This is a genomic window from Spirosoma litoris (assembly GCF_054776755.1).
In genome coordinates, this window is record NZ_BAAHBI010000001.1 from 1 (window position 1) to 197,637 (window position 197,637).

Annotated in this window: 146 protein-coding genes and 2 tRNA genes; 66 read left to right on the forward strand and 82 right to left on the reverse strand. The window is 49.1% G+C overall.

Going from position 1 to position 197,637, the window contains the following annotated elements:
* Positions 1–160 precede the first annotated feature (160 nt).
* On the reverse strand, positions 161–1,591 hold the full coding sequence (locus ACYVGR_RS00005; protein ID WP_460952863.1) for a hypothetical protein: 1,431 nt from the start codon (positions 1,589–1,591) through the stop codon (positions 161–163).
* Positions 1,592–1,954: 363 nt separating this feature from the next.
* On the opposite strand from ACYVGR_RS00005, the gene carB reads away from it, so the two are divergent.
* The 3 genes from carB (at position 1,955) to ACYVGR_RS00020 (ending at position 5,679) form a co-directional block, all read left to right on the forward strand.
* On the forward strand, positions 1,955–4,831 hold the full coding sequence (gene carB / locus ACYVGR_RS00010) for a carbamoyl-phosphate synthase large subunit (protein ID WP_460952865.1): 2,877 nt from the start codon (positions 1,955–1,957) through the stop codon (positions 4,829–4,831).
* 121 nt (positions 4,832–4,952) lie between these two features.
* A complete protein-coding gene (locus tag ACYVGR_RS00015) occupies positions 4,953–5,168 on the forward strand; it encodes a hypothetical protein (RefSeq protein WP_460952867.1) in 216 nt (71 codons plus the stop codon).
* Positions 5,169–5,253: 85 nt separating this feature from the next.
* A complete protein-coding gene (locus ACYVGR_RS00020; RefSeq protein WP_460952869.1) occupies positions 5,254–5,679 on the forward strand; it encodes a putative toxin-antitoxin system toxin component, PIN family in 426 nt (141 codons plus the stop codon).
* A 61-nt stretch (positions 5,680–5,740) separates the two neighbouring features.
* Here ACYVGR_RS00020 and ACYVGR_RS00025 read toward each other — a convergent pair whose 3' ends face one another.
* On the reverse strand, positions 5,741–7,306 hold the full coding sequence (locus tag ACYVGR_RS00025) for a DUF4394 domain-containing protein (RefSeq protein ID WP_460952870.1): 1,566 nt from the start codon (positions 7,304–7,306) through the stop codon (positions 5,741–5,743).
* Positions 7,307–7,442: 136 nt separating this feature from the next.
* Positions 7,443–8,945 carry a capsule assembly Wzi family protein gene (locus tag ACYVGR_RS00030; protein ID WP_460952871.1) on the reverse strand — a complete coding sequence of 501 codons (1,503 nt, stop codon included), beginning with the start codon at positions 8,943–8,945 and terminating at the stop codon, positions 7,443–7,445.
* 138 nt (positions 8,946–9,083) lie between these two features.
* Here ACYVGR_RS00030 and ACYVGR_RS00035 point away from each other — a divergent pair, with 138 nt between their 5' ends.
* Positions 9,084–9,902, forward strand: coding sequence for an aldo/keto reductase (locus ACYVGR_RS00035; protein ID WP_460952873.1), 819 nt, complete (start codon positions 9,084–9,086; stop codon positions 9,900–9,902).
* A 143-nt stretch (positions 9,903–10,045) separates the two neighbouring features.
* Here the strand turns inward: ACYVGR_RS00035 and ACYVGR_RS00040 are convergent, their stop codons facing one another.
* The gene (locus ACYVGR_RS00040) at positions 10,046–10,825 is read right to left on the reverse strand and encodes a Nif3-like dinuclear metal center hexameric protein (protein ID WP_460952874.1); all 780 of its coding nucleotides are present in this window, start codon (positions 10,823–10,825) and stop codon (positions 10,046–10,048) included.
* Positions 10,826–11,183: 358 nt separating this feature from the next.
* Here ACYVGR_RS00040 and ACYVGR_RS00045 point away from each other — a divergent pair, with 358 nt between their 5' ends.
* The 5 genes from ACYVGR_RS00045 to ACYVGR_RS00065 all read left to right on the forward strand — a co-directional run bounded on the left by ACYVGR_RS00045 (position 11,184) and on the right by ACYVGR_RS00065 (position 15,878).
* Complete coding sequence (locus ACYVGR_RS00045; protein WP_460952875.1) at positions 11,184–12,569, forward strand: MATE family efflux transporter; 1,386 nt, start codon at positions 11,184–11,186, stop codon at positions 12,567–12,569.
* A gap of 223 nt (positions 12,570–12,792) precedes the next feature.
* Positions 12,793–14,067 carry a GTPase HflX gene (gene hflX, locus ACYVGR_RS00050; RefSeq protein ID WP_460952876.1) on the forward strand — a complete coding sequence of 425 codons (1,275 nt, stop codon included), beginning with the start codon at positions 12,793–12,795 and terminating at the stop codon, positions 14,065–14,067.
* 67 nt (positions 14,068–14,134) lie between these two features.
* Positions 14,135–14,206: transfer RNA gene (locus tag ACYVGR_RS00055), tRNA-Arg, on the forward strand.
* A gap of 108 nt (positions 14,207–14,314) precedes the next feature.
* A complete protein-coding gene (locus tag ACYVGR_RS00060) occupies positions 14,315–15,580 on the forward strand; it encodes a tyrosine-type recombinase/integrase (RefSeq protein ID WP_460952877.1) in 1,266 nt (421 codons plus the stop codon).
* Positions 15,552–15,878 carry a hypothetical protein gene (locus ACYVGR_RS00065; protein ID WP_460952879.1) on the forward strand — a complete coding sequence of 109 codons (327 nt, stop codon included), beginning with the start codon at positions 15,552–15,554 and terminating at the stop codon, positions 15,876–15,878. Before ACYVGR_RS00060 ends, ACYVGR_RS00065 begins: the two co-directional genes overlap by 29 nt.
* A gap of 182 nt (positions 15,879–16,060) precedes the next feature.
* On the opposite strand, the gene ACYVGR_RS00070 is transcribed toward ACYVGR_RS00065, so the two are convergent.
* The 47 genes from ACYVGR_RS00070 to ACYVGR_RS00300 form a co-directional block, all read right to left on the reverse strand.
* Positions 16,061–16,357 carry a hypothetical protein gene (locus tag ACYVGR_RS00070; RefSeq protein WP_460952881.1) on the reverse strand — a complete coding sequence of 99 codons (297 nt, stop codon included), beginning with the start codon at positions 16,355–16,357 and terminating at the stop codon, positions 16,061–16,063.
* A 146-nt stretch (positions 16,358–16,503) separates the two neighbouring features.
* Positions 16,504–16,713 carry a hypothetical protein gene (locus tag ACYVGR_RS00075; protein WP_460952882.1) on the reverse strand — a complete coding sequence of 70 codons (210 nt, stop codon included), beginning with the start codon at positions 16,711–16,713 and terminating at the stop codon, positions 16,504–16,506.
* Between the two features lie 21 nt (positions 16,714–16,734).
* Positions 16,735–20,211, reverse strand: a complete 3,477-nt coding sequence (locus tag ACYVGR_RS00080) for a phage tail tape measure protein (protein ID WP_460952884.1) — start codon at positions 20,209–20,211, stop codon at positions 16,735–16,737.
* A complete protein-coding gene (locus ACYVGR_RS00085) occupies positions 20,212–20,721 on the reverse strand; it encodes a hypothetical protein (protein WP_460952885.1) in 510 nt (169 codons plus the stop codon). It lies immediately after the preceding gene.
* Positions 20,718–22,766 (reverse strand): hypothetical protein, encoded by a 2,049-nt coding sequence (locus tag ACYVGR_RS00090; protein ID WP_460952886.1) that lies wholly within the window; start codon positions 22,764–22,766, stop codon positions 20,718–20,720. The genes ACYVGR_RS00085 and ACYVGR_RS00090 overlap by 4 nt, the downstream gene beginning before the upstream one ends.
* 3 nt (positions 22,767–22,769) lie before the next feature.
* Positions 22,770–23,360 (reverse strand): hypothetical protein, encoded by a 591-nt coding sequence (locus tag ACYVGR_RS00095; protein WP_460952887.1) that lies wholly within the window; start codon positions 23,358–23,360, stop codon positions 22,770–22,772.
* A 31-nt stretch (positions 23,361–23,391) separates the two neighbouring features.
* Positions 23,392–26,832 carry a hypothetical protein gene (locus ACYVGR_RS00100; protein WP_460952889.1) on the reverse strand — a complete coding sequence of 1,147 codons (3,441 nt, stop codon included), beginning with the start codon at positions 26,830–26,832 and terminating at the stop codon, positions 23,392–23,394.
* Positions 26,833–26,862: 30 nt separating this feature from the next.
* Positions 26,863–27,762 (reverse strand): fibronectin type III domain-containing protein, encoded by a 900-nt coding sequence (locus tag ACYVGR_RS00105; protein ID WP_460952891.1) that lies wholly within the window; start codon positions 27,760–27,762, stop codon positions 26,863–26,865.
* Positions 27,763–27,764: 2 nt separating this feature from the next.
* A complete protein-coding gene (locus ACYVGR_RS00110; RefSeq protein ID WP_460952893.1) occupies positions 27,765–32,492 on the reverse strand; it encodes an SGNH/GDSL hydrolase family protein in 4,728 nt (1,575 codons plus the stop codon).
* A gap of 6 nt (positions 32,493–32,498) precedes the next feature.
* Positions 32,499–32,843 (reverse strand): hypothetical protein, encoded by a 345-nt coding sequence (locus ACYVGR_RS00115; protein WP_460952894.1) that lies wholly within the window; start codon positions 32,841–32,843, stop codon positions 32,499–32,501.
* 1 nt (position 32,844) lies between these two features.
* Positions 32,845–34,248 (reverse strand): hypothetical protein, encoded by a 1,404-nt coding sequence (locus ACYVGR_RS00120; protein ID WP_460952895.1) that lies wholly within the window; start codon positions 34,246–34,248, stop codon positions 32,845–32,847.
* Positions 34,245–36,203, reverse strand: a complete 1,959-nt coding sequence (locus ACYVGR_RS00125; protein ID WP_460952897.1) for a hypothetical protein — start codon at positions 36,201–36,203, stop codon at positions 34,245–34,247. Before ACYVGR_RS00125 ends, ACYVGR_RS00120 begins: the two co-directional genes overlap by 4 nt.
* A 56-nt stretch (positions 36,204–36,259) precedes the next feature.
* Positions 36,260–36,751: a hypothetical protein gene (locus tag ACYVGR_RS00130; RefSeq protein ID WP_460952899.1), complete on the reverse strand. Its 492-nt coding sequence runs from the start codon at positions 36,749–36,751 to the stop codon at positions 36,260–36,262.
* A gap of 5 nt (positions 36,752–36,756) precedes the next feature.
* On the reverse strand, positions 36,757–37,599 hold the full coding sequence (locus tag ACYVGR_RS00135; protein WP_460952901.1) for a hypothetical protein: 843 nt from the start codon (positions 37,597–37,599) through the stop codon (positions 36,757–36,759).
* Positions 37,600–37,608: 9 nt separating this feature from the next.
* Positions 37,609–37,956 carry a hypothetical protein gene (locus tag ACYVGR_RS00140; RefSeq protein ID WP_460952903.1) on the reverse strand — a complete coding sequence of 116 codons (348 nt, stop codon included), beginning with the start codon at positions 37,954–37,956 and terminating at the stop codon, positions 37,609–37,611.
* An 11-nt stretch (positions 37,957–37,967) separates the two neighbouring features.
* Positions 37,968–38,408: a DUF5675 family protein gene (locus tag ACYVGR_RS00145; protein WP_460952905.1), complete on the reverse strand. Its 441-nt coding sequence runs from the start codon at positions 38,406–38,408 to the stop codon at positions 37,968–37,970.
* Complete coding sequence (locus tag ACYVGR_RS00150) at positions 38,392–38,916, reverse strand: hypothetical protein (protein ID WP_460952906.1); 525 nt, start codon at positions 38,914–38,916, stop codon at positions 38,392–38,394. The genes ACYVGR_RS00145 and ACYVGR_RS00150 overlap by 17 nt, the downstream gene beginning before the upstream one ends.
* A 13-nt stretch (positions 38,917–38,929) precedes the next feature.
* A complete protein-coding gene (locus ACYVGR_RS00155; RefSeq protein ID WP_460952908.1) occupies positions 38,930–39,859 on the reverse strand; it encodes a DUF6712 family protein in 930 nt (309 codons plus the stop codon).
* Positions 39,859–41,223, reverse strand: coding sequence for a hypothetical protein (locus ACYVGR_RS00160; protein WP_460952910.1), 1,365 nt, complete (start codon positions 41,221–41,223; stop codon positions 39,859–39,861). Before ACYVGR_RS00160 ends, ACYVGR_RS00155 begins: the two co-directional genes overlap by 1 nt.
* Positions 41,223–41,495: a hypothetical protein gene (locus ACYVGR_RS00165; RefSeq protein ID WP_460952912.1), complete on the reverse strand. Its 273-nt coding sequence runs from the start codon at positions 41,493–41,495 to the stop codon at positions 41,223–41,225. Before ACYVGR_RS00165 ends, ACYVGR_RS00160 begins: the two co-directional genes overlap by 1 nt.
* 50 nt (positions 41,496–41,545) lie before the next feature.
* Positions 41,546–41,746 (reverse strand): hypothetical protein, encoded by a 201-nt coding sequence (locus tag ACYVGR_RS00170; RefSeq protein WP_460952913.1) that lies wholly within the window; start codon positions 41,744–41,746, stop codon positions 41,546–41,548.
* 226 nt (positions 41,747–41,972) lie between these two features.
* Positions 41,973–43,709, reverse strand: a complete 1,737-nt coding sequence (locus tag ACYVGR_RS00175; RefSeq protein WP_460952915.1) for a hypothetical protein — start codon at positions 43,707–43,709, stop codon at positions 41,973–41,975.
* A complete protein-coding gene (locus ACYVGR_RS00180; protein WP_460952916.1) occupies positions 43,690–44,280 on the reverse strand; it encodes a hypothetical protein in 591 nt (196 codons plus the stop codon). Before ACYVGR_RS00180 ends, ACYVGR_RS00175 begins: the two co-directional genes overlap by 20 nt.
* On the reverse strand, positions 44,277–44,900 hold the full coding sequence (locus tag ACYVGR_RS00185; RefSeq protein ID WP_460952918.1) for a hypothetical protein: 624 nt from the start codon (positions 44,898–44,900) through the stop codon (positions 44,277–44,279). The genes ACYVGR_RS00180 and ACYVGR_RS00185 overlap by 4 nt, the downstream gene beginning before the upstream one ends.
* Before the next feature lie 72 nt (positions 44,901–44,972).
* Positions 44,973–45,191: a hypothetical protein gene (locus ACYVGR_RS00190; RefSeq protein WP_460952920.1), complete on the reverse strand. Its 219-nt coding sequence runs from the start codon at positions 45,189–45,191 to the stop codon at positions 44,973–44,975.
* Positions 45,184–45,717: a hypothetical protein gene (locus tag ACYVGR_RS00195; RefSeq protein ID WP_460952921.1), complete on the reverse strand. Its 534-nt coding sequence runs from the start codon at positions 45,715–45,717 to the stop codon at positions 45,184–45,186. Before ACYVGR_RS00195 ends, ACYVGR_RS00190 begins: the two co-directional genes overlap by 8 nt.
* A gap of 50 nt (positions 45,718–45,767) precedes the next feature.
* Entirely contained in the window at positions 45,768–46,094 is a 327-nt protein-coding gene (locus ACYVGR_RS00200; RefSeq protein ID WP_460952923.1) for a hypothetical protein, read from the reverse strand.
* Between the two features lie 73 nt (positions 46,095–46,167).
* Positions 46,168–47,259 carry a hypothetical protein gene (locus ACYVGR_RS00205; RefSeq protein WP_460952925.1) on the reverse strand — a complete coding sequence of 364 codons (1,092 nt, stop codon included), beginning with the start codon at positions 47,257–47,259 and terminating at the stop codon, positions 46,168–46,170.
* Between the two features lie 56 nt (positions 47,260–47,315).
* On the reverse strand, positions 47,316–48,584 hold the full coding sequence (locus ACYVGR_RS00210) for a S49 family peptidase (protein ID WP_460952927.1): 1,269 nt from the start codon (positions 48,582–48,584) through the stop codon (positions 47,316–47,318).
* A gap of 312 nt (positions 48,585–48,896) precedes the next feature.
* Entirely contained in the window at positions 48,897–49,295 is a 399-nt protein-coding gene (locus ACYVGR_RS00215) for a hypothetical protein (RefSeq protein WP_460952929.1), read from the reverse strand.
* Positions 49,285–49,767 (reverse strand): hypothetical protein, encoded by a 483-nt coding sequence (locus ACYVGR_RS00220; RefSeq protein WP_460952930.1) that lies wholly within the window; start codon positions 49,765–49,767, stop codon positions 49,285–49,287. The genes ACYVGR_RS00215 and ACYVGR_RS00220 overlap by 11 nt, the downstream gene beginning before the upstream one ends.
* A gap of 12 nt (positions 49,768–49,779) precedes the next feature.
* A complete protein-coding gene (locus ACYVGR_RS00225) occupies positions 49,780–50,322 on the reverse strand; it encodes a hypothetical protein (protein ID WP_460952931.1) in 543 nt (180 codons plus the stop codon).
* A 562-nt stretch (positions 50,323–50,884) separates the two neighbouring features.
* On the reverse strand, positions 50,885–51,052 hold the full coding sequence (locus tag ACYVGR_RS00230; protein WP_460952932.1) for a hypothetical protein: 168 nt from the start codon (positions 51,050–51,052) through the stop codon (positions 50,885–50,887).
* Between the two features lie 20 nt (positions 51,053–51,072).
* Positions 51,073–51,405, reverse strand: coding sequence for a hypothetical protein (locus tag ACYVGR_RS00235; RefSeq protein WP_460952934.1), 333 nt, complete (start codon positions 51,403–51,405; stop codon positions 51,073–51,075).
* Positions 51,406–51,666: 261 nt separating this feature from the next.
* Positions 51,667–51,966, reverse strand: a complete 300-nt coding sequence (locus ACYVGR_RS00240) for a hypothetical protein (protein ID WP_460952936.1) — start codon at positions 51,964–51,966, stop codon at positions 51,667–51,669.
* A gap of 104 nt (positions 51,967–52,070) precedes the next feature.
* On the reverse strand, positions 52,071–52,382 hold the full coding sequence (locus tag ACYVGR_RS00245) for a hypothetical protein (RefSeq protein ID WP_460952937.1): 312 nt from the start codon (positions 52,380–52,382) through the stop codon (positions 52,071–52,073).
* Between the two features lie 12 nt (positions 52,383–52,394).
* Positions 52,395–52,802 (reverse strand): hypothetical protein, encoded by a 408-nt coding sequence (locus ACYVGR_RS00250; protein ID WP_460952939.1) that lies wholly within the window; start codon positions 52,800–52,802, stop codon positions 52,395–52,397.
* Between the two features lie 98 nt (positions 52,803–52,900).
* Entirely contained in the window at positions 52,901–53,272 is a 372-nt protein-coding gene (locus ACYVGR_RS00255; protein WP_460952940.1) for a hypothetical protein, read from the reverse strand.
* Positions 53,273–53,274: 2 nt separating this feature from the next.
* Positions 53,275–53,463 carry a hypothetical protein gene (locus tag ACYVGR_RS00260; RefSeq protein WP_460952941.1) on the reverse strand — a complete coding sequence of 63 codons (189 nt, stop codon included), beginning with the start codon at positions 53,461–53,463 and terminating at the stop codon, positions 53,275–53,277.
* Positions 53,456–54,169: a hypothetical protein gene (locus ACYVGR_RS00265; RefSeq protein WP_460952943.1), complete on the reverse strand. Its 714-nt coding sequence runs from the start codon at positions 54,167–54,169 to the stop codon at positions 53,456–53,458. Before ACYVGR_RS00265 ends, ACYVGR_RS00260 begins: the two co-directional genes overlap by 8 nt.
* Before the next feature lie 42 nt (positions 54,170–54,211).
* On the reverse strand, positions 54,212–57,184 hold the full coding sequence (locus tag ACYVGR_RS00270; protein ID WP_460952945.1) for a hypothetical protein: 2,973 nt from the start codon (positions 57,182–57,184) through the stop codon (positions 54,212–54,214).
* A gap of 78 nt (positions 57,185–57,262) precedes the next feature.
* On the reverse strand, positions 57,263–57,694 hold the full coding sequence (locus ACYVGR_RS00275; protein WP_460952946.1) for a hypothetical protein: 432 nt from the start codon (positions 57,692–57,694) through the stop codon (positions 57,263–57,265).
* 12 nt (positions 57,695–57,706) lie between these two features.
* Positions 57,707–57,943 carry a hypothetical protein gene (locus tag ACYVGR_RS00280; protein ID WP_460952948.1) on the reverse strand — a complete coding sequence of 79 codons (237 nt, stop codon included), beginning with the start codon at positions 57,941–57,943 and terminating at the stop codon, positions 57,707–57,709.
* On the reverse strand, positions 57,940–58,233 hold the full coding sequence (locus ACYVGR_RS00285) for a hypothetical protein (protein ID WP_460952950.1): 294 nt from the start codon (positions 58,231–58,233) through the stop codon (positions 57,940–57,942). The genes ACYVGR_RS00280 and ACYVGR_RS00285 overlap by 4 nt, the downstream gene beginning before the upstream one ends.
* A 4-nt stretch (positions 58,234–58,237) precedes the next feature.
* Positions 58,238–58,372: a hypothetical protein gene (locus tag ACYVGR_RS00290; RefSeq protein WP_460952951.1), complete on the reverse strand. Its 135-nt coding sequence runs from the start codon at positions 58,370–58,372 to the stop codon at positions 58,238–58,240.
* Positions 58,369–58,743: a hypothetical protein gene (locus ACYVGR_RS00295; RefSeq protein WP_460952953.1), complete on the reverse strand. Its 375-nt coding sequence runs from the start codon at positions 58,741–58,743 to the stop codon at positions 58,369–58,371. Before ACYVGR_RS00295 ends, ACYVGR_RS00290 begins: the two co-directional genes overlap by 4 nt.
* Before the next feature lie 33 nt (positions 58,744–58,776).
* Positions 58,777–59,292 carry a phage antirepressor N-terminal domain-containing protein gene (locus ACYVGR_RS00300; RefSeq protein ID WP_460952955.1) on the reverse strand — a complete coding sequence of 172 codons (516 nt, stop codon included), beginning with the start codon at positions 59,290–59,292 and terminating at the stop codon, positions 58,777–58,779.
* A gap of 19 nt (positions 59,293–59,311) precedes the next feature.
* Between ACYVGR_RS00300 and ACYVGR_RS00305 the strand changes: the two genes are divergently transcribed.
* The gene (locus tag ACYVGR_RS00305; protein WP_460952957.1) at positions 59,312–59,695 is read left to right on the forward strand and encodes a hypothetical protein; all 384 of its coding nucleotides are present in this window, start codon (positions 59,312–59,314) and stop codon (positions 59,693–59,695) included.
* Here the strand turns inward: ACYVGR_RS00305 and ACYVGR_RS00310 are convergent.
* Both ACYVGR_RS00310 and ACYVGR_RS00315 read right to left on the reverse strand, forming a co-directional pair.
* Entirely contained in the window at positions 59,640–59,987 is a 348-nt protein-coding gene (locus ACYVGR_RS00310) for a hypothetical protein (protein ID WP_460952958.1), read from the reverse strand. The genes ACYVGR_RS00305 and ACYVGR_RS00310 overlap by 56 nt on opposite strands.
* Positions 59,984–60,232, reverse strand: a complete 249-nt coding sequence (locus ACYVGR_RS00315; protein WP_460952959.1) for a hypothetical protein — start codon at positions 60,230–60,232, stop codon at positions 59,984–59,986. The genes ACYVGR_RS00310 and ACYVGR_RS00315 overlap by 4 nt, the downstream gene beginning before the upstream one ends.
* Positions 60,233–60,348: 116 nt before the next feature.
* Here ACYVGR_RS00315 and ACYVGR_RS00320 point away from each other — a divergent pair, with 116 nt between their 5' ends.
* Positions 60,349–61,056, forward strand: coding sequence for an XRE family transcriptional regulator (locus ACYVGR_RS00320; RefSeq protein WP_460952961.1), 708 nt, complete (start codon positions 60,349–60,351; stop codon positions 61,054–61,056).
* Positions 61,057–61,288: 232 nt separating this feature from the next.
* Here the strand turns inward: ACYVGR_RS00320 and ACYVGR_RS00325 are convergent, their stop codons facing one another.
* The 3 genes from ACYVGR_RS00325 to ACYVGR_RS00335 all read right to left on the reverse strand — a co-directional run bounded on the left by ACYVGR_RS00325 (position 61,289) and on the right by ACYVGR_RS00335 (position 64,403).
* Complete coding sequence (locus tag ACYVGR_RS00325; RefSeq protein ID WP_460952963.1) at positions 61,289–61,687, reverse strand: hypothetical protein; 399 nt, start codon at positions 61,685–61,687, stop codon at positions 61,289–61,291.
* 326 nt (positions 61,688–62,013) lie between these two features.
* The gene (locus ACYVGR_RS00330) at positions 62,014–63,255 is read right to left on the reverse strand and encodes an MFS transporter (RefSeq protein ID WP_460952965.1); all 1,242 of its coding nucleotides are present in this window, start codon (positions 63,253–63,255) and stop codon (positions 62,014–62,016) included.
* Between the two features lie 233 nt (positions 63,256–63,488).
* Positions 63,489–64,403, reverse strand: a complete 915-nt coding sequence (locus ACYVGR_RS00335; RefSeq protein ID WP_460952967.1) for a pirin family protein — start codon at positions 64,401–64,403, stop codon at positions 63,489–63,491.
* Positions 64,404–64,594: 191 nt separating this feature from the next.
* Here ACYVGR_RS00335 and ACYVGR_RS00340 point away from each other — a divergent pair, with 191 nt between their 5' ends.
* The 14 genes from ACYVGR_RS00340 (at position 64,595) to ACYVGR_RS00405 (ending at position 83,357) form a co-directional block, all read left to right on the forward strand.
* A complete protein-coding gene (locus ACYVGR_RS00340; protein WP_460952969.1) occupies positions 64,595–65,497 on the forward strand; it encodes an MBL fold metallo-hydrolase in 903 nt (300 codons plus the stop codon).
* A gap of 71 nt (positions 65,498–65,568) precedes the next feature.
* On the forward strand, positions 65,569–66,231 hold the full coding sequence (locus tag ACYVGR_RS00345; protein ID WP_460952970.1) for an arginine-tRNA-protein transferase: 663 nt from the start codon (positions 65,569–65,571) through the stop codon (positions 66,229–66,231).
* Positions 66,232–66,284: 53 nt separating this feature from the next.
* On the forward strand, positions 66,285–67,364 hold the full coding sequence (dinB, locus tag ACYVGR_RS00350; RefSeq protein ID WP_460952972.1) for a DNA polymerase IV: 1,080 nt from the start codon (positions 66,285–66,287) through the stop codon (positions 67,362–67,364).
* A 359-nt stretch (positions 67,365–67,723) separates the two neighbouring features.
* Entirely contained in the window at positions 67,724–67,858 is a 135-nt protein-coding gene (locus tag ACYVGR_RS00355; protein WP_460952973.1) for a hypothetical protein, read from the forward strand.
* Between the two features lie 208 nt (positions 67,859–68,066).
* Positions 68,067–68,258, forward strand: coding sequence for a cold-shock protein (locus tag ACYVGR_RS00360; RefSeq protein WP_460952975.1), 192 nt, complete (start codon positions 68,067–68,069; stop codon positions 68,256–68,258).
* Between the two features lie 212 nt (positions 68,259–68,470).
* A complete protein-coding gene (locus ACYVGR_RS00365) occupies positions 68,471–69,127 on the forward strand; it encodes an RNA polymerase sigma-70 factor (RefSeq protein ID WP_460952977.1) in 657 nt (218 codons plus the stop codon).
* Between the two features lie 58 nt (positions 69,128–69,185).
* Positions 69,186–70,196 carry a FecR family protein gene (locus ACYVGR_RS00370; protein WP_460952978.1) on the forward strand — a complete coding sequence of 337 codons (1,011 nt, stop codon included), beginning with the start codon at positions 69,186–69,188 and terminating at the stop codon, positions 70,194–70,196.
* 31 nt (positions 70,197–70,227) lie between these two features.
* On the forward strand, positions 70,228–73,629 hold the full coding sequence (locus ACYVGR_RS00375) for a SusC/RagA family TonB-linked outer membrane protein (RefSeq protein ID WP_460952980.1): 3,402 nt from the start codon (positions 70,228–70,230) through the stop codon (positions 73,627–73,629).
* Positions 73,630–73,648: 19 nt separating this feature from the next.
* Positions 73,649–75,256 carry a RagB/SusD family nutrient uptake outer membrane protein gene (locus ACYVGR_RS00380; protein ID WP_460952982.1) on the forward strand — a complete coding sequence of 536 codons (1,608 nt, stop codon included), beginning with the start codon at positions 73,649–73,651 and terminating at the stop codon, positions 75,254–75,256.
* Positions 75,257–75,340: 84 nt separating this feature from the next.
* On the forward strand, positions 75,341–77,452 hold the full coding sequence (locus ACYVGR_RS00385) for an outer membrane protein assembly factor BamB family protein (protein WP_460952983.1): 2,112 nt from the start codon (positions 75,341–75,343) through the stop codon (positions 77,450–77,452).
* Positions 77,453–77,553: 101 nt separating this feature from the next.
* On the forward strand, positions 77,554–78,591 hold the full coding sequence (locus ACYVGR_RS00390) for a Gfo/Idh/MocA family oxidoreductase (RefSeq protein WP_460952985.1): 1,038 nt from the start codon (positions 77,554–77,556) through the stop codon (positions 78,589–78,591).
* Positions 78,592–78,593: 2 nt separating this feature from the next.
* Complete coding sequence (locus ACYVGR_RS00395) at positions 78,594–79,865, forward strand: MFS transporter (protein ID WP_460952987.1); 1,272 nt, start codon at positions 78,594–78,596, stop codon at positions 79,863–79,865.
* A 122-nt stretch (positions 79,866–79,987) separates the two neighbouring features.
* Positions 79,988–81,514, forward strand: a complete 1,527-nt coding sequence (locus ACYVGR_RS00400) for a class I adenylate-forming enzyme family protein (RefSeq protein WP_460952988.1) — start codon at positions 79,988–79,990, stop codon at positions 81,512–81,514.
* A gap of 202 nt (positions 81,515–81,716) precedes the next feature.
* Positions 81,717–83,357 carry a tannase/feruloyl esterase family alpha/beta hydrolase gene (locus ACYVGR_RS00405; protein ID WP_460952990.1) on the forward strand — a complete coding sequence of 547 codons (1,641 nt, stop codon included), beginning with the start codon at positions 81,717–81,719 and terminating at the stop codon, positions 83,355–83,357.
* 63 nt (positions 83,358–83,420) lie between these two features.
* Here the strand turns inward: ACYVGR_RS00405 and ACYVGR_RS00410 are convergent, their stop codons facing one another.
* Positions 83,421–84,035 (reverse strand): NAD(P)H-dependent oxidoreductase, encoded by a 615-nt coding sequence (locus ACYVGR_RS00410; RefSeq protein WP_460952991.1) that lies wholly within the window; start codon positions 84,033–84,035, stop codon positions 83,421–83,423.
* 193 nt (positions 84,036–84,228) lie between these two features.
* Here ACYVGR_RS00410 and ACYVGR_RS00415 point away from each other — a divergent pair, with 193 nt between their 5' ends.
* Complete coding sequence (locus ACYVGR_RS00415) at positions 84,229–85,128, forward strand: LysR family transcriptional regulator (RefSeq protein ID WP_460952992.1); 900 nt, start codon at positions 84,229–84,231, stop codon at positions 85,126–85,128.
* Between the two features lie 96 nt (positions 85,129–85,224).
* Here the strand turns inward: ACYVGR_RS00415 and ACYVGR_RS00420 are convergent, their stop codons facing one another.
* Positions 85,225–87,027, reverse strand: coding sequence for a hypothetical protein (locus tag ACYVGR_RS00420; RefSeq protein WP_460952994.1), 1,803 nt, complete (start codon positions 87,025–87,027; stop codon positions 85,225–85,227).
* A gap of 166 nt (positions 87,028–87,193) precedes the next feature.
* On the opposite strand from ACYVGR_RS00420, the gene ACYVGR_RS00425 reads away from it, so the two are divergent.
* The 3 genes from ACYVGR_RS00425 (at position 87,194) to ACYVGR_RS00435 (ending at position 98,714) form a co-directional block, all read left to right on the forward strand.
* The gene (locus ACYVGR_RS00425; RefSeq protein ID WP_460952995.1) at positions 87,194–87,721 is read left to right on the forward strand and encodes a CopD family protein; all 528 of its coding nucleotides are present in this window, start codon (positions 87,194–87,196) and stop codon (positions 87,719–87,721) included.
* A gap of 889 nt (positions 87,722–88,610) precedes the next feature.
* Entirely contained in the window at positions 88,611–96,914 is an 8,304-nt protein-coding gene (locus ACYVGR_RS00430; RefSeq protein ID WP_460952997.1) for an SdrD B-like domain-containing protein, read from the forward strand.
* Positions 96,915–97,175: 261 nt separating this feature from the next.
* Positions 97,176–98,714, forward strand: a complete 1,539-nt coding sequence (locus ACYVGR_RS00435) for a TolB family protein (RefSeq protein ID WP_460952998.1) — start codon at positions 97,176–97,178, stop codon at positions 98,712–98,714.
* 186 nt (positions 98,715–98,900) lie between these two features.
* Here the strand turns inward: ACYVGR_RS00435 and ACYVGR_RS00440 are convergent, their stop codons facing one another.
* Complete coding sequence (locus tag ACYVGR_RS00440; protein WP_460953000.1) at positions 98,901–99,794, reverse strand: helix-turn-helix domain-containing protein; 894 nt, start codon at positions 99,792–99,794, stop codon at positions 98,901–98,903.
* Positions 99,795–99,865: 71 nt separating this feature from the next.
* Positions 99,866–100,633 (reverse strand): SDR family NAD(P)-dependent oxidoreductase, encoded by a 768-nt coding sequence (locus ACYVGR_RS00445; RefSeq protein WP_460953002.1) that lies wholly within the window; start codon positions 100,631–100,633, stop codon positions 99,866–99,868.
* Positions 100,634–100,880: 247 nt separating this feature from the next.
* Here ACYVGR_RS00445 and ACYVGR_RS00450 point away from each other — a divergent pair, with 247 nt between their 5' ends.
* From ACYVGR_RS00450 to ACYVGR_RS00460, 3 genes are all read left to right on the forward strand, one after another.
* Entirely contained in the window at positions 100,881–102,734 is a 1,854-nt protein-coding gene (locus ACYVGR_RS00450) for a serine hydrolase (protein WP_460953004.1), read from the forward strand.
* A gap of 2 nt (positions 102,735–102,736) precedes the next feature.
* On the forward strand, positions 102,737–103,708 hold the full coding sequence (locus ACYVGR_RS00455; RefSeq protein ID WP_460953005.1) for an alpha/beta fold hydrolase: 972 nt from the start codon (positions 102,737–102,739) through the stop codon (positions 103,706–103,708).
* 273 nt (positions 103,709–103,981) lie between these two features.
* Entirely contained in the window at positions 103,982–105,676 is a 1,695-nt protein-coding gene (locus ACYVGR_RS00460; RefSeq protein WP_460953007.1) for an N-acyl-D-amino-acid deacylase family protein, read from the forward strand.
* 84 nt (positions 105,677–105,760) lie between these two features.
* Here ACYVGR_RS00460 and ACYVGR_RS00465 read toward each other — a convergent pair whose 3' ends face one another.
* Positions 105,761–107,107, reverse strand: coding sequence for a Gfo/Idh/MocA family protein (locus ACYVGR_RS00465; RefSeq protein WP_460953008.1), 1,347 nt, complete (start codon positions 107,105–107,107; stop codon positions 105,761–105,763).
* Between the two features lie 258 nt (positions 107,108–107,365).
* Here ACYVGR_RS00465 and ACYVGR_RS00470 point away from each other — a divergent pair, with 258 nt between their 5' ends.
* The 9 genes from ACYVGR_RS00470 (at position 107,366) to ACYVGR_RS00510 (ending at position 129,345) form a co-directional block, all read left to right on the forward strand.
* The gene (locus ACYVGR_RS00470) at positions 107,366–110,278 is read left to right on the forward strand and encodes a zinc metalloprotease (RefSeq protein ID WP_460953010.1); all 2,913 of its coding nucleotides are present in this window, start codon (positions 107,366–107,368) and stop codon (positions 110,276–110,278) included.
* 84 nt (positions 110,279–110,362) lie between these two features.
* Complete coding sequence (locus ACYVGR_RS00475; RefSeq protein ID WP_460953012.1) at positions 110,363–113,260, forward strand: hypothetical protein; 2,898 nt, start codon at positions 110,363–110,365, stop codon at positions 113,258–113,260.
* Between the two features lie 3 nt (positions 113,261–113,263).
* Positions 113,264–116,698, forward strand: coding sequence for a DUF6603 domain-containing protein (locus ACYVGR_RS00480; RefSeq protein WP_460953014.1), 3,435 nt, complete (start codon positions 113,264–113,266; stop codon positions 116,696–116,698).
* 380 nt (positions 116,699–117,078) lie between these two features.
* Entirely contained in the window at positions 117,079–119,988 is a 2,910-nt protein-coding gene (locus ACYVGR_RS00485; protein WP_460953016.1) for a hypothetical protein, read from the forward strand.
* A gap of 5 nt (positions 119,989–119,993) precedes the next feature.
* Positions 119,994–124,496: a hypothetical protein gene (locus ACYVGR_RS00490; RefSeq protein WP_460953018.1), complete on the forward strand. Its 4,503-nt coding sequence runs from the start codon at positions 119,994–119,996 to the stop codon at positions 124,494–124,496.
* Between the two features lie 13 nt (positions 124,497–124,509).
* Positions 124,510–126,282 carry a hypothetical protein gene (locus ACYVGR_RS00495; protein ID WP_460953019.1) on the forward strand — a complete coding sequence of 591 codons (1,773 nt, stop codon included), beginning with the start codon at positions 124,510–124,512 and terminating at the stop codon, positions 126,280–126,282.
* Positions 126,283–126,692: 410 nt separating this feature from the next.
* Entirely contained in the window at positions 126,693–126,932 is a 240-nt protein-coding gene (locus ACYVGR_RS00500; protein WP_460953021.1) for a hypothetical protein, read from the forward strand.
* 21 nt (positions 126,933–126,953) lie between these two features.
* Positions 126,954–127,580 (forward strand): 4'-phosphopantetheinyl transferase family protein, encoded by a 627-nt coding sequence (locus tag ACYVGR_RS00505; RefSeq protein ID WP_460953023.1) that lies wholly within the window; start codon positions 126,954–126,956, stop codon positions 127,578–127,580.
* 85 nt (positions 127,581–127,665) lie between these two features.
* Positions 127,666–129,345, forward strand: coding sequence for an AMP-binding protein (locus tag ACYVGR_RS00510; protein WP_460953024.1), 1,680 nt, complete (start codon positions 127,666–127,668; stop codon positions 129,343–129,345).
* A gap of 65 nt (positions 129,346–129,410) precedes the next feature.
* On the opposite strand, the gene ACYVGR_RS00515 is transcribed toward ACYVGR_RS00510, so the two are convergent.
* The gene (locus ACYVGR_RS00515; RefSeq protein WP_460953026.1) at positions 129,411–134,165 is read right to left on the reverse strand and encodes a beta strand repeat-containing protein; all 4,755 of its coding nucleotides are present in this window, start codon (positions 134,163–134,165) and stop codon (positions 129,411–129,413) included.
* Between the two features lie 925 nt (positions 134,166–135,090).
* On the opposite strand from ACYVGR_RS00515, the gene ACYVGR_RS00520 reads away from it, so the two are divergent.
* The 3 genes from ACYVGR_RS00520 to ACYVGR_RS00530 all read left to right on the forward strand — a co-directional run bounded on the left by ACYVGR_RS00520 (position 135,091) and on the right by ACYVGR_RS00530 (position 141,008).
* Positions 135,091–138,420: a SusC/RagA family TonB-linked outer membrane protein gene (locus ACYVGR_RS00520; RefSeq protein ID WP_460953027.1), complete on the forward strand. Its 3,330-nt coding sequence runs from the start codon at positions 135,091–135,093 to the stop codon at positions 138,418–138,420.
* Positions 138,421–138,500: 80 nt separating this feature from the next.
* A complete protein-coding gene (locus tag ACYVGR_RS00525; RefSeq protein ID WP_460953029.1) occupies positions 138,501–140,096 on the forward strand; it encodes a SusD/RagB family nutrient-binding outer membrane lipoprotein in 1,596 nt (531 codons plus the stop codon).
* An 84-nt stretch (positions 140,097–140,180) separates the two neighbouring features.
* Positions 140,181–141,008, forward strand: a complete 828-nt coding sequence (locus ACYVGR_RS00530; RefSeq protein ID WP_460953030.1) for a tyrosine-protein phosphatase — start codon at positions 140,181–140,183, stop codon at positions 141,006–141,008.
* Positions 141,009–141,305: 297 nt separating this feature from the next.
* On the opposite strand, the gene ACYVGR_RS00535 is transcribed toward ACYVGR_RS00530, so the two are convergent.
* Positions 141,306–141,683, reverse strand: coding sequence for a hypothetical protein (locus tag ACYVGR_RS00535; protein WP_182458692.1), 378 nt, complete (start codon positions 141,681–141,683; stop codon positions 141,306–141,308).
* Positions 141,684–142,019: 336 nt separating this feature from the next.
* Between ACYVGR_RS00535 and ACYVGR_RS00540 the strand changes: the two genes are divergently transcribed.
* The 7 genes from ACYVGR_RS00540 (at position 142,020) to ACYVGR_RS00570 (ending at position 151,943) form a co-directional block, all read left to right on the forward strand.
* Positions 142,020–142,295, forward strand: coding sequence for a hypothetical protein (locus tag ACYVGR_RS00540; protein WP_460953032.1), 276 nt, complete (start codon positions 142,020–142,022; stop codon positions 142,293–142,295).
* Positions 142,296–142,601: 306 nt separating this feature from the next.
* Positions 142,602–142,883 (forward strand): hypothetical protein, encoded by a 282-nt coding sequence (locus ACYVGR_RS00545; protein ID WP_460953034.1) that lies wholly within the window; start codon positions 142,602–142,604, stop codon positions 142,881–142,883.
* Positions 142,884–143,146: 263 nt separating this feature from the next.
* Positions 143,147–144,457 carry an esterase-like activity of phytase family protein gene (locus tag ACYVGR_RS00550; RefSeq protein WP_460953035.1) on the forward strand — a complete coding sequence of 437 codons (1,311 nt, stop codon included), beginning with the start codon at positions 143,147–143,149 and terminating at the stop codon, positions 144,455–144,457.
* A 203-nt stretch (positions 144,458–144,660) separates the two neighbouring features.
* Positions 144,661–146,334, forward strand: a complete 1,674-nt coding sequence (locus ACYVGR_RS00555) for a tetratricopeptide repeat protein (RefSeq protein ID WP_460953037.1) — start codon at positions 144,661–144,663, stop codon at positions 146,332–146,334.
* A gap of 269 nt (positions 146,335–146,603) precedes the next feature.
* Positions 146,604–149,360 (forward strand): TonB-dependent receptor, encoded by a 2,757-nt coding sequence (locus tag ACYVGR_RS00560; RefSeq protein ID WP_460953039.1) that lies wholly within the window; start codon positions 146,604–146,606, stop codon positions 149,358–149,360.
* Between the two features lie 107 nt (positions 149,361–149,467).
* A complete protein-coding gene (locus tag ACYVGR_RS00565; RefSeq protein WP_460953041.1) occupies positions 149,468–150,733 on the forward strand; it encodes a right-handed parallel beta-helix repeat-containing protein in 1,266 nt (421 codons plus the stop codon).
* Between the two features lie 175 nt (positions 150,734–150,908).
* Positions 150,909–151,943, forward strand: a complete 1,035-nt coding sequence (locus tag ACYVGR_RS00570) for a phytase (RefSeq protein WP_460953043.1) — start codon at positions 150,909–150,911, stop codon at positions 151,941–151,943.
* A gap of 102 nt (positions 151,944–152,045) precedes the next feature.
* Here the strand turns inward: ACYVGR_RS00570 and ACYVGR_RS00575 are convergent, their stop codons facing one another.
* Both ACYVGR_RS00575 and ACYVGR_RS00580 read right to left on the reverse strand, forming a co-directional pair.
* Positions 152,046–152,309, reverse strand: coding sequence for a hypothetical protein (locus tag ACYVGR_RS00575; protein ID WP_460953044.1), 264 nt, complete (start codon positions 152,307–152,309; stop codon positions 152,046–152,048).
* Positions 152,310–152,532: 223 nt separating this feature from the next.
* Positions 152,533–153,219 (reverse strand): hypothetical protein, encoded by a 687-nt coding sequence (locus ACYVGR_RS00580; RefSeq protein ID WP_460953046.1) that lies wholly within the window; start codon positions 153,217–153,219, stop codon positions 152,533–152,535.
* Positions 153,220–153,567: 348 nt separating this feature from the next.
* Here ACYVGR_RS00580 and ACYVGR_RS00585 point away from each other — a divergent pair, with 348 nt between their 5' ends.
* Together ACYVGR_RS00585 and ACYVGR_RS00590 are read left to right on the forward strand one after the other, a co-directional pair.
* The gene (locus ACYVGR_RS00585; RefSeq protein ID WP_460953048.1) at positions 153,568–156,453 is read left to right on the forward strand and encodes a TonB-dependent receptor; all 2,886 of its coding nucleotides are present in this window, start codon (positions 153,568–153,570) and stop codon (positions 156,451–156,453) included.
* A 32-nt stretch (positions 156,454–156,485) separates the two neighbouring features.
* Entirely contained in the window at positions 156,486–158,198 is a 1,713-nt protein-coding gene (locus tag ACYVGR_RS00590; protein ID WP_460953050.1) for an IPT/TIG domain-containing protein, read from the forward strand.
* A 116-nt stretch (positions 158,199–158,314) separates the two neighbouring features.
* Here ACYVGR_RS00590 and ACYVGR_RS00595 read toward each other — a convergent pair whose 3' ends face one another.
* Positions 158,315–159,319: a YpdA family putative bacillithiol disulfide reductase gene (locus ACYVGR_RS00595; protein WP_460953052.1), complete on the reverse strand. Its 1,005-nt coding sequence runs from the start codon at positions 159,317–159,319 to the stop codon at positions 158,315–158,317.
* 451 nt (positions 159,320–159,770) lie between these two features.
* Here ACYVGR_RS00595 and ACYVGR_RS00600 point away from each other — a divergent pair, with 451 nt between their 5' ends.
* Positions 159,771–160,571 (forward strand): M12 family metallopeptidase, encoded by an 801-nt coding sequence (locus tag ACYVGR_RS00600; protein ID WP_460953053.1) that lies wholly within the window; start codon positions 159,771–159,773, stop codon positions 160,569–160,571.
* Between the two features lie 59 nt (positions 160,572–160,630).
* On the opposite strand, the gene ACYVGR_RS00605 is transcribed toward ACYVGR_RS00600, so the two are convergent.
* Positions 160,631–163,894 (reverse strand): SdrD B-like domain-containing protein, encoded by a 3,264-nt coding sequence (locus ACYVGR_RS00605; RefSeq protein WP_460953055.1) that lies wholly within the window; start codon positions 163,892–163,894, stop codon positions 160,631–160,633.
* Positions 163,895–164,106: 212 nt separating this feature from the next.
* Here ACYVGR_RS00605 and priA point away from each other — a divergent pair, with 212 nt between their 5' ends.
* From priA to pyk, 4 genes are all read left to right on the forward strand, one after another.
* Positions 164,107–166,632, forward strand: a complete 2,526-nt coding sequence (priA, locus tag ACYVGR_RS00610; protein ID WP_460953057.1) for a replication restart helicase PriA — start codon at positions 164,107–164,109, stop codon at positions 166,630–166,632.
* A gap of 34 nt (positions 166,633–166,666) precedes the next feature.
* The gene (locus tag ACYVGR_RS00615) at positions 166,667–166,897 is read left to right on the forward strand and encodes a hypothetical protein (protein ID WP_460953059.1); all 231 of its coding nucleotides are present in this window, start codon (positions 166,667–166,669) and stop codon (positions 166,895–166,897) included.
* On the forward strand, positions 166,897–167,292 hold the full coding sequence (locus tag ACYVGR_RS00620) for a type II toxin-antitoxin system VapC family toxin (protein ID WP_460953060.1): 396 nt from the start codon (positions 166,897–166,899) through the stop codon (positions 167,290–167,292). Before ACYVGR_RS00615 ends, ACYVGR_RS00620 begins: the two co-directional genes overlap by 1 nt.
* A 110-nt stretch (positions 167,293–167,402) precedes the next feature.
* Positions 167,403–168,839 (forward strand): pyruvate kinase, encoded by a 1,437-nt coding sequence (gene pyk, locus ACYVGR_RS00625; RefSeq protein ID WP_460953062.1) that lies wholly within the window; start codon positions 167,403–167,405, stop codon positions 168,837–168,839.
* A 178-nt stretch (positions 168,840–169,017) separates the two neighbouring features.
* Here pyk and ACYVGR_RS00630 read toward each other — a convergent pair whose 3' ends face one another.
* Entirely contained in the window at positions 169,018–170,118 is a 1,101-nt protein-coding gene (locus ACYVGR_RS00630; RefSeq protein ID WP_460953064.1) for a zinc-binding metallopeptidase family protein, read from the reverse strand.
* 425 nt (positions 170,119–170,543) lie between these two features.
* Between ACYVGR_RS00630 and ACYVGR_RS00635 the strand changes: the two genes are divergently transcribed.
* Genes ACYVGR_RS00635 through ACYVGR_RS00645 form a run of 3 tightly spaced genes read left to right on the forward strand, consistent with a single transcriptional unit; the run spans position 170,544 to position 177,387 of the window.
* Positions 170,544–173,945, forward strand: a complete 3,402-nt coding sequence (locus tag ACYVGR_RS00635) for a transglutaminase family protein (RefSeq protein WP_460953066.1) — start codon at positions 170,544–170,546, stop codon at positions 173,943–173,945.
* Between the two features lie 30 nt (positions 173,946–173,975).
* A complete protein-coding gene (locus tag ACYVGR_RS00640) occupies positions 173,976–176,534 on the forward strand; it encodes a circularly permuted type 2 ATP-grasp protein (protein ID WP_460953067.1) in 2,559 nt (852 codons plus the stop codon).
* A complete protein-coding gene (locus ACYVGR_RS00645; protein ID WP_460953068.1) occupies positions 176,524–177,387 on the forward strand; it encodes a transglutaminase family protein in 864 nt (287 codons plus the stop codon). Before ACYVGR_RS00640 ends, ACYVGR_RS00645 begins: the two co-directional genes overlap by 11 nt.
* Positions 177,388–177,502: 115 nt before the next feature.
* On the opposite strand, the gene ACYVGR_RS00650 is transcribed toward ACYVGR_RS00645, so the two are convergent.
* Together ACYVGR_RS00650 and yihA are read right to left on the reverse strand one after the other, a co-directional pair.
* Positions 177,503–178,003, reverse strand: a complete 501-nt coding sequence (locus ACYVGR_RS00650; protein WP_460953070.1) for a DUF5606 family protein — start codon at positions 178,001–178,003, stop codon at positions 177,503–177,505.
* A gap of 91 nt (positions 178,004–178,094) precedes the next feature.
* Positions 178,095–178,739, reverse strand: coding sequence for a ribosome biogenesis GTP-binding protein YihA/YsxC (gene yihA, locus ACYVGR_RS00655; RefSeq protein WP_460953071.1), 645 nt, complete (start codon positions 178,737–178,739; stop codon positions 178,095–178,097).
* A 187-nt stretch (positions 178,740–178,926) separates the two neighbouring features.
* Between yihA and ACYVGR_RS00660 the strand changes: the two genes are divergently transcribed.
* Positions 178,927–179,412 carry a thioredoxin family protein gene (locus ACYVGR_RS00660; RefSeq protein ID WP_460953073.1) on the forward strand — a complete coding sequence of 162 codons (486 nt, stop codon included), beginning with the start codon at positions 178,927–178,929 and terminating at the stop codon, positions 179,410–179,412.
* Positions 179,413–179,600: 188 nt separating this feature from the next.
* Here the strand turns inward: ACYVGR_RS00660 and ACYVGR_RS00665 are convergent, their stop codons facing one another.
* From ACYVGR_RS00665 to tgt, 12 genes are all read right to left on the reverse strand, one after another.
* On the reverse strand, positions 179,601–180,806 hold the full coding sequence (locus ACYVGR_RS00665) for a glycosyltransferase family 4 protein (RefSeq protein ID WP_460953075.1): 1,206 nt from the start codon (positions 180,804–180,806) through the stop codon (positions 179,601–179,603).
* Positions 180,803–182,203 carry a heparinase II/III domain-containing protein gene (locus ACYVGR_RS00670; protein WP_460953076.1) on the reverse strand — a complete coding sequence of 467 codons (1,401 nt, stop codon included), beginning with the start codon at positions 182,201–182,203 and terminating at the stop codon, positions 180,803–180,805. Before ACYVGR_RS00670 ends, ACYVGR_RS00665 begins: the two co-directional genes overlap by 4 nt.
* Positions 182,204–182,388: 185 nt before the next feature.
* Positions 182,389–184,542 (reverse strand): bi-domain-containing oxidoreductase, encoded by a 2,154-nt coding sequence (locus ACYVGR_RS00675; RefSeq protein WP_460953078.1) that lies wholly within the window; start codon positions 184,540–184,542, stop codon positions 182,389–182,391.
* On the reverse strand, positions 184,529–185,623 hold the full coding sequence (wecB, locus tag ACYVGR_RS00680) for a non-hydrolyzing UDP-N-acetylglucosamine 2-epimerase (RefSeq protein ID WP_460953079.1): 1,095 nt from the start codon (positions 185,621–185,623) through the stop codon (positions 184,529–184,531). Before wecB ends, ACYVGR_RS00675 begins: the two co-directional genes overlap by 14 nt.
* A 3-nt stretch (positions 185,624–185,626) precedes the next feature.
* Positions 185,627–186,319 (reverse strand): class I SAM-dependent methyltransferase, encoded by a 693-nt coding sequence (locus ACYVGR_RS00685; protein WP_460953081.1) that lies wholly within the window; start codon positions 186,317–186,319, stop codon positions 185,627–185,629.
* A 2-nt stretch (positions 186,320–186,321) separates the two neighbouring features.
* The gene (locus ACYVGR_RS00690; protein ID WP_460953083.1) at positions 186,322–187,488 is read right to left on the reverse strand and encodes a glycosyltransferase family 4 protein; all 1,167 of its coding nucleotides are present in this window, start codon (positions 187,486–187,488) and stop codon (positions 186,322–186,324) included.
* A complete protein-coding gene (locus ACYVGR_RS00695; protein WP_460953085.1) occupies positions 187,485–188,507 on the reverse strand; it encodes a glycosyltransferase family 4 protein in 1,023 nt (340 codons plus the stop codon). The genes ACYVGR_RS00690 and ACYVGR_RS00695 overlap by 4 nt, the downstream gene beginning before the upstream one ends.
* Before the next feature lie 6 nt (positions 188,508–188,513).
* Positions 188,514–189,845, reverse strand: coding sequence for a hypothetical protein (locus tag ACYVGR_RS00700; RefSeq protein ID WP_460953086.1), 1,332 nt, complete (start codon positions 189,843–189,845; stop codon positions 188,514–188,516).
* Entirely contained in the window at positions 189,833–190,879 is a 1,047-nt protein-coding gene (locus tag ACYVGR_RS00705) for a CgeB family protein (protein WP_460953088.1), read from the reverse strand. The genes ACYVGR_RS00700 and ACYVGR_RS00705 overlap by 13 nt, the downstream gene beginning before the upstream one ends.
* A 17-nt stretch (positions 190,880–190,896) precedes the next feature.
* On the reverse strand, positions 190,897–192,189 hold the full coding sequence (locus ACYVGR_RS00710) for a nucleotide sugar dehydrogenase (protein WP_460953090.1): 1,293 nt from the start codon (positions 192,187–192,189) through the stop codon (positions 190,897–190,899).
* Positions 192,190–192,198: 9 nt separating this feature from the next.
* The gene (locus ACYVGR_RS00715) at positions 192,199–193,302 is read right to left on the reverse strand and encodes a Wzz/FepE/Etk N-terminal domain-containing protein (RefSeq protein ID WP_460953092.1); all 1,104 of its coding nucleotides are present in this window, start codon (positions 193,300–193,302) and stop codon (positions 192,199–192,201) included.
* A gap of 353 nt (positions 193,303–193,655) precedes the next feature.
* Entirely contained in the window at positions 193,656–194,786 is a 1,131-nt protein-coding gene (gene tgt / locus ACYVGR_RS00720) for a tRNA guanosine(34) transglycosylase Tgt (protein WP_460953094.1), read from the reverse strand.
* 160 nt (positions 194,787–194,946) lie between these two features.
* On the opposite strand from tgt, the gene ACYVGR_RS00725 reads away from it, so the two are divergent.
* The 4 genes from ACYVGR_RS00725 to ACYVGR_RS00740 all read left to right on the forward strand — a co-directional run bounded on the left by ACYVGR_RS00725 (position 194,947) and on the right by ACYVGR_RS00740 (position 197,476).
* Entirely contained in the window at positions 194,947–196,137 is a 1,191-nt protein-coding gene (locus ACYVGR_RS00725) for a glycosyltransferase (protein ID WP_460953095.1), read from the forward strand.
* A gap of 91 nt (positions 196,138–196,228) precedes the next feature.
* Positions 196,229–196,858, forward strand: coding sequence for a 16S rRNA (guanine(527)-N(7))-methyltransferase RsmG (gene rsmG, locus ACYVGR_RS00730; RefSeq protein ID WP_182458736.1), 630 nt, complete (start codon positions 196,229–196,231; stop codon positions 196,856–196,858).
* A gap of 118 nt (positions 196,859–196,976) precedes the next feature.
* Positions 196,977–197,282: a hypothetical protein gene (locus ACYVGR_RS00735; RefSeq protein ID WP_460953097.1), complete on the forward strand. Its 306-nt coding sequence runs from the start codon at positions 196,977–196,979 to the stop codon at positions 197,280–197,282.
* Between the two features lie 120 nt (positions 197,283–197,402).
* Positions 197,403–197,476, forward strand: a tRNA-Asn gene (locus ACYVGR_RS00740).
* The last annotated feature ends 161 nt before the right edge of the window (positions 197,477–197,637 follow it).

A 197,637-nucleotide genomic window follows, 5' to 3' on the forward strand; every position in this document is an offset into this window, starting at 1 on the left:
AAAAGTCAATCCCGTCAACAAGTCAGATTGCTGTAAGAATTAAATTGGAAGAGTACTAGTTAGCCTCTGTTGATTCTTTGGATTTTATAGATTCTGGTGGTTCTATAGGTACAATAAAATCCAAAGAATTGAGAATCAAAAGAATCTATCCGACCAAGCACTAGTTGGTCGATGTCACGCTACGTAGTCGCAAATTCGATCCCGTTTCAAATTGGAGCTGATCGGGGGGACTTGTTAATCCAATCTGGGTAATAGCCCCATCCCAACCCGATAACTGACTGGTATTAATTTCATAGGTACGAAACTGGCCGTCGCCTACAATTGGAAAATCGGCATATCGGCCGGGTATATCCATAAAATCATACTCGTCGGGCTTTCGCCACACAAGTCTGGCTCTCGTTGCTTTGGTCTGAAAAGCCGCTTGTATATAAAGTTTCGGAACATTTGCCGCTTGCCAGAACGACATTGGGCTCATAATCCGAAAGTTGGGGACGGACGGATCATCCCGGTACCATCGAACGTTCAGTTCATTCTGAATCGGGTAACCCTTGTCACGAGTGCGCTTAAAGTACCAGCCTTGCCGGTCATTCACAAATTTATAGGTAGGCCCCCCAGGTGGTCGCGGCTGGGCATACGCAAACTGCCTGATATCATCTAAATTACCAACCACCAAGGTGTACTCAAATTCATATTGCCCATTATGATCAATGACCAAATGGGGCTGGCTGTTTATATAGCCAGCAGGTACATCATATTCTCCACCCACTCTAGTTACGCCAAAGCCAGCCGACGCAAAGCGTACATCGTTGTACTTATATATACCAACGCCCCGCCCTTCGGCGTTCAACAGAGCAATCCAGTTTTCGCTACCAAACCGATTGGTCATCTCCTGAGTCGTAAACTCAGAGACAGCATCATTCGTAAAAGGCTTCATCCCGCCATAGGTAATCATTCGATAGTAAGGCCCGTTGAGGTATACGCAAGGCGCTTCCTGGGTTCGGGCTTCGTACTGAGTAGTATCGGCCCGATTAACAACAAGCCGGCACCGCACATGAATTGTATTGTCTTTGAGTTCAATCCAGTGTTCGTAATAACAATCGGCTGGTTCATTTAGCAAGGGCCATATCAGCGGGATTGTCTTGACATACAGTGTATTTTGGCCTTGTTGATAGCTAACCACCTGAGCGGGATTGTTATAATAATCACCCGTCTGCACAGGATTCCAACCGAGATTTCGCCATTGATAAACCGGGTCTTTTCCATTTACGCTATACGGATAAGGTCCAGCATACATAGACGTTTGTATCTGCCGCCCCAGGTCATTATTGTTGACCATGTTAACGCTACTACCAGCCTCCGATAAATACGTAATGGCTCCTCCTGCATTAAGGTCAATACCCAACCGAATCTTATCATTATCCAGATACAGCCGTTTTTGAGGAGAAGTTTGTGTCTGACCTGGTAATCCGCCCGATGGTGGGTTCTGTACAACGGGCGCTTTGTTAGGATCTGCAGATGGATAATCACGAACACAGGTGACAGCCAAACTACTCAGCAGAACACAGATAAGCAGTAGATAAGGACGAACCATAAACGTAGAGTATTAATATATCAAATTAACCAACAATAGTATACATCCGGCACCATCTATTAAAGATTGCTTCTGTTACCGACTGATCTTACCTAAATTTAGATTAGAAAATAAACTTAAAAATGGCACTAATTTTCGCCAAAACACGAATTATTCGATAAGTCTATCGTAAAAAGTGAGCTGTCAGGCGCCTAAAAGTCACTATTATAGTATATTCTAAAATTCTCCTTTTCCATTCCCCGTTAAAGCCCTAATTTTGCAGGATTTTTGACCAGACCCTGAATCGCCTGGTAATCGTCAGGCATCTCGCTCAACTTACTAAATCAATTCAGGTCCGTTCATGCGGTCATTGTCCTGCTGAAAATGCCAAAAAATTCCAACATTCGCTCGGTTCTTATTATTGGCTCAGGCCCCATCGTTATTGGCCAGGCATGTGAGTTCGATTATGCTGGCTCACAGGCCGCTCGTTCTATTCGGGATGAAGGGATAGAAGTGTCGTTGATTAACTCCAATCCGGCCACGATCATGACCGACCCAATCAACGCCGATCATGTCTATCTTTTGCCGTTAGAGAAAAAGTCGATCGTCGAAATCCTGAAAAAGCATCAGGAAATGGGACGCCCTATCGACGCTGTCCTACCAACAATGGGTGGGCAAACTGCCTTAAATCTGGCCATTGACTGTGATAAAGCAGGCATCTGGCAGAAATATGACGTTAAAATTATCGGGGTCGATATTAAAGCTATCGAGACAACCGAAGATCGGGAGAAATTCCGGTTGCTCATGCTGCAACTTGGCGCGGGAGTCTGCAAAGGCCGTACGGCTCGCTCGTTTCTGGAAGGCAAAGAAATTGCCCAGGAAATTGGCTTCCCGCTGGTTATTCGACCCTCATTTACGCTCGGTGGTACAGGCGGTGGCTTCGTTAATAAACCCGAAGATTTCGACAAAGCCCTCACGGCTGGCTTGCATGCCTCACCTGTTCATGAGGTGTTAGTCGAGCAAAGCGTAATGGGTTGGAAAGAATATGAGCTGGAGTTACTACGCGATAACAACGGTAACTTCATCATCATCTGCTCCATCGAAAATTTTGACCCGATGGGTATTCATACCGGCGACAGCATTACGGTTGCGCCAGCCATGACCCTGCCCGATACGCTTTACCAAAAAATGCGTGATCTGGCCATCAAGGTAATGGGCGGCATTGGTCAGTTTGCGGGCGGATGTAACATTCAGTTTTCAGTTGACCCACAAACCGACGACATCATCGTTATTGAGGTAAATCCACGGGTAAGCCGGTCGTCGGCGCTGGCGTCGAAAGCAACGGGCTACCCAATTGCCAAGATTGCGGCTAAAATGGCTGTTGGCTATAACCTCGATGAGTTGATCAACCCTATCACGGGTACGACCTCGGCCTTTTTCGAACCAGCCATCGATTACGTTATCGTAAAAGTACCTCGCTGGAATTTCGACAAATTCCCAGGCGCCGACCGCTCGTTAGGTTTGCAAATGAAATCGGTGGGCGAAGCGATGGGTATTGGACGGAATTTCCAGGAAGCCTTGCAAAAAGCCTGTCAATCGCTCGAAATTCGTCGAAACGGGCTTGGCGCCGATGGTCGCGAACTCACCGATCGTGCGGCCTTGACCGAGAGCTTGCAACACCCAAGCTGGAACCGACTGTTCCATATTTACGATGCTTTCAAAGCCGGGATGTCGTTCCGTACAATTCAGCAATTGACGAAAATTGATCCCTGGTTCCTGCATCAGATTGAAGAGCTGATTGAACTGGAGCGCGAAATTCAACAATACGATCTGGACGATCTGCCACCTGAATTGCTCCGTACAGCCAAGCAAAAAGGGTATGCCGACCGTCAGTTGGCGCATATATTGCAGGTTCGGGAAAGTAAGGTTTACGATTACCGCCAGACTCATAATATCCGTCGGGTATTTAAGTGCGTTGACACCTGCGCGGCTGAGTTTGAGGCTAAAACGCCTTACTATTACTCAACATTTAATAACCAGTTGCCTATCACCACCGACCGACCAGAGCCTGTTTCGGACCTGCCTGGTAACGAGTCGATTCGAAGCAACCGGAAGAAGATAGTGGTACTGGGTTCAGGCCCAAACCGAATTGGCCAGGGTATCGAATTCGATTACTCCTGCGTACACGGTGTGTTGGCCGCTAAGGAAGCGGGTTACGAAACGATCATGATCAACTGTAATCCTGAAACCGTTTCGACTGATCCGGATATTGCCGACAAGCTCTATTTTGAGCCCGTCTTCTGGGAACACGTTCATGCCATTATCATGCACGAACAGCCCGAAGGCGTGATTGTTCAATTGGGCGGACAAACGGCGCTGAAAATGGCCGAAAAACTGACCCGCTATGGCATCAAGATCATCGGTACGAGCTGGGAAGCACTTGACCTGGCTGAAGATCGTGGTCACTTCTCAGAGATGCTCCAAAAGCTGGATATTCCATATCCAAAATTCGGAACGGTGCGGGAATCAGAAGCAGCGCTGGAACTATCGCGTAGTTTGGGCTTCCCGCTTCTGGTACGACCAAGTTATGTACTAGGTGGTCAAAGCATGAAAATCGTTATCAATGAGAGCGAGCTGGAGCAGCATGTCATGAAAATTATGCAGGACATTCCAGACAATAACATCCTGCTCGATCACTTCCTCGAACATGCGATTGAAGCCGAAGCGGATGCCATTTGCGACGGCGAAGATGTGTATATCATTGGGATCATGGAACATATTGAACCAGCTGGTATTCACTCAGGCGATTCGTATGCCGTACTCCCCACGTTCGATTTAAGTGAGAACGTGCTTCGGCAAATTGAGGAACACACAAAGAAGATTGCGGTGGCACTTAAAACCGTCGGATTGATCAATATTCAGTTTGCCATCAAAGATGAGGTGGTGTACATTATTGAAGCCAATCCACGCGCCAGCCGCACAGTGCCTTTCATTTGTAAAGCGTACCAGGAACCTTATGTCAACTACGCGACAAAAGTGATGCTGGGCGACAAAAAGGTGAAGGACTTCAACTTTAAGCCTGTTAAAAAAGGGTACGCCATCAAGATTCCCGTGTTCTCGTTCAGCAAATTCCCGAACGTAAACAAGGAACTCGGTCCCGAAATGAAATCGACGGGCGAAGGCATCTATTTCATCGATGATCTAACGGACGATTATTTCCAGAAGGTTTATTCGGAACGAAATCTGTATCTGAGCCGGTAGTTTCCTAAATATTGCTTTCATTGTTTGTTGTGCCACCCCTATCTAGAGGTGGCACAACTGTTTTGTTGCGATTTGCGTTTATAAAGCAGATATTTACATTGTACCAAAAAGTAGTAAAGCTATGACGGTTGTAGCTGTTGAACTAGAAGATAAAGTACTTAGAGATCTAGAAGAAGTATCTGAAACAGTCAATCTGTCTTCAGATCAGCTGATTAGTCAGATCGTAAAAAACTACTTACATCTTGAGAAGATGAATAAGCTTCGCAAAGAACTTAAAGGAACTGCTGAAGGTGCTGGCTTCTTTTCAGAAGAAGATATTTATAGAGAAATCTCGTAGAGCTTATCCTCACTTTTATACTTTCCTAGAAGAATTGACGATAAGCTTCAGGCATGTAATTTTGTGTCTTCTGATACGAGAATACATGACAGAGAGTTTACCACCTTCCACTCGAATAGTCTTCGATACAAATGTCCTCATTTCGGCATTTTTATTCTCAGGCTTTGCTGCAAACGTGTATGACCATTGTGCGCTACACGTTGAACTTTATACATCCGAGTGGATATTGAGTGAGTTTGATGAAAAAATGGAGCGCAAATTTAGCTACTCCCCAGAACGCAGAAAACGCATCATTGACACTATTAGAGAAAGGCACATTGTCATAATGCCAACCAATGATCTGCCAGTCAATTCTAGCGACCCCGACGACAACCATGTACTTCGGGCAGCCTTATTTACTGAAGCCCATTTTTTAATAACAGGCGACGCGAAACATCTCCAAATCTTGAAGCGAGTTGGAAACACCGAAATTATTAGTCCGCGTACGTTCTCTGACCAGTACATAGGCTAAATCGTAACGGCCTGCCCCGTTCATGAACAGGGCAGGCCGTTATGATTTAAAAACAAGTAAACTAGAATCCTAAACCAACAGTAAACCCGCGAACGGTTGGATTTCCGGGTAGCGTAGCCCCAGCCGTGGCGGCACCGGTTGCCAGATTAATGGTATATAGTTTTGTGGTACCACTAGCCCGTAATAAGGCGTAGGCTGTACCCGTTGCACCACCAATATCGAACCCATTGGCACTTTCGACCTCAACACCCAATGGGCCAACAGAAACTAATACGCCGTTATTAGGTGGGTTCTGTGTAAATAAAACAGCGCTTCCCGGACGAACATCGATGTCGTACAACGTGGTAGTGGTTGCCCCCGCGAAGTTGTTCGTGTAAGCAGCCGCCGAGACGTTCGGCGTTCCTGGCGAGGGAGCGAAAGTTAGTGTTCCATCGGTAGCGGCCAAGGCTCCATTATCGGGGTTCAGGCGTAAGTTTTGACCTGTGTTGCTGACAACCCGAATCCGATCGACGGTTGGGTTAAAGTCGAAACCAAAATCCGTACCCGACAAAGTAAAGGCTCCTGCGCTTCCCACCTGTACTGCACTCCAACTGGCAGTATTCGTAACCGCAATCGAATACAAGCGGCTTGAACTACCCAGAGCAAATAATTGACCATTTACCGGGCGAGTATCAATACCTAGAATTGATTCGCCAGTTTGTAAGCCCACAATTGTTTTGATTGTAGTCGTTATCAGGTTCGTTGGGTTGAAAATGAGCAGATTGTTAGAACCATCGATAGCGTACGCAACTGGGTTCGTTGGGATAGCTAGCCCAATGATTGTACCTGGCAGATTACCTAATTTCTGCAAACGTCCCGTTGCCAGGTTAATCTGGTCCAACTCCGACGATCCGTTAAACTGCACGGCAACTAGCCCCTGCGTATTATCATTCGGCGAAATGTCGAAACCCGCAGATCCTGATATATCTAAACCAAGTGGTCCAACGTCTGTCAATGTCCCGTTGTTGGGTGGGTTTTGAATATAGAGCCGATCGGTAGCTGGGTCAATATCATAGAGGGTCGTCGTCGTTGTTCCCGCGTTGTTATTCGTGTAAGCCACTTCCGAAATCATAGCTCCCATTACGCCATTAATTGTCCCATCGGTAGCAACCACAAGGCCTGTTTCGGGATGCAGACGTAAATCCTGCCCGGTGTTGGTAACCAGTCGAATCCGGTCGACAGTTGGGTTAAAATCGATGCCAACCACAGAGCCGGAAACAGCGGGACTAAATGGAGCGGTTGTCAACGCACGAGCCTCGGCCGTTGTTGGATTAATGACAAACACACGACTTTGATTACTAACTCCGTAGAGCTGTCCGGTAGCCGGCCGAAAATCAATCGACATGATGCGTTCCCCACTGGCGAAATTCACCCCAGTAATCACCAATGTCGACAGTGGTGCGCTTGAGTTCTGGACATTCAACCGCAACAGTTGATTGGCGTCATTTAACGCATAAATAGTAGCATCAGGCAAGGTATTTGGACTGGGTGGCAGCCGGTGATCCTGGCAGGCAGCTAAAGTCAATAAAGAACCGATTGCCAGCATGCCAACAGCACGGCTAAGGGATTTCGCGTAAAGCATAGTCATAGAAAAGTCGTTCAGAGTAAATCAGAAAAGCAACAACACTTGACTATACGGCGATACGCACCAAACGGATTTATAGATATTAAAAAGAGATTAAAATATTTTTTAATGGTCAATAAAAATTTCATTAACCACTTAACTACCAGCTCTTTTTCAAACTCACATAGCTCCCAAACGAATTGGGTATTAACTCCCCCTGATCGAGTGAAAGTGTGGTTGTTAGCATCAGACCCGACCATTTACGGATAGGCCATTGAGCCATTGCTAATGTGGATAACTGATGAAATACTTGTGGGTAAGGCTGTTTATACGACCCAAAATTTCGGCTATACGATATACGTGTGGTTAGAGTTGGCCCGCGCCGAAACGTACTTATTGTTCCCAGATACCAAGCCACCACCCGATTATTTGGATAAAAACCATTTCCGCCATACTCGTTGCCGACTGATGGCGCTAAGTCTCCTCTGGGCATGATAAACGGAGTGCCCAAAGTGCGCCCCCGATACGACCACCCCTGAATGTACTGACTATGGTTAAAGTAGTTATCAGCGCCCTGATAGCGAGCAGTCGGATCGAAGGTTGGGCCACTTTGATCGGTCGTCGTTAACCACTCGAGCACAATTCGTTGAAATCGGAAACGTGTATTTTGATGCGACTGATTCAGGAAACGTAAGCCCGTTAATCCATCCGGCACATTTTGCAAAGCAAGCCCCGATGCATCGTCGTACATGTGTTGGTGGTAGAGCAACCAGTTAGCCTTGTTCCCTTTCCATTCGAAAGCCACATCGTAACTACCAACATGATTGCCTAACCGATTCGTACCATCAAAGCCCGTAAATCGGTCATTCTCCAACGCATCTGGATAGCGCCCAATCACTAATGACAAATAATCCTGAAACGACGTCGACAAATGCCCATTTACGGCTAATGGCGTTCCAATCAGATAATCCGCATGCCCTCCCCATTGCACCTGATGATTCAGTCCACCATAAAACTGAAAGCGCCAGTTTGGTTTACCAATTCGTCCATACAAATATTTTTGATGTAGATAACTTCCCTGAATATACGAGTCGACAAACCACCCGTGCGCATAACCACCCCGAAACGACAGCAGTTTTTTCGTAAAGCCGAGCGGTACAAAATCGGGGGTGTGTAATTGAATTTTCGGGAACGGCATCGCATTTCCCGACCAGGCAACAAAACCAGAGGTCAACAACGTATCGCCTAACCCAACTACTTCGCGTCGGTTACCCCCGTAAAGTTCCAGCGCCCCAAAACGGACTTTCACATATGCATCAGGCAATAGAATAGCCGGATTATCGGTCGTTGGTGTAGGACCGATATTCGCAACGGCATATATACCGAAGCCCCAGTCGAAACGAGACTTACGCTTTACCGTCGAATCGGATCGTGGTTTGTAATCGCGCTGTATCCCCATCCGAGCCGTTCCAAACGATCCTCGTAGTGGAACCATGTTATACTGATTAGCCCGCAACCAGAATGGATTTTGTGGGCCCGATGTTGCCACCCCGCCTGCTTCCATCGAATAGCGAATCGCACCAGGGGTAGGAACTGACTGAGCGCGTCCTGTCAGAATAGTCAACAAAATCAGATTCGTCATCAGGTAAAGTAGTCGCATCATTCGATAAACTCAGGAAGAAACCTATCTGTCCGTAAACATACAGCAGAACAATCAACCGGACCTCACGCACTTTATTGTTAGTATTTTAAAACATCTTGCTCCGATTTTGATTTACTATATGAAACTTGTCTTTACCGAATGGATATACCCTCTACCACACTTAATAATGGTATCGAAATGCCTTTATTAGGGCTTGGTGTTTATGCGCCAAGTCAGGCTAATGAAGTACAGCAAGCTATTGAATGGGCACTGGAAGCAGGTTGCCGCCTAATCGACACCGCATCTGCCTATGGAAACGAGCGCGAAGTAGCCAATGCCATCCGGTCTAGTGGAATTCCTCGAAGTGATATTTTCATTACGACTAAAGTCTGGAACGAAGACCAGGGGTATACAAAAACATTACGAGCGTTTAACCGAAGCCTGGAACGGCTTGGGCTCGATGTGGTTGATTTATACCTGATTCACTGGCCAATTAAACAACATCGGCACGAAACCTGGCGAGCCCTCGAAAAAATCTATTCTGATGGCCGCGCCCGTGCCATTGGCGTCTCGAATCATTACCCTGCTCATCTGGACGAACTCCTGAGCGAAGCCCGCATTATACCTGCTGTTAATCAATTTGAGCTAAGCCCGTACAGTTACGTACCTGAGGTTCTGGACTATTGTCGGGAAAAGAATATCCAACCCGAAGGCTACGCTCCTTTAGTCCGTGGCGAGAAAAGTAACGACCCCAAACTGCTTGCCTTAGCTGAAAAATATGGCAAGAGCACTTATCAATTATTAATCCGATGGTCGTTGCAACATAATGTTGTTACCATTCCCAAATCAGTAAAGCGCAACCGGATTCAGGAGAATTTCGACGTTTGGGATTTCGTCATTTCAGATGAAGATATGGCGCTGATGGACACATTTTACGACAACACCCGCATCGCCGACGATCCGAGAGAAATTGACTGATAACCTAATTATCAATCCATTATACCACAAATTGAATTATATTTTGTGTGACCCCGATGGGGTCAAATGTTTATAGTATAGTGGATTTTCTATAGACATTTGACCCCATCGGGGTCACACAAAGCATAGCGCAATGACTTTCTTCATAGCTTACTGAGTATCGTCGGTTCGTGAACCACACAATCGACACCATACTGTTTGTGCAGTAAATTGGCCAGGGCACGCAGCCCCCATACCTCGCTCCGGCGATGCCCTACGGCAATAAACGCACTGCCAGTTGCATCTATAGCCAATTGACCAGGCTTTCGATAGGTGCCCGTTATATAAAGGTTGGCCCCTTTACTGGCGGCTTCTCGCACGAGCGCGTCGGTCATAGCGCCTACTACCGCAATTCGATAACTCGTGGACTGCCAGGCCCCCGGCCCGTGACCGGCTTCAGCGCGATCATAGCCACCGAATATAGTTTTGATGCCTGCTAAATACTCATCAAACTCTTGGGGAACGATCTCCATGAGCATTCCAATTGGCCGTTGTGGCAAAGGCTTACCGGGTTCACGCATATCCTGCTTATAGCCAAGTGGCTCCAATTCACCAATGGCTCCCAACGCCTTCGCCAACCGAGGATTATAGCCCATCGTTAGGGTTTCATCAAATGGCAAATGGTGCGTCATAATCCCGATATCAGCGGGCAAACTCTCCAGATTAATCTGCCAGGGACGGTGCAGCCATAATGTATCGATTTGCTTTTCGCTGACCCAGTCTGCCAGCTTAGGAAAAGGATCTAAAGCCAGGCCAATTCGTTTGATAAGGCGGTTAGACGGGTAATAAATGCCACCCCGCTCGGCATCGGCATAGCGTTCAGCAGCTAATTCGATATGCAGAAAATCAGCCAGATCGTTGAGAGAGAATGGTGCCGTGTGCATACTTCTTTAACCGGGATCGGGCCAGTTTGTTTTTCGACAGGATTGACAGGATAAAACAGGATTTCTTATTCTGATGTCAGGTTTAGAACCTGACATCACATTCCAAAAACACAAAGAATAATCACACAATCAATTAAATTTGGTTTTTCGAAGAAGAAAATTGTACATTTGCAGCCTTAACTGCAACCGAAACGTCGGTTTGTCAACGACCATGAAGTTCCTCGCTTAAAAACCTACGCGGTTTTTTATTTCTTCTTCCGATTACCGCCACCCGCTTCTGACTAAGTGGCCATTTCCGTTTTTACATCATTCATACGCTGGCAGTAGCCCATAGGCTCCGGCATATTTTGTTATTCCAATGACCAAATTTTTTCGGTTATTCCTGGCCGCATTGCGTGGTACAGAAACCAATTTTACGTCTGGTAGTATTAACCGGGCTATTTTTCTACTGTCGGTTCCGATGATTCTGGAGATGGTGATGGAATCGCTATTCGCGGTTGTCGATGTGTTTTTCGTGGCCAAAATCGGCACTGAAGCCATTGCTACCGTCGGACTCACCGAGTCGGTATTAACCATTGTATATTCAATTGCCATTGGACTGAGTACAGCCGCTACGGCCCTGGTATCGCGTCGGGTTGGTGAAGACAATCAACGTGGCGCAGCCAATGCTGTTGGGCAGGTAATCCTGGTATCTGTGGGATTGGGCCTGTTGATGGGCGTAGCTGGTTTTGTCTTTGCCGAAGATATTCTTCGTGCGATGGGTGGCGATGAAAAACTGATCGCTAATGGGGCTGGCTTCACGCGAATGATTTTTGCCAGCTCACCTGCCATCATGTTGCTGTACACACTAAGCGGCAGTTTACGCGGCTCAGGCGATGCATCCGTTGCGATGCGCTCGTTGTGGCTGGCTAATGGGGTTAATATCATCTTGTGTCCGGTATTTATTTTCGGATTTGGTCCTATTCCAGCGCTGGGTGTGATGGGGTCGGCAGTAGCCACAACCATTGGCCGGTCGATGGGCGTGTTATACCAGCTTTATGCGCTGACACGAGTAAAAGGCGTCATACAAGTACTCCGGTCTGACGTGTCGCCAGATGCGGGAATTATTCGCAATCTGCTCAGTTTAGCCATTGGCGGCACCAGCCAGTTTCTGGTCGGTTCGGCCAGTTGGATCTTCCTGACACGGATTCTGTCCACCTTTGGCAGCGACGTTGTAGCGGGTTATACCATCGCCATCCGCATAATTGTGTTTACTATTCTGCCTTCGTGGGGCATGGCTAATGCAGCCGCCACATTGGTTGGGCAGAATTTAGGGGCCGGACAACCCGAACGGGCCGAAACCTCTGCCTGGCGGGCGGCTTTCTGCAACATGCTCTTTTTAGCCGCCGTTGGTATCGGTTTCTTTCTGGGGGCCGCGTCAATCGTCTCGTTGTTCGATGATAAAGCCCGTGTCGTCGAAATTGCGGTCGAATGCCTTCGTATTTTTTGTCTGGGTTACCTGTTTATGGCCTATGGGATGGTGCTTAGTCAGGCACTCAATGGAGCAGGCGATACCAAAACGCCTACACTCATTAACATTGTCTGTTTTTGGGTAGTTGAGATACCACTGGCGTATACGCTGGCGCATTTGCTCAACTGGGGGCCTCCGGGCGTATTTTGGTCGGTGGCCATCAGCGAAACGCTACTGGCCGGAATAGCTATCTGGATCTTCCGGCGGGGGCGCTGGAAAACCGTTCAGGTATAGTTTTGTTGACAGGATTTACAGGATGCACAGGATTGGTGACTCACGTAAATAATCCTGTGCATCCTGTAAATCCTGTCGAAGGATAATACCTATTCTGGCAAATTCGTTGCCGAAACTTTTACGGTATAGGACCCGTTATAATTTACAGGCTTATAGCTTATTACACGTAGTTTTAGCCCTTCGTCATACGCTATAACAACCTAATTACCACTAGAAATCTTACATGATCGACAACACAAAACCACCCGAAACCGCTGTGTTGGTCGCGCTGATTACGCAAAAGCAAACTGCCGACCAAACCAAAGAATATATTGACGAATTAGCGTTTCTTGCCGAAACGTCGGGTGTAACCACGATTAAATCGTTCACGCAGAAACTCGAACACCCAGACAATCGCACCTTTGTTGGTAAAGGGAAACTGGAAGAAATTAAAACGTTTATTCTCGACAATCCGGTTGATTCTGTCATTTTCGACGATGATCTGACGCCATCACAGGTTCGAAATCTGGAAGCTGAATTTAAGGATATTAAGGTGCTTGACCGCAGCTTGCTCATCCTGAATATCTTCTCGATGCGCGCCCAAACCGCCCAATCACGGGTGCAGGTTGAGCTGGCGCAATACCAGTACATGTATCCTCGACTGACCCGTATGTGGAGCCACTTAACAAGTCAGAAAGGGGGCGTTGGTATGCGTGGACCGGGGGAGAAAGAGCTTGAGACCGACCGTCGGATCGTGAAAGACCGAATTTCGTTTCTCAAAGAGAAACTCGCCAAAATCGACAAGCAAAGCCAGACACGCCGGAAAGAGCGCGACCGATTAGTTCGGGTAGCTTTAGTAGGCTACACCAACGTAGGTAAATCGACGCTGATGCGGACGATGGCCAAAACTGACGTATTCGCCGAAAACAAGCTATTCGCAACCGTAGATTCGACTGTGCGAAAGGTAACCCTTGGCAATATCCCGTTCCTGTTGACGGACACGGTCGGGTTTATTCGGAAACTGCCAACGATGCTCATCGAGTCGTTTAAATCGACGCTCGACGAAGTGCGCGAAGCCGATATTCTGGTCCATGTAGTGGATGTATCGCACCCGAATTTTGAGGAGCAGATTGAAGTTGTCAACACTACATTGGCGGAGATCAAAGCGGCCGATAAACCGATGGTGCTCGTTTTTAACAAAATGGACCGTTTTGTTCCCAAAGACGAATGGACAGAATCGTTAAATACCGATGACGATGAATTTAGCGACTCCCATGAGGAAGTCATTATCCCGGTTAGCGTCCGTCGGAAAACGGCCTTAGAGTACCTGAAGAAAACCTATCTGACCCAGAAAGCCGACTACGTTGCCTTCATTTCGGCAGAAACGGGCGAGAACGTAGGTGAGTTACGTGAGCTACTTTACGATCTGGTGAAAGAACGACATTACCAGATTTATCCAAACTGGCTGCACGTACCCCTCACTGAATCAGCCGAATATGGCGATGGTTTGGCAGGCTGATAGATTTTTGACAACTTTGCACGTAATAAACCTATAAGGTCTCTGAGACTTTATAGGTTTAATTTTTGGTCCTGTAGTTCAACGGATAGAATAAGCGTTTCCTAAACGCTTGATACGGGTTCGATTCCCGTCGGGACTACGAAACAAGATAAAAAGCCCACATACGCGTTGTAGTGGGCTTTTTTAATATTCTAATCCATTTCCTAATTATAGGAATATATCCACTCATTTTCCTAACCATTTCCGAATGGGAGCACATCAACAGATTACCAAAAAGCTGGTCATAAAAGATGATTATGTAAAAAAAGATGGCACGGCCGCTATTTATATATACGTATCCGTAAATGGCGATTTCGAGCGCATCCCCCTAAAATTGAGTTGGCCACCAAAATTCTTTGATAAAGATGCGGGGAAGTTGATCGCTCGAAAAAAGGATGATCCTGATCTGACCGACTATAATTTAATGATCGAGGCCGAGATTGGTAAACTCAACGAAATCATTAAGACCTACCGACTCGGTGAGCGACCGCTCACCCTGACTATTCTATTATCGGAGTATTATTCCTATACATCTCGACTGGATTTTCTTTCGTGGTGGGATGGTGACCTAAAGGAGCGAAAGAAGCGCCGAAAAATAGAAGATAATACTGCCAAGGGGCACCGCTCAGCGCTCAATAAACTGCGCGAGTTTTGGCGGTACGAAACTAAAACACAAACCGAGAAGTTGCCCGTTTTGCCCTTTACTGGGCTTACGCCAAAATTACTAGAGAACTTTCGTGCCTGGTTAAAACACGAGCATGATGATGCGCCCAGTACTGTCGAGAAAGAAATGACTCGTGTACGTACCTATGTGAAGCGAGCACTGGTGGCTAAGTATAGCTTTGAAGATCCATTTAAGGTTGTTAAAATTAAACACCCCGAAACGTATCCGGACGTACTAGAGCAGGAACAGGTGATTGACTTGCTACAACTCTATGACAAGCCTGATATCAATGATACTTGGCGTACCATACTCCGCCACTTTCTTTTTTCCTGTTTTACAGGTTTACGAATCTCAGATGCCAAGGCAGTCAATCATGAAAACATTCAGGACGAGTGGCTCGTGTTAATGCCAAAAAAAACCCTTCGACTACGAAAGGTCGTTCGGATTCCATTACATCCAGCAGCAAAGCCATTTATTTCGACAACCATTGGTCAGCTCTTCGATACCTATTCAGAGCAATATACTAATCGAACGTTGGGCAAGATTAGCGAGTCATTGGGATTAGGCTGGAAGATGACGACGCATACTGCTAGGCACACGTTTGGTACGGTCTTTATTGAACTGGGGGGCGATGTAGTTACCCTAAAAGATTATATGGGCCATGCTGACATCAAAACAACTATGAAGTACGTGCACCTTTCAGAGAGAAGGAAAGCGGAGAAGATTAGAGTTTTCGATAAATTATTAAATAAACGAATGCCACCTAAAAAACTAAATGATGATGAATCTCAACCAAAATCCAACTCGTGATCAACTCAAATTATTACTTGCTGAGTGTGATAACACTAGGAGAAGCCACTTATTGTATGTTAAATCTGATGGGGATGTGAGAATCAAAAGTTTTTTAAACTATCGTAGCTACGCTGAATGGGTAGATGATAACCCCGATGATATTTTGCTTCGATTCGAGCATTATGATAAAGGCCAAAACTATGTTGGCCCAGTTGCCGCACAAAATGAACCTTGGATAGAGCGACTTTATAATGCCTTGTTAGATAACTGGTCAACGAAAAATCTAATCTACCCGGATTACATTGATTTCTACTAGCCACAAACAAGTGACCTCATTGCACTTTTCAAAGATGAGCTACACTCTTCTCGCTTTAGCAAATTGCTAACGATTCGTAGAAAAATTTCTTAACATAAAATTGGTTATAAAACACCCCTCGGAATCGTCCTATGATTTGGACTTTTCGAGGGGCATTTATTTGTTGGACTTTTCAGGTTTCACTAGCGAAAATGCTGGCGCTCGGCAATCGCTACCAGGTACACCTTATCCAACACGTCGTAGCGTTCGGCCACGCGTAGTAGCGATTCGTTCTTGCGACGAGGGAAGTCGGCCAGGAAGATACCAAAGGTGGCTTGTAGGTTTCGGTAGATGCGTTTCCAGATTTCTGATTCAGGCTCTCCAGTGAGCCGGGCGATTCCGGCCACAACTAAATACGTTTGGGTGCGGTAGGTGTGACCGCGAAATTGAGGTAGGGTTGCATAGTTTCCCTTACCCACGTAGCTTTGCTCCGTAGACATTTTAAACTGCTGTTTAGAGGTTTACATGCCCCTTCGCTCGTTCCGCCAAGTTCCAGCGTTGGGGTTTTTCTTGTTTATAATCGACTGATTATTAATATAATATAGAAAGAAAAAACCGCCTTTACAAGCTGCAAAGGCGGTTTTTATTACTTTTTAAATAACTCTGGATGCTCAATTTTTAGGCTATCTAGGAATCTATTTGACTTCTCAAGTGCCTCTTGCATCTCTTTTTTAGAATAATCGACTTCCATCTGAATTATTCGCTTTCGCTCGTAATCTTCACCAATCATGAAGCCTATTATTCCACCCAGCAGAAAGACGCCAATCAGCCAGGTCCAACTTATTTTTTTATTCATAAAGGGAGGGGTTAAATTCCCTTACAACTTAGTGACATTCTGAATATGATCAACTTCAGCTTCCACGTCCTTTAACGAGAAATAGTTGTTATTGATCTTTCGTTTCGCCAGCTCCCCGGTAGCCGCTATTTGTTGCTGAGTCAATTGGTTGCCAAGCTGAAGTTGCAATAAAATGGCTCGGCCTACTGCATCGCTCATTCCCATCGTTAGACTCGACCCTGAACCATCCATTGCGGTCGAGCCACCACTGGCATAGGTTCGTCCCATCCGGATGGCCTCCAGCGCAGGCACTAAATTGGCGATCGCTGGATTCTTCAGCATCGGATAGGATATGACGTACTCCTCTCCAGCCTCGCCACCAATCCAGCTTCGTTTGCCCAGATTAAACAACGTCGGCTGCTTTATCCAGCCTTCTGGCTTGCTGCTTTCCGCCATTGCGGTCGAGCCGCCTTCTGCGAACTGCGGGATGGTATAATCCGTCGAGGCAATTTTAGCCAGTACCGAGCCGTAGGTCGCGGTGGCCAGGGCCGTAAAGCCGACCGCTGCCCAGGGACTGCCCGATGTGGCCCAGATATTCATCAGGGTACGGCCATAGGCAATCGAGGCTTCGGCGGCTGAATAGGCTTTGCTGGCGATAAAGGCCGCTTTCTGAAGGATGGTCGCCTTTTGCCAGAATGTTTTGATGCCATCTAGTTGCTCGGTCCAGTTAATCTGCATCAGATGGAGCGTCTCCTGCAAAATCCCCTCAATGGCCTGTTTTCTGGCCTGATGGCTGGCTAGTTCCTTCTGGTCAGCCGCATCGGCATACTGGAGCCGGGCATCGACCTGTTGCCCAATGACACGGGTTAGCTCTTTCTGGATATCGGCTTCAACGTCTTTCTGTTCCTTGGCCAGCGCATTGCGTTTACCAACATCATCGATATTGAGCTTGAGGATATCAGCGAAGTATTTATCATAGAGCGCCTTTTTGGCCAGCAGGAAAACGTTTTCGGCTTGAAGCTCCGCCATTCGGGCCGCATCTGGCGAAATAGCATTGGCCTGCTCCTGGCCCTGAATGCTTTGCAACTGGAGCTGTCGTTTGTTGACTAGTTCCTGTTCGGCCAGGTCTTTGGCATCCTTGATATCTTTGGCCGATTGCTCTTTCTGTTTCTCGTTGAAGCGTTTCTCGATCTGTGCCCACTCCAGTAAACTCAGCGTTCGGATTTCATTGATTTTAGCCTCGTCATCTTTGGCCAGTTTATACATCTCGCTGTAGTGTTCAGCAAAAGCCGCCACCTCCCGTTCGTATTCGGTTTTATTGGCCGTCATAACGCGCTGGCGAGAATCGGCCAACAGGTTCTCCAGTTCGAGGGTATCTTTTTGAGCCTGGGTTAACTTGGTTGACTTTTTATCTTCGCCCAGAGGTGATTTACCCGTTCCGGGGAGCGCCATCGTAGGTTGTTCGTATTGCCCGATGCGTTTAAATATTTCATCATATCGCTTCAACTGATCTTCCTGCCCCTGAATGTTTCCAGCAAACTGCTCCCGAACAGCTAACATATTCTCTGCTGCTTGCCGAGCAAACTGCTGAGCCATTGCTGGAGTATTGCCTCCCGAAGCGATGGCCAACCATAACTTCTGCCAAAGCGATGGTTCAGCAGCCAATAATTCCAGCTGCTTCTCTTTAGCCTTGGTTCGAGCTAAATTACTTTCCACCTCCAGTCTGGCCATTGCGATACTTTTCACCAGCTCTGCTCGTTCAGCGACACTTAAGCGAGTGTAATTTTCAAGCTGCTCATTAAACTTTAACAATAACCCAGTATGCCTTTCCGTCATCAACTGAATTTCCCGTTGCAGCCGAATCTTCTCCCGTTCGAGTCGTAAGGCTTCTGCCGTATTATCTGAATACGTTTTTACGGCGTAGGCCAGCGCGGATAGTCCCGTAATGACCAACCCGATAGGATTGGCATTTAAAACCGCATTCCAGAGCAATTGGGCTGCTGTCGCAATCCTAATACGGAGCGTTACTCCAGCCATGATGGTCGAGTAAGCCGTCATGGCGGTTGTCTGAAGTACAAGCCACTGGAACCCCACCTGATACGCCACCCGGTTGGCAATAACCGCCGTCGTGTTGGCCCAACTGGCCAGCGTGGCTTTAATCAAACCCGCGTTCAGCATGGCGATGGCATAGACAAAGGACATCACCACAGTAGTATTATCCTTTAGCCACTGGTAGGCTTTGGGCAGTACGTCGAGTAGTTCGACGGCCTTATGCACCGCTCCCCCCATAAAATCCTGCACGGCCTGCGACTGATAGAGATTGTCGAAGGCTTCGTCGAGGGTTTTTAAATCCTGGGCCAATTGATAGTTGCGTTTGGCAAACTCACCTAATACACTATCGGTACTGGTTAAGGCTTTGCCCGCCTGATCCGTGCGTTCGCCCAGCAGACTCATATTCGTGCTCAGCTTGGAGAGCACCTCCATTTCGCCCGCGCCAGTGAGTTTGGATTTCTCCAGCACCGACATAAACTCGGTCTGATTACCCGATACTTTTTGCAGGCCTGCCACATACTTCAGGAAGGCGGCATTGATATCCTTGCCGATCAGGTCTTTGTACTCCTTCAGCGGAACCCCGGCAACCTTGGCAAAGGTCTCGGTTTCGGTAAGCATCTTCTGGAAGATAGTCACCAGGGCCGTTGATCCCCGTTCCGCCGTTACGTTCAACTCCTGGAGCGTGGCGGCATAGCCCAGCACTTTGGCTGAAGATAATCCGAGTGGAATCAGCGTACCCCCGATGCGGCTGGAAAAATCGGCCATCACGGGAGCGGTAGCGGCTCCTTCTCCGGAGAGGAAATTCAGGGCATTGCCAATGTGCAACAGATCGTCGTCAATCTTCTGAGACTTTACGTCGGTGAAAATATTGCGCATAGTTAGCACCGATTTGGACAAATCTTCCACCCCGTTAAACTCATCGCCAAGAGCGATATTTAGCTTATCGGCAGACTCGACAAACTCATCGACCTCCTGTTTGGCAACCCCGAACTGACCCGCCACTACTGCCATTTCCGAAAGCTCCTTGGTTGGGGTTCGGGTTTTCATTTTCTGAAGCTCTTCGTTGAGGTCCGCAGCTTCCTGAGCGGTCATGTTGGTCGCTTTCTGCACATCGGCCAGTTCATCTTTGTACTCGATGACCTTGGTTTTGGCCATACTGAACTGATTGAGTACGGACTGCACTGCACCAGCACCCAGAATGCCGGTGGTAATGGTGCCGATCTGGCCAATCACTTTCTGCCAGCCGGTGGCCGTACCATTGATTTCGGCACGCATCTTCTGCTGAATGGCCAGCATTTTATTCATTTCGGCCACCCGCTGCTTATAGAGTTCCGGGTTATCGGCTTCCCGCATGCCATTGATTTCTCGCCGGAGGGCGGTAGCGGCCCGGGTCACTTCGCGCAGGGAGGTTTGGGCCTGCTGGCCATTGAGCACTAAGTCAATGACCGCTTTTTGTTTAGCGTCCATTTAGATCTGAATGTTAGCGGTGAGTGTAAGGGCGGATTCGGCCACCTGGGCGACGGCCACGCCATATTCTTTAGCCAGGATGGATTTAAGTTTACCCACCTCATAGCCTTTGGTTCCTGAATACCAGCGCTTGGCCCGTCGTTTGGTCGGCTGACGGTCTTTGAGTTGACGCGCCACGGATTTATCGAGACTGGAGTGATTGCGGCCTACTCCCATATCCAGAAATCTACCATACAAATTGAACTTCAATAAAATCCCCACAACGGTTGGCCCGGTTAGTGGGCTTTGCGCTTCGCCCCAACTGCCCGATGTATCGAAGCCGCCGTCCCGAAGTTCCTTGCTCCAGTCTTCGGTGAGTCGGCGCGTTCGGCGCTTCGATCGTTTACTGGGAGAGTCGTAGACTACTTTTTCCAGACTCCGCCGAAACCGCTCGATGGCGATATCGCCCCATTGATCGAGTACCTCTTTGAGGGAAATTTTTTCCTGGACACTTAGCTCGTTGTAGCTCATAAAATCAAATAGCCATCCGATGGGTCAAGCGAAACGACAAGGGTAAACTCGGTGGGGGTGGCCGTTCCTACCGCTGGACCACCCGGCGTGGATTCATAAACTAATAGCGCGGATTCCAGCACCGTCTGGGCACCATTGGCCAGGTAGGTGACAGGCGTTTCCTGGTAGGGGCTGGTTGCGTTGGTCCAGGTCTTTTTCTGACGGATCACCACGGGCAGGTTCGTAACCAGGGCCGGGGTAGTTTTGGCCTGATCCTGCCAGCACGTCACGCTCAGACTGGCCGTTTTGGTCAGGATCGGATTAAAGCCACCCGATGAAATCAGCCCGGACCTCACCACCGTCAGCTCCACCCACACGAGTGGATCATCGACGTCCGGATTGATCTCGATACCCGAGGGCAAGGTCAGCACCTCCAGCTTAACGAGCACTTTCCCATCAAGTCCAGGCGCTTCGGCTTGCAGCTTGGAAATGGCATAGGAGCGACGGACTTGATCATCCAGGGAAAGACTCACCAGTCGGTGCAGCTGGAGCGAGGCCAGCGTGGCCACCGGCATCAGTAGTTTCTGGGTGATGCGCTGGGTTTGATCCCGAAAATAGAAATACGCCCGCAGGTATTTACGCCAGGCACCGTAGCGACCCGTAAGCGTCAGCGCTTCGGAGCCAATAACCGTCTGAGCACCACCACGCACGTCGGGCGTGGCCAGGGGGTAGGGTCTGCCCGACGAATCCACGCTCATGCCCCGGTAGGACAGGAACCGAATTCCCACACTATTGGGCCGTTTCCCCTCTTTGGTCAGGTAGCGTTCGGACTGGTTGTATTTCGGGTCGAGGATATTGCCCGGCTGGAGCACCGTCGGCACAAACCAGCTATTCGTTGTGCTTAAGGGCGATTTCTCGTAGGCCAGCTGGGTTGTGCCCGCCTTCAGGGTGATTTCGGTTGTGCCCAAGCCCGTGATTTGACTAGCAGGCGTGAGCGTATTGCCCGATAAATCTTTATACAAGCCATCCGCACCATCGACGTACTCAATGACCTTATAGCCTTTGCCGTCTTTATCAAAGCTGCTATAGGGCCCCGACTGAAACGGGGTTAAATCGATGGCTGAGCCTTTAGCGACCGTCCGGGTAAACTGAACGATGTAGCAGGTTTTGCTATTGGCATTGTAGCCAAACACCAGCCCAAATCGGCCCTTCACCGCTTTTAAAAAATCCGACACCGTCGTGTCCGGCAGAAACATACCCGGTACGAGCAGGTGCCCCGAAATAAAGCCACCCAACTCCGATATCGTTTGATTCATAGCGGTAAGATTGAGCACGGTAATGCGCCGTCCTTCCTCGCTATAGAGCCAGTCCGATTCGATCTTGTAACCCGCTAACGCCATGATCTGCTCTAAGACGTAGGCGAGGTAAAACTGAGGGCAGAGCAAATAACCAAAAGCGGGTTTATTTGGCAGATCGATCGGAAAGCCATAGCCCCCTGTCGTCAGCGGCTCCCAGGCGTTGAGGTAGTCGTTGCGCACGAAACCGGCTAGTTTGGTCTCATCGAACGCGTCCTCGATCATGGCCTGGTTACGGATCGGAAAGAAGGTAAATGGAAATTCGCCAGGCGTGAGCTGCGCGATCTGAACAAGTCGGGTCGATAGCGATACCGGTGGCGTGCCGACTAGTCCATCCCCAACGGCCACGGGCGTAGGCAGTGCCTCCAGTAACGTGAGCTTTCGGATCGAGTCGTAAAACTCGGAACTGTCGATCTTTAAAAAGCCCGACAGCTTTCCTTCATTGACGCGGTAATTGAACGTACAACGCCGGTAGAGCACGCCATCCAGGTGCACACTGACGGGGATTTCGGCGCGGGGCTGGGCCGCATCAGGCCGGTACCCCTGCCCCACAAAGCGTTTGTTGGCTTCGTTGAGTGGCGCTTCGATGGGATACGAGAATTCCCCCGGCAGCTCATCGTCACTGAGCCAGGCGACATTCTGCTCAGTGACGAGGTTTTGCTGCGGGTCCAACTGGAGACTTTCCCCCGAATCGTTGGTGATGGCAATCATAGATTACTGTTCGTTGTACTTGATAACACGCAGGGTGCTGGAGGCTGGAATGGCCACGAGTGGAAGAAAGGGGGTTCGCTGGCCGGATTTAGGATCACGCTCCTGCTCGAAGGTTTCTACACCTCCGGCAGCTATGGCATAAGTAAACCCGCCATAAGTAACCGTCGCTGAGCTGGCACCAGTATTTCGGACAACAATCTTGAACACGCCCGTTGTGGCCACCGTATTCGTTCCGGACGTATAATCATTGATGGTTGTGGCTACACTACCCACGGCTCCAGGCAATTTGGCGATGTAGGCCCGTACCGCAGCCACGGTGCTCACGGTATCGTAAGGGGTTCCCGCTTTGTTGAGGAATCCCTTTAGGGAATACTTCGTACTTGTGCCGTCAATGTAGACCCGAACAGCACTTCCTGACGCTTTCACTTTTACGTCCGACAGTGCATGCACAACAGGCATGGTCCCACCTAAGTTATCGGAAATTACCTGGTCGGTGGTTCGGTAGAGACGGATAGTATCGGACTGAGCCTGAACGGGGTGAGCTGCACTAACAGCGAGCAATAGAGATAAACTGGCAATCAGGAAACGTTTCATTGTGAATTGATTGGTTACGGTGAAAAATTGATTATTGGTGAGATTTTATGCGGGGCAATGCAGCACGATCCTGTCTCATCTTTTTTCTTTTTTGCGTCTGCCCAGCCAGTAGCAACAGCAGTACCAAAAGCTGCCAATCCGTTATCGAAAAAATCACTGCATGAAAGCCTCTATACATTGTGTCAGCAATTTGCCAGTAGCCTGACGAAGCGGGATGTACATTATCAGTTCCCTGTGGGATAGTAGCAGTACTATTTCGCGCGTTAGCCTGTGCAGCATTATTATACTGCATATTGAAATCCATGTCGAACCCAGGCAGGATGTCGGCAAAGAAAAAGTTATTAACGTAGGGAGACGTTTTTGTTAGTGCCTCTAGTCTCCTGTTATAGTCTAACGTCGTCTTGATACTTGCCAAGAAATTCCGTCCAGTGGGATTGTCGACCTGATCGAGCGCAATTGACCCCCAGCCATTTTGCGGATTGGCAAAGATGCACCCGCCTATCAGCACCTTGATATTGCTGTTGTGCGCTAACAGTTTGTCCCACAACGCACTTATAATTGAATTATCTTCCTTGGCATTCGTACCTAGAATAATGACTACGTAGTCAATTCCACTATAGCCGTTCTGTGTGCAGTAATAATTGAAATCAACCTGACTTGTATTGGGATTCCAGAAGGGGGATTGGTTGCTCTCGAAAAAGCTGTAGGTTTTTCCGCTCCACCCTTCGTGCCTTGTACCGGTGCCGCCCTGTGTACCGATGAAGGTTAGGTTAGTAAGCCCGTCCCCGGCTGGACTTCCACCTGTTCCCGTGAGTCTACGAGCTAATTCATTCGGATACCAGGCTTGTTGCGTGAACGAGTCACCAATGAGCAGTATGTTTTTGTTACTGGAAGGTGAACTTTTCTTAGCCGTCACCACAATCTGAGTGCTACCTGTTGCCAGAACCGCACTGTTTTCGTCTTTCACTTCGAAGGCCAGCGGGAATGACACATCTGAACTACCAGGTGTGTAGCGATAAACGCGTTCGTAGAAATTCCCTTTTGCAGCAGGGTACGAACTATTCGCAACCGCCAGGCCTACGTTGGCCGGATTAGCGATTTTCAGAATTGAGCGCTTGAAAACTTCCAACTGATCTCCTTTGACCGCATATATTTTTTCAGGCAACGACAGCGAAATACCACGAGGGTTAAGTAGTAGAGCGTTAACATCATCGCTCGTTACAAATCCAGAAGATCGTACAGCTTCATAATTGCTATTGTACTCAAAGCCACTCACGTCGCCATCGTCCTCAAGCCTTACCATCATGCCTGATATTTCGACGTTTGCCGTCGTACCAAAACTAGCTGCGTTCATGTTCAGATAGGCTCCATACCCCACATCTGTTCCAGCATCCAGCGCGAAGACATTTGATTTGACCAGCGACCATTGCCCAGGCGTGTTTTGACTGGTAAGATTATTATAGTCAGGCGTACCGCTAGTTGTACCCACTCTTGGCCGGATATATATGTTAGAAAGAGCTATATCTGTCTTTATCCAGAACCAAAGTCTAGCGCTTTTTCCAGCAATACCTAAGCTGGTCGTATTAATGCCCTGCTGGTACCAGATCGCGTAGCCCGATGCGCCTGACGTAGCCGCCACGGTGAATTTTGCACTAACCAAACTGGTAGGGCTAGTACCTGTTACGATACCCACGTAAGCCGAACCGGATGTTCGTTCCAGATAGAAATTGTCTGGGTAAGTTCCTACCCCTTCGAGTCGGTAATTTTTGAGCAGGTTTTTGCCCTGTAGCCTTCTGTTAAGCGTAGTCTGAACCGAAGTCGAAAACTTAGCAGATGTTACGGTTAGATCAGCCGGAGCCGCCAACGGAGCCGGGCGAAACACCAGATTGGACAGCCCCGCCGTGTTGTAATTCATGCTGTTGAGGTCTGTATTATCCGCAGCCTGCGACCAATCGACTGTCACGTAGAGGGTCGTCGCCGAAAAGGAACCGCTCCCAGTAACAGCTAATCGCTCAACCGTTGCGGAGGGTGTGTAACTGTTCTTGTCGAAATTATACGCCTGAGTGAGAAAGTTTCCCGCCGTATAATCGTACACCTGAATCGTGTAACGCCCAGTGCCGGTGATATTTTTTCGGAAGACTGCTAAAGTTAGAAGGGTACTCGGATTTAGGGCTAGTCCTACAATCTGAATATCCTTGATCGCGGCCTTTAGCGTGGCCGGAGGTGATGCATTGATTTGAAAGGGAAAATTCTTGTGTAATACATCGCTGGCCAGCTTGGCTGTAGTGACTGCGCCATCGACGACACTGCCGCCTTGGGCAGTCATATCCCACATCGACGAGTCAAAGCTACTGCCCGACGTGCCAGCCGCTTTTCGTCTATACGAACTACCTCCGTTGGTTACGATATCCCCAGTTGCATAGGTGGTGTTCGCCGTCCAGGGCCCTTTGAATGCCTGCACGGCTGCCAGCGCACTGTTGGCCGCACTCGTGGCAGATCCAGCAGCAGCTGCTGCTGAGGTGGCGGAATTAGTTGCTGAATTGGCTGCATTGGTAGCAGATGTATTAGCCGAGACGGCACTGGCTGAAGCACTACTAGCTGAAGTAGCAGCCGCATTTTTACTAGCCAGCGCGTTAGCCTCTGACGTTGCCGCATTGGTGGCCGATGAAGCAGCCGCTGATGCGGAGGCTGATGCCTGAGAGGCAGACGTGATTGCTGCATTTTTACTAGCCAGTGCATTGGTTTCTGAGGTGCTGGCGTTGGTCGCTGAAGTGCCAGCACTGGAAGCATACCCTTGAGCAGCAGTGGCCTGAGTAGCCGCATAGGTCGCACTAGCAGAGGATAGGCCCGCTGAAGTTGCAGCCGCGTTTTTGTATGCCAACGCATCAGCGGCACTCTGGCCAGCTGCGTTGGCATTGGCCTGCGCAGCCGCCTGGGTCTGATTAATTGTGCTGACATCCGCTCTGGCCTGCTGAGCGTAATAAGCCGCAATGGCAGACGAGGGCGTTGCATCTAGTTTTACGTTAAGGACTTGCCGCACCTCCGATATCTGAATATTTAGCCCACTGGCGTCGGTCACCACGCGTAGCGAGCCGGTCGGAACAATCTCCAACCTGCCCACGCCCACCCGAAATTCGGGCTCTCCACTGGCGTATTTGATATACAAGCCAAGGTAGTAGATCGATGGGTCAAGATTGGGCAGCATGCCCCGAATGGTACCGTCCACCGAGTCGACTGTGGTCATGGGCACGTTGGCCACAATTCTGCCTACATCCGAAATTCGAATCTCAGCTGTAATGGAAACCGAATTGGAAGGGGTGATCAATTGCCCCGCTGAGCTGATGATCATATCCAGCTGGTTGGTATTTCGCTGGCGGTAGGTCAGCGTGGGCGGGTTGGGTACCCCAGGCCTGATTTGAGCCTGGGTCAGCAACGAAACGAACAGGAAAAGGATAAATAGGAAACGCTTCATGATTTGAGATAAAGTTTACGGTGAGATTTTCTAGCTGGAGGCTGCGTGGGAAATCGTGATGTAGTCGATACCGAAATTGCCGCTACTACCCTCGATCCGGATGGTGTTGGTACCTGCGTTCAGAGCTCTGCCCGACAAAACGAGACTGGTAATTACCCCGTTGGTGTGAGGGAGCGTAACGGTATAGGCAGTGCCGTTGAGCTTGAGTGTAATGACGCTGTTGTCGGTGTCTGAGGTGGTCTGGTAGCGAATCAAAATGGAGTAGTTCGCATCCGTTACGGGCGCATCCGGAATATTGGCCCACTCGATGTAATGACTCGCATTGGAGCCAAATGCACGCGTGACACCATCCCCGTAGCCGCCCGAATACGAAATATTCGAGCTGGTTGAATCCTCTGCCTGGAGCTTTTTGCTGTAAGCCGCATAACTGGCTGTGCTGGTCGTGGCATTCACGATGCTGGAGTAGGCCGAGAGGCTACTGCCCTGCACGGCCCGAACCCGGTAGTAATACTGCGTACTGGCCACTAGAGCGAGCTTGGCAAACGCGGCCTCCGTGGGGTTTCCCACCAGCGTCCAACCAGACGTGCCGTTCGCTGACTGCTCCACCTGGTAGCCAGTCGCCCCTGACACGGCCGTCCAGGCCAGGTTAATCTGAGACGAACTAGCCGCCGTAGCGGTAAGGCCCGTGGGAGCCAATAGGATCGTAGGCATGGTGAGGGGCGGAATCGAGCCCGCTGGGATTACGGCCCCGTTACTGACCGTAATCCCGGTATGACTGCCAGCCGCCAGAGCTGCTTCGTAAGCAGCCTGGCCAGCGTCAGTAAGGGGGTATTGCACCACGTCCCGATCGCTGGTGCCATCGTACAAGAACTGGCCGTCCGATTTTCGGTACGCGTGGACGGGTTGGGTGGCGATATTGGTGGTTGGCATGATTACGGATTAGGATTTTTGGAGCCGATATAGGAAGGCACGAAGGTTTGATTGTAGTGGCCGGTCGCATCCTCGGGGTTGGTGATCCGGATCGTCGAAATGATACCATTCCAGTTGGTGACGCCGGTCATATCCAGGGTGTAGGTGCGCTCGACGCCATCACCGATCACATCGAGCGTCTTGAATTGTCCGCCCGGCGCTTGCAGGGCCTGGAGTTCAGTTTGCCCCGCTTTGTACCAGCGAATCAAGATTTTAGACACGTTGGTGAACTTGCCCTGGACGTAGATTTTTGGAATCTCGGCGGGCTTGTAGATGCCGTACGGCGCGAAGAAGTAGCCGCCAAAGCCTTGCCCGTCCGTATCGGTTCGGGCAAACCGGAACTGGTAGCGATTGTCGGAATTGAACTTAGCCTCCGAATCCTGCGACCACCAGCCGTTCATCGTCCGGACCCCAAACTTCCAGTCAAAGCCTGGGCGGGTGATACCCGCTGAGTTGAACCAAGATCGGAAACCCGACATCGTTCCGACGTAGATGTAGCCCGAATAGGCGGTCGTGCTATTCTCGTCGAAATTCTGGTTCTGGGCGCTCTCGATGTAGCTGGTTGCGTTCGAAAACTCATCACCCGAGCGGGACAGCACCTGGAAGGTGTTGAAGTTGCTGTTATGCTGAGGCACCAGAACAATGCCCTTGTTATCATCATTCATTGATGCCACCCAACCTTCCGAAGTCGTCGTTTGGGTGCCCCACTTATGATTGTCAGGGCAACCGCATTCGACGGGCGCGTCGGGGTTGATACTGGTTACCGATCCTGATGTGCCAGGTGCTGAACCCGTGTAGACATAATGATGATACAGATCAGCCGTCGTATAGATAAAAGGAGCCTCCGACTGGCGGAACATGTACGTCCGCTGGGTATCCGTCCGCTGATTGTCGATAATCGTGAAGTAACGTGGGACGTGGTTGGCATCGATCCAGAAATAATTGTAATAGGTAACGCCAGAAGTCTTGTTATGCAATGCCCACTGAACAGGCGTAGACCGGGTAAACATTACCTCGCCATAACCCGGCACGGTTCGTTTTTCGTACCAGGTTACCTGCGAGTAATTTTTATAGACCGATCCGCCCTGAACGACATTAAAACCGGTATCATAATATTGAGACGTGCTCTCTCCTCCCTGCTGGTAGTTGTGGCCGGGGTTTCCATACATCGACCAGAACCCCGAACGGCCCGGATCAGGCCAGCCGGTCGTGTTTTCATACACGCCAGTCGAGCCGTCTGCGTTGGTATTGACCCAGTTTTTACCACCAACCAGGGATAGGTGCGTGAGCGCCCCCCCCATTTTGGAGATACCCAGCTTGACCACACCGTCGCTGATATATTGATAGACATTACCCGTTCCCCAGCCCGAATACTGATTGTTGGCGGGATTTGTGAAATCAGGTGTGAACGGCGCTGAACCCATCAGTTGCGACACACTACCTTCCCCAAACCCATTGGCGAAATAGGCCGTCGTGGGTGGGTTCGTCGTGGTCGTAGAGGTTGGCGGTGTCGCCCCGATGCCCGTCCAGATGCGATCGGCAATTGTCTGCATCGCCGGATCATTGGGATGGTTGAGGGTGCCTAATTTCGAGCCCGCAATGCCTGCCAGTTCGACCAGGGTGTAGCTGCGTTCCGAGGCAACGTCCTTTAGCAAGTTCGACACATCGACCTGCTGCTGATTGCCTTCCTGCCAAACCGAGGTGGTGATAATCACCCGGCACGAGGGGTTTTTCTCCTTGAGCTTATCGATCAGCGCCTTCAGCGCCGTTTTGAAATCGTGCTCGAGGTTAAGAACGTTCTCCCCAATCCGGATAATAATCAGATCGGGCATCCAGTCCGTAATGGGCTGGTAACGACCCAGCCCCCCTTTGAAGATGTCCGTCGATACGTTTAGGTCCCAGTAAGTGCCTTCCCAACGGGGACCATCGCCTACATCGAATCGCCAGCCCCCCGTTGGAACCGTGTAATTTTCAAAGCTGGCAAACTCCCGCACATCGACGCTGGCGTTGAGCGTCTTGAGGTAATTCGTTAGAATGTGCAGATAGTCCTGCGCGGGCGAGCTGGCATCCATGCCATTGTCCCGCTCGGGCGTGGGCGCAGATTCCCCATTTCGGCGGTAATGGGTGTGGGTAATCGAGTTACCGACCACAAACACCCGCGAGTACGAGACAGGGTTGGTAACGACTGTATTCGTGCTGAGCACCACCCGATCGGCCCCAGGTACAGGCGTAACGGTATAACTAAACGTACTGGTTGTCGCACTGGCGCGCTGAACCGTCACCCGAAGCGGGGCGGTATTATTGTAAAACAGTTTCCACTGCTTGTCATAAGGCGCCTGATCCGAAAGGGTGCCATAGCCGTAGTAATTCCCACTGGAGACCTGAACCCCGTTTGGATTTGATACTGTGAACGGCGTGCCATCGAGCCGCTCAAACTTCATCGCCCCGATATCGCCAGCGGCTTCGAGCGTCAGCAACGGTGCACTATACGAATAGCGCATGCCTGCGATCCACGAAGGAGCCGACACGGTCGTGCTTCCAGGGTCAGTGGTGGTGCTGCCTGGATTAGAAACAGACGCGCCGGAGAGGTCCGATTCGACGATCGCCGGTGGCGTCGGATGCGAGGTAATGCGGGCCTCCCGGTAATCGCCCCGCCAGGTTATTTTTTCACCAAGAAGGGATTTGAACTGAAAATAAATGTCTTTGGGCTGAACGCCTGCCAGGGCATCCGGAAGCGTCCAGTAATCCAGGCCGGGCTTTCTACCCTTCAACCGAATCCGGTAACCTGGTGAAACCACACCACTGCCTTTGTCGACCCAAACCGTGACGTCGGTGTATCTGTCGGTATCTTGACAGGGCCATACCCAGTTCAGGAATATCGTCGGATGGCCGTCTTTGGTAGCTAAACCGCCCCAGATAATGGGCTTGCGATAAAAGGCTTCAGAAGCATCATAAGGAGCCAGGGTGCCCGTGCCTTTGATCCATAATTTAGGTTGAATGAGTGTCCAGGGCGTGGAGAAAATCCAGTTTAACTGGCTGGCCCGCTGAAAACCTTTGGCATAGAACTCCGCACTGGCCACCTGCTTGCCGCCGTTGTTGGCACCAAGAGTAGTTCGCGGCCGCGATTCTGACCAACCGCGCATATAGTCGGTCAGCAGATACATCGTGATCGCGTCGGTCTCGACCATGTCGGGATTGAGCGGCCGCGAGTTCAGCGTTGCAAATTCCACTTCGGTAGTGCCCGTACTGGAGGGGCTCATGCCCGACTCGACTTCGGTATCGAGCCGGAACTGGGCTAAGAGCCGAACCGCTTCAAAGCCACTCTGACGAACATCCGATCGGGGCAAATGCACGCCACCGGCGCGGAAATACAGATTCGCGTGGTAGCGGGCAAACCGGCCGTACAGCTTCAGTTGCGACTTGTAATAATCGTCCCCGTAAATGACCGTCGGCTGGCCCGAAATGGTGGTCGTGCGCTTATCCGTTCGCCAGATCAGCCCGCCGTCCGATCCTTTTTTATAGGTACCGTCCGCGTTTTTCTGAAAATAACTCTGATCGTCAATGGTGTGCTGGAGGTAGGAGCCCACCCCCACGAAGGCTTTGCCTTCCTTCATCAACTGGCCCAATACCGTCGAATTACCCAGGGGAGCACTTTGCGAACTTCCCCGGAACGGCTCTCCGATATAGCCGTAGGACATATACTTGGGATAGCCCGTCCCGTCGATATCTTCGAAATTTTGCGGATTGACGTTAGTCAGATTCGCCCAATCGGACATACCTGACTTAAGGGTTTTGCCCTCCAGTGCGGCCGCATCGATAATTCCTTTCGTAATCCAGCCTACCTGGTTGTACCACTCCTGGGCGTAGAGAGCCGGATTGCGCGCCTGAAATACCTCATGATTGACGCTGAAGTATTCCACGCCAGCCCCCGCCCAGTCATTTTGTTTAAACGTCGCCCACCAATATTTGGCGTAGAGTCGGCAGGTCTCCTCATCGGGAATAAACGTATGCGTCCCTTCGAAGTTACCCGAACCATAGCCCGCCCAGGCCAACAGTTTCGCCTGTTGGTCGGAGGTCGCAGCTGGGTCAAACGAGGCTGTATAGGCAGCCTGGTAATTGGCCATTTCCAGCGCTCGTTTGAACTGCGTGGGATAGGTTTGCCCGTCAATCCACTTCGATGACTCGGCCGTGTGGGTAAAGCCCCGACTCAGCAGGGCGTTATCGGTCGTATCCGAATACAGCCCGCCTGGGTAGATAATGATCTTGCTGGAGTGGGGTGTAAACGGTGGAATCCGTTTCCAGAGTAGCACATTTTTGCCCGTCTGACTGGCAAACGGATAGAAATTGCCCACCAGGCGAGGTACGGTTCGAACACCATCGGCCAGAACCGGTGCCGGATCGGACACCACCGGATTGTTCTGATAATCGAGCCGGGTATCCAGAAAGGTGTAGCTATAGCGACCCACAATGGCCCCGTCCGTAGGCGCTACCCGAACCGGGATCGAGCCGGTGTTGACAGCCGCCATAAACGTGCTGTTGCCCGCTGTGTTAATCGGGTACAGATTGATTGCCCGAGGGGCCACCCGGTTATACGTACCAGGCGTGGCGGTCGTCGATAAGGGTTGAAAGCGCACCTGACCGAGCGCGAGCACGCTGGAGAGCAGGAGCCAGAGAGAAAGGAGTTTTTTCATTTGTCGTTACGGATTAAGAGAATCGTTTGATTGTTCCGCGCCATCGTCGCCCGATTCGATCAGCTGATCGGTTGGCCCCAGGTTGTAGGAGCCGCCTTCGATCGGATCGACCGGCGTGCCCGTGCAGTCGACCTCCTGGTAGCCAAGCACGGAGTCCGGTCGAACGGCCACGCTCTGGGCGGTGAGGCTCGTGAGGTTGGTTTTCTGGGCGTTGAACTGGGCGCGAATGGCTGCGCAGTCGCCGTCGGTTTCATAGAGCCAGTAGAGCGTGGGACCAATGACAGTGCCCTCGATGGCGGGATTGACCGTTTCGGTATACCAGGGAATGAAAATTTTTCTAGTGCGTGCCATCTTAGAAGTTTTTAGAATCGTCCCAGTAGCCAAATGCCGCCGTCGCTCCGTTACTGCCCCCATGAATCGCCGGATAGCCCGAAACCCGCGCTTGATTAGCCCAGGTCAGCGACCAGGTTGCGGGCTCGGCTTGCAGCACATTCCAGATTTTTGCCGAGATGGTCGCTTTGTCTGTTCCGGTCTCCTCGTAGCGGATTTTTTGAAAGTAGCTGGCACCAACCACCAGGGCGGGAATGGTGACAAAGGGGCCAAACGCCACCCCATCATGGAGCAGTTGCACGGAGGTACTGTCGATGATCAGCAGCGAGTAGCCACCCGCGCCCGACAGGCTGTAGCGGATACCTACCCCGATCCAGGCCGAACTGGCCAGTGACTTGATTTTTACCTTCGCCAGGCTCTGGACGGCATCGAGCTCATTCTGCGAACCATTGCTGGTACACAAGATCATCGTGCTGCCAGTCGAGGTGGTATTGGTCTGCACCAGCTGGTCGGCGGAGTTCCAGCTCCAGTTGCCGCTGATGACCACGTAGCCAGGCGAATCGCCATCCGTGCCAAAAAAGGGAAAGGTTAGATCGTTGGAGTGGGTCAGACTGGGCACCTCGGGCATGATAACCGTCATGGCCCTATTGATCGTCAGTCGGTGGTAGCTGGGTAGCGAGGTTTGCTCAGCCGAGTCGATAGCAACCGTGCGAATCAGGAAATTTTGATCCGGGACGTCAGCTGCGATGTAGATGCGCCACTCACCCGAAACCTGAGATAGCGAAACGCCAAAGGGTAGCGAAGTGGTAGCCGGATTCAGGAATTTGGCGGCTACCAAGGTCAATGTATCGCCCGGATCACTAAACAGATCCCCGCGCAACGCATAGTACTGCACGCCACTTGTGGTAATGAGGTGGTCGGGCTCGACTGCGTTGACAGTTGGTAGCGGATTGTCGGTAGTGCCCTGCCATTCGGGGTTGGGGGCCACAATGACGACGTAATCGGGCTTTTCCTCGTAAATCGAGCCCATCACGACGGTCGTGACCGGTTCCAGACTGATGCTACCACCTTTCGTGTAAACCTGGCCATTCGGGCCGACGACCAGCGTCGGAAAATCCTCCGTCGTCGAGGGAATATTAGCCAAAAACAAACCACCCAGGAGCTTAACCAGGGCGGTAGTAATGCCCGACCGCTTCACGATTTCATCCAGACCATCCTCATTGGTTGCCCGGCCAAACACTACCGTGGTAGCCGCCACAGCCTCCTGAGCTATGTTTCGACACAGAATCGTATACGCCACCCCTTTGACGAAAGGTGTGCCATCAGGCATGTTGGGGAAAATGTTGCTGGCCTGCCAGTTCTGGCCATCGAGGCTGTATTCCCAGTTAATGCCCCTGGGCGTGGCCAGGCCAATACCTTTGCTCATAGTAGTTCAGCGGGTGTATCCCCGTCTGACCAGGTCAGCACGCGGGGTTTGATGGAAGAAATTTTGAATAGCTCCGCGATGGTGGCCACGTCATGCAGGCCCGCCTGATCGCGCGTGGTCGGGGTGTTCACCAGGTCGGTGTAGGGCACTTTTACGTCGCCCCGCCGATACAGGGCATTGCCGGAGGTTTGGGTTAGAAAGCCTTTGGTCTCCGGATTCCCCCAGGCCGCAGCTAGGTTCCAACTGTTGACCGCATCCACGTCGATGGTGCGTACGATATCGGGTACCGTATCATCCACTGAGTTGATGATTTGCTGCGGTTCGATAATAATATTGCCAACCGAGACAAAACCCAGTGGAGGAAGTGTATTGCCTACTTCGCCCGTTGAGGCCGTATAGAACGCATCCTGGAAGTGGTAAATGAACTCAAACAGATGTGCCCAGAGTGTTTCGCCCTCTTTGGCTTCCTTAATGCTTTTCGAGGTGATGCTGATGGGTAGCGGTTTGCCATCGAGCAACTGAAAGCGCACCGGAGAGCGGTAAAAATCATCCCAGATCAACAGCTCCGTTTTCGATCGGAATCCGGTCGTAACTTCCCACTGGCGCTGAGTGGCCACGTTATAGTCAGCAAACTGACCATCGGCTATCTCGTAACTAGCGGACAGGAACCGTTCGGCCTGTTCATAAAAGCGAGCTATTTCTGCCGAACCTTTGCCGAACGTGGTCAGCACGTCTGGCACACCCAGACTACTCAAATACACGAAATAGCGCGTATAGGGCTGATAGTCGTAGTTGAGAATAAATCGATAAACAACACTCAGGGCCGCCGAAGCGGAGCTGACCAGCTGTACGGAATATTCCTTCAGGGTTCGCCCGCTCGGTAGGGTATTGATTAAATCCTGCTGGGTAGGACCAACGCAGTAGGTGATCTTTGCGCCCGTTGGAAATTCCTGGGCGGAGAGACTCTCAATAAGGGTGTCGGTCTGATCATTATCGAACGTGCGTATAATTTTGAGACGCACTCCTGACAGACTGGCCCGGGAGTTTAAAAACGTTAAGTACTGGGGCTCATCGGTCCGAACAAAGCGCGTCAGGGGGCCAAATCGAAGAGCGGCATCATCCGAAACGGTGCTATTCCGCAACGCTAAAAAGCCATACCCGCCACCGGCCCGATGTACGTAATCAGCCCCACCCAAATAGGCATGGCGCACTGAGTCGAGCTTGATTCGACCCACCTGGAGTGGCGAACCATAGGCTTCGCCATACGCCAAATAATATTTCCGATGGGAATTAGGAGCCTGGACGGGAGTTGGTAAGTTCCACTGCGGCCAGTCGGCTACTAGCTCCGAGTGGAGAATATTGCCGATATCAAACTGAGCAGAGCCATCGGCATCCGTCTCAATGGGCGCATCATAAATGCGGGTGTAGTGGGCATCCAGATCAGAACCATCGGTACCGGGCTTTTGCAACCAGGCTTCGACGTACACACTATACTGAATCCGGAGCAGGGGTTCTGCGCCCTGGGTAGTGTTGCCAAAGGTAAACGGAGAGCCGACAGGGGGATTGACCAAACTTAGGTTGTAGTCAGCTGACGGCGTTTTAGCCGTAAAAACAATGCCCGGTAGCTGGGTCGGATCGTAGCGGGAAATAATGAAATCTTCCCGGAACGGATAGAAGCCTTTTAGCTCCTCGATCAGCGCATCCACGTAGGCACTATTGCCGGAGCCGGATGCAAATTCGTTGGCGGCTTCGGGCGAAGCGGTGAAGACGAGTTTTTGGGTTTGGCCTTTCCAGCGGATGTTGATGAGAGTACCCGCTGTCACTGGCCCGGAGACAAATAAGACCGCTACGGATTTGACCCCAGTGGTTTGGTTTCTACCTGATCCGGTAAACTGATAGAGCATACGCCCACCTTTGGTAAGCGCAAACAGATCAGGAGCAGAAACAAGGGTCACGGCCATGCGCCGAACTTAGCAGACTACGCTGGCTGAGTTCGTAACAACCCGGACGCTTACCAGCCCGGAGAGGCCATATTGAGGGCTAATCGCCAGTCAAATTCGTAGGTCCAGCCCGTCGCCGTTCCCGCCACCAGTGGCTCATCTGATCCGGGAAAATTGCGCATCAGATGGATTTTATTGCTGTGTAATTGCCCTTGGGGTAAGGCGTCTTTGCGCAGTTGTGCCAGTATCGACAGGGCGATTTTTCGGGCTTCCCGACGGGCCGAACGGATCTGATCCCAGTCGTTATTTTCCACCTTCAGTAGCACCGTGAAGGCTCCCGAGAGCACCTGAACCGGATTATCATTCTCGTAATTATTCTCGTCCGTGAACGGGCGCAGAACGAGTGCAGGAAATGATAAGGTATCTTTTACGGCTTTGGTCAAATCCTTCAGCGAATCCGTATCCACCATCTCCCAGAAATGGCAATCTGATTCTGAGTGTCCGATATCCGGACAGCGACTGGCCAGATCAGTAAAATAGTCAACATAAAATTGCTCGATCATGACCGTCACTTGTTTTCTTGTCGCTCGATTGCCTGGTCCAGCATGGCCAGTACCAGGTAGACATTGGCCCGGTTATTAGCCTCAAATTTTTGTACATCCTCCCCAGCCATCGACAGCGCGATTTTGTACCAACTGGCTGAAGGCGTTTTCTGACCAGGTTCGGGCTTTTGAAACACGTTTTTAAAGTGCGTGGCCAATTCGGCCCGAGCCCCTTCATACGCCAGTAAAATACCCCACAACTCAAAGCGGGCTAATTTCGCAAACCGCATCGCATTTCGCTCAACCCAGTGCGGATCAAACACCTGACGTGGATCGGCTCCCTCCGGTACGGTTTTGTTTCGCTTCTGGCGCATCAGGACAGCAGCCAACTTGGTTAACTGGGCATTATCCGGTTTGGCCCGGAATTTACTCCAGCATTTTTCAGCGTACATAAACTCCTCAAACGTGAGGTACCGCAGGGCGTTCCCTGGGCCGTATACGTAGGTTTTCGAATCAATCGCTAAGCCAGGTATTGGCCAGCTCGCCTGGGGAATCGTCTCAAATACCCAGTCCGTTGATTTGAGGAGTTCCTGCCCATAATCCAGGGCATCGGCTACCTGCTCATCCGGCAAACCTAACTCCATGAGCAGGTCCACATTGAACAAATACTGGAGCGCCGTAAACGGGATGCTATAGATGACCGTGGGCAAGGTTAGCCGAAGGTAGTCATGCTCGCCAATGAGCAGCAATACTTTACAAATTGCCCAGTACTGCTCTGGTTTCAGCTCACTCCAGGTCGAGGGACCGGTGTAAGGAGTCTCCACACCGGTCCCTTCTTTATTCGGGATTGTTAATTGAATGGTGTTCATAAATGTAAATTAAGCAGCTTTCGCAGGCATTCGCTGGGAAGCGGCCCGACCAGATTTAACGACTTTATCTTCTAATGAAGAGAACCGGGTCGCTATGTCATTTTTCAAATCACTGTGCGACTTAGACAGGTTATCGACTGAACCTGCCAGTTGTACGGCACTCAGGGAGTTCTGGTTGACAACACCACTCAATTTCTCCTGAGTCTCTTTTCGATCCTCATTGTGTAGGCGCATCATATCCAGAATGTCAGACTGGGCTTTCTGAAGTTTACCCCAGAGTACATATACCGCAATAGCGAGTATCCCAATTAAAGGGGAGAGCTTGAACAAATCGGCTCCGATGGTTTGCAGATCCATTGTTGTACAGGTTACGAGTTTACAATTGTTAAAAAGACTTTTTCCTTTTTCGCGTCGGCTTTCTCCAGGATGGTCATGAGTCGAGCATAGGCAGATCGGGAATCAATCAGCTCATTTTTTACGCGTTGCTGACCCACCAGCAAGCAGCCATCGGTATCGTCCACAGTATTGCCTGGATGAATCCGGATGCCAGCAAAAAAAGGCACATTAACCAGCTCAGGCATCACCTTTTTGAACCGGGTGGATAGGCTTAAAATCACACGGTACCGACCTGGTGGAATGGCCGTTTTGCTCTTAATTTTACCTTCTCCGTGTGGCCCAAATTCCCGGATGGGATCTTCCAGGGTCTGGCAGATTGGGACAAAAGGCAACGCATTTTCCATTAGTACTTGCCCTAAAATGCCACCTGTATAGGCTTCGGTCCGGTCGGTACGCTTAAGCAGTAGTTCCATTTCCAGAAACGCGTTTAGTGATGGATACCGACAACAGCAGCCGGTGCATGAAAATGTACAGGAGTATCCCAGCAATTAAGAGTCCCACTAAAATCCAGATGATGATCAGACGGCGCTCCGCTTTCGATTGATAAGCCGGATCAACCCCCCAAACCTGTTTAGTGATGTATTTAGGTACCTCCTTGACGACGACAACGGAGTCACACTCGGCCTTGATGACCGTCGTTTTGGGCGATCGCTGGTAAATGATCCGGGTTCGACCTTCCCGAATTTCATGCGTAACAGTGGTCGTATCGGTCACTAGTCGCAATACCGCACTATCACTGGGGACCACGACCCGGACAGTGGTAAAGGTGGTATCGACGAGCGTCGTGGCATATTTTCGCTTGGCCTTCTCAAAACTGGTACAGCTGTCGAGTGACATTAACAAGGCCACTACGCCCAGAAGCTCCAGGAACGAACAAAAGGTCGCTAGAGACAAAAGGAAGGTTTTTAGTTTGGGATTCATCGGTATGTTACGGTTAGAAAAAAACAATCTTTCGGTCATCGTTATCCATCATCCCGCGCCCCTTCTCGGCCTCGGGTTCACCATCGAGCAAACTGGCCAGCTCCAGCCAGGCAGCACTCGCCTTCTCTTTGGCTTTTTGAAGTAGCCGCTCGATCTGGGCTTCACTAGGTGGCTGCACATATTCGATGTTATCGATATTGGAACTGTAGTGCACTTTTAGGCCATTGCCGGAGATGGCAATGGCCAGCGTTGGAATGGCGTCGACAACCGTTTGGCAGGCCAGCCAGGTACGCGCCTGACGAAGCAGGGAGCGGTCGTCCAGCGAATCACTATCGACGATGGATGGCCAGCGGGAATCGAGTCGAGGGATCAATACATCAGCCTCCAGGCCGGTGAGCGTCGGCTTCAGGGCGTTGTAGGTAATCCGGGAACCGAAAATCTGATAGTATTTGGAAAACTCGCCAGCTGAAGGCAGTAAACTAGCCGGTTGTAAATCCCGGTAGGTAACGTAAAGCGGAAAGTCGGTCTGGTGAAAATCCAGATAGGCTAATAAGCCCTCCAGGTGTTTCCAGCCAGATTCGTAGAGTGCGTTTCGAATCGCTATAATCTGGCGCTCTGTGGCCGGTTTACGATCCTGAGAAGCCGATGTGGTAATGCCATCATCCGCCAGTTGTACCTCCGCAAAGGGCAAATACTGGGCAAACGCCAGTTGACAGAGCGGCCTGCGCAGGTACGGCAAGAGCGCTTTTTGGGCGTCCGTCAACTCCGAGGGAGACTGCCAGACTTGGGCCAGGGATTCGGTAAATTCTCTGCCCAGAAAAGTAGGAAATAGCTCGCTCCAGGTGCTCTCCAGATACGGCTCAAACAGGGTGAGCGTAAAATTTTTGTTGACGGGAACCCCTGCCAGCTGTAAGTCTTTTACGCCATCAATCAGTAGTGCCATTAGCTTACAACTTTTTGGGTTCCTTTCCCCTGATCGAGGGTGGTTAGAACCGTGTCCCGGAATAAATACGTCAGGTTATCGTAGCGGGCCGACCACCCGTTAAACTCAGAGATAAAGTCCAATGGCTCCAGCATCAAATCCCGGTAGGGGTTCATCAAAGCCAGGGCAATCAACCAGGCTTCGCGTTTGGATGAGCCACCCATATTGCCGCCCATTTTGTCTGAAGCAAAACCGGGTAGGGTTGGGTCAGTACCCAGGGCGTAGAAGATTTTGGCCGCAGCTTCCATCGAATCGTCGATGAACTTGCCATCTTTCATTAGATCGGTGACCGGCACAATCTGAATGTGATCGATCATAACCCCCTTCTGTTGATCGAAAGTGGTTTCGGTCATGATCGAATTGCCCGTTTTGGTCACGTCGGTCAGGTTCTTCTCGACCGATAGCAGCCACTCCTTTTTCCAGGCCAGTTGCTGCTCAGCGGTGGCATTATCCCAGACCTTGCGCCCTTTTAGTTCCGGCCAGAATTCCTTATCAACCTTGATGTGATACTTGATCGACATCTGGTTCTGCATCAGGAATTTTTTAAACTGGGGAATCGCCAGGTGCACATCGAGCCAGTTGGAGGTGCGTATGGAATCGTGGTGGGCTAAACTATAAAACGACTTACCCGGCGTAGGATAACTCAGCGGATAAATGAATTTATAATCCGCATGATTCCGTGTCCAGTTGACCCGGTCCCAGTTCAGCGGATCGAGCGTGGAGACGCCCGTTGTAAATTCATCCGTAATGGAGGCTGACGGCCAATTGGCGGACAGGAACACTTTTTCACACCGACCCTCCTGGTTAACCGCACTATAACGCGAATAAGCAGCCTGTTTGGCCGTCAACTGCACAATCTGTTTCCGGTTTTTACTGAGGATAAATTCTGGAAACACGTTAAAAAACCACAGTAGGTCAGAGCTTCCCTGGCGCAGATACTGACGAACGCCAGGCGATCGCAGAAACGCCCAGATTTCGGGGTCGTTGATAGGTGTATTGATCTCTTTGCCATCAGGACCAAGCGTCTGTTGCACAGGCATAATGCCCCGGCCCATCAGCATGGCGGCCTGATTACCCAGCGTTTTGGGGATAATCGGGTCCTGGTTATACAGATCAATGATCGTCTGGGGGAAATTGTTGTCTTCACCCCAGGGCATAATGCCATTACGACCGGATTGCCACTGAGGGCGTTTCAGTAGGGAGGGAGTTGCGCCTGGGGGAGTGCTGGACGTAGCGAGCACCTCCCCCTTCCCGAGCCAAAAACTGGCATTTTTTGTGAGCGCAATATCGTGGCCACTGGTTACGAGGTAGTGAATATCTTCCATTACACAATCGGCTCACCATTAAGCCATAAGATTAAATCCAAATGAATCATGACCTTCTTGCGAAGGCCATAGGGCTGTACGTTAACCCGTCGATCCGTCAGCAAATGCGCTCGGGTAATGGGCCGGGGCATGGTGGCCTGTTCGATTGTGCGAACTTCACCCCCCGTATCCCGCCTTCGATCCCCCGTCATGAATGTCACGCGGAACCGTTTGGGCTTGCCCGATCCAGTCCGCTCATCCATGATTGCCGCTACCTGCTGAAGTGTAAGCATGCGCCGAACTTACAGGAGTCCATTTACTAGAGTCGTAACAACCCGGACGCTTACGAGTTGGGCAGCGTCCAGGAGGCTGGTATGTGGCCAAACTTTGCCTGATTAAGCAGGCGCGTCTTTACGTCGAGGCTCACAAATTGCTTGTGGCGAAGTTGGTGGGCGTACCACCTACGCAAGCCATCGGGTAGCCCGGTAGCTCGCCAGAGGTATTTATTGCCCACCAGGCCAGCGAATGCGTCGTCAGTCGTCATTGTCAATGAGTTAGCGAATTTGTTAGCCAGCACTAACGGAAATGAGGCATATTTTGCAACAAGATTTCGGCCAAATGCCTGAAAAACAGGTCAGAAATCAGAATCCAGAACTAAAAAAAAGCAGACTTCCCGAGCCGCCCCCCAGATGCGCTGCGCTGTCAGAAAATGCAATTGCATTTTTTGGGGTCCGCGATATATGAATGGGCCATCCTTCGAGGGGTTTGTATCAGCCGGTCGTGATCACGCCGGTGCCCGCCGAAGTACCACCACCACTGCTCAAATACTTCTGCACACCACAGAGCAGGTTGTCGAAAGCATCCGAGAAGTGCGTAGTCTCCCGCTGATCGATGTTGTTATCTCGTTCATCGCCTTTGTCCTTCTCGAAGTCTTCGCCCTTCGCCCGTTGGCTTCTAGCCTTCAGGTTGGTTTGTTGCAATGATATCTTCAGGTATTCACAGTTATTGCGGTTGATGGCCACATCGAAGTAGCCGGGTGCTGCCTTCATCACGTAGCCGGCCAAATCAAAGCGGTATTGATAGGAGGGCGTATGCCCCAGATAGATCGTCTGCACACTCCAGCCGTGGTTGTAGAGGTGCTGACGAACCGTCTCGTAGTAACTCAGCTTACGAACGGCATCGGTCCCCAGGGCTGTGTGGTCATAGATGAAGTACACAAACTTATCCCGGTGATAGGCATAGTAGGTAGTCCATTGCTCCAGCAAATCGGTCAGCCGACCAGGTAGCTTAACATAGGGGGCATTGATGACCCGGAGCGTGTTGTCTTCCAGTTGACCTGTCGTGCAGGTATTGATCTTAGCCCCATAGTCGAAGGAGATGAATAAGGGACTGTCTTTGTCGCAATCACCATCACGTCGACAATCCGTAAACGGCGTGCCCAGCTGGAGACTATCGATGTACGAATAGTCCCAGTTATCATAAAAGTGTGCATCCGTCAAATCTGGATAAAACGTGTTATCCGAACTGAACGGACGCTTATTTAAGATAGCTGTCTGATAAATAAAGTCGGGTAGATCCCGCTTGGCTTTATTGAGGTTCTTGGCTCCATAACCTTCAATATTTTCCAGCGTTGAGGCTTCCGAAAAGTAGACGGCATTGCCCCGCAACGCATTCCATTCTTTCTGCCAATGCTTGTACTCCGTTAGGATGCCTGCCTTCCTGGATTCAGCGGCTACTAAAAACTGCTGCTCCAATTGGTACATTTTTAACCGAATCGCCCAGATTACCTCGATCCGCTGGCGATCCATGTGCTTTTCGGCATCGAGCATCCAGGCACCTTTTTTATCGGTGGGCATATCGGAGACAAACAGCGTGCTGTGAAACTCAGGAATACCGCCAAAATACCGCTCATCGCCCCGGTTGGTCATCAGCACCGAACTATCCAGATCGGGCTTATTGAGCAGCTTCCCTTCATCACCCACCACGTAGTGCACGGTCTTCCCGTTGGCACTGTTCTTTCGATCCTGACTCACCAGGCTCTGTACGGCACCGTTTTTCCAGAAAATACAGTGCTCGGGTGCTAATGGACCAATAATGGGCTTGGGTACATTCAATTTGGCAGGTGGCATCCGACCAATCCAGAAGTCACGACCTTCAACCAGGCCCATCGACTCCCAGCCCTTTTTCGCCCCAGGTAAGGTGTTTTCTAAAATCTTTGCATACGAAGGACCAACGATTGTACCGTGACTGCGCGGCATCGCATCGACGCAACGTTTGAGATGCGGGGCGATAACGCCTTCGGTTTTGCCAGTACCCCGGCCCCAGACACACCGGGTATCGTTCGCGCCAACCATCATCACTTTGAGCTGAGGACGATTGTAGTGGAGTTGCCGCACTTCGGGATCGTCAGCCACGTCCCCAGTAGTGCCCGACAGGGTTCGGGCTAATTTGGGGTCAGCGAGAAATTCACCCGATAAATCCAGTGAATTAGGGAGTAAATTGCTCATCGTCGAGTAGGTCAGCTTGCAGTCGAAGGGTATCGTCTGATTTGATTTTATCGATCAACTCCTGAAGGTTTGCCACGGGTTTGGCTCCGAGCAGTTCCGGGTTGTAGTTAAGAATGTTAATCACCGTATTGCCGCCACCTTCAGCGTTAGCGGGCTGATCGGCCCCAATGAGTTTGGCCAGCAGCCGTTTGGCAGCTAGTAGCTCTTTCTCGTTTCGTGATTCTTTATCGTCCAGCCGTTTGATTTGCTTTTTCAAATCGGCCAGGAGCATTACCTTTTCAAATTCTTGGTTGACGGCTTCAGCTGAAGCGAAGAATCGGCGGGTGTCATTGAGTAACTGATAGGCCGTTCGCTGGGAGCAGTCGAATTTGACCATAATCACTTTTACATACTCAGGATCGGACTCGTAGGGGAACTCTAACATGTGCATCCGGAAATCAACCCAACGATCGAGTTGCTGTTCCAGGTCGAGTGGTAGAACGACCCGCCCTGTACGATCTTTCCAGTGTCGCAGAATGCGGTCAAACTTGTCCTGGAAGCGATCGGTATTTGCAGTAAGTTCAGTGTTCATAAGTCAGATGTTAACTGGTTTTCGATAGCCAGAAGCTCCGATTGGAATGTAGCCAGGCGTGCACTGAATTTCTCCCGTTTCTGGTCATCAGTGGCATTTTTGAACTGCTTTTGCAGGCGACTCACATAGGTACGCACCGTGTTGCGCCGGTTAATGAGTGCGTCTTTGGTATCGCCATCGTGGGTAGCGGGTTCGGGCAGATAGCCGTTGGTATCGACGAACTTCCTTTTGCCATAGATGATGCTCAGCTCGTCGCCAATGTCGAGTATCCGAAAGACTTCGGCTTTCAGGCCCACATCCCTGGGGATCGCATTTGCTTCGTATAAGCTCCGACACCGCTCTTTGATGGCTGATCGAATATCCATCAACTGTTTGCCACGCGCCAGGTCTGTCTTCAGCTCCTCGGGATAACGATCCACTTTCACCGCCTGGGCTTTCAATAACGATGATAATTCCTCCGAGAGAATCTTGTAGAGCTTCTTCTGATTGAAGTCGTCGTATCCCTTCGCAAAGAGTTTGCGCAGAAATTCCGATGATGAGGAAAGCCTGGCGTACAGCTCTACCCCGGCGTTGTAGCGGGGCGTCTTCAACCAGGCAGTTAGTTCGTCGATCAAGGTCATACGTCATAGAGAAATCCATAAAAAAAGACCGACCAACCAGGCCGGTCTTTTAACTATCCACCATTCACTACATTAAACTGCTTTCAGGTACGGCACCTGGTCAGGGTGCTGCACCAAAAAGTCGACTTCGTCAGCTGTCAGATTAGCCAGATTATAGTCCACGCCATCGAAACGGATCGGCATATAATCGGACATTTCTAAACCAACGATCTGATACGTTTTACGCTGTACTCCCACAACGTCAGACGCCGGATCAGTTTGTTGATCCTGGGTTGGCGTGGACTTAGGCACCAGCGGTTAAGGGGACGGCTGCATTATAAATCATGATATCGGGTTGGTAGGCATAGCACTCGAATTCAGCGCCTTTACCCCGACCCGTTGTTTTATCAGATTTAAAATTAGGCTTGATATAAGCCACGAACTTTGCGCCACCCAACTGCATCATGGTACCATCTGAAAGAGGGACAATGATTACCAGTTTGTCATTTTTTACCCGGTTAATGAAGGCAATGAGCGACTTAGCACTACCTGGATAGAAAAACTTAAACGTGGGCTTAAAGCTAATTCCATCAATATCACCATTCAACGCCTGCTCCAGTTCGGAGGTGTCGATAGTGCAATAGATGGTAATAAACTTTTTGCCCGTTTTCATCGTGTGGGGTGTCGTGATGACATACTTGTCATCCGGGTCCGTGGGCGAAGCAGCTGGTGCGCCGAACGTTAAAATATTTGACTGTGAACTCAAATAGAAAAACTGTTCGGTACCACCCATATTGTTCTCGGTGCCATCGGGACCGAGTAAATCTTTATGATCCATTGCTCCTGGGGAGTTTAGATGTGAGTAAGTTACAGTGCGTACAGGGCGGATTAGGCCGCTTTTTCTTTCTTGGCTTTGGCAGGCTTTTCTACCTTCACCAACACACCAGCGCCCGCATCGACCAGCGCTTGTACCAGGTCTTCACTAGCCCGTAAATCGTCGAGTGATACATGCTTGCCTTTCCAGCGAAAACCATCTGGAGACGTCACCTCATAGGTGTCTTCGCCCAGTGTTACGGTCTGTGCCAAACTGCCATTCTGAGCGGCTTTCAGCTTTTCCTTCAGGTCATCGATAACCTCTTCGGCCACTTCGAGTTCCTGGGCTTGTCGCTCGACGAGCGCCTTCAGCTCGTCGATTGTCAATTCTTTCTTTTCCACGATTGTAAAGGGTTTATGTGAAATGCCCAGAGTTGCTGGGCATTTCACAAGTAGTCAGTGTAGGGTGAGGGGCTTACTTCTGATCGTTCAGGTAAGTGATCTCCAAATCAGCGATCTGGAAAGCCAAACTCATCTTCATGATCGTATCGTAGCCGTGTAGGTTATCCACGAATTTGCCAATCGAGCCAAAATCCGACAGGATGTTGGTCCCCATGTACAGGTTCGGGTATTTGGTTGGATCGGGCGTAGCGATCAAACGTCCGGAACCTGCCATCCAGGAGACGGGCTTAATGCTCCACTTATCTTCTGAGCCGAAGATGAAGTTGGACACGTTGCCCCGGTTATCGACGAGCGACTGGTTAGACGGGAATTTGTCTAGGGTCGACTGGCGATACAGCTCTTTACTGTTAGGCGAGCAATAGATGACGCCACCCAGTTTTTTGTGATCCTGGCTAATGCCCTGGTACACCTCGTTAAACTGATCGTGAGCATCCTCGACCGTCAGTGCTCCCGTTACGATTTTATTCGAAGCTGGAAACAACGCGTAATCCTCCTCGATGATTGTACCAAAGCCTTTCGATACGCTGGAGTTGTTGGCGTCGGCCCATTTCTCCGGATTCGTATCAGGCGACTGACCGGCTGTGGTAGCAGCTACAGCGATGTAAAAGTTTTTGTCCGTGTACTTGATCCGCTTACCCACAGCGTAAGCCGTTCCGGCGTTATACAGTGGGATTTCCTCGGTGTTTTGACCGAAGTAGTGGTTGTCATCCACTTCCGTCTGGAGCTTTAAATTCTGAGCATTCCAGAAGGCTTCCGCAAACGGCAAATCTTTCGAATTAGGCTTAACCTGATCCGAAAAATAGGTATTCCGAAAATCAGCTGGGACAATCTCCAGGATTTTCATGCCCACGCGAGGGGTAATGCTCCGGGTTGAGAATTTACCCGCCTTTCCGTTTTGCTGACGGATGGTGGTATCTTCTGGCCGGAAGCCCTTGTTGGCTGTGTACTTGGGCAGAACTCGGGTTGATGACAGATCGTAAATTACGTTCACATCATTGACCACAGTTAGCCCGTGCAGAATTTGAAGAATGATCTTCTTCTCAAACTGCTTGGCATAACCCTGAATCGCGGTTATGTCATCAACATCACGCTGGATGGTTGCCATCTTAACGGTTGGTTACAGGTTAAAAAAAGTTACGGTAGGTACTTAAGCAACCCTGATTATTTCAGGGTTGCTTTGATTTGTGCCAGTAGTCGATCCGATTCAGAAACCAGAACAACGGTGTCGCCAGCTGATTCGGTAATGGTTTCTTCGGTCTTCACCACAGACGTTGGCGTAGCGCCGGGCTGCGCCCCTAACCGGGCCACTTCCGTGGTTAGTTTCGTATTTTGCTCAGTCAGCGTTGCGTTCTGCGCGGTGAGCGTTGCATTGGCTGTTTCCAGTGCTTCGTAGGCTTGAACGTCAGTGGCTCGAAGCACTACCATGCCTTCGATTCCCTGAGCCTCCAGGTTCTCGTTGGCTGCAACAACCTGCTCATCGGTGATGGCCGTTGCTGCGACCCCGGCCAATAGCGTCAGGGCGGGGAATTTGTTAAACAGTTTCATAGAACTATCGGATTGGGAATAATTGGAAGCAAGTTCAAAGGCTCGTGCCAGGATTTGGCGGAACGAGCCGATCTGATCAATGAGGCCCATTGGCAGGGCATTATCGGCAAAGAAGACGCCACCTAACGTCGGATCAGCCAGGTCCATTTTGAGCTTATCACCACGCGATGATTTTACCGCGTTATGGAAATAGCTTACCAGGCCATCCAGCATATCCTGCATCGGAGCCAGATCGCCAGAGAGCGCAGAGCGGCTCTCGATATTCTTCTGGCCAGATAGCCGGGAATACACCTCAATGAGCTTGATGCCCATCTGCGCCAGCAGACCGCTGAAATCAACGAGGGTGACATAAACGCCAATCGAACCGATTTGGTCTGACCCCTGAGATGCCCAGATTTCGGTAGCGCCAGCAATGGCATAATACCCAGCGGATGCCGCCAGGCCACGGATCAGAACCAGAATTGGTTTCTCTGCTTGTCGAATCGCATCATACAGATCAGCAATGCCACTAGCCTGGCCCCCTGGTGAATCCATTATCAATACAATGGCTCCAATTTCGGGCGTAGCCAGCAGGCTCTCGATCATACGCACGTAATCGGTCGAACCGTAGGCGTAGTACGAGCCATATTTCCAGATTGGCCCCGTAATCTCCAGTACGGCTACTGAGCCACTAGTTAGCTGACCAGCTGAAGTTGAAAATGCCATTTTACTGGCCGCTGTCACGTCGCCTGGAAGCAGACAGTAAGGCTCTGGGGGTGGTTCGACTTCACCTTCACCTTTGCCATTTCGAGCCATTAAGTTCTCCAGAAAAGGCAAAGCCTGCTTGCCCCAGGTTGGTTCAAGCAGGAGAGGTGACGCGATGAGAGAGGTTTGGAAGCGGTTCACACGGGCACAATGGCTATCGGTTCAGATTGGCGATATATCGCCTTAGAGACCCGAACCTACCTATGCCTGGCACGCCGTTTCGTAACAACCCGGACGCGTAAAAACAAAAGCCCCCGAACCGGATTGTTCAGGGGCGTGCTCCAGTCGGAGCGATCGGGCAGCGAACCCATTGACCAGATCAGGCTACGTCAATCAAAGCGGCATATCCTGATTGTAGCCGCGACACACCGCAAGTCGTTTCGCCATTGGCTGGTAAGGGATGTGACACACCAGCGTAGTTCGGGTTCTATCGTCGTTTATAAGGTATCGAGGTTAATAAATAATACTAGGGTCAACAAAAATAGGGTAGTCGGGACGTCGAAGCTGCATTGTGAATTTATGAGAATACCTGGCCAGGCTGATCGTTATAACCAAATCGTCAAAGTCGGATCGCTCATAGGCATGTTGCTGCTGCCATACGAGCGATTCCAGCTCCTGAATCTCATCAGTATCCCAACATAAGTTTAGATACTCCTCCGCTTCTTCTTTAGAAAACGTAGGTTCTTTTTTAACAAAATAATCCCGCCAATTCGAGCTAAAACCAAACGAATTTCGGCGCATCTGATTGACAAAATCTGGAATCGAAGCAGCAATTTCCAGCCAGGGGCCATTTAGAAAGGCGTTTAACCTATAGAGGCCTGACACTGGATCAGGTGTTGGTTCAGATGACATATACAGCGGGGTTATACGTTTGGCCTTGGAATGTCAGGAGCGTACCCCGTCGAGATGCAAACTGTACAGTTGTGTCATAAGCCACTTCGGTGAGCTTCATGGGTTGATCAAGGGTTCCTACGATTCGCATCGATCCGGCATTGTCCTCAACCAGGATCAATAGAGGCCAATCCCGTAACCAATCCCTTAGCTGCAACCGGTGCTCCAGCGTATCGCCCGGCAGAAAGCACAGTACTTTCGGTTGATAGGAAACACCGGAATCGCCAGTGGTCCCCACTTCACTAAACTGTTTGGTGCCGTCGGTCCCGTACAGGCCAAACCAGCGATAGCCCGATGTAAACGTGATGGCGCTCGTGGCCAGCGAGCCGTTACTGGCCATCGCCGGATCAAAACTAACGCCCCAGGTAGGCACAATACTCAGCAAACACACTCCGCCCGGATTGTTCTGGGGAGAAAAAAAGATATCGGTCATCGCGGTACGGATTTAAGCAACGAGCAGGCTGGTTAACGGTGACTGATGAAGCATGCCCATGTTGATAGCCGCTCCCTGAAGTTGTGGCTCGTCAAATCCGAGTTGGCCCCGGGTTTGGTGACGATAGGCAGCTATGCGCAGCGTTTCCTCAGCCAGCTCATCGTCTGAAAAATCATAGCGATCCGTAAACTGGCGAATGGACTGGTAAATGCCAATGTTTTTGGCCTGGTCGGCTTTGACCTGGGCAAAGAACTCCTGATAAATAAGCAGGTCAAGTAGCTTATTGACCATTTTGGTCTCCATTTCATTAAACAAATGGCAACGACGGGATTCTGTTGTTTGGCGAACCGCTACCTGGATCGTATCGCTCAGGGGCTTGGGGGTTCTCCCTGTTAGTCGCAGCTTCACTTTTTCGGTTTGAGCCAAACACCAGATATGAAATAACCGCGCATCGGTTGGCTCCAATGGTATCCCATTGGGGTAATGAACAGCCAGGTACTTTCTCACGCGAGGCATAACCTGCACGTCTAATAGGAGTGGAGGAGAAAAGATCATTTGAACAAGTACGGCGAGTAGTTAACTGGCTGTAACATAATACAAAAAGTGCACATATTCCGCTACAACTAAGCCGTTTTTGTTGCTTTCGTGCCGGGAATTACTCAAATATTTTAAACGGTATTTTTCCGCAGCACTTAGCGCGATGCGCGAAAAATTGAAACGCGCAGTGAGCCAAAGTGCAAAAATGTTTGAATTTCTGTATCGCTGTATTCACTACTGATTATCAGATACTTAGAGATTTTCAAGACCCCTATCAGATACAATAATTTTTGTATCGCTGTTTCTCTGTAACCGCTTCCCGGTTTTCTTTTATTAGTTGATACAAAGTTTTGTATCAATTGATACAGAACTTCTAAAAGTTTGTATCACTATAACTACCTGATACAAACCGCATTTGGCCTTTATAATCCTTCGCTGATACAGAGATACAGAAATACAGAAATTTTTAGGTTTATACCTGAAAGAGTACAGAGAATCAAAGCTGACGGCTCTCGGGGTGAGGTAAGGGCAACAAAAAAGCCCCAAAACGGGGCTTTCTGTATCGCTGTGTTTCTGTGTCCTACAAGATTGGCTCGATATCCTCCTTTAGCTTTTGCGCCTGTTCCAGGAGCGGCTTTAGGATATCCAGCTCAACTTCGTCAGTACTGAGCCTGATCGTGTTGGTACAGTCTTTAACAAAGGTTTCTAAGTCAGCGTACAGACGATGTATATTCTTCTTTGTAATCATGGCCAGGTATAAGGATTTGTCTAAAGTGATTTATTTAACCGTCTTCTCACGCCCTGCTCAGTTTCGTAGAGGCTCAACAGTACACGACGCCCTTTGTAGATGGTAATAACGCGTGTATCAAGTTCGGGACGATTGATAACGTGGCCACAAACACGAATTGAAATGAAGGCTTTCATGTGTAAGTCGTATCGATTCACGACCGCCCTCAATGGCTCATAGTTGGCCTCTGCTGAGAGATCAGGATTGAAGGCGGTTACTGCCTCCCTAACCAGCTTTAGTTCCCAAGTGGCCATCCGGCTGTACGTTGGGCGGTCGATGATCCAGCCAGGTACACTTTTTAGATTGGGGTCCATTTGTAAGGATTTGTTAAAGTGACATTAACGCTTTAGTCAGTATCCCACGAATCTGCTCGATGGTGATATCTTCAGTTACCTGGCAGAATAGTTGTCCATGCGTTTTGCCCTCTATTCCTACCGAGATTAGTATCTGGGGGGGGGGTGGCTTTGTTCTCGTTGCATCGCTTTTTCCATAGCTGCAATCGCTCTGCTGTAATTTGATCGTGTTTCATTGTTAAAGTGATTAAAACGGTAACGGTAGTTATAGTTATGCGTACATTACAAAAGGGCCGCGCGGTGAGTAAATGTCTTAACCAGAGGAGCGGTATTGAAGAAGCTGACCTGGATGAGATTACCCACCTTGATCTGATCAGCGAATTGCTGATAAGGGATAGGCTTCTTACTCATGATCCCTACCTCGACAATGACTACCTCTGTATTCTCATAGGCATTACCTACGCCACGTCCACGCACCTCGATGGCGCACATCAGCCGCGAATCGTCCTTGGACTTCCACCAGCTGAATTCAGGTACCAGACTAAACTGGATGGTTCTGGTTTGTTTAGGTTGCTTGGCCATAATTGTTGTAGTTTTGGCCCGATTGGTCGCATGGGCTAATCGAACAGTTAATTATTGACCGCCTGGCTGCTTTGCGACCAGGCGGTTTTGTGTTTTATGCTCTACTATTCTTCGGCTTTTTCAAATACCACTCCTAATTCAATCAGATAGTTGAACACCTGATAACCGAAAACGTGTGCGGGTGTCCCGGTATCACGCACCATCGCATAAATCCAACCTGAATGGTGAAGATTAAGGATGTATTCAAAGTCAATAATTTTCAGACATTTATGGCCATCTCCCCATTGAGCAACTTGGGTTTCAAAGGTTTCATCAACCTCCTGATCAAATGCCAGTTTATAGATCATCTGACATTCTTCCTGAGTCAGATCATACAGGCTTCGGGTTGCTGGCGATTTACTTTCTTTATTATTCATGATTATGAATTTTTAGAATACAGTCATTTGATGTTCCCGGTCATGGTGACGCCCATAGTTCCGGTTTCGGGTGTGCTGCGGCATATCATAGCCTAGATGGCAGCGCTGGCATTTGGCTCTTAAATTCCAGAACCGGTTGTTGGCTCGATCCCGATCCAGATGGGCCACCGTTAGAATAACCTTAGTTAAGCCCAGATACTTCAGTGATCGCCAGAGCCGCCAGCCGTACACCTCTCGTAGAATCTGAACTCGCATTAGCTCGCAGGCGGTAGCGTATTTAAATTCGCCTTTCTCTCCTCGTCGAATGATGGCGTGATTCTTCGCGCCACAGTCTTCACAGCGATTCTTCGCCCGTACCACCCGGATCAGGTAGCTGATCAGCTCCCATTTGGGGTGGTAGTCTTCAGGGTTCATCGGCATGGCTTAGCAGAATAAGCAAGAGAGCATCCATACCATCAGTGTCACTGATAGTAACATAACCAATGACCAGGGGCCGAATAGTCGTTTCTGGAAGGTTTTCATGGGCGAAAGTGAACAAGCAATGTGTCCTGAATTTCCTTGTGGTCAATCCCTTCAGCCGTGAGAGAGATTGTAGCGCTCGGAGCGGCATCCTGATCAGCAGGGCGAATCCAGATCAAGCTATCCGGGCCATCTTCCAGGTACTGGATGGCCACACTCGTTGGGCGAGCGCCCGTATTATCGGCACAGTACAAATCCCGTTCGCGCTGGAGAGCGTGCTGAAAATGCTCCAGTGTGCGAATGGGAACAACTTCTTTCTTACATAAAAACGTCCCTGAGCCTTTACACCAGGCAGCGGCCACCTCGATCAGGTGGGCTTCGAGCTTGGTAACAGGCTTATGGGTGGCCACATTTATTTTGAAACGACACATAATTAGCGGAGTTTACGGTAAGCCCAAATGAACGGATAGATAAGGAAGGCCAGTGCATATTCACGCGCACCAACTGGTTCGAAAGGCGCACGAGCAGGGGTTAAAAGCAGAATTAGCAGGGTTACAATTGCTAGTACACAGAGCAGTAAGGACAGACTGGCCGAAGGGTTGAAATGGTGACAGTTAAGCATTGGCCACCTCCTTTTTAGTTGGCTTCTCAATTGCCTTGTACTCAATCACCCAATTCCACGGATTGTCTTGCATACTGATACCATTCAGCTGGTTATAGAGCATCAGATAGGCCTCAACAGGATCGTTTGTACGGATGTGACCAGGACGCGCTTTGTAAATGGGAAGTCGGTAATAACCATCCTTGCGAAATATTTCGATGCCCTCGGCCAAGGCGTCAGCCACCGTGATATCGTGCAATTTTTCGGCACGGATAGAAATAATTTCTGCCCAGATTCGACTAATAAATTTGGGCATATGAATAGAAGGACAGTAGTCGCCCCCTTTATGATGTGCCCAACTAATACATTCCAGTTCGTCGGCTGGGTCAACGAGTACTGGCTGCTGGTCAGCTTTGTAATGCCACTCGTTAGTTTTGTCATTTAGGAAAAGCGTTTCTCGGCCATACAGAATATCTCCAACTTGTCCATACGGACAAACAATGCCGACCAATGGCATATTGTGAGGGTCTTTAACCCATCTAAAGACAGCCTGGGTGGTATATCCTTCACTGGGGGAGCCAATGCGCGAAACACCATTAAAATTGTAGCCTTCACGACTAAAATCTTCCAAGCGATTAGGGCGTCTTGTTTGCGTCTTTAACCCATCTAAGTGAGCCTGAACCATTGGTGCAGAATAGAGGATACCTCGTTGTTTTACCTCGTTCATTTGATTAATTGATTTATGGTGAACAGTTAATTAATTGCTTGCTTAAAATCCCAGATCGGTATCCATTCCTTTCTCTGTCAGAGCGGACATTTCGCCATTTTTGCCGGGTGTTTGGAGGTAGACGTACTCGATCATGGTTTTTTGCTCGGCTTTGACCCAGGCGTTATTCTGCCAATTCATTTTAAAGCCCTTGAAGGTGATGCGCTGAGCATCAGCCCGGTAGCCCTTCAGCTCCGAGGGGCAGAGCACATAGCCTTTATAAGCACAGTAAGCCTCCAGTCGGCCTTCCCATTTCTGGGGAGTGATGTTGTTGGACACTTCCCGTTTATAGGTCTCAAATGCCTGGTGACGTTGTACGTAACAGTTGAGCGTATCGTTATCAGCCGAGAAATACACATCGGCCCAGGCTTCGAACTCAGCCCCAATGCGCGAGCGGTGGGCGTTAGCGATCAGCTCAGCCATCGGCGGCTCGATCTTGCCGTGCTGGAGCCAGAGTTGCACGCAGCGGGCCATTAAATTCAAAAAGTGATTCCACTCCTCCGCTGAGAAATCCTCTTTAAAAAAGCGTATCCCAAACTCGTCGATCGGCTTGCGCTCCTCACGGTATTCACCCCCCGGATTGTAGTGGAAATAATCGCTGTAGGCCATAAACCAGATACGCCTGCGGGTCGAGGTATCCGCACGGAGGGGCGGGAAGTTGGAGGTAATATGGAGCTTGGGAGCCAGTTCCTGGGGGATGGTAAAGCCCTTTTTTCCTTTCGGGTTCACCTTCATAAAGCTGGTAATGAGCGAAAAGAAGAACTCGAATTCGATGTATTTCTGGGCATCATCGAGCAGAATCTGGTCGGTATGCTCAGTTACGTTCTCAAAAATGTGCGGGTTCTGGGTTAGGCGGGGGTTCCGTCCGTCCAATGTTTCCGCTTGCATTAGGTGCAGCAGCGCTGCTGCGGCCAGGGATTTACCTGTACCACCGTGAGACTCTTCCGTGTCCCGAATCAAATAGTCCGTGCTCCAGACGCAATACGCGTTGGCCGGGTCTTTGTAGCGGTGCAGCAGATAGCCCAATGCGGCCAGCTTATTGGCCAGGTGCAGCTGCTGTTTTTGGCGCTCATCTTCTTCGAGCATCGGGCCTGCCAGGTTGAAGCGGTGCGCTTCCCGGTAGGGCTTGCGGAGCGCTTCGGAGAGTGTGTCTAGTTTCTCCTCAAGTTCTTTCCGCCAGAACACTTTCGAGACTAAAATCAGGTACTGAAGGAAAGCCCCGTTTGTGTGATTAAGCGTCAGTTTAAACGGAAACTCAGCCGATTCATCTGAACGGTCAACCCTAAACGCGGGGTCGTCCAGCTTCACCTGGTGCGGAATCACCTCATGTTCCCACACAAACCGACCGGCTTTTTCGGGCTTGTGCTCGATGATGGTATCCTTGCGAATTTCCCAGCAAACGTTCTGAAAAAACATCCACTGAGAATTCGGGCAAAAGTCCTGAAAGTCCAGTTTTCGCTCCGGCAGCTGCTCCAGCATACCGTCGGATAGATCGGTGGTTCGGGCGAAGGCAGTCCGCAAATCCCAATCCAGGTGGCGCTCTTCCAGGAACGTCCTTACGAAGGCACCAATGTCTTTGGTTTTAACCTGCTTGACAATATTGCCCGACACGTGAATGAAAATGGTCTCCGGATTCGAATTATCGTGCAGCCGGGAGAAGCCGTTCCGATACAGGAAATTTAAGAGCAACACCGGGTGGGGGGTGTACTTCATGACGGGCTTCCCCTTGCGGTAAATGGGTTTATCGCCCTTACCCATTTTCTGAGCTTCGTCCCAAAACTTGTACGGATAGGCATTTTCGACCAGGCCCGCAAACTCTTTCGCCCTGGCATAGCGCAGGTAATCCCGAACGTCCTTGCAGGGGTTGCCCCGCCAGTCGCGCTTCTGATTCAGCCACTCCGGGAGCCAGATCGTGCGCAACTCCAGATGCTCCATAGCCAGCGCATGGGCTGTATTTATGCCAGTCGGGTCCAGATCAGGCAGTTGATAGAACGTTTCGGTCAGGCCATCTTTTCCGGCGATGATCTTGTAATCCTTTTCGGTTAACTTATCTGTCTCCGAATTCTTCCAAACCACGTTATAGCCCAGAGCCGCTACGTTCAGCGCATCCGATCCGCCCGACATCAGGATGATTTCTTTTAGCTTAAAATCTTCCTTCCGGGCTTTTTCCTTGTCAGCCTCCGTCAGCTTATCATAGTTTGACGCAGAAGCCGCATTTTCCTCCATGACCTTGCGCTGATGCTGAGCCAGGCCGTGCAGGAAGGTGGCGGGTTTGGTGCCAAAATACCGAAATCGGAACTCCAGCTTAGTTTCCTTGGGCTTGTAGATTTTCTTAAACTCCTGCTCATCAAAGCAGAAAATGGGGTAAGCCTCCGTCGAGCGAAATTCCTTGATAACCAGGCTTTGGGTTTTACTGTCCCTACCAACATACCGATAAGCGGCCAGGCTCCGAAAATGGTAATAGGTGCACAGCTGCTGAGCGGCCACCATACCCACCTCATCGACAGACTGGTTGATTTTGTTGTCGTAGGATAACCGCTTCCAGACCTCGTTGCTAAAGATGCTCTTTAATTCAGCCAGGCTAAATTCTTTAAAATCCAGCTCAAACCAGTTTTCTTCGATGCCCGCCGGTGCCGGTTTCTGGCGATACTCGGCCCGAACGGTAGTGGTGCTGTTACCGTCGACGGTTAAATTAAATTCGGTAGCGATGAGCTTACAGGCGGCAGGAAAATCGCAATTATTGAGCTTCATCACCACGTCGATGGCGTGCATGGCCCGGTCAGCTTCGCCGTGGTTTTTGACCCACCAAAGCCCCCCGTGCTCATAGAGCGAACACGAGGCTTTGGTATCGTAACTATCAAATCGAAAAAGTCTTTTTTTACCAACGCATTCCAGGGCATCGGGAATGAATTTGGTAATCACGTCGAGTCCACCTTGGGTGGCTTCGAAAATATCCTGTGCCTTTACAAAAGCCATAGGTCAGGTACTTTAAAAAGAAAAGGGTAAGTAAATAAGTACGGTAACGGTGGGTACGGAATGGCGGTCCAGTCGGGTTTAGCGACTGGAGATTGGTGAAGCCAAGCGCTGTTGCAATTCGCTCATTATTTTATACTCCAGCTCTGATCTACTTTCGATTACTCCTTTACTGATTACCCCTAAAATGCCATCCACAGGACCAACTGGTCGATCTGCTATCTTTTCTTCCATAAAGACCCGCCAGCGATTCAGTAGATAAATCTGCGATTCGAGCAGGGTAATTTCCTGATCCGTGCAGCAGCAGTTGGGTATTATGTCAGGTAGTTGGCTTTCAATCGCACCGATCAACTGCAAACATTGATCCGTCGAAAGTGGATAATCGTCTGGCTTTTGCTTACCGAGCACCAGGGGAATCTGGCTGGTAATAGTTCCGGTAATCATTTTGCACTGGCAATACTTTAGCTTGACAGTACGAGTAGCATCAGGGCTACCCATGTGAGGAGTTGACATGCAAAAGGTTGTTTAGGGGTAAATCGGTGTCATGCCGTCGAGACCGCGACGGCTGTTGATAATTTCCTGAGCCTGTTGGATGGTCTGCTCGACGTGGACAATGAACGAAGCCACATAGGCTGTATCCTTCAGATTACTCTCTCGCAATAGTTGTAGTTGCTGACCAGCTTCCTGACAGAACTCCTCCAGTACGTCGGTGGGCGCATTGTCGGGTACGTGGCCACTATTCAGGATGGACTGAATGCTCATTGTACCGGCAGTTTTACCAATAGCTTAGCAACTGTCTTGCTACCGGATCGATGGCTCCATAGATTTTCTACAACCACATCTGTGGTTCGATACAGCACGGCAGACAGGTCGATTGCCTTCCCGGATATGGTTATCATCCGACGCATTTTGTCAATACGCCCAAAACCTGTATGCGGGGTGATTGTCGCAACAACGGTATCATCATTACCTCCTGTATCGGTAGCTGAGAGGCTTGCGATAAATTTATCAAGCTCAGGAGTTGACTCGCAATCGTTAAAGGTGACTTTCATGGGATTACTGTTTTTTGGTATTGAAAAAATGAGTGGCGTAGAGTACAAAAAGCAGCAGGAGCATAGCCCCAACGAGAATCGTTTCGGCCCAGCCAGGATGGGTGTTTGCCCAGATCAGGAATCGATCATGAAGACTCATAGCTGAAACGTGATTAGGGTGCAGCCCTCCAGAAGGGCCGTTAGAAACTCGTCGTAGTAGTTCTCCCGTTCAGTATCCTCGCTGTTTTTAGCCAGCGCATGATACAGCGTACAGTAGTGGGCAATCAGTTTGCGTTGGCCGTGGGTTATGACCGCATTGACGATCTCATCCGGAAGTAGTCGCTGAATCTCGATCAGCTCAAACAACGTGAAGGGGATTGGCTGCCAGCCCAAGCCCTTGGCGGTAATGTCTAACTCCAGTTGAGCCCGGAGAAAGGTCACGCCTTCTGACTCCATCGAAACGCAGACCAGCGAATCGTTGGTTAGCTTCGCGCGAACTGGGCGTACAGGCAGATTGATTGGTTGATTCATGGTTTATCGAACAGTTTAGAAAATGCGGGGAGACTAATCCCAGATCGAGAGCTGAGAATCGAGATTGCGTAGCTGGCGACCACTGTCTTTTACTTTCTTCTGAGCAGCCAGGACAGTTTTGTAAGCAGATGTTTCTTTCAGGGCTTCCATTGCCCGTTCCAGCTCCAGTTCGGCTTCGGTTTTCTGGTGCAGTGTCTGAATACGTTCGGCTAGAGGACCGTGGAAATGATCATAAAGTACTTGGTAGCATTCCTGCTTAAAAGTCAGCAACTGCTCACTGTTGGAGTTGATCGAAAACAGCCAGCCATACACCCATTTTTCGGGTAGACTAATCATTTGCTGTATCCTTCCTGATGAGTCGTGCATAGGCTGTTTAGCATACACACCGCCTAAAATTTGATCTTCTTTTAGGTTCTTATATTGGCGGTCATAGTTGACTCCCAGTGCTTCACAAATGGGCTTTACGGCCACCCAGTACGTGCCATCTATTGCTAGAAAGAGCAGGGTTCGGCCATTGAATTCGAGGAATTTTTTGGTTTGCTTTGTCATGGATTTAAACAATCATTAAGTGGCACAGACTACAGAGTTGTTAGCAGAGACCTTTTATGGCCCTTACATTGGCGGAATAACTCAAAGCCCTTCCTGGATTGAGATAAATCTTCGGCGAACAGGGCGTGATATGGCGCAGTTAATCAGAGAGGCCAAGGGATTAGAAATGCCTACCGTTATTTATCCAGCTGGTGGCTATGTATTGATACTGAAGGGCTATCAGGATTATCAGCATGCCCAAATGTGCTTCATACATTTCAGCCTGGACTCGGAGGATTTTTTTGTCTACTTCGGAGCTGCGTTTTCACCACAACTCATAAAGGCCATCTTTGAAACTCAGCAGAAAATCAAGTCTCGTGGTCAGGATTATCAGGAGTCTGTAATTTTGACCGATGAGCTTTAAGCTCCTCAAAGCATTTCGCTAAATCACCAAATGGTTGTGCGTCATCTAGCAGTATCATATCATCCCGTGATGGGTATGGTTGCGGCTCAGATTGCCCACCAATAGTACCTTCATCAAGTTCAAGCTGACAGATACGCTCTTTTTGATAAGCAATAATTGTTTGGCGAAAAAGTGGATCATCAATGTAGACCTGAATGTCTCGGCCCTGACCATCAATAAAGGCAATGCCTAATCGTCGCGTTTGCTGAATCTCAGCAAGCCACATTTTTTCGGCGAATAGAAAGAGGCTCATTGCTTTACAGGGAAATATTTGGCGACTTCTTCTTCCATCCAGGCCAGCTCCGTGTCGGATGTACGGGTAGTGCCTGCTAATCGCGCCCGAAAGGCTACTGGGGCGACATTATAGCGAGTACAGAAAGCAACCTGTACCTGTTTTTGCTCACCCCTATTTAACCGTTCATACTCGGCTCGGAACGCTCCTGTATTTTTTAGGAGCCGCTCGCCTGTTGTTTCTTGCGTTATGCTCTCGTTTGACATAGATTTGTTTGCTATCGTTCGTAAGTGATAGCAAATATTGTACAAATTGTACAATTGTACAAATCATAAAATGTACTTTTTGTGCATTTGTACAAAAAATACACTCAACTACCTGAATGTCAGTAATGATTGATGCTCCCAAAATCCGCCATCATATGCGGACTAAAAATATTTCTGTGTCTACAGTAGCCAATTCTGTAGGGGTAGATCGAAGAACTATTACTACCTATCTAGACACAGGAATTATTAAAAAAGAAGAGCTGCTTGAACCAATAGCTAAGGCGCTGAAGGTCAGCGTAGATTGGTTACTTTCAGAGGTGATGGCCAATGATGGAGAACCGGGTATCGTAACAACTGGAAATATCGCTTCAATTAGGCCGAATTTAAAAGAGTTCTATAGGCCAGTTAAATTACTATCCGCACGTGCCCAAATGGGAATGCCTTTAATGACACATGAAACCTTCAATTTAAACTGGCTAGAAGAGACCTATCCCGTTTTTATGCCAACCATTGCTCTCGACGAAAGACATCTAGTCATTGAGGTTGTTGGCGATTCAATGATACCTGAAATTAAGGATAGGGCTTTAGTTTTATCTGAAGCAGTTGCCACAAATGATATAAAATATCAATCAGGAGCAGTATATGCTGTACTCTATGCGGGCAATCATTTTGTCGTCAAGCGTATCAAGACAAATGATTTAAATGTAAATGGTACCCTAACACTGTGGTCTGACAATGAAATGCACGGTAAGATAATCCTTCATGGAGAGGATATTATACATGTGTGGAAAGTCATCGAGAAGGTAAAGGAGCCTGTGAGGTAACTATTTGATCGCCATTACAATCAACAGTGCCGCACTACTGGCGAAATGCCTGATGAGCTAAAGTAAATAATACCTATTCATTTCCTAATTCATCCTTAATGCATTGATAATCAGATATGGTTCAAGTCCCGTCGGGACTACGAAAAAAAGCCGTTTCTGAAACAGAAACGGCTTTTTTTCGTAATAGGGTCAAAATCATTTATACAAAAGTCTTCTCCCAAGGTATTCACGACTAGAACATCATAGCCCCCAGTGTCACTTTAGCAGCGGGTGTCAAGGATATATAGCGACTAACGCCATTATCGACTACCTGCCCCAGGGGTTTACCTTTTATGGTCAGATTAGTGGTAGTTCGATCAAGGCTGACAACCAGAACATTAGCAAATGAATAAGCGATTTTCGTTTTACCTACCGTACCCTTAATCGTAATAAGTACGTGTTGATTATCCTGTTGACTAGCATTTAACGTGCCATTTGGAATCAGGTCAACGACCGTTGGCGATTGATAGTCAACCAGTTGATAAGCTCCTACGACTAAATCTGTTACATCTGGTCCAACATCTTGGGCGCAGGAAGCCAGTAAACCGCATAAGATGATAAGTAGACCAGCTTTCTTCATAAAGAAATTCATTCAGGTTGATTGATAATGTTTATATAAGCCTTATTGCCCTAAGTTACCATTTTCAGTATTGGTAACAAAAAAAACGCCGACCTTAAAAAGGCCAGCGCTTTAACATCCCACCTAGAAGACCATAAATAACTTTCCAGCTAGTACTTGTCCAATTTAGATTCTAGAGATTCTTTCGATTCTAATTGATCGTTTAGGTACTGATTATCAATAGAGTGATGTCAATATAATCCGCTAGAATCAACAAAATCTACTTTGGTAAAGCACTAGCACTATGTATGGCTAAACTTGTTCAGTAGACATCTCACTATCTATCATGTTGTTGTACACTAGCGGTTTGAAGTAGGTTTTTTCACCGCCACCAATGTTATCAGTGCCGACAGCAATAGTGAGCCAGCCATGAAAATGTACGAAGCCCCGAAGCCGCCAGTGGCCCCATTCAAATAGCCAACAATGTAGGAGCCGATGAATGAACCCAGCGCCCCTAAGCTGTTAATCAAAGCCATAGCACCACCCGCTACGTTTTTGGGTAATATCTCTGGAATAATGGCGAAGAAAGGGCCATAAGGTGCATACATAGCCCCACCAGCAACGATCAGCAATGTAAATGACAGCCAGAAATGATCGGCGCCCAGCAGGTATGACCCGTAGAAAGCCAGAGCGCCAATTAATAGGAAAGGCCAGACAAACGCTTTTCGATTCTGGGTTTTATCCGAAAAATAGGAGGCACTCAGCATCCCGATAATGGCCAGTACATAGGGCACCGAAGACAACCAACCCGTTTTAACAATCGTCATGTTAGGGGCCGCGTTCAGAATAGACGGTAGCCACATCACAAACCCATATACGCCAATGCTCCACAAAGCGTACTGCAAACTCAGCAAAATGACCACCTTCGATTTAAAGGCTTCGGCATAGTTTTTTACGGGCTTAATTCCCTGCTGCTCTACTTGCAACTGAGTCGCCAGTTCCTGCTTTTCTGACTCTGTTAACCAGTTGGCATCCTGTGGCTTGTCGTCAACGAGTCTCCACCAGAAAAAAGCCCAGATAATAGCCGGAAGTCCTTCCAGAATAAACATCCACCGCCAACCAACGGACTGAATTAAATAACCGGACAGCACTGACATCCAGAGAATCGTAGCCGGATTTCCCAGAATCAGAAACGTATTTGCCTGCGATCGTTCGGCTTTGGTAAACCAGCGACTCAGGAAAAGCAGCATAGAGGGCATCACCGCACTCTCGACCACACCCAGCATAAAGCGAATGGCAATCAACGCATTCACGTTGCTGATAATGCCTGTTGCCATAGCCAGCCCACCCCACAGAATCAACGACCAGAAGATCAGCTTCTTGGCGCTCCGATTTTCGGCGTAAACCGCCCCCGGAACCTGGAAGAAAAAGTACCCTAGAAAGAACAGAGAGCCTAACAACGACGACATGGAAGGCGTAATGTGCAGATCGGCAGCCATGCCGCTAGCGGCTCCAAATCCAAAATTAGCCCGGTCTAAGTAGGCCAAACTGTAGGTAATAAAGGCAATCGGTAAGAGTCGGTACCACCGAGATTTAGCCATTCTTTTGTTAAGTTATGCTGACCGCTTCAGGCCGCCTGGTTTTAGGAAATGAGGTATTTACCAACCGAAAAGATTCGTACTGGGATTACCCTACTGAATAGTGTCGTTTTTATCTTATTTATACCCAAACCAATCGCAAAAAGTATCAGGCCTTTCGCAGAAAGCCGTGCCACGGTTATTTCTCAGATAAACCATGGCACGACTTTCTGCGAAAGGCCTGCGTACTTTTCTTTTCAGGAAAGGGGCTGGGGTGGTGGGGTTCCGGCTGGCTTTGATTTGTCGCTGGGTAAAGGAACAAATTCGGCATTGTCATTTGGAGGCAGGGTAATACGACCCGCCAGCCAGTCGGCTTTAGCCTGTTCAATCCGCTCAGAGCGTGACGAAACAAAATTCCACCAGATAAACCGCTGTCCCAAAGGCTCGCCACCGAGCAGCATGAGTGTACAGGTTTCGCGGGCAATCAATACCGGATCATTACCCGGTGTAAACGCCAGTAATTGCCCGACTCCATACGTGCGTCCACCTACCTCTACGCTTCCTTTAGCCACATAAACACCCCGTTCGCTATAACCCTGTGGCAACCCGAACCGAGCGCCAGGTTGCAGAACTACGTGTGCATAAAACAAAGGCGAATGCACTTTTACGTTATTTCGAAGACCAAATACATCTCCGGCGATCAACCGTAACCAGATTCCTGTATCGGTAAAAATGGGAAGTTCGGCCGATGCGTAGTTTTCGAAGGTTGGTGTCTGTTCTTCGTCGGCCTCGGGCAGGGCCACCCAGGTCTGAATCATTTCCAGCGAACCACCGACCAAGGTAGCCGGGTCTTCAAAGCGTTCAGAGTGGGCAATACCTTTTCCGGCAGTCATCCAGTTGACTTCACCCGGTTTTATGATCTGCTGCACACCCAGACTATCCCGATGCGTCACCTGCCCATCGAACAGATAACTGACTGTAGACAAACCAATGTGTGGATGAGGCAACACATCCATGTTAGGTACCTGGTCGGCGGTAAAACTGACTGGGCCTGCATGATCCATAAAAATGAATGGCCCAAGCATACGCCGAAGTCGGTACGGCAAGATGCGCCGAACAGCAAATCCATTACCCAGAGACGCCTGACGTGCGTCGATGATTTGATCGAGCATAAAGTAGTAGGGATAAATGAGAAGGCTATTTCCCCATAGCTAAAGTAAGAGATATATCGATTGTGACGACGTGATGTCAGCTACTTATAGCTAACATCACATCAATATTGCTCCGTTGTATTGGCTTTTTGAGTATCTTTCAAATCAGTTCGCTATTCTCTTAAAGACCCTAAACCAGCATTAAAAATCCCATGAATCGTCGACGTTTCGTTCAACACACTGCGCTGACCTTAAGTAGCGTATCGCTGTTTCATCAGGCCTTGTTTGCCAGTCGATTAGCCGATGATCCCTTCAAAATGAAGACAGTGCGCGACAATGTGGGCGTCTTCACCGAAAAAGGCGGCACGATTGCCTACCTCCGAACCAAAGAAGGCTGGGTAGTTGTCGATTCAGAATTTCCTGAACAGGCGCAACATTTGATTGACGCCCTCAAAAAAACAGACGATAAGGCATTCCCTTTACTAATCAATACGCACCATCACGGCGATCATACGTCCGGAAATATCGCCTTTAAAGGCATGGTTAGTCATGTGGTTGCTCACGAGAATTCATTGAAAAATCAGAAAGTTGTTGCCGAAAAAGCGAAAACGGAAGACAAGCAGCTCTATCCCGATACCACATTTAAAGATGGCTGGAAAACCAAAGTGGGCAGCGAGCGCATTCGGGCGTATTATTTCGGGCCGGGCCATACGGATGGCGACGGGCTAATTCACTTCGAAAATACCAACGTCCTGCACATGGGCGATCTGATGTCGAATCGTCGGTATCCGTTCATTGATAAAACAGCTGGTGCCAGCATCAAAAACTGGATTACCATTCTCGACAAAACCTTAACAACCTTCGATAATCAGACCATCTTCGTATTTGGCCACGCCTTCGATCCCGAAAAAATTACGGGTAACAAAGAAGACATCAAGGCGTTCAAAGACTATCTCGAAAAGCTACTGGTATTTGTAGGCAACGAAGTGAAAGCAGGCAAACCCAAAGAGGAAATTCTGAAAGCAACTGTTATTCCGGGCGTAACCGAATGGCAGGGCGACGGCATCATCAGAAGTCTACAAGCCGCCTATGATGAGATAACGACGGGCAAGTAACCCACATCACGACAATAATCAGCACGAACGTACCGGGCCGCTGACGTTCGCGTCAACATACCCACCTGATCATGAAAGGATATAAGCTGGATTTGTGCCTGAGCAAAGGGTATTTCCGGATGCAGCAGGACATTTTTACCTGCCGATTTGTGTTGTTCGATGATTCGCTTTGTGCGGTACACTGGCTACGCATTGTACTGGACGACGTTACCTATGGAACGAAACAACTCAGGCTTTTACGCAGTAATGAGAAATTCTCCATTGCCGTTAAGCCGTTTGTCCTTTCGGATGAACTGGAAGATCTGTATGCGCTATATCGAGGTTCCATTAATTTCGACGCGCCCGAATCAGTTGAATCCTGCCTGCTAAACGGAGCCATCGATAGCGTGTTTGATACCTATGTCATTGAAGTGCGAGACGGTACCAAGCTGATCGCAGCCGGGGTTTTCGACAATGGCATCCACAGCATTGCGGGCATTATGAATTTTTATCACCCTGATTATCGTAAACACAGCCTGGGAAAATTTCTGATACTCCAGAAAATGAAGCACGCCCAATTGCACCATAAAGCCTATTATTACCCCGGTTATCTGGTCAGCAATTACCCCAAGTTCGATTACAAATTGTTTGCCTGCGAACCAGCCACCGAAGTCTTCGATAGCATTCGGGATCGTTGGCTGCCTTTTTCGTGGGAAACAGTTGGCGCTCTGGCCGATTTATATAGAAATAGTTAGTCTCGAAAACAAACGCCTGATTTCTCCAGTTGGCTCTACCGCAGCTTACATTGATGGAACAGCCTACTATCCGAAAAATCATTCACGTTGATATGGACGCCTTCTACGCGTCGGTTGAACAGCGTGATAACCCCGATCTTCGGGGAAAGCCCCTGGCTGTGGGCGGTTCCCGGCAAAGGGGCGTGGTTGCGGCTGCCAGTTACGAAGCTCGTCAGTTTGGCGTCCGTTCGGCGATGGCTTCCTCAATCGCTATTCGCAAATGCCCGGAGCTGATTTTTGTAAAACCTCGCTTCGATGTGTACAAATCGGTTTCCAGTCAGATACGCGGCATTTTTGCCCGTTTTACCCACCTCATTGAGCCGCTTTCGTTGGATGAAGCCTATCTGGATGTAACCGATAGTCTAACCAACTCAATGACAGCTACACAAGTGGCCAAAACCATAAAAGAACTGATCAAAGAGGAAACCGACCTGACAGCATCAGCGGGCGTTTCGTACAATAAATTTCTGGCAAAACTGGCCTCCGATTATCGAAAACCCGATGGCTTATTTGTCATTAAACCACATCAGGGATTAGCCTTTGTAGAGAAATTGAATGTAGGCCAGTTTCATGGAATTGGACGCGTAACAGCGGAGAAAATGAACCAGTTAGGCATCTTCACGGGTCTGGATTTGCGCCAGAAATCGGAAGCATTTCTACTGGAACACTTTGGCAAAGTGGGGCACCATTATTACAACATTGCGCAGGCTATCGACAACCGCCCAGTAACGCCAGACCGAGAACGAAAATCGGTTGGCTCAGAAACTACCTTTGAGCAAGACCTAACTGAGAACGCCGAACTGGAGGCCGAATTAACGCCATTGATTGCCAGCGTCTGGAACTACTGCGAGCGAACCGGCGTGTTGGGTCGAACCATTACCTTAAAGGTGAAATATGCCGATTTTCAACAGATTACCCGCAGTCGGACCGCCCTTAGTAGTATCGCCGATCAAGCAACATTCACCAAAATCAGTATCGACTTACTAACTTCTCTATTTCCGGTGACCAAAGGCGTTCGATTGTTAGGCGTCTCGTTATCAAGTTTACAAATAATAGCCAGCGTGCCGAGTGGCCAGTTGAGTCTAGATTTATAGTTGCCAGTAGTTGCCTTACACTTCCTATGTATACCTCCAAGATATGACATATCCCAGCCTCCCTCGCCAATCAGGGAGAGGTTACTAATTTGTCAATTAAATCCCTTTGGCAAATGGATATCGTAAGCCTTTTCAACAGCTAAAAAGCTCTACGTGTACCAAGCTATCGCTTCGTCACCCAAATAATCTCTTAAGATACTTATGAGATTATATTTACCATTCCTGCTTCAAGCACTTTAAGGCCAATACATTCCCAGCGCTTCAACTATTTAGCGGTAGAGGCAGAGTAGGCCTCTTACCAGACAACTACCTTTTTACATTAAATACCATCATTCATAAAACTATTTCCCTGGTAACTTATGGAAAACGCACAAGCAACAGTAAAAAAAACGAAACGACCTTATAAAACACCCCAATTAAAAGCAATTGGGACGGTGCAACAATTAACATTAAAAAATGGGTCGAATATAGATGGGTTCGGCGGTCAATTTTAAAAAAGGTGCATAAGTTTAATACACCGCCGGTAACATCGATCTGGGCGGACAGTTGAGTAAGGAAGGTTTGTGCACAAGGAAATTTATTTACCTTATCCATTCAACGCTGGGCTTTGATCCAGTACCATGACAGTATAATTTCAAAAATCTATTATTACAGTAGGAATTGTAGTTTATTCTGCCGACCTTTATCCTAAATTCAAATAAAATGCAAACAGGAACTGTAAAATTTTTTAATGAGACCAAAGGATTTGGGTTCATTAACCCCGATGATGGTGGTGAAGATATCTTTGTCCATGCTTCAGGTCTGACTGATCAAATCCGGGAGAACGACAAAGTGAAATTCACTGTCGAACGCGGAAAAAAAGGCCTAAACGCCGTAAACGTAGAAATTGCTTAATCGAAAGATCTATCAATATATACACTGTAAAAAACATGCTCCAAAGGCATGTTTTTTTTTGCCCTAATGCGCCAACTCCCTACCTACATACGTCTATAGTGCAGGGATAATAGATCGTGTTAACAGAATTATAAAAATAATTTCTTGGTCGTATGGGGTATGCCAGTCCAATTTTGTCATAAGGTTGTACTATAAAACAGACCTTGTAGCTGATGGAAAACTTATCCCCGTTTTCTGACGCTCCCAAAGCGTTTCCGTTTGCTATGCCAGAAGAAGCGAACTCCGTGCCGCTATCGACAGACGACCCGGAACTGCTTATTCGGCGTGGTTTTGAGCAAGACCCGAAACTGGGCTGCGAATTGCTCTATCATCGCTACTATCAGAATTTGTGCAGCTATGCCGTTCGATTTGTGCTATCGAAAGAGGTAGCGGAAGACATCGTGTCCGATGTGTTTTTAACCTTTTGGAAAAACGCCACCTACCAGCAAATTACGGTCTGTTACGGGGCTTACTTCTACCGGGCGGTGCGTAACCGAGCCTATAATTATCTGCGGCAGGAACTGAATCGTAACCAAACATTCGATCCAGACACCAACGAAGATTTCATTGATACTGATACCCCGGAAGCCATCATCCATTTCCAGGAATTGACGCACCGACTCGATACCGAAATTCAGGCTCTTCCCGCCCAATGCCGCCGGGCGTTCATGCTCAACCGATACGAGGGGAAACGCTATAGTGACATTGCCAAAGAACTGCATATCAGTCAGAAAGCGGTTGAGCACCTTATTAGCCGGGCACTGACCCGCCTGCGCACTCACCTAACCAGTGAATGGCTCATTCTACTCAGCCTCATTTCTTTTCTTTAATCCCGATATGGGGTCAACCTGTTCGAATCTGTCGTACTGAAAATGACCGTTGAAAGCCATGCCAGAATCACCACCCAAACAACTTCTTTTTGACTTCTTTGCCGGAAAAAGTACAGCCCCACAAAAACAGTGGATTGCCGACTGGCTAAAGGAATCTGACAATAGGACGCTGTACTACCAGTATCTCAACGAGTGGGAAAGTCAGCATCCACAATACCGTGCCGATGTGCAACCCGCACTCGATCGTTTCCGGGCCGCTGTGCAGCAGATTGAGACTGCACCAGCACCAACTCCATTTGTCGCCGTCTCGAAAGGGGATTCCTGGAACAGTCGATCGATCTGGTTTTGGGCGGCCTCGATCCTGTTAGCCCTATCGATTGGCGGTTATCTGAGTCGGGATTTGATTCGGTACGAGACCTATCACACGGCTTATGGCGAAACAAAATCGTTTCAGTTGAGCGACGGAACCAGTGTTGCCCTCAATGCCAATTCTGCGCTACGGGTGCCGCGCTGGGGCTTTGGTCAGCGTGGTCGGGAGGTAAAACTGGATGGTGAGGCCGAGTTTAAGGTAACGCACCTGGCCAATCATCAGCGGTTTGTTGTCAGAACCAGCAACGACTTTGCAGTAGAAGTACTGGGTACTGAATTTGTCCTTTACGCCCGCGACCAGCGCCGAAAAGTGGTTCTTAGCCAAGGGAAGGTAAAAGTGACCTATCAGGCGGGAAAACAGGTAGTTATGAAGCCCGGCGACTGGGTGTCTCTCGGCGAATCGGGTCAACTACAACGCAAAAAAACGGAGCGACCCGCTACGTTTTCCAGCTGGAAACAACACAGTTTTACGTTCGACCAAACAAGCCTATCTGAAATCAGCCAGCTTCTTTACGACAACTTTGGTTTAACTGTTCACATTACCGATTCCACCCTGGCCCAGCGCCAAATCTCCGGTGTGTTTGCGGCTGAAAAACCAAATGAGCTGATCGAAGACCTCGCCGATTTCTTACACCTAAAAGTTACCCAAACTCCAGAAGGCCTTGCTATTCAGCCCTATACCAATCAATCCGATAACTAACTAATTGTAATTCCTAAACCCTCTTACTCACATGATGCGACCATTACTCAGCTACTTCCCCGTAGTTGTACTGGTACTCCTATTGACCAGCGGTGGCTTACCAATCCAGGCCCAGTACCTGGCATCGGCCCGTTCACTAAACCAGCAACCCACGCGTCCGACAACGGCAGTTCGTGTTCTTAAAGACGTTCTGAACGAATGGGGGCTAGCCTTCGGCGTCAATATCCTCTACGAAGAATCGACGATTGAAGGACTAACGGTATCAATGGATGCCGTTCGCCAAAATGGAAAACTGGAGCAACGGCTTGATAATCTGTTAAGACCCTTTCGGTTAACGTACCGCAAACGGGGCAAATCGTATCTGATTACGCCTGTCAAAAACCTGGACAATGCCCAGGCCCAGAGCACAAGCCTACCCATTAACCAAACGGCTGAGTCACCAGTCCCGCTTTCGGTAGATGGTATTGCTCAGGCATCAATCGTCCGTATGCCTGCGCAACGAGTAATTAATGGCCACATCACGAGCGAAACAGGCGATGGCCTTCCCGGTGTAAGTGTCGTTGTTAAAGGAACCACCATCGGTACCGCAACGGATGGAAATGGCATGTATAAACTTAGCCTACCCGATGCGGAAGCTAAAGGCACGCTGGTTTTCTCGTTTATCGGTTACGAAACTCAGGAAGTAGCTATTGGCAACCAGACCACCATTAACCTTCAGCTAAAGCCCAGTTCGAACTCGATTGACGAAGTAGTGGTGGTAGGGTATGGCACACAGTCGCGCCGGAACGTGACTGGTTCGGTAACTAAGATCGATATGAAACAGACTGAAAACCTGCCGAACACCAATGTGGCTCAGGCCTTACGGGGTCGGGTAGCGGGGGTTCAGTTCACCGATAGTGGTCGGCCTGGGCAGGGAGGGACTATTCTGATACGGGGCCAGCGATCCATTTCGGCAGGCAATAATCCGCTGATTATTCTGGATGGCATTTTTTTCGAGGGTAGTCTTAACGATATCAATCCTGGCGACATTGAGTCGATGGAAGTATTAAAAGATGCGTCGGCAACGGCGATCTATGGCGCAAGGGCCGCCAATGGTGTTATTCTCATTACATCTAAACGAGGCACCTCCGAAAAACCAACCATTCGGATTAGCTCCTATTACGGCGCATCTAATTGGAGCTACAAACCTAAACTACTGACTCCCGAGCGCTACATTCAGAAAACGTTGGATTGGCGAACTCAAAGTGGGCTGGATGCCGATCCAACCAAAATAAGTGGTTACCTGACAGCTACAGAAGCAAAAAACTATGCTGCCGGAATCACAATTGACCCCTGGAAAGAGGTGTCACAAACTGCCGGTATTCAGAACTATGACCTAAGTATCTCAGGACGGAGTGCCCGTACTAATTATTTCATTTCGGGGAATATTAACAACGATAAAGGACTGATTTATAATGACATTTCCAAAAGAACCAGCATTCGGGTCAATCTGGATAATCAGATTACCAATTGGCTCAAAATAGGCGTGAACGCCCAATTTGCGGAGCGCGACTTGTCGGGCAATGAGGGGAATGTGACTTATGCCTATGGAACAACCCCTTACAGCACTGTTTGGCTGGATGCTGCCCATACCGATCCTGCCCCCCTATCGAATGAAGATGGACTAATTGGTGGTATGCTGTTTGATGCCATTATCAAGAAAAACCGGGAGCTTCAACGCAATCTGTTCGCCAATTTTTATGCCATCGTTGATATTCCTTTTCTGTCGGGACTGACGTATCGTGTCAACTATTCGCCCAATTATCGCTGGTATAATCTGGACAACTTCACGCCAATCTATCAGCGCAACAGCCAGAACTATACGGGTAATGCCAGCCGACGAACTGATTTAAACAAAAACTGGGTACTAGAAAACATTTTAACCTATACCACACAACTTGGCACTTCCCATAATCTGGATCTGACACTGCTATACGGGCGCAATGAAGCCTATTATGAGACTCTATCGGCTACAGGCAACGATTTTACGGGTACCAGTGATGCCAATGGGTGGAATAACCTGTCGTTGGCGAAGATCCAAACCAATACGTCGTCGGCTTCCGATGTCAACGCAATCTCCTCCATGATTCGGCTTAACTATCGGTTTAAAGATCGGTATCTAGTAACCCTCACAACCCGACGTGATGGAAATTCAGTATTTGGCGCTAGCCATAAGTTTGGCATATTTCCATCGGCAGCTGTTGCCTGGATAGCTTCTGAGGAGCCTTTTTTCAAAGCGATTCCTATGATCAACATGCTCAAATTCAGAGCCTCTTATGGATCAGTAGGCAATCAGGCCATTTCAGCCTACCAGTCCCTAACGAAGCAAGGACAGGTACAATACGTTTTTGGCGACGGGGGTACAACCTCAACGGGCCTTTATCCGGCCAATCTGGCCAATCCAAACTTAAAATGGGAAACGACCATAACCACGAATTTGGGGGTCGATTTTGACATCTGGCAAGGTCGGATTGGGGGCACCATCGAATACTATAACATGGATACCAAAGATTTGCTGCTGAGCCGACAATTGCCTTCGCCTACCGGATTTGCCAACATCCTGACCAATGTTGGAGCGACCAACAATAAAGGGGTTGAACTCACACTCAACACCATAAATCTGAAAAAGGGCAAGTTTGAGTGGAGCAGCAATCTTACGTTTTCGACCAATAAAAATCGCATTGTTCATATTTACCAAAGTGACGTAAACGGCGATGGCATTGAGGATAATGACGTTAGCAATAAGTGGTTTATTGGAAAACCTATCTCTGTTGTATACGACTATCGGATAGTCGGTGTTTACCAGGTCGGCGATAATATACCGACTGGGCAAAAAGCAGGTTTCCTGCGGCTAGAGGATGCCAATGGCGATGGCGTAATTGATGCGAATGATCGGCAAGTTTTGGGAACATTGCAGCCAACCTATCGCTGGAGTGTGAGCAATTCAATCCGATATGGCCAATTCAATCTAATGCTGATGTTCAATGCGTTGCAAGGTTGGCTGGGTAGCGACCCACGGCTGGCACTTACCCAGAATGCAGGTGGCGTTGGCAATGGAAATCTTACCAGCAGACCCTCCAATTTTTTAGATACCGGCTGGTGGACACCTGAGAACAAATCCAATACAGTCTCATCGCTGGTCTACACAAATCCCTATAATCATGGCTACTATGAAAGTCGGGATTTTGTTCGGTTACAGGAGGTATCGCTTTCTTACGACTTTCCCCGTGCCCTGCTTTCTCGTTTAAAAATGAATAGCTTAAAGGCTTATGTGAGTGGTCGAAATCTATACACGTTCACAAAATGGCGTGGCATGGACCCTGAAAGCGGAAGCACCCCCAGCGATTTCCCCATGCCCCGTACTGTTTCCATTGGCCTAAACCTGAGTTTTTAATTTAAAAAAGACAGTCAACATGAAGATTCAATTTTTCCGATTGACCAAATGGATACTAGGGCTTGGGCTGGTTCTGTCTACGCAAGCCTGCAATGAAAGCGTACTGGACGAAAAACCAATTTCATTTTTATCGCCAGACGGAACGCTGGTCAGCAATGCCGGTTTTCAAAGTGCGATTACGGCTCTGCATCAAGGTATGCGAGAGTTGATGGCCCCTGATGATGCAAATAAATACTGGGCCGTACATTATGGAACAGATTTAGGATCGATTGGCCTACGGGATACCTATTTAAGAGACTATGCCGCACAACTTACCCCTACCTATGCCGCCGTCGATTACTTTTGGGAATGGGGGTATCTGACCATGTTACCCAGAGCCAACCAAATTATCGACTATGCGCAGCGGCCAACTGCCGTTTGGGCAAATGAGGCACAAAAAAATGCAGTCATTGCCGAAGCCCGTTTTTTTAGAGCATACACCTTTAACCTGCTTAGCAATCTGTATGGGGATGTCCCGATTGTTGATAAAGTTGCCACTGAGCCTAAAATAGATTATGAGCGAAACACCCGTAAAGATGTACTGAGCTTTGCGAAAGCAGATTTGGAATTTGCATCACAATGGTTACCCTTGACGGAACCCCAGCCAGGTCGTATTATAAAAGATGCGGCAGATCACTTATTAACCGAAGTCAACATTAGCCTGGGTAATTACGATGCTGCTATTACAGCCGCTACATCGGTCATTTCATCGGGGCGTAATCAGTTGATGACAGCCCGATTTGGTAGTGCTAAATCGCAGCCTGGAGATGTTATTTCAGATTTGTTCAAAGCGGGTAATGTGAATCGTTCAGGCGGGAATCTGGAGAATTTATGGGTCATTCAATTTGAATATCAGACGGCCGGCGGGCAAGGCTCTGGAGGGGGTAATCAATGGCTTCGTCACTGGGGAGTTCGCTATTTCGACGCTAAAGATCCATCAGGGGCTTCAGGAATGGTATTGGCCGATAGCTTAGGTAGAGGTGTTAGTTTTATCAGGCCAAGCAACCATATCATCTACGGAATCTGGGATGATCCAAATGATTTGCGCAACTCCCCTTATAATATTCGTCGGAAATGGTATTACAATAACCCGACGTCAAAATATTTCAGGCAAGAAGTAACGTTTCACGCTTACCTTGATACACTATATCATATTTTCCCCGGCTTCCGGAAAATTGAAAATGCAATTCCTAGTGCATCATCGGGTCAAACGAGTAATGATTGGCCAATGATGCGATTGGCTGAAACCTACCTACTACGGGCAGAAGCGTATCTACTGAAAGGTGATAAACAAAAAGCCGCCGATGACATAAATGTAGTCCGCAAACGAGCGAATGCAAAACCAGCGACAGCTTCTCAGGTTGACATAGACTATATTCTTGATGAACGCTTACGGGAATTGATTATTGAAGAGCCTCGCCGATTAACCCTCAATAGAACCGGTAAGCTCGTGGAGCGAACCCTCAAATACAATGATTTTCCCACAACCATAAATTCGATTCAGCCGAAAAACGGTCTTTTCCCCATTCCCCAAAAATTTATCGACGCTAATTTTGGTCGTAAAATAGCCCAGAATCCAGGGTATTAAAGGACTTGCCAGGACTTTTATGAAGTCCTGGCAAACCTACTGCCTGGATAATTCATTTGTCAATCTTCGGTATTTTTCTAAATCATGAAATACCTGCTCCTTATAGCGTCTCTATGCCTGATTGCCTTCCAGTTTAGGCATCTTCCCGATTTACCCGACACGAATTGGGGCGAATACAATGGCGACGGTGCCCGAAGTCACTTCTCGCCATTGACGCAAATCAATGCGGAGAATGTACAACAACTAAAAGTAGCCTGGACGTACTCATCGGGCGGAGCCGATACGGTAGGCAACCGAACCCAGATGCAATGCAATCCCATTGTTGTTGATGGCATGTTGTACGGTGTTTCAGCCAATACACAGGCGTTTGCGTTGAATGCCGCAACGGGTCAGGAAATCTGGCGAACGAAATTGACCGACAACGGCGGCACCACCAGCCGGGGTGTAACGTATTGGACTGATGGACAGGACAAACGGATTTTGTTTGGCGCGGGCAAATGGCTTTACGCCTTCGAGGCAAAGACGGGTAACCCCATTGACAACTTTGGCCAACGTGGACGCATCGATTTGAAGGAAGGCATTGAGCGACCCGGCGCTGATAATTATGTACAACCCAACACGCCCAATACTATTTACAAAAACCTGGTCATTGTGGGGGTGCGGGTATCCGAAGGCGAAACAGCTTTATTGGGCGATGTGCGGGCGTACGATGTTCGAACGGGTCAGAAAGTCTGGACATTTCATACCATTCCACGAGCCGGCGAATTTGGTTACGACACCTGGGCTCCGGCTAACCCACGCCAACGGTTGGGTGGTGCCAATGCCTGGGCGGGTATGGCCATCGACCGGGATCGAGGTATTGTGTACATCCCGACGGGTTCGGCGGCCTATGATTTTTATGGCGGCAATCGAAAGGGCAATAATCTCTACGCCAATTGTTTGCTGGCGCTGGATGCCAACACAGGAAAGCGACTCTGGCATTTTCAGTTTGTGCATCACGACATCTGGGATCGTGACCCACCGGCACCACCAAGTTTGTTAACGGTTGTTCAAGCCGGTCCCGACGGTCGGCCCCGAAAAATCGATGCCGTAGCACAAACGACCAAACAGGGCCACGTTTTTGTTTTTGATCGGGTTACGGGCAAACCGTTGTTTCCGGTCATCGAGAAAGCGTTTCCAACCGCTGCCATCGCTGGAGAATACCCTAGTCGAACACAACCCATCCCGACAAAGCCCGCGCCGTTTACGAAGCAATCATTCACCGAAAAAGACATCAATCCCTGGGCATCAAATCGGGACGAGATTGTGACCACGCTTCGAAAAGCCCATACAGGTAGCCCATATATTCCGCTGACATCAACCATGACTATCTTCTTCCCCGGTACCGATGGTGGTGCACAATGGGGCGGCTCGGCGGTCGATCCAGAGGGCGTGATTTACATACCCGCCAAGCAAAATCCCTGCTTTTCCTCATTGGTGCTGAAAGAGCAACCCACTGGTAACGCGTCGGTAACGGGTTCTCAATTGTACAGCTTGCGTTGTGCCGCCTGCCACGGTGCCGATCGCCGGGGAAACCACGATGGCTCTTATCCATCGTTGCTGGGTCTGGAAGCGCGACTCTCCGCCGATGCGGTTCATCAGGTGCTTCTGAAAGGTCGGGGAATGATGCCTTCCTTTTCGCACCTCCCGGAAGCCGAGCGCAAAGCCATTGTCGATTTTCTGTTCAACAAAGGCAATGCGACGCAAACGGTGAGCGCCCAGAAAGCGGGGCTGCCTTATCAGCATACGGGCTACAACAGATGGTACGACAGCAAGGGTTATCCCGTGAGCGCACCACCCTGGGGGACCCTCACCGCCATCGATTTAAATACTGGCGAACACCGCTGGCAGGTTCCTCTGGGCGAGTATAAAGAACTTACCGCCAGAGGTATTGCGCCAACCGGAACCGATAACTACGGCGGACCACTTGTAACGGGCAGTAATCTGTTGTTTATTGCCGCCAGTAAAGACGAGCAGCTACGGGCATTTGACAAAAAAACGGGTAAAATTCTGTGGCAGGTTCAGTTGCCAGCCGCAGGATACGCATCGCCTAGTACCTATTCGGTAGGAGGCAAACAGTACGTGGTCATTGCCTGTGGTGGCGGAAAATTGAATACGAAATCAGGAGATAAGTACGTCGCTTTTGCTTTAGAGTAAGTATCTGGGTTTACGGTTTGTAGTTTACGGTTGGCTGACGCAGGTCTTGCTGACGCGTCAGCCAACCGTAAACCACAAACTGTAAATTGAATACCCCAAATATGTCTTCCGTAATTAACGTTGGTTTGGTTGGTTTTGGCTTGTCCGGGCGGTATTTCCATACGCCGTTTTTGTCTGTCAATCCGAAGTTTCATATAAAGAAAATCGCCAGTAGCCGACCCGATGCGGTTCGTGAATTCGATTCGTCTATTGAGTGGGTCGCTACGCCGGAAGAGTTATTTGCCGATCCGGCTATCGACCTCGTTTTCATTTGTTCGCCCAACGAAACGCATGTCGAGTACGCTCGTAAAGCACTCGAACAGGGCAAAAACGTTGTGGTCGAAAAACCGTTTGCGCTTTCGGAAGCCGAAGCGGTTGAGCTATTGGACTTAGCAAAACAGAAAGGACTTATCGCGACCGCTTACCAGAACCGGCGGTGGGATTCTGACTTCTTAACGATCAAGCGTTTATTGGCCGAGGATGCCTTAGGGGAACTCGTTGATTATGAATGTCTGTATGATCGCTACTCACCCGTTCCGCCTAATTCGCAAAGCTGGAAAGAACAGGCGGGTGCAGGCCGGGGTAATCTGTACAACTTAGGCCCACACCTGCTCGATCAGGCGCTGAACCTGTTTGGCAAGCCCGATACCGTACAGGCCAGCGTCCGAATTCTCCGTCCAAACAGTCATGTGCCCGACTATTTCGATGTAAAGCTAGGTTACGCCGATAAGGTCGTTCGGCTTGAGTCGAATTTACTGGTGTATAACAATCAGTTGCGTTACAGTCTGCACGGTACCAAAGGCTCGTTTATTAAAGGTGGGCTGGATGTGCAGGAAGAACGCCAACGACTTAACGAATTACCGAATAAACCCGATTGGGGCATTGAACCCGAGGATCGCTGGGGAACGCTTTACCGGGACGGGCAAGCGGAAGTCATTGAAAGTGAGCCCGGTAATTACACGCCTTTTTACGACAACCTTTACGACGCCATTGTGAATGGTGCCGAACCGGCCATCACCCCTGCCGATATTCAACAACTGGCCCGTGTCATCGACTTAGCGCTGGAAAGTAGCCAAACACAACGTACCATCGCTTATTAATCATGACCAACTACCGCTGGCGAATCGTAGTGCTTTTGTTTGTAGCCACGACTATAAACTATCTGGATCGGCAGGTGATCAGCCTGCTCAAACCCACTTTAGAAACCGTTTTTAACTGGACCGAAACCGATTACAGCCACATCGTGATGGCGTTTCAGGCGGCTTATGCCTTTAGCTACGTTGTCTTTGGTCGCCTGATCGATGCGATTGGCACCAAGATGGGCTACGCGATTGCCGTTTCGGTGTGGAGCATTGCCGCCATGATGCATGGACTGGCAACCAGCACCTTCGGCTTTGGCGTTTACCGCGGCCTGTTGGGGTTGGGCGAAGGCGGAAACTTCCCGGCGGCTATTAAAACCGTAGCCGAGTGGTTTCCCCGAAAAGAACGGGCCCTGGCAACAGGCATTTTTAATTCAGGCACAAACATCGGTGCGGTAGTTGCCCCAATTCTGGTTCCCTGGGTATTGGGGGCTTATGGCTGGCAAATGGCATTCGTACTGACGGGACTGGTTGGGTTTATCTGGCTTGTTTTCTGGTGGATAGGCTACGAAAACCCACAACGGCATAAAAAGCTATCGCCCGAAGAACTGGTCTACATTACCAGCGATGCCGAAACACCTACCAGCGAATCGATTCCGTGGCTGAAGCTCCTTCAGTTCCGCCAAACCTGGGCGTTCGTGCTGGGCAAGTTATTTACCGACCCAGTGTGGTGGTTTTTCCTGTTCTGGCTTCCCTCCTACTTTGCCTCCTCGTTTAATCTGGACCTGAAAAAGCCCAGTTTACCGCTCATCTTTGTGTACACGGCGGCTACGATTGGTAGCGTGGGTGGCGGGTATTTGTCGGGCTATTTCATTCGTCGGGGCTGGACAATCAATCGGTCCCGCAAAACGGCCATGCTGCTCTACGCGCTCTGCATTGTGCCGATTGTGCTAACTCGTTACGCAACCTCTATCTGGGAAGTGGTAGGACTACTAAGTCTGGCCGTTGCTGCCCACCAGGCCTGGAGCGCCAATCTGTTTACGCTCGTGTCGGATATGTTTCCCAAGAATGCTGTCAGTTCGGTTGTTGGACTTGGCGGTATGGCAGGTTCGCTGGGCGGACTCGGCTTCCCGATTGTGGTGGGTGCGTTACTGGATACCTATAAAGCGCAGGGCGATATTACCATCGGCTATAATTACTTGTTTTTGCTCTGCGGCAGCGCCTACATACTAGCCTGGTTATGTATTCATTTCTTTGCGCCGAAGTTGAAACCCGTGGAGTTGATAGAACGCTGATGCTTAGTCTGGCGCGGGTATTCACCCGTGCTTGTTTATATAGCAAGCATTCGCTTGCGCCAGTGAATACTGGCTAATATTGATAGGCACGGGTGAATACCGCGCCAGCTACAACCTCAACCATGTACCCTTTAACCATCAACCACTGGCTGACGCAGCACGCTCAATTCCGGCCTAATCATCTGGCGTTCGTCTTTGGCGATACCCGCCTGACGTTTGCGGAACTGAACCGGAGTGTCAACCGGATGGCGAATGCGTTACGAACGGCGGGTATTGGGAAAGGGGATAAAGTAGCTACTGTATTGCCCAATAGCCGCGAGTTATACGAAGCATTTTGGGCAGTGGCGAAGTTGGGCGCAGTTCTCGTCCCTATGAGTCCGATGGTGCGTGGACAGGGGCTAATTAACTTGCTCAATGATGCTGATTCGGGGCTGGTTCTGACCGATTCGGCCCATGCTCCTTTCCTGGATGAAGTTCGCAACGAGCTGATTGTTTCGGCCACAAACTACTGGCTAACGGATGGCGATCAACCCGACTGGCAATCGTATTCGGTTTTGTGGGAGGCCGCTTCGCCAGAAGAACCGCCAACGCCCGACCTCAGTGGTAATGATCTGTACAACATTATGTACAGCAGCGGCACGACCGGGCTACCCAAAGGAATCATGCATTCCCATTTCGTAAGGTCCATGTATGGAACGCTGTTTGCCAATGCCTATCGCATCCGCCCCGAAAGCGTCATTATGCACTCCGGTTCAATTGTGTTTAACGGGGCCATGCTGACGTTTATGCCCGCCATGTTTATTGGCTGTACGTATGTGTTGCTGAAGGAATTTTCGGTAAAGCCTGTCCTGCAAACGCTGGCCAGCGAGGGCGTTACGCATACGATTCTGGTACCCACTCAAATCGCGTCCTGTCTGCGCTACTCAGAATTTACAATCGATACAATGCCAACCATCGAGTATATTTTGTCGGTGGGCGCGCCGTTGTTGAGCGAGCAAAAAGAAGAACTGATCCGACGGTTTCCGAATACGTTTTACGAGTTATATGGTCTGACGGAAGGCTTCATGACCGTTCTGGACAAGACCGTTTCGGCCGAAAAAACAGGTTCAGTTGGGCGACCGATCTGGTTTTCGGAGATGAAAATTGTTGACGATGAAGGACTAGAACTGCCAACAGGCGAAGTCGGGGAAATTATTGGTCGGGCTCCTTTTTTAACCTCGGGTTACTACAAGAAACCAGCGTTGACCGCCGATGCCCTTCGGAACGGCTGGCTGTACACCGGCGATCTGGGTTACATTGATACCGATGGCTATCTATTTCTGGCAGGTCGGAAGAAAGATCTAATTATTTCGGGCGGAGTGAATGTGTATCCTAAAGACATCGAGGAAATTATCATTCGTCACCCAGCCGTGGCCGAAGTAGCCGTCTTTGGCGTACCTCACCCCGATTGGGGCGAAACTCCCGTTGCCGCCGTCCGGCTGGTTGCGGAAGTTTCTGTTGATGAGCTTAAAGGCTGGACAAACCAGCACATCGAAGCCCGTTATCAGAAGATTTCAGCCATGATGCTGCTGGATGAATTTCCGAAAAACGTAGCGGGAAAAGTTCTGAAAAATGAACTGCGGGAGCGCTATGAGAAAATGGTGAAGTAGGGAATTAAGTACATTTTATTAGCCCATGACTTTAGTCGTGGGCTAGCTAGGAAAACCATGTAATTCGCTAACCGTTTCAACGGTTTTCAGATGGACCAAACCGTTAAAACGGTTGAAAATAGGTGTGTATTTATTGGCATTATTTCCCACGACTAAAGTCATGGGCTAATAAGGGTTAACTAAAGGTCTAACCTCTGAAAACATGATCTACAAAAACTACATCTCCGCCCTTACGCTGTTGTTCATGTTGGCGATCACTACCCTAAACGCCCAAAACAACGTTACGCCTTCTGATTGCCCTTGCCGACAACTCGCCCAAAAAGCATTTCCGGGAGCCACCATCACGCTGGCCGACTGTGTGCCTGCGGGCTCATTTACGCCACCCGGCAGCAGTCAGCCCATAACCGATTTGCCTGCTTTTTGTCGGGTAGCGGCTACACTAAAGCCCACAGCGGAGTCGATGATTCGGATAGAAGTTTGGCTGCCCGAAACGGACTGGAATGGCCGCTTTCTGGGAACGGGGACGGGCGGTGGCGCAGGAAGTGTTTCGTATGGTGCGCTGGCCAATGGACTAAAGCGTGGTTTTGCCACGACCAATACCGATATGGGCACCTCTCCTAACGCCAACGAAGCCGTCGGGCATCCCGAACGCTGGGTGGACTTCGGCCATCGGGCTACACATGAAATGACCGTAACCGCGAAAGCCATCACGCAAGCCTATTACCAGAAATCCTTTCATCACGCCTACTTCGCGGGCTGTTCGACGGGTGGTCAGCAGGCCTTGATGGAAGCGCAACGTTACCCGGACGATTACAATGGGATTCTGGCGGGTGCTCCGGCTAACAATCGGACCCATTTACACACGGGTTTTGTCTGGAATTACAAGGTAACCAATCAGCTACCCGGCAGTGCGTTTCTGCCGAAGGAGAAGATTGCCTTTATAACCAACGCCGTCATTAAAGCCTGCGCGGGTAAAGACGTTGGTGCGCCCAGCGACAACTTCCTGACCGACCCAAGCGCCTGTCAGTTCGATCCAGAGACATTGCCCAAATGTCCAGATGGCACCGACGATGGTACGTGTCTCACGGGTCCGCAATTGGCCGCTCTGAAAAAAATATACACTGGGCCCGTCAATCCCCGAACCGGCGAACGCATCTATACGCCTATCCCGCTCGGAAGCGAAAATTCGGGAGCCGGAATCGAATACCAACAGAATCCGAAACAGGCCCCACCTTCTCTGTTCTACCAATACAAATGGGCATTCGGCAGTGATTTCGATTACAGCAAGTTTGATTTTGATCGCGACCAGGATAAGATGGATTCCCTATTGGCACCGATCCTCAATGCCAACAATCCCGATCTGGCCCCGCTGAAAAAGAAGGGTGGAAAAATTCTGATGTACTCGGGGACGGCCGATCCGCTTGTTCCGTATCAGGATGCCGTTAGTTATTACGAACGGGTTATCAACGCCCAGGGTGGCCTGAAGCCAACAAGCGATTTCTTTCGGTTCTATCTGATACCGGGCATGGCGCATTGTGGCGGTGGGCCAGGTCTAAACGACTGCGGTCAGAATCTGGCGCTCACCGTTCCGCAGGATAGCAACCACGATATATTAATAGCGCTCATCAACTGGGTCGAACAGGGAGTTGCCCCCGACAAACTAATTGCTAATGCTTATACGGGTGGCATCCCGGCCAATGGCGTCCGCTTTCAGCGCCCTGTCTTTCCCTATCCCAAACTACCAAAATATACCAGCGGTGATCCGAATGCTCCTGGCAGTTACCGGGGAGTTGATTCGCCGAGAAACTCGGTGTTAGTGCCTGCTAAAAGGTATTTGAAGTGACAAGGGTTGTTAAATATGGTGAGGTGGGGTCAGATTTGAGAATCTGACCCCACCTCTAGGTTACTAAACGACCTCAACAGCCTGCCCTAGAAATACTTTCTCCAGATGCGCCCGGTACAGTTCCTTGTCCCGGCTGATGTTGACGTTCTTTTCAACATCGTGAAAGTGAATGCTTTCCAGAGGCTGTACGCCCGTAAAGGCCATCATCCGGTGAAAACCAAACATCACGCCTTCATCGACGCTTTTTTGACCAAAGAACTCGCCCGGTAAAGTAAAGGCCTCTTCGGGTGCATTCCAGCTCGTCGTCAGCATATAGTGCCGACCGTGCAAGGAACCACCTGTGCCGTAGTTGATCGCTGGATTTTTCCGCGAACGACCATCGCTGGTGTACATACCCTGCTGGTGACCAGCCGTAAAGACCCGATCAATGTATTCCTTCAAGCGATGCGGCAGTTGGAACCACCAGATCGGTGTGTGGTAAATAATCACATCGGCCCATTTGTATTTTTCGACTTCGTCGGCAGGATCGTATTCGTCATTTACGTTGGTTACCTGTACGGCAAATTCATCCGGGTGTTGCCGTAAAAAATCGATTGTCCAGTTGGTCAGTGTTTCGTTAAAGGCACCGCCCGAATGAGCGAATTTCTGCCCGCCATTGATAACAAATATATTCTTCATGGATGTGTTCGTTTTAAATAGCACGCTGATTTTCAGGATCGATATGATTGATTTACGATTAAATCATAGATCATCTTGCTAATCATAAAAATCAGCGTTCTATCTCATCTTTATTATTATGCAAAATTAGCGCGACCTGTATCATCATAAAAATAAGTTAACTAGTAGATTTACATCATAAAAATGATAGATTATGATTGTTAATCTGGAATGGTTTCGGACGTTCAAGGCCATCTACGAAACCGGCTCGCTAACCGCAGCCGCTCAGGCATTATATATTTCTCAACCTGGCGTTAGTCTCCATCTGAATTCACTGGAAGCGCACACGGGTTATAAATTATTTGATCGGGCCGCCCGGAAAATGGTACCTACCGAACGAGGCAAGTTGATGTACAATTACATCCTGGAACCGATCAGTAAGCTCGAAGCTGCCGAACAGCAATTCAACAAAAGTTCGAAAACCGACAAGGCAACCATCAGCATCGGGATGTGTTTTGAGACCTTTCAGTTTACACTGGAGCCGCACATGAGTACGCTTCCGTTCAACGTCATTATCAAGTTTGGCGAGTACGTTCAAATGCAGCAGGACCTCGATAAGGGGCTTCTGGACTTAATCATTACCCCACAAAAGGGCACCCAGACGAATCTGGAGTACCAGCCATTTTCGAAAGAGCGGATTGTACTGGTTGGTGGTGCCCAATCGGATACCAATGTCTTCAACCACCTTGTGACAGCCGGAAAAATCAGCGACGCCGAAGCGTGGTTAAAACAACAAATCTGGTACAGTACAGCGGCCGATATGGAGCACTTGAAAAAATTCTGGTACCTGAATTTCAACACTCATCCCGACTTCAAACCAAACTACATAGTGCCCAACATTTGCTCCATCGTGCGTTGCTTAAGCGATGGAATCGGGTTCTCGGTCATTCCCGATTTTCTGTGCCGGAATGAGCTTGAGCAGGGAAAAGTGAAGCTGGTTTGGGAGGGTAAGAAGGTTATGGAAAACACGCTCTATTTCGGTACCCGCAAGAAGACAATCTATACGAACGAGATTAACCGCATTAAGCAGATTTTTGAGAGTCAGAATGGCTGATTTTTTGTCATTTCGACGTCAGGAGAAATCTCAAGCTCGACTAATGTGGGTGTTGAGATTTTTCCTGACGTCGAAATGACAAAAAAATAATCCTCCCTACACCACCAAAGGCTCTTGCATTACCATTTGAAGACGTTCATGAGCCTGATCCAGACCCGTTACGAACGCGTTTTCGGCAGCAGGTGTGTTAAACAGACTCGGTGTTAATTGGCGATAATAGTTGATGCCTTCCTCCAAATTCCGGGCGAAATTCCGTAAATACGTCTGGCGTTTTGCATCGGTAGGGTCAGCCTCAGCCAGTTGTTCTTCCAGATAATTTAGGTACTGTGTAAGTTCATTTAGGAACATGTGTGGGCGTACTGGCCCACTGAGCAGATTGGTGCGACCGTAGATGTGATCGGTCATTTCCTGAAGCGAAACAATCTTGGAAAAGTAAGCAATATTTGGGCCGGGGCAAATGGTCACGGCATGAAGCTTTTTCAGAAAGGGCACCCCGTACACATGCGAAATGGCGTTGCTCAACCCGATGCACAAACACTCTTTCCCTTGTAATTCAGCAACTTGCTTTGTGTACTCTTCAGCAGAAAGATTGAGCGATTGGAGTTGCGCCAATTTTAGCTTCTGGTATTGTTGCGAAGCTGTACAGATCGGCTCTTTTGTAAACTCGGTGTTGGTGACCAGGTGTTTTTCGGTACAGGGGCTGCCGGGTATCCCTCGATTAATCCGGCGGAGTCTTTCCACTTCGGCACTCGTTCCTTTCAGGTAATAAAAACGAACGCCCAAGGGTGAGGCTTTGCTCAAAACAACGTCGTTCTGGCCTGCTTTTTGAAGTTTCGCCAACGTGTCATCATCTACCGTCGTCGCTTCGGGAACCAACAGGAAAGGTGTGCCCCAGCCTGTGCTTTCGGCTCCGTAGTATTGATGAAAAAACTGGTCTTCCTCATACGTACCAATACCACCCTGAACCGTCAATTTAATCGGATGCGGCTCGGTAAAGACTTGTTTCCCTTTCTGTTGTAACGCATTGGTATAAAGACTGAAAAGAGAATCGACCAATTCCGTTTTCTTCTGTTTGAACTCTTCCAGAATCGGCCCCATCAGGTACCCGTCGGTAGCAAAGGCATGCCCACCACAATTGAGTCCCGATTCGACCCGGAACTCACTGACCCAAACGCCTTTCTTGGCCAGATATTTCCCCTGAATCAGCGCAGAGCGGTAATCGCTCACCTTAATCACGATCTTCTTATCAAACTCACCCAGCCCTTTGGCGTCGAATTCAGGACAGTTTTCCAGGTAGTTGAACAGCCGTGGATTTAGCCCTGCCGAGAAAATAATCGACGAGTTCGTAAGGGTACTCCTGGCATATCCCTGCAAGGCAGTTAAAGCATCGGACCCGTTTTCGCGCACCACCCCGTTCCGGTCGAGGTTGTTTTTGTCAACTTTCGTCATGATGTTGACATCGATACTCCCAGGCCGAATCTGGCTTCTCAGGCTTTGTTGCAGACTAGCCTTTTCCGACTCATTGTCCGCCTGTACCATCGTCTGATAAATAGCTTTCAAGGCGCTATCGTCGGGCAGCATCTCAAAATACTTAACCAACTCAGAACCAGCTTCAAAAGCAGCATTTTTCAGCGTTTCCATCTGCGCCTGAATCGTTCGATTTATCAGGTTGAGGTAGTCTGTTATTCGTCGGGCGCGATAGTCTTTTTCATTAGCCGTTATCGGTACGTAGGGTTCATTGATCTGCTGATAATAGTAATTCCGCATGGATTCAATCAGCCGATCTTCCACAATAGACAGCACGGAATTAATACCAAAACGCGCCACTTTGAGCGGAGAATCGATGGTATAAGCCAGGCCCATGACCGGAATATGAAAGCTATGAATGGGTGTACTCATAAAAAAGCGAGGGGAGAAATACAGGCAGTTTGCCTTCAAATTCAGCGATAAAGATACCGGGATGCCCTCGGGCAGACATTGATAATGATAGGATGGTCAACTGATTTTTATCAGGATACGCGCTGGGTTGTATCTTTACCCGTCAATATCCTCTCTGCGCTGAATCATGACGTTTTTCTACAGCAAAGCCCTCCACATTATTTTTGTCGTGACCTGGTTCGCGGGCTTGTTTTACATACCCAGACTATTTATTTACGCCACCGAAGCCGAATCGCAGGAGGAACCGGGACGCAGCGTTCTGCAGAAACAATTATTACTCATGCAACGCCGACTCTGGTTTGGCATTACCTGGCCCTCGGCGGTAATGACGTTGCTGCTGGGGCTAAATACCTGGTATAACTACGGAGCAACGCCAAGCTGGCTGATTTACAAACTGATACTCGTCTTAGGTTTATACGTATATCATGGTTTGTGTCATGCCATTTTTCGGCAGGAGCAACGGGGAGAGTTTCGTTATACATCTACCCAGCTCCGTATCTGGAACGAAGTGGCCACGTTATTTTTGTTCGCTATTGTGTTTCTGGTCGTCCTTAAAGATGCCCTGAATATGCTCTGGGGTATGCTTGGACTGCTGGCTTTACTCGTCGTTTTGATGGTAGCTATTCGGGTGTATAAGCGCCTAAGAAAAGACTAAATCTTCGCCGTTACTTAATACGGATGCGCTCCATCGAACCGGACAGAGCGCCAGATCTGCATGTCAGGACTAAGTTTACACTACTGAAAACAGCACCCTCGCTGCGATGAACTCATTCGAAACGCTGACCAGACTATGTAACTTATTGTGTAACGTACCCCGGTCGTCGTTCATCCTAAAATCCTATCATTGACGATAATGCCCTACTTGTTATTGACCATACATGTCAAGGCGTTATAGGCTCAAGTTGATACGAATTTATACGACTACACAACGAGGTTTGGTCTGTGATTCTGGCTTCTAAGCATTTTTCAAATCAAGGTACATTTACCGTATTAGTGTTATCTACTTCACAGATAAAGATACTTTTTCGCATACGTGTTTAGTTTGGCACGCAATTAGTGGGAGCTTCGCCCCTTATAAAAATCGACCTATTAGGCTAAAAAGGTCGCCTTTCCGTGCCTGTTTCAACAAATATATCGACAAAGATCGTGGGGGAATTTTCAACCACTTCTACCTACGCTACATATATATATTGTACAATTTTTACATACTTAAAGTAGACCTTTCAACTTCGGCTTAATCAATTCGCTTTCCATTTAAACCATTGATTATAAACTATTTGATAATTTATAGACCATACCTGTCTCTACACATAAACATACCGCTTTATCAATACAAATATACATATACTATTAAGTTACTAATAAGCAGGTAAATACACTTTATGTAGTTAAAAATAAACACCAAAGTCTAGTTCCTACCAAAGTGGCACTCCATTTGTCTAACAAGGTAATCACCATTCCGACTTAAGGGAAAGTTATCGTTTTCATGTTCGACAGAGCGGCTTCACAATTATTTTTTCAGTAACTGCTCAACTGATAGTACTATGAAAAAAAACCTTTACACAAAAAAGGGTGATCTGAATCGTTCCATTTGGGCTAAATCATCCCATTTGTACCAAATTGTCTGTCTCTTATTTTTTTTCGTTGCCTTATCACAAACGGCTAGGGCACAAATCTCAGGTGCAGTTTATCGGGATTTTAACGAAGATGGCGTCCGGAGCTTTACGGCTGCCACACCGCTGGAAGGTGAAATCGGAGTTGGGGGGGTAACCGTCAACGTGTATAATGCTGCAGGTGCATTAGCGGGCACGACCGTCACCAGTTCTGCCACGGCTACGGCAGGCTCCTACACGGTTACTGTATCGGGAACGGGTCCTTATCGGGTTGAGTTTGTCAATTTACCCTCTGGCTACTACGACGGTCAACGAGGCACCGCAAGTGGAACATCGGTTCAGTTTGTTGCCAGTTCGCCAGCTACGGGTATCAACTTAGGAATTAACTACCCCTTCGATTATTGCCAGACCGTTCCTAATTTTATTGTACCCTGCTATGTAAATGGTGATCCCACAGGCGGAGGTACCTCTGGTACGCAGGGTGTCCTGATATCTCTACCGTATAACAGTACAGGTAACTCTCCTACGGAAGTTGCTGTTGCGACCAACGTTCAGATAGGAACTGTATTTGGCGTTGCCTACAACCGAACTTCTAAAAATATATATACAGCCGCTTTTGTAAAACGGCACTCTGGCCTTGGAACAGGCGGTGCCGGTGCCATTTATATTACCAAACCAGGTTCCGGCACAACCTATACAAGTACGTTGTTTGCTACGCTGCCCACCGCTGTTTCGGCGGTTTCGCCGGCTGCTATAGGCGGAACGACAGTGGTTGGCACCAACTCAGCCAGAGGATTACCGGCGGCTACAACGACGGCAAACTATGATGTTACTACGTTTGATCAGGTAGGTAAAGCGGGTCTGGGCGACATTGAACTTTCGGAAGATGGTACAGAGCTCTACGCGATTAACCTCGGCGACCGGCGGTTATATCAGATTCCGATCACGAATGCGAATACGACGAATCCAACGGCAGCTACTGCTTCGATCACCAGCTTTACGTTACCTGCCCCTTCACAGGCAACAGGTAGCGTTTTGCGACCATTTGCGCTGAAAGTTTATCGAGGGCGTGTTTATGTAGGTGCCGTTACCACCAATGAAGCAGTATCGACAACGGTAAACTTAGGAACAGGTTCAACTGGTGGAACGACTCCGTTGGTAACTCGAGACCCATCGACAATGGTCGCCTATGTTTTTGAGTTCAATCCGGTTAACTCAAGTTTTACAACGGTTTTGTCGTTTCCACTTAGCTATACAAAAGGGGCTTCCGACAATGACCAAACTGGCGTGAGTCGCTCCGATCGCTGGTATCCCTGGGTTAGCGTACAACCCTCTTACCCAACTCCAACAGCCGGACAACTCCCAAACCGATATAGTCGAAATGACCTGGCCAATGCCAGTTACCCGCAACCAATACTATCGGGTATCGAATTCGACGTAGATGGGTCGATGATTCTTAGTATCCGAGACCGTTTCGGCGATCAATACGGGAATAATAACTTCGGTGCAGATCCTGCCGGTACAAATACGCAATTATATCGGGCTATTGCTCCTGGCGATATTTTGCGAGCGGGGCAATGTACACCTGGGGTAAACCTCTGGACGCTTGAAAGCAATGCTCGTGTCTGTGGTGGTCCAGCCACTGCGGGAGCCAACACAAATCAGGGACCCGGTGGAGGTGAATATTATTACAGTGATGCTATTGCTATACCGTCTACTACAAACCCCTACCACGCTGAAATGAGTGAAGGTGCTCTGGCCTTATTGCCGGGGAGTGGCGAAGTAGCCTCTATTGTACTTGATCCAACTAACGCTGTTGATGCGGGGGGTGTTCGACGGTTCAAAAATTCGGATGGTTCTGGCAGCCCTTCAACCAGTGCACAGATCTACGTGAGTAGCAACGTAGCAACCTTCGGTAAAGCCAATGGTCTGGGCGACCTTGAAATAAGTTGCGATTTGCCTCCTATTCAGATTGGTAACCGTGTTTTCCGGGATGTGAATAACAATGGGGTTCAGGACCCAGGTGAACCTGGTTTAGCTGGCGTACAGGTTGTTCTGCGTGGCCCTGGCAATACTACCATTGCAACGGCAGTTACTGACGCCAACGGTGAGTATTATTTTTCCAGTGGCACTGGAACCAGTACCGCTAGCTCCATCGAAAACTTAACCTTAACGGCGGGTGGCAGCTATACACTGAGTTTCCCAACCAGTGTCAGCGCTTTTACCATAAGTGCATTTCCGAACTCCGCGACAGGTACAAACGGCGAAGCGATTGACTCCGACCCAAATGCTACTGGAATTATCTCCATAACGCTTGGCACAGCAGGACAAAATAACTTTACTTACGATGCCGGTTATGCCTGTACTCCACTGGCCTTATCCTTAACCTCTGGAACCATTTGTGCTGGACAGACCGTCAGTCTAACCGCCACCTCAGGCTTTAGCAGCTATACATTCTCGTCGGGATTAACACAGGTTGGTACAACCAACGTGGCGAGTGGTAGTGTAAATGGAACGTACTCGGTAACAGCGGTAAATTCATTCGGCTGCTCGGGTACCGCAACGGGGAGTATTACAGTGAATGCATTACCCGTGGTAACCCTTTCTTCGGCAACCATTTGTACGGGCCAATCTGCAACCTTGACGGCAACGTCGGGCTTCACCAACTATACCTTCTCGTCAGGACTAACGCGTATTGGCACCACAAACCAGGCTACGGGCTCCACGGCTGGAGCCTATTCTGTCACGGTTGTTAATAGTAATGGTTGTGTCGGGGTATCGTCTACTACCGGCGGAGCAGGAACCATCACCGTTAATACTCCGCCTACGGTAACGCTTTCGTCAGCCACCATTTGTGCGGGACAAACCGCTACCTTAACGGCAACAGCAGGCCTAGCTTCTTATACCTTCTCATCAGGTTTAACACAACTAGGCGCCACGAATCAGGCCACCGGTACTGCTGCAAATACCTACTCAGTAACGGCGACGAATTCGGCAGGTTGTTCAGCTTCGGCGGTAGGCACAATCACGGTGAACCCGGTACCCACTTTAACGCTTTCGTCCGCCACCATTTGCGCCGGACAAACGGCAACATTAGTAGCAGGCGGAACGGGTTTTGCGACCTATGCCTTCTCGACCGGATTAACACAAGTGGGTTCTACCAGCCAGGCCACAGGCACAACTGGTGGAACGTATAGCGTAACCGCTACTACGTCGCTAGGTTGTTCAACCACCGCAACGGGTAGCATCACAGTGAACCCACTGCCAGCTTTGACCCTATCCTCGGCAACAATCTGCGCAGGGCAAACCGCAACACTCACGGCCTCAACTGGTTTCGCCACATACGTCTTCTCGTCGGGGTTAACTCAGGGAAGTCCAACCAACGTAGCGAGCAGCACTGCGGCTGGTACTTATAGCGTAACAGCCACCACAGCACTAGGTTGTTCGACAACGGCGACAGGTAGTATCACCGTAAATCCGCTGCCTGCTTTAACGCTCTCCTCGGCGACGGTCTGCGCGGGTCAATCCGCAACATTAACCGCAACAAGTGGTTTTGCGACCTATGTCTTCTCATCGGGGCTAACTCAGGGAAGTCCAACTAACGTAGCCAGTAGCACTGCAGCTGGTACTTATAGTGTAACAGCCACCACAGCACTAGGTTGTTCGACCACAGCAACAGGTAGCATTACGGTAAATCCTGTGCCCGCACTGACGCTCTCGTCGGCCACCATTTGCGCCGGACAGTCAGCAACATTAACGGCGACAGCAGGTTTTGCCAACTATGTCTTCTCGACCGGATTAACCCGGATTGGTACCACAAACCAGGCTACCGGAACTACCGCAAATACCTACTCTGTAACGGCTACCACAGCACTGGGCTGTTCAACCACCGCAACGGGTACTATAACAGTGAACCCACTACCAGCGGTCACGTTATCCTCGGCAACAATCTGCGCTGGTCAGACGGCAACATTAGTAGCAGGAGGAACGGGTTTTGCGACCTATGCCTTCTCGACCGGATTAACACAAGTGGGTTCTACCAGCCAGGCCACAGGCACAACTGGCGGAACGTATAGCGTAACCGCTACTACGGCACTGGGTTGTTCAGCAACGGCTACAGGCTCCATCACGGTGAACCCACTACCAGCCCTAACACTTTCGTCAGCAACGGTTTGTGCGGGTCAGACGGCGACCCTGACAGCAACGGCTGGTTTCGCCACATACGTCTTCTCAACTGGTTTAACGCACATTGGCACTACGAACCAGGCAACAGGCACTACCGCTGGCGCCTATAGCGTAACTGCTACCACGGCGTTGGGTTGCTCGACAACGGCAACCGGTACCATCACCGTGAATCCATTACCGGTTGTAAGCCTGGCTTCAGCTACCGTATGTGCTGGACAAACCGCCACACTCACGGCCACGGCAGGTTATGCTTCTTATGTCTTCTCGTCGGGCTTGACTCAGATCGGCACCTCCAATGTAGCCGTTGGCATAGTTGGTGGAACGTACTCGGTAACGGCCATCAGCACCGCAGGGTGTTCAGCTTCAGCGACGGGTAGCATCATCATCAACACTAACCCAGTTATTACGCTGTCCTCAGCCACCATTTGCGCCGGACAAGTAGCGGTGCTATCAACTACATCGGGATATGATACCTATATCTTCTCGTCGGGCTTGACTCAATCAGGCACCTCAAACGTGGCTACGGGCACAACAGCAGGTACCTACTCGGTAACCGCCATCAGTAATGCAGGTTGTTCGGCAACGGCCACAGGTACCATTACGGTGAATCCGAATCCAGTTGTTACCCTCTCGTCGGCGACGGTTTGCGCGGGTCAATCGGCTACGTTGGTAGCCACCACAGGGTATGCAAGCTATGCTTTCTCGGCCGGGTTAACACCGGTGCCGGGTCAACCCAACATGGCCACAGGTTTGGTAGGGGGTACATACTCCGTCACGGCAACCAGCACGGAAGGTTGTGTTGGAACAGGAACAAGTTCTATCACGGTGAATCCGCTACCCGTAGTAAACTTGACCTCGGCCACTGTGTGTGATGGTCAAACGGCTAGTCTGACGGCCACGGCGGGTTATGACACGTATATTTTCTCGGCAGGCTTGACTCAAGTAGGCACCTCCAATGTGGCCATTGGTACAGTTGGTGGAACCTATTCGGTAACGGCCATCAGTACCGAAGGCTGTTCGGCGACGGCAACCGGTAGTATCACAATTAATCCGCTACCAGTTATTACGCTGTCTTCGGCCACCATTTGCGCCGGACAAAAAGCAGTACTATCGGCTACCACGGGGTATACTTCCTATCTCTTCTCGGCGGGTTTGACTCAGGTAAACTCCAATGTGGCAACAGGTACAACAGCAGGTACGTATTCGGTAACCGCCATTAGCAGTGCGGGTTGTTCGGCAACTGCTACAGGTACCATTACGGTGAACCCACTGCCAGTTGTTACCCTCTCATCAGCCACTGTCTGTGCGGGTCAATCCGCTACGTTGGTAGCCACCGCAGGGTATGCAAGCTATGCTTTCTCAGCCGGGTTAACACCGGTGCCGGGTCAACCCAACATGGCCACAGGTTTGGTAGGTGGTACATACTCCGTCACGGCAACCAGCACCGAAGGCTGTATTGGAACGGGAACAGGCAGCATCACGGTGAACCCATTACCAGTCGTTACGCTGACTTCGGCCACTGTGTGTGATGGTCAGACGGCTAGTCTGACGGCCACGGCAGGGTATGACACGTATATCTTCTCGGCAGGCTTGACTCAAGTAGGCACCTCCAATGTGGCCATTGGTACAGTTGGCGGCACCTATTCAGTAACGGCCATCAGTACCGAAGGCTGCTCGGCGACGGCGACTGGTTCTATCACGGTGAATCCGAACCCAGTCGTTACCCTGTCTTCGGCCACCATTTGCGCCGGACAAACAGCAGTATTATCGGCTACCACGGGGTATGACACGTATATCTTCTCAGCTGGGCTCACTCAGGTCGGTACGTCGAATGTAGCCACGGGCACAACAGCAGGTATCTACTCGGTAACCGCCATCAGTAATGCAGGTTGTTCGGCAACTGCTACAGGTACCATTACGGTGAACCCACTGCCAGTTGTTACCCTGTCTTCGGCGACGGTTTGCGCGGGTCAATCCGCTACGTTGGTAGCCACCGCAGGGTATGCAAGCTATGCTTTCTCAGCCGGGTTAACACCGGTGCCGGGTCAACCCAATATGGCCACAGGTTTGGTAGGTGGTACATACTCGGTAACGGCAACCAGCACCGAAGGCTGTGTTGGAACAGGAACAGGCAGCATCACAGTGAACCCATTACCGGTAGTAACCTTGACTTCGGCCACTGTGTGTGATGGTCAGACGGCCAGTCTGACGGCCACGGCGGGTTATGACACGTATATTTTCTCGGCAGGCTTGACTCAAGTAGGCACCTCCAATGTGGCCATTGGTACAGTTGGCGGCACCTATTCAGTAACGGCCATCAGTATAGAAGGCTGCTCGGCGACGGCGACTGGTTCTATCACGGTGAATCCGAACCCAGTAGTCACGCTTTCTTCAGCGACCATCTGCGCGGATCAATCGGTAACGTTAACCGCTACTGCTGGCTATGATACGTATATCTTCTCAACAGGATTGACTCAGATTGGTAACTCTAATCTGGCCACCGGTACAACGGCGGGCATCTACTCGGTAACCGCCATCAGTACGGAAGGTTGTTCGGCAACCGCCACAGGTAGCATTACGGTCAACCCAAATCCGGTCGTAACCTTGACATCCATGAGTGTTTGCGATGGTCAGACGGCCAGTCTAACAGCTACGGCAGGTTATGACACGTATATCTTCTCGGCAGGATTAACACCAGACGTCAACGTGCCTAATGTGGCTACGGGAACAGCAAACGGTGTTTATTCGGTAACGGCTATCAGCACTGAGGGCTGCTCAGGTACTGCAACAGGTAGCATTACTGTTAATCCATCCGTATCGGTAACTCTCACATCAGCAACGATTTGCACAGGTCAGGTAGGTGAGTTGGTGGCAACGCCGGGTTACGACACGTATATTTTCTCAGCGGGACTAACGCAGGTCGGAACGTCCAACGTAGCGAGCGGAACCCTGGCAGGCACCTACTCAGTAACGGCGATCAGTAACGCGGGTTGCGTAGGTATTGCTACCGGAAGCATCACGACAAATCCAACAGCAGTCGTTACACTCAGCTCGGCAACGATCTGTGCCGGTCAATCGGCAACGTTAACCGCTACTGCTGGCTTTACGAATTATGTCTTCTCGGCTGGTTTGACACTGGTGCCTGGTACGCCGAATGAAGTAGTTGGAACAGTGGCAGGTGTCTACTCCGTAACCGCCAGCACCAGTGCCGGTTGCGCAGGTTCGGCTACGGGTAGCATCACAGTCAACCCATTGCCAACGGCACTCATTACAGCAACCAGCACTACACTTTGCCAAGGCCAAAGCGCTACCTTAACCGCGAGCGGTGGCGATCTGTATACCTGGTCGACCGGTGAGCAAACGGCGTTGATCGTGGTGAATACTAGCGACGTTTATTCGGTAACGGTGAGCACCGTAAATGGATGTTTGGATATAGCCAGCATCACCATCACGGTTAATCCATTACCAGTGATCACGGTCAATTCGGCAACGGTCTGTTCGGGACAATCGGCAACGTTAACGGTAACGGGTTGCACAGGTGGTTCGGTTCTCTGGTCAAATGCAGAAACGACCGCCAGTATTCTGGTATCGCCATCGATTACCACGACCTACTCGGCAACCTGTACACTTTCCACTGGCTGTTCGTCCACAACGGCAACAAGCGTGACGGTTAACGATGTACCATCTTATACGGCAGCACCTCAGGCAGTAACAGCTACCTGTACTGGTGCGGCAGCGAACAACGATGCTCGAATTGTGTTGACAACGCTGGTGAATACCGAACGAGCTGACATTGTTGTAGGCAGCACATATGGCAGTGGCCCGGCTTATGGAGCACCAACCAACCTGACGGTAACAGCTGGAACGGTAAGCTTCACCAACCTGCCAAATCCAGGAACGAGCCAGCCCTACACCATTCGACTATATAACCCAGGTGGAAGCTGCTATACCGATGTGACCGTCATCTTAGAACCAGCCTACTGCACTTGTCCAGATCCGAAATGTGTACCGATCGTTATTCGGAAGACAAAAAGCGGAACCGTTCGGTAAGCGATAAAACAATCCCGTTTATGTAAAAGCCCAGGCAATTTGTTTGTCTGGGCTTTTTACTAATGGTGGCTTTCCATTGGTCTCCTTCAGGTAGCCAAATCACGAACCAAGCCGTTTTATATACCAAGTCTGGCTAACAAGCCGGATTAATAACGTTAGCCTGTTACATCCCCACTCTTTACTCATTAATTACTTAGTAATCATTAGAATACTCCCAGGCAGACTTTTTTAGGCAGACCGAACATAACGGCTAACCAACCTATGAAAAGCCTAAACCAAACGCTTCTGATTTATTTAGCCAAGCTCCTATTGTTGGCAAGCTCATCCGCTCTGGCACAGAAGCAGAACCTGGGAGTTTTTGAAGGGAATACTGACATCGGTACTGTATTGAAACCCGGCTCCGCGCAGTATAACCCCAAAACACACCAGTACGAACTTTCGGGTTCTGGCTATAATATCTGGTTCGACCACGATGAGTTTCATTACCTGTGGAAACGAATAAAAGGCGACTTCATTCTGTACACGCGGGCCAATCTGGTAGGTAAAGGTGTTGATCCGCACCGTAAAGTTGGCTGGATGGTTCGGAGTAGTCTCGACGGCAAATCGGCCCATATCAATGCAGCCGAGCATGGTGATGGTCTTACGTCGTTACAATTCCGGCGGACTACCGGTGCCAATACCGAAGAGGTGCGCTCAAAACTAACCCATGCCGATGTCATTCAACTGGAACGTAAAGGCAATACTTATACCATGCGAGTGGCTAAGTTTGGCGAACCCTTTGTAACCGAGCAGGTAACCGACCTGAATCTGGGCGATGAAGTATACGTCGGCTTATTTATTGGATCGCATAATAAAGACGTGCTCGAACGAGGCACCTTTCGCGATGTGCGCATTAGTGTACCCGCTCATGACGGACTCGTGCCGTACCGCGAGTATCTGGCCAGCAACCTGGAAATACTGGACGTAGCGTCGGGAAATCGGCAGGTGATTTTCAATGCCCCTAAGTCGATTCAGGCTCCCAACTGGATGCCCGACGGAAAAACGCTACTCTATAATGGCGATGGCCTGATGTATACGTTCAACCTCGCGACCGGACAACCATCTGTGCTAAACACCGGCGACGTGAAAAATAATAACAACGACCACGTGCTATCTTTTGACGGCAAAATGCTGGGACTCAGCAGTGGTGTAAAAGAATTAGGTGGATCAATTATCTACACGGTTCCATCAACAGGCGGGTCGCCTAAGCAGATTACGCCCAAAGGTCCTTCCTACCTACATGGCTGGTCGCCGGATAAGAAAACGCTGGTATTCACCGGTTCGCGCAATAACGAGTTTGACATTTACACCGTCCCTTCCAACGGTGGTCCAGAAACTCGTCTGACCGACGTGAAAGGGCTTGATGACGGCCCTGAATATACGCCCGATGGCAAATACATCTATTTTAACTCCAGCCGTACCGGAACTATGCAACTCTACCGCATGAAAGCCGATGGCAGTGAGCAGGTAGCCATCACGAACGGTGAGTTTCACGACTGGTTCCCGCATATTTCGCCCGATGGCAAATGGATCGTTTTTCTATCGTTTTTGAAAGACGAAGTGAAGGCCGACGACCATCCATTTTACAAACATGTTTACCTGCGTTTGCTGCCCATTTCGGGAGTTGGCCAACCGAAAGTGATTGCCTATATCTATGGCGGGCAGGGCACGATTAACACCCCATCGTGGTCGCCAGACAGCAAACGGGTCGCCTTCATCAGCAATACAGCCGAGAGTAGCATTAGTCCGGTTGAAAAATAGGCCCTTTGTTTCTTATCCCTAGATAAGCAAAAAGCGCTGGCTCTCGTCAGCGCTTTTATGCCTTATTGAGTTAACGTAATTAATCGACGGTTTGCTGAGCGTCTCCCCCTGAAGGAAGATCTGCTCGTCAGTGACCTAAGCTGTATTCGATTAGAAAAAGCCCGTAGGACCATCCTTAAATGGGTGTTAATTCAGATTTCTAAATTCCCTGGGCGATAGGCCGGTTTTGTTTTTAAATACCTTTGTAAAGTGCGATGGGTGCTCAAAACCAAGATCATAGGCAATTTCGCTGATTGAGTTTTCGGTACTCCACAACAAGGTTTTCGCTTTCTCCACAAGCTTTAAGTGAATGTGCTCGTAAGTTGATTTGCCCGTGTATTTGCCCAATAAATCGGACAGGTAGTTGGCGGACAGATTCAGGCGCGACGCAAAATAACCTACGTCCGGCACGCCGGATTCGATCAGCGAATGCTGAGCAAAATAATCCGTTAATAGTCGGTCAAATTTTTCAACAATGTCGTTGCTTACGCTAGTCCTTGTTAAAAACTGGCGATCGTAGAACCGGGAGCAATACCCTAAAATCATCTCCAGATTCATCAGAATAAGATTGGCAGAATGCTTATCTAAATTGTTCGACAATTCTCGTTCGATATTTTGACGGCAGTCGTCTAATACCTTTTTCTCGGCTTCTGACGTATGCAAAGCCTCATTCATGTCGTACCCAAAGAAGGAGTATTCCATTAACGCATGTCCTTTGGGACTTGCATTCAAAAAATCGGGATGGATGTAAATTCCCCAACCCGTAACCCTGTTTTCGGCAGCAGGCGATAAAATCTGATTAGGGGCCGTGAACATCAGTGTTCCTTCCGAAAAGTCGTAGGTTGTCCGACCATACATAAACTTCCCTTGTATTTCCTTGCAGGCAATGGAATACAGATCGATCCGGTAAGCAACACCCGGTTTCCGATGCGAACGATCTACCTTAGCCAGATCGACAACGGACAGTAAGGGGTGGATTGGTTTGTCGTAATGAAAAAAATCGTGCAGCTCCGCAATCGATTTGATATCTACAAATTCCATAACGTGGTCGTTTAATCCAGTTTCGGGAAAGTTAACAAAACAGGGCAAATTCAGTATTTGCCCTGTACCTATCAGAAAAAACTGCCTCCGCCAACTTCAATTCGTTGTGCATTGACAAAGCGGCTATCGTCGGAGAGCAGTGAGGCTACAAATAGGCCAACGTCTTCGGCTTCACCAAGGCGACCCAGTGCGGTCATGCCAGCAATTTGCTTGCGCTGATTTTCATCGCCCTTTCCTCCACCAAACTCTGTGTCGATCGCACCGGGTGCAACAGTATTGACTCGGATTTTCCGATCGGCATACTCTCGGGCGAAATACCGTGTCAAGCCTTCCAGTGCCGCCTTGAGAGAACCGTAAACAGCAACGCCCGGAAAAACGGCTCGAGCCAGCGCCGATGAGATATTGATGATATGTCCCCCATCAACGATCAACGGAATTAACGTCTGGGTCAGGAAAAAGACTCCCTTAAAATTCACAGTAACGAGTTGATCAAAAATAGCTTCGGTTGTATCCTGAATTCGGCTTCGTTGGGCTATTCCGGCATTATTAACAAGATAATCGAAGTTCTCCCGATTCCATTCGTTTTTCAACACTTGAAGGAGTTGTTCGCTGAACTCAGCGAATGATCCGACCTTGGCCGAATCCAATTGTAACGCAACGGCTTTGCCCCCATTCTGCTTGATTTCATGGGCTACGGCTTCTCCCTCCTCCAGATGTGTATTGTAGGTGAGAATAACGCCAATACCACGTTTGGCTGCATTCAACGCGATACTTCGCCCGATTCCCCGACTACCGCCAGTCACCAGAGCAACTTTTGTTGATTGATTTTCTATGTTCATAACTATCCTTTTTATGACACAAAATTCCCTCACTCCCTCGCCAATAAATTAAACATTTGAAGGCACGACTTATACATTTCACGGTATTTCATCCGAAAAGTGGTATTCCTATCGCCCAGTGAGTAAAAGTAATCCGCTCGTTCAGCATAAGTTGTCCAAAATGAGGTAGTTTATGGCCCAAACGAAATAGCTCCTCTGGGTTCAGTTCTTTATTTTTGACTATTCTGTACATCCTCTTCTTATAACCATGAAAAACATACCATACCTACTGTTTGTCAGCCTTGCCTTGCTTGTATTCCCCGCTTCGGCCCAGAAACGAAAAGCCGCTCCAACAGATCGCTTTGCCGGATTAGATACCACGTTTGCCCGCGTTCTGACCGACTGGAAAGCCGTCGGGTTTGCAGTCGCCGTGATCGAGAAAGACAAGGTGGTGTATGCCAAAGGCTTTGGGTACCGCGATCTGGAGAAAAAGCTACCCGTAACGTCCAACACACTGTTTGCCATTGGTTCCTGCACTAAGGCTTTCACGTCGTCCCTGATCGGGTTGCTCCAGAAGGACGGCAAACTTGAGTACGACGAACCTGTAACCAAGTACCTTCCCACTCTAAAGTTTTTTAGTAATGATCTGACCAACAGCATAACCGTTCGCGACATCATGTGCCATCGTACGGGACTACCTCGTCATGATGCTTCGTGGTACTTCAGCTCCACTCCTTCTGGCGACAGTCTGCTGAGCCGAATCCAGTACATGGAGCCATCCGCTCCTCTGCGCCAGCGTTGGCAGTACAACAACTTCATGTTTTTAACGCAGGGGGTATTAACCGCAAAATTGACAGGCAAATCCTGGGAGAGCAATGTGCAAAACCGTATTCTGGAGCCACTGGGTATGACCAGTACCGACCTTAGCGTAATTGACATGGCCAAGCAGGAAGACGCATCTCGTGGTTATGAGGTCAAAAAAGACAGTCTGATCCGAAAAATGTCGTATTACAATATCAGCGGCATGGGCCCAGCCGGAAGCATCAATAGTAGCGTAATGGATATGGCCAAATGGGTCAGCATGTGGATCAACGGGGGCAAGTTTAAAGGCAAAGAGATTTTACCTGCGTCTTACGTAAAAGAAGCGATCACCTCGCAAATGGTCATTTCTGGAGCCCTACCGGAGAAAGAACACCCCGATCTGTATATGTCCAATTACGGATTTGGCTGGTTTCTGGCTTCGTATAAAGGCCATTACCGGGTCGAACATGGTGGCAACATCGACGGATTCAGTGCCAGCACCAGCTTTTTCCCGAGCGATAGTGTGGGCATCATTGTTCTGGTGAATCAGAACGGTTCAGCGGTACCGGGCATTGTACGCAACATATTGGCCGACCGAATGCTGCATATGCCTGCTTATGACTGGAATAAAGATCGATTGGCCGCTGTCAAAAAAGCCAGAGTAGCCGCCAAAGACGCTGAGAAAAAAGCCGTCGATACGCGCAAAAAAGGAACTAAGCCATCACATAAACTAACCGATTACGCCGGTACGTATATGCATGAAGGGTACGGCAAATACGTTGTCCGGCTAGTCAATGATTCATTGTTTCTGCAGACAACAACCCAAAAATTCTGGCTCGATCATTACCACTACGACACGTTTCGGATTTTCGAGACTGAGGGTGGAATCGATACAACTGATAGCTCTCCTATACGCTTTCAGTTCACCACCAATATAGCTGGCGATATTGACGCCATTGCCATTACAGGTCTGGAATCATCGATCAATAAGCCATTGCAATTCAACCGGTACACACCGCCCAAACAGATTAGCGCCAGTGAACTGAAAAAATACGTGGGCGAGTATGAGTTAAGTGGCGTAACCATAACAACCGCGCTTCGGGGCGACCAAACCCTCTTTGTCATAATGCCGGGCCAGCCTGAATATGAATTGACATACACCGGCAATCACACATTCGCGATCAAAAAATTAAGCGGCTATACGGTCCAGTTCGACACGAACGACAAAGGAGAAATCATTGCCATGACCTCCATACAACCCAATGGCAATTTTAAAGCAACCCGAAAAGCCGCTAAGACCATCACTGAGACGAAAAACTAACCATGAAAACCAATCTCTTTTTCGTCATTATCGCATTGGCAGCTGCCTTTTCCGGTTGCTCATCATCCGACACCAAAACGACGTCGGCTACCCACCAAGCCCGCTTCGTTTCCGTCGCCGACAGCGTCAGGCTTGAAATACTCGACTGGGGTGGCGAAGGTCAGCCGCTGGTGTTCCTAACGGGCTTTGGCAACACGGCCCATGTCTTTGATGAGTTTGCGCCCAAATTCACCGATCAGTACCACGTTTATGCCATTACGCGTCGGGGTTTCGGGCAATCGTCCAAACCTAAAACAGGCTACGATATGGGTACGCTGGCGCATGATGTTCTGATTGCACTTGATTCGTTACACATTCCGAAAGCCCTGCTGGTGGGCCATTCCATTGCCGGCGATGAGATGAGCAAATTCGCTTCATCGTATCCAGACCGGGTGGATAAATTGGTTTACCTCGATGCGGCCTACGATCGCTCCAATATCCTGCAACTATTCGCCAAACTTCCTCCTCAACCAACTCCAACCGCAAAAGACTCTGCATCAGTGGCTAACTTCAGCCGAGGGATAGAAGAAATTACGGGCGTATCGATGCCGGCCGAAGAAATCCGGGAAACGGCTATTTTCTCAAAAGAAGGTAAATACTTACGAGACGTAACGCCTGAATTCGTTTTCCCGGCTACCTTATCGAAGTTAGAGCGCCCTGATTACCGTCATATTTACTGTCCGGCGCTGGCGATTTATGCTCGACACAGTACTGTCCGTGGTGACTTTCCGTGCTATGATCGGTTTGATTCTACCGACCGTAAGAAGGCCATAGCCGCCTTTCCTATGATGACGAAATTTACTACCGATCAGGAAAATCTTTTCCGAAAAGAGGTAGCAAAGGGTACAGTTACGGGGATCAAAGACGCGAACCATTACCTGTTTATCTCGCATCCTGCCGAAACGGAAAAGCTGGTCCGGGATTTTCTGAAATAGCTTTCCTGTTTAGCCCAAAATGGTGAGTTTTTGTCATTCCGACACCAGGAGGAATCTCAAGCTTGACCAATACACAACGTTGAGATTCCTCCTGGTGTCGGAATGACAAAAAACCAGTTAATCAAAGTCATTATTAGAAAGTTAAAAACAGGCTCGTTATTTTAGGGCTATCACAAAAAACTGTACCACGGTTTACTACTACACTTAAACAAACCGTGGCGCAGCTTTTGGCGAAAGTCCTGTATTCCATAAGCAACCTGTTCCTCTTTCTGTATGAAAACCCGATTTCTCATTTGGCTTGGCCTTGCTTTCTCGCTAAACTGTCTAGGCCAAAGCCGCCCGGCCTCATCAACCGCCTACGACGTACTCATTCGCAATGGTCTTATCTACGACGGGTCGGGCCAGAAACCTTACCAAGGCGATGTAGCTATTCGCGCTGATCGTGTTGTAGCCGTTGGCAAGCTAACCAACGCGAAAGCCACCACCGTCATCGACGCAGACGGCATGGCGGTAGCACCAGGCTTCATCAATGTTCTCTCGCACGCGGGTAGCCATTTGCTTAAAGATGGGCATTCCATGAGCGATCTAAAACAAGGCATAACCACCGAAGTGTTCGGCGAGCTTTCCTGGGGGCCCGTCAACCCCGATAAATTACCCTTCTTACAGAGCAGTTGGTTAAAAGCACAAGGCCAAACCTACGACTGGACAACTCTGGAAGGGTTCATGCAAAAGCTTGAACGAAAAGGGGTCACCCCAAATTTTGCTTCCTATGTGGGCGCGGGCGAAGTACGGATGATGGTACTCGGCGAAAACGACGTAAAACCGACCCCGACGCAACTCGCACAGATGCAAACGCTGGTTCGGCAAGCTATGGAAGGGGGAGCCTTGGGCGTAACCACGATGCTTATTTATCCACCCAATACGTTTGCGAATACCGATGAGCTAATTGCCCTCTGCCGTGAAGCGGCCCGCTACAAAGGCCGGTACATCGTGCACATGCGAAGTGAGGCCGATCGACTCGAAGAGGGCATTCAGGAACTGATCCGAATCGGTAAAGAAGCTAAAGTGCCCGTTGAACTCTATCATTTCAAAGCCAGCGGAGTACGCAACTGGCCCAAAGTCGACAAAGCCATTGCCTTGATTAATAACGCCCGACAACAAGGGCAGGACGTTACCGCCAATATGTACACCTACACGGCCGGCGGAACCGGCTTAACCAGTTGCCTGCCGCCTTATGTCTTCAACGGCGGTTTTCTGGCAGGTTGGAAACGCCTACAAGACCCCGACGAACGGCGAAAAATTGCGCAGGAGGTGCATCAGCAAACCCAGCCCTGGGAGAACATGTTTCAGTTAGCCGGTTCAATGGATAATATTGTGCTGGCCGGTTTTGAACAGGATTCGCTCAAAAAATACGAGGGAAAAACACTGGGACAAGTAGCGGCCATACGGGCTAAAGACCCACTGGAAACGGCAATGGACTTGATTGTGCAGGACAAAAGCCGGGTTGGGACGCTTTACTTTCTAATGTCGGAAGAGAATGTTAAAAAAGAAATTCGTCAACCCTGGGTGAGCTTTGGGTCTGATGCGGGTTCGGCTACGATTGCCGATACGCTGGCGGGAAAGGGGCATCCGCGCGAGTTTGGCAACTTCGCCCGGCTGCTGGGTAAATATGTTCGGGAAGAAAAAGTCATCTCGCTCGAAGAGGCCGTCCGACGACTAACCAGTTTACCGGCCACCAATCACAAACTCACCAATCGGGGCTTCCTAAAACCCGGTTATTTTGCCGATGTGGTAATTTTCGACCCTACTACCATTGCCGACAAGGCCACTTACGAAAAACCCTTTCAGTACGCCGTCGGGGTCGAGCACGTTTGGGTCAACGGCAAACAGGTCTTGCGGAACGGCGAGCATATGGGGGTGTTACCAGGCCGTGCTTTGTGGGGGCCGGGTAAAAAAAAAATCCGTTGACCAATATACCTGGCAATTCTCCCGCTCATTAGGCACCCCACCCCAACCGACGCGTCGGTTGGGGTGGGGTAGAATATGGAACTCCTAAACAACCGGCAACTTCCACCCATTATGGTAATGAGCCGCTATCAGCGCGTTGGCTTGTGCATCATTCTTAAAGCCTTTGGCGGCAGCATCCCAATACACTTTCCGGCCTGTTTTATAGGCAATGTTGCCCATGTGGGCGTTAATGGCAGCAATGCTGCCAGTTTCAATGCCGCACTTAAGCAGGCTGGCATCGTTCGCTTTGATGGCGCTGACAAAGTTTTTCGTGTGCTCGTTCAGGTAATCGCCATTGCGGGCCTGATTGGGGAGGGCATCTACTTTATAGCTCTTAACTCCGTTCTTTGTTTGGGTTTCGGGCAGTAACGACCAACCATCCCGATTCAGGACCAACGTTGCGTTGTTGCCAATGAACGCAATGCCTTCGGTTCGGCCATAGTTACCGCCGTCGATGCCCGTTGCATGTTCCCACAGCATGTTGAAGCCGTCATATTCATAGACCGCCTGTAGCGTATCTGGCGTTTCGGAAGCATCGTCGGGATAAGCGAGTTTGCCGCCCGACGCCATCACCGATTTGGGGGCTTTCGCATTCATGGCATAGAGCGCAATGTCTATTTCATGCACACCCCAGTCTGTCATTAGGCCGCCCGCATAATCCCAGAACCAGCGGAAATTGAAATGGAATCGGTTCGGATTGAAGGGTCGTTTGGGGGCTGGCCCCAGCCACATGTCGTAGTCGACACCAGCGGGGGGTGCGCTATCGGGGAGAACCGGTACGGGATTCATCCAACCCTGATACGCCCATACTTTCACCAGACGAATATTGCCCAGCTTCCCCGACCGGATGTATTCAATGGCTTTTTCGTAGTGCGAACCGCTACGCTGCCACTGGCCAACCTGGACAATTTTGTTGTATTTCTTCGCTGCCGATAGCATCAGATTACATTCTTCAATGCTGTTGGCTAATGGCTTCTCCACATACACGTGTTTGCCCGCCGATACCGAGTCGATCATGGCCATGCAATGCCAATGGTCGGGCGTGCCAATGATGACGGCATCGATATCCTTATTTTCCAGCAGCTTCCGATAGTCTTTGAAGAGTAGCGGTTTATTTTTTTGCATCACCTGCACATCGGCCGCGCGTTTGTCCAGCACACTCTGATCAACATCGGCCAGAGCGACACACTCTACATCACTCATCAACAAATGCGAGCGTAGGTCCGACCAACCCATGCCGTTACAGCCAATCAACCCAACCTGAAGCTTATCGTTCGGGGAAATCGTTTTGCGCTGACTGGCAATGGCCTCCAGACTAGGCAAGCTAATCAATCCCGCTCCAGTAGCGGTCATGGCTGAGTTTCGTAAAAAATTCCTGCGTGAAGTTTTCATACTGTATCGGGGTTTAGAACGGGCTTGACGATGCCTATCTACCAAAGCAAGACAGGTCATTTACCTAATATTTTCTGAATACTTTTCGACAGGATTTACAAGATTGACAGGATTGATTTTGCTATCAAAAAATCCTATCAATCTTGTAAATCCTGTCGAAAATCCTTTCTATACTCAGTTTACCTACCATTCGATAAGTCATCTTAAAACCCTTATAGCGAAAGAATTACATTCGATAAGGATCAAAACAGATGTGGTATGAGCGCTCCTCAACCTTCTTTCCATCCGCCTTACGACATCCACCTGCTTTGGGGGCAGGCCATCGACTTACTCGTTTTGCTGGAACTGGACCAGACTGATGTTGACGATTATCTCGATGGGCTCGACGCTAGTCGGAGGGTGAGTTACCAGTTCATTCCCAGCTTTTTACCCACTGCCGATCTAAAAATTACGTTCAAAAATGATGGTACAGTCGATCGGCCTTCCTGCCTGATCGAACTTGCGAATACACCCCCAGGTGATTGGTTCAATCTGATCAATAATTTCCTGGTTTCCGTGGTGGTCACCGATAGCACCAACCCTGCTAAGGTGTCCGTCACGCAAACGGCCATCCGGATTCACATTCATAAATCAATACAGGACGTCTGGATAACACCCAGTCCGTTAACGGTTTATCAGGACATGGATAGTGCCCGATTCTGTGTCTATGCGCTGTTCGATGATGGTGTGGTCGCTGAAATTGGAAATTTGTTCGAAGGGGATAACGGCGACGAAATCGATTATTCGATCACCAACCCGATCCAGCTCAAATGGAGTTCATCAACCGCAGGACTAATCGATTCCGATGGGGAGATTACACCCGTGCAGGACACACAGGACCATGACGTTACGCTTAAGGTGACTTATGGTACGCAAACCTTCACCAGAACGGGAACGGTCCGCATGTCAGACGTTTTAAACGCTAATCAGACGGCCATCCGTGTTCGGGAGGTGGCTAATAGCGAATCGCCGGGTTTTGCCAAACTCAATCAGGTTCCCAATATTCTGTTCTTACCCGAAGGATTCACGGATGTAGGTGACTTCAACCGGCTTGTCGACAATTACGTGGCAGACCTGATTGGCAATAAGATAACAGCTCCGTTTAACTGGCTCAAGGGTTCTATCAATTTCTGGTCGGCGTTTGTGCCTTCGCGCGAGAACGGTATTACACACCGGGGTATGCTGGAGGTTATCGAAAATCCGCGCGAAACAGGAGATAATGGCCCTACCATGCGGGGCGTTAAACCGACAAAAGCCGTTAAACCCGACGATGAAGACGCCAGTACCTGGGAGTTCGAAAATCTGCTTTATTACGTAGGATTCCCGGTAAAGGGGGATGAGACCCTAAGTGATTTCCAGCTCAAGTTTCGCTGGGAGCAGACTACCCTGCTTAGCTCCATCCAACTGAGTGTACTCTTCCCGGACCCGGACGGGGATACGGACCAGCCCAACAACTACGATCTGATAACCCTCTGGAAAAGCAGCGTTGACCGGCGGCTACCCGACGCTAAGGACTCGGCCTTTGGAGTCACTGTAAATGACTATATCGCCTTCGATAATGATGGTGATTATCGCGATGTCAACTTCGATCAACGTCGGGTTCAGCGCCGTTTTTTAGATGGCTTTCTGGGTGGCCTCAAAGACCGAAAAAACAACCCTGTCGGGCCAGTTTTTGTCAGGGGCACAGCAACAACATCGCGCGGAAAAGACTACGACAATATTATTTTTCTGGTAGCCGACACACAGGGAGGCCGTGAGCAGAATGCCAATGGGTATCTATTTATCTTGCTGGATGATGATGGTTCGCCAACACTACCGGGGACGTTGGCCGATAACAGAGTTTCAGCGGCTCCCGTCAGTATTCCCGCCAAATTGCCCTTAGAACAGAAGGCTGTGCTGACGCATGAGTTAGGCCACTCATTCGGGTTAGGCGATGAGTATGGAGAGTCAACTCCCGACGACGATTACGACAACAGATATGTTGGTAGTTCGAAAGTAGCATCGTGGCCGTTTGCCAGATACCAGAAGCCCGCTTACTTTACAGATGGCGATAGTAATGTTCAGCCCAAGGTAGATTTTGAACGACCTAGCTCCCATGGGCCCGAGCCTACCGAAATAGATGCCTACCGAATTAAATGGCGGTATCATCGCACCCGGAAAGCGTCATTGGTTTCGTCTCCATCGTTTGCGAATAATACTCTAACCGTCACAGCCAACGATCCCAGTGTACGATTTTCACCGGGCGAAACGGTTTTCCTCCGCAAACGACGCATTAACCGACAGGTATTGCGCCTGAAAAACACTGACTCTACAAAGCGTGCCGATATTATTAGTCCAACGACTTTCCCGAAAGGCTATCTATTAAAACGGCATACGGTACTGCAAGTTAATGCGGCCAGCAATAAACTGACTATAAAACCCCAATCGGGATCGGGTAGCCAGCAGGAGCTTGAACTGGTAGCTGGGCAAGCCGATTTTTTCAAGAAAGGTGAGCGTGTCCGCATTTATCGCGAGCGAGCCTCTGATCCGATTCAAACCATTATCCGAACGCCTTCGCCGACTGATCCAGACCATGACACCATAGCAATTTTGCTATCGCCCGCCCTCAAGGTCGAATCGGTTACCAACGCGCAAGTAGTCCTGTCCATTCCTACGGGAACTCTGCAAACCGAACTCCAGATACTACAAGCCGACGAAGAAATGCTCCTATATGCGCCTATAACTGCCGATGGAGCAACCGCTCAGTATCCGTATGCTGAGTTGATTAGCCGACCGATTCTAGATTATCTGAACACGAACCCTTACGCGCTGAATGCGAACAAGGCACACAAGGAAATTATTGATACCAGCGACATTCAAAACTCGTCACTTCCGAGTTCACTAGTGCCCTGCTGCTCACGCCGAAAGAAAGAAATCGTGGCTGTATATTCAGGTGGAGCGCGGACTCACGGGGACATTTATCACCCAACCGCACAATGTATGATGAACACCAGCTCGACGGGTAAGAAGGAGAAAAGGCACTACATCGAGCTGTGTGCGGTGTGTCGATACACTCTGGTGAACATGATTAGTCCAGCCAGTTTCAGAAAATTCGATGAAGATTACATGAACCGGAAAATCTATCCGACCTGACGGTGCCCCAAACCGTATACTCAAAAGCTGCACGAGCCTACCAGTTAATCAACTAACTTCCAGTGCTTTACCCAACTCAACTGTATGAACGCTCCATCCGTCCAGTTTCGTCCGGCAGTCGATGTTCATTTGCTTCGGGGGCAGTCGTTCCAGATTTTGAGTGATCCACCCACCGATCCTAGTGGCCCTTTCTTCACGCAGCTTCTTGACGTCGATGAAAGTGCCCTCAATCAGCATCCGAACAGCAAGTATGATTTCTACTTCAGCTTCGTTAAAAACAAAGCCGCTGACTTAGGTATCCATATTTCCAACCCGAGCACGAACCCACGGAAACCCAATTGCCTGATCACGCTGGACGCCACCGAACCCGCCGACAAGAAGAACCGCATCCGCAACTTCTATCTTTTTGTTCGGAGTGAGGACTCCGACGATAGTTCTAAACGGGAAACCGCCCTTCGGATTCACATCCATAATTCCATTTCGGAGGTCTGGATTGCCCCGAATCCACTGACCATTTACCAGGGCTTATATTATCGGGCTACCCTTTACGCCCGATTTGATGACAATTCGGTAGCCATGGCTGGTAATAGTATTCACACAGGCAATCGCGGCTCCATTTCTACCTATAACATTTCCCCGCTTATTGACGTAACCTGGACATCCGACCTGATTCGTCCGGGCGAAAGTACCATCCGGCCTGCAGGCTTTAGCGGCACCCATGCGATATCGGCCGAAATCACGTACAATGGGATTACTCATACCGCAACGGCTCAGGTCATTATCTCGGATTTACTCACGTCGGCCACCCCTTTGCGCGCCGAACTGGTTTCCACGGGCCTTAGCCCCGGCTTCAGTAAGTTGAATGAGGCCACCAACGTTCTTTTCCTTGCCGATGGTTTCACCGCCGATCAGGACTATGCCTTTAAGGTGCTTATTCTGGATTACGTAGCTGATCTGGTCAGCAAAAAAATAACCTCTCCTTTCAACTTACTCAAAGGAGCCATTAACTATTGGATGGTCTTTGTTCCCTCGCGTGAAAGCGGGGCAACGTCTTTCGGAGAATTGATTGTTAACGAAGCACTTACTCCGGTTGGCACGACCTATCTGGAAGGCTACCCGGTTCCGTCTATTGTCGATCCAGAAAGTAGCTCTGTGTCAGACTGGGGAATCCGAAACCTGCTCTACTACGTCGGGTTGCCCATCCTGCAAACAGGCAATGCTACCTACGAGGAAATCGGCAACTTGTGGAAAGCCACAACCTTGCTGAGTTCTGCCCAGGTGGATCAACTGACCAGCAGCCGGACCGAGCTGATCGATCTGTGGCAGACACTTTCGCAAAGACGCTTGCCCGAGCCTCGCGATACAGCGCTGGGAGTAACGATCAATGACTATACAGCCGCCTTTACGGATCATGACTACAACCTGATTAATCTGGACTCAACCCGAACACAGCGGGATTATCTGGACGATTTTTTTGCTGGATTGCGGGACCCCGACGGCAACCTGATCGGCACAACCTTTATTCACTCACCCAGCTCAACCCCCGACCCTACCTTGCCACGAGGAAAAGACTGGGATAACATCATTATTATAACAACCTCGAAACGAGGACGCGCCCAAAATCTGGATGGGTACATGTTCGCCAACATCGGTGATGAATCGACCGAACGACTGACTGGTGATTTCGGCACGATACGCGTAGCGATGGAACCGCCCGACATACCGATCAAATTACCGTTAGATGCCAAAGGAACCATTACGCATGAGTTGTGCCACTCATTCGGACTGGGCGACGAATACGGCGAATCCCCGCCATTTAACAGTTATCTGAACAAACCCGTCAATGCCTCACTGGTTGCCGACTGGCCATTCGTCCAATACACCGGCTCAGGCGCCGATTTGGATATTTTTAGTAACGTACAGACCAAAGACGATTTGCTGGTTCCGGTTTCGGGGGGAGATGGAAAACCTCGCATACAACCCTACCATATCAAATGGCGGTATCATCGCATTCAGACATGTGCTACTGTTACCGCCCTTTCGGTTAATGCGAATACATTGTTATTAACAGTCAAAACTGGCCAGGCAACTCCATTTGCAACAGGCAACACTGTGTTTTTGCGCAAACGGAAGAAAAACGAAAAACTCTATACGCTGTCAGACTTTGGCTCAACGATACGATTATCGGTAATTCTGGATCCCGATCCGGTTCCGCCTGCCTTTATCGATATATGTGAGATTGAGTCTATTGAGTTGGCAACGGATACACTCCGGGTAAAAACGCGCGTGGGTTTCCCCCCGGTTGACGCCTTTCAGGACATCCGGCTGGAGAGCGGGAAAGCAGCCCTGGTGCATGTCGGTCAAAAAATTACGATTCAGGAAGCGCCCGCTATCGGATCGATTTATACGGTTATTCGAAATCCGCCTAACAAGGTTCAATATGCCCTATCTCCTTTAGTAACGATTGCGAACGTCGATCCGGTCAACCATCAGCTTACACTCACCATCGCTGCCGATTTTCCGGATTTCCTGAAAACGCTGACGCCGAACGACGATGTGCTGGTTTACCGCCCCATCGATATGCCCGAAGGCAGTCGCTCCGCCGATTATCCGCATGCTGAACTGATTGCCCAACCGGTGCTCAACTACCTGCTGGCGAATCCATATCCATTCAATGCCGACAATACGCCCGACCATAATGAACTGATTGACAAGACGTCCAATTCACGGATTCCAGGTCAGTTAGTCCCGTGCTGTTCCAGCCGGAAGCCGGAAATTATTGGATTATATTCCGGTGGGGTTGGCTATCATGGTGGCATTTATCACCCCGCAGCAAAATGCATGATGCGGACCGAAATGGATGGGGATAAATTCATTGAACTCTGTGCGGTATGCCGCTACACGCTGATCAACCAGATTGATCCGACCAAGTTTGCCGAGTTTGATAAGGATTACATGGCCCGGAACATTTATCCCGACTAAGCAATGGGAACGTTAGAAGAACTCAGTAAACACCTCGCATTGGCCATTCGCCCACTGCAGGACGCCGTGACCGACCCCGACCGGTTCCGAATTTTCCTGTACCGACTAGGCTGGAGCGTTACAAACATCCCTCCCTCCTATACCAACCTGGGTACGGCTGTTGAAGCAGCCACTACGACGCTGGAGGACCTGCTGACCAATCCGGACCCAACAAAAGCACTGGCTGTTCTGGGCAAAGTCAAGGCAGTTTACGCGGCCATCAACGCCATTTCCGAAGCGCCACCGGGCATAGGTGATGTTTCGACCTTCCTGTCCGAAATACGCGAGCGGCTGTTCGAGGTGTTAGTCGTTGATTACCTCACCGATGCCTGGCCATTTCTGCTGAATTTCTTCAAAATGACGGGTGTCATTGAGCAGATTGCCATTCCGGCAACCGCCGATGATAGCCGTCCGTCGTTTATTCGGTTCAAATTCAACTGGGATCGAATTCCGCAAATCCTGACCCAGCCCGACCGGCTTCCTGAGTTCATTTACGGCTGGGGAACACCCAACTTCAATTTCGAACTAGTTGCCGAACACCTTTTAGAGCTGCTGTACGCCCTGCGGATTCCGGTTTCACTGGCAAGGGTCGATGCCGAAACGGGTTATCGGTATCTGGATTTTACGACCAACAATCCCCGCAACCCAATCGTACGGCAATTGATCCGGATTCCGTTCGCCTACCTCAACATCGACGGTCAGGATCAGGATTTAGGACTGGCCATTCTGGATTTACCGTCGGTCAATGGTAAACTCCCAGGACTGATTATCCAGCCCGCGCTACCAGCCGAAATTACGGGTCCAACACTCCGGGTTCGGGAAGATGTGAATCTGGTGATCAAAGTCGGTTCCAACATTGCCTCGCTGTTCGGTATCCTGATTCGGCCCGATGATATTTCGGTCAAGTACCCGTTCCAGGATGGGCAGCTTCCATCGGCCGGTTTCGGAGCTGGCATCGAGTATGCTCCGGCGCAAACCCAAACCTTACTTGGCGATGCCAACGCGACCCGACTGGAACTGAAAGGTGGTAGTCTGGCATTCAGTTTTCTGTTCAACGGCAACGACCCTGAACTGAAAATAGGTGGTAGCCTGAACGATTTTGCGCTGGTGCTCAAAGCCAGTGATGCCGACGGTTTCATCAGAAAACTCATCGGTTCGGGCGAAACCCGAATGCCCTTTACGCTTGGCTTCGAGTGGTCTAACAAGCACGGCATCAAGTTCACGGGGGGCGGTGGTTTCGAAGTTGCTGTTTATCCGCACCTTGTCCTCGGACCCATTTCGATTGACGAACTCCTGATTCGGCTTCACGGCGAAACCCCTGTAAAACCAACCGACAAACCGGCCGCCAGGCTCGAAGTAGGGGCTAGTCTGAAAGCCAGCCTGGGGCCACTGACCGTCGTGGTGCAGAACATCGGTATGGCCTTTACGATGACCTTTGCCGGAGGAAACGCGGGACCATTCGACGTTGGGCTGGGCTTTAAGTCGCCATCAGGCGTAGGACTTTCGGTCGATGGAGGAGGCTTTACGGGAGGTGGATTCCTGAACTACGACGACGTCAAAAAAGAATACAGTGGAGGGTTGGAACTGACATTCTCCGGTACCATTTCGGTCAAAGCCATTGGCATTCTGACCACCCAAATGCCCGATGGGAGCGATGGTTTCTCGTTACTCATCCTGATCACGGCCGAGTTCACCCCTATACAATTGGGCTTTGGGTTCACGCTCAACGGCGTGGGCGGCTTGCTGGGTCTGAACCGAACCTACCTGCTCGACGAACTACGGAAGGGTGTTTACGACAGTTCGCTCGACACGATTCTGTTCCCTCAAAACGTCGTTGCTAATGCCACCCGCATCATCAGCGATCTCAAGCGGATTTTCCCGCCCCAGAATGGTCATTTTCTGATTGCACCCATGGCCAAAATCGGTTGGGGAACGCCCACGTTGATCAGTATTGAGTTGGGTCTGCTGCTCGAAATTCCCCGTCCGGGTTTTGCCGTGATCGGAGTGCTGCGGGTCAACTTACCTGACGAACGAACGGCCCTTGTGAAGATTCGGGTCAACTTCGTTGGGTATGTCGATTTCGATAAAGGGCAAATTTCCTTCGATGCGTCGCTGATCGAGTCGCGTATCCTGACTTTCCCGCTAACGGGCGACATGGCGCTGCGGCTTTACTATAAAGAAAACGCCAACTTTCTGGTTTCGATGGGCGGTTTTCACCCGTCGTACACGCCCCCGCCTATGGGTTTGCCCGCGCTGAAGCGGTTGAGTCTGGTCATTTTTTCGGGCGATCCAAGCTTGAAAGCTGAAGCCTATCTGGCCGTTACGTCGAACACGGTGCAGTTCGGCGGAAAACTCGAATTGTATGCCGGAGCCAGTGTCTTTAACGTCTACGGTTTTCTGTCGCTCGACGTGCTGGTTCAGTTCTCGCCCTTCTATTTCATTGCCGACATAACGGCCATGCTGGCTGTTCGGTCGGGTTCATCGACTCTGTTCAGCGTCAAGCTGCATCTGACGCTCGAAGGGCCAACGCCCTGGCATGCGCTCGGAGAGGCCTCGTTCGAGATTGGCTTTATTTTCACGGTCACGATTACGGTCCACATCGACAAGACCTTCGGCGAAAAACGAAATGACCTGTTGCCACCCGTCAACGTACTGGATCAACTGATGACCGCGTTGAACGAAGCCAGTAACTGGAAAGTTGATTTACCCACTGGTAATCAGCACGTTTCTTTACGTGAGTTCCAACAAGACCCGCAACACCCCATCCTGCACCCATTCGGGACATTAAGTGTACGTCAGAAAGTGGTGCCGCTTCGACTGGAAATTGCCCGCTTTGGCTATCAGCAACCCGATGGCCCCCGCCGGTTCGATTTTACCAGTGTCAGCGTGGGTAATACGACCACTACACCGACTGATGCTGACTACGAAAAAGAGGAGTTTGCGCCCGCGCAGTTCATTCAATTATCGGACGCCGAAAAGCTCTCCCGGCCCTCGTTTGAACCGTTCGATGCTGGCCTTCGCCTGGGTGGATCATCACAACCCAACAGTGATTACGCCGTCGGTCTCGATGTGGCCTACGAGCTGATTTATGTCCCTGAGAAACAGACCCCCAAACGGTTAAAAATGGATCATGGTCTGTTCGATCTGTATCTGGGCACCAACGCCATAGCCCGGTCGCCACTAGCCGAAGCCAAGAAAGTACCGTCGGTGCTAGGCGCAGAGAAAGTCAGCATCCGCCCCGAGACATTTGCCGTCGCCACCACCGATACGTTGCAACTGCATGAGCAGTTAGTCTTTGATACCGAAACCGAAGCAAAGGTAGCCCTGAGTACTCTGATTCGTCAGAACAGCACCTTAGCCGACACCTTGCAGGTGCTCCCTGCTTATCTGTTGAATTGAGTAGAGTTTGTACATCAATGTTGATCATAGTTTGAAATTACGGTCAACACTACCAAGCCTCCAATCAATACAGAGTATTCGTTAAGTACCGATTAGATTGATTTTCAGGATTAAAACGAGCATTTTTTGCCCCGTCAGGGGCTTAACAGCGTAGCGTCGGTAGTTAAAAAAGGGGACTCCTTTTCCTGCGTGCCGTCAGGTACGCAACCGGTCGCGTACCTGACGGCACGCTGATTGAACTGGAAATAACTTGATCTACCGACGCTCGCTGTTTAATCCCTACGGGATGCGTTGCTCGATCAATTTGTGGAAACCTATAAACCGGAGCACTACGACGTAATTCGAAACTACGCCGAACAACAACCACTAACCTCCTTGCCATGACCTTAGCTCGATATACATTTTTGCCCTGGTTGCGCCGGGGAATTGCCAATCAGCTTACGCAGGCCCCTACGCAGGCACGGGCGCAGTTGGCGGTCAGTTTGGTTGTCAATGGCGACACGGCTCATCCGATCAGCAAACAGGTGAGCCTCGTTGGGCCGGGTGATGTCGTGGGGATCAACCCGCAGATGATTGTTCGGACGGAGCCGCGTAATTCAATCACCGATTTCGAACCCAACTACCTGGCCTTCATTGAGTTTTACGATGAAGGTTTCCCCTGGCAATACTCGCCCGATCTGGTACAGACCAACCACCGGCTTACCCCCTGGCTCACGCTGATGGTGTTGAAAGAGTCGGAGTTCGATAACGTAAATCTAGGTAATAGTCCGCTGGCAGCCATTAACCTGAAAGTCGCTCGACAGGAGGTCCTGCCCCCTCCTACCGATGTCTGGGCCTGGGCACATGTCCACCTCAACCAGCCCATCGACCATCCGGGCAACCAACCCAACCTGACGCAACTGGACACCTTATTGACGAACTCTCCTGACCGGGGAACGTCGCGAATTCTGTGCCCACGGCATCTGGAACCGAACACCGCCTACCACGCCTTTCTGATTCCAACTTTCGAGATCGGGCGAAAGGCGGGGCTGGGCGAACCTGTTGCCGATACCGATCCGGCCCTGACCTTTTCCTGGTCCAGCGACGAAACCGCCGAGAAGCCTTACCCAATATATTACCGCTGGTTTTTCCGCACGGGCGCCGGAGGTGATTTCGAATCGCTGGTGCGGCTGCTCCAACCCCGCGACATGGACAAGCGCGTAGGCATTCGGGATATGGATGTGCAGGCTCCCGGCTTTGGCATGGGTTCCGTGTCGGTAACGCCCGATAATACAGTGGGATTGGAAGGTGCCCTGCTTGCTCCTACCACCGAACGCAAACCCAAAACACCGCTCGATTCGGTCAGTGATTTCCCCGAAAAAGTACAGCCCATTGTTAACCTGCCCGAAGAGATTCTGGCGGCTAATCCCAATGCCGATCCGGTTGTCAGTCCGCCATTGTACGGCAAATGGCATTCGCTGATTAGTCGGTTGAGCCTTGATCCGGACGCTCAAAACTGGGTTCATGAATTGAATCAGGACCCGCGCTATCGGGCTCCGGCAGGCATGGGAACGCTGGTCGTGCAAAAAAATCAGGAAGACTACATGCGGAAAGCCTGGCAACAAATCGGGGATGTGCTATCGGCCAATCAGAAGATCCGATTTACGCAACTGGCCATGCTCACCAGCGCGCGGCTTCATCAAAAACACATCGCTCCCTTAGATGATAACCTGCGGCTGGCGGTCACCAGTCCAGTTCACAAAAAAATATTGGGCGGCACCTCAACCGTTCAGTATTTGGTTCAGCAAAGTCTATTGCCATCCTCTGCCCTGAGTGGTGCCTTCCGAAAACTGGTACGCCCGAACGGACTGGTTGCCAAACGATTGTCGGTCAGTACACCTATCGACAGTGTCAAAGGGATTATTCAGGCGTTGAATGTGGGGAAGCTCACCGCAGCCCCACCCAAAGCGGTTCCCACCCAAGACCAAACCTTACTGGAACCGATTGCCAAACTGCTCGATTTTAATCCGAAAGTCATAACAAGAATACCAGCAAAGCCCGTTTTTGTGCTGGCTCAAGCCGGAAAAGTAGTGCGGGGAACAACTACCACTGTTCAACGGGACAATGCAACGGTGGCCAATTTCCGAAAAGCCCTGATTTCGTTTCACACGGTATTGACCCAGACCGTGGCTCTTCCACCTACCCGGCAACCTGCACCTGTGCCAACCATGAGCCAGAAACTGGTTGATGCGCTAAACCCACGGATCAGCTTTCCGCTTCGGGTGTTGCCGGGAATTAGTAAAGGAGACAAAAAGCCTGAAAAAGTGTCCAGGGTGATGGCGTATCCCGACATTAAAGACGCCATGTACGAACCGCTGGTCGCAATCAACAAAGAGTTTTTCGTCCCGAATCTGAACCTGATTGCGCCGAATACGATCTCGCTGATGATTACGAACCAGCCATTTATCGAGTCGTACATGGTCGGTATCAACCATGAATTTATGCGCGAACTGCTCTGGCGCGAATACCCGACCGATCAGCGGGGAACGCCTTTCCGGCAGTTCTGGAAACCCGTTGGGGATACGCAAACGGCTGCGTTACCTCCCAAAGATCAGGCGGAGAAACTGAAAGACATTCCGCCCATTCACGAATGGCTGCTCGACGCACCGAACCAGATTCATTTGGGCGAACACAACAATCGGCAGACCGAAAGCGAAGATGGTCTGCTCGTTCTAGTGATACGGGGTGATTTGCTGAAACGCTATCCAAACACGGTCATCTACGCCCAGCAAGCCAAATGGGGTACCGATCCTGACAACCTGAATCGACTGGTACTGTCCGACAGTACGGGCGAAGCGGTGGCGGATGGCGTTCACATCAAAAATCCGATTTATAAAGCGCAGATTGATCCCGATCTGCATTTCATCGGTTTCGATCTGTCGATTACGGAAGCGAAAGGCCAGGTAACCGAAGAAACAGCGGCTGAAAAGCAACGGTTGGGCAACAGCCAGTTAGGCTGGTTTTTCGTCATCCAGGAAGTTCCCGGCGAACCCCGCTTCGGTCTTGACGAAACCCAGGCAGTTGTGCCGAGTCCGCAAAAATGGGACAACCTGTCGTGGGAAACGCTTGGGAATCAACCCGTCATTGATCTGGCACAACCCTTTGCCCAACCGCTGACGGGCCAGAACCCCGACAACGTCAACTGGAACACCAACGCAGCCGATCTGGCTTATATCCTCTTCCAGAAACCAGTGATGGTAGCCGTGCATGCCCGCGAAATGCTTAAAAATCTCGTCAGTTCTCAATCCTGAAGGTTATGAATCCGATATCCACTATTCCCCAGCGGCAGATTTCGCAACTGACTGACGACTTGCCTTTTGTGTTGTTTCCGGTTCGAATTGAAACGCATTTTCATACCGAAGGGGGCAGTCACGAACTATGGGTCCGGATTTATCCCGACGAAATTACCACGTTCACCCACGAGAACGACCTCACCGCCGACGAGATCAGCGCGGGCGAATCCTACTGGAAGGCTGTCTGGGCTACCCGAACGGATACAGATGAAGCAGGGACTACCCAACGCACAACGCTTTGGAACGGTCTGGCGAAGCAGTTTGGCGTCAATCGGGCTGCCTGGGTGGCCCGACAAACACAGCCTACCAACTGGTCGAAAGATTGGCGGACGTTGACTGAACTGAAATTCCGGGAACAAGCCCCACCCAAACCGCAGTCATGGACCCAGGCTCCTCACACGCGCCTGATGCCCAACCAGTTCGTTGTAACGACCTACAGTGGCGGGCAGAAAATTTACGAGGCAGTGAGCAAACCCATCCCCGATACGTTGGTGCTCGGGGCCCATCCATTGAAACCCGATGGCGCGTTCGGCAGGGACAGCGATAATAAGCTGGTCATTAGCCCGGAAATAGCCTGGATGTTTGACTTCGATCAGGCCTTGGCCGTGGGGATGGCGGTTAAAATAACCCTGGACGCGCCCTGGTTTCAACAGGGTTTCGACCGGCTGGTGGTGCTGGGTGTCCGGTTCTCGACCGATGCGCAGACGAATCAAACCTTACTGGAAGACCTTATCCAGAATCACAATTATTCAACGGAAGGACTGAGCTTACTTCCACAGGGCACGCCCACCAACAATACCGATAAGGCATCGGCAGGTTATTCGTCGGCCACATCGGCGGATCGGCAACAGGAAGTGGAAGAGAATGCGGCTTACTTTTCGCCAGTTGCGGATTATTACCAGCAACGGGATGGGCAGCGACTGGCCGAGGCATTGGGCGTTCAGGTAGATTCTCTCTTTTTCGTGCAAAATTCCGGTTCGGCCGATGTGGCCGAAGCCCTGGCTATGAACAATGCGCTCTGGCCAGCCACCTGGGGTATGTTTCTGGACGATCTGCTAACCCCGCTGGTTAGCCGAGCCAATCAGGCATTGGCACGACAGTTTTTCACGGAGTTTGTAACGGGTCGGGGATCGCTGCCTGCCATCCGGGTAGGTAATCAACCGTACGGATGCCTGGTGACGAGCGACCTGAAAAGCTGGCAGTTTACGACAGCCGAATTAGGAGCCAATTCGGATTTCTGGACGAAGCTGTTGAGCATTCTACAACAGCTTCGCGCCCAATGGGAGCAGCTTTTGCCACAAGTAGCCTTCGCCGGAAAAGCAGGCGACCCTTCCCAGATTCTGATGAATATCCTCGGCTTACAGGCTTCGTCGGTTGTGTATTCGTCGCGCAAGGCAATTACCGACCTGTACGCCTGGAATTACCTCAATTTCCAGGATTCGACCCTGCTAACGGAACTGAACTGGGTGCGGATTCATCGATCCAAACAGCAACAACTAAGTCGATTAAGGTTTGACACGACCCGTGATTTCCAGCTGGAAAAGATCATTTTTCTCGCCAAAACCGATACCCTGGACGGGCCCGTTATCGATGCCGATCCAAAACTGCCCTTATCCGAAACCGATCCCATTCAGCCATTCAACGGCACCGACAATTACATCGACTGGCTGCTGAAAAGCAATCTGGAAACCATTAAAAATCAAACCTTTCTCGATCAGAATAACCAGCCTACTGCGATTCCCAAAGCCCTGCTATACCAGTTGTTGCGACGCGCCTATCTGGAAGAATTTGGGCAGAGCATCAGGAAATGGCTCGTCGCTCAGCAATTCATCACCGATGCCTCAGCGGAACTGTCGATCCAGAATATTGATGGCCAAACCGACCTGACCAAAGCTGATTATCTCCAGTTGGATGCTTCTAAACTCCGACTGACAAGCACTCAACTATCGGTAGGCGATTTTATCCAGACGATTATTCCCAAGCCGGGCGAAAACTACTCTGGCCCAACAGAGATGCTGCCACTCATGGGGGTAATCAGTGCCCTCCAACAACTGCATACCCTGCCCACAGCCCGACTGGAGCGGCTTTTTGCGGAACATATCGACCTGTGCAGTTATCGACTGGATGCCTGGCAAACCGGCCTCGTTGCCCGCCGACTGTACAACCTCCATCACAATTCGGATCACACTTACTTGAACAAAGGCACGTATCTGGGAGCGTATGGCTGGGTCGAAAATCTGCGGCCAAACAGTACCAAAAAAGGGTTTTCGCAGGAACAGTATCCCAAGCTGCTTCAGGACCCCGTCGCGAAAACGATTTACGAAGATCCAGCCAACGGCGGCTATGTACAGACCCCTTCGCTCAGTCATGCCGTTACGGCGGCTGTGTTGCGCAACGCCTACCTATCGCACGGGCCCGACAATACCCAATTTGCCGTCAATCTCTCCTCGGAGCGCGTTCGACTGGCACTGAATTATCTGGATGGTTTGCGAAATGGTCAGGAATTAGGCGCTCTACTAGGGTATCAGTTTGAGCGTGGCCTGCACGACCGAAGCTTACTGCTAAATGATGCCATCTATATCCTCCGGGATCGGTTTCCGCTCATTTCTAAAGAATTAACGCCTGTCCCCGATGGAACGCCCCAGGAAGTTGTGGAGGCCAGAAACGTTATCAATGGCTACGATCTGCTTGAATACGCCCAGACACATCCTCAACTACAAGGCATTGCCGGATTACCTGCCGATGGAAGCCCCGAAAAAACTGCGCTATTGGCAGAGTTAGATCGACTGACTAACGCACTGGATGGGCTGGCGGATTTATCGGTATCAGAAAGCGTTTTCCAGGCCGTTCAGGGGAATTACGACCGGGCCGGGGGCATGATGCAGGCCATTTCGGAAGGGAAACTGCCCCCGGCTCCCGACATTGTCAATACACCCCGCTCGGGTACGTCAATTACCCATCGCGTAGCAATTTGCCTGCAAACAGCTGGCGTAGGCAACCGTCATTCTGCCTGGGGCGCTACGGCTTCTCCCCGCAGCAAAGCCAATCCATTCGTGAATTACTGGCTGGGCGAACGATTGCCCAAGCCCGAAACAATTCAATTTCAGTACACTGCTGATACCCTTACCGATACCGTCTCATTAGCTCAATTCGACCTTCAGCCGCTTGATTGTGTCCTGATGACGGGAGCTGATTTGGGGTCGCTGTCGTCGGAGTTGGAGCGTTGGCTGGCTGTTTCTATCCGGCAGCAGTTCGCTATTTCGGATACGGTACAACTGGTGTTTGATTTTCATAAAGCGGCTGCCAATACCAACTCGTTAGCGGCACTGTTGCCTTACCTGCGGTCGTTGAAAAAGATCATTGCGGAGGCTCGGCCGCTGAACGCTCAGGATTTCCTGCTTCCGGCGCAATCGTATCTGGAAGGCGAACCAAATCCAGCAGGCTATCAGAACATTGACGCTGAAAAGGCTGATCTCGAAGCTGCCAGCGCTGACCTCCAGGCTAAACTAGCGACGCTGAAAACGGCTGCCGATGCTCTGAAAAGTGCACCTTCAGCCACTACACTGACCAACGTTCGCACGGCTTTACTGGCGATAGCGGCCTACGGCTGGATCGAAGCACTACCCACGTCAACCGATGCGCAGTCGGGACTGATAGCCGATCAGTTGGTTAATCAGGCCACGGCCCTTGCGTCGTTCCTGGAAAAGCAACTGACTACTACGCTGTTTGACGACTTCGACACGCTGGCCATCGATCAGCAGGTAGACCGTTGTCGGGAAATGGCCAAGCTGATTTACGGCCAGTCGTTCAACTGGGTGCCGACTTTCCAGTTCCATAATCAGCCTCAGTTGACCGATGCGCTTACGCACAGCTCGGATATGCTGAGTGGCCCATCGGACCTGGTCATGGAAAACTGGCTGCAAAGTGTCGCGCGGGTACGAACTGGTATGGAAACGCTGGAGACCGTTACCCTGCATCATGATCTGTATCAGGAAAATCCATTCACGCTAACGCCTGTGCAATTGCCGTATGTAGCGGGCGAAAAATGGATAGGCGAAACCTTTACCGAAACCCAGCGTCGTCAGGAGCGGCTCTCATTGATATGCCATCAGGCCCCGACAACAATGTCGGACTTACAAGCCGGTTGGCTGCTGGACGAATGGACTGAACTGATTCCAACGGACAAGGAGACAACGGGCGTTGCTTTCCAGTACAATCGCCCAGATGCTATGCCCCCGCAAGCCATCTTAATCGCCGTAGCGCCCGTTCTGAATGGACGCTGGAGCTGGCTCGAATTGATGGCCGTCCTGAACGATACCCTCGACCGGGCTAAACTCCGCGCCGTTGAACCCAACATGCTGACTCATACCGATTATTTTCAGGCACTTCCGGCCGTACTCAACGACTTTTCGACGGGTGGATTTTCCACCGTTTTCACACAGGGCAGCACCTTAGCCCAATCGTAAACCCCGACCGTTCATGGCTGATATCGATAAACTCCGTCCCCTGTTTCTGAACCTGCCGCGCTTTCAACCCGCCATCAAAGGCTGGAATCGGCTGGAAGGTAGCCCACGCCAGCGTGAGGTCGAGCGAAGCCTCCGGGCCGAAGTGCGCGACCCGCTCTGGATGCTCACTCGGCAATGGCAATTCGGTGAATTTCAAGGTGATGATACAGGTTCCCCCATAGATGCCCGCATGCTGACCTATCAGACCTTTCTGAATCGCTATGCCGTGGAGAATGGTCCTGTTCAGGCGTTACCGACCGACATTCCGCTCGAAGCAAGGGTAGAGCGGGAATACCGATCCAACGATCTGGGCAGTCAGCTACGGATCGGGCGGTACTTCGAGAAATTGCTTCGTAAAACAGTCTCATCGGCTCAATTCCTGCCGTATAAGAACGAGTACATTCGACAATACTCCATCTCGGCCAGCGAACCGAACCCGACCTACGACAAAGACACCGAGCAAACCCGCGAAGCCGTTGCGGGCAAAGTCATCAATGGCGAGTTACTGCTACAGGCCATCGCTGACGGCTCTCATACAACCTGGCTAACCGCGAATACAGTCATTTCGTCTTCCGATAAGACCTTATTGACCGGTATTGCTACTGACCTGGTAAACTGGGCCACCCAGTTTATGACCCAGCCCGAATCGAAGGAGGACAATGCCTGGTCGGGAACGCAACTGGAATATCAGTTTGCCTGTGCTGCCGAGGACGCCAACGGATCACAAACCGTACTGCGAGCCGATCAATACCAGAATGGACAACTAGACTGGTACTCATTTGATGTGGATGCAACGGCTTCGCTTACCACCTCGGATGGAACTTTGATTCAGCCCATCAAACCGTTGGAAGAATGCCTGTCGTTCATTCCAGCTCCTGTCTCGTTTCAGGGTATGCCGCAACCCCGCTTCTGGGAAATGGAAGATGGCCGCACCGAATTCACGAAGATCGATACCAACACGACCGACGTGATCAAGCTCATGCTGACCGAGTTTATGCTATTGTACAGCAACGACTGGTGCGTTTTCCCCTACGAACGCTCGATTGGGTCGCTCTGCGACATTCGCGGCATGGTTGTGACCGATGTGTTTGGCCAACGGACATTTATCCGGCCAGTCGGTACAGGCATCGACGACGATTGGACGCGCTGGAGTTTCTTTAGCCTCAGTACCAATGCCTCAGCCGCGAATACATTGTCGTTCTTACCGCCATCGCTCGGCAAACCCCAGGAAAGTCAACCGCTCGAAAAAGTAAATTTTATCCGCGATGAGATGGCCAACCAGGTCTGGGCCATTGAGTCGGTGATTCCATCGCCACTGGATCGAGGCCTCAATGGGTTCGAATCGGCGCTGGCAGCCCAGAATGCAACGGCTCCACCAGTCGTAGCCTTATTGCCCACCGAAGCAAAAATTCGGTACCTGCTGGGCACCAGCGCTCCCTACAACTGGATTCCGTTTATTCCGGTCCACATAACCGGCAGCAACCGGGACGTTCAACTGCAACGCGCCCGAATGCCTGAACAGCCGGCCCTATTCAAAGGTAAAATTCTGGATGAGCCCGCGCCTTATTTCGTCAACGAAGAGGAAGTTCCCCGGTCGGGTAAGCTCATTACGCGCACCTACCAGCGGGCGCGTACAACCGATGGCCGCGTTGTACTTTGGGCGGGCCGGAAAGTCACTACCAGCAGCGGGGAAGCCAGTAGCGGCCTGATTTTTGATCAGATTATTGATATCAGCCCGGCAACGTAAACCATTGTGAAGGTTCTAGCCAATCATCATTCACCTACTAACTTCTGCCGTTTACCTACACCCTATCCTTCTTCACAACTTTCCCCGAAATAGTGGGTTGGCTTACGGTATTTTTGGCTGGCTTAGTGGATTTAAATTTCATCATTTTGTATGACCCCGATGGGGTCAGATGTCTATAAAAACAAACTTGACTATAAACATTTGACCCCATCGGGGTCATACAGGACATGAGTCAAATTCTTCTTGGTTATCGTATCCTTGGTCTGTGTCCTCACAGAACGCTATAGAATGGGCTATCCCAAAGCGTTCTGTGAGGACACAGACCAAGGATACATTTAAAACCCGGTGCAAAAACACAAAATGGATAAAATGCGCCGGGTTTTAACCCAGCGAGAATCATAATCGAAGCTATGAACCCAACGCTCCTCCAAATGCAGGCTGATCTTAGGTCGTTGATCGAACAGCAGCACCGGGTCGAGGCTTTGGTGAAGGTTCTGGTTCATAGCACCCAAACTAAACGTTCCTCGCCAGAATCAGCCTCTGTGACTGAGCCAACCACCGATAGCCCGTCAACGGAGTCAGTCAATATGCTTTCCATCTCCCCATCCACAATCCCAACCCTAAGCATCAAAAATGAATCTACTGATTAGCCATAACTCCCTAAAATCTCTATGAATTATGAGTTAATCATTAAAGAGCAGGAAGAGATTACCCCCGATCTAGCCCTACTCGACACCAGTGAACTAGACCGCTACCAACGATTCACTAACCCTCAGAAGAAGTTGTCGTTCCTAACGGGCCAAACGGTTCTGAAACAAGTACTGGCCAACCGTTTAGGCATATCACCTGCTTCTGTTTCATTTGCGCTAACGCCCATGGGTAAACCGTATCTGCCTGCGTTGGCCGAAACGACTATGCCCTTTTTCAATCTATCCCATTCCGAAGGCCATTACCTGATTGGCCTCGCCAGTTGTCCTATTGGGGTCGATATAGAGCTACCGAAATCCATTGACCTGACAAACGTCCGACATTTCCTGACACCGCATGAGTATGAACAGATAAAGGTCCTTCCCAAATCACTTCACTCGTCTATATTCTACCGACTTTTTACGACTAAGGAAGCCTTTTTGAAAGCAACCGATAAATGGTGGGCACTGGATACGGTTCGTTTTCAACTGGAAAATCACCACTGGGCACTCACGTCGCCCGGTGAGTCATTTCAGTTTTATCAACGTGATTATAAGGGCCATTACATAGCCGTTTGTCTGGACATGACTGTGATTACGACACAGCGATAAATGGCTTAGAAACAGGCAGTAGAATTAGCTTCTATTCGTTTTTTGGATGGTGATTGGCCGTTCTAATCGCCTTTCTATCACGCTCATGTCCAGTAGCAATCTAACCCAGTCGACGAGTAAGCCTTTCATTGACTACTTCTACAAATGGGAGCGCGAGAAAGCCAATCAGGTGTACCTCCGGCAACCTGTTGGCGATACATACATTGACTATACCTGGGCCGAAGTCGGGCGACAGGCTCGTTCGATGGCGAGCTATCTTCGCTCACTCAATCTACCCGCACAAAGTCCAATCGGTCTGGTTTCTAAAAACTGCCCGCATTGGCTCATTGCCGACATTGCCATTCTCATTAGCGGCCATATATCGGTTCCGTTATACCCAACCTTAACCGCCGACCAGCTCCATTCGGTACTGGAACATAGCCAGTGTTCTGTGCTATTTGCCGGGAAGCTGGACAACTGGAGTAACATGCGAGCCGGTGTGCCAACGGGTGTTTTGTGCATTACATTTCCCGAAAACCAGTCTGATTCTGAGGCTCGTTCGTGGGATGACATTGTGGCCAGCTACCCGCCCATGACTGAAAGTCCTAACCCGAGTCCCGACGATCTGTTCACCATTATTTATACCTCTGGCACAACTGGCCGACCTAAAGGCGTCATGATCGATTACCGGGCAGCTGCCGAAATCGCCGAATCGACTCGTACCCAAACCTTTCAGGACTTAGCAGGAGCCCGCTTTTTTTCATACTTACCGCTTTGCCACGTAGCTGAGCGAAATATTGTCGAAGCACTTGGTCTGATTACTGGCGGCACTATTTATTTTGTCGAATCGCTTGCCACGTTTGCCCAAAATCTGGCTGCTGCCCGACCCACGCACTTTCTGGCCGTACCGCGCATTTGGACGAAGTTTCAGCAAAGCATTCAGGCGAATCTGCCCGAATCCAGATTACAAATGTTACTCCGTATCCCGGTTGTATCCAGCCTGGTTAAACGAAAAATCCGTCAGCGCCTTGGGCTAAATGATACGGTCATGATTCTGACGGGAGCAGCTCCCATGCCCATTCCGCTGCTTCAGTGGTTCCGGCGGCTGGGCATCTGCATTCAGGATAGTTATGGGATGACAGAGAACCTGGGAGCCGTTTCGATGATGCCTCCCGATCGGATCAAGGATGGCACGGTGGGCCGAGTTAACGACGGCATGAACGTTCGAATTGACCCGGATACGGGCGAAATTCTCACGCAGGCTCCCTGGAATATGCGGGGCTATTACCGTGATCCAGAACTGACCGCCAAAACACTCACGGCTGATAACTGGCTGCATACGGGCGACATCGGCGAACTGGATGCCGACGGTTACCTTCGAATTACAGGGCGACTGAATGATCTCTATAAAAGTCCCAAAGGTGAATTTATCAGTCCCGCAAAACTGGAATTCGGATTTAGTGAAAACCCATTCATCGATCAAATTTGCGTTATGGGAATGCACTTGCCCCAGCCCATTGCCCTGCTGGTACTCTCGGAAGTTGGGCAGAAAATGCTGCCGGTCGATGTGGCCAAAAGCCTGACCGATACACTGGCTGCGTCCAATAACCAGTTACAGGCCTATGAACGCATAAAGAAAGTTATCCTCGTTAAAGATGCCTGGACAGTGGATAACAACCTAATGACGCCTACGCTGAAAATCAAGCGAAAAGAACTCGAAAAACGATACCAGTCAGCGATTAATGGCTGGTATGATCAGGAAGAACTTGTTGTATGGGAGGTTTGATTTTAATGGATAATGGATAACGTGATAGAGCTTACGTCTACCTCATTATCCATTAAATACATCAATTAATTTGACGCTATTCCGCTAATAATGCGGGCATAGACGTTGTTGGATGGGTTACCATCATAGGACTGCGCTGAATTATCCTTGACGTTAACCGTGATGCTGGCAACACTGCCAGAGTTCGCTGTGGTTCGGGTGATGGTAAACCCTACTGCGGTCTTGCCATTGGCTGAAACCACTTGTCCCGGATTAATGGTCAGCGTTAGTTGCCGGTTAGCAATGTTTTCGGTAACAACCCAATTCGTATTATTTACAGCCGTAGGGTTTGTTAAGCTACCCGACACATCGATCGTTGTCAACGAATTAGCAAACGAGACCGTATAGCCAACAGGCGCGGTAACGGTAATCACAACAGCACCGCTGGGGGTTGATACGCCCGCAACCTCGGCCAGTTCGACAATGAAATTGCGCGAAGCATCGGGGCCACTGCTCGTAAAGTTCGCCTGAGGCAACGTTAGGGTCGGGGTCAGGTCGGTTTTGATGGCTGCTCCCAGTGTAGCAATATCACTACGAAATTTCTTGAAGTTGTTCTGGGTCAAGTCTTTCGCAATGATGGCGTCGTTGTAGTAAGCAGCATCGCCATTGTCGACCAGTAACTGAATCTGGCTGTTATCGGCCAGCGTTGCGGGCACTTCGACAATTGACTCGAAACTACCATTCGCCGATAACGTTGCCAGATTATCCGACCGAAGCATAGGTGCATCAGCTGGTAAACCCGTCCAGGTATACAGCCGGAAATCGTTTGGTGGTGTGTTAGTCGTACTACCCGCTGCGCCAGCAATAAGTATATACTGGTTAGATGCATTTTTCCGAATCTCCCGAATACCACGACCTCCTAAATCAAGCTCGATAGGCGCGCCAAACGTAGCAGAGCCTTGTGTGCCACCGTTGGCAGTCAGAATACTCGTCAAATTAGTAACCGGGATAATCAGTGCTTTGGCACGACCAGGCAAGGGTACTTGTGGGGCACGGAAACCGATGTATACTGTGCTGCCATCTGGCGCAAATTCAGCCCCTTCGATGTTATACCCATTCGTCAATTTCGAACCAACAGCCGCATCGGCGCTAGCTTGTAACCCATAATAGCTAGCCCCTTTTCCGTGACCGTTATTTACGTCCCAGGCAATAATGTCTTCGCGAAGATAGTCGTACCGACCTGTGTACGTCAGGGTTGTACTAGCACCATTCAGCGCGACATCGGTAGCAAACACCCGATCGCGGTTAAGCCGCGCTCCACCTCCATCTTTATTGCTTTGTGAGCCAATCCAATAAATATGATTACCCGAAATTACCGACGCTTCGATATCGACTTCACGCGGTACTCCACCCGAAAGATCGGTTAGTCCCAACGATGACGTATAGTCAAACCCGTTAACGGGCAAACCTGAGTTCTGACGATTGTAGAGTCTCAGTACCTGGTTTTCGTCATCCCCAACAAGCATATAGTTAGCATCGACCAGAATGGCCGTCGACGCGTCGCTCGTACCAGCATGGAAACGGGTCGATGTGGGTGTAGTTGACGCAGCCGAAGCCGCGTAGTTGATTACGTAAGAACCTGACGTAATTCCGTTGCTAACCGTAATCGTAACGGTGGCGTAGCCAACCCCAACAGGTGTAATTTTGAGGTTTCGCGTAGCGCCCGTTCCTGTCAGATTCAGGTTAGCATCAGGCACCACACTGGCATTGTTGCTCGTGGCCGTAACAGTCAGACCCGTGGCAGCACTCAACGTAAAGTTCACGCCAATCGTACTGGCCGGATCAGTCGGATCGTTGATTACCCCACTTACGAAAGCTGGACCAACTGCTGGGGCATTCAGATAAACCGAGTTTGTCGCTGCACTGATACTGACCGGGGTGGCCGCTGCCCCATCGACAATCGTTACCGATACTGGGTTAACCGTGATACCGTTGTAAGCAGGATCGGTACTGGTCGCGCTTTGGGTAATTGTAACCGAGCGAGTACCTTGTACAATACCATCGTTCGTAGCCGATACCGTTACCGTTTGCACCGTGCTGTAGTTCGATGGTGTAAATACCAGCGAAGGCACATTTGTAGTCAGTGGGCTGCCAGGGCTGGTAATCGTGATCGTAACATCAGCCGTTGGCTGGCTATTCAACGCTACGGTATAGGTATCCGTTGCGCCACCTTCCGTAACGGTTGTATTGTTGAGCGTTTCACGAACCAGAACACGGTTGAGTGGCACATAATAACCACCCGGATTTCCTACGTTACCCGCCACCGATGAATACGAATTTTGTACATCACTGATAGCCGATAACGCCCAGGTGTTGATCGTATTAGCGCCCAGATTAGCCTGTGTTGTCCAGGCACTCACGCCGTTTGTAAATACAGTAGCACCGCCCGCGCTGCTGCTTGGGTAGGTAAGCCGATCAACCAGGTTATTCGATGCATCGTAAATGTTCATTTCATCGCCGTTACCCAGGTTCTGATTATTACTTCCCACCACTTTAACGGTCGAGGGTAAATACCACGCAGACCGGAAAACAGCTTCTGACGCTTCGGCAATGATCACCGATTCGCCGGGCTGTACCACACCGAAACCACTGATGGTGAACGAACCCGGTATGCGACTGTTATCATCGAAGCTCCACCCAGTCATGTCAATCGGTGCATTGCCTACGTTTGTCAGCTCGATAAATTCATTGGCGGCCCCTGCCCCATTGTACGCAAATTCGGTAATCCGAATCACGCCCGTTGGAGCGGCATTAACCGAAATTGAAAAGGTTGCACTACTTGTATTACTGGCCGGGTCAGTAGCGACTACCGTAACGGTCTGCACACCTGAAGCAGTAGGGTTGCCACTAATCACACGGGAGCTATTGTCGGCCGATAGACCATTGCTCAAACCCGTAATTGCGTAGGTAAGTGTCTGGTTTTCCGTATCGGAAAAGGCAGGCACTGTGAAACTGAACGCCGTACCGATGGTAGCTACCTGATTGGCGATCACGGGAGCTGTAGGTACCTGGTTGGCATTGATCGTGATGGTGAATGTACCCTTCGTGGAAAGAGGACCTGGATCGCTTGCCACAACGGTTACGGTCGATGTGCCGGTGGTTGTGGGTTTTCCACTAATGGTTAATGTACTATTGTCGGCTGTCAAGCCAGCCGGAACACCTGTAATGACATAAATAAGTGTCTGACTTTCGGGATCGGTAAACGCCGGGACCACATAGCTAAAGGGAACCGCTACCACACCTGTCTGATTGGTGAAGGCAGGCGCTACCGGTGGAAAATTCCCCGCACCAACCGTAGTTGTAACGGCAGCAGCGGAGTTGTTCGTTTCATTACTTTCAGCAATGCTATTCGATGGGTCGACCAGAGCTGTACCGCTTTGTAATGCCCCCGTTACAGTTGGTGTAACATTTACGGTCAGCGTTGTGCTGGCACCCGCAGCAAGCGTTCCACCAGAGAACGTAACAATCCCACTCGATTGATTGCCTGTAAACCCACCGGCATCAACCGTCGAGTTGAACGTCGCACTCGTAGAAGTAGGTAATGCGAACTGAGCCGAAATACTCAACGCACTGGCATTTCCCGAATTACTAACCACCAGCGAATAATTGAAGGGTTGGTTAAGCGTTGCCGAAGCTGGGGCCGACAGCGCGATAGTGAGATCAGGCTGTGGGTTTGTAGGCGCAAACGCAATGCCCCGGAAGACGGTGTTGGCTGCCGCCGTTGCCACTAAAGTTCCTGAGGTAACAGCGCCCGTAATGGTTGCATCATAGGCTCCTGTGTCGGTTACCTTATAAATTGAATTGCCTGCCGTGCTACCTGTTGTAACGTACAGATCAATGTTACTACCATTCACAGCACCAGTGATTCCAGTAACGCCACCGGTTACACTACCCCTTGCCGTCCAGGTAGTTCCGTCATAACTATACTTAAGAATACCGCCTGTTTGGTCAGCAATGTAGAGTAGATCAACCCCAGCAACAGCAGAGCTACGATCAAAGAAAACAAATGAATATGGATTGGATGAGGGGCTTCCTGAGGTCGTTGGCAAACCGGGCAATATCGTTGTTGTTTGACTAGCTGTTGTTGGCAAGCCGCTCCCTACCTGGGCTACCGACTGGAACGCTCCGGATGCCGATGTTACATATAATTGTCCATTAAAAATTTTGACAACACGGGTATTGGTTGGGCTTGAACTTAACAGGGTTCCTCCAGTAGTAGCGCCCAGCGCCATGTAGCGAACCCCACCTGTAGAACCGCTTCCAGTACCAGCGGTCCATATCTGAGTCCCATCATTCGAAACGGCCGACCGAATATTATTCCCGCTGTAGGCCACACTTTGCGATAAAACGGTTGTTGTATTAACCGTTTGCGCATTATCAATCAACGCAACAACTCGATCAATGGAACCGGCACTGGCTACACTAGCCGTACCCGTATTTGCATCATAGCCCGCCAGGGTCAAATAACGCCCATCACTCGACAGGTTTAGTCCTCCATCGCCTGCGGCTGAGCCACTAAAGACTAATCGTCGATTCGTATTTACTACAGCTGTTGGTAAGGCTACAGTACTAACCGGTGCTCCGCCAGAAGGGCTGTATTCGACCAAAAAACCGGCTGTTCCTGCGCTACTTAATGCCGCACTTCCATCGCCTATGCGTAATACCACCAAATTCCCGGCAGTGTACTGGGCCAGCGCTTTATTGGCCAGGGCCGTTCCGAGCAATAGCGTCCCGCTCCAAAGCAATAAGTTGAAAAGTTGTGTACGTAGAGTTTGTCTCATAAGGAGTTATAGTTTCTCATTTGCAAAACTACGCCCCCCTTTTTGGCTCCATGTTACCAATACATTATGATATAAGACAACAGCGATAACTATCACATAATACTAGCGACTACCTGTAAAGATCACCGTTCACTAGTCAGCTAGTATTTTTCCTAAACCTGCGGTCAGAATAGATAAAATTGATGATTACTTTTTGTCATTCCGACGCCAGGAGGAATCTTGAACTTGGTTAATAAGAAACTTCGAGATTCCTCCTGACATCGGAATGACAAAAAGAAAAAAATGAGACCAATGTTGGTCTCATTTTTTTATACCCATTCTTAACCTAATCTACAATAAATTCTCCTAGCTATTTCTAAAAATAAATACTAATTATAGTAAGTAAAACAACAAAATAGGAACTGATAAAAACAGTAATAAAAATATCATAAAAATAATTTTCCAGCGTCGCCGATACCTAATATATCGGCTATTACCAGCAACCAGATTCATTAATTCGTTTACCCAATGGCCAAACATTCGGCAACTAGTTTAGCAGTGATGACACAAAAGTAGGCAATGAATAAAAAGGGCAATATTATATAATCGTTATCAGATATAATTTACTTAAAATCAAACAGTTAATACCTACAAAACAACAATAAATATATAAACTCAAGGATAAATCCTCCATTTAAAAGAGTTAAAACGAAAACATTATCGCCAGTTTATGCACCGTATAATTTCATAATTTATTGGTGACACTGTCTTCTCATCTAGTTAATACTGCCCTTCTACTTTTGCAGTAGGATAGAAATACGATGTAGCGTCAATCAGCCTTTTTTTACCGAGCCAATTCTTCCAGAAAGCGAAGCTTATCTGCTGTATTACTGTGTGCTTTTTTGTGCTTTATCATTTTCACTTTCTTACTAACACATTCAGTCTAATGAAACAACGATTTACGCGATCAACTTATCGATTGCTTTTCTATGGCCTATGGATCATGGGAACCCTCGCGAGTTATGGCGCTTATGCGCAAAGCAGGTCTGTCAAAGGAAAAGTAACGGATGCCAAAGGCAGTGGATTACCGGGCGTTAACGTGATTGTTAAAGGAACCAATGCAGGTGCATCGACAGATGCCAACGGTGATTACTCGCTCAATGTTCCTTCTGCCGATGCGGTATTGACATACTCATTTATCGGGTTCGATTCGCAGGAAAAAGCGGTAGGGAATCAGTCAATTATCAACGTATCGCTGGCCGAAAATACGGCGCAATTAAATGAAGTTATCGTAACGGCACTGGGTATCAAAAAAGAAGCCCGAACCATTGGGTACACCGCCCAGGAAATTGCCGGTGATCAGTTGGTGAAGGCTCGCGAACCCAACCCAATTAACTCACTGACGGGTAAAATTGCGGGTTTGACGGTGGCCTCAAGTGCCGAATTATTAGGTCGCCCGCAGTTGATTCTGCGCGGCAACAGTGATCTGCTTTTTGTGGTTGATGGTGTCCCTATTAACTCGGATACCTGGAACGTATCGGCCGATGATATTGAAACGTACACAGTTCTAAAAGGTCCCAACGCAGCGGCTCTGTATGGTTTCCGTGGGCAGAACGGGGCTATTCTGGTTACGACCAAAAAAGGCACGAAAGACAAGCGCAAAGTATCCGTCGATTTCAACACTAGTACGATGTTCGAGCCTAGCTTTCTGGCTATTCCAGAGCGTCAGAGCGAATATGGCTTCGGATCGAACTACCAGTATGCCTATGCCAACAACTTGTACGACGTAGGTAACCCGAACCGTCGGGCTAACATCTGGGGACCCCGTTTTGAAGGTCAGCCGGTACCGCAGTACGACAGCCCGATTGATCCATCAACGGGTATTCGTCAGGGTACACCCTGGGTAGCACGGGGTGCCAACAACTTCCGCGATTTCATGCAGACGGGCATGTTATCGACCAACAACCTGGCCATTTCGTCGAGTGGCGAGAAGTACGATCTTCGGATGTCAATCTCGAACAACTACCAGAAAGGTATGGTGCCAAACACCCGGTTGAATATCACCAATTTCAACCTGAGTTCGGGTATCAACTTTACGGATCGCCTTAAATTCGATGGTGGTTTGAACATGAGCCTGCAAAACTCGCCGAACATTCCCCAGTCAAGCTCAGGCCCCGAAAGCGAAACCTATATTTTCCAGGTCTATGGATCGAGTAGCTGGTCGGTGAAGGACATGCGCGATTACTGGAAAGGCCCTCAGGGTGTGCCAGGCGTTCAACAGTATTATGCCGAATACGGCCGGGGAAACAACCCTTATTTTGTGGCTTATGAATGGCTTTACGAACACCGTAAAACAGACGTTTACGGCTACGCCCGCTTAAACTATAAGATCAACGACTTCCTGAATTTATCCGCCCGTACGCAGATTACGACCTGGAATCAGCTTCGTACGGAGAAAGTACCTTACTCGGCCATTACGTACAAAACGCCCGACCTTCGCCTGGGCGATTACCGGGAAGATCGTCGGAATCTGTTCGAGAATAACACCGACCTGTTGCTGAGTTTCAACAAGAATGTCTCGAAAGATGTACACGTTAGCGCAGTGCTTGGCGGTAATGCCCGGACGTTCAACTACAACTCAAGCTGGGCTACTACCGACTTCCTGATCGTACCGGGTGTGTATGACTTCAGCAACTCGAAAAACCCGGTTCAGGCTTACAACTGGCGTTCAGACATGTTGGTGTTGAGTGCTTACGCAACCACCGATTTGACCTATAAGAATTACCTCACGCTGGGTCTGACGGGTCGTTTCGATAAACTATCGACGCTGCCTGCCGCCAACCGGACAATCTTCTATCCATCGGCCGCGTTGAGTACGGTTATCACCGATTACATACAATTACCCCAGGCTATTTCCTTCCTCAAACTGCGTGGTTCGTATGCCGACGTGAAGGGTGGAAACACGATGTCGAGCATTGGTTCGGCCTACCAGCAGGTAACGGGCAACTCGACTTCTACACTGCTTGGGTATGGTAATGAAGTGATGACCGCTTATGACGGTCCGAGCTACATTAACCAAAACACGTATACGATCAGCAAGCCGTATAACAACCTGCCTTCTGCGAGTTATACCAGCAGTCTGGCCAACCCGAACTTACAGAGTTTCAACGTAGAGTCGTATGAATTCGGTTTCGATGCTAAGTTCCTGCACAACCGATTGGGCCTGGATGTAACGCACTTTACCTCGATCAACGGCCCTCAGATTTTCCCGCTGCCCGTAGCGTCATCGTCGGGTTATAGCACCCAGGTTGCCAACGCCGTAACAACCCAGAAGCAAGGCTGGGAAGTATCGCTGACGGGATCGGTGCTCAAAAATCCAGCAGGCTTCAACTGGGATGTATTGGCGAACTGGTCTACCTATAAAGAGACGCTGAAGTCAATTTATGGCAACGAGCAAAGCATCTATCTGTCGGGGCCAAACCACGTGTTCAACATTGGCGACCGGCTGGATGGCTACTACAGCTACAACTACCTGCGTAGCCCCGATGGCCAGATCATTCAATCAGCAACGGGTACGCCGTTGACCCGCCCTTCCGGAACGAATACCCTTCAGTTCATGGGTAATACCAACCCCGATTATGTTTGGGCATTGAACAACAAATTCTCGTACAAGAACATCAACTTCAGCTTCCAGTTCGACGGTCGTGTGGGCGGTGTCATCCGCGATCAGGTGTATGCCTACGCAATGAACTCGGGTAACCAGATTGAAACGACACAGGGCGATTTGGGCGCTGCCCGTCTGAAAGAGTGGCAAAGCACATCCCTGGGCACCAAATCGCCAACGGCGGCTTATGTAGGTCCTGGTGTGGTTATTGCCAACGGTGGCACGGCTAAATTCGATGCCAATGGAAATATCAGCAACATGAGCGAATTACAGTTCGCGCCGAATACGAAAGCCGTTACGGTTCAGACTTATGTGCAGGGTATTTACAATAGCGGTATTGAAGAACCCTACATGGTGAGCAAGACGTATGGTAAACTGCGTGAGGTGATTCTGGGCTATACGTTCACAGGCGCTATGCTACCCCGCTTTATCAAGTCGGCAAACATCTCGTTCGTAGGGCGTAACCTGCTGTACTTCGCTCAGCGCAAAGACTTCGACCTTGATCAGTATGCACAGGGCTACAGTGCATCGAGCCAAACCACGCTGAAAAATCCAAGCTTACAATCGGCCACTACGCGCCGGTTCGGTGTAAACATCAACCTAACATTTTAATGTAGGGAGGTATGAAGGTACCTAACGAACAGGTCAACATACATCCTATATCCTACATCATTGTACATTCTCTTAAAACGATGAAAACAAGACTTCAATCTCTAGTTATAGCACTGACACTCATCGTGGCGGTCAGTGCCTGCAAATCCTTTGACCAGCTGTTGCCTAACCCCAACGTAGCGGGTGAAGACAAAGCGGTTCCTCCTTCGTTGATTCTGCCGCAAATACAGTTCGATATGTACAACCTTGGCGATGGAGGTCCCTTCAGCCAGGTACACCGCTGGAATCAGTTTTCTATTTCCAACAACCTGTATTATGGTGGTCAGAATCAATATAACTGGACCACCACAGCCACCTTATATGGAGTCCTGAAGAACGTCAACCAGATGGACGCTCAGGCTATCAAATCGTTGGGAACAGCAACGAACGCTTATTCAGCTTTAGCCAAATTTTTTCGGGCTTATGTATTTGTGTGGCAGGCTAACCGGGTAGGCGATACACCCGCTTCGCAGGCCGGACAGGGTCTGACCGATCTAGACCCTACTTATGATACCCAGAAGGCGGTTTATGCCCGAAGTCTGGCCCTGCTGGATACGGCGAATACGGTACTAAGCTCACTGGCAGGCTCTACGGCATTACCAGCGTCAATCACTGGCGATAACTATTACGGCAACGACCTCACCAAGTGGCGCAAAGCAATTAACACGTTTAAACTTCGGGTGTTGATTAGTCTCAGCAAGCGGGCTACTGATAATGCAGACCTGAATATTCCAGCTCAGTTTGCAGCTATTGTGAACAACCCAACAAAGTACCCAATCATGACCAGTAATGCCGACAACCTGAATTTTGTGTTCAACTCGGCCTACAACACCTATCCGCACACACCGAACGATGCCAATAACCAGTATCAGTTCGAAGGCGCACCTTATCTGAGTATCACAACTGCCACGCAGGACCCGCGTACGTTTGTGTTTGCAACACCCGCCCCCGCACAGATTACCGCAGGCAAGAACGTAAGTGATTTCACGGCCTACGTAGGCGCCGATATCTCGAAAGCCATTGGCGATTTGTATACCGAAGGAGCCAGCGCTGGCCCAACGGGTAAGTACTCATACACGAACGATATACGCTACTACGGATCAGTAGTTGGGCCAGAGCCGTATATCATTATGGGTTATTCTGAAATGAACTTCAACATTGCCGAAGCCATTAACCGGGGTTGGGTATCGGGCGCATCGGCGGAGAGCTATTACTTGAAAGGCATCAACGCATCCCTGTCGTTCTATGGTCTGACCGAAGGACAAACGTACACCATTGGCGATCAGGGTGGCAAAATACTGGGCACAACAACTATTTCGATCAGTAACTTCCTGTCGAACGCGGGTGTAACCTACAAGGGTGATAATGCCGATGGTCTGGAGCAGATCCTGAACCAGAAGTACGTAGCCTTCCACCAGAATTCAGGTTATGAAGCCTTTTATAACTGGCGTCGGACGGGCTTGCCTAAATCATTCGTAGCAACGGGTGGCGGTATCAGCTCCAATGGAAAAATCCCCCGTCGCTGGCAGTATCCAGTCGATGAGCAGACCTACAACACAGCAAATTATAAGGCTGCTGTAATGAGCCAATTCAATGGTACCGATGACTTGAATATGGATACCTGGTTAACGAAATAAGTTACACTATGCAGCTCCAAACCTATAAGGTCTTCGAGACCGCTCCGGCGGCCCGGCTTATAGGTTTTTTACAATCACATTCTCATGAAAAAACTCCCTCTTCTTCTCTCGATATTCGTGACGTCTGTCTCTTTCGGGCAGGCCAACGATACGCTGGTATATAACTCAAGACGGGCTGTTACCCTCGAAGGGGCCAGCAATTTTCGTGACCTCGGCGGCTACCCAACGCAAGATGGTCATCATGTAAAATGGGGACACATCTACCGTTCTGCCGATATTGGCAAACTAACCGATGCCGACCTACAGGTCTTAAGTGCACGCCATATTGCCACTGTCTGCGATTTGCGCGGCCCCGACGAAATCAAAACCAGCCCCGACCGTCTACCCGCTGGAGTCAACTGGTACAACATGCCTGCTGGTAGCGAAAACACCCGTGCGACATCGGCCGCGTTGATGAGTGCCAAGCCTGCCAACCGCGATTCCATGATGATTTCCTTTTATGGCCGCACCGATCATCTGAAAGCCAAATACAAACCCATGTTTGATCAGTTACTGGCTCTCGATAATAACAAAGCGCTGTTGTTTCACTGCACTGCGGGTAAGGATCGGACGGGTATTGGCGCAGCCCTAATCCTGTCGGCGCTGGGCGTTGATCGGAGCATTATTCTGAAAGATTACGCAGCTACCAATGAGTATTGGAAAGGCGGTCAGGCTCAGGCAATTCAGTCGATGATTAAGCAGGGCATGGATGAGAAAACAGTAAAAAGCATGCTGGCGGCCAATCCCGTTTATCTCCAAAGTGCCTTCGATGCAATTGATCGACAATATGGTTCGATGGACAAGTTTCTGGCCCAGGAGATGGAATTAACTCCGGCAAAACTGGCACAATTGCGGACGAAGTACGTCCAGTAATAGAAGCTTGCTTGTAAACTTTTATTTGAACGCTATTTTCTAAAATCACGTCATAATTGGTACGTTTTTGTCATTCCGACGCAGGAGGAATCTCCGGTAGAGGACATTTTTTCTGGCTACCGAAGATTCCTCCTGCGTCGGAATGACAAAAACGATACTAAAACAAAAGTTTAAACAGGCTCAAGTTTAAATTTGCGTGATTGCTTAATGACCAAACAGCACGGGGCATACAACGATTTGTATGCCCCGTGCTGTTTGATTTGGCTACCTTTTCAGTTAACAATACTACACGTGTTATTATTTAACTCGTACACCAACTGATTCAAACATATTCATCAGCGATCCTTTCAGGTGATCGTCGTCCACTTTGGCCAACTCAACAGGAATCTCACCCGCCTGAGCGGTGTCGAAGTAAATGGTTAATTTGTCTTTCTCTTCGATCGTTTTTGTGATGGGCGTAGCTGGTCTAACTCCAGCCGGATCTTTTAGTTCGCCCGTCAGTTTACCATCTTTCCGAACCAGTTCCGTTACAAATTTGGCATCGCCCTCTGGGGTACCCTTGATGGTAATTTCCCATTTACCCGCAAAAAAGTCGGTTGGAGGAGTTGTTTGAGAAAAACCTTTGACACAAACGCCCAGGAAGAAAATGAATAGGAATAGACTTACTTTTTTCATTGGTATACTTGGTTTAAATTGTGAAATCTTGAATGTGGTTGACTTTTAGTAATGCTAGCTACCAGGCCCAATATCAGAATCAGTACTTTTTTCATGGCTTTTGTTAGTAAATGGTTGTTTGTCTCGTTTGAGTAGGACAAAGTTGCTACTGAACAATCAGGCCAGAAACTAAAAGGCGATGAGCCTTCAAATCAGAAAGATGAGTATGGATTTTTCCGGGATGAGCCAAAAGTAGTGTATGTGCCATCCCTCGTCTCAGTCGGTTTAATAATCTTCCCTTAACACGCAACAAAAGCTGGAGTTTTACCTTTGCGGTGGTCAACATGAATCATCGTTATGCGCTTTATCGCTGTTTTTAATCAATTTCAAACCTCTTATGGATTAGGGTTTGACAGCTTACTCGATGCTGTCGATTTCCTGTTCTGGGGCTATGAAGATCACGAATTGATGCCTGAAGGGGTTTACGATATATTAACGGATCAGGCAACACCCTACGAACATGCGGGTAAATTGCTAAGCTCGGCCAGTGCGGCCTCCATCCGCACGATTGCTACTGATTACCTGGCAAACATTCGGCAGCTGAGCTACTTCCTGCGCTCTAGCGCTGGTTAGGCAACATAAATTCTACGAGGATTCTCATGGATTCTTTGGCTTCTATAGCGCTGATAACTAGCAACAATAAAAGCCAAAGAATCTACTGCACGGGCGGCCCCGAGAATCCAAAGAATCCCTAAGAATCTAAACAGACAGCCGATTAATCAATAAAAAACGCACTCATTCATTTTTCGCAATTCTGGGGGCTAACAAAATCAACTCTTCGGAGTTGTAAAGCGGGCATGCCAGCTCGTTCTATGGGTATATACTACCGTCATGCTATTGATCAGGCATAACTGCACACTACCAACTCAACAATTCACTATGGCTCATCACCGATTAAAAGCAACGTCTAATAATATTAACAATCTCTGGTTTGGGGCCGACACACCGATCCGCCAGTATAAAATCAAGTCGAATCCCGAACTATGGGAAGCTTGCCAGCGCATTAGCCGGGTATTCAAGGCTCCCTCTGGCGCATCTGCTGCAGAATACTACACCAAGTCAGACCGGGTCGCCTTTGCCAGAGCTGTTCAGCAAAAATTATATCAGCCCACAGCGAGTCGGCAAGCTCATTATTATTGCCGCCAATTAGAAGCCGCCTGATAAATTAGCGCGGATAGCGCGAGCGTCAGCGTTCGTGCTCACTCTTCCCCAGCCTCTGGCCGGAATAATATAAGAGACAATCGGCCAGAGGCCGAAGAGTAGTGAGCACGAGCGTCAACGCTCGTGCCATCCACAACGCGGATAACAAAAACACTGACAATCAACAGACTAAAACCTTAACACTGGCATAACAAACCAGCTATTCATATTACATTCGGGTAATATAAGGGGCTATAGCTTTGTAGAAAAACAAAGCTTTCTCTATGAAAATAGCCTCTCTACCTCTCTCACTCGCCACGGGTTGTGTACTTATAGCTGGTTTAGTCGTATCGGCCTGCGAAGATCACCGGATTCCGGCCGTTCTTCCTGCGTTTTCCGAAGCATCGAATCCGGCTATACTGGCAACATCTCCCAATGGAACTGTGATCTATAATGGCGGCTATGGATCGGCCATTGCGCAAGACCCCAATGATCCGACCGCGTTTTATCTGCTTACCGACCGGGGACCCAATGCCGCGGGTTCCGTTGCCAACTCTATTATTTTTGGCAAAGCCGATTTTACTCCCCAGATCGGACGGTTCCGCGCTATTGGCAATAAGCTGATTTTAGAAAAAGTTATCCTGCTAAAAAATGCCGCTGGGCAACCATTGACAGGTCTGCCGAATCCAATTGGTCAGGGGAACACAGGTGAAATTGCCCTAGACCTAAACGGAAAAACGATCGCACCTAACGCCGATGGTATTGACTCCGAAGGACTTGTATTAGCTTCGGATGGGACGTTCTGGATCAGTGACGAATACGGGCCGCATATCGCCCACTTCGACGCGACGGGTAAAACCATCGAACGCATCAACCCGTTTGGTTCGGGTACTGGCGGACGCACGCTCCCTAAAGTGCTGGCCCGTCGTCGGCCTAACCGCGGCATGGAAGGCTTGACCATTACGCCCGATGGCAAAACATTGGTTGGCCTGATGCAGTCGCCGATGTACAATCCATCGTCGGGAGCCGTATCGGGCTCAACTGTGTTGCGCGTTATCACCTTCGATATCGCCACCGGAGCCACGAAGCAATATGTGTATCTGATGGAAAATTCGACTCTGACAGGCTGTAGCGAAATTGCGGCCATCACAAACACAACGTTCATCGCTTTAGAGCGCGACGGCGATTACGGTGGAAACCCAGCTAAGCCTGCTACGTTCAAACGGATTTATAAATTCGATCTTGCCGGTGCAACCGATATCTCGGACCCAACAAATAGCGACGCTGGTAAACTTTATAATGGCCTGACTGTAGAGCAACTTAAAGACAAAGCAGGCTTACAGAATGCAGGTGTCGTACCTGTTACGAAAACACTGGTTTTCGATATCCTGACTGAGATTTCACCCGTTTACCCACACGACAAAGCAGAAGGTGTTACTATACTTAGCCCAACGCAACTGGCCATTTCGAACGATGACGATTTCGGCGTAGTCGACAATGGACAGAATGGATTCACGACCAAAATTCTGCCCGCTACGGGCAAGGTTGATCTCAACCGAATCTATTTCGTAACGCTTAAGGCACCGCTTAAGTAAAAGTCTGGTGCGGGTGTGAATGTTAAATCTGGCGCGGGTATTTACCCGTGCCTTTTTATTTAGTCAGTATTCACTGACGCAAGCGAATGCTTGCTTTATAAAAAGGCACGGGTAAATACCCGCGCCAGATCAGTTAACAAAAACTTCACATTACAACCGCCGAGCGAAGCTTTATCTTTATAGATTCTACCAATCTTTATCGAATGCATTCCATCGATGCTCATAAAACATACCTGAAAATCATATGTTTAATAGCCTGTGTTGCGTTTAGCGTTCCGGCGCCGGCCCAGGTTCTTACCAATACAGAGCAGCTTTCACGCCAGTATCCCGACTCCGCTTACCGGCTCATCAAGCTTATGCTCGATAAAGCCGTTAGTCAAAACGATCGACCGACGGAGGGCGATTGTCTCCAGCAAATTGGTCTGTTGCTCTATCATCAGGGCAGTTATGTACAGGCGATCGATTATCTGCTACAGGCCCAGAAAATCTTCCTCAATACCAACGATACCCAACGGTTGGCCCGCAATCGAAATGAACTCGGAACGGTTTATTATTACAATGAGCAGGTAGATCGCGCATTGAGTCAATTCAACGAAGCGCTGAGTTTTTACCGCCAACGTAACAGTGTCGAGGGTCTGGCCCAGACTTATGCCAACATCGGGCATATCTACGAAAAGCGAAAAGATCTTAAACAGGCCTACCACTACCAAAAACTGGCGCTGGCCAACAGTCAGGCAGCTAATGACGTGACCAGTCTGACTAAGATCTACGAAAATCTGGGCAGCATTTTTGAAGATGAAGCTCGCTACGACTCGGCTCATTTTTACTACCAACATGCGCTGACACTCGCCCAGAAAACCCATGATGAGATTGGGCAGATCGAGATCATCAACAACCTCGGCGATGTTTTTCGGAAAACAGGCCGCTATCAGGAAGGGCTGAAACTTTCACACGAGGCCATGAAGCGGGCGAAGCAAACGGGCGAATTGTACCAGCTTAGCGCGGCCCTTCGCGACATTGCCAAAACGTATCGCTTCCTCAATCAACCCGACAGTGCCTACGCCTATCTGGAACGAAGCCGTGATTTAGTCGATGCCATCTATGCCGCCGAAAATACCCGCCAGATTACGCTGCTGCAAACCTTATACGACGTAGAACACAAAGACAGCGAAATCGCGCAATTGAACGCCCAGAAACAAGTTGACTTCGTCATCATCATTGCGGCCAGTGTTGTGCTGGTCTTGATTGGGATTCTAGCTGCGGTTGTCATTAGTCGGCAACGGTTGAAGCTTCGAAATGAACAGGCGCTCAATCAGCAGAACCAACAGATATTCCAGGCCCAGAACGAGCTAATGCAGGTGGAGTTGAAGAACCAGCAACTGGAAGAAGAAAACCTGAAAGGTCAGCTTGAGTTGAAGAGCAAGGAATTAACAACGCATACGCTACAAATCATTCAGAAAAATCAGGTGCTGGAAGAACTAAAAGAAGATCTGACAGCCATTCTGAAAGACGATAAACGCGATCAGAAAAAACAGCTCCGACAACTGGTTGAAAAAATCAGCCTGAACTTTAGTCAGGATAAATATTGGGATGATTTCAGAACGATCTTCGATCAGGTTCACCCCTATTTCTTCACGCAACTCACGCAGCACTTCCCCGATTTAACCGCCACCGACCTGCGTCTGATTGCTCTCCTGAAGATGAACATTAGTTCTGCTGATGTCGCTACGTTGCTCGGTATTTCATCGGATAGTCTACGCGTTTCCCGTTATCGGCTCCGTAAAAAGATAGGCCTTGCCGAAGGCGAATCACTCTCGGCCTACATTCAGCGCTTTCCTTTGCAGCCGCTGCCCGTTTCCGAAAACAGTACGATTTAGGCGCTTCGGCCAGTCTTCACAATTAGGAAACAGTTTAGTAACAATAAGATAATGGCTTTCAACACCTAAGACAAGACGCTAGCAATCAGCGCCTTAATTGCAGCTTAATTCTATTGTTGCCTATCTGTTCACGCTCTAAAACGTCTTGTTGCCTTTTTGTTCACGGGTCAAATTTGTCCGGCTCATCTGCTCTTCCTCACCTTTGCGACACCAACTCAGCATGGTCTTTGCCTTCCGGTAAGGCTCGCTAGTTGTCATTCGCAAACAGTATGAACCGACTACTACTGACAATCGTTTGCCTGCTTCTGATCCCCAACGTTTGGGCCGGTACCATCCGGGGGCGAGCCATCGATGCCACCACAGGTCAACCCGTTATTGGGGCGACACTTATTCTGGAAAACACAAAACTGTATAATGTATCGGGCCTGGATGGCTCTTACCTGATTAAAAACGTACCTACTGGAACGCATAAAATTCGCATCAGTTATGTCTCGTACAAAACGATGATCCGCGATGTGGTTGTGGAAAGTGATGAACAGGTTATTACACTGGATTTGCCGCTAGAGACAGAAAATGATCGCCAGATTACCGAAGTTAAGGTAACCGCTAAACGCGACGGCAGCAGCGACCGCACCGCCCGCGACCTCGAACGGAATGCCCTGCAAGTGACCAACATCGTATCAGGTCGAACCATCGAACTCTCGCCCGATTTAACCGTTGCCAACGTCATTCAGCGGGTATCCGGTATTTCGATCGAGCGAAACAGCAACGGCGATGGACAATACGCCATTCTGCGGGGAATGGACAAACGCTATAACTACACGCTGGTTAACGGAGTAAAAATTCCGAGTCCCGACAATCGGTACCGTTACGTTCCGCTCGATATTTTCCCGTCCGAACTCCTTGACCGACTGGAAGTCTACAAAGCACTTACGCCAAGTATGGAAGGCGATGCAGTGGGTGGTGCCATCAATATGGTGATGAAAGATGCGCCCGACCGGCCAACGATTCTGGCCAACGTTTCGTCGGGCTACAGCGAACTGTTTTTCAACCGCCCGTTTGTGAGCTTCGATACGAAGAATATTAACGCACAGTCGCCTTACGAACAGTTGGGGAGTCAGTACAGCGCCAAGTTTTCGGATTTCAATAAAGCCTCAACCACCTACACGCGTCAGTCGCCCCCGCCGAATTTGATGGGCAGTTTCGCCATAGGTAACCGATTCTTTGACCAACGGTTTGGCGTTATGCTGGCCGGTAGCTTACAGAATACATACCGGGGCAGTAACAGCCTGTTTTTCACGGGTGATGTGGTGGATACGTTACGCGGTGTAACCCTGACGAAACAAAGCGAACGGCAGTTTTCGGAGCAACAAACGCGCTATGGCTTACACGCCAAGATGGATTTTCGCGTGAATGAGCGCAACAAAATCCAGTGGTTCAATGCACTGATTAGCCTAACGAACGAGCAGATTCGGGAGACCAAAACCACCGAATTGGGCATTGGTGGCTTCGATCCGGTGTTGGGCAATGCAACTCTCGGCTATGAAACCCGCTCACGACTGACCAGGCAGAAGATTTACAACAGTACGCTTCAGGGAACCCATCAGGTCACCCCCGTATTCGCCATTAACTGGTCGGCGGTGTATTCGACGGCCACGAACGAAGTGCCCGATCAGACCTATGTGCCGCTGCTGGGCACCCGTACAAATTTTGTCGAGAAACGAACAACGGTACAGGACGGCCAGCGTCGTTGGGAGCACAATTCCGATACGGATTTAGCGGGTTATCTGAACCTGACGCTGAAAACCAATCTGGCCGGTATAGCCGTTGAATGGATGGCGGGCGGTTTATTCCGCGACAAACAACGCACGAACTTTTACAACAATTACACGCTCCGACCAAGCAATCCATTCGCCCAATACGGCATAGACTTCACGGATTACAACCAGATTGTCTGGACGATTCAGAACCCGCTCGGTTCAGTAGCGTCGGCCCTGAATTACGATGCCAACGAGAAGACCACGTCGGGTTACCTACAATTCCGCACCACCGATCAACCGCTTGAAGTAACCGGGGGTGTTCGCATCGAGCATACCGATCAGGGCTACGCCATGAAATTCCCGATTGGCGAAGACAACCCAACCGGAAGCCAGATTTATACAGATGTGCTACCCAGTTTGCACTTCCGCTATCGACCCGACGAGCACACTAACTGGCGGCTGTCTTACTTCCGGTCGCTGAACCGGCCCGGCTTTTTCGAGATCGTTCCCTATCGGATTGTCAACGAAGAGTATCAGGAGCGTGGTAATCCTAATTTGAAGCGTGCCATTGCTGATAACGTTGATTTACGTTACGAATATTTCCCCCGTCCGCTGGAGCAATTTATGGTTGGCCTGTTCTACAAACATATTCAGGACCCGATTGAATATACGCTTCAGAAAGACGCCATCCGGGGGCAGGATTTATATTACGGACCGGGCAATTTCGGTAATGCGACGAATTTGGGGCTAGAGTTGGATGCTATCAAGTATTTCCGGCAGTGGGGCATCAAAGCGAATTACACCTACACGAACTCCAGCATCACAACGCCTAAGTCGAAGCGGATTCGCAATGCGCAGGGCGATCTGGAAACTATTACGGTTAGCCAAACGCGGGCATTATACGGGCAATCGGCGCACATCGCCAACCTGTCGCTGCTCTACAAAGACACCCAACATGGTTGGGATGGTCAACTGGCGGCCAGCTACACAGGACCACGCATCAACACCGTATCGCAGTTTGTTGATAACGACCTGTACCAGAAAGGCTTCATTCAGATGGACGCATCGGTCGAAAAGAAACTGGGCAAAAACCTTCTGTTATTCGCCAAAGCCAATAACCTGCTAAATACCCCCACAGAGATTTTCATCAAAAACGTCAACAGTAAAAATTCGGACGTACCGAATCAGGATGAATCGGGCAAAACCCTCATCCGGCGCGATTTCTACCAACGCTCTTATGTGCTGGGCGTGAGGTATAAACTGTAAAGAAATAGAACGCTGATTTTCAAGATCAATACGATGAATTATGATCTTTTAAAATCATAAAAATCTGCGTCCTATAAAACCAACAAGTTCATAATCAACCAACAATCATGAAAAAAGTAATTATTCTGGCTGCGCTATCGGCGGCTGTACTCGTAGGCTGCTCCAAGAACGATGACAACTCTGGCACGGTAACGCCAGCGCCCGTTGTAAAAGAAGCTGTATCGGGCGATGTGTCGGGTATCTGGACGAAAGGAAACACGTACAAAATTACGGGCCATCTACAAATTCCGGCCAGCACGTCACTGGTTATTGAAGAAGGTGTCAACGTAATTTTCAGCGATTCGACCGTGAAGCCCGAGTTGATCGTGAAAGGAAATCTGTACGTAATGGGCACGTCGGCTAATCCAGTGAAATTCACAGTACCCGATGCCTGGAAAACGACGGCTAATCAGTGGGGTAACCTGTGGGGCGGTATCATTGCGGCACCAACCTGTGCCGAGCTGCTAATCGACAATGCCATTCTCGAGTACGGTGGTGCTGTAACGACCGAGAGTTCACCATCCGTAAAAGCAGGTTTGTACAAAGCAGCTGCGGGTAACCACGTTCCGGCCGTCAACTACTCGAACGTAAATGGCAAGCTGGTTATCGTAAATAGCCGATTGAATAACCAGAACGAAGATGGTTTTTACATCGAAGGTGGTAAAGTAATCATTGCCAACAACAAGATTTATACGCAAGGTGTATCGGGTGGTGATGCCATCAATATCAAGTCGGGTGTTCAGGCCGATGTTGCGTTTAATATGGTGTATAGCCCTAACACCAACGCCTTGAAACTCTCGAACACAGGCGACCGTACCCCACAAGCTTATGTAATTGCCTACAACAATACGATTGTAAATGCAGGCTGGCGTCGGCCAACCATCAAAGGTGGTTCGATCTGGGTAGAAATTGCCGTTCGGGCGGAGTTATACAACAACCTGCTGGCAAACGACCGGTTCGGCGTAAAACGCGATCCGAAGAATCCCGAAGATAGCCGCACCAAAGTGAGCAACAACCTGTATTACGGAGCAACGCAGGACGGCGTTACAGGCTTCCAGCCTTCAACCGAAATTCTGACTGGCACCAACGACATCCTCAGCAAAACCGTTGGCGACAATGATCCGAAGTTTGTGAACTATCCGCTTACGACCGATTCTAAAAACGCAACTTTCAACACGGCCTGGGATTTCCGTTTGCAATCAGGTTCGCCTGCTATCGGCAAAGGCACCACAAGTTTCACCCGCCTGTATGCTGACGGCATTTCGTTCGCCAATAGCACGACGTATAAGTCGCCAGCGCCATCAACAACCATTGGTGCTTTCGGCACGAACTAAGTTAATGTAACTCACCTTACGGCGCGATCAACCTCACGGCAGCGGCCGACCGTCCCCGTCCCCTCTCCTAAAACAGGAGAGGGGAGCACAACTGCCCTATCTTCACCCCTCTCCTAAAACTAGGAGAGGGACCGGGGACGGTCGGCCGCTGCCGTGAGGTGAAATATTATATTCCATGAATTATCGTCTGGCACTTTTTCTGCCCCTCTTTGTAGTGGCCTGTCAATCTACAGCCCAAACTACTGTCCAGCCTGTTGTCATTACCGACACGGTTCGGCACGACACCGACGATCCGGCCATCTGGATTAACCCGGCCGACCATGCTAAAAGCCTGATCATCGGTACCGATAAAGACCAGGACGGCGGGTTGTATGTCTTCGATTTGAAAGGCAAAATTGTTCGGGAAGTTCACGACCTCAAGCGCCCCAATAATGTGGACATTGCGTACGGTCTGATGCTGGGCGGTAAACCCACCGACATTGCCGTAACCACCGAACGATTCACGCACAAGCTCCGCATTTTCTCGCTGCCCGACATGAAACCCATCGACAATGGTGGTCTTGATATGTTCGTTGGCGACACCGCCAGTGGTTTTCGCGATCTGATGGGTATTGCGCTTTATAAAAATCCATCAGGGGTGTTATACGCGATGGTTGGCCGTAAAACAGGGCCAACAGACGGCTCTTATATCGGCCAGTACCGACTTGAGGACAATGGTAAAGGGCAGTTAAAAGCTACCCTGGTTCGGAAGTTCGGTCTGTATAGCGGCAAGAAAGAAATTGAATCCATTGCCGTCGATAATGAACTTGGCTACGTCTACTACTCCGACGAAGGCGTGGGCGTTCGTAAATACTACGCCGATCCAGAAAAAGGTAACCAAGAACTGGCCTTATTCGCCAAAACAGGTTTTGCTGAAGATCACGAAGGTATTTCGATCTACAAAACGGGGCCTAAAACGGGGTACTTACTTGTATCCGATCAGGGTGCAAACCAGTTTCATATTTTCCGGCGTGAAGGCGAACCCAGCAACCCCAACGATTACAAAGTCTTGAAAGTAGTAAAAGTGGCCGCCCAGGTCAGCGATGGCTCCGATGTAACGAATGTGTCGCTGGGCAAGCAATTCCCGCATGGCTTATTTGTGACCATGTCGGAAGGCAAAACATTCCACTACTACCGGTGGGAAGATATTGCCGGAAAGGAATTGAAGTAATTTTCTGTCATTCCGGCGTCAGGAGGAATCTCAAGTTTTGTAATAGTCAAGCTTGAGATTCCTCCTGGCGTCGGAATGACAGAAAAAATAGATTTGAGCTTTTTAAGCTTCTACAGGCTTAGCCTCAGCCTTAGGAGCTTTTGCCACTTTAGCTGGCTTCTTCGCTTTTTTGGGCTGTTTGGGTGTTTTATCACCAGCTTTCTTCTTTTCTTCTTTCTTTAGAAGTTTCACCAGCTTCTTGGCCAGCTTTTCAGCCGATTTTTCAATGGCTTTTTTGGCTTTCTTCGATTGCTCGCCTAGTTCGCTTACCTTTGTTTCAACAGAAGTAGCAATAGATTCTGCAAGTGCCTTTTTTTGAGCGTTCATTCTTGGTTTTGTTAGCGTCTGGTGATTATAAAAAATCTACAAAGAACTACGAAAAAAAAGGCAGAAACAAAAGCCTAATGTTAAGTTTTTGTTATCATTTCAGCTTTTTTTTGATAGCTTTAGACGTGTTATTCACGCCCTAAATTGCCTTAAACTGGTATTAAAAGCATATTTATACTCGGTGCTGTCAGATGCCACTTCTGACAATTTAGGATGGCCTATCCTATTTCACCTCTTGTTTCGTCTCGCGTTTATAGACCAGTAAGCGTCCACGGGCAGCGGTCATCACCTGATTCAATTGCTTATAGAGGTGGCTCTGAGTAAGCTGCATATTGCGTAGCTTTTCAGCCTCCTGTGTTACCTCCTGTGTCATCATGTTGAACTGGCGAGCCTGCTCCCGAAATGCCGCGAGGCAGTAAGCCGATGTAATGGGCATAAAATCGACAATCTGCAAAAGATCAATCAACCAGCTAAAGTATTGTCCTAGCAACGCATACGAATCTTCGTGCACACGCAGGTCTTTGTAATGCACAGGCTTCCGCCGATTGGCAGGAAACCGGGGAAGGGGCAATCGGTGGATTTTCAGGTAAAGTACTTTCAGCAAATCGTTAGCGACAGTACCACCTTTAAACTGATAACCGATATCGGTCCACAATTGCTCATTTAGTGGCTTTATAGCCCCCTCAGATTCGTACGCCAATTGCCTGCGCTGCTCACATAGCTCCCAATACCGATGCCATTGCTCATCAAGTTGCCGGTTAGTTGTTTCGATGCGTTGAATAACGGTCTGAAGAACGGGAGCCTCGGGTGGAAAGTCATTGTCGTCCCCTTTCACCCAGCCTGTAAGTCTGGAATTAAGCTCTATTGCCTGAGTGAGTTTTTTCGTCAATGCACTTTCATAAGGAGTCATGAATGAACCGGTTTCGTTGGCCGCTAGTCTTGCAGAACTACCTGGCTTATGCCGCTACAGCCTGTTTAGAGATTAAGTAATTTTTAATGTATCCTATCGATACATTACCTGCCCGCAATAATTTGCCAACACTTCAGATCGACAAAAATCTTCAGATTATCAGAAACTTATAGATATTATTGCCTTTATTAGGATAATTGAATCAGCAAAGTAACAATAGGTTTAAAATTAAAACAGCATTAAAAAAACTTAATATAGAGCACTCCCAAGCATAACATTTAGGTAATCTCCTCCTCAAATAAGGCCGGTAGTTTTGCAGCGCTTTAAAGCGATACCAAAACTATAAACATGATCCGCAACGTACTACTTGCCTTATTTTCTCTTTGGACAACTGTTGTTTTAGCACAGACAGGAACCATCAGAGGAACCATTAAAGATGGCAAAACCAAAGAGGCTCTGATAGGCTGTACAGTCCTTGTCAATGGGACTCAATTGGGTGCCACAACAGACATTGAAGGGAACTTTAGCATTGCCAATGTGCCGGCCGCCACGCATAAAGTGGTCATTTCCTACATCTCGTATCAAACCAAAGAAATCCCGAATGTTCGGGTTGAGTCGGGGAATACGACGGCTATCGAAACCGAGCTGAATGAAGAAGGTAAGTCGCTCCAGGAAGTAGTGGTCCGAGGCAATAAAGCGACGAATACAGAGATTGCGGTTATCACCGAGATCAAACAGCTTAAGCCTATTGCCGTCGGGATTTCGGCCCAGCAGATTGTGAAATCGCAGGACCGCGATGCGGCTGCGGCTATTCGCCGGGTGCCGGGGGTGAGTATTGTCGATAACCGTTTTGTGCTGATTCGTGGATTGGCAGCGCGTTATAATTCCGTGTTGATCAACGACGTCATTACGCCATCTACGGAAGTTGACACGCGTTCGTTCTCGTTCGATCTGGTGCCAAGCAACATCATCGATCGGATGATTGTCTACAAATCGGGTTCTGCCGAGCTACCCGGTGATTTTGCGGGTGGAGTCGTAAAAATCTACACCAAACGCCGACCTGAGCAAAACTTCCTGGACGCTGGCCTGACACTGGGCTATCGGGGAAATACGACCTTCCAAAATGTACAGTCGCATTCCCGAAGCGGCCTCAACTGGCTAGGCTTGTGGGGAAAAGACCAACAAATTCCATCTAGCTTCCCAACCGGTTTGGGGCAATTCAATAGCCAGAATCCGTTACAGCGTGCCGCCTATGCCCAGTTGCTGCCAAATTCGTGGGGAATCCAAAACCAGACGGTTAGTCCAGATTTACGCCTTGCGATCAATATGGGTCGTCGGTTCGATGTAGGAAATGTGCGCGTCAGCAACCTGACCAGCATCAACTACGCCATGACGAACCAGTTCTCGACTATTGATTTCCAGTTGTACGATAATGGCACCATTGCCAATGCCGTTGCCGAAAAATATAATGATGCCAACTATGCCCGCCAGACGCGTTTAGGTATTCTACATAACTGGTCGGCGCGGTTCTCACCAAGTTTCAACCTGGAGTGGAAAACGTTATTTAACCAACTCAGCACCACCGAAACGGTTGTTCGATCGGGTCAACGCCTTCAGGATGGATTCGATGTATTAAGCTATTCGGAACGATTCGAAAACCGGAGTATCCTGACCTCTCAACTAGCGGGCGAACACACAGTAAACCAACTGACAAAGATCAATTGGATTGCCAGCTTCGGTTATACGGGCCGTTGGGAGCCAGACTGGAAACGGGTTCGTTATCAGCGGGTAACGGGCGCTACAGGAGCCGATGGTCAACTTCAACCCTACTCGATTGCCACGCCAAACGATCCTAACCCAATTGATGTGGGTCGGTTCTATTCCAAACTACACGAGTATGTAGCGTCGGCGGTTGCGAATGGCGAACACACATTTGGGAACCCAACGGATCGGGAGCCTAACCGCATCCGATTCGGGGTGTATGCCGAACGTAAAAACCGTGATTACGGCGCTCGTTTCTACGGCTACCAGGGCGTTGGAAACAGCACCACTGCCAAATCAAGCGATATAAACACGGCGTTTAGCGCGGCTAATGTAAATGGGCAAAACGGCTTTTCGCTGCTCGATGGTACCAAGCCGCTGGATTCGTACAAAGGGATAAATACCTACCTGTCGGGCTATATTACAGGCGATGTCTACTTCGGCCCAAAAGCGAATCTGACAGTAGGTTTCCGTGGCGAATACAACGATCAGGGCATCCGCGCTACCCGAACAACGACCGAAGAACAACTGGTATCGAACAAAGTCTTCAGTCCGTTACCATCGCTGAACTTCACCTATAAACTAACCGACCGAATCAATTTACGTCTGGCTTATTCTTCCTCACTCAACCGTCCTGAGTTCCGTGAGTTAGCGCCGTTTAGCTACTTCGACTTCAACCTGCTGGCCGATATTCGTGGCAATACATCGTTGAAAACTGCCAACATTCAGAACATCGATGCGAAATGGGAATTCTATCCAACCCAAAACGAGCTTATCTCGGTTAGCGGTTTCTACAAACACTTTACCAACCCAATCGAATCGTTCCTGTTAATTCAGGCGAACGGGTTAGCGTACACGTTTGCCAATGCCAACTCGGCTCAAAACTATGGTGTTGAACTGGAAGTGCGCAAAGGATTCCAGAACTCGCCGAGCGCGTTCTTACAAAATCTGTCGGTCGTTGGTAACGTATCGCTGATCAAGAGCACGGTTAATATCGGTGATATTGTGCGGGCTCCAGACCTCAGCGGAGAAGTTCGTGAATACGACATCCGGGGTATTGCCGATACCGAGCGCCCGCTGGCTGGTCAGTCACCTTACCTGATTAACGCCGGTCTATACTACACAGCACCAAAGTCAGGCTGGCAGGCCAACATCCTCTACAACGTGTTCGGACAGCGGATTTTCGCGGTAGGCAACCGAAACAACCCGACCATTTACGAAATGCCCCGGAACGTTGTCGATCTGAACCTGACCAAACAAGTCAACAACAAACTCGAACTACGACTGGGTATTCAGGATGTACTGAACCAGTACGTACGGTTTGCGCAGGACTTCAACCACGACGGTAAAATCGGCAGTGACGTCACCTCACAATCGGCTGACGCAGATCAGGTTCTTCGCAAGTTCAAACGGGGCAGCTACTACACGCTAAGCGCGATCTACACATTTGGTCGTCGGACCGTCATTCCTTAAAGACAGTACCAATCAAGTTCAATTAAAAACCAATGTTTATGCGAGTTAACCAATTGCGCCGTGGGTGGCACGGCAATTTCTCAGCCTTGACAAGCCTGCTAGTTTTAGCACTGGGCGTATTTCTGGTGGTGTCGTCCTGTAAGAACGACGAGACACCAGCACCGGTTCTGAGTATCACGAGCATTTCACCAACATCGGCTCCAGTTGGTACACCCATCGTTATTACAGGTACAGCGTTCAACGCTACGCCAGCCAGCAACACCGTAACGTTCGGTTCCGTACCCGCTACGGTAACGGGCGCAACAACCACTTCATTAACAGTTGTGGTTCCTGCCAATGCCGGAACGCCAATCAATGTATCGACGGGTGGCGCAACAGTAAGCAGCCCGATCGCGTTTGCCCTGGGTAACAAACCTGTTGTTACAGTGGCATCGAACATTACAGCCAACACAAACTGGACAGCGAGCAATATTTACCTGATTCAGGGGTTTGTAAACGTTACTTCGGGCGCTACGCTGACTATCGAAAAAGGAACAATCATCAAAGGTGCTCCCAAAGAGCAGGACCCAAGCGGTCAGGCTAAAGGTGGTACGCTGATCATTCAGGCAGGTGCTAAAATCAGCGCGGTTGGTACGGCCGATTCGCCAATCATCTTTACTTCGAGCAAAGCAGCTGGTTCGCGTAACTATGGCGACTGGGGTGGCGTTGTTCTGATTGGCAAGGCTCCTACCAACCAACCCGGTGCTACTGCGTTTGAGGGTGGTATTCCAGGTACGATCGGAACTTATACCGACGTTAACGACAACTCGGGTACAATGCAATACTGCCGCATTGAGTTTGGTGGTATCTCCCTGACGAACGTGTCTAACAGCGAAATCAACGGTTTGACCCTCTACGGTGTTGGTGCCGGTACAACCATCGACCACATCCAGGTTTCGTACAGTGGTGATGATTCATACGAGTGGTTTGGCGGTACGGTAAACATGAAAAATCTGGTTGCTTTCCGTGGTTGGGATGATGACTGGGATACTGACTGGGGTTATGTAGGTAAAGTACAGTACGCTCTATCATTACGCGATCCAGAGGTAGCTGACCAATCGGCTTCAAACGGCTTTGAGTCGGATAACTTTAACCCAGGCGCACCCGCTACAGCAGCCAATAACGGCCTACCATTAACGGCTCCTGTATTTGCCAACGTTAGTAACTTCGTTTTCTCGGGTACGCCTTCAAACGCAGCTTCGGCAAAAGGTAGCGGTTCGTATCAATCGGCTATGCACCTGCGTCGGAACACTTCGATCAGCATCTTTAATTCGCTGTTAGTTGGTTATCCCGAGGGGTTACGTCTGGATGCTCAGACTGGTACAACCAACACGCTTGATAACGCTACAGCTGGCAACCTCCAATTACGTGGTATCATTCTGGCTAATATGAATACGCCCATTCGTGGTGCACAATCGATCACAAACGATCAGGCTACTGCGTTCTTCAATACGGCAGCTTACAAAAACCAGATTATTGCTAGCTCTAGTCTGGCTTCATTACTGCTGAACTCAGCCACCTTTACGCTGACAGCTCCTAACTTCCTGCCACAAACGGGTTCGCCTTTGTTGACGGGTGCCATCTGGGATGGCAAAGGTGCTGATGCTTTCTTCACGAAAGAAACGTTCATTGGCGCATTCGGAACCACCAACTGGACCACAGGCTGGACCAACTGGGACCCACAGAACGCCAACTACGATAAGTAATCGGTCAATTAATTTTATATATTGGTGTCGTAAGAAAAGGCCAGGGCTATGCTCTGGCTTTTTTTAGGGCGGTCGATAGCACGAACGAAGACGTTCGCGCTATCGACCGCCCGTTATCAAATCCGTTGAATCAGCTCCGCTACTTTATGCACTTCTCGGCCCATAATGTGATCAATGATGGATTGGGCGTGCTCACGGCCATTTTCAATAAATATTTTCTCCGTATAAATTCCGGCCAGCACCGTACCGCAGACGTATAAACCCGGTACGTTCGTTTCAAACGTCTCTTTATTGTAAACAGGCACCTGGGTTTGTGGATCTAGCTCGATGTCGCAACGGGCCAGTAGTGACGCATCAGGAATATAGCCCGTCAGAATAAACACAAAATCGGCGGGAAGCTGGCTTTCTTCACCCGTTTTCAGGTTCATCACCGTCAGTTGGTTGGTATCAATCTGGGTAACACACGAATCGAAAACAGTTTTTATTTTCCCCTCTTTTACCCGATTCTTTACGTCGGGAATGAGCCAGTATTTTACAGTACTCCGGAAATCTTCGCCCCGATGCACAATCGTGATGTTTACATCGTGACGGTATAACTCAAGAGCCGCTTCGACTGCCGAATTGGACGCGCCAATGATCACCACATTCGTAAACGAGTATTTGAATGGTTCATCGTAGTAGTGCGATACATGAGGCAGACTTTCGCCCGGAATATTGAGCCAGCGTGGGCGGGTAAAATAGCCCGTCGCCATAATCACTTTACGAGCCTGGTACCGATCGCCGGTTGTGGTCGTAATTGTGAACAGGTCGCCTTCCTTCTTCACGTCCCAAACCTCCTGAAATAGTTTGAAATTCAAGTGATAATAGGCTGCGGCTTTCCGGTAATACTGGAGGGCTTCGTCGCGCCCGGCTTTCACGCCCGAAATCGGAAAGGGTAAACCGCCAATTTCAATGTTTTCGGCAGTTGAGAAAAAGCGCATCCGACGTGGGTATTGCCTAAGCGACTCAGTCAGGCTTCCCATTTCCAAAATTAAATGGCTCAGGCCAGCTTTAGTTGCTTCGATACCAGCGGCCAACCCACAAGGCCCGCCCCCAACAATAACGACGTCAAATAGTTGCATAATATAGTTTTGAAAGATTCGTCATTTCCGACAAAATGGCCAACCGGTATCAGAAAACGGCTTTTATCGGTCTAAGAATAATCTAAAGATCACTACGACAAGCAACGAAGAGTTCCCGTCAAAGATTCCTCTTAATCGACAGCGTCTGGCAACGTAGTTCATTGAAACTGCCACTTAATAGATATTTATAGTTTGATTCTTTATCATACATCCACACGTTATAGTGGAAACGTATATATGTCTTAGAAACTATAAGATACCAATTTTACCACATACTAACCGTTAAGTATATTTTAAAGAAAAAACGCAAACAGTACAAATCCTTTTATGTTCATTTGGCAAACTAAATATCTCAACAATGAAAGGAACATTTTCTCATCTCACTCACTTCGTTCTATCTATTGTTTTAGTAAGCTGCTCGCAAGATCCAACAGCCACAACGCTGAGCACCATGACACCCGTATCCAAGGCTACGCGAGCCGAGGAAGCTTTTCCGAACCAGCGGGGAGTGTCAAAGAGCGCTTATCTGAACGGACAAAAAGTCAATTATAATCTGATTGGCGATCAGGCTGTATTTGAAAGCGATATACTTCTACAGCCCGAAAGTTTGAAAGAACAATCTGACATGCAAACCGCAGGAACTGGCCGTTCCAAAACTTCGGCTTGGTGGCCTAACAAAATCGTTTATTATGCCATTGATCCATCCTTGCCCAATCAGGCTCGCGTAACCGATGCCATTGCCCACTGGGAGGCCAATACACCGATTCGTTTCGTTCAACGTACAACGCAACGGGGCTATGTGATGTTTAAAACGGGTTCGGGCTGTTCGTCAAACGTTGGTTATTCGGGAGGGTTACAATACGTGAATCTGGCCAGCAGTTGCACAACCGGAAATACGATTCACGAAATTGGGCACACGTTAGGCCTTTGGCACGAACAGTCGAGAGCCGATCGCGATAACTTTGTGACGATCAACACGGCCAATATAATCTCCGGGTACGAAACGGATTTCCAAACGTATATCCAGCGAGGCAGCGATGGTTTCGACTATGATTCTGGACTGGATTTTGGCTCGATTATGCTCTATGGGTCGTATGACTTCTCTAAAAATGGTCAGCCAACCATGACCAAGAAAGATGGGTCGACATTTGTCGGACAGCGGAATGGATTGTCTCAAACAGATATAAACACCATATACTATATGTATGAGCCTGATATGGCTCTCAGCAAAATAGATACAAAGCAGAAATAAAAAAGCGTGTGGTGGATTTCAGGGTCTGAAATCCACCACACGCCATACTAACGATGTATCTATCGAATTCGCCTAACTGTGATAGGCACACAAACGGGCACGTGATTTATACACGGATCGTCGTTATTACTAGGCAATAGCTCTACGCTAGCGGATACTTTACACCCATTTACGCCTGTTGCTGTCACTGTATAGTCACCAGGGACGCTAACCACTGGTTCAGATTCAGTACTGGTAAATCCATTCGGGCCAGACCATAGTAAGGTAGCACCGGGTGCCTCCGCATATAAGGTTGCCGTACAGTTTACACAGGCCAGACCTGCTCCAGCAGCCGTCAGGTTAGTAGGTGCGGTTGTATCTGACGTCACATTGGTCGTAACTGTTGTCAACGTACCAGGACAATCTAGGCTACTGATCGTAAGCGTATATGTACCCGCAACCGATACGACTGGGTTCTGTTCTGCGCTGGTAAAGCTACCGGGACCAGTCCAGGCATACGTAGCAACAGAGGCAACCGAACCGTCGCCATAAAGCGCATGCCCTTTCAGGGTAACTTGCTTCACGGTGCAGGTGATTTCACCCCCTGTAGCCGAAGCGGACAACGATGGGGAAACCTTTATAACCACCGGACTCGATTGGCGGCAGGATGGGTTTTCTGGCGTGGGGTAAATAATGGCGTAGACATATTGCTGTGAAGGAGCAGCCGTGTTGTTCACCGTGTTGATTGCCGGATGATACAACACCGCCCGGCTGTTGGCATCGGGCATAACTGTACCCAACACAACACCCCCGCTTCCATACATAGCTGTACCCGATTGTGGCGTCGTAAATAATACAAACCGAACTGAATCAACCCGGCTCAAATGACTCCCAAGGGCAGCGATGGAATCTACAGCGAGTCCGGCACATACCTCAATAGGATCTTTCTCAGCAATTAGTTCGGGGCAAGAATAAATCGACAAATCATTCGTAAAATCATTCTGACCAGCGTCTTTCGAGGTTACAGCAATGACTGCCGATCCACCAACTAACTGAGCATCTGAATCACGTAAATCTGGATCTGTATAATTTGACCGATTAAGCGGTGAAAGCGAATAATAACGTTGCGGAACCGCAGCGCCCTGTCTGGCTCCACGAGCCGCCACTCGACCACCTGCCCCGGCCAAAGGTTTCGTTCCGTTTAAGGTTATATCCAACTTCGGCAACTGCAGGGTGTCCATCCGAATCTCATACTTATGATTGTATAGAAGCCCGCCAGGTACAGTTGTGTTATTGAAATAAAACTGCCCGCCATCATGGGTTGTCTGCGTGCCAACCAGGGCACCGCCATTTTCCATATCATGCAGCGTCAGTACAATGCCGTCGATACCTGGCTCATACGCATCCTGAATCCCGTCGCGGTTATCATCGAACCAAACCCGGTTACCAATCTCTACAGTGGCGGGGTCGCAAAGGGATTTGTTGGCGCCAAGCCCTGATGCTTTTCCAAACGAACCTGGCGAAAGCGTATATAAAACATAGTTACGATTCAGAGCGCCGTTTTTTGTGTTAAACACTTTTAGGCCGCCCGACTGGTACACATTTTCGATAGGGTCGAAAGCCGTCGTGATCACTTCACTATAACCCGGAATAAATGATAAGGCTCCGTTTGTTACCTCCGAGTGGCCAATATGATCAATGAAGTACCAGTAATCTTTACCAAAAAATTCACCTCCGCCAGGACCTTCGTTGTTACCAACTCCACTGCCCGTCAGATTTCCTGATTTCCCATTGCTTTCGAGAGCAAAAGCTCCGTTGGTATAAGCAGCCCGTAGCAAATCACCACCAGTAAAGCCATCATATAAGCCATTTCCATTCGGATCATGGTTCTTAACACCAGCCATATGCCCGAAACGATCCAGAAAACCGATTAACATGGAGCCATCATCATCGAATTCCAGATCCGCCACAATTGGTTGAGGATGCATCACAAACGTAGGGTTATCACCTAATCCACAAGGCGTTGGCCAGGCATCTGTCCAGGGCAACCAGTGGTCATATTTCGCGCAGCTGTTTTCGGGATGTAAAGGATCGGTAGTCACATCTGTCGGGCCACGCCGAAAATCAAGTGGAAAGGCTAGTACTTCTGTAAATACGGATGTCGATGGGTCGAATTGATAGATCGTTGCTTTAAGGTCACTTTGTAGCCCCGACGTTTCGGCAGAACACACTACGCCGACATAAATTTTCCCGTGATAAACTTTAAGCGCCCACGGCCGAAAATCGCCGTTTGAACAACCCGGATTAGGGACCGACCACGATTTTACAGCAGTAGCCGACGTTGGCACAACAGCTGGCGAATCGATAAACAAACTATATAACTTCCGGTCTTTCAGGTTAATAAAATACAGGGTTTTGTCATCTTCAGATATATCCATGCCACCAAAACTCATTCGTCCCGCTGCACTCATAGAGCCAGGATCGGTGCTGGCCTGCGTTTTATCACCAAATAAATTAGCAAGTGGATCGGCGTGTGGATCATCGCCAACATCAATACCAACCGAACTAACCGACATGAAGGTTGTGGTTGTACCAGATGCAATATCAGTTATGTATATACCCCCAGGGCCGCCGGGTCCAAAACTTACATGGCGTTTAACAACAGACGCGCTAAAGACTTTTTTCGTCCGTCGCTGATAGGCCAGTGCCCATACTGCCCCTACTTCTCCAGCAGTGGCCAGGTGATTAGGCGGAAAATTAGTTGGGCCTGCTACCCCAGATGCATTATATGGGAAACTTACCAACGCATCTGCCTTCGCCGATTGCTTATCCTCTGGTACGGTATTTCCGTCTTTATCGGTTGTTATCTGCGTATTGCCATTCACATAACAAGGGGTAATTATGCCAACTCCCGTCCGTTGGCAATAATCTGCCGGATAATTGATACCAAGATTTGCCGTAGTAGAGGGAGCCGTTATAAACTGCACACTCGTGCCGCTACCCGTTCCAAAAGGCCCGTTGTAGTCGCCAGTTGGCAAGCCTGCAAACTCAACGCGTACGATCTTACCCGCTGGCACGTCGGTACTATTAAATGAATAAGACCCATCAGCAGCGGTTGTGGTCGATATTGGTGTCTTGCTTAAGTCAACAAAAGCCAGAACAGTAACTCCGGCTACACCTACTTCAATGGGTAGTGTGTCGGAGCGAATTCCATTTAGGTCAAAGTCACGAAAAACAATGCCCTTTACCTGCGCATTAGCCGTTGTTATACAGGCAACAAGCACCCATAAAGCGACTAACCATTTCCTGTAGGGATCAGCGGTGGATACATAAATTTGCTTCATAAATTGAGAATCTTCGTTGGAAAAAGGAATGTACTAAACGCTGGAGAGCTAATAAACTATTGATACAAAACCAGTTACAATAAAAAATAACTAACTTTATTAAGGATACTTATTGTTCATCAGATCAAATAGCCAAGCATTTGCCAGACAAAACCCTTGCCAGACGGCTGGCGGTTTTCTACGTATATTTACCCTCCATACTGCTCAAATCTGTGGAAAACCAGTTAAACACGTTGTTTTCGTCATTCGAGAGCGAAGAAATAACTTTCTTCGCTGACCTAATTTTACCAATTCCGGTACCAAAATTGTTCACGTATAGAGTTCCGCGAGGAATGGCCGACACGCTCAAAATTGGTGCCAGAGTTATTGTACCGTTTGGTAAAAAAAATAGCCGGGTGCTTACGGCTGTTGTGGCTAAACTGCATAATTCACCGCCTACGGCTTATCAGGCACGTTATATCAGCGAAGTGCTGGATGAATATCCGTTAGTTACAGGCTATCAACTGGAGTTGTTTAGGTGGATGGCGGAGTATTATATGTGCTGTATTGGCGACGTAATGAACGTTGCCTTGCCGTCGGGTTTGAAGATTTCGAGCCAGTCCAAAGTACAGGCCAATCCGGATTTCGACTATCCCGAACTACTTACTGAATTTGAGGGAACCCTACTGGCCGAACTCAAAAAACACCCGGCCCTTTCCTATGAAGAACTTGGTCGGTTGGCTGGCGAAGGCACCAATGTCCCTGCCCTGATTAAGTCATTAGTAGGTAAAAAAGCAGTCATCGTTTTTGAAGAGGTTCGGGAAAAATACATCCCGAAAATGATCCGTAAGGTTCGCCTTCATCCTAATTATGAAGAGCGGGAACAACTGCTGGTTTTGCTGCAACGGCTCGAAAAACTACCTAAACAGCAGGAGGTAGTTATGCGCTACCTGAGCCATGTCCCGATGCAGCGCAGCCCGGAACTGAATCAGAAAGGATTGGATAAAACGATCCTCAATCAGGACGACGAACTATCGCAATCTTCGCTGACAACGCTCATCAAAAATCAGGTATTCGAGACGTTTGAAGTAATTCAGCCTCGTTTTTCGGACAATGCCGCTCCGCAGGTGGAAATCAAACTAACCGATGCCCAGCAAACGGCTTCGTCGCAGATTATGGCGCAGTTCGAGAACCAGAATATTGTTCTGCTGCATGGTATTACAGGGAGTGGTAAAACGGAAGTTTACATTGATCTTATCCGGCAGGCACTCGATAGTGGCTCGCAGGTGCTTTATCTACTTCCCGAAATTGCCCTGACCACGCAGATTGTGGTCCGTCTGCAACGCGTTTTTGGGGATAAAATGGGCATTTATCACTCCAAGTTCTCAGACAATGAGCGCGTGGAAGTCTGGAAAGGAGTGGTATCGGGTCAGTATCAGTTTGTGGTTGGCGTGCGTTCGGCCGTTTTTTTGCCTTTCGATAATCTGGGTCTCATTATCGTGGATGAAGAGCACGAAACCAGTTATAAACAACACGACCCGGCCCCGCGCTATCATGCCCGCGATGTAGCCATTATGCTGGCTCACTGGCAGCAGGCTAAAGTATTGTTAGGTTCGGCCACCCCATCACTCGAAACCTACTTTCAGGCTAAGCAAGGACGCTATGGTTTGGTAGAGCTTTTCCAGCGATTCGGAAACGCTACATTGCCGAATATTCTTCTGGTGAATCTTCAACAGGAAAAACGGCAGAAAACGATGAAAAATGAATTTTCATCAGCCTTATATACGGCACTCGAAGCCAACATTGAGCGGAAAGAACAAAGTATTCTGTTCCAAAATCGCCGGGGTTACTCGCCCTATATGCAGTGCGAGGATTGCGACTGGACGGCCGAATGCCCTAACTGCGCCGTAAGCCTGACCTACCACCAGCGCGACGCCGAACTACGCTGCCACTACTGTGGGCATAAAGATCAGGTGCCGCGTACCTGCCCAACCTGCGGATCTACGAAAGTGCGAACTATTGGCTTTGGCACCGAGAAACTGGAAGATCAGCTCCAGATTTTCTTTCCGGAATCGAAAGTGATTCGAATGGATTTAGACACGACACGCGCCAAAAATGCGTATCAGCAGATCATTCAGGAATTTGAAACGGGCCAGGTCGATATTCTCGTTGGCACCCAGATGATTACCAAAGGGTTGGATTTCGACAACGTTAGTCTGGTTGGTATTTTCGACGCCGATCGGCTTATTCATTTCCCAGATTTTCGAGCGACTGAGCGGGCTTTTCAAATGATTACGCAGGTAAGCGGTCGGGCTGGTCGACGTGCAGGAAGACAAGGAACCGTCCTGATTCAAACCCAAAATCCGCAACAGCCGATTCTGCAAAAAGTGATTCAGAACGACTATAAGGGTTTATACGAAGAAGAAATTCAGGAACGTCAGGATTTTAACTACCCACCTTTCTGCCGACTGATTAAACTCACCGTTCGACATACCGACAAAATCACCAGTCACCGTGCCGCCGAGCGCCTTGCTGCCGAATTGACCGATGCACTGGGTAGTAGTCGGATTCTGGGTCCAGAAGAGCCGTTAGTGGAGCGGATTCGGAACCAGTTTCTGTTCGACATTCTCATCAAAATCGAACGCGATAAAGTGAACATCAAGGCCGTAAAAGCCTACATCCAGGACCGTATCAACGACATCCTGACCGACAAGGGATTACGGCAAGTGAGTATCGTGGCTGATGTGGATTGTTTGTAATTTTTTCGTGTTATTGCTAAAAAACAGCACAGCTATGTTGGCAACAGTGACAGGAACCTACAAAAACGGGCAGATTATTCTGGATGAAGAACTGCCCGTAAAAAGCCAAAACGCCAAAGTGATTGTGACGCTTGTGGAAGATGCCGTCGAAAACCAGGAAAAGCCCAAACGTCAACTGGGTCGTTTACCAGGAGCATTCACTGATCCATACTGGTCATCGAAGGAATTTAACGACCCAATAGATGACTTGAAAGACTATATGTAATGAACGTTTTACTGGATACGCAAGCGTTAATTTGGTCCCTCAATAATTCTCCTAAGCTTACAGAGACAGCACGCTCGCTCATCCAGGGAGCCGACACGGTTTATGTAAGTCCTATCAACTTTTATGAAATTGCCATAAAAACTGTACTTGGGAGAAATTCAGGCATCAAAGGACCAATTCATCAAATTATACAAGAAGCTTTACTATCCGGTTTTGTATGGCTGCCTATATCTGGCAATCATATTGAAGCCTACACGAAGCTACCGCTTCATGAAAATCACCGTGACCCATTCGATCGATTGATTCTAGCAACTGCCCTCGCCGATGGGTTGACCATCATTTCATCGGATCACAATTTCCCGCTCTACAGCGACCTTGTCAAAACTATCTGGTAAGGACAGCCCTGTAAGGTTTCCCGTAAAATTTACACGAATACAACTGTTTATAAGCCCATCCGGTTATTTTTGCACCGGCTTCTGGCCGATTTTGCCCAATTTTCCATCCTATGTCAAAGAAAACCAAGATCGTAGCCACCGTTGGCCCGGCTTCCGAAACCAAAGAACAATTGCTGGCATTAGCCAAAGCCGGAGTAAATGTATTCCGACTGAACTTCTCCCACGGTACTCACGAAGACCATCTGCAGCGGCTTACCCGCGTTCGCGAAATCAACGAGGAATACAACTTAAATCTCTGTGTACTACAGGATTTACAAGGTCCCAAAATTCGTATCGGTAACGTTGAGAACAAAGATGGCGTGATGATCGTGCCGGGTCAGGAACTGGTCTTCACCAACGAAGATATACTAGGTTCGGCCACGCGTGTTAGTACACCCTACAAAGACATGTACCGCGATGTGCATCCAGGTGAGCGTATCCTGATGGATGATGGGAAACTGGAGGTTCGGGTGCTTCGTACGGAAGGCACCGATGTTGTTACCGAAGTCGTTTACGGTGGTCCGATGAAGTCGAAAAAAGGCGTCAACCTGCCAAACACGAAGGTATCGATGCCTGCTGTAACCGAAAAAGACTGGGCCGACCTTGAGTTTGGCCTCGAACACGATGCCGAATGGATTGCGCTGTCGTTCGTACGGGAAGCGTCTGAAATTCTTGAAATTAAGGAATACATCAAATCGAAGGGCAAAAAGAGTCGCGTTATTGCGAAAATCGAAAAGCCTGAAGCGATTCAAAACATCGACGAGATCGTTGCTGCAACTGATGGCTTAATGGTGGCTCGGGGTGACCTCGGGGTTGAGTTACCAGCCGAAGAGGTGCCGATGATTCAGAAAATGCTGGTTGAGAAATGCAACAAAGCAGGCAAGCCCGTTATTGTAGCTACGCAGATGCTCGAAAGCATGATCGATGCTCCTCGTCCAACCCGTGCTGAAATCAACGATATTGCCAACTCCGTAATGGATGGTGCTGATGCGGTTATGTTGAGTGCAGAAACCGCTTCGGGTAAATACCCAATTCTGGCGGTTGAAAGCATGGCAAATACCATCAAACAGGTTGAAGCCACTACTGATAAAATTTATTATCGCTACCACGCCTACGTGAATGAGCACCCAACCGAAAACGTGCTCAATGATAACGTGGTTATGAGTGCCTGCCGACTAGCCCGCGACACTCACGCGAAAGCGATTATTGGCATTACGAACTCGGGTTATACTGCCGTTCGAATTTCGCACCACCGCCCCAAAGCGGATCTGTACGTTTTCTCTAACGACGCTCAGCTACGGAATACGCTTGGTTTATATTGGGGTGTACAAGTGCTTCCTTATGAGCCAGATCTAACCCTGACGGTTGATCAGACGGTTGAAGCCATTAAACAAACGCTTATAGGACAAGGTAAGCTGCAATCTGGCGATATTTTCATCAATACGCTCAGCATGCCGTTAACGCAGTCTCGCAAGACGAATACCGTCAAATTGAGCACGGTCGATTAGCAATGGAATAAGCTGGCGCGGGTATTTACCCGTGTCTTTAATTTTGTCAGCATTCGCTGACGCATGAACAGACGAAATGCCAGCCAATGCTGGCTATATGAGAAGGCACGAGTGAATACTCGCGCCAGACGGCAAACAAAATCGCTAGTTGATAACCAACTAGCGATTTTGCTTTTACCTACGCAAATACAGCCTGCCGCTGCATGTTGTTTTTCATCAGACGCCCCTGCTTCACCAGTTTATGAATAAATTTCATTTTCTGAATCACTGCTGGGGTAAACACCTCAGGAACCATATCCAGCAAGCCCAGCGTACGATTCATTTCATTCAGTTTGATGCCCAGCTCCTCGTATTTGAGGAGCATTTTTTCGAAAGGAGCACCTTCGAAATCAACCGCTTCTTCGGCTTCCAGCAATAAATGAACACTGTCGGCTGTGTCCAGAATGGTAATCATTTCCAGGTACGCCCGAAATGTCTCCGCAAAGTCTTCCCAAGGGTGCATACTGGCATAGGCACTAATATAACTGAGCGGCCAGTCGGGCTTGGGGCCGTACTGGTAGTATTGGTTCATGGCATACGAATAACCCAGCGACGTATGATCGCCGAATACGGCCTTACATTCCTCTTCGCACTTATTCTGAACCAACAGTTGCCAATAGTAATGACCAATTTCATGATGAAAATGACCAATTAACGTACGCCGAGCCTCACCAAAATCCACCCGTAGTTTTTCCCGTTCTATTGGATCGGCTTCCTCAATATTAATCGTTATTGTGCCATCAGCGTGGCCTGTAAATACTTTTTCGGCAATAATCGCATCTGTTCCCGCATGCGTTATCTGAACCACATCTCCTTTGAAGTCAAAAGTTAACGGAAGTGGGAATCCGTCATAGATCGACCCGTAAGGCAGATTTAACAAATCCAGTGTATAAATAAGTCGCCGTTTAGCCGCTTCGAGGTTATACCATTTCTCCCGATTACCAGGTACACTCATATCCGGTACCACCCGATTCAGGCTACAGCATTTGCAATAAGCATTGGCTTCCTGCCAGGTCGTTTTTACTTCCACCAACCGATTACAAACCTGATAATTCCGGTAGTTCAAACACTTTGTTACCTGAGCCCGACAATGATTGCAGCTATACGTATAGGCATCTACGGCGTCGAGCGACCGGATCCCTTCGCAGGAAGGGCACCAGCCTACTTCCCGATGGCAAACAACACAGGACGAGTTTTCAAAGTGTAACGTATTACCACATTGGCATGGATATATTTTCATCAGTACTATCTGTTCATTTAACGTGAGTAAAGGCCTGTTAGCCTGTACTATAACTACAGGACCAATCAAGTTGTTGGCTCAATCCACTTGATTGGTCATGGAAATACAGCATTTTAATTTCTCGAAAAGTCACTACCAACGTCCTATAGCGGGCGAATACGACGCCGATGCTCAAAAAAACAAACTCCCTTTTGAAGCTTAATTATGAGATAGAAATCTGTCTGGTCTGCGAATAGCATCATCGCTATCATCAAACTTCAACGTGAAGCAACAATTATTAAAATATCGGAAAAAATTGCACTATTGCAAAGAATATTTTGCCTTATCTAATAAAAAATAAGAATTCAATTGGTAAAATCCAAGATCGCCATAATTTTACCTTCTCTAGTAATACCCACCTCATTCATTCATACGGTTCCTGTTTTATGGCTATAAAAGTTGCAATATCACACAAGACAGCCTATAATTTCGATCGATTGGTCGGGCTTTCTCCGCATATATTCCGGCTTCGCCCTGCCCCGCATTCACGTACACCAATCGACGGGTATACCTTCAAAATATTTCCCGAAAACCACTTTATCAATTGGCAACAAGACCCGTTTGGGAATTACCAGGCCAGGGTCGTCTTTCCCGAAAAAACGAAAACCTTACGAATTGAAGTAGAGGTACTGGCTCGCCTGGAAGTCATTAACCCTTTCGATTTTTTCATTGAGGAATACGCCGAAACGTTCCCCTTCAGTTACGACGAGCACTTACTTTCTGAGCTGAGTCCTTATCTGGAAATTCGGGAAAACGGCCCCTTATTAAATGAATGGATTGCGAAAAATAGAATTGACGATCCGATAAAAACGGTTGATTATCTGGTTCATCTCAATCAGCGGCTTAATCAAACCCTCGGGTACAACATTCGTATGGAGCCGGGTGTTCAATCCTGCGAGGAGTCACTGAGTATATTAAGTGGCTCCTGCCGCGATTCGGCCTGGTTGCTGGTCCAGATTCTCCGACATTTGGGGATTGCTTCCCGCTTTGTATCTGGTTACCTGGTACAGCTAAAACCCGATGTAAAATCATTGGATGGTCCTTCGGGTCCAGAGGAGGATTTCACGGATTTACACGCCTGGGTCGAAGCTTACGTGCCGGGAGCGGGCTGGATTGGCCTCGATCCAACGTCGGGATTATTTGCCGATGAAGGGCACATTCCTCTTTGTTGTACTCCACATTACAAAAGCGCAGCTCCGGTTACGGGCGCAACTGATATAGCCGAAGTTTCGTTTGACTACGAAAATCAGGTTTTCCGGATTTTCGAAGATCCGAGAGTTACTAAACCGTATACCGAAGAGCAATGGCAGCAGATTCTGAAAGTTGGTCATGATGTAGAAAAAGATTTGCAAGCGGGTGACGTTCGCATGACGATGGGGGGCGAACCTACCTTCGTATCTATCGATGATAGTGAATCGCCCGAGTGGAATTCAGCCGCCGACGGGCCTCTCAAACGCAAGCTCTCCTATAATCTGGCGCTGCGGCTGAAAAACCGGTTTGCGCATGGTGGATTGCTGCATTTCGGTCAAGGGAAATGGTATCCGGGTGAGCTGTTTCCGCGCTGGCAATATGCGCTGTACTGGCGGAAAGATGGGTTGCCAATCTGGAACAATGATGATCTGATTACGAAGGAAAGCCAAACGTCGTATACGCACAAAGAGGCCGAAATTTTCACAACTGAATTAACCAAATATCTGGGGCTGAACACCGACAATATTGTTCCGGCCTACGAAGACCCAATTTATTGGGCACTGGAAGAAGACAAACTACCCGTTAATCTCGATCCGCTCGCCTTCGATCTAAGCGACTCGATCGAACGCCGAACGCTGGCTGGTATTCTGGAACGCGGGCTCAATAATCCAGCCGGTTTTACCCTACCGATAGAGTGGAATGCAAATACCAATGGTTGGGTGAGCTGCCTCTGGCAATTCCGTCGTAAAAACTGTTTTCTGATACCCGGCAACTCCCCCATTGGTTTACGCCTGCCACTTTCGTCGTTACCCGATGTATCGGAAGAGCGCAAAAAAGATGCAGTCGAACGGAGTTCATTTGAAGAACTGCCGGAGTTAGAAGCGTATGAAGATTACCAATCGGTTGTTACGAATCGATATGGCACTGAAGCGCAGCCCTATAAAGCACCTGTCCGGAAGAAACAGGGCGAGAAGTCGAAAAAAGCGCCACTTTTCGAGGTCGACACCATCCGGACGGCCTTGAGTGTTGAAGCCCGCGAGGGAATTCTGTATGTATTTCTGCCACCTGTCGATTACCTGGAGCACTATCTGGATTTAATTGCCTCCGTAGAAGCCACTGCTGAAAAGTTACAGATGCCCGTTCGGATTGAAGGCTACACGCCCCCCTCCGATTATCGTATCCAGAAACTAGTCGTCTCCCCGGACCCCGGTGTTATCGAGGTCAATGTACAACCGGCCGCCAACTGGCAGGAATTGGTCGATAACACGACAGCCTTGTATGAAGAAGCATTTTATGCCCGCTTAGGTACGGAGAAATTCATGGTCGATGGTCGACACACGGGTACGGGTGGCGGCAATCATGTGACCATCGGCGGGGCAAAACCGTCAGATAGTCCAATCCTCCGTCGTCCTGATTTATTGCGAAGTTTACTAACCTACTGGCAACACCATCCCGCACTCAGTTATTTGTTTGCCGGACCTTTTATTGGCCCAACCAGCCAGGCTCCACGTATTGATGAAGGTCGGGACGAACGCCTGTACGAAATGGAAATTGCATTCGATCAAATCCCGGAAGATCGGGAAGTACCGTTCTGGATGGTCGATCGTATTTTCCGCAATCTTCTGGTCGATATTACCGGGAACACTCACCGAACGGAGTTCTGTATCGACAAATTGTATTCACCCGATTCATCGACGGGCCGATTGGGTATTCTGGAATTCCGGGCGTTTGATATGCCTCCGCACAAGCATATGAACATGGTGCAGACGCTGCTGGTACGGGCGCTGGTATCGATGTTCTGGAAGCAGCCTTACAAGAAAAAACTGGTGCGTTGGGGAACAGAATTACACGATCGTTTCCTGCTCCCCCACTTCGCCTATCTGGATATGGTCGATATTGTTAACGACCTGAAAGACGCTGGCTATCAATTCGATATTTCCTGGTTCGATCCATTTTTTGAGTTCAGATTTCCGCGTCACGGCACTATCGTTATGGATAATATCCAGATGGAGCTGCGTCTCGGTATCGAGCCCTGGCACGTGCTGGGCGAAGAGTTATCGAATACCGGAACCGCCCGTTTTGTCGATTCGTCGCTGGAGCGGCTCCAGGTAAAAGTGAGTGGTTTTGTCGAAGGTCGCCATGTATTGGTGTGTAATGGCTGCCGTGTACCCCTCCGCAACACAGGCATCAAAGGCGAATACGTATCTGGCATTCGATACAAAGCCTGGAACCCGACCTCCGCTCTTCATCCAACTATTGGTGTAGATGCTCCGCTGGTATTCGATGTGATTGATACCTGGAATAATCGGATTCTGGGCGGATGTACCTATTTTGTATCGCACCCCGGTGGTCGTAGTTTTGATACGTATCCGATCAACAGTTACGAAGCCGAATCGCGCCGAACCAGCCGTTTCTGGGGCTTTGGACATACGCCGTCTCAAAAAGAGGAGATTCCCGTTACGGTGAAGTCTACGCCGAGCATTTCCCGGTTTGTGGCCGAACACAAGAAAGATCTTCGGATGGATACCCCGGTTGAATTAGTCAATCAGGAATATCCGCATACACTTGATTTACGCCAGTTTTGGCGTGCAAAATAAACGAGTATCGTTGCCTATCTAGCAGGAGTTATGGTTTCAGAATCTACCCGTAGTTTACTTGACTCATACACGAGTAAGCTAAATTCATACGATGAAATATTGGCACCGAATGGGGTGATAAAACCGCATTGGGAAAAATTATTTTCTTCGCTGGAGAAAGTCGGGAATGAGGAACTGAAAAACCGGGCCCAGGAAATCAAAAATAAGATTCGCGAAAACGGGGTTACCTATAACATTTATCAGGGAACCAATGGATTAAATAGCCCCTGGAAATTAGACCTGATCCCTTTTCTGATCGAGCAAAAAGAATGGCGTGCTATCTCGAAAGGTTTACAGCAGCGTGCCATTCTTCTAGACTTAATACTTCGGGATATTTATGGCGAACGAACGCTACTAAAAGAAGGCATTCTTCCTCCCGAATTAGTGTACAATAACACGGGCTTTTTTCGCCCCTGCCAGGATGTAAAATTACCGACCCAACATCAGTTGGTGATGTATGCTGCCGATATGGCTCGTGGGCCTGATGGCCGAATGTGGGTAGTCGATAATCGGACGCAGGCACCCTCGGGATCGGGTTATGCGCTCGAAAATCGGGTGATTCTTACCAAAATCATGCCCGAGCTTGCCAAGGACATGTATGTGAGCCGGCTATCTCCTTTTTTTACGCAGGCTCAGCAATCCATTTTCAAAGTATTTCGGGAAAAATCGGATTTTTTAAACGTCGTTTACTTAACCCCTGGCCCTAATAACGAGACGTATTTTGAGCAGGCTTATCTGGCGTCTTATTTAGGGTATACGTTAGTTCAGGGAGATGATTTGATTGTTAAAAACGGCTTTGTCTGGATCAAAGCCATTGATGGTTTGCAACGGGTCGATATTATTATTCGACGTATTGACGATGAATGGTGCGACCCCCTTGAGCTTCGAATCGACTCGAAACTGGGGGTACCGGGTTTATTGCAGGTAATCCGGAACGGGAACGTCATGGTTATTAATCCGCCGGGTAGTAGTGCGGTCGAAAACACCGCGTTCAATGCGTTTTTACCGTCTTTATGCCGCCATTTTTTACGCGAAGAATTAATCCTGCCTTCCGTGGCAACCTGGTGGTGCGGGCAACCCAGAGAACTCCAACGAACGTTGGATAATCTGGGCAGCCTCATTATTAAAAAGGCAAATCGGAAACAGATATTCCGGTCGGTTTACGGAAAAGAGCTGTCGAAAGACCAATTGCAGCAACTCCGTGCCCAAATTCTGCAAAATCCAACCGAATACGTAGCGCAGGAAGAAGTGAGTTTTTCAACAACACCCACGTTTGTTGATGACCATATTGAGCCCCGTTACGCGGCTATTCGGGCCTTTTTGACAGCCACTCCGAATGGCTATCAGGTTATGGAAGGCGGCTTGACCCGGAGTTCGGCACTTAAAGACAAATTCACCTTTTCGAACCAATATGGTAGTGTATCGAAAGATACCTGGATCGTATCGGACGAAGCCGAAGTAATCCGGGAGCGCATCAAACTTCCGGGGGTTTCATATCAGCAATCGCAAACATCGCTACCCAGTCGGAGTGCCGAAAATTTATACTGGGCTGCCCGCTATAGCGAGCGTAGTATGACGGCTACCACCTTTCTGATGCTCACGCTCAATGCGTTAAATTTTCAGCGAAATTTTGGCAGTCAGAACAAAACGCAGCATATCGATATACAGCTTAAAACACTGTCGAAATTAATTAAAATTGAACCGCGCTTTTCAGACAAAAACAAAGAGGATTTTATAAATCCATACCCAATTATTGCGGATAGTATTTCCAACGCGGCAAAGCTCGACACCATTACGTCATCGCTCCAGTCGTTTTTGAGAGCCATGATTGCCGTTCGCGAACGGTGGAATAATGTAACCTGGCGGACCATCGATGTTATTGAGAATATCAATGAAAAACTCCAGCAGATTCGCCCGGATCAGAATCCGAACGACATTCACAATACCCTGACGAATCTCCAGAATAAGCTATTCACATTTTATGGGATCGTCAACGAATCGATTCCCCGAAATAATGGCTATTATCTATTTGAGACCGGGAAATTAGTTGAACGAATTCTATCGAAGATTACCATTATAAAGTCCATTTTCAGTATTAAAACGGAGCAATTTATTGAAAATGAACTGATGGAAATTGTCTTGATGAACCACTTTGCCCTATCGCATTACCGGGCCACTTACAAGACAAATCTGGAAATGGAATATGTGCTGGATATGATTTTGCTGGACAAGCAGATTCCAGCTTCGCTTGCTTATTTATTAGACTCACTGGATCATAATATCAGCCAGTTACCCCAGTCATCGTCGCGATTAAGTAAATCCCGGAAAGCCATTCTGGAAGCATCTACTCAGATAAAATTGATTGATGTATCGGAAGTGTCAGCCGTAAACGAAAAATCGCAGGCGTACGAAAAACTAGATACCATCTTATCTAATGTGTACTCGCTCATTTTATCGGTATCAGACTCCATAACCAACCAATATTTTAACCATACAGCTCCGCAACACTCTATTACCGAAACAATAATTGACCTGGAGAATGAATTATAGATTAATTCATAAGACACAGTACAACTACAGTGAAAACGTGACTAATTATCACGGGTTGGCTTGCTTGATGCCTAAAAGTTCATTGCGGCAATCGTGTCGTGATTTTTCGTTATCCATTTCGCCTTTTCCCGACGAGACGTATTCACGCACCGATTACTTTGGTAATACCCTTCATTACTTCTCGATCTACAAACCGCATAATAAGCTCACCATTTTAGCCAAAAGCCTTGTTGACACCCATTCGTCGATAACCGCTGATTTTTTTATGACACCCAACGAAGTCAGCGAAAAACTCAGAACGAATAGAGCTTTACGAAGTGAGCTTCTCGATTATATGCTACCGAGTCCCTTTGTTCAGTGGGACAGTGAAATCAGCCGATTTGCCGCCGATTGTTTCAGTGAGAATCAGTCATTTTATCAAAGTGCGCGCTTGCTATGCCGAAAAATTTATACTGAGTTCACCTACGTTCCGGGTTTTACAACCATTCATACGCCACTCAAAACGGTATTACGGGAGAAAAAAGGCGTTTGCCAGGATTTTTCACACCTCGCCATTGCCTGCCTGCGGAGTATGGGCTTTGCCGCCCGCTACGTGAGCGGTTATCTGGAAACACAGCCTTTACCGGGTAAAACCAAACTACAGGGTTCTGATGCGACACATGCCTGGGTATCAGTTTATGTGCCTGACATTGGCTGGTGCGATTTCGACCCGACCAACGATTTAGTCCCGCAGGAACGACACATCACGACTGCCTGGGGCCGCGATTTCGGTGATGTCTCTCCTTTGAAGGGTATCATCTTTAGTACCGGCAAACACGCTTTTCAGGTTGCGGTAGATGTGATACCCATTTAAAATTTTGACAAAAAAAAGCCGCGAAACCAAGGGTCATCGCGGCTTTTCCGTTCTCACTGAAAATGAAGAACTTTAATGTGATCTAGTCTATTAACACAGTAGCTTAAGCAACTGTTTAGGCTTTTTTCGTTTTTGGCGTTTTCTCAGCCGCTGCTTCCGTTGCTTCTACTTCGGCTGTTTCTGGCGCTTCCTCCTTTGTTTCTTCGGCTGTCACCTCAAACACTTCGGGAGCATACTGACGGAGGATACCGTACCAGCTCACCAGTTTTTTGATATCGGTTGTGCGTACGCGCTCACGATCATAAGTTGGTACCACGGTGGCCATAAAATCAGCTAATTGATCGGCGGTGCCTTTCGAATCAACCGGAAGTTTATCGCTGTATTTTTCATTGATTGCCAGTAATACCGTGCTAAGCGATACAGATTGTTCCTCGCTGTCGTCATCGACATAGATAGAAATATCATTCAACACCGATACCCGCGCGGTTGGACCCATCATTGTTTTGGCCTTCTTGTCGTCTAGTGATTCAACAATAACGCCTGCCCGGCCAGGTTTCAGAATTCGATAAAGGCCGCTGTATCCAGCCACATTGGCAATCTGTTTTAATGCTTCCATAAAGAGACTTTATAAATTGGTAACGTGTATTTTGATGAGACTATTGCCCATCAGGAAAAGTGAATGAGTCAAAGAGAAGAAAAATGAAAAGCTACTTGCCTGTTTTTCGCCCCATCATTTTTACATTCTTTTGCTCTTTTAAATAACTTTCATTCAATGGTCGGATGAACGACAGAATATCTTCGCGGCCTGCTGCCGTAACTGCCGATGTGACAAAAAAGTCAGGGGCTTCCTCCCATTCTTCGAGCAGTTTAGCCCGGTACGTTTCTAGCGTAGCCTGTAATTTGGTTGGACCCAGTTTCTCGGTTTTTGTGAAAACAACGACGAACGGCAACCCCTGTTCGCCTAAGTTGCTCATAAAGTCGAGATCAAGCTTCTGGGGTTCAATCCGTGAATCGACCAGCACAAAAATACACAGCAAATTGGGTCGCGACTTCAGATAGCCATCAATAAGAGACGCAAATTTCTCGCGGTCGGCTTTACTGACCTGGGCATAGCCATAACCCGGTAAATCGACCAGGTACCATTCATTATCGATAATGAAGTGATTGATCAATTGCGTTTTACCAGGTTTCCCCGAGATTTTCGCTAAGGAATTACGGCTCGTTAGCATATTAATCAGCGACGATTTGCCAACGTTCGAGCGACCAATAAAGGCGTACTCAGGTCGGTCGGGCTTGGGGCATTTGGCCGCATCGGAATTACTGACCAAAAATTCGGCTTGTTTAACAGGCATAATAAACGGAGACAAAAACGGCTGCAAAGTTCGGAAAGATTACCGAGAATGGCACATCATTTGCAATTTGTCGTACTGCCCGCTAATTTGCTTCATAAACAAGTGATTGTGAAAGAAACGAAAATCGCTTGCTGGCACGTTATACACTCAGAAAACCATTAAAGACCGCCGGTTTGCCGGTTTGATTATGAAAAAAGTATTTTGGCTACTTGCATTCCTCTTGGTTGGCTTCAATGCACAATCGACTCATGCCGCCCTTTCTTCAACCCGGCCAAACCCTGCCGCTTCGAAGAAAGTAGCTCCCAAAAATGATACTGAAGGCATTCAATTCACGGAAACATCGTGGAGAGAGATTCTGAAAAAGGCAAAAGCAGAGAAAAAAGTTATCTTCCTGGATGCGTATGCTAGCTGGTGTGGTCCCTGCAAAAAACTCCAAAAGGATGTTTTCACCAAAAAGGCCGTTGGTGATTTCTATAACAGCAAATTCATCAACGTGAAAATGGACATGGAGAAAGGCGAAGGCCCGGCTCTGTCGCAGGTGTACCCGCTCGAAGCATATCCAACCCTGTTGTTCATCGATGGCAATGGTAAAGTGTTGAAAAAAGTTTTAGGGCTGCAAACACCCGAAGACCTGATCGCTATCGGTAAGAGCGTTAAACCGGCTGGTATCTAATCAACGACTCCAATTAGATTTAGTAGGGTCGGTTCCGCGGAACCGACCCTTTTTTTGGCGCATTGCCAATGTGTCTTCGGCTTGAGGCAGTAATTCCTGAAGTAAGGCTACAAGTTGGTTCATTCCCAAAATGGACGAAAATGATTCTTGTGGAAGGCAAGAATGGATGGCTATCTTTTGAGGAAAATTTACGGGTAATTCGTACGAGCTGTCCCTCGCTGCATTTGTAGGATTTGCTGCGCCATAGCGGCACTGATCGTTTGCCGTCGAAATCGCTGCTTAAATGCCGTTCTGACTTGTGTATGATAAGGCGTTTCGCGCAACTGTCGGATCAAACTCTCGGCATCTCCCGGATTAAATAGAATGGTGTTAGGTAGGTATTCGCGTACAAATGAAGCGGCATAACCAGAAACTCCGGCAATAATGGGTTTATCGGTTGCACCATATTCGAATAACTTAGAAGGTAATACGCGCTTACAGGCATCGATATCACTCAGGTGTACAAACAAATAATCGGCGTTCTGGTACTCAACCAGTAATTCTCGTCGGTTAACGGGCAAACGCAACTCAACGTTGGTTAGGACGTTCGTACTCAGCGCATCGATCAGTTTTTGTCGAGCTCCACCATCCCCGATGATCACAAAGCGGTAGGCGTCGCCCAACTGTCGGGCTACGTCTGGAATTAGTTGATGTAAACTCTGCCCTTCACCAATATTACCTGCATACAGGATGGTTTTAGGAGATGGGTTCGCCCCTGTACGGCTGGCTGGAATAGTCAGAAAAGCCGTATCGATCGCATTCGTAAAGTAACTGTAGGTGGCCTGCTGGAATGGCTTAAAGTAAGATCGGAACCCTTCCGACACCAGATTGATATGACTGGCATAGCCAAACGTATACCGTTCAACAACTCTCAAAAAAGGATTCAATAGCACCCGAAGGAGCGGAAGTTTGATGACATCCAGAATTGCCTCCCGAAATAGATCGCGGATATCTAAAAACAGCGGAGAAGCCCGTTTTCTGGCTAGTCGAGCCCCCAGAAAAGCCGTAAACAAACGCGACGAGGAAGCTACAACCAAGTCATATTCATACGTTCTAACTAGTCGAAAAGCCCGGAAATAATAGACCCAAAATGAGCGGATCTGCCCTAGAAATCCACTTTTATGCGCGGGTACCTTAATGCGATGAATTGAGATCGGGCAGCCGCCATTGTACCAGGCTTCCCGTTCAACAGCGGTTGGGTGGTAGGAGTCATAGCGGTTCGGCTGCGTCGTGATCACATAAATGGAGTCATTGGCGGTTAGTTGACAAGACAATTCATTCACCAGCGACGTATTCCGAAAGGCTCCGGGACCGATGTCAGGCTCGAAATAAAAGGTAAAATAAAGTACGTTCATTCCAGGAACAGGAGGGCCGTTTCAAGGCTGCTTGTGAATGTCACGGCAAGACATTGACTCGCTCGGAGGCAATTAAACCCTTCGGCCATTGTGGAGCTTATGACGCAAAAGGCTGGTTTGGTCTCCGAATAAAATGACATTTTTAGGGGACCAGCTCGCACGAAATCTCCAACAATTTGTACCGGAACAGTTGGGTGAAAATAAAATCGAGCGATCCCCGATGGTGCAGTTTTTAGTTTAGCCTGCGTCGGCAATAACCGATCGGTTATCCGTAGTCGATCAGGCTCCACAAACCAGCTTCGCTCGTGAATAAAACCCCATTGACGATACCCATCATGACGAGCAGTCAACTGACGCTGGTTATCAATTAACACCCTTGCTTTTGCCCTACGCCCAACCCGAAAATTGGCCCACATTTCGGATGAGTTGACAGTATGAAGCGTTACCGTATTATGCGCAACCGTACTCCGCTCCCATGCTCGACGGGTACTTACCTGATAAGTAGAAACGCCGTTATCCACAATTACCGGATAGTTATCCACATATAGCACAAACGAAAGTGTATCCGCGTGTGCATGACCGGGTTGATGATCAGGACCAACCGGCCCAACATCGGCCAATAGCTCGTACAGTCCTTGCCGAATCATTCGGTAGCCACTTTCCTGTAAACGGACAGAGTCGGAGGGCCGTTGAGTCAATACCGCCCTGGCTTTCTGTCGAAGTTTAGCCGTTGTCGGAGCAATCCCAAAAGTGGCGTCGTTAACCATCGGAACATCGCCATTCCTGAACGTAATACCATTGAGCCAGCCAAGCATTTGGGTGGCCTTATCTGTTAAAAAGAGAATAAGGCCACTGTCTTTCTGCCAGGATTCCGATTGCAGGATCAGTAAACAATCCAGCAGCTTATCAAGGAGTAGTTGATGATACATCGGGCTACGTTCGTCATGCCCACCATCGGCCAGAATTTGGCTTGCCAGCTGCTTTCGAAGTAGTCGGGTTGATTTGTTGAACCAATGCGCTTGCCGAAAGTAGATTGCCCCCACCAATAGCGCAAAGGCATTCTCGAGCAGATGGTTACCAGCTAAGTGGTACTCTAAACGCCGACGCAGCAAGTGAACCTGAGCAAATAAATGCTGCTCAATAACAGCGTCCCGAACGCGATGCTGACTCAAAAACTGTATCCAGTTTATAATTCTCAACGAAGTTGGATAGGACTCTAATCCATCTCGTAACGACTCTGTTTGAGCAATAAACTGATGAATCAATGCCAAACCAACCTCAAGTTCTAACGCTGGCTGATTCAGAAAATCGAAGTAATTGAGGTTGTATGTCCAAAGCTTGCCGAACCGATCGTAGTTCCAATCAACATCAGCGGCAAATCGAACCGACTGATTCAAAAAGGTGAATACGCCATTCTGCCAACTAATAGACTTATCTGCTGGCGATGAAGCTAGAAAATGGCCTTGCGGACTCGTTTTAGTCAGCCTTAATTTTGGTCGACTACGTAGCCTAAAGAGAATTTGATAGATAACCTGCCGTAACGTTAAATGACGTATGGTTCGCCAAAGAAGCCTTACGTTCTTCATACAGGCGACTTCTCCGGGCTCATGCCGATACCAGCGACATCGACCCACCGGTTTTCGCGCAGACTTTGCAAGGCACCCAATGTGGTTTGTGTCGCGTTAATACTATCCGCAAATGGAATTGGGGCATCTCCGCCAGTTCGCATTCGTTTTACCAACTGTTTGGCCTGTTCTGCATGGCCTTTGTCCTGTCGGCCCGATAAACTTGAAAACCGCTTGAAACCATAGCCTGTTAGCGTTCGAAAGTTGTCCAAAACCAGCGTTCGCTCCAATGCATATACTTCAACCCGCTCTTTCGGGTAGGTTTTACTTCCATTGCTGAAATAATTAATGACGCCAGTCGATCCGTTTTCATACTGTACTAGCAACGACGCCGAATCGGTTGTTTCGGTTGGTAATGGCCCCATGGCATTCATGCACACACGACGAACGAGACTTCCGGTCAGGTAGGTAATCAGGTCGATAAAATGGCTCACTTCGCCCAGAATACGCCCGCCCCCAATGGCTCGGTCATGCACCCACGAATTTGCGGGAATAGAGCCCGCGTTTATGGTCACTACCACATTCATGGGCAGTTCAGGAGTAGTCAGGAGCGCTTTCATCTTCTGGACAAAAGGCGAAAACCGTCGGTTAAAGCCAACCATTACCATCCGGCCCGATACCTGCTGTGCATCAATAATTGAGTAGAGTTCATGACTGTAGATCGCCAGCGGTTTCTCCACAAACACATGTTTACCAGCTTGTAAGGCTTCAATTGTTAGGCGCGCATGGCTATCGTGCCGGGTTGCGATCATGCATACGTCAATGTCAGGGTCGTCCAGAATAAGTCGGTAATCAGTAGAACTTTGAGCAATACCGTATTTTTTCGCGAGTCGTGTCGCATTCAGACCGCCTGAACTGGCAATCGTTTTGAGCTTAGCGCCTGCCGACGTTAAAGCAGGCAACAAGACTGAACTGGTGAAATTTCCGGCGCCAATAATGCCCATTGTCCCGCGCCCCGGCTCAACCCGATACCTGTTTAGCGGTAGTACGGAACTTACCCTAATTTCTTCCGCATACGTAAGTAAGGACGCAATCCGATGGGTTGATTTTATATCGTCATAAATTCGGCGATAATCAGTTAATGGGATTTGCTCTGTAATAAGCGGCTTAACATCCAGTTGGCCCTTTTCCAGAAAATGCAGAATCGTCTGAAAATTTCGATTTTCCGTCCAGCGAACATAGGCCAATGGATAATCCTGCCCCCGCTGTTCGTATGTATCATCGTAGCGACCGGGGCCATACGAACACGATACCCGAAAAGTTAACTCTTTCTGATAAAACTCGTTTCGGTTCAGATTCAGCCCCACCGAGCCAATCAGCACAATTCGGCCTTGCTGACGACTCATGCGGGCTGCCTGTGAGATAAGCTTATCTGTTTTGGCCGAAGCCGTAATGACAACTCCATCTGCTCCAACGCCATTGGTCAATGCCAACACTACGTTGACCACATCATTTTCAGTCGCTGAATTCAAAACCATGCACCCTTGCTGTTCGGCTAGCTGGCATTTCAATTCGTCTATATCGACCCCAATTACACGGCAGCCATTCAAACGAAGCAGTTGGGCCGTTAACAAACCAATAAGTCCCAAGCCAATGACCACGATGGTTTCGTTAAGTGTCGGATTGAGCAATCGGATTCCCTGTAAGCCAATAGCTCCAACAATTGTAAACGCAGCCTCATCATCGCTAACAGCCTCGGGAACAGGGGCAACAAGATTTCGTGGAATACAAACGACTTCTGCATGAGGGCCATTCGAAACAACCCGGTCACCGATGCGCAAATCGGTAACCCCCTCCCCTAACGATACGACTTTCCCTACGTTACAATAACCCAATGGCAATGGCTGATCGAGCTTCCGTAGTACAGTCTCCAGCGTTGGCCACACACCATCCGACTGAACCTTCTCCAGTACCTGTTTCACCCGCTCAGGCTGCTGTCGGGCTTTATCGAGCAAGCTGGCGCGTCCAAACTCAACCAGCATTCGCTCCGTGCCCAACGACACTAGCGACCGTCGGGTTTGAATAAGCACCTGCCCCCGACGCACTTGTGGCGTGGGTACATTTTCGAGCACCGTTTCGCCGGTTTTAAGATTTTGGCTAAGTTGCTTCATACATTATTTTCGCGATGTGTCTGGCTGTCTGGCCATCCCACAAGGGTGGGATTTGTCCCGTTTTAAGTTGACCAGAAAGAATGTCGATTACATACTGTCTGGCTGTTTCAGGCTTCAAATCAGCAATAAGTTGATTGGTGCCCAGCGCTACCGTCACGGGCCGTTCCGTTGATTCGCGAAACGTCAGACACGGGACCTTCAGATAGGTCGTTTCTTCCTGAATACCGCCCGAATCCGTAATGACGAAGGTTGCCTGTCGCATCAGATTCAGAAACTCCAGATACCCCTGTGGCTCCAGAATTTGCACATTCGGAATAGCCTCAAGTTTCTTATACAGCCCTAATCTGACAGCATTGGCGCGAGTACGCGGGTGCATAGGGAACAACACACGCCTGAGGTGTGCCACATTTTCGATAAGCATCAAAAGCGTACGCAACCCATTTTCCGTATCGACGTTGGAGGGCCGATGCAAGGTTATTAACCCATACGATCCAGCGCCTAAACCTAATTCGGCAAGCGTGTTCAACTTACGCGCACTGGGCAGATACTCCACCAGCGAATCGATCATCACGTTACCGACGAAGTGAATTTTTTCAGCCGAGATGCCTTCACGCTGTAAATTTTCTACCCCAGCCTGCTCTGTCACAAACAGGAGATCAGCCAGCGCGTCCGTTACTAGTCGGTTGCATTCTTCAGGCATTTGTCTATCACCCGACCGTAGTCCTGCTTCAACGTGGGCCACACGAACCCCATGCTGGACTGCCGCCAGTGTACAGGCCAATGTGCTTGTTACATCGCCAACAACCAGCACCCAGTCGGGTCTTTCTATAGTGAGTACCTTCTCAAATTTGTGTAGGATATCGGCGGTTTGCTGGGTCGTGGTTCCAGCTTGCACACCGAGATAATAGTCCGGTTTTGGTAAAGCCAGTTGCCTAAAAAAGATATCGCTCATTACAGCATCGTAATGCTGCCCCGTATGCACGATTTTCGATTCGATGCCAGGGTAAGCCAGAAAAGCCCGTTGTAACGGAGCAATCTTAATAAAATTAGGCCGGGCACCTACAATGCAGAGGATCTTCATTGGCTACGAGTCTGTTCGTTTTCGATAGACACCAACCAGCAAATTATTAACATACTGCTCCGCGAAAAAAGGCTTTAATACGCTCGAAATAGGATCGTAACTTGAAAAGTAAACCGTTTCAAGTGGCTCGAACCCTAGTTGAGTCAGCCGTTTATTGAACTTAAGTTTGGTTGATGTATGGCGGATAAAGGCGAAATAAGTCGGTCGTTTTGTTAGCCAGAAAATGACTCGTTCAATCGCCCGATAGACGCTTATATGGTTGGGAATCGAGACAATCAATAGGCCATTCGGTTTCAGAAGAACGTTGGCCTGTTCAAGCATTTCGGTTATATCATCCAGGTATTCAAGCACGCTCGACATCAGGAGAACATCTTGTGGCGCATACTGGCTTGGATTTGGCAATGGTAACAACTGCACCATATAGCACACGTTACCCGCCATCTTCTTTTGCTTTCCGAGGGCAATCATCGCTTCCGAACCATCTATTCCTGTCACAACGCAGCCTTTGCCAGCGAGATAATCACTAAAAACACCCGATCCACAGCCAAGATCCATAACGAGATCAGTCGGTTTTATGTAGCGGTCAAATAATCGTATCCAGACGGTAAAGCGCTCCTGAAATGCCTTCGACGTTTCATATCGATCATTGAACGCCGAAGCGATGACATCATGAAAATCAACGACATTATTTTCCATCGTTATTCATCAAGTAAACCCATTGATCTCTGTATAGCAGCGTGTTGTACTTGCCCGTAAAACCGCTCCCATTCTTCGCTGCTACCTGTTATTGAAAACCGTTGGCGGGCCAGCCTAAGGGCTCGTTTACGATACCCTTCGTATTCATTCGTTTGCATTGTCAGATAGCGTTCAATGGCCGTCCGAAGTTGATCTGGCTCGTTCGATACCCAACTACCAGCCTGTTCCGTTTCGAGTAATTGCCAGGGAGTGTGGATCGAGGCAACAACAGGCGTGCCTTGCGCCAGCGATTCGATGACCACATTTCCGAAACTCTCCGAATGAGACGGTAAAATCGTTATCCGGGCGTTGGCGTATAGGTATTCCTTTTGATCGCCATGCACCCAGCCAACAAACAGTACTTTAGTCGACAGGTCAAGCCTTTGTATGCAGTCTTTCAAGGTTTGGGTGTAGGTTTTGTTGGAGTCTGGCCCGGCCAGTATCAGCGTATAATCACTTTTTATAAATAGGGTCGATGCGCTCAACGCCATCAGTAAACGATCAATAGCTTTGATGGGATGTAGCCGACCTATAAACAAGAGATAGGGCCGAATGACCGAACCAATTGGCGTGGGGACTACCAGATCGGGCAACTCCATGCGGCTATAGATTTCACCAACCCTGGTATCGGCTCCGAAATGCTGACGGATATGGATTGTCTCGGCAGAACTCGTTGCATGAAATTGAACGCTCGGGTTGATCCATTTAATGAATGCCAGTATCAGGCGTTTCAGACCTGATCGAAAACCTAATGCCACCGGACTCAACTCGCCGTGGGGCGACCAGACAACCGGCTTGTTCAGCAATCGGGCCATGAGTACCCACACAAACGAAGCAGGATAGAACAAGCTGTTTACATGAACGATATCTGCTTTCCGAATAGCCAGCCAGCCCTGCCATATATGCCGAAGTGGCAGATAAAAATGAGGATTTCGCGTGTAGATAACCCGACCACAGTCGAGCAGTAGCCATCGATCGAGCAACGTAGCGGGCGGTAAACTTTGAGACGTCGCTACTACGGTTACCTCGTGCCCAGCCTGCGCCAGTGCTTTGGCTTGCCAGTAAATCGTGTTACTGGGGCCACCCATCTGCGAGGGATAAAAACAATCTGCCGACAGAAGAATCTTCATGCAACTTGTTCAGATGAGGGTAGATGACTGGCAATTCCCCGGTACAGTGCTGCATATTGCGAAGCGGATGCTGCAATCGTATACCGTTGGGCATTCCTGCGACCTGCCTCCAGTAACGTCTCCCGATAAACGTCGTCCTGAATAAGTCGTAGAATTCCCTGTCGGATAGCGTTTGTATCGGTTGGGTCCACCAAAAGAGCCGAGCCAGCCGCAATCGTACACATCGGCGTTATATCTGAAGTAATAACCGCACGACCAATGGCATTAGCTTCTAAAATGGGCATGCCAAATCCCTCGTAGGTCGACACAAACGTGACGATATCACAGGCCTCATATAGTTGAATTATCTCCGTTCGATTGAGATCGACATAATTCCTGTAATGAATTCGGTATTGTTGAAGCGCCTGCGTGAGTTCGGCAGTCAACGGGCCAACAATAACAAGTGTGCACACAAGATCAGCGATGGCGGCAATCAAACGTGGTAGGTTCTTATTGGGTGAGGTTCCTATCTGAAGCAGTACTGGTTGCGCTTTATGAAAATGCGCAGGCCAGGACGCAAAAATTGGATCGTAGCCATTGGCAACCACCACGGTTTTCTGCGCTACTTGCCCTACATGTTGTATCAGTTCCTGACGTATTTTTTCAGATACCGTCGTCACAACATGCGCTCTACGAATAGGCAGATAATACCAGAATAACCAGAACACAGCATATCGCCAGGGGCGCTTTCGGTTATTCTCCAGCGCACTACAATCATGAATTGTTAGCACTGTCTGCGATGCAGGTAGGGCCAATGCAGCATAATGTACATCGCCAGTAACGTGAAAAACAGTACCCGAGATGGTTCGTACAAAACGTAGATTTTGAAAGACACTCCACCACCCGCGACTGATATATGGCAATTGGATTCGAGTGGTCGACAGGCTCGATTGTTGGTCTATCTCGCGCTGAATACTACCGAATAGCTCTTCAATGCTATAGCCAGTTCCCGGACTACGAAGTAGATACGTAACCATCATAAAACCCTAGAGTTGAACACCAATACGTTTCATCGACCAACTTAGAAACCCAATAAACAGGGCGCTATTCACCAAACTTCCCCAGGTTGACAGGAGGTCTGTTTCCATCGTCAGACACCCAATGTACAGCATGGGCAACCAGAGAATAATTGACGGCATTTTGTCTGCAAGACTGAAAACAACCTGAAAACACCCCCGTAGCAACCAGCCATATAAATAGGCAAACAGCACACCGCCGTAGCCAAAATTCACATAACCTTCGCCCACGGGCGAGAGATTAATACTAGTGTTCTCAAACTGCGCCAGAGTCGTAAAGCGTCGAATATTTTCGTAACCACCCGTTTGGGGTTTGCCGGGCCAAAGCAGTCGGGGCACTAACGGGTAAATCAGGGATAGCAGCACTTCTCCGTTAGCATAAGCCTCATGAACAGGAACTTTGGCCATGGCGCTTCCAATCATAATCCCTTGATTAAATCGCCCAAAAGATGCCACGAAGTGCCTTGTATTCAGGAGTTTTTCAGGGTAGGTCAGCCGATCAACAAGCAACTCTGCCATCAGGCCCGCATTGGCCGTACGGTCGAATCGGGAGCTTCCCCAGGTATTATAGCGGTATTCGGCTTTAATTGACTGAATGATTAACAGCAGTGTAAAAGCCAAACTAACAAGAATCGTTTTTGCCCGCATGGTCATCGGTTCCGGTAGACTAATCGTCCAAAAAATCAGCAGGAGCAAGAGCCAGAAAAAAAGATCACCAAACATACCCGTCTGAACGGTATTGATAAGCAGTAGACTAATAACCAGCCCGACAAGCAGCATCCAATAGGCATTTCTGGAATAGTAAGCATACAAGGCACTTACCAGCAGACAATGCATCGGTAGCGCCCCCAGAAAGGCAGGCACTTTGGGTAGTAATGCTTTTAGCGAAAATCCACCTAACCCAATGATAAACAACCAAACAGCAACTGATTGGCGAGCTTGCAGATAATCGATTACATGCTGAATATATTGCCGATGAGATGTCTCGGAATTCCTGTCTGCCACTCCACCGATCCCTACATAAAATGCCGTGTAGGCGGGTAACGCATAACTAAAGTATGTATTCGACGCAATAGGCATCGAACCCGGGAATAGCCAGTACGTGATGGCAGGTACAGCTAAAATCTCCAGAGAAGCAATGGCACAGATACATTCCAGAATGACAATCTGCTGGCCAATCTGGTAAACGAAAATAACGAATGTATAGGCTGAAAACGATACAGCCAATGCTTCATACCAGGCACTGTCTACAAACCAGTGTAAAAGCAGGAAAACAAGAAAGCTTAGCGTCAGTCGTCCCACCAGTCATCGATTTGTAGCTGCTCCGAGTCTAATAAGGGTGCCAAACCTACTGTCTGTAGAAGTTGCGTAACCCGTTGATCGAACGTATGCCGCTGTTGAAAATGAGTGTATTGTGTTGCGGCTAGTTCGTGCCGCTTAACCGGCCGAGCCAGATAGTAGCGGATTTTATCAATGGCATCGTCTATATTCCGATAGGTAACCTGCTCAGCAGGAACACCGGTATGGTCTTCTATCGTCGATTTATAATCACAGAGTTGAAACGCGCCAATCCCGTTAAGTTCGAAGTATTTATGATTGACGGAGCTTACTTCAGCGTAATGAAAGTTATTGAAAACGATTTTGGCACCGTAAAATAATCGATTCTTCTCGGGACCAGTCAGCTGGTGCTGGTTGATGATAGCGTTTAACTCGGGACGCAGATAAGGCCCTTGATGCCCATAAACAGTCACTTTCAGTCCAGCCCGTATCAGTTGCTCAACCATGCGGGCGCGGTACGCATATAAATTCCCGAACACCAATACATCAATATCGGTCAGCCATTCGGCCACCGATTTTTCAACCGCTGGTTTTTGATAGATTCGCGGATTAAAGCCCTCAGGCAAGTAATGGGCATTCAGGCCGGCTTTGTTCCGTAGTGTATCAACAATGTAGGGCTCTTTTGAAAAGTAATAGTCAAAATCGGCCGCGATGATTTGTTGCTTTTCCAGATTCGAAATTGGATCAGGATTCATCTGCACAACAATGACGCCGGGCAACTGCTTCTTTAATCGCTCAACCAAAACCGGATGTAAGTAACGGTAGACTACAACGACCAGATCGGGGCGAAGTTTTATTATTCGATCGGCGATGTTGCTGCTGATGGCCCGATCGTAAAACTCAACGAACCGCGCCATCCAGTAGTTAATTTTTACGGAAACAAGCAATCCATCCGCCACATCAAGCAGGGTGGCCTCATAGCCCAATACCTGAAACGACTGGCAGAGATGCTGCTCCAGCGAGTCAGCCAATCGACTACCTACAACAACTATTTTCATAATTCACCTGCATCCGGTCAGAGTTGCCAATAGCTTATTTCGTCATCTTTATTCGTTCGGTAGAGCCCTTTCAAATCCAGCAAAATAGGTGCATTCCTCATGAGCGATTTGAAATAATCAGCATCTAATTCTTTATACTCATCGTGCCCAACAGCCACCACAACTGCGTCGTATTGGTCGGCAGGTTTGTCGAGTAGGCTCAGGCCATATTCGCGGGCAACTTCATTAGGCGACGCGTACGGGTCTACAATGTGCACGTTAATCGAATAGGCCATGAGTTCCCGAACCAGGTCGGCTACTTTCGAATTGCGGATATCGGCAATGTTTTCCTTAAAGGTTAGTCCCATGACCAACACCTTCGTTTCGCTCGGATTTTTGGCACGCTGTAACAGCATTTGCACCAACTTCGTAGCGATATAGTCGGGCATACTATCGTTAACACGACGACCGGAGTTAATCACCTGCGGTTCGTAACCCAGTTGTCGGGATTTATGGAGCAGATAATAGGGATCAACACCAATACAATGCCCACCGACCAGTCCGGGCGTAAAGGGTATAAAATTCCATTTCGTTGAAGCAGCCTTAATCACCTCCTGCGTGTTGATACCCATTTTGTCGAAAATGATAGCAAGCTCGTTCATGAGCGAGATGTTAAGATCACGCTGAACGTTTTCAATTACTTTAGCCGCTTCGGCAACCTGAATGCTTGGCGCTTTATAGATGCCCTCCCGAATGATACTCCCATACACGTCGGCAATCGTCTGCGTAGCTTCTTCGTCATTTCCTGCGACTACTTTAAGAATATCAGCCAGCGTTCGGGTCTTGTCGCCAGGATTAATCCGCTCAGGCGAATAGCCGAGCTTAAACTCACGCCCTACCGTTAATCCAGAGCAGAATTCCAGTATGGGTAAACAATCATCTTCGGTACAACCAGGATAAACCGTAGATTCATATACGACGTAATCTCCTGGCTTCAGAGCGACACCAATAACTTCCGAAGCGCGTATCAATGGTCTTAAATTGGGCACTTTATACTCATCTACTGGCGTAGGAACGGCCACGACAAAAAAATGCGCCTGTTTCAGTTCATTCGGGTCGGCAGTAAATAAAATATCGGCACCGATAAACGCATCGGCTGGTAGCTCCCGCGAAGGATCTTCAGCTCGTTGCAGCATCGCCACCCGATCGGGGTTGCTATCAAAACCAACGACCCGAAATTGTTGGGCAAACGCAAGCGCAACCGGCAGACCGATATATCCCAGGCCAATGACGGCGATTTTCTTTTCTTTCTGACGAAGCGCGTTAATCACGGGTTGCGTTTAAATTAAATGGGCTACTAATATTTTATCCTCGGCTATCATTGCCTTAAATCGTCCAGTCAGATTGGTTTGCTGAATCCATACAATCAAAATACTTATCATGAACCCGGCCCCTGTAAAAAGCAGTACCATAATCACTCGTTTAGGCGACGATCGCTTCAGGGGTACTTTGGGAGGTTCGAGTACATTAAATATCGGGCTTCGTTCCTGCACGTTCAATTTAGCCTGCTCAAACCTACGGGATAGTTCCGTATAAACCGTTCGGGCAATGGCCAGTTCATCTTCCATACGATGCCTATCCAGGGTAGCCTCCTGCATGGAAATGGCTTTATGATTGTCGTTGTAATGGAACATCGTGAATTGGGCCGCCTGATAACGTTTACGAGCATCGGCCAGTTGCTGTTTATAAAAGGCTAAATCCTGTCGGGCTTTTCCGGTTCTATAATTTCTGACGTATTGAGTCAGGTAATTCATTGCTAACTGAGCCACGAGGGCAGCTACCTGCGCATCGGGCATTTGAACGGTAATCGTAATAACGCCCGAACGCGTATTGAGTTTGGCATTAACACGTTCACTAATTTCTTCTGCCAGCTCTTGCTGTTGCGTGGTCAGATATAGGGGGCCTTTCTGGGAAAGATAAGTTTGGTCTTGTCTGTCGAATAGCTTCCACTGGTTCCAGGGCCACCTAATCTGTCCGGTTGTCAGAAACTGTCCAACCGTTTTCAATTGGCCCTTAATCGTAATGGGTTGCTTAAGCAGAAAAAGAATAAACGGAGTGCTCTGTAATACAGTCGGATACAAGTCTGGCCGAATGGCATCTACGCCTTCGGCATCCGAAAAATCAACCTCCGCAAAGCCCGCCATCGACGAGAGTCGTTTAAACAGATCACTCGCTCCCGTATTCATTTCAGGGATAATCCGTGCTTCTGACTGAAATTCCGGCTGTTTCACTAATGCCACAACGACGCCCAGTGTAGCAAACGCGATCGTGGAAGCTGTAATTCGTAACCGGCTTCGCCAAATCGCCCGCACCATTACCTCGACAGGTAAAAATAACCAGCGATTAGTGTTCGGAATTTGGCTGAATTCGGTCGGCGTCACCATACCTTCGTGTACAAATAGTATGAATTATGGGTTACTTATCGCCCACAAGCAAGCCTATGACGACAAAAAGCAAAAAAGTCTCCCATTTTTTAGATTAGGAGACTTAAAAAATCTTTTTTAAGAATTAATTTTCGTCAAAAGGCACTCTCTCTAGTGCTTTGGCAAAAATAGATTCTGGAGGATTCTATAGATTTTTTTGCCCCTATTGCGCTGATAATCAAAGACGATAGGATCAAAAGAATCGATAGAAACTAAATTGGACGAGTACTAGTCGTCATGCCAAAAGCCACTACATTTAAAATCAAATTCTTATCATACCAAGCAAGCTTTCTCGACTATGATATCAACTCAAATTATAGTCGTTGCATTAGCCGAATAACCATTTCATTTTTCCACGATACGAAATCACCGGCTTCGATATGCGTTCGCGCCTGTCTGACGAGCCACAGGTAAAAAGTCAAATTGTGTAGACTCGCAATTTGACCGCCCAGCAATTCTTCAGATTTAAACAAGTGGCGCAGGTAGGATTTCGAATAGAACGTACTGGCATACCCCCCTAATCCGGCATCAATGGGACTAAAGTCTTTGCTCCATTTTTCGTTTTTGATATTGATAACCCCTTCCGTCGTAAACAATAAGCCATGCCGGGCATTACGTGTCGGCATCACGCAGTCGAACATATCAACTCCTAAGGCAATAGCTTCCAGAATGTTAGCCGGTGTACCGACGCCCATCAAATACCGAGGCTTATCGGCGGGCAAGATGCTGTTTACCAGTTCAATTGTGCGGTACATTTCTTCAGCGGGTTCGCCTACAGCTAGCCCACCAATCGCGTTCCCTTCACGCTCTTTACTCGCAATTGTTTCTGCCGACTGCCGACGCAAATCGGCATAGGTACTACCCTGAACAATAGGAAATAGCGTTTGTCGATAGCCATAATGCCCTTCGGTTTCATCAAAACGACCAATGCACCGATCAAGCCAACGGTGCGTCATTTCCATCGACTGTCGGGCATAGCCATACTCGCAGGGATAGGGCGTACATTCATCAAAAGCCATGATAATATCAGCGCCAATTGTCCGCTGAATATCCATAACTCCCTCTGGAGTGAAGGTATGTTTAGAGCCATCGATATGCGACTTAAACGTCACACCCTCTTCTTTAATCTTACGCGTATTAGAAAGCGAGTATACCTGATAGCCACCCGAATCAGTCAGGATAGGGCGTTGCCAACCATTGAATGCATGCAAGCCGCCTGCCTGCCGAAGCACTTCCAGGCCAGGTCGCAGGTATAAGTGATAGGTATTGCCCAGAATAATTTCGGCATTAATGTCGGTTTCCAGTTCGCGCTGATGGACAGCCTTTACAGTGCCTGCCGTACCGACGGGCATAAAAATCGGCGTTTGAATAGGTCCATGATCAGTTATCAGGGTTCCCGTTCGGGCCTTCGACTGTGGGTCCTTTGCAGTAATCGAAAATGTCATAGTACAAAGATACGAACCCATGATTGTTTCAAGTTCAACGTTTCAGGTTCAAGCCTCGAACGAAACATTGAACCTGAAACATTGAACTTGAAACTTGAAACCTGCTTATCTTTGCGACTTCGTTAAAAACCAACGCAATAGCGAGTAAACTTTCCTGCTGGTGACTATAGTATTACTGATAATCTGGCTACTTGTGGTCAGCATTCAGCTCATTTTTATCCTTTTCGTTTATTCGCGAACGGCTTTCTACCGAGTACCCGAGCACACTACCTTAGGCGTACAGTCAACTGCACGTACCGGATCAACATCCGGGATTACGATCGTTGTTTGCGCCCGCAATGAACTGGAAAACCTGACCGAGTTATTGCCCTTACTCGACGCTCAGAATTACCCACATTTTGAGGTTTTAGTCATGGATGATCGGTCGACGGATGGCACTCACTTATTGCTGGAAAATGATATCGCCCAGCTTGAGCACGTTCGGTTTATCCGCATCGACAAAGAGCACGAGCACGTAACGCCGAAAAAATACGCACTGACCATCGCGCTGAAAAAAGCCACTTATCCAATTGTACTGCTCACCGATGCCGACTGCCGACCTGCCTCTGATGACTGGTTGAGCGGTATGGTCGCTCCGTTGGTCGACGATCAAAAGGCAATTAGCTTAGGCTTTTCTCCTTACGAGCATCGGCCAGGTTTACTCAATTTCCTTATTCGTTCCGAAACTCTATTCACCGCTGTTCAGTATTTATCGCTGGCGTTGGCAGGTCGTCCGTATATGGGTGTTGGTCGAAATCTGGCTTATCGAACCAGCCTGTTCTTTGCCAACCGGGGTTTTTACACCCACATGAACGTAGTTGGTGGTGATGATGACCTATTTATCAACGAAGTAGCAACGGGTCAAAATACGGCGATAAGTATCCATCCTGACACGTTTATGTGGTCGAAACCCAAAGAAACCTGGGCCGACTGGCGACTACAGAAAAATCGGCATCTGAACGTAGGCAAATACTATAAGTCTGGCAACAAATTTCGGTTGGGCCTGCTCACGGGCTCGCACGTATTGACCTGGACGTTCGCATTGATTACTGGCATTATTGTTTTAGTTCATGAATGGTACCAGCAATCGTTTACAGCGAACGAATGGTTACTTTTGCTAAGCGGAGTGGGTGTTTTTCTGTTCCGAATGCTTACGTTCTGGGGCATTACAGGTCGAATTAGTTACCGATTGGCTCATACAGTCCATTGGGCCATTATTCCATTTATGGACGTATTACTGGCTATTTACTACGGCCTGGCGGGTATAGCAACCATGTTCAGACGCCGTAAAAAAAGACTTTACTGGCGCTAAACGTAGTGTAAAATGAAGAGTGAAACGTGAAGAATAGCAAATTCAGAACACTACTTATTTTTCATTTTTCATTCTACACTTTTCATTCTTTATGAATATTGATCTGATCTTAAAATACTTTCCGAACCTCACGCCCGAACAAAAAGATCGTTTTACGGCATTAGAAGGGCTATATCGCGACTGGAATACAAAAATCAATGTAATTTCGCGACAGGATATCGATGCGCTCTACGAAAAGCATATCCTGCATTCGCTGGGGATTGCCAAGATTGTTCAGTTCAAGCCCGGCACTGAAATTTTAGACGTCGGTACGGGGGGCGGTTTTCCGGGTATTCCGTTAGCGATTTTGTTTCCTTTGGCCGATTTTCACCTGGTCGATAGTATTGGCAAGAAAATAAAGGTCGTTCAGGAAGTAGCCGATGCTTTGGGACTGACGAATGTGAAGGCCGAGCAAATTCGGGTTGAACAGCTAACAACGACCTATGATTTCGTGGTAAGTCGAGCCGTTACGCGTCTAAAGCCTTTTTTAGGCTGGGTACGCTATAAAATTCATAAAGCGGGTAACAACGATCGCCCTAATGGTGTTTTGTATCTCAAAGGCGGTGACCTTGCCGAAGAACTAGCCGAAGTAACTGATCGCTACCGCGTTTATGATCTATCGGATTATTTTGAAGAACCTTTTTTCGAGACCAAGAAAGTAGTTTATATACCTAAAAAATAACCTGGATTTATGTGATTTGACTGATAGACTATGATCTCAGTTGATTTGGCTTTCATTGAAAGCGATTCATTAAATCAAAGTCGTTCCGTAAAATCAGCTAAATCCCGGTTCAGATGCTATGCCAAACGAAAAATTCCGATCCAGCAGTTTTAAAGATCCATTAACTCCCGACGAGGTTGTCTTTAATGACAAGGGGGTTACGTTCCGTGCCCGCAAACTGATTGGCGGCACCGACAATTTCGTATTCTACTCAGATATCTCTGGGGTAGAGATCGACAATGGGCTGTTTTTCGCCACAGTTCGGGTCATTCCAAGAGCCCGTCCCGAAATTGTGATCTCTAACTTCTCAAAAGGCGACGCTCGTCGGATTAAAGAGCTGATTTTAGAGAATGTACCCAGCCATCGTCCGGATGCATTTCGCTAATCAATAGATTTATTTGGGTCTGATTGCCACTTTGTTAGCAAAAAAATACCCTAAAATCGATATTTTTTCTGCGTGATCACTTGCTTGGTATCGAGTTTCGCGCTACTTTTGCACCACGATTCCCGAATAGCTCAGTCGGTTAGAGCATCTGACTGTTAATCAGAGGGTCGCTGGTTCGAGCCCAGCTTCGGGAGCATTGGTTATCAGCCACTTACATCTTAAAAAATGTAAGTGGCTTTTTGTTGTGATACACGATTCCCTTCCCTGCTCATTAAGCCAGCTCAGTTGGAATCAAGGGATCAAGGTCAAAAGTTGTGGAGGGCGTTGTATTTTTCTAGGTTTGTGGTTTCACCCA

Bases quoted from the DNA above. Each gene is read 5' to 3' on its own strand.
- ACYVGR_RS00005 (WP_460952863.1), bottom strand. From the start codon at position 1,591: ATGGTTCGTCCTTATCTACTGCTTATCTGTGTTCTGCTGAGTAGTTTG.
- carB (WP_460952865.1), top strand. From the start codon at position 1,955: ATGCCAAAAAATTCCAACATTCGCTCGGTTCTTATTATTGGCTCAGGC.
- ACYVGR_RS00015 (WP_460952867.1), top strand. From the start codon at position 4,953: ATGACGGTTGTAGCTGTTGAACTAGAAGATAAAGTACTTAGAGATCTA.
- ACYVGR_RS00020 (WP_460952869.1), top strand. From the start codon at position 5,254: ATGACAGAGAGTTTACCACCTTCCACTCGAATAGTCTTCGATACAAAT.
- ACYVGR_RS00025 (WP_460952870.1), bottom strand. From the start codon at position 7,306: ATGACTATGCTTTACGCGAAATCCCTTAGCCGTGCTGTTGGCATGCTG.
- ACYVGR_RS00030 (WP_460952871.1), bottom strand. From the start codon at position 8,945: ATGATGCGACTACTTTACCTGATGACGAATCTGATTTTGTTGACTATT.
- ACYVGR_RS00035 (WP_460952873.1), top strand. From the start codon at position 9,084: ATGGATATACCCTCTACCACACTTAATAATGGTATCGAAATGCCTTTA.
- ACYVGR_RS00040 (WP_460952874.1), bottom strand. From the start codon at position 10,825: ATGCACACGGCACCATTCTCTCTCAACGATCTGGCTGATTTTCTGCAT.
- ACYVGR_RS00045 (WP_460952875.1), top strand. From the start codon at position 11,184: ATGACCAAATTTTTTCGGTTATTCCTGGCCGCATTGCGTGGTACAGAA.
- hflX (WP_460952876.1), top strand. From the start codon at position 12,793: ATGATCGACAACACAAAACCACCCGAAACCGCTGTGTTGGTCGCGCTG.
- ACYVGR_RS00060 (WP_460952877.1), top strand. From the start codon at position 14,315: ATGGGAGCACATCAACAGATTACCAAAAAGCTGGTCATAAAAGATGAT.
- ACYVGR_RS00065 (WP_460952879.1), top strand. From the start codon at position 15,552: ATGAATCTCAACCAAAATCCAACTCGTGATCAACTCAAATTATTACTT.
- ACYVGR_RS00070 (WP_460952881.1), bottom strand. From the start codon at position 16,357: ATGTCTACGGAGCAAAGCTACGTGGGTAAGGGAAACTATGCAACCCTA.
- ACYVGR_RS00075 (WP_460952882.1), bottom strand. From the start codon at position 16,713: ATGAATAAAAAAATAAGTTGGACCTGGCTGATTGGCGTCTTTCTGCTG.
- ACYVGR_RS00080 (WP_460952884.1), bottom strand. From the start codon at position 20,211: ATGGACGCTAAACAAAAAGCGGTCATTGACTTAGTGCTCAATGGCCAG.
- ACYVGR_RS00085 (WP_460952885.1), bottom strand. From the start codon at position 20,721: ATGAGCTACAACGAGCTAAGTGTCCAGGAAAAAATTTCCCTCAAAGAG.
- ACYVGR_RS00090 (WP_460952886.1), bottom strand. From the start codon at position 22,766: ATGATTGCCATCACCAACGATTCGGGGGAAAGTCTCCAGTTGGACCCG.
- ACYVGR_RS00095 (WP_460952887.1), bottom strand. From the start codon at position 23,360: ATGAAACGTTTCCTGATTGCCAGTTTATCTCTATTGCTCGCTGTTAGT.
- ACYVGR_RS00100 (WP_460952889.1), bottom strand. From the start codon at position 26,832: ATGAAGCGTTTCCTATTTATCCTTTTCCTGTTCGTTTCGTTGCTGACC.
- ACYVGR_RS00105 (WP_460952891.1), bottom strand. From the start codon at position 27,762: ATGCCAACCACCAATATCGCCACCCAACCCGTCCACGCGTACCGAAAA.
- ACYVGR_RS00110 (WP_460952893.1), bottom strand. From the start codon at position 32,492: ATGAAAAAACTCCTTTCTCTCTGGCTCCTGCTCTCCAGCGTGCTCGCG.
- ACYVGR_RS00115 (WP_460952894.1), bottom strand. From the start codon at position 32,843: ATGGCACGCACTAGAAAAATTTTCATTCCCTGGTATACCGAAACGGTC.
- ACYVGR_RS00120 (WP_460952895.1), bottom strand. From the start codon at position 34,248: ATGAGCAAAGGTATTGGCCTGGCCACGCCCAGGGGCATTAACTGGGAA.
- ACYVGR_RS00130 (WP_460952899.1), bottom strand. From the start codon at position 36,751: ATGATCGAGCAATTTTATGTTGACTATTTTACTGATCTGGCCAGTCGC.
- ACYVGR_RS00135 (WP_460952901.1), bottom strand. From the start codon at position 37,599: ATGAACACCATTCAATTAACAATCCCGAATAAAGAAGGGACCGGTGTG.
- ACYVGR_RS00140 (WP_460952903.1), bottom strand. From the start codon at position 37,956: ATGGATCTGCAAACCATCGGAGCCGATTTGTTCAAGCTCTCCCCTTTA.
- ACYVGR_RS00145 (WP_460952905.1), bottom strand. From the start codon at position 38,408: ATGGAACTACTGCTTAAGCGTACCGACCGGACCGAAGCCTATACAGGT.
- ACYVGR_RS00150 (WP_460952906.1), bottom strand. From the start codon at position 38,916: ATGAATCCCAAACTAAAAACCTTCCTTTTGTCTCTAGCGACCTTTTGT.
- ACYVGR_RS00155 (WP_460952908.1), bottom strand. From the start codon at position 39,859: ATGGCACTACTGATTGATGGCGTAAAAGACTTACAGCTGGCAGGGGTT.
- ACYVGR_RS00160 (WP_460952910.1), bottom strand. From the start codon at position 41,223: ATGGAAGATATTCACTACCTCGTAACCAGTGGCCACGATATTGCGCTC.
- ACYVGR_RS00165 (WP_460952912.1), bottom strand. From the start codon at position 41,495: ATGCTTACACTTCAGCAGGTAGCGGCAATCATGGATGAGCGGACTGGA.
- ACYVGR_RS00170 (WP_460952913.1), bottom strand. From the start codon at position 41,746: ATGACGACTGACGACGCATTCGCTGGCCTGGTGGGCAATAAATACCTC.
- ACYVGR_RS00175 (WP_460952915.1), bottom strand. From the start codon at position 43,709: ATGAGCAATTTACTCCCTAATTCACTGGATTTATCGGGTGAATTTCTC.
- ACYVGR_RS00180 (WP_460952916.1), bottom strand. From the start codon at position 44,280: ATGAACACTGAACTTACTGCAAATACCGATCGCTTCCAGGACAAGTTT.
- ACYVGR_RS00185 (WP_460952918.1), bottom strand. From the start codon at position 44,900: ATGACCTTGATCGACGAACTAACTGCCTGGTTGAAGACGCCCCGCTAC.
- ACYVGR_RS00195 (WP_460952921.1), bottom strand. From the start codon at position 45,717: ATGGATCATAAAGATTTACTCGGTCCCGATGGCACCGAGAACAATATG.
- ACYVGR_RS00205 (WP_460952925.1), bottom strand. From the start codon at position 47,259: ATGGCAACCATCCAGCGTGATGTTGATGACATAACCGCGATTCAGGGT.
- ACYVGR_RS00215 (WP_460952929.1), bottom strand. From the start codon at position 49,295: ATGTCATCTGAACCAACACCTGATCCAGTGTCAGGCCTCTATAGGTTA.
- ACYVGR_RS00220 (WP_460952930.1), bottom strand. From the start codon at position 49,767: ATGACCGATATCTTTTTTTCTCCCCAGAACAATCCGGGCGGAGTGTGT.
- ACYVGR_RS00225 (WP_460952931.1), bottom strand. From the start codon at position 50,322: ATGATCTTTTCTCCTCCACTCCTATTAGACGTGCAGGTTATGCCTCGC.
- ACYVGR_RS00230 (WP_460952932.1), bottom strand. From the start codon at position 51,052: ATGATTACAAAGAAGAATATACATCGTCTGTACGCTGACTTAGAAACC.
- ACYVGR_RS00235 (WP_460952934.1), bottom strand. From the start codon at position 51,405: ATGGACCCCAATCTAAAAAGTGTACCTGGCTGGATCATCGACCGCCCA.
- ACYVGR_RS00240 (WP_460952936.1), bottom strand. From the start codon at position 51,966: ATGGCCAAGCAACCTAAACAAACCAGAACCATCCAGTTTAGTCTGGTA.
- ACYVGR_RS00245 (WP_460952937.1), bottom strand. From the start codon at position 52,382: ATGAATAATAAAGAAAGTAAATCGCCAGCAACCCGAAGCCTGTATGAT.
- ACYVGR_RS00250 (WP_460952939.1), bottom strand. From the start codon at position 52,802: ATGCCGATGAACCCTGAAGACTACCACCCCAAATGGGAGCTGATCAGC.
- ACYVGR_RS00255 (WP_460952940.1), bottom strand. From the start codon at position 53,272: ATGTGTCGTTTCAAAATAAATGTGGCCACCCATAAGCCTGTTACCAAG.
- ACYVGR_RS00260 (WP_460952941.1), bottom strand. From the start codon at position 53,463: ATGCTTAACTGTCACCATTTCAACCCTTCGGCCAGTCTGTCCTTACTG.
- ACYVGR_RS00265 (WP_460952943.1), bottom strand. From the start codon at position 54,169: ATGAACGAGGTAAAACAACGAGGTATCCTCTATTCTGCACCAATGGTT.
- ACYVGR_RS00270 (WP_460952945.1), bottom strand. From the start codon at position 57,184: ATGGCTTTTGTAAAGGCACAGGATATTTTCGAAGCCACCCAAGGTGGA.
- ACYVGR_RS00275 (WP_460952946.1), bottom strand. From the start codon at position 57,694: ATGTCAACTCCTCACATGGGTAGCCCTGATGCTACTCGTACTGTCAAG.
- ACYVGR_RS00280 (WP_460952948.1), bottom strand. From the start codon at position 57,943: ATGAGCATTCAGTCCATCCTGAATAGTGGCCACGTACCCGACAATGCG.
- ACYVGR_RS00285 (WP_460952950.1), bottom strand. From the start codon at position 58,233: ATGAAAGTCACCTTTAACGATTGCGAGTCAACTCCTGAGCTTGATAAA.
- ACYVGR_RS00290 (WP_460952951.1), bottom strand. From the start codon at position 58,372: ATGAGTCTTCATGATCGATTCCTGATCTGGGCAAACACCCATCCTGGC.
- ACYVGR_RS00295 (WP_460952953.1), bottom strand. From the start codon at position 58,743: ATGAATCAACCAATCAATCTGCCTGTACGCCCAGTTCGCGCGAAGCTA.
- ACYVGR_RS00300 (WP_460952955.1), bottom strand. From the start codon at position 59,292: ATGACAAAGCAAACCAAAAAATTCCTCGAATTCAATGGCCGAACCCTG.
- ACYVGR_RS00310 (WP_460952958.1), bottom strand. From the start codon at position 59,987: ATGAGCCTCTTTCTATTCGCCGAAAAAATGTGGCTTGCTGAGATTCAG.
- ACYVGR_RS00315 (WP_460952959.1), bottom strand. From the start codon at position 60,232: ATGTCAAACGAGAGCATAACGCAAGAAACAACAGGCGAGCGGCTCCTA.
- ACYVGR_RS00320 (WP_460952961.1), top strand. From the start codon at position 60,349: ATGTCAGTAATGATTGATGCTCCCAAAATCCGCCATCATATGCGGACT.
- ACYVGR_RS00325 (WP_460952963.1), bottom strand. From the start codon at position 61,687: ATGAATTTCTTTATGAAGAAAGCTGGTCTACTTATCATCTTATGCGGT.
- ACYVGR_RS00330 (WP_460952965.1), bottom strand. From the start codon at position 63,255: ATGGCTAAATCTCGGTGGTACCGACTCTTACCGATTGCCTTTATTACC.
- ACYVGR_RS00335 (WP_460952967.1), bottom strand. From the start codon at position 64,403: ATGCTCGATCAAATCATCGACGCACGTCAGGCGTCTCTGGGTAATGGA.
- ACYVGR_RS00340 (WP_460952969.1), top strand. From the start codon at position 64,595: ATGAATCGTCGACGTTTCGTTCAACACACTGCGCTGACCTTAAGTAGC.
- ACYVGR_RS00345 (WP_460952970.1), top strand. From the start codon at position 65,569: ATGAAAGGATATAAGCTGGATTTGTGCCTGAGCAAAGGGTATTTCCGG.
- dinB (WP_460952972.1), top strand. From the start codon at position 66,285: ATGGAACAGCCTACTATCCGAAAAATCATTCACGTTGATATGGACGCC.
- ACYVGR_RS00355 (WP_460952973.1), top strand. From the start codon at position 67,724: ATGGAAAACGCACAAGCAACAGTAAAAAAAACGAAACGACCTTATAAA.
- ACYVGR_RS00360 (WP_460952975.1), top strand. From the start codon at position 68,067: ATGCAAACAGGAACTGTAAAATTTTTTAATGAGACCAAAGGATTTGGG.
- ACYVGR_RS00365 (WP_460952977.1), top strand. From the start codon at position 68,471: ATGGAAAACTTATCCCCGTTTTCTGACGCTCCCAAAGCGTTTCCGTTT.
- ACYVGR_RS00370 (WP_460952978.1), top strand. From the start codon at position 69,186: ATGCCAGAATCACCACCCAAACAACTTCTTTTTGACTTCTTTGCCGGA.
- ACYVGR_RS00375 (WP_460952980.1), top strand. From the start codon at position 70,228: ATGATGCGACCATTACTCAGCTACTTCCCCGTAGTTGTACTGGTACTC.
- ACYVGR_RS00380 (WP_460952982.1), top strand. From the start codon at position 73,649: ATGAAGATTCAATTTTTCCGATTGACCAAATGGATACTAGGGCTTGGG.
- ACYVGR_RS00385 (WP_460952983.1), top strand. From the start codon at position 75,341: ATGAAATACCTGCTCCTTATAGCGTCTCTATGCCTGATTGCCTTCCAG.
- ACYVGR_RS00390 (WP_460952985.1), top strand. From the start codon at position 77,554: ATGTCTTCCGTAATTAACGTTGGTTTGGTTGGTTTTGGCTTGTCCGGG.
- ACYVGR_RS00395 (WP_460952987.1), top strand. From the start codon at position 78,594: ATGACCAACTACCGCTGGCGAATCGTAGTGCTTTTGTTTGTAGCCACG.
- ACYVGR_RS00400 (WP_460952988.1), top strand. From the start codon at position 79,988: ATGTACCCTTTAACCATCAACCACTGGCTGACGCAGCACGCTCAATTC.
- ACYVGR_RS00405 (WP_460952990.1), top strand. From the start codon at position 81,717: ATGATCTACAAAAACTACATCTCCGCCCTTACGCTGTTGTTCATGTTG.
- ACYVGR_RS00410 (WP_460952991.1), bottom strand. From the start codon at position 84,035: ATGAAGAATATATTTGTTATCAATGGCGGGCAGAAATTCGCTCATTCG.
- ACYVGR_RS00415 (WP_460952992.1), top strand. From the start codon at position 84,229: ATGATTGTTAATCTGGAATGGTTTCGGACGTTCAAGGCCATCTACGAA.
- ACYVGR_RS00420 (WP_460952994.1), bottom strand. From the start codon at position 87,027: ATGAGTACACCCATTCATAGCTTTCATATTCCGGTCATGGGCCTGGCT.
- ACYVGR_RS00425 (WP_460952995.1), top strand. From the start codon at position 87,194: ATGACGTTTTTCTACAGCAAAGCCCTCCACATTATTTTTGTCGTGACC.
- ACYVGR_RS00430 (WP_460952997.1), top strand. From the start codon at position 88,611: ATGAAAAAAAACCTTTACACAAAAAAGGGTGATCTGAATCGTTCCATT.
- ACYVGR_RS00435 (WP_460952998.1), top strand. From the start codon at position 97,176: ATGAAAAGCCTAAACCAAACGCTTCTGATTTATTTAGCCAAGCTCCTA.
- ACYVGR_RS00440 (WP_460953000.1), bottom strand. From the start codon at position 99,794: ATGGAATTTGTAGATATCAAATCGATTGCGGAGCTGCACGATTTTTTT.
- ACYVGR_RS00445 (WP_460953002.1), bottom strand. From the start codon at position 100,633: ATGAACATAGAAAATCAATCAACAAAAGTTGCTCTGGTGACTGGCGGT.
- ACYVGR_RS00450 (WP_460953004.1), top strand. From the start codon at position 100,881: ATGAAAAACATACCATACCTACTGTTTGTCAGCCTTGCCTTGCTTGTA.
- ACYVGR_RS00455 (WP_460953005.1), top strand. From the start codon at position 102,737: ATGAAAACCAATCTCTTTTTCGTCATTATCGCATTGGCAGCTGCCTTT.
- ACYVGR_RS00460 (WP_460953007.1), top strand. From the start codon at position 103,982: ATGAAAACCCGATTTCTCATTTGGCTTGGCCTTGCTTTCTCGCTAAAC.
- ACYVGR_RS00465 (WP_460953008.1), bottom strand. From the start codon at position 107,107: ATGAAAACTTCACGCAGGAATTTTTTACGAAACTCAGCCATGACCGCT.
- ACYVGR_RS00470 (WP_460953010.1), top strand. From the start codon at position 107,366: ATGAGCGCTCCTCAACCTTCTTTCCATCCGCCTTACGACATCCACCTG.
- ACYVGR_RS00475 (WP_460953012.1), top strand. From the start codon at position 110,363: ATGAACGCTCCATCCGTCCAGTTTCGTCCGGCAGTCGATGTTCATTTG.
- ACYVGR_RS00480 (WP_460953014.1), top strand. From the start codon at position 113,264: ATGGGAACGTTAGAAGAACTCAGTAAACACCTCGCATTGGCCATTCGC.
- ACYVGR_RS00485 (WP_460953016.1), top strand. From the start codon at position 117,079: ATGACCTTAGCTCGATATACATTTTTGCCCTGGTTGCGCCGGGGAATT.
- ACYVGR_RS00490 (WP_460953018.1), top strand. From the start codon at position 119,994: ATGAATCCGATATCCACTATTCCCCAGCGGCAGATTTCGCAACTGACT.
- ACYVGR_RS00495 (WP_460953019.1), top strand. From the start codon at position 124,510: ATGGCTGATATCGATAAACTCCGTCCCCTGTTTCTGAACCTGCCGCGC.
- ACYVGR_RS00500 (WP_460953021.1), top strand. From the start codon at position 126,693: ATGAACCCAACGCTCCTCCAAATGCAGGCTGATCTTAGGTCGTTGATC.
- ACYVGR_RS00505 (WP_460953023.1), top strand. From the start codon at position 126,954: ATGAATTATGAGTTAATCATTAAAGAGCAGGAAGAGATTACCCCCGAT.
- ACYVGR_RS00510 (WP_460953024.1), top strand. From the start codon at position 127,666: ATGTCCAGTAGCAATCTAACCCAGTCGACGAGTAAGCCTTTCATTGAC.
- ACYVGR_RS00515 (WP_460953026.1), bottom strand. From the start codon at position 134,165: ATGAGACAAACTCTACGTACACAACTTTTCAACTTATTGCTTTGGAGC.
- ACYVGR_RS00520 (WP_460953027.1), top strand. From the start codon at position 135,091: ATGAAACAACGATTTACGCGATCAACTTATCGATTGCTTTTCTATGGC.
- ACYVGR_RS00525 (WP_460953029.1), top strand. From the start codon at position 138,501: ATGAAAACAAGACTTCAATCTCTAGTTATAGCACTGACACTCATCGTG.
- ACYVGR_RS00530 (WP_460953030.1), top strand. From the start codon at position 140,181: ATGAAAAAACTCCCTCTTCTTCTCTCGATATTCGTGACGTCTGTCTCT.
- ACYVGR_RS00535 (WP_182458692.1), bottom strand. From the start codon at position 141,683: ATGAAAAAAGTAAGTCTATTCCTATTCATTTTCTTCCTGGGCGTTTGT.
- ACYVGR_RS00540 (WP_460953032.1), top strand. From the start codon at position 142,020: ATGCGCTTTATCGCTGTTTTTAATCAATTTCAAACCTCTTATGGATTA.
- ACYVGR_RS00545 (WP_460953034.1), top strand. From the start codon at position 142,602: ATGGCTCATCACCGATTAAAAGCAACGTCTAATAATATTAACAATCTC.
- ACYVGR_RS00550 (WP_460953035.1), top strand. From the start codon at position 143,147: ATGAAAATAGCCTCTCTACCTCTCTCACTCGCCACGGGTTGTGTACTT.
- ACYVGR_RS00555 (WP_460953037.1), top strand. From the start codon at position 144,661: ATGCATTCCATCGATGCTCATAAAACATACCTGAAAATCATATGTTTA.
- ACYVGR_RS00560 (WP_460953039.1), top strand. From the start codon at position 146,604: ATGAACCGACTACTACTGACAATCGTTTGCCTGCTTCTGATCCCCAAC.
- ACYVGR_RS00565 (WP_460953041.1), top strand. From the start codon at position 149,468: ATGAAAAAAGTAATTATTCTGGCTGCGCTATCGGCGGCTGTACTCGTA.
- ACYVGR_RS00570 (WP_460953043.1), top strand. From the start codon at position 150,909: ATGAATTATCGTCTGGCACTTTTTCTGCCCCTCTTTGTAGTGGCCTGT.
- ACYVGR_RS00575 (WP_460953044.1), bottom strand. From the start codon at position 152,309: ATGAACGCTCAAAAAAAGGCACTTGCAGAATCTATTGCTACTTCTGTT.
- ACYVGR_RS00580 (WP_460953046.1), bottom strand. From the start codon at position 153,219: ATGACTCCTTATGAAAGTGCATTGACGAAAAAACTCACTCAGGCAATA.
- ACYVGR_RS00585 (WP_460953048.1), top strand. From the start codon at position 153,568: ATGATCCGCAACGTACTACTTGCCTTATTTTCTCTTTGGACAACTGTT.
- ACYVGR_RS00590 (WP_460953050.1), top strand. From the start codon at position 156,486: ATGTTTATGCGAGTTAACCAATTGCGCCGTGGGTGGCACGGCAATTTC.
- ACYVGR_RS00595 (WP_460953052.1), bottom strand. From the start codon at position 159,319: ATGCAACTATTTGACGTCGTTATTGTTGGGGGCGGGCCTTGTGGGTTG.
- ACYVGR_RS00600 (WP_460953053.1), top strand. From the start codon at position 159,771: ATGACACCCGTATCCAAGGCTACGCGAGCCGAGGAAGCTTTTCCGAAC.
- ACYVGR_RS00605 (WP_460953055.1), bottom strand. From the start codon at position 163,894: ATGAAGCAAATTTATGTATCCACCGCTGATCCCTACAGGAAATGGTTA.
- ACYVGR_RS00615 (WP_460953059.1), top strand. From the start codon at position 166,667: ATGTTGGCAACAGTGACAGGAACCTACAAAAACGGGCAGATTATTCTG.
- ACYVGR_RS00620 (WP_460953060.1), top strand. From the start codon at position 166,897: ATGAACGTTTTACTGGATACGCAAGCGTTAATTTGGTCCCTCAATAAT.
- pyk (WP_460953062.1), top strand. From the start codon at position 167,403: ATGTCAAAGAAAACCAAGATCGTAGCCACCGTTGGCCCGGCTTCCGAA.
- ACYVGR_RS00630 (WP_460953064.1), bottom strand. From the start codon at position 170,118: ATGAAAATATATCCATGCCAATGTGGTAATACGTTACACTTTGAAAAC.
- ACYVGR_RS00635 (WP_460953066.1), top strand. From the start codon at position 170,544: ATGGCTATAAAAGTTGCAATATCACACAAGACAGCCTATAATTTCGAT.
- ACYVGR_RS00640 (WP_460953067.1), top strand. From the start codon at position 173,976: ATGGTTTCAGAATCTACCCGTAGTTTACTTGACTCATACACGAGTAAG.
- ACYVGR_RS00645 (WP_460953068.1), top strand. From the start codon at position 176,524: ATGAATTATAGATTAATTCATAAGACACAGTACAACTACAGTGAAAAC.
- ACYVGR_RS00650 (WP_460953070.1), bottom strand. From the start codon at position 178,003: ATGGAAGCATTAAAACAGATTGCCAATGTGGCTGGATACAGCGGCCTT.
- yihA (WP_460953071.1), bottom strand. From the start codon at position 178,739: ATGCCTGTTAAACAAGCCGAATTTTTGGTCAGTAATTCCGATGCGGCC.
- ACYVGR_RS00660 (WP_460953073.1), top strand. From the start codon at position 178,927: ATGAAAAAAGTATTTTGGCTACTTGCATTCCTCTTGGTTGGCTTCAAT.
- ACYVGR_RS00665 (WP_460953075.1), bottom strand. From the start codon at position 180,806: ATGAACGTACTTTATTTTACCTTTTATTTCGAGCCTGACATCGGTCCC.
- ACYVGR_RS00675 (WP_460953078.1), bottom strand. From the start codon at position 184,542: ATGAAGCAACTTAGCCAAAATCTTAAAACCGGCGAAACGGTGCTCGAA.
- wecB (WP_460953079.1), bottom strand. From the start codon at position 185,623: ATGAAGATCCTCTGCATTGTAGGTGCCCGGCCTAATTTTATTAAGATT.
- ACYVGR_RS00685 (WP_460953081.1), bottom strand. From the start codon at position 186,319: ATGGAAAATAATGTCGTTGATTTTCATGATGTCATCGCTTCGGCGTTC.
- ACYVGR_RS00690 (WP_460953083.1), bottom strand. From the start codon at position 187,488: ATGAAGATTCTTCTGTCGGCAGATTGTTTTTATCCCTCGCAGATGGGT.
- ACYVGR_RS00695 (WP_460953085.1), bottom strand. From the start codon at position 188,507: ATGATGGTTACGTATCTACTTCGTAGTCCGGGAACTGGCTATAGCATT.
- ACYVGR_RS00705 (WP_460953088.1), bottom strand. From the start codon at position 190,879: ATGAAAATAGTTGTTGTAGGTAGTCGATTGGCTGACTCGCTGGAGCAG.
- ACYVGR_RS00715 (WP_460953092.1), bottom strand. From the start codon at position 193,302: ATGGTGACGCCGACCGAATTCAGCCAAATTCCGAACACTAATCGCTGG.
- tgt (WP_460953094.1), bottom strand. From the start codon at position 194,786: ATGACATTTTCGATTACTGCAAAGGACCCACAGTCGAAGGCCCGAACG.
- rsmG (WP_182458736.1), top strand. From the start codon at position 196,229: ATGAATATTGATCTGATCTTAAAATACTTTCCGAACCTCACGCCCGAA.
- ACYVGR_RS00735 (WP_460953097.1), top strand. From the start codon at position 196,977: ATGCCAAACGAAAAATTCCGATCCAGCAGTTTTAAAGATCCATTAACT.